At 33.2% G+C, this 230686-nt stretch carries 236 protein-coding genes, 1 tRNA gene, 79 pseudogenes, 1 CRISPR repeat array, 2 riboswitches and 3 other annotated features (1 of these 322 cut by a window edge); of the genes and pseudogenes, 245 read left to right on the forward strand and 71 right to left on the reverse strand.

Features of this window, described 5'->3' with window-relative positions; translation table 11 throughout:
• Nucleotides 1–623: 623 nt before the first annotated feature.
• From PWK10_RS00005 to PWK10_RS00035, 7 genes and pseudogenes are all read left to right on the forward strand, one after another.
• Nucleotides 624–1376, forward strand: coding sequence for a LuxE/PaaK family acyltransferase (locus PWK10_RS00005; RefSeq protein ID WP_342455584.1), 753 nt, complete (start codon nucleotides 624–626; stop codon nucleotides 1374–1376).
• Nucleotides 1377–1387: 11 nt separating this feature from the next.
• Nucleotides 1388–2795, forward strand: a pseudogene (locus PWK10_RS00010) (acyl-CoA reductase).
• A pseudogene (locus PWK10_RS00015) lies at nucleotides 2785–4183 on the forward strand (aspartate aminotransferase family protein). Before PWK10_RS00010 ends, PWK10_RS00015 begins: the two co-directional pseudogenes overlap by 11 nt.
• A gap of 11 nt (nucleotides 4184–4194) precedes the next feature.
• Nucleotides 4195–4419, forward strand: a complete 225-nt coding sequence (locus PWK10_RS00020; protein ID WP_274766981.1) for an NUDIX domain-containing protein — start codon at nucleotides 4195–4197, stop codon at nucleotides 4417–4419.
• Nucleotides 4420–4421: 2 nt separating this feature from the next.
• Nucleotides 4422–4649, forward strand: a complete 228-nt coding sequence (locus PWK10_RS00025) for a hypothetical protein (protein ID WP_274766982.1) — start codon at nucleotides 4422–4424, stop codon at nucleotides 4647–4649.
• Nucleotides 4650–4658: 9 nt separating this feature from the next.
• Complete coding sequence (locus PWK10_RS00030; protein ID WP_274766983.1) at nucleotides 4659–5927, forward strand: SLC13 family permease; 1269 nt, start codon at nucleotides 4659–4661, stop codon at nucleotides 5925–5927.
• An 82-nt stretch (nucleotides 5928–6009) separates the two neighbouring features.
• Nucleotides 6010–6772, forward strand: a pseudogene (locus tag PWK10_RS00035) (histidinol phosphate phosphatase).
• Between the two features lie 37 nt (nucleotides 6773–6809).
• Here PWK10_RS00035 and PWK10_RS00040 read toward each other — a convergent pair.
• Nucleotides 6810–7424, reverse strand: coding sequence for a DNA-3-methyladenine glycosylase (locus tag PWK10_RS00040; protein ID WP_274766984.1), 615 nt, complete (start codon nucleotides 7422–7424; stop codon nucleotides 6810–6812).
• Nucleotides 7425–7689: 265 nt separating this feature from the next.
• Between PWK10_RS00040 and PWK10_RS00045 the strand changes: the two are divergent.
• The 4 genes and pseudogenes from PWK10_RS00045 to PWK10_RS00060 form a co-directional block, all read left to right on the forward strand.
• Nucleotides 7690–9920 (forward strand): annotated as a pseudogene (locus PWK10_RS00045) (vitamin B12-dependent ribonucleotide reductase).
• A 73-nt stretch (nucleotides 9921–9993) separates the two neighbouring features.
• Nucleotides 9994–10815, forward strand: coding sequence for a hypothetical protein (locus PWK10_RS00050; protein ID WP_274766985.1), 822 nt, complete (start codon nucleotides 9994–9996; stop codon nucleotides 10813–10815).
• Nucleotides 10816–11007: 192 nt separating this feature from the next.
• A complete protein-coding gene (locus tag PWK10_RS00055; RefSeq protein ID WP_274766986.1) occupies nucleotides 11008–11532 on the forward strand; it encodes a hypothetical protein in 525 nt (174 codons plus the stop codon).
• Between the two features lie 29 nt (nucleotides 11533–11561).
• Nucleotides 11562–11828, forward strand: a pseudogene (locus PWK10_RS00060) (GNAT family N-acetyltransferase); the annotation flags it as partial.
• 50 nt (nucleotides 11829–11878) lie between these two features.
• On the opposite strand, the gene PWK10_RS00065 reads toward PWK10_RS00060, so the two are convergent.
• The 10 genes and pseudogenes from PWK10_RS00065 to PWK10_RS00100 all read right to left on the reverse strand — a co-directional run bounded on the left by PWK10_RS00065 (nucleotide 11879) and on the right by PWK10_RS00100 (nucleotide 16019).
• Nucleotides 11879–12061, reverse strand: coding sequence for a hypothetical protein (locus PWK10_RS00065; RefSeq protein ID WP_274766987.1), 183 nt, complete (start codon nucleotides 12059–12061; stop codon nucleotides 11879–11881).
• Nucleotides 12048–12263, reverse strand: a complete 216-nt coding sequence (locus PWK10_RS00070; protein ID WP_274766988.1) for an S-layer homology domain-containing protein — start codon at nucleotides 12261–12263, stop codon at nucleotides 12048–12050. The genes PWK10_RS00065 and PWK10_RS00070 overlap by 14 nt, the downstream gene beginning before the upstream one ends.
• 35 nt (nucleotides 12264–12298) lie before the next feature.
• Nucleotides 12299–12514, reverse strand: a complete 216-nt coding sequence (locus PWK10_RS00075) for a hypothetical protein (protein WP_274766989.1) — start codon at nucleotides 12512–12514, stop codon at nucleotides 12299–12301.
• Nucleotides 12515–12519: 5 nt separating this feature from the next.
• A complete protein-coding gene (locus PWK10_RS00080; protein WP_274766990.1) occupies nucleotides 12520–12708 on the reverse strand; it encodes a hypothetical protein in 189 nt (62 codons plus the stop codon).
• 156 nt (nucleotides 12709–12864) lie between these two features.
• Nucleotides 12865–13002: pseudogene (locus tag PWK10_RS19180) on the reverse strand (hypothetical protein); the annotation flags it as partial.
• Entirely contained in the window at nucleotides 12984–14120 is a 1137-nt protein-coding gene (locus PWK10_RS00085; RefSeq protein WP_274766991.1) for a YcdB/YcdC domain-containing protein, read from the reverse strand. The pseudogene PWK10_RS19180 and the gene PWK10_RS00085, both read right to left, overlap by 19 nt.
• Before the next feature lie 57 nt (nucleotides 14121–14177).
• Nucleotides 14178–14786: a methyl-accepting chemotaxis protein gene (locus tag PWK10_RS19185; protein WP_446715401.1), complete on the reverse strand. Its 609-nt coding sequence runs from the start codon at nucleotides 14784–14786 to the stop codon at nucleotides 14178–14180.
• Nucleotides 14783–14968, reverse strand: a complete 186-nt coding sequence (locus PWK10_RS00090) for a hypothetical protein (protein ID WP_274766992.1) — start codon at nucleotides 14966–14968, stop codon at nucleotides 14783–14785. Before PWK10_RS00090 ends, PWK10_RS19185 begins: the two co-directional genes overlap by 4 nt.
• Nucleotides 14950–15723 (reverse strand): methyl-accepting chemotaxis protein, encoded by a 774-nt coding sequence (locus tag PWK10_RS00095; protein WP_274766993.1) that lies wholly within the window; start codon nucleotides 15721–15723, stop codon nucleotides 14950–14952. Before PWK10_RS00095 ends, PWK10_RS00090 begins: the two co-directional genes overlap by 19 nt.
• Nucleotides 15648–16019: a hypothetical protein gene (locus PWK10_RS00100; RefSeq protein ID WP_274766994.1), complete on the reverse strand. Its 372-nt coding sequence runs from the start codon at nucleotides 16017–16019 to the stop codon at nucleotides 15648–15650. Before PWK10_RS00100 ends, PWK10_RS00095 begins: the two co-directional genes overlap by 76 nt.
• Before the next feature lie 407 nt (nucleotides 16020–16426).
• On the opposite strand from PWK10_RS00100, the gene PWK10_RS00105 reads away from it, so the two are divergent.
• The 7 genes and pseudogenes from PWK10_RS00105 (at nucleotide 16427) to PWK10_RS18200 (ending at nucleotide 22465) form a co-directional block, all read left to right on the forward strand.
• A complete protein-coding gene (locus tag PWK10_RS00105; RefSeq protein WP_274766995.1) occupies nucleotides 16427–18199 on the forward strand; it encodes a GGDEF domain-containing protein in 1773 nt (590 codons plus the stop codon).
• Nucleotides 18200–18315: 116 nt separating this feature from the next.
• The gene (locus PWK10_RS00110; protein WP_274766996.1) at nucleotides 18316–19209 is read left to right on the forward strand and encodes a PstS family phosphate ABC transporter substrate-binding protein; all 894 of its coding nucleotides are present in this window, start codon (nucleotides 18316–18318) and stop codon (nucleotides 19207–19209) included.
• Between the two features lie 235 nt (nucleotides 19210–19444).
• Entirely contained in the window at nucleotides 19445–20164 is a 720-nt protein-coding gene (gene pstC, locus PWK10_RS00115; protein WP_274766997.1) for a phosphate ABC transporter permease subunit PstC, read from the forward strand.
• Nucleotides 20164–21030 (forward strand): phosphate ABC transporter permease PstA, encoded by an 867-nt coding sequence (gene pstA, locus PWK10_RS00120; protein WP_274766998.1) that lies wholly within the window; start codon nucleotides 20164–20166, stop codon nucleotides 21028–21030. The genes pstC and pstA overlap by 1 nt, the downstream gene beginning before the upstream one ends.
• Before the next feature lie 11 nt (nucleotides 21031–21041).
• A pseudogene (gene pstB, locus PWK10_RS00125) lies at nucleotides 21042–21796 on the forward strand (phosphate ABC transporter ATP-binding protein PstB).
• A 16-nt stretch (nucleotides 21797–21812) separates the two neighbouring features.
• Entirely contained in the window at nucleotides 21813–22316 is a 504-nt protein-coding gene (phoU, locus tag PWK10_RS00130; RefSeq protein WP_342455585.1) for a phosphate signaling complex protein PhoU, read from the forward strand.
• On the forward strand, nucleotides 22265–22465 hold the full coding sequence (locus PWK10_RS18200; protein ID WP_342455586.1) for a phosphate signaling complex PhoU family protein: 201 nt from the start codon (nucleotides 22265–22267) through the stop codon (nucleotides 22463–22465). The genes phoU and PWK10_RS18200 overlap by 52 nt, the downstream gene beginning before the upstream one ends.
• Here the strand turns inward: PWK10_RS18200 and lepB are convergent.
• A complete protein-coding gene (lepB, locus tag PWK10_RS19190) occupies nucleotides 22425–22760 on the reverse strand; it encodes a signal peptidase I (protein WP_446715402.1) in 336 nt (111 codons plus the stop codon). The two genes, PWK10_RS18200 and lepB, sit on opposite strands and share 41 nt — an antisense overlap.
• A gap of 37 nt (nucleotides 22761–22797) precedes the next feature.
• Entirely contained in the window at nucleotides 22798–23001 is a 204-nt protein-coding gene (locus PWK10_RS00135; RefSeq protein WP_274766999.1) for a S26 family signal peptidase, read from the reverse strand.
• A 243-nt stretch (nucleotides 23002–23244) separates the two neighbouring features.
• Between PWK10_RS00135 and fusA (PWK10_RS00140) the strand changes: the two genes are divergently transcribed.
• The 12 genes and pseudogenes from fusA (PWK10_RS00140) (at nucleotide 23245) to disA (ending at nucleotide 34983) form a co-directional block, all read left to right on the forward strand.
• On the forward strand, nucleotides 23245–25335 hold the full coding sequence (gene fusA, locus PWK10_RS00140; protein ID WP_274767000.1) for an elongation factor G: 2091 nt from the start codon (nucleotides 23245–23247) through the stop codon (nucleotides 25333–25335).
• A gap of 109 nt (nucleotides 25336–25444) precedes the next feature.
• Complete coding sequence (locus PWK10_RS00145) at nucleotides 25445–25678, forward strand: hypothetical protein (protein ID WP_008907550.1); 234 nt, start codon at nucleotides 25445–25447, stop codon at nucleotides 25676–25678.
• A 4-nt stretch (nucleotides 25679–25682) separates the two neighbouring features.
• Entirely contained in the window at nucleotides 25683–25835 is a 153-nt protein-coding gene (locus PWK10_RS00150) for a hypothetical protein (RefSeq protein WP_274767001.1), read from the forward strand.
• Between the two features lie 115 nt (nucleotides 25836–25950).
• Nucleotides 25951–26258: pseudogene (locus tag PWK10_RS00155) on the forward strand (PadR family transcriptional regulator).
• Nucleotides 26259–26270: 12 nt separating this feature from the next.
• A pseudogene (locus PWK10_RS00160) lies at nucleotides 26271–26782 on the forward strand (ATP-binding cassette domain-containing protein).
• Nucleotides 26783–26891: 109 nt separating this feature from the next.
• Nucleotides 26892–27673: pseudogene (locus tag PWK10_RS19195) on the forward strand (ABC transporter permease).
• A 301-nt stretch (nucleotides 27674–27974) separates the two neighbouring features.
• The gene (locus tag PWK10_RS00170) at nucleotides 27975–28430 is read left to right on the forward strand and encodes a CtsR family transcriptional regulator (protein WP_274767002.1); all 456 of its coding nucleotides are present in this window, start codon (nucleotides 27975–27977) and stop codon (nucleotides 28428–28430) included.
• Between the two features lie 24 nt (nucleotides 28431–28454).
• Complete coding sequence (locus tag PWK10_RS00175; RefSeq protein WP_008907544.1) at nucleotides 28455–28976, forward strand: UvrB/UvrC motif-containing protein; 522 nt, start codon at nucleotides 28455–28457, stop codon at nucleotides 28974–28976.
• A gap of 11 nt (nucleotides 28977–28987) precedes the next feature.
• Nucleotides 28988–29998 (forward strand): annotated as a pseudogene (locus PWK10_RS00180) (protein arginine kinase).
• A 12-nt stretch (nucleotides 29999–30010) separates the two neighbouring features.
• A pseudogene (locus tag PWK10_RS00185) lies at nucleotides 30011–32466 on the forward strand (ATP-dependent Clp protease ATP-binding subunit).
• 87 nt (nucleotides 32467–32553) lie between these two features.
• Nucleotides 32554–33917 (forward strand): annotated as a pseudogene (gene radA / locus PWK10_RS00190) (DNA repair protein RadA).
• A 2-nt stretch (nucleotides 33918–33919) separates the two neighbouring features.
• Nucleotides 33920–34983: pseudogene (gene disA / locus PWK10_RS00195) on the forward strand (DNA integrity scanning diadenylate cyclase DisA).
• A 21-nt stretch (nucleotides 34984–35004) separates the two neighbouring features.
• On the opposite strand, the gene PWK10_RS00200 reads toward disA, so the two are convergent.
• Nucleotides 35005–35400: a DUF1573 domain-containing protein gene (locus PWK10_RS00200; RefSeq protein ID WP_274767004.1), complete on the reverse strand. Its 396-nt coding sequence runs from the start codon at nucleotides 35398–35400 to the stop codon at nucleotides 35005–35007.
• A gap of 208 nt (nucleotides 35401–35608) precedes the next feature.
• Between PWK10_RS00200 and PWK10_RS00205 the strand changes: the two genes are divergently transcribed.
• From PWK10_RS00205 to PWK10_RS00255, 12 genes and pseudogenes are all read left to right on the forward strand, one after another.
• Nucleotides 35609–36082 (forward strand): CarD family transcriptional regulator, encoded by a 474-nt coding sequence (locus PWK10_RS00205; protein WP_274767005.1) that lies wholly within the window; start codon nucleotides 35609–35611, stop codon nucleotides 36080–36082.
• A 103-nt stretch (nucleotides 36083–36185) separates the two neighbouring features.
• The gene (locus PWK10_RS19200; protein WP_446715272.1) at nucleotides 36186–36713 is read left to right on the forward strand and encodes a hypothetical protein; all 528 of its coding nucleotides are present in this window, start codon (nucleotides 36186–36188) and stop codon (nucleotides 36711–36713) included.
• 35 nt (nucleotides 36714–36748) lie between these two features.
• A pseudogene (locus PWK10_RS19205) lies at nucleotides 36749–36994 on the forward strand (PIN/TRAM domain-containing protein); the annotation flags it as partial.
• 111 nt (nucleotides 36995–37105) lie between these two features.
• On the forward strand, nucleotides 37106–37294 hold the full coding sequence (locus PWK10_RS19210) for a TRAM domain-containing protein (protein WP_446715273.1): 189 nt from the start codon (nucleotides 37106–37108) through the stop codon (nucleotides 37292–37294).
• Nucleotides 37295–37347: 53 nt separating this feature from the next.
• A pseudogene (gene ispD, locus PWK10_RS00215) lies at nucleotides 37348–37982 on the forward strand (2-C-methyl-D-erythritol 4-phosphate cytidylyltransferase).
• Between the two features lie 110 nt (nucleotides 37983–38092).
• A complete protein-coding gene (locus PWK10_RS00220) occupies nucleotides 38093–38350 on the forward strand; it encodes a hypothetical protein (protein WP_274767007.1) in 258 nt (85 codons plus the stop codon).
• Nucleotides 38351–38446: 96 nt separating this feature from the next.
• The gene (locus PWK10_RS00225) at nucleotides 38447–39319 is read left to right on the forward strand and encodes a glucoamylase family protein (RefSeq protein ID WP_274767008.1); all 873 of its coding nucleotides are present in this window, start codon (nucleotides 38447–38449) and stop codon (nucleotides 39317–39319) included.
• Between the two features lie 99 nt (nucleotides 39320–39418).
• Entirely contained in the window at nucleotides 39419–39973 is a 555-nt protein-coding gene (locus PWK10_RS00230; protein ID WP_274767009.1) for a Uma2 family endonuclease, read from the forward strand.
• A 434-nt stretch (nucleotides 39974–40407) separates the two neighbouring features.
• Nucleotides 40408–41281: pseudogene (locus PWK10_RS00235) on the forward strand (sugar ABC transporter substrate-binding protein); the annotation flags it as partial.
• 301 nt (nucleotides 41282–41582) lie between these two features.
• Complete coding sequence (locus PWK10_RS00245) at nucleotides 41583–42533, forward strand: carbohydrate ABC transporter permease (protein ID WP_274767012.1); 951 nt, start codon at nucleotides 41583–41585, stop codon at nucleotides 42531–42533.
• A 4-nt stretch (nucleotides 42534–42537) separates the two neighbouring features.
• A complete protein-coding gene (locus PWK10_RS00250) occupies nucleotides 42538–42882 on the forward strand; it encodes a hypothetical protein (protein WP_274767013.1) in 345 nt (114 codons plus the stop codon).
• Nucleotides 42879–43391, forward strand: coding sequence for a carbohydrate ABC transporter permease (locus PWK10_RS00255; protein WP_274767014.1), 513 nt, complete (start codon nucleotides 42879–42881; stop codon nucleotides 43389–43391). Before PWK10_RS00250 ends, PWK10_RS00255 begins: the two co-directional genes overlap by 4 nt.
• Nucleotides 43392–43410: 19 nt before the next feature.
• On the opposite strand, the gene PWK10_RS00260 is transcribed toward PWK10_RS00255, so the two are convergent.
• Nucleotides 43411–44469, reverse strand: a complete 1059-nt coding sequence (locus PWK10_RS00260; RefSeq protein ID WP_274767015.1) for a (Fe-S)-binding protein — start codon at nucleotides 44467–44469, stop codon at nucleotides 43411–43413.
• Between the two features lie 161 nt (nucleotides 44470–44630).
• Here PWK10_RS00260 and tnpA point away from each other — a divergent pair, with 161 nt between their 5' ends.
• The 16 genes and pseudogenes from tnpA to PWK10_RS00340 all read left to right on the forward strand — a co-directional run bounded on the left by tnpA (nucleotide 44631) and on the right by PWK10_RS00340 (nucleotide 57192).
• Nucleotides 44631–45032, forward strand: a complete 402-nt coding sequence (gene tnpA, locus PWK10_RS00265) for an IS200/IS605 family transposase (protein WP_274767016.1) — start codon at nucleotides 44631–44633, stop codon at nucleotides 45030–45032.
• A gap of 2 nt (nucleotides 45033–45034) precedes the next feature.
• Entirely contained in the window at nucleotides 45035–46105 is a 1071-nt protein-coding gene (tnpB, locus tag PWK10_RS00270) for an IS200/IS605 family element RNA-guided endonuclease TnpB (protein WP_274767017.1), read from the forward strand.
• A gap of 170 nt (nucleotides 46106–46275) precedes the next feature.
• Nucleotides 46276–46656 carry a DUF2975 domain-containing protein gene (locus PWK10_RS00275; RefSeq protein ID WP_274767018.1) on the forward strand — a complete coding sequence of 127 codons (381 nt, stop codon included), beginning with the start codon at nucleotides 46276–46278 and terminating at the stop codon, nucleotides 46654–46656.
• A gap of 11 nt (nucleotides 46657–46667) precedes the next feature.
• Nucleotides 46668–46898 (forward strand): helix-turn-helix domain-containing protein, encoded by a 231-nt coding sequence (locus PWK10_RS00280; RefSeq protein WP_274767019.1) that lies wholly within the window; start codon nucleotides 46668–46670, stop codon nucleotides 46896–46898.
• Nucleotides 46899–46993: 95 nt separating this feature from the next.
• Complete coding sequence (locus PWK10_RS00285; RefSeq protein ID WP_274767020.1) at nucleotides 46994–47341, forward strand: MarR family winged helix-turn-helix transcriptional regulator; 348 nt, start codon at nucleotides 46994–46996, stop codon at nucleotides 47339–47341.
• A 99-nt stretch (nucleotides 47342–47440) separates the two neighbouring features.
• The gene (locus PWK10_RS00290) at nucleotides 47441–47593 is read left to right on the forward strand and encodes a hypothetical protein (protein WP_274767021.1); all 153 of its coding nucleotides are present in this window, start codon (nucleotides 47441–47443) and stop codon (nucleotides 47591–47593) included.
• A gap of 102 nt (nucleotides 47594–47695) precedes the next feature.
• Nucleotides 47696–48526 (forward strand): annotated as a pseudogene (locus tag PWK10_RS00295) (efflux RND transporter periplasmic adaptor subunit); the annotation flags it as partial.
• A pseudogene (locus PWK10_RS00300) lies at nucleotides 48523–49212 on the forward strand (ABC transporter ATP-binding protein). The pseudogenes PWK10_RS00295 and PWK10_RS00300, both read left to right, overlap by 4 nt.
• A gap of 11 nt (nucleotides 49213–49223) precedes the next feature.
• A pseudogene (locus PWK10_RS00305) lies at nucleotides 49224–50431 on the forward strand (ABC transporter permease).
• A 249-nt stretch (nucleotides 50432–50680) separates the two neighbouring features.
• Nucleotides 50681–52905, forward strand: a pseudogene (gene pflB / locus PWK10_RS00310) (formate C-acetyltransferase).
• A gap of 3 nt (nucleotides 52906–52908) precedes the next feature.
• Nucleotides 52909–53654 (forward strand): annotated as a pseudogene (gene pflA / locus PWK10_RS00315) (pyruvate formate-lyase-activating protein).
• A gap of 157 nt (nucleotides 53655–53811) precedes the next feature.
• Nucleotides 53812–54000: a hypothetical protein gene (locus tag PWK10_RS00320; protein WP_274767022.1), complete on the forward strand. Its 189-nt coding sequence runs from the start codon at nucleotides 53812–53814 to the stop codon at nucleotides 53998–54000.
• A complete protein-coding gene (locus PWK10_RS00325; RefSeq protein WP_274767023.1) occupies nucleotides 53988–55484 on the forward strand; it encodes a S8 family serine peptidase in 1497 nt (498 codons plus the stop codon). Before PWK10_RS00320 ends, PWK10_RS00325 begins: the two co-directional genes overlap by 13 nt.
• 184 nt (nucleotides 55485–55668) lie before the next feature.
• Nucleotides 55669–56750, forward strand: a pseudogene (gene yedE, locus PWK10_RS00330) (YedE family putative selenium transporter); the annotation flags it as partial.
• Complete coding sequence (locus PWK10_RS00335) at nucleotides 56742–56954, forward strand: sulfurtransferase TusA family protein (protein WP_446715403.1); 213 nt, start codon at nucleotides 56742–56744, stop codon at nucleotides 56952–56954. The pseudogene yedE and the gene PWK10_RS00335, both read left to right, overlap by 9 nt.
• Nucleotides 56955–56958: 4 nt before the next feature.
• Complete coding sequence (locus PWK10_RS00340) at nucleotides 56959–57192, forward strand: DUF3343 domain-containing protein (protein WP_008907454.1); 234 nt, start codon at nucleotides 56959–56961, stop codon at nucleotides 57190–57192.
• A 170-nt stretch (nucleotides 57193–57362) separates the two neighbouring features.
• On the opposite strand, the gene PWK10_RS18215 is transcribed toward PWK10_RS00340, so the two are convergent.
• The 11 genes and pseudogenes from PWK10_RS18215 to PWK10_RS00390 form a co-directional block, all read right to left on the reverse strand.
• Nucleotides 57363–57803: a hypothetical protein gene (locus tag PWK10_RS18215; RefSeq protein WP_342455589.1), complete on the reverse strand. Its 441-nt coding sequence runs from the start codon at nucleotides 57801–57803 to the stop codon at nucleotides 57363–57365.
• A gap of 146 nt (nucleotides 57804–57949) precedes the next feature.
• Complete coding sequence (locus PWK10_RS18220; RefSeq protein ID WP_342455590.1) at nucleotides 57950–58543, reverse strand: SpoIIE family protein phosphatase; 594 nt, start codon at nucleotides 58541–58543, stop codon at nucleotides 57950–57952.
• Nucleotides 58530–58739, reverse strand: coding sequence for a hypothetical protein (locus PWK10_RS00350; RefSeq protein ID WP_274767024.1), 210 nt, complete (start codon nucleotides 58737–58739; stop codon nucleotides 58530–58532). The genes PWK10_RS18220 and PWK10_RS00350 overlap by 14 nt, the downstream gene beginning before the upstream one ends.
• Nucleotides 58740–58786: 47 nt before the next feature.
• Nucleotides 58787–59092 (reverse strand): annotated as a pseudogene (locus PWK10_RS00355) ([Fe-Fe] hydrogenase large subunit C-terminal domain-containing protein); the annotation flags it as partial.
• Nucleotides 59008–59301 carry a hypothetical protein gene (locus tag PWK10_RS00360; protein ID WP_274767025.1) on the reverse strand — a complete coding sequence of 98 codons (294 nt, stop codon included), beginning with the start codon at nucleotides 59299–59301 and terminating at the stop codon, nucleotides 59008–59010. The gene PWK10_RS00360 and the pseudogene PWK10_RS00355, both read right to left, overlap by 85 nt.
• Nucleotides 59298–59657 (reverse strand): [Fe-Fe] hydrogenase large subunit C-terminal domain-containing protein, encoded by a 360-nt coding sequence (locus tag PWK10_RS00365; protein WP_342455591.1) that lies wholly within the window; start codon nucleotides 59655–59657, stop codon nucleotides 59298–59300. The genes PWK10_RS00360 and PWK10_RS00365 overlap by 4 nt, the downstream gene beginning before the upstream one ends.
• Nucleotides 59633–59848: a [Fe-Fe] hydrogenase large subunit C-terminal domain-containing protein gene (locus PWK10_RS00370; protein WP_274767026.1), complete on the reverse strand. Its 216-nt coding sequence runs from the start codon at nucleotides 59846–59848 to the stop codon at nucleotides 59633–59635. The genes PWK10_RS00365 and PWK10_RS00370 overlap by 25 nt, the downstream gene beginning before the upstream one ends.
• Before the next feature lie 64 nt (nucleotides 59849–59912).
• Nucleotides 59913–60230 (reverse strand): 4Fe-4S dicluster domain-containing protein, encoded by a 318-nt coding sequence (locus PWK10_RS00375; RefSeq protein WP_274767027.1) that lies wholly within the window; start codon nucleotides 60228–60230, stop codon nucleotides 59913–59915.
• Nucleotides 60223–60480 (reverse strand): (2Fe-2S) ferredoxin domain-containing protein, encoded by a 258-nt coding sequence (locus tag PWK10_RS00380; RefSeq protein WP_274767028.1) that lies wholly within the window; start codon nucleotides 60478–60480, stop codon nucleotides 60223–60225. Before PWK10_RS00380 ends, PWK10_RS00375 begins: the two co-directional genes overlap by 8 nt.
• Before the next feature lie 302 nt (nucleotides 60481–60782).
• Nucleotides 60783–60971 (reverse strand): hypothetical protein, encoded by a 189-nt coding sequence (locus PWK10_RS00385; protein WP_274767029.1) that lies wholly within the window; start codon nucleotides 60969–60971, stop codon nucleotides 60783–60785.
• Between the two features lie 51 nt (nucleotides 60972–61022).
• Nucleotides 61023–62310, reverse strand: a pseudogene (locus PWK10_RS00390) (aminotransferase class V-fold PLP-dependent enzyme).
• A 273-nt stretch (nucleotides 62311–62583) separates the two neighbouring features.
• On the opposite strand from PWK10_RS00390, the gene PWK10_RS00395 reads away from it, so the two are divergent.
• From PWK10_RS00395 to PWK10_RS00405, 3 genes are all read left to right on the forward strand, one after another.
• Entirely contained in the window at nucleotides 62584–62781 is a 198-nt protein-coding gene (locus PWK10_RS00395) for a DUF2500 family protein (protein WP_274767030.1), read from the forward strand.
• Nucleotides 62782–63101: 320 nt separating this feature from the next.
• Nucleotides 63102–63719, forward strand: coding sequence for an MFS transporter (locus PWK10_RS00400; RefSeq protein WP_274768379.1), 618 nt, complete (start codon nucleotides 63102–63104; stop codon nucleotides 63717–63719).
• A 17-nt stretch (nucleotides 63720–63736) separates the two neighbouring features.
• On the forward strand, nucleotides 63737–64009 hold the full coding sequence (locus tag PWK10_RS00405) for an MFS transporter (RefSeq protein ID WP_274767031.1): 273 nt from the start codon (nucleotides 63737–63739) through the stop codon (nucleotides 64007–64009).
• On the opposite strand, the gene PWK10_RS00410 is transcribed toward PWK10_RS00405, so the two are convergent.
• Nucleotides 64006–64368 carry a thioredoxin family protein gene (locus PWK10_RS00410; RefSeq protein ID WP_274767032.1) on the reverse strand — a complete coding sequence of 121 codons (363 nt, stop codon included), beginning with the start codon at nucleotides 64366–64368 and terminating at the stop codon, nucleotides 64006–64008. The two genes, PWK10_RS00405 and PWK10_RS00410, sit on opposite strands and share 4 nt — an antisense overlap.
• Nucleotides 64369–64751: 383 nt before the next feature.
• Between PWK10_RS00410 and PWK10_RS00415 the strand changes: the two are divergent.
• From PWK10_RS00415 to PWK10_RS00425, 3 genes and pseudogenes are all read left to right on the forward strand, one after another.
• A pseudogene (locus tag PWK10_RS00415) lies at nucleotides 64752–66075 on the forward strand (FAD-dependent oxidoreductase).
• A gap of 133 nt (nucleotides 66076–66208) precedes the next feature.
• Nucleotides 66209–66565 (forward strand): YtxH domain-containing protein, encoded by a 357-nt coding sequence (locus tag PWK10_RS00420; protein ID WP_274767033.1) that lies wholly within the window; start codon nucleotides 66209–66211, stop codon nucleotides 66563–66565.
• A gap of 11 nt (nucleotides 66566–66576) precedes the next feature.
• Nucleotides 66577–67041 (forward strand): DUF948 domain-containing protein, encoded by a 465-nt coding sequence (locus tag PWK10_RS00425; protein WP_274767034.1) that lies wholly within the window; start codon nucleotides 66577–66579, stop codon nucleotides 67039–67041.
• Here PWK10_RS00425 and PWK10_RS00430 read toward each other — a convergent pair.
• On the reverse strand, nucleotides 66942–67664 hold the full coding sequence (locus tag PWK10_RS00430) for a GGDEF domain-containing protein (RefSeq protein WP_274767035.1): 723 nt from the start codon (nucleotides 67662–67664) through the stop codon (nucleotides 66942–66944). The genes PWK10_RS00425 and PWK10_RS00430 overlap by 100 nt on opposite strands.
• Before the next feature lie 148 nt (nucleotides 67665–67812).
• On the opposite strand from PWK10_RS00430, the pseudogene PWK10_RS00435 reads away from it, so the two are divergent.
• From PWK10_RS00435 to PWK10_RS00445, 3 genes and pseudogenes are all read left to right on the forward strand, one after another.
• Nucleotides 67813–68315: pseudogene (locus tag PWK10_RS00435) on the forward strand (gamma carbonic anhydrase family protein).
• Nucleotides 68316–68396: 81 nt separating this feature from the next.
• Nucleotides 68397–68759 (forward strand): (2Fe-2S)-binding protein, encoded by a 363-nt coding sequence (locus tag PWK10_RS00440; protein WP_274767036.1) that lies wholly within the window; start codon nucleotides 68397–68399, stop codon nucleotides 68757–68759.
• A gap of 81 nt (nucleotides 68760–68840) precedes the next feature.
• Nucleotides 68841–69664, forward strand: a pseudogene (locus PWK10_RS00445) (Mrp/NBP35 family ATP-binding protein).
• Nucleotides 69665–69672: 8 nt separating this feature from the next.
• Here PWK10_RS00445 and PWK10_RS00450 read toward each other — a convergent pair.
• Nucleotides 69673–70248 carry a hypothetical protein gene (locus PWK10_RS00450; protein ID WP_274767037.1) on the reverse strand — a complete coding sequence of 192 codons (576 nt, stop codon included), beginning with the start codon at nucleotides 70246–70248 and terminating at the stop codon, nucleotides 69673–69675.
• A gap of 141 nt (nucleotides 70249–70389) precedes the next feature.
• Between PWK10_RS00450 and PWK10_RS00455 the strand changes: the two are divergent.
• The 3 genes and pseudogenes from PWK10_RS00455 (at nucleotide 70390) to PWK10_RS00465 (ending at nucleotide 73379) form a co-directional block, all read left to right on the forward strand.
• Nucleotides 70390–71879 (forward strand): annotated as a pseudogene (locus tag PWK10_RS00455) (YjjI family glycine radical enzyme).
• Nucleotides 71876–72708, forward strand: a pseudogene (locus tag PWK10_RS00460) (YjjW family glycine radical enzyme activase). Before PWK10_RS00455 ends, PWK10_RS00460 begins: the two co-directional pseudogenes overlap by 4 nt.
• Nucleotides 72709–72722: 14 nt before the next feature.
• On the forward strand, nucleotides 72723–73379 hold the full coding sequence (locus PWK10_RS00465; protein ID WP_274767038.1) for a cysteine hydrolase family protein: 657 nt from the start codon (nucleotides 72723–72725) through the stop codon (nucleotides 73377–73379).
• Nucleotides 73380–73398: 19 nt separating this feature from the next.
• Here the strand turns inward: PWK10_RS00465 and PWK10_RS00470 are convergent, their stop codons facing one another.
• The 3 genes from PWK10_RS00470 to PWK10_RS00480 form a co-directional block, all read right to left on the reverse strand.
• The gene (locus PWK10_RS00470; RefSeq protein WP_274767039.1) at nucleotides 73399–73992 is read right to left on the reverse strand and encodes an L-serine ammonia-lyase, iron-sulfur-dependent, subunit alpha; all 594 of its coding nucleotides are present in this window, start codon (nucleotides 73990–73992) and stop codon (nucleotides 73399–73401) included.
• A gap of 364 nt (nucleotides 73993–74356) precedes the next feature.
• Nucleotides 74357–74665 (reverse strand): hypothetical protein, encoded by a 309-nt coding sequence (locus PWK10_RS00475; protein WP_274767040.1) that lies wholly within the window; start codon nucleotides 74663–74665, stop codon nucleotides 74357–74359.
• A 17-nt stretch (nucleotides 74666–74682) separates the two neighbouring features.
• Nucleotides 74683–75192 (reverse strand): hypothetical protein, encoded by a 510-nt coding sequence (locus PWK10_RS00480; protein WP_274767041.1) that lies wholly within the window; start codon nucleotides 75190–75192, stop codon nucleotides 74683–74685.
• A gap of 482 nt (nucleotides 75193–75674) precedes the next feature.
• Between PWK10_RS00480 and hcp the strand changes: the two are divergent.
• Nucleotides 75675–77313 (forward strand): annotated as a pseudogene (hcp, locus tag PWK10_RS00485) (hydroxylamine reductase).
• 56 nt (nucleotides 77314–77369) lie between these two features.
• Here the strand turns inward: hcp and PWK10_RS00490 are convergent.
• A pseudogene (locus tag PWK10_RS00490) lies at nucleotides 77370–78526 on the reverse strand (MFS transporter).
• A gap of 31 nt (nucleotides 78527–78557) precedes the next feature.
• Entirely contained in the window at nucleotides 78558–78725 is a 168-nt protein-coding gene (locus PWK10_RS00500) for a hypothetical protein (protein ID WP_274767042.1), read from the reverse strand.
• Nucleotides 78726–78881: 156 nt separating this feature from the next.
• Between PWK10_RS00500 and PWK10_RS00505 the strand changes: the two genes are divergently transcribed.
• From PWK10_RS00505 to PWK10_RS00525, 5 genes and pseudogenes are all read left to right on the forward strand, one after another.
• Nucleotides 78882–79430 carry an alpha/beta hydrolase gene (locus PWK10_RS00505; protein WP_274767043.1) on the forward strand — a complete coding sequence of 183 codons (549 nt, stop codon included), beginning with the start codon at nucleotides 78882–78884 and terminating at the stop codon, nucleotides 79428–79430.
• A gap of 49 nt (nucleotides 79431–79479) precedes the next feature.
• Complete coding sequence (locus tag PWK10_RS00510; protein ID WP_274767044.1) at nucleotides 79480–79629, forward strand: hypothetical protein; 150 nt, start codon at nucleotides 79480–79482, stop codon at nucleotides 79627–79629.
• Nucleotides 79630–79787: 158 nt separating this feature from the next.
• Nucleotides 79788–79961 (forward strand): hypothetical protein, encoded by a 174-nt coding sequence (locus PWK10_RS00515; protein WP_274767045.1) that lies wholly within the window; start codon nucleotides 79788–79790, stop codon nucleotides 79959–79961.
• A 515-nt stretch (nucleotides 79962–80476) separates the two neighbouring features.
• Nucleotides 80477–81021: pseudogene (locus PWK10_RS00520) on the forward strand (NADH peroxidase).
• Nucleotides 81022–81150: 129 nt separating this feature from the next.
• Nucleotides 81151–81729: a 5' nucleotidase, NT5C type gene (locus PWK10_RS00525; RefSeq protein ID WP_274767046.1), complete on the forward strand. Its 579-nt coding sequence runs from the start codon at nucleotides 81151–81153 to the stop codon at nucleotides 81727–81729.
• A gap of 32 nt (nucleotides 81730–81761) precedes the next feature.
• Here the strand turns inward: PWK10_RS00525 and PWK10_RS00530 are convergent.
• Nucleotides 81762–82874: pseudogene (locus tag PWK10_RS00530) on the reverse strand (NAD(P)-binding protein).
• A gap of 97 nt (nucleotides 82875–82971) precedes the next feature.
• Here PWK10_RS00530 and PWK10_RS00535 point away from each other — a divergent pair.
• The 5 genes from PWK10_RS00535 (at nucleotide 82972) to PWK10_RS00555 (ending at nucleotide 84438) form a co-directional block, all read left to right on the forward strand.
• Nucleotides 82972–83133 carry a hypothetical protein gene (locus PWK10_RS00535; protein WP_274767047.1) on the forward strand — a complete coding sequence of 54 codons (162 nt, stop codon included), beginning with the start codon at nucleotides 82972–82974 and terminating at the stop codon, nucleotides 83131–83133.
• An 8-nt stretch (nucleotides 83134–83141) separates the two neighbouring features.
• The gene (locus tag PWK10_RS00540; RefSeq protein ID WP_274767048.1) at nucleotides 83142–83324 is read left to right on the forward strand and encodes a hypothetical protein; all 183 of its coding nucleotides are present in this window, start codon (nucleotides 83142–83144) and stop codon (nucleotides 83322–83324) included.
• Between the two features lie 112 nt (nucleotides 83325–83436).
• Nucleotides 83437–83784, forward strand: coding sequence for a phosphotransferase (locus PWK10_RS00545; protein WP_446715274.1), 348 nt, complete (start codon nucleotides 83437–83439; stop codon nucleotides 83782–83784).
• 131 nt (nucleotides 83785–83915) lie between these two features.
• Nucleotides 83916–84146, forward strand: a complete 231-nt coding sequence (locus tag PWK10_RS00550; RefSeq protein WP_008907421.1) for a hypothetical protein — start codon at nucleotides 83916–83918, stop codon at nucleotides 84144–84146.
• On the forward strand, nucleotides 84127–84438 hold the full coding sequence (locus PWK10_RS00555) for a YbjQ family protein (RefSeq protein ID WP_008907420.1): 312 nt from the start codon (nucleotides 84127–84129) through the stop codon (nucleotides 84436–84438). Before PWK10_RS00550 ends, PWK10_RS00555 begins: the two co-directional genes overlap by 20 nt.
• Before the next feature lie 67 nt (nucleotides 84439–84505).
• Here the strand turns inward: PWK10_RS00555 and PWK10_RS00560 are convergent, their stop codons facing one another.
• Complete coding sequence (locus tag PWK10_RS00560; protein WP_274767049.1) at nucleotides 84506–85129, reverse strand: cupin domain-containing protein; 624 nt, start codon at nucleotides 85127–85129, stop codon at nucleotides 84506–84508.
• A 219-nt stretch (nucleotides 85130–85348) separates the two neighbouring features.
• Here PWK10_RS00560 and PWK10_RS00565 point away from each other — a divergent pair.
• The 4 genes and pseudogenes from PWK10_RS00565 to PWK10_RS00580 all read left to right on the forward strand — a co-directional run.
• Nucleotides 85349–85783: pseudogene (locus PWK10_RS00565) on the forward strand (thioredoxin domain-containing protein); the annotation flags it as partial.
• Nucleotides 85784–85881: 98 nt separating this feature from the next.
• Nucleotides 85882–86949 (forward strand): annotated as a pseudogene (tnpB, locus tag PWK10_RS00570) (IS200/IS605 family element RNA-guided endonuclease TnpB).
• Nucleotides 86950–87077: 128 nt separating this feature from the next.
• On the forward strand, nucleotides 87078–87656 hold the full coding sequence (locus PWK10_RS00575; RefSeq protein WP_274767050.1) for a hypothetical protein: 579 nt from the start codon (nucleotides 87078–87080) through the stop codon (nucleotides 87654–87656).
• On the forward strand, nucleotides 87602–87919 hold the full coding sequence (locus tag PWK10_RS00580; RefSeq protein ID WP_274767051.1) for a hypothetical protein: 318 nt from the start codon (nucleotides 87602–87604) through the stop codon (nucleotides 87917–87919). The genes PWK10_RS00575 and PWK10_RS00580 overlap by 55 nt, the downstream gene beginning before the upstream one ends.
• A gap of 473 nt (nucleotides 87920–88392) precedes the next feature.
• Here the strand turns inward: PWK10_RS00580 and PWK10_RS00585 are convergent, their stop codons facing one another.
• From PWK10_RS00585 to PWK10_RS00605, 7 genes are all read right to left on the reverse strand, one after another.
• The gene (locus tag PWK10_RS00585) at nucleotides 88393–89319 is read right to left on the reverse strand and encodes a 5-methylcytosine restriction system specificity protein McrC (protein WP_342455592.1); all 927 of its coding nucleotides are present in this window, start codon (nucleotides 89317–89319) and stop codon (nucleotides 88393–88395) included.
• Entirely contained in the window at nucleotides 89312–89575 is a 264-nt protein-coding gene (locus PWK10_RS18225) for a hypothetical protein (protein WP_342455593.1), read from the reverse strand. Before PWK10_RS18225 ends, PWK10_RS00585 begins: the two co-directional genes overlap by 8 nt.
• The gene (locus PWK10_RS18230) at nucleotides 89575–89781 is read right to left on the reverse strand and encodes a hypothetical protein (RefSeq protein WP_342455594.1); all 207 of its coding nucleotides are present in this window, start codon (nucleotides 89779–89781) and stop codon (nucleotides 89575–89577) included. The genes PWK10_RS18225 and PWK10_RS18230 overlap by 1 nt, the downstream gene beginning before the upstream one ends.
• Nucleotides 89782–89801: 20 nt before the next feature.
• A complete protein-coding gene (locus PWK10_RS18235) occupies nucleotides 89802–90407 on the reverse strand; it encodes an AAA family ATPase (protein ID WP_342455595.1) in 606 nt (201 codons plus the stop codon).
• Nucleotides 90329–90670, reverse strand: coding sequence for a hypothetical protein (locus tag PWK10_RS00595; RefSeq protein WP_274767052.1), 342 nt, complete (start codon nucleotides 90668–90670; stop codon nucleotides 90329–90331). Before PWK10_RS00595 ends, PWK10_RS18235 begins: the two co-directional genes overlap by 79 nt.
• 128 nt (nucleotides 90671–90798) lie before the next feature.
• Nucleotides 90799–90990 carry a hypothetical protein gene (locus PWK10_RS00600; RefSeq protein ID WP_274767053.1) on the reverse strand — a complete coding sequence of 64 codons (192 nt, stop codon included), beginning with the start codon at nucleotides 90988–90990 and terminating at the stop codon, nucleotides 90799–90801.
• Complete coding sequence (locus PWK10_RS00605) at nucleotides 90957–91811, reverse strand: hypothetical protein (RefSeq protein WP_274767054.1); 855 nt, start codon at nucleotides 91809–91811, stop codon at nucleotides 90957–90959. The genes PWK10_RS00600 and PWK10_RS00605 overlap by 34 nt, the downstream gene beginning before the upstream one ends.
• A gap of 493 nt (nucleotides 91812–92304) precedes the next feature.
• Here PWK10_RS00605 and PWK10_RS00610 point away from each other — a divergent pair, with 493 nt between their 5' ends.
• The 6 genes and pseudogenes from PWK10_RS00610 (at nucleotide 92305) to ptsP (ending at nucleotide 97767) form a co-directional block, all read left to right on the forward strand.
• Nucleotides 92305–93042, forward strand: a complete 738-nt coding sequence (locus PWK10_RS00610) for a DeoR/GlpR family DNA-binding transcription regulator (RefSeq protein WP_274767055.1) — start codon at nucleotides 92305–92307, stop codon at nucleotides 93040–93042.
• Nucleotides 93043–93280: 238 nt separating this feature from the next.
• Nucleotides 93281–94000 (forward strand): annotated as a pseudogene (locus tag PWK10_RS00615) (1-phosphofructokinase family hexose kinase); the annotation flags it as partial.
• Between the two features lie 16 nt (nucleotides 94001–94016).
• Nucleotides 94017–94444 (forward strand): annotated as a pseudogene (locus PWK10_RS00620) (PTS sugar transporter subunit IIA).
• Between the two features lie 29 nt (nucleotides 94445–94473).
• Nucleotides 94474–95832 carry a PTS fructose transporter subunit IIC gene (locus PWK10_RS00625; RefSeq protein ID WP_274767056.1) on the forward strand — a complete coding sequence of 453 codons (1359 nt, stop codon included), beginning with the start codon at nucleotides 94474–94476 and terminating at the stop codon, nucleotides 95830–95832.
• 59 nt (nucleotides 95833–95891) lie between these two features.
• Complete coding sequence (locus PWK10_RS00630) at nucleotides 95892–96152, forward strand: HPr family phosphocarrier protein (RefSeq protein ID WP_274767057.1); 261 nt, start codon at nucleotides 95892–95894, stop codon at nucleotides 96150–96152.
• Nucleotides 96153–96165: 13 nt separating this feature from the next.
• Nucleotides 96166–97767: pseudogene (gene ptsP, locus PWK10_RS00635) on the forward strand (phosphoenolpyruvate--protein phosphotransferase).
• A 598-nt stretch (nucleotides 97768–98365) separates the two neighbouring features.
• On the opposite strand, the gene PWK10_RS00640 reads toward ptsP, so the two are convergent.
• The 5 genes and pseudogenes from PWK10_RS00640 to rlmD all read right to left on the reverse strand — a co-directional run bounded on the left by PWK10_RS00640 (nucleotide 98366) and on the right by rlmD (nucleotide 102053).
• Nucleotides 98366–99115, reverse strand: coding sequence for a hypothetical protein (locus PWK10_RS00640; protein WP_274767058.1), 750 nt, complete (start codon nucleotides 99113–99115; stop codon nucleotides 98366–98368).
• A complete protein-coding gene (locus PWK10_RS00645) occupies nucleotides 99115–99330 on the reverse strand; it encodes a hypothetical protein (protein WP_274767059.1) in 216 nt (71 codons plus the stop codon). The genes PWK10_RS00640 and PWK10_RS00645 overlap by 1 nt, the downstream gene beginning before the upstream one ends.
• 26 nt (nucleotides 99331–99356) lie before the next feature.
• Nucleotides 99357–99566, reverse strand: coding sequence for a helix-turn-helix domain-containing protein (locus PWK10_RS00650; protein WP_274767060.1), 210 nt, complete (start codon nucleotides 99564–99566; stop codon nucleotides 99357–99359).
• 9 nt (nucleotides 99567–99575) lie between these two features.
• Nucleotides 99576–100048, reverse strand: a pseudogene (locus PWK10_RS00655) (DUF2975 domain-containing protein).
• A 665-nt stretch (nucleotides 100049–100713) separates the two neighbouring features.
• Nucleotides 100714–102053 (reverse strand): annotated as a pseudogene (gene rlmD, locus PWK10_RS00660) (23S rRNA (uracil(1939)-C(5))-methyltransferase RlmD).
• Nucleotides 102054–102282: 229 nt separating this feature from the next.
• On the opposite strand from rlmD, the gene PWK10_RS00665 reads away from it, so the two are divergent.
• The 7 genes and pseudogenes from PWK10_RS00665 (at nucleotide 102283) to asnA (ending at nucleotide 107100) form a co-directional block, all read left to right on the forward strand.
• The gene (locus tag PWK10_RS00665; protein ID WP_274767061.1) at nucleotides 102283–102603 is read left to right on the forward strand and encodes an NUDIX domain-containing protein; all 321 of its coding nucleotides are present in this window, start codon (nucleotides 102283–102285) and stop codon (nucleotides 102601–102603) included.
• 36 nt (nucleotides 102604–102639) lie between these two features.
• Nucleotides 102640–103080 (forward strand): cytochrome b5 domain-containing protein, encoded by a 441-nt coding sequence (locus tag PWK10_RS00670; RefSeq protein WP_274767062.1) that lies wholly within the window; start codon nucleotides 102640–102642, stop codon nucleotides 103078–103080.
• Between the two features lie 10 nt (nucleotides 103081–103090).
• Nucleotides 103091–103967: pseudogene (locus PWK10_RS00675) on the forward strand (hydrogenase small subunit).
• Nucleotides 103968–103976: 9 nt separating this feature from the next.
• On the forward strand, nucleotides 103977–105323 hold the full coding sequence (locus PWK10_RS00680) for a nickel-dependent hydrogenase large subunit (RefSeq protein ID WP_274767063.1): 1347 nt from the start codon (nucleotides 103977–103979) through the stop codon (nucleotides 105321–105323).
• Nucleotides 105324–105347: 24 nt separating this feature from the next.
• Nucleotides 105348–105542: a hydrogenase maturation protease gene (locus PWK10_RS00685; protein WP_274768383.1), complete on the forward strand. Its 195-nt coding sequence runs from the start codon at nucleotides 105348–105350 to the stop codon at nucleotides 105540–105542.
• 75 nt (nucleotides 105543–105617) lie between these two features.
• On the forward strand, nucleotides 105618–105773 hold the full coding sequence (locus PWK10_RS00690; protein ID WP_274767065.1) for a hypothetical protein: 156 nt from the start codon (nucleotides 105618–105620) through the stop codon (nucleotides 105771–105773).
• A 35-nt stretch (nucleotides 105774–105808) separates the two neighbouring features.
• Nucleotides 105809–106054, forward strand: a binding site (T-box leader).
• Nucleotides 106055–106091: 37 nt separating this feature from the next.
• Nucleotides 106092–107100: pseudogene (gene asnA, locus PWK10_RS00695) on the forward strand (aspartate--ammonia ligase).
• A gap of 11 nt (nucleotides 107101–107111) precedes the next feature.
• Here asnA and ppcA read toward each other — a convergent pair.
• Nucleotides 107112–108715 (reverse strand): annotated as a pseudogene (ppcA, locus tag PWK10_RS18240) (phosphoenolpyruvate carboxylase).
• A 307-nt stretch (nucleotides 108716–109022) separates the two neighbouring features.
• On the opposite strand from ppcA, the gene nrdD reads away from it, so the two are divergent.
• The 4 genes and pseudogenes from nrdD (at nucleotide 109023) to PWK10_RS00725 (ending at nucleotide 113642) form a co-directional block, all read left to right on the forward strand.
• The gene (gene nrdD / locus PWK10_RS00710) at nucleotides 109023–111056 is read left to right on the forward strand and encodes an anaerobic ribonucleoside-triphosphate reductase (RefSeq protein ID WP_446715275.1); all 2034 of its coding nucleotides are present in this window, start codon (nucleotides 109023–109025) and stop codon (nucleotides 111054–111056) included.
• 58 nt (nucleotides 111057–111114) lie between these two features.
• Nucleotides 111115–111604: pseudogene (gene nrdG, locus PWK10_RS19215) on the forward strand (anaerobic ribonucleoside-triphosphate reductase activating protein).
• Between the two features lie 87 nt (nucleotides 111605–111691).
• Nucleotides 111692–112575, forward strand: a pseudogene (locus tag PWK10_RS00720) (LysR family transcriptional regulator).
• 215 nt (nucleotides 112576–112790) lie between these two features.
• Entirely contained in the window at nucleotides 112791–113642 is an 852-nt protein-coding gene (locus tag PWK10_RS00725; RefSeq protein WP_274768051.1) for a YeiH family protein, read from the forward strand.
• On the opposite strand, the gene PWK10_RS00730 is transcribed toward PWK10_RS00725, so the two are convergent.
• From PWK10_RS00730 to PWK10_RS00755, 6 genes and pseudogenes are all read right to left on the reverse strand, one after another.
• Nucleotides 113602–114414 (reverse strand): sensor histidine kinase, encoded by an 813-nt coding sequence (locus tag PWK10_RS00730; RefSeq protein ID WP_274767068.1) that lies wholly within the window; start codon nucleotides 114412–114414, stop codon nucleotides 113602–113604. The genes PWK10_RS00725 and PWK10_RS00730 overlap by 41 nt on opposite strands.
• 5 nt (nucleotides 114415–114419) lie before the next feature.
• Nucleotides 114420–114608, reverse strand: a complete 189-nt coding sequence (locus tag PWK10_RS00735; RefSeq protein WP_274767069.1) for a HAMP domain-containing protein — start codon at nucleotides 114606–114608, stop codon at nucleotides 114420–114422.
• Nucleotides 114609–115201: 593 nt separating this feature from the next.
• Nucleotides 115202–115888, reverse strand: a complete 687-nt coding sequence (locus PWK10_RS00740; RefSeq protein ID WP_274767070.1) for a response regulator transcription factor — start codon at nucleotides 115886–115888, stop codon at nucleotides 115202–115204.
• 145 nt (nucleotides 115889–116033) lie between these two features.
• A pseudogene (locus PWK10_RS19220) lies at nucleotides 116034–116591 on the reverse strand (methyl-accepting chemotaxis protein); the annotation flags it as partial.
• A gap of 302 nt (nucleotides 116592–116893) precedes the next feature.
• Entirely contained in the window at nucleotides 116894–117349 is a 456-nt protein-coding gene (locus PWK10_RS00750) for a HAMP domain-containing protein (RefSeq protein ID WP_274767071.1), read from the reverse strand.
• Nucleotides 117316–118044, reverse strand: a complete 729-nt coding sequence (locus tag PWK10_RS00755; protein ID WP_274767072.1) for a PDC sensor domain-containing protein — start codon at nucleotides 118042–118044, stop codon at nucleotides 117316–117318. Before PWK10_RS00755 ends, PWK10_RS00750 begins: the two co-directional genes overlap by 34 nt.
• A 155-nt stretch (nucleotides 118045–118199) precedes the next feature.
• Here PWK10_RS00755 and ispF point away from each other — a divergent pair.
• Together ispF and PWK10_RS00765 are read left to right on the forward strand one after the other, a co-directional pair.
• A pseudogene (gene ispF / locus PWK10_RS00760) lies at nucleotides 118200–118678 on the forward strand (2-C-methyl-D-erythritol 2,4-cyclodiphosphate synthase).
• 299 nt (nucleotides 118679–118977) lie between these two features.
• Nucleotides 118978–120699, forward strand: coding sequence for a proline--tRNA ligase (locus tag PWK10_RS00765; protein ID WP_274767073.1), 1722 nt, complete (start codon nucleotides 118978–118980; stop codon nucleotides 120697–120699).
• A 76-nt stretch (nucleotides 120700–120775) separates the two neighbouring features.
• On the opposite strand, the gene PWK10_RS00770 is transcribed toward PWK10_RS00765, so the two are convergent.
• The gene (locus PWK10_RS00770) at nucleotides 120776–121192 is read right to left on the reverse strand and encodes a hypothetical protein (protein ID WP_274767074.1); all 417 of its coding nucleotides are present in this window, start codon (nucleotides 121190–121192) and stop codon (nucleotides 120776–120778) included.
• Between the two features lie 169 nt (nucleotides 121193–121361).
• Between PWK10_RS00770 and PWK10_RS00775 the strand changes: the two genes are divergently transcribed.
• The 8 genes and pseudogenes from PWK10_RS00775 to PWK10_RS00810 all read left to right on the forward strand — a co-directional run bounded on the left by PWK10_RS00775 (nucleotide 121362) and on the right by PWK10_RS00810 (nucleotide 128175).
• On the forward strand, nucleotides 121362–123542 hold the full coding sequence (locus tag PWK10_RS00775) for a hypothetical protein (RefSeq protein ID WP_274767075.1): 2181 nt from the start codon (nucleotides 121362–121364) through the stop codon (nucleotides 123540–123542).
• Entirely contained in the window at nucleotides 123515–124081 is a 567-nt protein-coding gene (locus PWK10_RS00780) for a hypothetical protein (protein WP_274767076.1), read from the forward strand. Before PWK10_RS00775 ends, PWK10_RS00780 begins: the two co-directional genes overlap by 28 nt.
• A 238-nt stretch (nucleotides 124082–124319) precedes the next feature.
• A riboswitch (SAM riboswitch) is annotated at nucleotides 124320–124423 on the forward strand.
• A gap of 95 nt (nucleotides 124424–124518) precedes the next feature.
• The gene (locus PWK10_RS00785) at nucleotides 124519–125295 is read left to right on the forward strand and encodes a methionine ABC transporter ATP-binding protein (protein ID WP_274767077.1); all 777 of its coding nucleotides are present in this window, start codon (nucleotides 124519–124521) and stop codon (nucleotides 125293–125295) included.
• A complete protein-coding gene (locus PWK10_RS00790; protein WP_008909605.1) occupies nucleotides 125285–125938 on the forward strand; it encodes a methionine ABC transporter permease in 654 nt (217 codons plus the stop codon). The genes PWK10_RS00785 and PWK10_RS00790 overlap by 11 nt, the downstream gene beginning before the upstream one ends.
• 30 nt (nucleotides 125939–125968) lie before the next feature.
• A pseudogene (locus PWK10_RS00795) lies at nucleotides 125969–126746 on the forward strand (MetQ/NlpA family ABC transporter substrate-binding protein).
• A 268-nt stretch (nucleotides 126747–127014) separates the two neighbouring features.
• Nucleotides 127015–127359: an SHOCT domain-containing protein gene (locus PWK10_RS00800; RefSeq protein ID WP_274767078.1), complete on the forward strand. Its 345-nt coding sequence runs from the start codon at nucleotides 127015–127017 to the stop codon at nucleotides 127357–127359.
• Nucleotides 127360–127363: 4 nt separating this feature from the next.
• Entirely contained in the window at nucleotides 127364–127651 is a 288-nt protein-coding gene (locus PWK10_RS00805; protein ID WP_274767079.1) for an EamA family transporter, read from the forward strand.
• 17 nt (nucleotides 127652–127668) lie between these two features.
• Nucleotides 127669–128175 carry a DMT family transporter gene (locus PWK10_RS00810; RefSeq protein ID WP_274768053.1) on the forward strand — a complete coding sequence of 169 codons (507 nt, stop codon included), beginning with the start codon at nucleotides 127669–127671 and terminating at the stop codon, nucleotides 128173–128175.
• Nucleotides 128176–128299: 124 nt separating this feature from the next.
• Here PWK10_RS00810 and PWK10_RS19225 read toward each other — a convergent pair.
• From PWK10_RS19225 to PWK10_RS00820, 4 genes and pseudogenes are all read right to left on the reverse strand, one after another.
• Nucleotides 128300–128383: pseudogene (locus PWK10_RS19225) on the reverse strand (L,D-transpeptidase family protein); the annotation flags it as partial.
• Entirely contained in the window at nucleotides 128371–128844 is a 474-nt protein-coding gene (locus tag PWK10_RS19230) for a L,D-transpeptidase (RefSeq protein ID WP_446715314.1), read from the reverse strand. The gene PWK10_RS19230 and the pseudogene PWK10_RS19225, both read right to left, overlap by 13 nt.
• A gap of 8 nt (nucleotides 128845–128852) precedes the next feature.
• A complete protein-coding gene (locus tag PWK10_RS00815) occupies nucleotides 128853–129014 on the reverse strand; it encodes a hypothetical protein (RefSeq protein ID WP_274767080.1) in 162 nt (53 codons plus the stop codon).
• Between the two features lie 167 nt (nucleotides 129015–129181).
• A complete protein-coding gene (locus PWK10_RS00820; protein ID WP_274767081.1) occupies nucleotides 129182–129961 on the reverse strand; it encodes a gamma-glutamyl-gamma-aminobutyrate hydrolase family protein in 780 nt (259 codons plus the stop codon).
• A 146-nt stretch (nucleotides 129962–130107) separates the two neighbouring features.
• Here PWK10_RS00820 and typA point away from each other — a divergent pair.
• From typA to PWK10_RS00870, 10 genes and pseudogenes are all read left to right on the forward strand, one after another.
• Nucleotides 130108–131933: pseudogene (gene typA / locus PWK10_RS00825) on the forward strand (translational GTPase TypA).
• A gap of 88 nt (nucleotides 131934–132021) precedes the next feature.
• Entirely contained in the window at nucleotides 132022–132912 is an 891-nt protein-coding gene (locus PWK10_RS00830; RefSeq protein ID WP_274767082.1) for an EamA family transporter, read from the forward strand.
• 1 nt (nucleotide 132913) lies between these two features.
• Nucleotides 132914–133321, forward strand: a complete 408-nt coding sequence (locus PWK10_RS00835) for an HAD family hydrolase (protein WP_274767083.1) — start codon at nucleotides 132914–132916, stop codon at nucleotides 133319–133321.
• Entirely contained in the window at nucleotides 133318–133548 is a 231-nt protein-coding gene (locus PWK10_RS00840) for an HAD family hydrolase (RefSeq protein WP_274767084.1), read from the forward strand. Before PWK10_RS00835 ends, PWK10_RS00840 begins: the two co-directional genes overlap by 4 nt.
• A gap of 94 nt (nucleotides 133549–133642) precedes the next feature.
• The gene (locus PWK10_RS00845; protein ID WP_274767085.1) at nucleotides 133643–133825 is read left to right on the forward strand and encodes a hypothetical protein; all 183 of its coding nucleotides are present in this window, start codon (nucleotides 133643–133645) and stop codon (nucleotides 133823–133825) included.
• Nucleotides 133826–133869: 44 nt separating this feature from the next.
• Nucleotides 133870–134451, forward strand: coding sequence for a prenyltransferase (locus PWK10_RS00850; protein WP_274767086.1), 582 nt, complete (start codon nucleotides 133870–133872; stop codon nucleotides 134449–134451).
• Nucleotides 134452–134519: 68 nt separating this feature from the next.
• Nucleotides 134520–134912, forward strand: coding sequence for a hemerythrin domain-containing protein (locus PWK10_RS00855; protein WP_274768054.1), 393 nt, complete (start codon nucleotides 134520–134522; stop codon nucleotides 134910–134912).
• A gap of 94 nt (nucleotides 134913–135006) precedes the next feature.
• Nucleotides 135007–135621, forward strand: a complete 615-nt coding sequence (locus PWK10_RS00860) for a threonine aldolase family protein (RefSeq protein WP_274767087.1) — start codon at nucleotides 135007–135009, stop codon at nucleotides 135619–135621.
• Entirely contained in the window at nucleotides 135621–136034 is a 414-nt protein-coding gene (locus tag PWK10_RS00865) for a threonine aldolase family protein (protein ID WP_274767088.1), read from the forward strand. The genes PWK10_RS00860 and PWK10_RS00865 overlap by 1 nt, the downstream gene beginning before the upstream one ends.
• A gap of 8 nt (nucleotides 136035–136042) precedes the next feature.
• Nucleotides 136043–136303, forward strand: coding sequence for a DUF1294 domain-containing protein (locus PWK10_RS00870; protein ID WP_274767089.1), 261 nt, complete (start codon nucleotides 136043–136045; stop codon nucleotides 136301–136303).
• A 25-nt stretch (nucleotides 136304–136328) separates the two neighbouring features.
• Here PWK10_RS00870 and PWK10_RS19235 read toward each other — a convergent pair whose 3' ends face one another.
• Together PWK10_RS19235 and PWK10_RS19240 are read right to left on the reverse strand one after the other, a co-directional pair.
• Nucleotides 136329–136490, reverse strand: coding sequence for a 4Fe-4S binding protein (locus PWK10_RS19235; RefSeq protein ID WP_446715276.1), 162 nt, complete (start codon nucleotides 136488–136490; stop codon nucleotides 136329–136331).
• On the reverse strand, nucleotides 136421–136702 hold the full coding sequence (locus PWK10_RS19240; protein ID WP_446715277.1) for a 4Fe-4S binding protein: 282 nt from the start codon (nucleotides 136700–136702) through the stop codon (nucleotides 136421–136423). Before PWK10_RS19240 ends, PWK10_RS19235 begins: the two co-directional genes overlap by 70 nt.
• Nucleotides 136703–136994: 292 nt before the next feature.
• Here PWK10_RS19240 and PWK10_RS00875 point away from each other — a divergent pair, with 292 nt between their 5' ends.
• The 113 genes and pseudogenes from PWK10_RS00875 to PWK10_RS01410 all read left to right on the forward strand — a co-directional run bounded on the left by PWK10_RS00875 (nucleotide 136995) and on the right by PWK10_RS01410 (nucleotide 216335).
• Nucleotides 136995–137669: an alpha/beta hydrolase gene (locus tag PWK10_RS00875; RefSeq protein WP_274767090.1), complete on the forward strand. Its 675-nt coding sequence runs from the start codon at nucleotides 136995–136997 to the stop codon at nucleotides 137667–137669.
• Nucleotides 137670–137743: 74 nt separating this feature from the next.
• Nucleotides 137744–139198: a glutamate--tRNA ligase gene (gene gltX, locus PWK10_RS00880; RefSeq protein ID WP_274767091.1), complete on the forward strand. Its 1455-nt coding sequence runs from the start codon at nucleotides 137744–137746 to the stop codon at nucleotides 139196–139198.
• 89 nt (nucleotides 139199–139287) lie between these two features.
• On the forward strand, nucleotides 139288–139413 hold the full coding sequence (locus PWK10_RS00885; protein ID WP_274767092.1) for a hypothetical protein: 126 nt from the start codon (nucleotides 139288–139290) through the stop codon (nucleotides 139411–139413).
• Nucleotides 139401–139607 (forward strand): hypothetical protein, encoded by a 207-nt coding sequence (locus tag PWK10_RS19245; RefSeq protein ID WP_446715315.1) that lies wholly within the window; start codon nucleotides 139401–139403, stop codon nucleotides 139605–139607. Before PWK10_RS00885 ends, PWK10_RS19245 begins: the two co-directional genes overlap by 13 nt.
• A gap of 21 nt (nucleotides 139608–139628) precedes the next feature.
• Nucleotides 139629–139835: a binding site (T-box leader), on the forward strand.
• 48 nt (nucleotides 139836–139883) lie between these two features.
• Nucleotides 139884–141083, forward strand: a complete 1200-nt coding sequence (gene cysS / locus PWK10_RS00890) for a cysteine--tRNA ligase (RefSeq protein WP_446715278.1) — start codon at nucleotides 139884–139886, stop codon at nucleotides 141081–141083.
• A 74-nt stretch (nucleotides 141084–141157) separates the two neighbouring features.
• Nucleotides 141158–141286 carry a CysS/YqeB C-terminal domain-containing protein gene (locus tag PWK10_RS19250; protein WP_446715316.1) on the forward strand — a complete coding sequence of 43 codons (129 nt, stop codon included), beginning with the start codon at nucleotides 141158–141160 and terminating at the stop codon, nucleotides 141284–141286.
• A 1108-nt stretch (nucleotides 141287–142394) separates the two neighbouring features.
• On the forward strand, nucleotides 142395–143384 hold the full coding sequence (locus PWK10_RS00895) for an RHS repeat-associated core domain-containing protein (RefSeq protein ID WP_274767093.1): 990 nt from the start codon (nucleotides 142395–142397) through the stop codon (nucleotides 143382–143384).
• A 154-nt stretch (nucleotides 143385–143538) separates the two neighbouring features.
• Nucleotides 143539–143903 (forward strand): annotated as a pseudogene (locus tag PWK10_RS19255) (DUF7878 domain-containing protein).
• The gene (locus PWK10_RS00905; protein WP_274767095.1) at nucleotides 143858–143992 is read left to right on the forward strand and encodes a hypothetical protein; all 135 of its coding nucleotides are present in this window, start codon (nucleotides 143858–143860) and stop codon (nucleotides 143990–143992) included. The pseudogene PWK10_RS19255 and the gene PWK10_RS00905 overlap by 46 nt, the downstream one beginning before the upstream one ends.
• Before the next feature lie 608 nt (nucleotides 143993–144600).
• Nucleotides 144601–145293 carry a PfkB family carbohydrate kinase gene (locus PWK10_RS00910; protein ID WP_274767096.1) on the forward strand — a complete coding sequence of 231 codons (693 nt, stop codon included), beginning with the start codon at nucleotides 144601–144603 and terminating at the stop codon, nucleotides 145291–145293.
• Entirely contained in the window at nucleotides 145245–145691 is a 447-nt protein-coding gene (locus PWK10_RS00915) for a PfkB family carbohydrate kinase (protein WP_274767097.1), read from the forward strand. Before PWK10_RS00910 ends, PWK10_RS00915 begins: the two co-directional genes overlap by 49 nt.
• Nucleotides 145685–146603: pseudogene (locus tag PWK10_RS00920) on the forward strand (pseudouridine-5'-phosphate glycosidase). The gene PWK10_RS00915 and the pseudogene PWK10_RS00920 overlap by 7 nt, the downstream one beginning before the upstream one ends.
• Before the next feature lie 28 nt (nucleotides 146604–146631).
• The gene (locus PWK10_RS00925) at nucleotides 146632–147012 is read left to right on the forward strand and encodes a YkvA family protein (protein WP_274767098.1); all 381 of its coding nucleotides are present in this window, start codon (nucleotides 146632–146634) and stop codon (nucleotides 147010–147012) included.
• Nucleotides 147013–147141: 129 nt separating this feature from the next.
• A riboswitch (molybdenum cofactor riboswitch) is annotated at nucleotides 147142–147258 on the forward strand.
• 34 nt (nucleotides 147259–147292) lie between these two features.
• A complete protein-coding gene (locus tag PWK10_RS00930; protein WP_274767099.1) occupies nucleotides 147293–148042 on the forward strand; it encodes a substrate-binding domain-containing protein in 750 nt (249 codons plus the stop codon).
• 62 nt (nucleotides 148043–148104) lie between these two features.
• On the forward strand, nucleotides 148105–148356 hold the full coding sequence (locus PWK10_RS00935; RefSeq protein ID WP_274767100.1) for a hypothetical protein: 252 nt from the start codon (nucleotides 148105–148107) through the stop codon (nucleotides 148354–148356).
• A 94-nt stretch (nucleotides 148357–148450) separates the two neighbouring features.
• Entirely contained in the window at nucleotides 148451–148753 is a 303-nt protein-coding gene (locus PWK10_RS00940) for a hypothetical protein (protein WP_274767101.1), read from the forward strand.
• Nucleotides 148737–149153 (forward strand): ATP-binding cassette domain-containing protein, encoded by a 417-nt coding sequence (locus PWK10_RS00945; RefSeq protein ID WP_274767103.1) that lies wholly within the window; start codon nucleotides 148737–148739, stop codon nucleotides 149151–149153. The genes PWK10_RS00940 and PWK10_RS00945 overlap by 17 nt, the downstream gene beginning before the upstream one ends.
• Before the next feature lie 74 nt (nucleotides 149154–149227).
• A complete protein-coding gene (locus PWK10_RS00950) occupies nucleotides 149228–149443 on the forward strand; it encodes a hypothetical protein (protein WP_274767104.1) in 216 nt (71 codons plus the stop codon).
• A pseudogene (locus tag PWK10_RS00955) lies at nucleotides 149436–149932 on the forward strand (MogA/MoaB family molybdenum cofactor biosynthesis protein). The gene PWK10_RS00950 and the pseudogene PWK10_RS00955 overlap by 8 nt, the downstream one beginning before the upstream one ends.
• A 1-nt stretch (nucleotide 149933) precedes the next feature.
• Nucleotides 149934–150215 (forward strand): hypothetical protein, encoded by a 282-nt coding sequence (locus PWK10_RS00960; protein ID WP_274767105.1) that lies wholly within the window; start codon nucleotides 149934–149936, stop codon nucleotides 150213–150215.
• Between the two features lie 14 nt (nucleotides 150216–150229).
• The gene (locus tag PWK10_RS00965) at nucleotides 150230–150397 is read left to right on the forward strand and encodes a hypothetical protein (protein ID WP_274767106.1); all 168 of its coding nucleotides are present in this window, start codon (nucleotides 150230–150232) and stop codon (nucleotides 150395–150397) included.
• Between the two features lie 219 nt (nucleotides 150398–150616).
• Nucleotides 150617–151153, forward strand: a complete 537-nt coding sequence (locus tag PWK10_RS00970) for a molybdopterin-binding protein (RefSeq protein WP_274768055.1) — start codon at nucleotides 150617–150619, stop codon at nucleotides 151151–151153.
• A gap of 9 nt (nucleotides 151154–151162) precedes the next feature.
• A pseudogene (locus PWK10_RS00975) lies at nucleotides 151163–153064 on the forward strand (molybdopterin biosynthesis protein).
• 10 nt (nucleotides 153065–153074) lie between these two features.
• Nucleotides 153075–154026: pseudogene (moaA, locus tag PWK10_RS00980) on the forward strand (GTP 3',8-cyclase MoaA).
• A gap of 3 nt (nucleotides 154027–154029) precedes the next feature.
• A pseudogene (gene moaC, locus PWK10_RS00985) lies at nucleotides 154030–154505 on the forward strand (cyclic pyranopterin monophosphate synthase MoaC).
• 2 nt (nucleotides 154506–154507) lie between these two features.
• Nucleotides 154508–154951 carry an MOSC domain-containing protein gene (locus tag PWK10_RS00990; protein ID WP_274767107.1) on the forward strand — a complete coding sequence of 148 codons (444 nt, stop codon included), beginning with the start codon at nucleotides 154508–154510 and terminating at the stop codon, nucleotides 154949–154951.
• A 195-nt stretch (nucleotides 154952–155146) separates the two neighbouring features.
• Nucleotides 155147–156946: pseudogene (locus PWK10_RS00995) on the forward strand (aldehyde ferredoxin oxidoreductase family protein).
• A 65-nt stretch (nucleotides 156947–157011) separates the two neighbouring features.
• Complete coding sequence (locus PWK10_RS01000; RefSeq protein ID WP_274767108.1) at nucleotides 157012–158049, forward strand: tungsten cofactor oxidoreductase radical SAM maturase; 1038 nt, start codon at nucleotides 157012–157014, stop codon at nucleotides 158047–158049.
• A gap of 12 nt (nucleotides 158050–158061) precedes the next feature.
• Nucleotides 158062–158283 carry a MoaD/ThiS family protein gene (locus tag PWK10_RS01005; RefSeq protein ID WP_274767109.1) on the forward strand — a complete coding sequence of 74 codons (222 nt, stop codon included), beginning with the start codon at nucleotides 158062–158064 and terminating at the stop codon, nucleotides 158281–158283.
• Nucleotides 158284–158297: 14 nt separating this feature from the next.
• Nucleotides 158298–158978 (forward strand): HesA/MoeB/ThiF family protein, encoded by a 681-nt coding sequence (locus tag PWK10_RS01010; RefSeq protein WP_274767110.1) that lies wholly within the window; start codon nucleotides 158298–158300, stop codon nucleotides 158976–158978.
• 42 nt (nucleotides 158979–159020) lie between these two features.
• On the forward strand, nucleotides 159021–159341 hold the full coding sequence (locus tag PWK10_RS01015) for a putative heavy metal-binding protein (RefSeq protein WP_008909787.1): 321 nt from the start codon (nucleotides 159021–159023) through the stop codon (nucleotides 159339–159341).
• A gap of 102 nt (nucleotides 159342–159443) precedes the next feature.
• Complete coding sequence (locus tag PWK10_RS01020; protein ID WP_274767111.1) at nucleotides 159444–160262, forward strand: HD domain-containing protein; 819 nt, start codon at nucleotides 159444–159446, stop codon at nucleotides 160260–160262.
• Nucleotides 160263–160297: 35 nt separating this feature from the next.
• Entirely contained in the window at nucleotides 160298–160417 is a 120-nt protein-coding gene (locus PWK10_RS19260) for a hypothetical protein (protein ID WP_446715317.1), read from the forward strand.
• Between the two features lie 169 nt (nucleotides 160418–160586).
• Nucleotides 160587–161474, forward strand: coding sequence for a Cas10/Cmr2 second palm domain-containing protein (locus PWK10_RS01025; protein ID WP_274767112.1), 888 nt, complete (start codon nucleotides 160587–160589; stop codon nucleotides 161472–161474).
• Between the two features lie 421 nt (nucleotides 161475–161895).
• A complete protein-coding gene (gene csm2, locus PWK10_RS01030; RefSeq protein ID WP_274768056.1) occupies nucleotides 161896–162294 on the forward strand; it encodes a type III-A CRISPR-associated protein Csm2 in 399 nt (132 codons plus the stop codon).
• Nucleotides 162295–162307: 13 nt separating this feature from the next.
• Complete coding sequence (gene csm3, locus PWK10_RS01035; RefSeq protein WP_274767113.1) at nucleotides 162308–162964, forward strand: type III-A CRISPR-associated RAMP protein Csm3; 657 nt, start codon at nucleotides 162308–162310, stop codon at nucleotides 162962–162964.
• A 10-nt stretch (nucleotides 162965–162974) separates the two neighbouring features.
• The gene (locus PWK10_RS01040; protein ID WP_274767114.1) at nucleotides 162975–163826 is read left to right on the forward strand and encodes a hypothetical protein; all 852 of its coding nucleotides are present in this window, start codon (nucleotides 162975–162977) and stop codon (nucleotides 163824–163826) included.
• Complete coding sequence (locus PWK10_RS01045) at nucleotides 163823–164095, forward strand: hypothetical protein (RefSeq protein WP_274767115.1); 273 nt, start codon at nucleotides 163823–163825, stop codon at nucleotides 164093–164095. Before PWK10_RS01040 ends, PWK10_RS01045 begins: the two co-directional genes overlap by 4 nt.
• A complete protein-coding gene (locus tag PWK10_RS01050; protein ID WP_274767116.1) occupies nucleotides 164092–164385 on the forward strand; it encodes a hypothetical protein in 294 nt (97 codons plus the stop codon). Before PWK10_RS01045 ends, PWK10_RS01050 begins: the two co-directional genes overlap by 4 nt.
• 86 nt (nucleotides 164386–164471) lie before the next feature.
• Nucleotides 164472–164978: a hypothetical protein gene (locus tag PWK10_RS01055; RefSeq protein WP_274767117.1), complete on the forward strand. Its 507-nt coding sequence runs from the start codon at nucleotides 164472–164474 to the stop codon at nucleotides 164976–164978.
• 1 nt (nucleotide 164979) lies between these two features.
• Nucleotides 164980–165192, forward strand: a complete 213-nt coding sequence (locus tag PWK10_RS01060; protein ID WP_274767118.1) for a hypothetical protein — start codon at nucleotides 164980–164982, stop codon at nucleotides 165190–165192.
• Nucleotides 165174–165359 carry a hypothetical protein gene (locus tag PWK10_RS19265; protein ID WP_446715318.1) on the forward strand — a complete coding sequence of 62 codons (186 nt, stop codon included), beginning with the start codon at nucleotides 165174–165176 and terminating at the stop codon, nucleotides 165357–165359. Before PWK10_RS01060 ends, PWK10_RS19265 begins: the two co-directional genes overlap by 19 nt.
• A 106-nt stretch (nucleotides 165360–165465) precedes the next feature.
• Nucleotides 165466–165735, forward strand: coding sequence for a CRISPR-associated endoribonuclease Cas6 (cas6, locus tag PWK10_RS18260; protein WP_342455673.1), 270 nt, complete (start codon nucleotides 165466–165468; stop codon nucleotides 165733–165735).
• Nucleotides 165736–165890: 155 nt separating this feature from the next.
• Nucleotides 165891–166781: direct repeats of the CRISPR family, unit length 30 nt; unit sequence GTTTATATGGTCCCTATAAGGGAGGAAAAC.
• 214 nt (nucleotides 166782–166995) lie between these two features.
• On the forward strand, nucleotides 166996–167784 hold the full coding sequence (locus PWK10_RS01070; protein WP_274767119.1) for a YhfC family intramembrane metalloprotease: 789 nt from the start codon (nucleotides 166996–166998) through the stop codon (nucleotides 167782–167784).
• A gap of 146 nt (nucleotides 167785–167930) precedes the next feature.
• On the forward strand, nucleotides 167931–168020 hold the full coding sequence (locus PWK10_RS01075) for a hypothetical protein (protein WP_274768057.1): 90 nt from the start codon (nucleotides 167931–167933) through the stop codon (nucleotides 168018–168020).
• Nucleotides 168021–168049: 29 nt separating this feature from the next.
• Entirely contained in the window at nucleotides 168050–168178 is a 129-nt protein-coding gene (locus PWK10_RS01080; RefSeq protein WP_274767120.1) for a hypothetical protein, read from the forward strand.
• Between the two features lie 443 nt (nucleotides 168179–168621).
• Nucleotides 168622–169011: a DUF1648 domain-containing protein gene (locus PWK10_RS01085; RefSeq protein WP_274767121.1), complete on the forward strand. Its 390-nt coding sequence runs from the start codon at nucleotides 168622–168624 to the stop codon at nucleotides 169009–169011.
• 163 nt (nucleotides 169012–169174) lie between these two features.
• The gene (locus tag PWK10_RS19270; RefSeq protein WP_446715319.1) at nucleotides 169175–169282 is read left to right on the forward strand and encodes a hypothetical protein; all 108 of its coding nucleotides are present in this window, start codon (nucleotides 169175–169177) and stop codon (nucleotides 169280–169282) included.
• Between the two features lie 174 nt (nucleotides 169283–169456).
• Complete coding sequence (locus tag PWK10_RS01090; protein WP_274767122.1) at nucleotides 169457–169777, forward strand: Mini-ribonuclease 3; 321 nt, start codon at nucleotides 169457–169459, stop codon at nucleotides 169775–169777.
• Between the two features lie 10 nt (nucleotides 169778–169787).
• A pseudogene (thyX, locus tag PWK10_RS01095) lies at nucleotides 169788–170557 on the forward strand (FAD-dependent thymidylate synthase).
• Nucleotides 170558–170567: 10 nt separating this feature from the next.
• Nucleotides 170568–171031 (forward strand): annotated as a pseudogene (locus PWK10_RS01100) (methylated-DNA--[protein]-cysteine S-methyltransferase).
• A 20-nt stretch (nucleotides 171032–171051) separates the two neighbouring features.
• Complete coding sequence (gene rlmB, locus PWK10_RS01105; protein ID WP_274767123.1) at nucleotides 171052–171855, forward strand: 23S rRNA (guanosine(2251)-2'-O)-methyltransferase RlmB; 804 nt, start codon at nucleotides 171052–171054, stop codon at nucleotides 171853–171855.
• 42 nt (nucleotides 171856–171897) lie between these two features.
• Nucleotides 171898–172365, forward strand: a complete 468-nt coding sequence (locus PWK10_RS01110; RefSeq protein ID WP_274767124.1) for an NYN domain-containing protein — start codon at nucleotides 171898–171900, stop codon at nucleotides 172363–172365.
• A 117-nt stretch (nucleotides 172366–172482) separates the two neighbouring features.
• Nucleotides 172483–173078, forward strand: a pseudogene (sigH, locus tag PWK10_RS01115) (RNA polymerase sporulation sigma factor SigH).
• 113 nt (nucleotides 173079–173191) lie between these two features.
• Nucleotides 173192–174578 (forward strand): annotated as a pseudogene (locus tag PWK10_RS01120) (ISLre2 family transposase).
• 160 nt (nucleotides 174579–174738) lie between these two features.
• Nucleotides 174739–174814 (forward strand) — tRNA-Thr (locus PWK10_RS01125).
• Between the two features lie 82 nt (nucleotides 174815–174896).
• Entirely contained in the window at nucleotides 174897–176099 is a 1203-nt protein-coding gene (gene tuf, locus PWK10_RS01130) for an elongation factor Tu (protein WP_274767125.1), read from the forward strand.
• Between the two features lie 155 nt (nucleotides 176100–176254).
• Nucleotides 176255–176403: pseudogene (gene rpmG, locus PWK10_RS01135) on the forward strand (50S ribosomal protein L33).
• 31 nt (nucleotides 176404–176434) lie between these two features.
• On the forward strand, nucleotides 176435–176659 hold the full coding sequence (gene secE, locus PWK10_RS01140; RefSeq protein ID WP_274767126.1) for a preprotein translocase subunit SecE: 225 nt from the start codon (nucleotides 176435–176437) through the stop codon (nucleotides 176657–176659).
• Nucleotides 176660–176690: 31 nt separating this feature from the next.
• Nucleotides 176691–177212: a transcription termination/antitermination protein NusG gene (nusG, locus tag PWK10_RS01145; RefSeq protein WP_008909459.1), complete on the forward strand. Its 522-nt coding sequence runs from the start codon at nucleotides 176691–176693 to the stop codon at nucleotides 177210–177212.
• 26 nt (nucleotides 177213–177238) lie between these two features.
• On the forward strand, nucleotides 177239–177664 hold the full coding sequence (gene rplK / locus PWK10_RS01150; RefSeq protein ID WP_008909458.1) for a 50S ribosomal protein L11: 426 nt from the start codon (nucleotides 177239–177241) through the stop codon (nucleotides 177662–177664).
• A gap of 54 nt (nucleotides 177665–177718) precedes the next feature.
• Nucleotides 177719–178414 (forward strand): 50S ribosomal protein L1, encoded by a 696-nt coding sequence (gene rplA / locus PWK10_RS01155; RefSeq protein ID WP_274767127.1) that lies wholly within the window; start codon nucleotides 177719–177721, stop codon nucleotides 178412–178414.
• A gap of 44 nt (nucleotides 178415–178458) precedes the next feature.
• Nucleotides 178459–178586: a sequence feature (ribosomal protein L10 leader region), on the forward strand.
• Between the two features lie 34 nt (nucleotides 178587–178620).
• Complete coding sequence (gene rplJ / locus PWK10_RS01160) at nucleotides 178621–179118, forward strand: 50S ribosomal protein L10 (protein WP_274767128.1); 498 nt, start codon at nucleotides 178621–178623, stop codon at nucleotides 179116–179118.
• A gap of 30 nt (nucleotides 179119–179148) precedes the next feature.
• The gene (gene rplL / locus PWK10_RS01165; RefSeq protein ID WP_274767129.1) at nucleotides 179149–179520 is read left to right on the forward strand and encodes a 50S ribosomal protein L7/L12; all 372 of its coding nucleotides are present in this window, start codon (nucleotides 179149–179151) and stop codon (nucleotides 179518–179520) included.
• 241 nt (nucleotides 179521–179761) lie between these two features.
• Nucleotides 179762–183493: a DNA-directed RNA polymerase subunit beta gene (gene rpoB, locus PWK10_RS01170; RefSeq protein WP_274767130.1), complete on the forward strand. Its 3732-nt coding sequence runs from the start codon at nucleotides 179762–179764 to the stop codon at nucleotides 183491–183493.
• 20 nt (nucleotides 183494–183513) lie between these two features.
• On the forward strand, nucleotides 183514–187020 hold the full coding sequence (gene rpoC, locus PWK10_RS01175; protein ID WP_274767131.1) for a DNA-directed RNA polymerase subunit beta': 3507 nt from the start codon (nucleotides 183514–183516) through the stop codon (nucleotides 187018–187020).
• A 131-nt stretch (nucleotides 187021–187151) separates the two neighbouring features.
• Nucleotides 187152–188539 (forward strand): annotated as a pseudogene (locus PWK10_RS01180) (ISLre2 family transposase).
• Nucleotides 188540–188814: 275 nt separating this feature from the next.
• Nucleotides 188815–188979 (forward strand): ribosomal L7Ae/L30e/S12e/Gadd45 family protein, encoded by a 165-nt coding sequence (locus tag PWK10_RS01185; protein ID WP_342455674.1) that lies wholly within the window; start codon nucleotides 188815–188817, stop codon nucleotides 188977–188979.
• Between the two features lie 55 nt (nucleotides 188980–189034).
• Nucleotides 189035–189408, forward strand: a pseudogene (rpsL, locus tag PWK10_RS01190) (30S ribosomal protein S12).
• 120 nt (nucleotides 189409–189528) lie between these two features.
• Nucleotides 189529–189998 (forward strand): annotated as a pseudogene (gene rpsG / locus PWK10_RS01195) (30S ribosomal protein S7).
• A 110-nt stretch (nucleotides 189999–190108) separates the two neighbouring features.
• Nucleotides 190109–192190 (forward strand): elongation factor G, encoded by a 2082-nt coding sequence (gene fusA, locus PWK10_RS01200; RefSeq protein WP_274767132.1) that lies wholly within the window; start codon nucleotides 190109–190111, stop codon nucleotides 192188–192190.
• 13 nt (nucleotides 192191–192203) lie between these two features.
• A complete protein-coding gene (tuf, locus tag PWK10_RS01205; protein ID WP_274767125.1) occupies nucleotides 192204–193406 on the forward strand; it encodes an elongation factor Tu in 1203 nt (400 codons plus the stop codon).
• A gap of 357 nt (nucleotides 193407–193763) precedes the next feature.
• Nucleotides 193764–194056, forward strand: a pseudogene (gene rpsJ, locus PWK10_RS01210) (30S ribosomal protein S10).
• Nucleotides 194057–194104: 48 nt separating this feature from the next.
• Nucleotides 194105–194745: pseudogene (gene rplC, locus PWK10_RS01215) on the forward strand (50S ribosomal protein L3).
• Nucleotides 194746–194768: 23 nt separating this feature from the next.
• Nucleotides 194769–195389 (forward strand): 50S ribosomal protein L4, encoded by a 621-nt coding sequence (gene rplD / locus PWK10_RS01220; RefSeq protein WP_008908580.1) that lies wholly within the window; start codon nucleotides 194769–194771, stop codon nucleotides 195387–195389.
• A complete protein-coding gene (gene rplW / locus PWK10_RS01225; protein ID WP_008908579.1) occupies nucleotides 195389–195688 on the forward strand; it encodes a 50S ribosomal protein L23 in 300 nt (99 codons plus the stop codon). The genes rplD and rplW overlap by 1 nt, the downstream gene beginning before the upstream one ends.
• A 63-nt stretch (nucleotides 195689–195751) precedes the next feature.
• Nucleotides 195752–196577 (forward strand): annotated as a pseudogene (gene rplB / locus PWK10_RS01230) (50S ribosomal protein L2).
• A gap of 74 nt (nucleotides 196578–196651) precedes the next feature.
• Nucleotides 196652–196936 (forward strand): 30S ribosomal protein S19, encoded by a 285-nt coding sequence (gene rpsS / locus PWK10_RS01235; protein ID WP_008908577.1) that lies wholly within the window; start codon nucleotides 196652–196654, stop codon nucleotides 196934–196936.
• A gap of 18 nt (nucleotides 196937–196954) precedes the next feature.
• A complete protein-coding gene (rplV, locus tag PWK10_RS01240) occupies nucleotides 196955–197299 on the forward strand; it encodes a 50S ribosomal protein L22 (RefSeq protein WP_008908576.1) in 345 nt (114 codons plus the stop codon).
• Between the two features lie 19 nt (nucleotides 197300–197318).
• Nucleotides 197319–197993, forward strand: a complete 675-nt coding sequence (gene rpsC / locus PWK10_RS01245; RefSeq protein ID WP_008908575.1) for a 30S ribosomal protein S3 — start codon at nucleotides 197319–197321, stop codon at nucleotides 197991–197993.
• Between the two features lie 25 nt (nucleotides 197994–198018).
• Nucleotides 198019–198459 (forward strand): 50S ribosomal protein L16, encoded by a 441-nt coding sequence (rplP, locus tag PWK10_RS01250; protein WP_008908574.1) that lies wholly within the window; start codon nucleotides 198019–198021, stop codon nucleotides 198457–198459.
• Nucleotides 198449–198661: a 50S ribosomal protein L29 gene (gene rpmC, locus PWK10_RS01255; RefSeq protein WP_008908573.1), complete on the forward strand. Its 213-nt coding sequence runs from the start codon at nucleotides 198449–198451 to the stop codon at nucleotides 198659–198661. The genes rplP and rpmC overlap by 11 nt, the downstream gene beginning before the upstream one ends.
• 18 nt (nucleotides 198662–198679) lie before the next feature.
• Nucleotides 198680–198934: a 30S ribosomal protein S17 gene (gene rpsQ / locus PWK10_RS01260; protein ID WP_008908572.1), complete on the forward strand. Its 255-nt coding sequence runs from the start codon at nucleotides 198680–198682 to the stop codon at nucleotides 198932–198934.
• Between the two features lie 24 nt (nucleotides 198935–198958).
• A pseudogene (rplN, locus tag PWK10_RS01265) lies at nucleotides 198959–199326 on the forward strand (50S ribosomal protein L14).
• Nucleotides 199327–199341: 15 nt separating this feature from the next.
• The gene (gene rplX, locus PWK10_RS01270) at nucleotides 199342–199659 is read left to right on the forward strand and encodes a 50S ribosomal protein L24 (RefSeq protein WP_008908570.1); all 318 of its coding nucleotides are present in this window, start codon (nucleotides 199342–199344) and stop codon (nucleotides 199657–199659) included.
• 22 nt (nucleotides 199660–199681) lie between these two features.
• Complete coding sequence (gene rplE, locus PWK10_RS01275) at nucleotides 199682–200224, forward strand: 50S ribosomal protein L5 (protein WP_008908569.1); 543 nt, start codon at nucleotides 199682–199684, stop codon at nucleotides 200222–200224.
• A 16-nt stretch (nucleotides 200225–200240) separates the two neighbouring features.
• Complete coding sequence (locus PWK10_RS01280) at nucleotides 200241–200426, forward strand: type Z 30S ribosomal protein S14 (protein ID WP_008908568.1); 186 nt, start codon at nucleotides 200241–200243, stop codon at nucleotides 200424–200426.
• A gap of 28 nt (nucleotides 200427–200454) precedes the next feature.
• A complete protein-coding gene (gene rpsH / locus PWK10_RS01285) occupies nucleotides 200455–200853 on the forward strand; it encodes a 30S ribosomal protein S8 (protein WP_008908567.1) in 399 nt (132 codons plus the stop codon).
• Between the two features lie 24 nt (nucleotides 200854–200877).
• Nucleotides 200878–201419, forward strand: a pseudogene (gene rplF, locus PWK10_RS01290) (50S ribosomal protein L6).
• Between the two features lie 19 nt (nucleotides 201420–201438).
• A complete protein-coding gene (gene rplR / locus PWK10_RS01295; RefSeq protein ID WP_274767134.1) occupies nucleotides 201439–201807 on the forward strand; it encodes a 50S ribosomal protein L18 in 369 nt (122 codons plus the stop codon).
• Between the two features lie 19 nt (nucleotides 201808–201826).
• Nucleotides 201827–202327 carry a 30S ribosomal protein S5 gene (rpsE, locus tag PWK10_RS01300; protein WP_008908564.1) on the forward strand — a complete coding sequence of 167 codons (501 nt, stop codon included), beginning with the start codon at nucleotides 201827–201829 and terminating at the stop codon, nucleotides 202325–202327.
• An 11-nt stretch (nucleotides 202328–202338) separates the two neighbouring features.
• Nucleotides 202339–202518, forward strand: a complete 180-nt coding sequence (gene rpmD, locus PWK10_RS01305; RefSeq protein ID WP_008908563.1) for a 50S ribosomal protein L30 — start codon at nucleotides 202339–202341, stop codon at nucleotides 202516–202518.
• A 19-nt stretch (nucleotides 202519–202537) separates the two neighbouring features.
• Nucleotides 202538–202978 carry a 50S ribosomal protein L15 gene (rplO, locus tag PWK10_RS01310; RefSeq protein WP_008908562.1) on the forward strand — a complete coding sequence of 147 codons (441 nt, stop codon included), beginning with the start codon at nucleotides 202538–202540 and terminating at the stop codon, nucleotides 202976–202978.
• A gap of 1 nt (nucleotide 202979) precedes the next feature.
• Nucleotides 202980–204254 carry a preprotein translocase subunit SecY gene (gene secY / locus PWK10_RS01315; protein ID WP_274767135.1) on the forward strand — a complete coding sequence of 425 codons (1275 nt, stop codon included), beginning with the start codon at nucleotides 202980–202982 and terminating at the stop codon, nucleotides 204252–204254.
• 24 nt (nucleotides 204255–204278) lie between these two features.
• Nucleotides 204279–204929 (forward strand): annotated as a pseudogene (locus PWK10_RS01320) (adenylate kinase).
• Nucleotides 204926–205671, forward strand: a pseudogene (gene map / locus PWK10_RS01325) (type I methionyl aminopeptidase). The pseudogenes PWK10_RS01320 and map overlap by 4 nt, the downstream one beginning before the upstream one ends.
• A 16-nt stretch (nucleotides 205672–205687) precedes the next feature.
• Nucleotides 205688–205957, forward strand: a complete 270-nt coding sequence (locus PWK10_RS01330) for a KOW domain-containing RNA-binding protein (RefSeq protein ID WP_008908558.1) — start codon at nucleotides 205688–205690, stop codon at nucleotides 205955–205957.
• 17 nt (nucleotides 205958–205974) lie between these two features.
• Nucleotides 205975–206193, forward strand: coding sequence for a translation initiation factor IF-1 (gene infA / locus PWK10_RS01335; protein WP_057977873.1), 219 nt, complete (start codon nucleotides 205975–205977; stop codon nucleotides 206191–206193).
• 12 nt (nucleotides 206194–206205) lie between these two features.
• Nucleotides 206206–206319: a 50S ribosomal protein L36 gene (rpmJ, locus tag PWK10_RS01340; RefSeq protein ID WP_008908556.1), complete on the forward strand. Its 114-nt coding sequence runs from the start codon at nucleotides 206206–206208 to the stop codon at nucleotides 206317–206319.
• Between the two features lie 81 nt (nucleotides 206320–206400).
• Nucleotides 206401–206778 (forward strand): 30S ribosomal protein S13, encoded by a 378-nt coding sequence (gene rpsM, locus PWK10_RS01345; RefSeq protein ID WP_008908555.1) that lies wholly within the window; start codon nucleotides 206401–206403, stop codon nucleotides 206776–206778.
• A 17-nt stretch (nucleotides 206779–206795) separates the two neighbouring features.
• Entirely contained in the window at nucleotides 206796–207194 is a 399-nt protein-coding gene (gene rpsK, locus PWK10_RS01350; RefSeq protein ID WP_008908554.1) for a 30S ribosomal protein S11, read from the forward strand.
• A gap of 18 nt (nucleotides 207195–207212) precedes the next feature.
• Entirely contained in the window at nucleotides 207213–207833 is a 621-nt protein-coding gene (rpsD, locus tag PWK10_RS01355; RefSeq protein WP_008908553.1) for a 30S ribosomal protein S4, read from the forward strand.
• A gap of 58 nt (nucleotides 207834–207891) precedes the next feature.
• On the forward strand, nucleotides 207892–208839 hold the full coding sequence (locus tag PWK10_RS01360) for a DNA-directed RNA polymerase subunit alpha (protein ID WP_008908552.1): 948 nt from the start codon (nucleotides 207892–207894) through the stop codon (nucleotides 208837–208839).
• A 24-nt stretch (nucleotides 208840–208863) separates the two neighbouring features.
• Nucleotides 208864–209208 carry a 50S ribosomal protein L17 gene (rplQ, locus tag PWK10_RS01365; RefSeq protein ID WP_040306110.1) on the forward strand — a complete coding sequence of 115 codons (345 nt, stop codon included), beginning with the start codon at nucleotides 208864–208866 and terminating at the stop codon, nucleotides 209206–209208.
• A 119-nt stretch (nucleotides 209209–209327) separates the two neighbouring features.
• A pseudogene (locus PWK10_RS01370) lies at nucleotides 209328–210121 on the forward strand (energy-coupling factor transporter ATPase).
• A pseudogene (locus PWK10_RS01375) lies at nucleotides 210106–210963 on the forward strand (energy-coupling factor transporter ATPase). The pseudogenes PWK10_RS01370 and PWK10_RS01375 overlap by 16 nt, the downstream one beginning before the upstream one ends.
• Nucleotides 210960–211759 (forward strand): annotated as a pseudogene (locus PWK10_RS01380) (energy-coupling factor transporter transmembrane component T family protein). Before PWK10_RS01375 ends, PWK10_RS01380 begins: the two co-directional pseudogenes overlap by 4 nt.
• Nucleotides 211756–212487, forward strand: a pseudogene (gene truA / locus PWK10_RS01385) (tRNA pseudouridine(38-40) synthase TruA). Before PWK10_RS01380 ends, truA begins: the two co-directional pseudogenes overlap by 4 nt.
• Before the next feature lie 110 nt (nucleotides 212488–212597).
• Complete coding sequence (gene rplM, locus PWK10_RS01390) at nucleotides 212598–213032, forward strand: 50S ribosomal protein L13 (RefSeq protein ID WP_274767136.1); 435 nt, start codon at nucleotides 212598–212600, stop codon at nucleotides 213030–213032.
• A 24-nt stretch (nucleotides 213033–213056) separates the two neighbouring features.
• A complete protein-coding gene (gene rpsI / locus PWK10_RS01395; protein WP_008908545.1) occupies nucleotides 213057–213449 on the forward strand; it encodes a 30S ribosomal protein S9 in 393 nt (130 codons plus the stop codon).
• A 114-nt stretch (nucleotides 213450–213563) separates the two neighbouring features.
• Entirely contained in the window at nucleotides 213564–215018 is a 1455-nt protein-coding gene (locus PWK10_RS01400; RefSeq protein WP_274767137.1) for a CHASE4 domain-containing protein, read from the forward strand.
• A gap of 73 nt (nucleotides 215019–215091) precedes the next feature.
• The gene (locus tag PWK10_RS01405) at nucleotides 215092–215922 is read left to right on the forward strand and encodes a diguanylate cyclase domain-containing protein (protein ID WP_274767138.1); all 831 of its coding nucleotides are present in this window, start codon (nucleotides 215092–215094) and stop codon (nucleotides 215920–215922) included.
• A gap of 17 nt (nucleotides 215923–215939) precedes the next feature.
• Nucleotides 215940–216335 (forward strand): EAL domain-containing protein, encoded by a 396-nt coding sequence (locus PWK10_RS01410; RefSeq protein ID WP_274768059.1) that lies wholly within the window; start codon nucleotides 215940–215942, stop codon nucleotides 216333–216335.
• Between the two features lie 15 nt (nucleotides 216336–216350).
• Here the strand turns inward: PWK10_RS01410 and PWK10_RS01415 are convergent, their stop codons facing one another.
• The 5 genes and pseudogenes from PWK10_RS01415 to PWK10_RS01430 all read right to left on the reverse strand — a co-directional run bounded on the left by PWK10_RS01415 (nucleotide 216351) and on the right by PWK10_RS01430 (nucleotide 219467).
• Entirely contained in the window at nucleotides 216351–217025 is a 675-nt protein-coding gene (locus PWK10_RS01415; RefSeq protein WP_342455675.1) for a radical SAM protein, read from the reverse strand.
• 315 nt (nucleotides 217026–217340) lie between these two features.
• Nucleotides 217341–218737: pseudogene (gene amrA, locus PWK10_RS01420) on the reverse strand (AmmeMemoRadiSam system protein A).
• Between the two features lie 39 nt (nucleotides 218738–218776).
• Complete coding sequence (locus PWK10_RS19275; RefSeq protein ID WP_446715320.1) at nucleotides 218777–218920, reverse strand: N-acetylmuramoyl-L-alanine amidase; 144 nt, start codon at nucleotides 218918–218920, stop codon at nucleotides 218777–218779.
• Complete coding sequence (locus PWK10_RS01425) at nucleotides 218908–219285, reverse strand: N-acetylmuramoyl-L-alanine amidase (RefSeq protein ID WP_342455676.1); 378 nt, start codon at nucleotides 219283–219285, stop codon at nucleotides 218908–218910. The genes PWK10_RS19275 and PWK10_RS01425 overlap by 13 nt, the downstream gene beginning before the upstream one ends.
• Nucleotides 219282–219467 carry an N-acetylmuramoyl-L-alanine amidase gene (locus tag PWK10_RS01430; RefSeq protein ID WP_274767139.1) on the reverse strand — a complete coding sequence of 62 codons (186 nt, stop codon included), beginning with the start codon at nucleotides 219465–219467 and terminating at the stop codon, nucleotides 219282–219284. Before PWK10_RS01430 ends, PWK10_RS01425 begins: the two co-directional genes overlap by 4 nt.
• A gap of 521 nt (nucleotides 219468–219988) precedes the next feature.
• Between PWK10_RS01430 and ltrA the strand changes: the two genes are divergently transcribed.
• Nucleotides 219989–221398, forward strand: coding sequence for a group II intron reverse transcriptase/maturase (ltrA, locus tag PWK10_RS01435; RefSeq protein ID WP_274767140.1), 1410 nt, complete (start codon nucleotides 219989–219991; stop codon nucleotides 221396–221398).
• A gap of 60 nt (nucleotides 221399–221458) precedes the next feature.
• On the opposite strand, the gene PWK10_RS01440 is transcribed toward ltrA, so the two are convergent.
• The 4 genes from PWK10_RS01440 to PWK10_RS01455 all read right to left on the reverse strand — a co-directional run bounded on the left by PWK10_RS01440 (nucleotide 221459) and on the right by PWK10_RS01455 (nucleotide 223264).
• Nucleotides 221459–222124, reverse strand: a complete 666-nt coding sequence (locus PWK10_RS01440) for a Na/Pi cotransporter family protein (protein ID WP_274767141.1) — start codon at nucleotides 222122–222124, stop codon at nucleotides 221459–221461.
• Between the two features lie 161 nt (nucleotides 222125–222285).
• On the reverse strand, nucleotides 222286–222549 hold the full coding sequence (locus tag PWK10_RS01445; RefSeq protein WP_274767142.1) for a hypothetical protein: 264 nt from the start codon (nucleotides 222547–222549) through the stop codon (nucleotides 222286–222288).
• Complete coding sequence (locus PWK10_RS01450) at nucleotides 222546–222899, reverse strand: hypothetical protein (protein ID WP_274767143.1); 354 nt, start codon at nucleotides 222897–222899, stop codon at nucleotides 222546–222548. Before PWK10_RS01450 ends, PWK10_RS01445 begins: the two co-directional genes overlap by 4 nt.
• A gap of 137 nt (nucleotides 222900–223036) precedes the next feature.
• Nucleotides 223037–223264 carry a hypothetical protein gene (locus PWK10_RS01455; RefSeq protein WP_008908539.1) on the reverse strand — a complete coding sequence of 76 codons (228 nt, stop codon included), beginning with the start codon at nucleotides 223262–223264 and terminating at the stop codon, nucleotides 223037–223039.
• A 199-nt stretch (nucleotides 223265–223463) separates the two neighbouring features.
• Between PWK10_RS01455 and PWK10_RS01460 the strand changes: the two genes are divergently transcribed.
• From PWK10_RS01460 to PWK10_RS01500, 9 genes and pseudogenes are all read left to right on the forward strand, one after another.
• Nucleotides 223464–224648, forward strand: coding sequence for a protein kinase domain-containing protein (locus PWK10_RS01460; RefSeq protein WP_274767144.1), 1185 nt, complete (start codon nucleotides 223464–223466; stop codon nucleotides 224646–224648).
• Nucleotides 224645–224986, forward strand: a complete 342-nt coding sequence (locus PWK10_RS01465) for a hypothetical protein (protein ID WP_274767145.1) — start codon at nucleotides 224645–224647, stop codon at nucleotides 224984–224986. Before PWK10_RS01460 ends, PWK10_RS01465 begins: the two co-directional genes overlap by 4 nt.
• Entirely contained in the window at nucleotides 224959–227037 is a 2079-nt protein-coding gene (locus tag PWK10_RS01470) for a tetratricopeptide repeat protein (RefSeq protein ID WP_274767146.1), read from the forward strand. Before PWK10_RS01465 ends, PWK10_RS01470 begins: the two co-directional genes overlap by 28 nt.
• Nucleotides 227034–227234 (forward strand): hypothetical protein, encoded by a 201-nt coding sequence (locus tag PWK10_RS01475; protein WP_274767147.1) that lies wholly within the window; start codon nucleotides 227034–227036, stop codon nucleotides 227232–227234. Before PWK10_RS01470 ends, PWK10_RS01475 begins: the two co-directional genes overlap by 4 nt.
• 492 nt (nucleotides 227235–227726) lie before the next feature.
• Entirely contained in the window at nucleotides 227727–227975 is a 249-nt protein-coding gene (locus PWK10_RS01480) for a GGDEF domain-containing protein (RefSeq protein ID WP_274768062.1), read from the forward strand.
• Between the two features lie 61 nt (nucleotides 227976–228036).
• Entirely contained in the window at nucleotides 228037–228729 is a 693-nt protein-coding gene (locus tag PWK10_RS01485; protein WP_274767148.1) for a diguanylate cyclase domain-containing protein, read from the forward strand.
• Between the two features lie 51 nt (nucleotides 228730–228780).
• A pseudogene (locus PWK10_RS01490) lies at nucleotides 228781–229505 on the forward strand (ABC transporter ATP-binding protein).
• Entirely contained in the window at nucleotides 229498–230421 is a 924-nt protein-coding gene (locus PWK10_RS01495) for a putative ABC transporter permease subunit (protein WP_274767149.1), read from the forward strand. The pseudogene PWK10_RS01490 and the gene PWK10_RS01495 overlap by 8 nt, the downstream one beginning before the upstream one ends.
• On the forward strand, nucleotides 230403–230686 hold the beginning of the coding sequence (locus PWK10_RS01500; protein ID WP_274767150.1) for an ABC transporter permease. 484 nt of this gene lie beyond the right edge of the window; only the first 284 of its 768 coding nucleotides appear in the window; it begins with the start codon at nucleotides 230403–230405; its stop codon lies off the right edge, out of view. The genes PWK10_RS01495 and PWK10_RS01500 overlap by 19 nt, the downstream gene beginning before the upstream one ends.

Consider the following 230686-nt stretch of genomic DNA (forward strand, 5'->3'; position numbering starts at 1 on the left):
CAAACATCATCTGGTCCATACAAAGATGTTAAAGTTATTATAAGAACCAAAATACGGTGATTATTACTTTATAAAAGAAATAATCGGGAATGAAACAATAATAACAGGAATATAGATCGTATTGCGCAAGGGTTTATACTTGCGCTTTTTTATGTGAAAAATTAACTTATGGACATAATGCTATTTTATTGCATAATATACTAAATATTGGTATAATAAATATGCACAAATTGTGCACAGAAGGGAGGATAATATGGGATTTTTGAGGATTTTAAAAATAATTTGATTGGGCAATATGAAGAATGTGAAGCATATAGATTAGTATGCCAGCAACAGGGCTTTAATCCATATACAGATTTAAAATATGAAGATGATATTGATTATGTTCCTTTTTAGTCACAACTGTTTTTAAAAGATCTAACGGGCTTTTTACAAAGCTTTTAAGAAAAAACTTAGATGGGATATTTAAATGGACAGTATCAAGCAGCACCAGCGGAGATCCAAGTATTGTAGGAAGAACTGAAAATGATATAAAGGTTTTAAGAAATTTTGTTGAAGAGGATGATAAAATATTTAGAAAAAGGCACGATTATGAATGCACCTTTTTTCCTTTAGCTGAGGATATGAAAGCTTTTGGTAGAGGAGAATTTTTAGGGAAAACTTTAGAGTCATATCTTGGAAATATTCTTGACATATTTACTTATAGAGATGATACTATATTTCTTTTAAAGCCATCACAAAACGGATTTTCTGTTGATGTTGACTCGTTTATAAGATATATTATGGAACATGACAAAAAGGATCATTATGCAGCCCTTGGTGGATCTACACCGCTTTTTTATAAAACAGTATTAAGCCTTAAAGAAAAAATTAAACCAGTAGAGCTTGGGGAAAAGGCAATTGTTCACACAGGTGGTGGTGGCTGGGATGGACGAAAGGGAAATATCAATATTGGAACTATGATTGAAAGATGGCGATTTGTTGAAGATGTTTCAAAATTTCTTGGAATACCTGAGGAAAACTTTACTGATACATATTCCTTTACCGAAAATAGTTTTACAATGACGGGACATTATTCAAAGGAATACAGGGATTATATTTTCCATGTTCCAAAATGGGCTAAGGTTATTATAAGGGATTTTAAAACACTAAAGCCACTTAAAAGGTCAGGGGATAGGGGTCTTATTCAGGTTCTTAATGCCTATGGAACTGAAGGCTTTGCAGGTGCTTCTATATTAGTGGATGATATAGGAGAGATAGTTGATTATAATAGATGTCCTATTTGTAATACTGAAGGGATGACTATAAAGATTATAGGAAGAGTAAAAGGAACCGAAGCTAAGGGATGTGGTGCCACTTTAGGGGGTGACAATTAATGAAAATACCTATGACAGTTTCAAAGGGCTATGTTAGAAGGAATATCAATGGCTTTGATTTAGAAATTGGATTCTCAGATGAAAATTTAATATTAAATGAAATAGAAAGATTGAAAAATAATAAAATAAAAGTCCATGATATCGAGACTGAAAAAACAATAGAGATATTGGATAAATGTGCTAGAAAATGGCTTGACAGAGAATATTCTAAGGAACATGTTAAGGTGCTTTCAAAAATAATTAATCAATCGGAGGAACTTATATATAAAGAAATAGAAATTACAATGCAAATGCTTTTAAAGGAAAATGTAAAGAGGCTTTTAAAGGAAGAATTAGAAGATGAAGAAGTGTTAGATAGGTGGATAGATACATACTATGGAAAAGTCCATAGACAACCAAGGGGAGTGGTTTTTCATAACGTATCAGGCAATGCCTTTGTTGTAATTCCAGTCAGCGTTTCTATGGGGCTTTTATCAAAACTGCAATATTGTAAAAGTTTCAGCTGATGAGCCTTATTTTGCTTATGCCTTTTACAATAGTTTAGTAGAAATAGACGAATCTATTAAAGATAGGTTATCTATAATTTATTTTGATAGTTCAAGATCAGATATTTATGAAGGTATAGTTAAAAATGTTAATGCGGTAATTCACTGGGGAGGAGAAAACTCAAGAAACTTTATGGCAAATCTTTGTGCTAAATATAATGTTCATTTTATAGAACACGGCCCGAAGGTTAGCTTTCAGGTTATCGATGAGATTGACGATTATGATGAGATTTCAGAATATGCGGCAAGGGACATTATACTTTGGGAACAAAGGGCATGCTTGTCCCCAAGAATTATATTTATAAGCAAGGATTTAGATGCACAAAAGTTTTGCAAGTATCTTGCTAATTCCCTTGAAAAGCTTTCTAAGGAATATCCAAAATCCTACTCAAATCCGTGGGATACCGTTAAAACAATTCAGGATAGGCAATATGTTCTTTTAAAGCATGGACTTTCTAAGACAGGAGAGATATATTCATCAAATAATGCCGACTATACTGTTGTTGAAAGCAAAGTTTTCCCAACAAAATATGATGTGGATAGATGCTTTTCAAGGTTTATATATGTATGCCCTTATTTTAGCAAAGATGAAATTATAAGCTATATAGATCAAAATCTTATTGGATATCTGCAGACTATGGGATATAATGGTAAGGATGAGGAGTTTATTGAAAAGGTCACACTTATGGGGGTAAGCATAATTACTCAAATCGGAGACATGTCTTTACATTATCCTGGAACAAGCCATGACGGACTTTTCAATTTACAGGAGCTTACCTTTGTAGTAAGTAGGCAGGATAGGGTAAACTACAAGTTTAACATTAGGGATTTACTTACAATATGGTTTAAGAGGAGGATAAAGGATGGAAATTAAAGAAAAATATAAAGAATTTTTGACGATAGACGATGCTTTAGCTTTAAAAAGAAGCGATGTTAGGGAAAATTACAGGGAATACATAAATTCAAGTGCGGTTCAGCTTTTATCGCTTTTGGATTTTGATAAGCATTTTGTTAAGGCTGAAGGGACAAAGGTCTATGATGAAGAGGGAAATGAGTATATAGATTTTTTAGGTGGTTATGGTGCTTTGAATGTTGGGCATAATAATTCTGAGATACTCAAAGAGATACAAAAGGTAATAGGACTTCCTAATATTTTACAAGCATCCATCTATAATCTTGCTGGGGTTTTGGCAAGGAACCTTGCTATAATAACTCCTGGGGATTTGAAAAGGACATTTTTGCAAACAGCGGTGCTGAGGCCGTTGAAGGGGCTCTAAAACTTGCCAAAATAGCAAGTGGAAAAAGTAAGATTGTTTACTGCTTAAATTCCTTTCATGGGAAAAGCTTTGGTGCCCTTTCGGTAACAGGAAGGGAAAAATATCAAAGGCCCTTTAAACCCCTTTTACCTGAAACATACCCAATTCCATTTGGTGATGATAAGGCCCTTGAGGATGCTCTAAAGATGGGAGATGTTGCAGCCTTTATACTAGAACCAATCCAAGGAGAAGGAGGAATAATAGTTCCACCTAAAGGATATCTTAAAAAAGTAAGGGAGCTATGTGATAAATATGGAGTATATTTAATAGTTGATGAAATACAAACCGGTTTTGGAAGAACAGGTTTTATGTTTGCCTGTGAAGAAGAAGGTGTAGTTCCCGATATAATGTGCTTTGCAAAATCCATAGGTGGAGGAATAATGCCAATCGGTGGGTATATTACAAAAGAAGAAATTTGGAAAAAGGCCTATGGAAGTATCGATAAGGCATTTTTACATACATCAACCTTTGGAGGAAATACAATAGCCTGTGCAGCTGGAGTTGCTACAATGAAATACATCATCGAGAATGACCTCCCAAAGAAAGCAGGGGAAAAGGGAGAATATTTATTAAAAGATTAAACGACCTAAAGGAAAAATATCCTGTAATAAAGGAAGTAAGAGGAAAAGGCCTTATGATAGGAATCGAATTTGAAGAGCCAAAGGGGATTTTAAATACTATAACGGCAGGTAAACTTTCAGAGGTTTCTAAAGAGTATTTTGCGTCTTTAGTTGCGGGTAAGTTAATGAATGAACATAGGATTATAACCGCTTATACTTTAAATAATCCAAATGTAATAAGGCTTGAGCCGCCACTTACGATATCTTATGAGGAACTTGACAGATTGGTTAATGCCCTTGAGGATATATTCAATAAAAATTCCAGTTTCTTAAGTCTTGGTTTTGAAAGCGGAAAGCAAGTATTAAAGTCCTTATTCAAGCGATAGGATGTGAATGTATGGAACTTCAAAGGCAAAAGTTGAGCTTAGGGAAATTTTTTCTAACAAAAGGGGATAAAATTATGAAGGTGGTTACAGCAGCTATTATAATTGATAATGATAGAGTATTTATTGCAAGAAGAAAGGATGGAAATATTAAAGGGAAGTGGGAGTTTCCAGGAGGAAAATTAGAAGAAAATGAAACCTATGAGGAATGCTTAAAAGGGAGATTTACGAGGAGCTAAAGATGAATATTGAAATTATAAAGCCCTTTGAGGAAGTTGTCCATGAATATGATAATGGTAAAATTAAATTGATATCCTTTTTAGTTAAACCTTTAAGCTATGATTATAAACTTTCTGTTCATGATGATGCACGATGGGTATCAATTGATGATTTATTAAACTATGATCTTGCGCCAGCTGATATTCCAATTGCAAAGAAGTTACAGGAAGAACTAAAGACTAAAGAATAGGAGGCAAAAATGAAATTAATCGCTTTAATAATCTTTATCACAACGTATGTTTTACTTTTATCCTTCCCAAAGTATAGAACATATATATCTTTGCTTTCAGCAGTTCTTTTTATGATAATAGGCATAGTGCCTTTTAATAAAGCACTAACCTATATAGACTGGAACATAATTTTAATGATAGGCGGAACTATGGGGATTGTTAATTTATTTATTGAGTCGAAGATGCCGGCCCTAATGGCTGATGTTATAATCGACAGGGTTCCTAACATAAAATGGGCTGTGGTATCCCTTGCAGCCTTTGCAGGGATTGTTTCTGCATTTATAGACAATGTTGCAACTGTCCTTATTATTGCACCGGTTGCGATGGGGGTTGCCAAAAAGCTAAATATATCGCCGGTTTATATGATAATTGCAATTGCAATTTCATCAAACCTTCAAGGTGCAGCAACTTTAGTTGGAGACACAACTTCTCTTTTATTAGGTGGATATGCCAAGATGGATTTTATAGACTTTTTCTTCTTTAAGGGAAGGCCGGGAATATTTTGGATAGTAGAATTAGGGGCAGCAGCGACACTGATTATTCTTCTGCTATTCTTTAGACAATACAATCAGCCAATCCATCTTGAAGAAAAACAGGAGGTTGAGGATTATTTTCCAACCTATCTTTTAGTTTCGATGGTGCTTTTACTTATAATTGCATCCTTTATACCAAACAAACCTAATATAACAAATGGATTGATTTGTATAACGCTTCTTGCTATAGGACTTTTTAAGGAACTTGTTATAAATAAAAATAACCATGCTCTTAATATAACATTGCTTCAGATTGATTATGAAACAATACTGCTGCTTATAGGTTTATTCGTTGTAATCGGCGGATTAAGCGAGGCAGGGGTTATAAATGATATAAGTAAGTTATTTTTGAAAATAGGAAAAGGTAATTTGTTTTTGATTTATACTATTTTGGTTTGGTTTTCAGTTATAGTTTCTGCCTTTATTGATAATATCCCTTATACGGCAACGATGCTTCCAGTTGTATCAAACATAGCAAAGGGAATGGGAGTTGAGCCGTATCTACTTTTCTTTGGTCTTTTGGTCGGTGCAACATTGGGAGGAAACATAACTCCTATAGGTGCCTCTGCCAACATAACAGGTCTTGGAATATTAAAAAGGGAAGGATATGAAGTTAAAGCATCGGACTTTATGAAATTGAGCGTGCCATTTACATTAACAGCTGTTATAACAGGTTATATATTAACGTGGATTATTTGGAGATAACTTTGAGCTGCCTCAAAAACTATTTTGAGGCAGCTTTAGTTTGTGATATAATTTTTTTAGGTCTAAAATTGGAGGTATTAGTATGTTTGACTGTCATGTTCATACGGAATTTTCAACGGATTCATCGATGAAACTTAAAGATGCAATAAAAAAGGCAAAGGATATCGGTATTGGCTTGATAATCACAGAACATATGGACCTTAAATACCCAGTTGAAGGGAATTTTCAGTTTGATGTTAAAACATATTTTAAAGAATATGGTTATTTAAGAAATGACAAAGTATTACTCGGTATAGAATTAGGTCTTAGAACCGATTGCACAGATGAAAACAAATTCATAGCCCTTGAAAATCCCTTTGATTATGTTATAGGGTCTATCCATGTTGTCAATGGAATCGATATATATCAGGATTATTTTTATGCAGAAAAGGATAAAAATCAAGCATATGAGGAATATTTTAAGTTTATGTATGAATGCGTTAAAGAAAGCGATTTTTTGACAGTTTAGGACATATCGACTATATTGCAAGATATGCACCCTTTGAGGATACGGAAATATACTATGATATATATTCAGATTATATAGATGAGGTTTTAAAAATTTTAAGCAATAGGGAAAAGGCTATAGAAGTAAACACAAGAAGAATTAATGATAAAAAGGCAGCTGAAAATATCCTTACAATCCTAAAAGATTTAATGAATTAGGTGGAAAATATGTTACAATAGGTTCGGATGCACATAATACATCGGACATTGGAAACAACTTTAATATAGCGTTAGATTTAGTAGAAAAGAGCAACTTAAAAGTAGTTTACTTTAAGGAAAGGCAGATGGAATACATCTAAAATTTTTTTAAGCCCCGAAATTTTTGGGGCTTTATAGTTATTTTGTCTTTCCCTTTGATACATATGGATTGCCCTTTATAAAAAATCTCCATTCATAATCCTTAGCCTCTTCTGCATAATCTATGCCTATTCTTTTATCTGCAACAATTTCAAAGTCTTCTGGGTTATCCAAAACATAAATTTCATCGCTAAGCAAGCTATGTCCGTTTAATGATTTATCTATATTAAAGGCTCTACATAGTTTCCCAGGCCCGTTTGTTAAATTCTTTCTTTGAGATTTTGTCAGCTCACTGTAAGTTTTACCGAATCTATTTAAAGCCATTGTATCAAGTCCTTCTATAGGTTCTAATGCTCTTATTAATACAGCACAGGGCATGCCTTCCCTTTCGGTAACAAAGTTAAGACAATAATACATTCCATAGATTAAATAAACATAGGCTATACCAGCAGGACCATACATCACTTCGTTTCTTTGTGTTCGTTTAAAATTATAAGAATGACATGCTTTGTCTATAGGACCAAGGTATGCCTCAACTTCAACGATTTTTCCAATTAATTTATTTCCATTAATGTTCCTTACAAGGAGCTTCCCTAAAAGATCATTTGCAACGGTTATTGTATCTCTACTATAAAATTCAACCGGTAGCTTCATCTTCTACGTCCTTTCTTGTGTTTTCTATCAGATATTTTAATTTGTTATATTTATTTTTTCAATATACTATCTGTGATTCTAATAAATAAATTACGAAAAAATATTTTCTTTAGAAATTCTTTATAAAAATTAAAATAATAAATTATTTGGGTAATTTTTAAGCTTAAAGGATGATTTTGAAATTTGCATTGGAAGAATAAAATGGTAAAATACAATATGTAGTATATTTTATGCAATAATACATACAATATATTGAGGTGATAATATGGAACTTACCCAGAATGCCATTAAGGTTTTAGAAAAAGGTATCTCGCAAAGGATGAAAATGGCAGTGTAATTGAAACGGTTGATGAAATGTTTAGAAGGGTTGCGAGAACTATAGCAAAAGCAGATAAGCTTTACGATGAAAATGCAAGTGTAGAAGAAACTGAGGAAAAGTTTTATAACCTCATGACAAGCTTAAGATTTATTCCTAACTCTCCTACATTAATGAATGCAGGTCGTCCTTTAGGACAGCTCTCGGCGTGTTTTGTTTTGCCTGTTGAGGATTCTATGGAGGGAATATTTGATTCAATAAAAAACGCAGCACTTATACATAAGTCAGGTGGAGGAACGGGCTTTAGTTTTTCAAGGCTAAGGCCTAAGGGCTCAACTGTAAAAACAACAGGTGGTGTAGCATCAGGACCCGTAAGCTTTATGAAGGTATTCAATGCAGCAACAGAGGCAGTAAAACAAGGGGGAACCCGCAGGGGAGCTAACATGGCTATATTAAGGGTTGACCATCCTGATATTATGGAGTTTATAAAATGCAAAGAGGATAATAAGGAAATAAACAATTTTAATATAAGCGTTGCCCTTACAGAAAAATTTATGGAGGCAGCAATTAAAGGAGAAGACTACGAGCTTATAGATCCTAATACTAAGACAGTAAAGGGAAAATTAAATGCAAAGGAAGTGTTTGACCTTATCGTCAAAATGGCCTGGACAAATGGAGAACCCGGAATAATATTTTTGGATAGGATGAATGAAAAGAACCCAACGCCCAACCTTGGTGAGATTGAAAGCACTAATCCATGTGGGGAGCAGCCTCTCCTTCCTTATGAGAGCTGCAATTTAGGCTCTATAAATCTTGCTAAAATGGTCAAAAAGGTAGGAGAAAAATATGAAATCGATTATGAGCTTTTAGAAAAGACCATTTTTGATGCAGTGCACTTTCTTGACAATGTGATAGATGTTAATGTTTATCCCCTTCCTGAAATTGAGAGAATGACTAAGAAAACAAGAAAAATAGGTCTTGGAGTTATGGGTTTTGCAGATATGTTAATCCTTCTTGGAATCCCCTATAATTCAGAGGAGGCAGTTAACCTTGCAGATAACCTTATGAAGTTTATTAATGAAAAGTCAAAGGAAGCGAGTGAGTATCTTGCAAGGAAAAGGGGTCCCTTCCCAGAGTTTTATAATAGTATATATAAAGAAGGACCGCCTTTAAGAAATGCAACTACAACAACAATTGCTCCAACAGGAACTATAAGCATAATCGCCGGAGTTTCGTCAGGAATAGAGCCGTTATTTGCTGTAGCCTTTTGGAGAAATGTTCTTGATAATGAAAAATTAGTTGAAGTTCATTATTTATTTGAAAAAGTGATGAGGGAAAGAGGCCTTTATTCAAAGGAGCTTATGGACAAAATCGCAGAACATGGAACCATTCAAGAGATTGAAGAGATTCCGCTAGATATTAAGAGAATTTTTGTAACAGCCCATGACATAAGCCCTGTTTATCATATTAGAATGCAGGCGGCCTTTCAAAAATGGACTGATAATGCAGTATCAAAGACGGTAAACTTTAAAAAGGATGCCACGATAGAGGATGTCAAAACTGTTTATCTTCTTGCATATAAATTAGGATGCAAGGGTGTTACAATATATAGGGATGGAAGCAGAGAAGGACAGGTTATTAATGTTGGTTTGAAGGAGAAAAGTGATGATAGCAGCACAAAACCGAGGGTAAGACCCGAGGTTACTATGGGCATAACAGAAAAGGTTAGAATTGGATGTGGAAATCTCTACATTACAGTAAATTACGATGAAAATGGAATATGCGAAGTGTTTACTAATCTTGGTAAAGCAGGGGGATGCCCTTCACAATCAGAAGCAACTGCAAGGCTTGTTTCCATTGCCCTAAGAGGTGGGATGGATGTTAAGGAAATAATAGAGCAGCTAAAGGGTATAAGATGTCATTCTACATTAAGGCAAATGGCGACGAATAAAGATATAAAGGTTTTATCTTGTCCAGATGCTATTGCAAAAACCATAGAAAAGCTAGTTAATTTAAAGGAATTAGAAAAGATCAAAGAAAGCATTAGTGCTGATATGGGAATAAAAAATTTAATCGAAACAAAAGAAAATAAAATACTTTGTCCAGAATGCGGCAACCCAATCACCCATGAAGGTGGATGCGTAATCTGTCCTAACTGTGGCTATTCAAAATGTGGTTAAAATTTAACTAAATATTTAACCAAATTAAAAACTGTGATATAATAAAAATAAAAATAAAAAGGGGAGATTGGCAGTGAAAAGATTAATTTCTCTTGCATTAGCTGCTGCTTTTGTGTTGACATCTTTTAGCACATCTTTTGCAAAGGAAAACAATGCTAAAAAGGTAGGTTTACAAAACTCAAAAATAGTTAAACAACTTGAACAAAAGCTCGATGTTTTGAATAAGCAATTACAAAAGGCACTCAAGGAAAAGGAAGATTTCATAGAAAAGTTAAAGAAGGAAGCAGCAAAGGTTGAAGAAAAGAAAAATAGTGAAGGTATTAGCATTGATGAAAAGATTAAAAAGGTAGAGGAAAACTATCAAAAGAAGGTAAAAGAAATAAACGATAAAATGACAAAGCTAAAGGAATTTATAACAAACAAGGATGTAAAATATGCTGAAATCGTAAAGGAAATTGAAACAAAATTAAATGCAAAACTTTCAGAAATAGATAAAAAGATTTCTGAAACAACTGATGATACTAAAAAGGCTATGTATGAAAAACAAAAGGAGCTTTTAGCAAAGATAGCTGAAAAGAAAAAAACAATGGAAAAGAATAGAATGGATAAACAAGCAGAGATTGCTGCTATGAGATTGGAAGTTTTAGAAAAAGAACTTAAGATAGCAGAAATGGAAAAGAATATGGAAATAGAATATCTAAATGGTATGAAGGAAGTTAACTCCCTTGAAAAGGAAATTAATTCTTTAAACCAAGAAGAAAAGGACCCTAAAACAGGTCTTAGCAAGAGCCTTATGGTAAGATATCAAGGGAAATTTAAAGAATTAGATAATAGAATTGCAAAACTTCAAAAGGAGATAGAAGATATTAAATCAAGATTATCATCATTAAATTAATCCCTGCCCTGCAGGGATTTTATTTTGTTGACATATTTGGCAATAGATGTATAATATAATATTAACAAGTGAGTGCGCATAAGGGCTATCCGAGCTGCGCAGGGAGAGTTTATCTCCTACACGTGGGATCCCCACGGAGTCACTTTAAGGTGGCTTCGTGGGGACTTTTATTAACTTTTTAGGAGGGGTGTTATGATTAGGAAGTTGTTTGAAATCGACAGAAAAATAGTGGAGGAATACTTAAAAAGAAATCACATTGAAACTACATTTTTGATTGGCAATATAAAATATTTTGGAATTGAGAATAACAAGGAATTAAGAAGATGTGGGGATTATTATGGATATTTTGAAAAGAGTGAATTAAAGGGCATATTACCCTTTTATAACTTAGGAAGTTGTATTCCACATTATGAGAGCGAAGGAGCTATTCCTTATTTTGTAGAGCTTATGAAGGATAGGGAATTTAAATATCTTCTTGGCATGAGAAGAGTTATTGAGCCTTTGTATAAAAACTTAAAGGATGTTAAATCGATTGGAAATATTAGTGATGATGCTTATTATATCAATAAAAATCTTATAGAATTTCAATGCAAGGATATAGAGATAAAGAATTATTATGAACTTGATTTGGATTTAGCTGCTGAATTCTTAGTGGAGGCAAGCCAAATAGGTTTTGGAAGGGATGATGCATCGGTAGAAGAAGCTAAAAAACTTTAGTCCAAAGGCCTGTTGAGGAGGATTATCTATTTGCTATTAAAGATGGTAAGATGGTTGCGACGGCATGTATTCAAGCTACAACTGATGAAATTTCACAAATTGGAGGGGTTTATACAACGCCTAAAGAAAGAGGAAAGGGATACTGCAAGGCAGTAGTTTCTGAGCTTTGCAGAATAATTATCGAAAGAGGAAAAATTCCAACGCTGATGGTAAGAAAGAATAATACTTCAGCAGTAAAAGCATATGAAGCCTTAGGATTTGAGTTTTACGATGATTACATGATAATTGAATTGTAGTTAATTCTTAAACAAAGGTGAGAGTATCCTCACCTTTTAATATAACATCATTAACCATTAAATTCACTTCCCTTAAATATATTATCTAGGACTATTTTTCTTTCTTCATTTAAAAGGGCGTATTCTTTAAGGGCACGTATCATGAAATTTGCCCTTCTGTATTCATCTGAAGAATAAATTATTCTTCCTGTTGATAAAACAACAATAGGGCATAAAGCCCTACTGTTTTTCAACCTTTAAATAATTTACAAGCATTTTTGCAGCTTCGCCGCGGGTTACAGATTGTCTTGGCATAAAGTATCCCTTGATTGGAGTAATTATTTTAAGTTCGTTTGCTATCGCTATATAACCCTTATAATTTTTAGGTATTAGTTTGCTATCTTTAAAATTTAAAGTATATAAATTTGAAAGCTCAGCAATAAATCCAACGCCCATTGCCCTTATTATCCACTTTGCAGCATCTTGCCTTGTTACATATGCATTTGGATTCTTTTCCTTTGATGAGATGATTCCTTTTTAATTGCTATTTCGTAATAATTTTCGTATTCTTCCTTTGTATCCTCCCTATAAATTATATAATTTGGTTCTAATGATTTTACAATATATTTGATGAAATCCTTTTGCCTTATCATTTGATTCGGATAGAAATTTTCTCCTTCATCATCAATAATGCCGATATCAATCAATATATTTATATCATTATAATATGGTGAATTTTTAATATCGCTGTAGGAAATCTTTTTACTTCTTTTAGAGGTTTCCCGCTGTAGTCAAGCAATATTCCTTCCTTTGCATCAATCATAAAATTATATGATGTAAAGCTATATACTAATTTAATGAAGTATTTGTTCATTTTAAAATCGTAATCAAAGTATTTCATATAGTTTAATTTGAAATTATTTTTGCTATAAAGTATATTGTGGGCTTTGTCGATTGAGATTATATTTTCAACCTTTGGGAAAACTATATCACTCCAAGTTTGATAATAATGTAAAACTTCGCCTGTATATGGGCTAATGCTTATTGTAAATCCTTCGTTTGCAACCGGAATAGAATTTTCAATTCTTCTATATTCAAAAGAATAAACGTATTTCTCATCAACATTTAAAACTTCCCTATATTGGCATTTTATAAATTTATCCTTCGAGAGGGAATTTATAAAATCCTCTGCAATTTTTTAGCATCTTGTTTTGTATATTTTGGTTCCTTGTAGTTTTCTATATTGGGAAAGTTTCTGTAAAAGGATAAAATCTCTCCAGTAAGAGCATCAATTGTTGCACCAAAATAGTAATAGTTTGATTTATCCTGTGATGTTTTAGAATAATAAACTGTCCAGATGTATCTATCAGAGTATAAATCATGTCCTAAATTAATGTATTCCATATTTAATTCCTTATTAAGGCCAAGCTTTTGAACTAGTATATTTTCTACTTCTTCCTTCGATATTAATTTTTTATTTTCTTCAATTGCCTTAATTTCTTCAGGTGTTAAGGTTGGTAAAGCACCTGCAGCATCCTTTTGGCTGTTTTCTGTAAAGATATAAATTGGATTTTTAAGTATTTCGCCTGTTACAGCATCTATAGGATACACGCTAGATTTTGGAGTGTAAATCAGTTTAACGTTTCTTTCATTTTTTTCATAATCATAAAAAACTTTATAGGATAGCTCAAGCCCCATTTTGCTTTCAAAGATTTCCTTTGCCTTTTCTAACGTTATTATATTTTGACTTGTAGGGACACCTTCATAATCGTATTCAAAATAGTAGCTCATAATCTTTAAATTGTTTTTATCAACAGATACACTGATAAAGTTATCTTTATAGTCTATTCCGTTAATCCTTCTTGTGTATCTAAAATCGTAATTAGGATTGTAATATAAGTAGTTAGAATTAGCTTCATCATAAACGAATTCTTTAAATTTCTCGCCAACGAGCTTCCTTATCAATCCTTCTGCAACTTCTTTTGCTTTTTCTTTTGAGTATTTTGGGATTTTATTTGCTATTGTTTGCTCTCCTTCATACCTATACATAGAAATAATATCCCCGTTTTGAGCATTAACTTGAATATTTATCTGTTTATTTTTCCCTGTCCAAGATAAATTCCAAAAGCTTTTGCTTTCATTACTGTTTAAGTTGTAAGTAAATTTAAGGTCTCTGTCATCAAACTCAAAGCTGGATTTTGCAATTAAAATAGCATTTTTTAAGTCTATTTTAGTTGTTGAAGCTGCTTTTGTATAGGAAAATAAACTGAAAATTAATGTAAAACAAAGCAAGCTTGATAAAAATTTTTTCATAAAAGATTCCCCTTTCATCTAATTATTAGACGAGGGGGATCTGGAAAATGTTGCATATTATAGAGTAAATTGCTCAATGATATTTGTTAAATGATTGGTTATTTCATTAAGGCTTGTTGTTTGCTTAGTTATATTAGATATTTCATTTAATTGCTGATTTAAAAGATTTTCTGTGTGTTCTGCAACTTCTTTAAACCCGTCTGAAACAATGGATATATTTTTAATACTTTCTTTTAAACCATCGGTTTTTATTGAAAGGGAATTTATTTTCTTTATTATTTCTTCAATAGTTACTGAAATATTGTTTATTGATTTTTGAAGTTTTGCAAAAGAATCTCCGGTTTTATCAAGTGCGTGATTTTGATTTTCGATGTTTTCTTTTACAGTATATATATCGTTTATGGTTAAATTGGAGATATCTTTAATTTGATTTATCGTTTGCCTTATATTTTCTGCAGATTTTGCCGTCTCATTAGATAAGCTTCTTATTTCATTTGCAACAACTGCAAAACCCCTGCCAAATTCTCCTGCCTTTGCAGCCTCAATTGAGGCATTAAGAGCAAGAAGATTAGTTTGTTTTGAAATGTTTGTTATTATGTTTAAGATTAAATTTATGTTTTCAATGCTGTTATTAAGAAGGTTAATTCTATTTTCTATGGTTTTTATTGATTCATTGGTAGATTTATTTTTTCATTTAATTCATTAAATGAAATTATTGCGGCTTTAGTGTTATCATTTATATCGATGTTTTCACCCTTTATTTCAGAGCTCAAAGAATTCAGAACAATTGCCACGTCTAAGAATTCTGAAGAGATTTTTTCGATATTATTTATCTCATTTTTTGACATTCAGTTCCATCAATTATATTATCCATTGAAAGTTTTATTTTATCCGAAAGTGATAATAGATTTTTACTATCTTCAGATAGAAGGTTTGATGAAGCTTGAGTTATCGATGATGCATCTTTAATAGAAGAAACAAGCTTCCTCATGGATTCAATCATATCGTTGAAATATTTTCCTAGCTGAGCAAATTCATCATTAGTTTTAATATCTGATAGAACAGTTAAATCCCCGGTTCCGCTTCTTTGCATGCAATTTGAAATATCTTTAATATGGCATGCTATTGTATGAGACATCTTTGAACCAATGATTAATGAAATTAATCCAAAGATTATTAAAACAAATATAACGATGGACGTTAGAGTTCTTGTATTTGAATTTATTTCGTAAACATCAATAAAAGCAATGATTTTCCAATTAAGTTTAAAATTATTTAAGAAATAAATTGATTTTTTACTTCCTAAAAAATTGTATTCTATGTGTCCGCTTTTATTATTAAGCATGTCTTTTATCCAGTTGATGCTAAGTAAATCCTTAGACTTTTTACCCAAAACATCAATTAATGATTTTCCCAAAAGATTTTTATATTTAGAAGATATTATAGTATTGTTTTTATCTAGGATAATTATATGTCCTGTTTTAGTTGGCAACAATGAATTGGCAATCCTTTGAATTTCCGAGATATCTACAGTAAAGCCGATAATTCCAATTTGATTATTATCTGCATCATAAAATGTTTTTGTAATAGTAACAAGAAGCATATTATTTTTGTTTCAATATTGCTCCATAGTGCATTGTTAAAATTATTTAAAGTATTGTGTAGTATTTGAGTATGATTAGGGATTTGCCATTTATCCTTAGGGAAAGAAAGAATCCTACCATTTTTATAAATTAAAAAAGTCTGTTTTATGTTTATGTTAGATTTTAAAAAATTTTTTAGTGCTTCTAAAACCAATTCATCATCTTTCCCAACGTTGTTTTTAATTATTTTATCATCTGAAAGGATAGTTATAAGGCTTTCATAGTATACATATTTTTCATCTATTGTTCTGCTCAAGTTAGAGGATGCACTTTTTAAACTATCGAGGTAATTTTGATTTACTGACTTTTTATCATTATTGATGAGACAAAGGTTGAAATTAGAAGGGGAAGATGGTAAGGAGTATCAGTGTTAATATTAGCTTTGATTTAATGGAGTTTATTTGTAGCTTGGGAATTGGTATTTTCTTAAACTTTTTAAGAAATGACTTCCATTCTAATTTAATGTTTAATTTTTCATTTTTTTATTGAAAAAAGCAATCTCATAGGACACCTCCAAGGAGATTTTTACATTTACATAATAACAAGGATTTTCGACTATTCTCAACAAAAATGAAGATAATTTTACTTTATTAACATACATTTAACAAAAATAAAAATTTTATTTTACGTTAAAGAGATACAATCGCCTTAGGTGGTGATTGTATGGAGGATAAAATTATTTTGGAAGAAATAATAAAGAATAAAAGCATAAGAACATTTTTTCAACCTATAATCGATGTTATGAATTCTAAAATAATAGGCTATGAAGCCCTTTCACGAGGGCCTAAAGGTTTACCCCTTGAAAGACCAGATTTACTATTTGATGCAGCTGAAAGGTATGGCAACTTATGGGATTTAGAATATCTTTGTCGAAGCCTTGCTATTGAAAGAGCATCTAAACTAAATATAGATAAATATTTATTTTTAAATGTAGATCCAAGAATAATTCGTGATAGAAATTTTAGAAATGGCTTTACCAGGGATTATCTAAAACAATTCAACATAGACTCTAACATGATTATTTTTGAAATAACTGAAAAAACGGCAATAGATGACTATAAAGCATTTAGGGAGGTTTTGGAACATTATATAAAACAGGGTTATAAAATTGCCATTGATGATACTGGAGCTGGATATTCTGGAATAAAGTTAATTACGGAAACTAAACCTCAATTTTTGAAACTTGATATGGGTATTATAAGAAATATAGATAAGGATAGCTTTAAACAGGCTGTATGCAGAAATTTTGCCCATTTGTGCAAGTTAACAAATATGAAACTTATAGCTGAGGGGGTTGAAACAAAGGATGAATTAGTAACCTTAATTAATTTAGGTATTGAGTATGTTCAAGGTTATTTAATATCAAGACCATCTGAAACAATTCAAGATATCCCATCAGATATAAAAGAATTTATAAAGGAACAGATTAATGAAAAGAATAAAAACATATTTTATACCTCAAAGACATTTCCAATTGGGAAAATTGCAAGGTTTGATGAGCCAATTACAAAGGATATGAAATGTGTAAAGGTTAAAGAAATGTTTAATAATTCACTATGCCACGGCCTTGTAGTGGTTCAAAATAAAATTCCTATAGGTCTTGTTATGAAAAACAGAATAAATATGTTGTTATCTTCAATCTATGGCAATGCTTTATATTTAAACAAAAGCGTTGAGCTTATTATGGATAGAAATCCATTGATTGTTGATTATAACGTTCCAATTGCAGAAGTAACACATCTTGCTATGTCGCGTCAAGAGGACAAGCTTTATGACTATGTGATAGTAAAAAGAAATGAAGAATACTACGGTGTTGTTAGTATAAGAAGACTATTAGAATGCACGATGGATCTGGAACTTACCTATGCAAGACATACAAATCCCCTCACTGGACTTCCGGGAAATATTTTAATAGAAAACACCCTTTCAGATGTAATAGCAAAAGGAAAGAAGGTATCAATATTGTATTTCGACATTAATAACTTTAAGGCATATAACGATACTTACGGTTTTGAAAATGGGGATAGAGTTATTAAATTAACATCCAACATAATAACGGATTGTCTTAAACTACATTTAAAGGATAATTACTTTTTAGGTCATATAGGCGGGGATGATTATATTGCAATTATTGAGGAGGATGATTTTGAGTTTATAAACAAAATTTGCACAGAAATAGCAGAAAAATTTGATACCCATATAAAGGGATTTTATACCCTTGAGGATATTGCTAAAGGCTATGTAATATCTCCAAATAGACAGGGTGAGCTTCAAAAATTTAATTTGATTTCACTATGCATTGCAGGATTGATATGCGATGCTAAAAAGTTAAAAACTCCCCATATGGCGGCAAATATTCTAAGCAAGATTAAGATAGAATGTAAGTCAAGCTGTAAATTAGTTAATAAAAGTGGTATTAAAATTGAAATTTCTTAGCAAAATAAAAATGTAAAATATTAATTAACATAGACTTAACATAATTTTGATGGTTCTTAACAATTGAAAGTTATAAAATTTAATTGTAAAAAGAAAACGGAAAGGAGATAACAAATATGAAGAAAATAATATCAGCTCTTTTAATAGCTGCGACAGCATTGTCATTTTCAGCTTGTGCAAGACAAGAAAAGTTAGCAGGAACTATTAAAATCGACGGTTCCAGCACAGTATATCCAATAACTCAGGCAGTTGCAGAGGAATTTAATAAGGAAAATCCTGATGTTAACATCACTGTTGGTATTTCAGGAACAGGTGGAGGTTTTAAAAAGTTTGTTGTTGGTGAAATTGATATTAACGATGCGTCAAGAAAGGTTAAGAGCGAAGAAGTAGAAAAGGCTAAGGCAAATGGAATAGATATGATGGAACTTGAAGTTGCTTATGATGGAATTGCAATAGTTGTAAATAAGGATAATAATTGGGTTGACGATATAACAACAGAAGAGCTAAAAAAGATTTGGGATAAGGACTCAAAGGTTGTTTACTGGAGCGATGTAAGACCAGATTGGCCAAAGGAAAAGATAAAGCTTTATGGTCCAGGAACAGACTCAGGAACATTTGATTACTTTACTGCAGAAATCAATGGAGAAGAAAAGAGAATAAGAACAGATTATACAGCAAGTGAGGATGACAACGTTCTAGTTCAAGGCGTTGCAGGAGATAAGTATGCTATGGGATTCTTTGGACATTCATACTATGAAGAAAATAAGGATAACCTAAAGGCTTTAAAGGTAAATGGTGTAGAGCCAACAACTGAAAATATTAGAAATGGAAGCTATAAGCCACTTTCAAGACCATTATTTATATACGTTAATACAAAGTCGCTGGAAAGACCTGAACTAAAGGCTTTTGTAAAGTTCTACCTTGAAAATGCTAAGGATTTAGTAGAGCAGGTAGGGTATGTTCCATTGGAGGATGCAAAATATCAAGAACAGTTAAACAAAATAAAGTAATCTAAGGCACCTTTAATGGGTGCCTATGCCCATTTAGAAGAAGGGGGAGCAGGATGAAGAGAATAGAATTTGAGAGCAAAGAAAGAATTAAAAAAATGAAGAAATAATAAAAAAGGTGTTAACAGTTTTAGGATTTATATCGATATTAACAACTTTAGGTATTATTTTTCTCTTTTGAGGAAACCTTTTTGTTTTTTAAAAGGGTGTCTATAATTGAGTTTTTAACAGGAAGGGAATGGACGCCCTTTTTGAGCCTCCTAAGTTTGGCGTTTTGCCTTTGGTTGTCGGAACATTACTAATTGTTGTTATATCAAGTATAATTTCTATTCCGATAGGACTTGGAAGTGCAGTTTACTTAAGTGAATATGCTCCTAAAAAAGTAAGAAAAGTTTTAAAACCAACTATTGAAATACTTGCTGGGATTCCTTCTATTGTATATGGATATTTTGCACTAACCGCTATAACTCCTTTAATAAGGGCCATCTTTCCTGAAACAAGCGTTTATAATGCCTTAAGTGCGGGAATTGCTGTAGGAATCATGACTGTTCCTTTGGTTTCCTCTTTAAGTGAAGATGCTATGATGGCTGTGCCTGATTCATTAAGACTTGGTGCCTATGCCCTTGGAGCGACAAAATACGAAGTATCAAAGGATATTGTAATTCCAACTGCATTGCCGACGATTATTGCATCGTTTATTTTAGCTATATCAAGGGCAGTTGGAGAAACTATGATTGTTGCCATGGCGGCGGGTTCAACACCTAAATTAACTTTAAATCCCCTTGAGAGCATACAAACTATGACAGGTTACATCGTTCAGATAAGTATGGGGGATGTTCCTTATGGATCAATTGGTTATAGGACTTTGTTTGCCGTAGGTAGTTTACTGTTTTTAATAACCTTTACATTGAACTTAATTTCTAGATATGTTATGAGGAAATATAGGAGGGTATATTGATGAAGGAACAGGATATTACAAAAAGGCGAAAAATAAAAAATAAAATATTTCATGCTTTGATATTTTTATGCACTTTGTTTGGAATATTTATTTTGAGCATTCTTCTATTTAGTATATTATCAAAGGGATTAAAGTGGTTATCTATGGACTTTATAACTAATTTCCCATCAAGATTCCCTAAAAAGGCTGGTATTTATCCTGCACTTTTGGGGAGTTTATGGCTCATTATCTTAACTGCCCTAATTTCATTCCCAGTTGGGATAGGGACGGCTTTATATTTAGAGGAATATGCAAAGGATAATAAATTTACTGAATTTATTAAACTAAATATAGCAAATCTTGCAGGTGTTCCAGCAATAATTTATGGAATGCTTGGACTTGCTGTTTTTGTCAGATTGCTTGGGTTTGGAAGAAGTATATTGTCAGGTGCTTTAACTATGTCATTATTGATACTTCCAACTATAATTATTTCTTCACAAGAGGCATTAAGGAGCGTTCCAGAATCCTTAAAACAGGCATCTTATGCCCTTGGCACAACAAAGTGGCAAACAATAACTGGAGTAATTTTGCCCTATGCTCTGCCAGGAATTTTGACAGGAACTATACTTGGGTTATCAAGGGCATTAGGAGAGGCTGCACCATTAATTGTAGTAGGTGCCCTTGCTTATGTTTCCTTTATTCCCAAAACACCCTTTGATCAGTTTACAGTTTTACCTATACAGATATTTAACTGGTCAAGTATGCCTAAAAAGGAATTTCAAAATGTTGCAGCTGCAGGAATTATAGTGCTTTTATTCATTCTTCTTGGGGTTAACTCGGTTGCAATACTATTAAGAAATAAATATCAAATTAGAATGAAGGACTAAAGGAGGATAACATGGAAAGCGTAATTAAAGTAGAAAACTTAAATTTTTACTATGGCAATTTTTTAGCATTAAAGGACATAAATATGGATATATATAAAAATAATATAACTGCCTTTATAGGACCATCAGGATGCGGAAAATCAACGTTTTTAAGAACTTTAAATAGAATGAACGATTTTATTGAAAATACAAGGGTTGAAGGAAAAATTTTATTCCAAGGTCAGGATATATATTCAGGCGATATAGATCCAGTTGAACTAAGAAGAAGGATAGGTATGGTCTTTCAAAAACCAAATCCATTTCCAAAGACCATATATGAAAATATAGTATATGGCCTTAGAAAAAATGGAGTTAACAAAAAGAAGTATTAGATGAGGTTGTTGAGAGCACATTAAAGGCTGTTGCCCTTTATGACGAAGTTAAGGATAAAATATATAAATCAGCTTTGGAACTTTCGGGAGGCCAGCAGCAAAGGCTTTGCATTGCAAGGGCAATTGCAATGCAGCCAGAAGTGGTTTTAATGGATGAGCCCACATCCGCCCTTGATCCAATTTCAACTTTAAAAATAGAGGAGCTTTTACTTGAGCTTAAAAAGAATTATACTATAATTATAGTAACCCACTCTATGCAGCAGGCAGCAAGAATTTCAGATTGGACGGCGTTTTTCTTAAACGGTGAGGTTATAGAATACGATACTACAGAAAAAATATTTGAAAACCCAAGGGATAAGAGAACGGAAGATTATATCACTGGAAGATTCGGTTAAAAAAGGAGAGATTTTTATGACAAGGTTGCATTTTCAACAAAACCTTGAAGAGGTTAAACACAAGGTATTAAGAATGGGTTCCCTTGTAGAAGTGATTGTTGATAAGGCGGTAACTTCTTTAAAGGAACAAAATTTAGAGCTTGCTAAAACGATCGTTGAAGAGGATGATAAAATAGACGCCATGGATCTTGAAATTGAAATGGACTGCATGAAGCTTTTAGCCCTTCAACAGCCTCTTGCAAAGGATTTAAGAACCATAGCAACAGCCCTTAAAATAATTACTGATCTTGAAAGAATGGGGGATCATGCGGTTAATATATCTAAAATAACTTTAGAGATAGGCAAAGAACCGTTGATTAAGCCTTTGATTGACATTCCAAGGATGGCAAAGATCGCACAAGAGATGATTAGATTAAGTCTTGATGCTTTTGTTAAAGAGGATATAGAACTTGCAAAAAAGTTGCCCAGATGGATCAAGAGGTTGATGATATTTATCAGGCGATCATTGATGAACTTTTAGAAATGATAGTTAAGGATCCTTCAATTACAAAGCAAGCAACAAAGCTAATGTTTGTTGGAAGATATCTAGAAAGAATAGCTGATCATACTACAAATGTTTGTGAAAGAATTATATATATGGTAACTGGAAAGCTTGAGGAGATAAATTAAGGGTGCCTTTGCACCCTATAATTTTTATATCTGAAAATGGGTAGATTTTAAAAATTGCATGTCCTTTTATGTGATCAATAGGAATTGGACCAATATATCTGCTATCTTCACTGACTTCTCTATTGTCTCCAAGAACAAAAACGTAGCCTTCAGGTATTATCATGTCGATATCAGTTTCAGCGTAGGTTTGGGTTCCAGGGGATAAATAATCCTCCTGAAGCTTTTTGCCGTTTATAAAAACTGATCCTTCTTTGATTTCAAGCCTTTCACCAGGAAGTGCAACAATTCTTTTTATATATAATCCCTCCCTGAATTACCAGGATCAAGGATTATTATTTCTCCTCAGGTAAATTTTTGGTATAAAGACTAATTTTTTCTATAGCAACCCTATCGTTATCATGAAGGGTTGGAATCATAGATGGACCTGAAACCTGCACGATGTCAAATATAAAGGCCTTTATAGTAAAGGCTATTACAGCAGCAACTACTATTGATACTATCCATTCCTTTATCTCATTGATAATTTTGTCCTTCATTTTATGACCTCCTTTTGAGCTACTAACAAAATTATATATCATATAATCTGTAGTGTAAAATGATAAATTTTTAAAATGTTGTTTAAAAAATTAAATTTTAGTTAATTATTAATAATAATGCCTATCTTTAATGCAAAAAATATTCTAAATTGTCGAAAATTTTTTACAATTTTAAAAGGATTTTTGGAAATAATGGAGAATATATAAAATAAGGACTTATATAGTCGTAAGGAGGAATTTATTATGAGGGAGTATAGGATTGAAAACATACGAAATGTAGGTATGATTGGACATGGTGGAACGGGAAAAACCACCTTAGTTGAGGCTATATTATATGACTGCAAAGCAACAGATAGAATGGGTAGAGTTGAAGATGGAACAACAGCTTGTGACTATGACCCAGAAGAAAAGAAAAGACAGATCTCAATTTCAACTGCTATTGCACCTTGTGACTGGAATGATTATAGAATTAATTTTGTTGATACTCCAGGATATTTTGATTTTGTTGGTGAAGTTTTAGAAGGTTTAAGGGCAGTTGACTCTGCTATAATAACAGCTTGTGCAGCATCGGGTCTTCAAGTTGGAACAGAAAAGGCATGGAAGTATGTAAATAAATATAAGATTCCAAGGGCATTTTTTATAAATAAAATGGATAGAGAAAATGCTGATTTTGATAAGACATTTAAGCAGATTAAGGATAAGTTTGGCCTTTCGGTTGCTGCCCTTGAAATTCCAATAGGGAAAGAAGCAGATTTTAAGGGTGTTGTTAAAATATTAGAAAGAAAAGCTCTTGTTTATGATCCAAAATCAAAAGCGATGGTTGAAGCGGAAATTCCAGCTGACCTTGAGTCAGTTGTTGAAGAATATAGAAATATATTAATGGAATCGGTAGCCGAGACTGATGAGGAGCTTCTTGACAAATACTTAAGCGAAGGCGAACTTTCTGACGAAGAAATTTTAAGAGGACTAAGAAAGGGTATTTTAAACTGCGATGTTGCACCGGTTTTCTGCGGTTCAGCGATTTCAAATGTAGCTTTAACTACATTGCTTGATTGTATTATAAATTATTTCCCTTCACCTGCTGATAGGGTTGAATTTAAGGGTAAGAATCCGAAGACTAATGAGGACGAAGTTAGAAAGTCCAGTCCGGATGAAAGATTCTCAGCCTTTGTGTTTAAGACGATTGCCGACCCATTTGTAGGTAAGCTTTCGATATTTAGAGTTTTATCCGGTTCAATTTCTTCTGATTCAAGCATATATAATGCTACTCAGGATAAGACAGAAAAGATAGGCACACTATACATATTAAAAGGTAAAAATCAAACTGCAGTAACAAAACTTTCTGCTGGAGATATAGGAGCTGTTGCAAAGCTTCAATACACTATGACTGGAGATACATTGTGCGACGCAGCAAAGCCGATAATTTACGAAAAAATAGATTTCCCAGAACCAGCAATATCAATGGCAATAAAACCAAAATCAAAGAATGATGAAGATAAGATTTCAACAGGACTCCATAAACTACTTGAAGAAGATCCAACATTTAAAATATCAAGGGATATTGAAAACTCAGAGCTTATAATATCTGGTCTTGGGGAATTACATATTGAAGTTATAGCAAGCAAGCTAAAGAATAAGTTCGGTGCAGAAGTAATGCTTGACATTCCAAAGGTTCCATATAGAGAAACAATAAGAAAGACCTCCGATGTTCAAGGAAAATATAAAAAGCAATCTGGTGGTCACGGACAATATGGTGATGTTGTTATCAAGTTTGAGCCACAACATGAAACTGAAGATCTTGTTTTTGTCGATCAAATAGTTGGTGGTGTTGTTCCAAGACAATATATTCCTGCAGTTGAAAAGGGACTTAGGGAAGCTATGAAAAAGGGAGTTTTAGCAGGTTATCCTGTTATAAACTTAAAGGCAACATTACACTATGGTTCCTACCACCCTGTTGACTCTTCTGAAATGGCCTTCAAAACAGCAGCATCCCTTGCCTTTAAGAAGGGAATGAAGGAGGCAGACCCAGTATTATTAGAACCTATAATGCATTTTGAAATTACAGTGCCGGATGAATACATGGGAGATATTATTGGTGATATAAACAAGCGCCGTGGAAGAGTTCTTGGGATGGAACAAAAGGATGGAATGCAGGTTATAATGGCTGAAATGCCGATGGCGGAAACCTTCAAATATGCAACAGATCTAAGATCCATGACTCAGGCAAGGGGAAGCTTTACAATGAAGTTTGAAAGATATGAAGAAGTTCCAGCTCACATCGCACAAAAGATTATCGAAAATGCACAAAAGGAAAAGGAAGAAGAGGAAGAATAAAATATTTTTGGGCAGGTATTTTAAAATACCTGCCCAATATAATTTTGAAAGCATTTAACAGCATTTAATTTTAAAAACTGTAAAAACTATATTTAAAGGAGGGATTTTAATGTCTGATTATAGGATTAACTTTGGGAAAATAATTGGACCATCTGATACAAATAAACTTTATGATATGCTTTCAATTTTAAATGACGATGATGAACTTGTAATAACAGTTGACGGTTCAGATGCTCATCAAACAGAGGAAATAAGAAGGATACTTGATATGAATGGATTTGACGTCACACAAAAGGGAGGACACGATGATAATAAATATCACTTAATTGCAAGAAGAAGGTGATCAAATGAAATTTAATAAGAAATTAAGGGGGAAAAGGTTTAAATTTAACTTCAATCTTGAAAGATTTGGAGAATTCATCCCAAGCTTTAATAGCTGGATGAGTCCAGATGAACAAAGAAAAAGAGTAGAAAAAATTAATGAAGAATTAGACAAATAGAACTTTGGGTTTGAAGGTTCAATAAATCCTCAAACCCTTTTTACATTGATTTTATATTAAGATTATGATAATATTATAATACGATATCGAAATACGATAATTAAGGGGTGATAAATTGAGCAATAAAATCCTTAGAAAATTATTTTTAGGATTTATACAGGTGCATATACTGTATCATGCCTATAAAGAACCTTTTTTGGTTCATGGATGATGGAGGAATTAAAAGAACATGGATATAATATAGGGCCAGGGACTTTGTATCCTATTTTGCACTCTATGGAAAAGGAGGGGCTTTTAGTTAGAGAGGATAAACTAATAAATGGTAAAATAAGAAAGTATTATTCAATAACTAAAGAAGGAATTGAGGCTCTTAAAGAGGCTAAAAAAAGAGCAAAGGAACTTTATGAAGAAATTTTTAAATAAGGTGGAGGGGCTATGTTTAAAATCGTTGAATTAAAATACAAGAATATATTAGATATTGATTATCTTGAGATTCAAGGGAATAAAATAACATGCATCGTTGGCGAAAGCGGAAGTGGAAAAACAACTTTACTAAAACTTTTAAACAAACTAATATCCCCAGATAAGGGTGAGATTTATTTTAAAGGAAGGCCATTAAAAGATTGGGACACAATTGAGATAAGAAGAAAGGTTACTATGCTACCTCAAAATCCCATTATTTTCAATGGTAATATAAGGGATAATATTTTGATAGGGTTGAAATTCTCTGAAAAACCTTTAGTAAAGGATGAAAAATTAAAGGAGATTTTAGAACTTGTAAGTTTAAAAAAGAGCTTGATGAGTCTGCCCAAAATCTTTCGGGAGGAGAAAAACAAAGGTTAGCCATTGGTAGAATACTTTTGCTAGATTCTGATGTTTACCTTTTAGACGAGCCAACCTCTGCTTTGGATGAAGGAACGGAAGAGAAAGTAATGAAGGGGTTATAGAATATATTAAAGGCAAAAATAAGATGTTGGTTGTAGTAACCCATTCTAAAAAGATAGCTTCTAACTTTGGTGAAAGAATTGTTGAGATATTTGATGGGAAGGTGAAGTTATGAAAAATATTATAGATATAAATGTTTATCAGCTATTAGCAGCCTATATATTTATTGTAATACTTTTGCTTATAGTAAGAAAAAGAGGAATAAAAAGGGAGAAGGAAATAGTGATATCATCTATCAGAATGACCCTTCAGCTTATAATTATGGGGTTTGTTCTTGTTTATATAATAAATAATCCAAATCCCTTATTTACTTTATTAATTTTAATTTTTATGGAGATCTTTAGCATATATAATATATACAAAAGATCAAAGGTTGAATTGAATTTCAAAATAAAAAAGTCGTTGCAATATCAATGGTTATAGGAAGCCTTCTTAGCCTTTTATATTTTTTATTTATAATTATAAGAATCAGTCCTTGGTATGATCCAAGATATTTTATCCCCATTGCAGGCATGCTAATTGGAAATTCAATGACAGGAGTTGCCCTTGGTGTAAATAGGCTTGTTGATGACATTAAAAAGAGAAAAGATGAAATAGAGATGGCTCTTATGCTTGGTGCAACCCCTAAAATGGCAGTTAAGGAAATAATAGATAATACCTTTGATTCTGCAATACTTCCCACAATAAACTCTATGGTAGGAATGGGTATAGTCTTTTTACCAGGAATGATGACGGGACAAATATTATCAGGGACATCTCCGTTGACTGCTATAAAATATCAAATAGCTATAATGCTTGGCATATTAGGCTGTGTTGCAATAACAGTTATAATGTTTCTACAGCTTGGGTATAAAACTTATTTTAACGAAGAGGCACAGCTTATAATAGATTGACATGATGTGCTTAATAATTGGCTATTATGTTTAAGCTGGTATTACATTGCCGGCTTAATTTTTTTAAAGGTTTTGTTTGTATTTTTTATTTTGGTTAACATTATTACAAATAAAAATAAAGAAATTTTGAGATTTTATTCAAAATAGCAAAATAATTTTAATATTTTATTGATAATCATAAAAATTGTCTATTTTATGAAAAAATTAATTATTGCAATATAATTTATATGGTATAAAATAGTAATTGAAAGGTCAAAGAAAGTCAAAGTCAAAGTAAAACAAAATAAGAAGAGGTGGTGCTATGGCAAGACTATCGGATATAATAGAAAACTTCATAAAGAACATGCTGGAAAAGAGCGAAAATGATTTTTTAGAAATACAAAGAAATGAACTTGCTAATCTTTTTAATTGTGCGCCATCTCAGATTAATTATGTCTTGGAAACGCGGTTTACTATAGATAAAGGATATTACATTGAAAGCAAAAGGGGTGGCGGAGGATTTATCAAAATCACAAAAATAAGAATTAACGATAACGATTATTTAAAGGACGCAATTTGGAATAATATAGGAGAGGAAATAACCCAGCAACAGGCGGAAGGATATATTGAGTTTTTTAAGGATAGAGGTTATTTAACTGAAAGGGAGGCAACAATTCTTAAAATTGCTCTAAACGATAAAGTTATAAATGCTCCGCCGGATTTGAAGGATAAAATAAGGGCGAATATTTTAAAAACAGTTCTAATATCAATAATCTAAAAAATTCCCAAAGGAGGGATTTGTATGCTCTGTCAAAATTGCAATCAAAGGGAAGCCAATGTTCATATTACAAAAATAATAAACGGAGTTAAACAGGAACTTCATCTTTGTGAGGAATGTGCAAGGGAAAACAACGAGTTTAATATCGATATAATGAACCCCTTTAACTTTGCATCACCTATGTCCTTCCAAAACATACTCGAAGGATTCTTTGAAATGATGGGTTCGCCATATCAGATTCCTGAGCCTGTAACCTGTCCTGTCTGCCATCAGAGCTTTGATGATTTTAAAAGGACCGGCAAGATGGGATGTGCAAATTGCTATAGAACCTTTAATGCAGAAATTACACCTATCATTAAAAGGGTTCATGGAAATATTCAGCATACAGGAAAGGTTCCAAAGAGGACGGGAGGAATTTTAAAGATAAAAAGGGATATAGAAAGGTTAAAGGAAGAACTAAGAGTTGCAGTTATGAACGAAGAATATGAAAAGGCTGCTAAATTAAGGGACCAAATCAAAGAGCTTGAGTCAAAGCTAGATAAATAGGGGGTGGTAAAATGCTATTCAAAAACCATGGTAGCGATATAGTTCTAACCAGCAGAATAAGACTTGCAAGGAATATTGATGGTGTTCCCTTCCCACAAAAGTTAAATCAAGATGAGGCAAATAAAGTAATAAAGGATGTAGCAGATTCTGTTTTAAACAGCAATTCTGCTATAGCCCATGAGTTTAGGCTAATAAAGTTAAGGGAATTAAAGCCCCTTGAAAGGCTTTCGATGGTGGAAAAGCATCTAATAAGCATGGATATTGTAAATGAATATCAAAGGGGAGCAGTCCTTTTAAATAGAGAAGAGAACGTTTCTATAATGATAAATGAGGAAGACCATATTAGGCTTCAGGTTATATATCCTGGATTTAAAGTAAAGGATGCCTATGATTATGCAAACAAATTAGATGACCTTATAGAAGAAAAGGTCCAATATGCCTATGATGCAAAGTTAGGATACCTAACAAGCTGCCCGACAAACGTAGGAACAGGAATTAGAGCGTCGGTAATGCTTCACCTTCCAGCTCTTACTTTAACTAAAAATATAAACAATGTATTTAACACAGTAGTTCAAGTTGGTATGACTATGCGTGGAATTTATGGTGAGGGCAGTAATGCTATGGGAAACATTTATCAAATTTCAAATCAAGTAACTCTTGGTCTTACTGAAGAGGAGATAATAAACAACTTAATTGCAGTAACTAAAAAATAATAGATCAAGAAATTAAAACAAGGGAAATGCTCTTTGAAAAGCAGGCGGCTGAAATCGAGGACGACATTTATAGATCCCTTGGTATTTTGAAATATTCAAGAATGCTATCAACACAAGAGTGTTTAAATCTAATGTCAAAGGTAAGATTAGGAATAGAAATGGGAATAATTAAGGATATAGATGTAAAAAATTAAACGACCTTTGATTAACGTTCAACCAGCAACGTTACAACTTATTGAAGGAAGAGACCTTGACACAAAGGAAAGGGATATTATAAGAGCTAAAATAGTTAGAGAAACACTAAGATAAGGAGGGATGTGTATGTTTAATGGATTTACAGAAAGAAGCCAAAGGGTTTTGCAGCTTGCAGCAGAGGAAGCTAAAAGATTAAACCATAACTATATAGGAACAGAACATCTTTTGCTTGGAATAATAAGAGAGGGTGGTCAGGCGTCAAAGGTTTTAAAGGATCTTGGAATAGATGATGAAAAGATTAGAAATTTGATAATTGAAATAGAAGGAAAAGGCGAAGAGTTCTTCAACTTTCACGAGATACCTTTAACTCCAAGAACAAAAAGAATAATTGAGCTTGCAAGGAATGAAGCAAGGAATTTAAACCATAACTTCGTTGCCCCTGAACATATGATGCTTGCTCTTTTAAGGGAGGGCGAAGGAGTTGCAATAGCAATTCTTGCAAAGCTCGGCATTGATATTGTAAAGGCGAGAAACGAGATATTAAATTCTTTAAACGTAGGTGAATTAGGACAGGGATTTAAAGGAAAACCAGGCCCGGGGACAAGGCATAGACAAACAAATACACCAACCCTTGACCAATACGGAAGGGACTTAACGGAGCTTGCAAGGGAAGGAAAGCTCGATCCTGTTATCGGCCGTGAAAATGAAACTGAAAGGGTAATTGAAATACTCTCAAGAAGAACAAAGAATAACCCTTGTCTTATAGGTGAACCTGGGGTTGGAAAAACTGCCATCGCTGAAGGTCTTGCCCAAAGGATTGTAGAGGGTAACGTTCCAGAGATACTCAAGAACAAAAGGGTTGTTACTTTAGATCTATCAGGAATGGTTGCAGGGTCAAAATATAGAGGCGAATTTGAAGAAAGAATAAAGAGGGTAATGGACGAGATTAGAAGGGCAGGAAATATAATTCTATTCATAGATGAAATCCATACATTAGTTGGTGCCGGCGCGGCAGAAGGTGCCATCGATGCATCTAACATATTAAAGCCAGCCCTTGCAAGGGTGAAATTCAAGTTATCGGTGCAACTACGATTGATGAATATAGAAAATACATTGAAAAGGATTCAGCCCTTGAAAGAAGATTCCAACCAGTTCAGGTTGGTGAACCATCAACTGAAGAGTCTATATTAATCCTTAAAGGATTGAGGGATAAATACGAAGCCCATCATAAGGTTAAAATAACTGATGAAGCACTAGAGGCTGCTGTAAACCTATCCCATAGATATATTACCGATAGATTCCTACCAGACAAAGCAATAGATCTTATGGATGAGGCGGCAGCTAAGGTAAGGCTAAAGAACTTAACTGCACCTCCTGATGTTAAAAGCCTTGAAGAAGAGCTTGAAAAGGTTAGAAAGGAAAAGGAGGAGGCAATAAATACACAAGAATTTGAAAAGGCTGCGAAATTAAGGGACAGAGAAAACGAGATTAAAAACGAACTCGAAAGGATTAAAAAGGATTGGCAAAATCAAAAGGATAGCGAAGTTCCTGTTGTTACTGTTGAGGATATAGCAAATGTTGTTTCAAGATGGACTGGAATTCCTGTAAACAAACTTACTGAAACAGAATCAGAAAAGCTTTTAAAACTTGAAGAAATACTTCATCAAAGGGTTGTAGGACAGGATGAAGCAGTTAAGGCTGTTGCAAGGGCTGTAAGGCGTGCAAGAGTTGGAATTAAGGATCCAAAGCGTCCAATAGGCTCCTTTATATTCCTTGGTCCTACTGGGGTAGGTAAAACAGAGCTATCAAAGGCACTTGCTGAGGCTATGTTTGGTGATGAAAACGCAATGATAAGAATAGATATGTCGGAATATATGGAAAAGCATACGGTATCAAGACTTATAGGTTCTCCTCCAGGATATGTTGGATATGAAGAAGGAGGTCAATTAACAGAGAAGGTTAGAAGAAAGCCATATTCAGTAGTTTTATTTGACGAGATTGAAAAGGCCCATCCGGATGTATTTAATATACTGCTTCAAATCCTTGAGGATGGAAGACTAACCGATGGAAAGGGAAAGACAGTGGACTTTAGAAACACGATAGTTATCATGACCTCCAACGTTGGTGCACAGACCATAAAAAAGCAGCAAACCCTTGGTTTTGCAGCAACTACAGAAAAGGAAAAGGAAGATTCCTACGAAAAGATGAAGCAAAACGTAATGGAGGACTTGAAAAAGACCTTTAGACCTGAGTTTTTAAATAGAATCGACGAGATTATAGTATTCCATCCATTAGAGGATAAGGATATTGAAAAAATTGCAGAGCTCATGTTAAAGAGTGTAATTAATAGGTTAAAGGACCTTGAAGTTGAAATAAGTTATGATGAAGATGTAATAAAGCACCTTTCAAAACAAGGCTTTGACCCAACCTATGGTGCAAGACCTCTGAGAAGAGCCATAACAAAGGCTGTTGAAGATAAACTTTCAGAGGAAATGCTAAAGGGAAATATAAAGCGTGGAGATAAAGTTGTAATGAAGGTTGTAGATAATGAAATAATTTTTGAAAAGGGAGAATCCTCATAATGGGGGTTCTCTTTTTGTATATATTTCTTTACATGAATAACAATATTAAATATAATGTAATTGCTAACTAAAATAGGAAGTGATAGAATGGGAAAGGTAAAAACTGTTTATATATGCCAAGAGTGCGGATATGAATCTCCTAAGTGGATGGGGAAGTGCCCTGGATGCGGAAGCTGGAATACATTTATAGAGGAAGTTAAGGCTGAAAAGTCTAGTAAAATTCAATCAGCCGCTTATAATAAGGTTCAGCCTTTGAAAATACAGGATATAGAGATAACAAAAGAGATAAGATATTCAACTTATCTTGAAGAGTTAGATAGAGTGCTTGGAGGAGGAATAGTTAAGGGGTCTTTAGTCCTTGTTGGAGGGGACCCTGGGATTGGGAAATCCACCCTTCTTCTTCAAATGGCAAACAATGTTGCAAAGAGTGGCAACATCGTTTTATATGTCTCTGGTGAAGAATCCTCAAAACAGATAAAACTAAGGGCAGAGAGGTTAAATGTCCTTTCGGAAAATCTTTTGGTTCTTCCAGAAACCAATTTAAGCTATATAGAAGAAACTATTACAAATCTAAAGCCCGATGTTGTTGTGATAGACTCAATTCAAACCCGTTTATAGACCAGAGCTACAGTCGGCTCCAGGAAGTGTAAGTCAGGTTAGAGAGGCCACTGCAGTTTTAATGAATATAGCAAAAATTTGAACATAGCTACCTTTATAGTTGGACACGTTACTAAAGAGGGGTCTATTGCCGGTCCTAGGGTTTTAGAACATATGGTAGATACAGTCCTTTACTTTGAAGGGGAAAGGCATAATACCTACAGAGTATTAAGGGCTGTTAAAAATAGATTTGGCTCAACTAATGAAATTGGCGTATTTGAAATGAAGCAGTTTGGTCTTGAGGAGGTTAAAAACCCTTCCGAAATACTTTTATCCGGAAGACCAAAAGACGTTCCCGGATCATGTGTTGTATGTTCCATGGAAGGAACAAGACCAATTCTAATTGAAGTTCAGGCACTAACCTCCCAAACAAACTTTGGTATGCCAAGAAGGATGACAACGGGGCTTGATTATAACAGGGTTATTCTTTTAATTGCCGTTCTTGAAAAAAGGGTTGGAATGCACATACAAACCTATGATGTTTATGTAAATGTCGCTGGGGGATAAAAATCGACGAACCTGCCATTGACCTTGGAGTTTTATGCTCTATTGCGTCCAGCTTTAAAAATGTTCCAATAGATAACGAAGTTGTGATAATTGGAGAGGTTGGATTGACGGGAGAAGTTAGAGGAGTTAATTTAATAGATAAAAGAATATTAGAAGCACAAAAATTGGGATTTAAAAAATGCATCATTCCTAAAGAAAATATGAAAGGACTCGATATTATAAAAGGAATCCAAATTGTTCCTGTTGAAAATATATACGAAGCATTAGAAGAAGTTCTAGGGGGATAGTTATGAGAGATGCTAAAGAAATTGAGCTAATGAATGTTTTAAAGCTTTTGGCGCCAGGGACACCTTTGAGGGAAGGACTTGAAAATATATTAAAGGCTAAAACTGGAGGACTTATAGTGATTGGGGATGAAGAAGAAATAAGCAAGCTCCTTGATGGTGGGTTTTATATAAATAGTGAATATTCTCCAGCATATTTATATGAACTTGCCAAGATGGATGGGGCTATCGTCATAAGTGGAGATCTTAAAAGGATACTCTACGCAAATACACAGATAATCCCAGATTCCAGCATTCCAACTGCTGAAACTGGCACAAGGCATAGAACCGCCGACAGATTTGCAAAACAAACAGGAAATATTGCAATTGCTATTTCCCAAAGAAGAAATTTAATTACCGTATTTAAAGGAAATATTAAATATGTATTAAAAGATACGAATATGATTCTTACGAAGGCAAATCAGGCTATTCAAACCCTTGAAAGGTATAAATCGGTGTTTGATGAGGCGGTTACGAACCTTTCTGCGTTAGAATTCGAAGATTTAGTAACTATATATGACGTAGTTCTTGCCATCCAAAGAAGCGAGATGGTTATGAGGATAGTAAATGAAATTGAAAGATACGTTGTGGAGCTTGGAAACGAAGGAAGGCTTATTTCCCTTCAGCTTAACGACCTTATAGATGAAGTTGAAGAGGATGAAATTAGAATACTAAGGGATTATGCTATAGATACAAAGGATTATAACGAGGTATTTAAGTCAATTAAGGCCTTATCTTCTGAGGAGATTTTGGAATTGTCTGTTATATGTAAACTTTTAGGTTATAATCCTGATTTAATGTTAGATACGATGGTTTCATCAAGGGGATATAGGATTTTGAATAAGATTCCAAAGCTGCCGCAGATAGTTGTTGAAAATATGGTTAAAAACTTTGGACAGTTTAAAAAGATTCTTCAGGCAAGCATAGAAGATTTAGACGCTGTTGAAGGAATAGGTGAGGCAAGAGCAAGATCCATAAAGGAATGGCTAAAAAACTTCAAGAACAGGTTATATTAAATAGAAAAATATAAAGGCTCGGAATATCCGGGCCTTTATAACATGCTAAACTTTCCTAATGTTTCTATCTTTTCCTTTTGTTCAAGTATAATATCAAACAGGTTAAGGTCAAGGGCATTGCATAAAGCAGCAAGGTAATATAGGTTATTTCCTATCTCTTCTTCAAGGACTTCTCTGCAGTTGTCGCAAAGTTTCCCTTCGATTTGATAGCTTAAAAATTCGGTTATATTGTCAAGGGATGCATCGTCGGGTATCTGTTGTTTTTGAGCATTTATTTTTATGCATCCGTGATTGGTAACTGCCTTTGCAACTGCTCTATTTATTCTAGAATTTGATTCAGAGAGTTTTGTTATTATATCTAAAATGCTTCTATGTCTAATTAGTGAATCTTGAACGGTGGCTTGAAATTCATCTACGATTATATCCTTCATCTGCTTCCACTCCTTGTTGAATATTGTTTAATAATATTATAAATATTCAGACAATATAATGTCAAATACATTATAATAAATTTCAGCTTAAAAGAGCCATTTTTAAGTTAACTAAATAAAATAATAATAGGTAGTTTATAAAAATCAAGATATTTTTTAGTTTGCCTTAATCCTGTAAGTTTGGTAATAATGTAAAAAAGGTGATAATATGTTTGAAATTGGTGATAAAGTTTTTGTTAAGAATTTTGGTGGGGGAGTAATAACAAATATACAAGAAAAAAATGTTAACGGAATTAGAAAGAGATACTATGAAATAAAACTTGTAATTGATAATATATGTATTTATCTTCCCGTTGATGAAAAAAATAAAATTAGAGGAGTAATTGAAAGGGTAAAATTAGAAGATTGTTTAAGAATATTAAAGGAGTTTAAAGGGGATCTACCTAACAAATGCATCGATAGATATAAGCTTTATAAATCTACTTTAGAAAAAGCAGATCCGATAGAGATGGCAAAACTTATAAAATGCATGGATATGAATTTTAAAAGAAAAAAACCTTCAAATTTTGATAAGAATAACTTTGAAAAAATATTAAATACCTTCTGCAGTGAAATTTGTCTTGTTCTTCAAAGGGACTTTAAAGAAACAAAAAAATTTATTCTTGAAAATTTAAAAGCTTGATTTTGCAAATTAAAAAATTGTCATATTTTTTGTGTTGAAAAACTTTGATTGATACGGTATATTAGTATATAATATACTGGGATATTTTGTAGGAGGTGAATTGATGTTAGAAAGGATTTTTAGGTGGTTCTTGACAGTAGTTGGGTTAGTTTTAGGATATGCTGCATCGGAAATACTTATTAAGGTTAATGCCGTAAATGCTCTCGTGTCAAGAAACAACATTTATTATTTTGGATTCATAGCAGTTTGTATTATTTTATTAGGTCTTATTTTTTATATTTTATCCCCTTATTTAATTCGACTTATTTTTAAGATTACAGAAATCCTGGAAAATGCAATACAAAAGATACCAACAAACGATATTATACTTGCCGTTTTAGGACTTATTATAGGACTTATAATTGCAAATCTATTAATTTCGCCTATTGCAAGATTTTTAACTGGCAATACCATTTTATCTGCTATAGGAAGTTCCTTAGCTTTTATTGTAAATATTGTATTTGCAACGTTAGGAATTGACATAACATTAAAGAAAAAGGAAGAACTTTATAATGTATTTACATTTTTAAAGAGGTTTGGGAAGGAAAAAGAAAGGGAGAAAAGGTTGGCATATCTCAGCCAAAGATACTAGATACTAGCGTTATAATCGACGGAAGAATACTGGATATTCTAAAAACAGGATTTTTAGAAGGTCCCATTTTAATACCTTCCTTTGTTCTTGAGGAGTTAAGGCATATCGCCGATTCCTCCGATAATTTAAAAAGGGCAAGGGGAAGAAGGGGGCTTGATATTCTAAATTTAATTCAAAAGGAGATACCTTTAACCGTTGAAATAGTTGAGAAAAACTTTGATAATATTCAAGAGGTTGACAGCAAACTTTTAAAGCTTTGCCAAATATACAATGGAAAGATAATAACCAACGATTTTAATTTAAACAAAGTTGCTGAAGTTCAAGGGGTTCCTGTCCTTAACATAAATGAGCTTGCAAATGCAGTAAAGCCTATTGTAATTCCAGGCGAGGAGATGAACATCCATATTATAAAGGATGGTAAAGAAGCAGGACAGGGTGTTGCTTACCTTGACGATGGAACAATGATCGTTGTTGAAGGCGGTAAAAAATACGTAGGTGAAGTTGTTGATGTTGTTGTAACGTCTGTTCTGCAGACTGCAGCAGGTAGGATGATATTTGCAAAACTTAAGAATGCATCATAAGAGGTGATATTTTGATATCGGCTATAGTAGTTGCAGCAGGAAAGGGTAAAAGGATGGGGCTTGGATTTAATAAGCTCTATGCAAAGGTAAATAACAAGGAAATCATAGCAATAACCCTTGAAAAATTTGAAAAATCAAATTATGTGGATGAGATAATTGCTGTTGTCGCAAAGGATGAGGTTGATTATTTTAAAATTAATATATTAGATAAATATTGCTTTAAAAAGGTTAAAATTACGGAGGGCGGCATTGAGAGGCAAAACTCAGTTTACAATGGACTTATAGCTTGTAATAATCCAGAAATTGTTTTAATCCATGATGGTGCAAGGCCAAATATAGATGATGACATAATAAAAAGATCCATAGAAGCTGCAAAATCCTTTGGGGCTACAACAGTTGCAGTTCCTGTTATTGATACTATAAAGATAGTTGAGGATGGATATTCTGTTGAAACCCTTGAAAGAAAAAATTATACGCCATTCAAACCCCTCAGAGCTTTAAATATGACTTAATATTAAAGGCCCACGAATATGCCATAGAAAATAACATAATTGCAACCGACGACACCCAGCTTGTTGAAAAAATAGGCTATAAGGTAAAGATAATTGAAGGGAGCTATGAAAACATTAAAGTTACAACTCCAAAGGATATAATACTACTAAACAGTTTAGCTGCTACAAACTTGTAGCAGCTTTTGGTAATTAAAAGCATCGTAGCCAAAAATATTTTATAGATTTATGTAAACTAAAGTTATATAATATAATGGTATATTTGCGGCTTTAGGATGGGGGATAGTCGATGAATATCAAGGAATTCATCTTAAATAAAGAGATGTTAGGATCCTTTAAATATTTTTGGAAGGAAGCAAATATAGATAAAAATTCAAAGGGATATGGACTTATTAGGGACAGAGCACCTTCAAATCCAAATGTTGCAAGCATCGCTGCAGTTGGCTTTGGACTTACTGCAATTCCTATAGGGATAAAAGAGGATGGATATCCTTTGAAGAAGGATATGAAAGGGTTAACGGCACCCTTGATACTCTATTTAATTTAGATAGAGTTAATGGATTTTTCTATCATTTTATGGATATATACACGGGGAAAGAATATGGAACTGTGAGGTTTCAATTATAGACACAGCGATTGCCATTTGCGGTGCTATTTTTGCTGGAGAGTTTTTGGTGGTGAAATAAAGAAAAAGGCAAATAAATTATATGAAGAAATCGATTGGAACTGGTATTTGGATAAGGATAAAAACTGGTTTTATATGGGTTATACCCCGGAAAAGGGCTTTGAAGGATATTGGGATTTCTATGCCGAACAGCTAATGTTATATTTTTTAGCAGTAGCATCTCCTACGCATCCTGTCGATAAGGAAGTTTATTACAGCTTTTTTAGAAATTATGCTGAATATAAAGGATATAGATTTATAAATTCATGGCTTGGGTCAATATTTACCTACCAATTTTCCCATGCCTGGTTTGATTTTAGGGGTAAAGTAGATAGAAAAGGTATTGACTGGTTTGAAAATTCTATATTGGCAACCCTTGCAAACAGACAATTTTGTATCGATAATAAGGACAAATTTAAGGGTTTTAATGAAAATTCATGGGGGCTTACTGCCTGTGATGGCCCAAAGGGGTATGAGGGGAGATATGGTGCCCTTCCTTCAGGACTTTTTAATAATGAGAATATAGTAGATGGGACGGTTCCACCATGTGGTGCTGCAGGTTCTATTGTTTTTACTCCAAAGGAATCTATGGATGCCCTTGAATATTACTATAAAAATATTAAGGGAATATTTGGGGAATACGGCTTTAAAGATGCCTTTAACTTAGAAAAGGGCTATTGGGTTTCTGAAGACTATGTTGGTATAGATAAAGGAATAACTCTAATTATGATAGAAAACTATATAACAGGGTTTGTGTGGAATACCTTTATGAAAAATGACCATGTTAAAAAAGCCTTTGAGCTTTTAGAGTTTAGGCCTGTTAAAGACGAAAACTTAGCTATGTGTTTATAAAGAGGTGCGTGTGCACCTCTTTTTGTGTTTGACTTGTAAAAATTAGTAATAATATAATTATAAAAAGAAGATTTTAATATCACCTTTGGAGGTGTTAGAATGCTGCCTCAATATAGAAAGATTACTTATGATGAATTTTTAAAGTTAGATAATGGAGATGATTTATTAGAATATATAGATGGAGAAGTCTATCTTTTATCTTCACCATCAGCTGAACATCAAAGGACTTTACTTAATTTAGCTACAGAGTTTAATTTGTTTTTTAAGGGTAAAGAATGTGAAGTTTTTATTGCTCCTTTTGATGTAGTATTGTCAAAGGAGGATGATAAAAACATCCATCAAGTCCAACCCGATTTGATGGTTATATGTAATAAAGATGGCATAAAGGAAAATAAATACGTTGGAGCTCCGGATTTAATAGTTGAAGTTATGTCTCCATCAAACACATCTCATGATAGGATTAGAAAATTTAATTTGTATATGAGATATGGAGTAAAAGAGTATTGGCTTATTAATCCAAAATTTAAAACTATTGAGATTAATATGTTAAATGAAGAAGGCTTTTATGAACAAGTTGGGGTATATAAAGGTGATGATATAGCAAAATCAATTTTATTTGAGGAGTTAGATATAAATCTTAAGGATATTTTTTAGTTCAATAAACGTGAATTAAAGCCCTGTTTAGAGCTTTCAGACTGTTGAAAAAGTTATTTTTGATAAGCCCCGTGAAGGATTTCCCTGGCATCCGCTCATTTCGCTAAGCAATTCTAATTGATAGAGCTTATGAGAGATGCCTTTTGAAATCCTATCACGGGGCTCTTGCAAAGTGCAAAGCTCATAGAAGGTTTGTCTACAATCTGAAAGCCATGTTTAGGGCTTTTTATTTTATAATAAAAAGTTGGTTTTTAAGCATAAAAAATTTATCTAAATAATATATACTTTATAGATACATAAAAAGGGGGATGGGGTTTATGAAAAAATTTTTAGCCTTCCTGTGTTCAGCATTAATGATTTTTAACCTTTTAGGCTGTGGAGGCCAAACTGCACAAAAGGAGATAAAGGAGGTTACACTTAATATTTGGGAACAGATGGAAGAAAATATCGATGCAACCTTTGATGAAGTTGTAAAACAATTTACAGAGCAAAATCCAAACATCAAAATTAATAGAGTTCACTATAAGACTGAAGATTTAAGAAGTCAATTCCAAACTGCTGTTCTTTCTGGACAGGGACCAGAACTTATATTTGGACCAAATGACAATATAGGTCCAATGTCCCTTGGAAATCTTATAATTCCTCTTGATGATTTCCTTGGAAGTGAATACTTTGATAGGTATGACCCTCAGGTTCTTGACACTGTTAAAATTGATGGTAAGATTTGGGCGGTTCCACTGGTAAACGGAAATAATATAAGTATGCTTTACAATAAAAAGCTTGTTGATAAGGCACCGGAGAAATTCTCTGAAATAATTGAACTTGCTAAAAAATACAACGATGGTAAAACGTTTGCACTTGCTTACTTCTTGAATGAACCCTATTGGTTAGTTCCATTCCTTGGTGGGTTTGGTGGAAGAGTATTTGATGACAAGTGGAAATATAACTTTAAATACGCCGGAGATGGTAAAAACTCTTCAATTTGTTCAGGATTTAAAATTTAAATATAAGGCTGTTCCAAAGGATGCAGATTACAATGTTGCAGATACATTATTTAAAGAGGGAAAAGCAGCTGTATTGTTAAATGGAGCATGGTCCTTTACATCCTATACTCAAGTTCAAGGTTTGGATTTTGATGTTGCATTATTCCCAAAGATAGATGAAACAGGAAATTACTGCTTACCATACTATGGTTCAAAGGGATTTTCAGTTTCAGCAAATGTTACTGATGAAGCTGTAAAGGATGCTATAAAGAAATTCTTTGATTTTATATCAAACAAGGATGTTCAAGTTAAACTTGCAAAATCATTTGCACAGATGCCTGCAACTAAAGAAGCCCTTGAAGATCCAGAAATTAAGAATGATAAATTTATTAATATGTCAATGGAACAGATGAGACATGGTGTTGCAATGCCTATTAGAGCAGAAATGAGGGCTGTATGGGATGCAATAAGACCTGAACTTGAAAATGTTATGGCAGGAAAGAAAGCACCAGAACAGGCAGCGAAGGATATGCAAACAAAGGCAGAAGAGCTTGCAAAGAGCTTAACTAAGAAGTAATAATTTAGGTCTGGATTTTATCCAGACCTAAATTTTAAGGGGGATAATAGTGGAACTTACTAAAAAATTTAAACAGACGAATAAAAACGTCCAGCAAAAGTGGTGGACACCCTATGCCTTTATATTACCTTCATTTTTAGTGATATTTTTTATAATATTCCTTCCATTAATATTTGAATTTATGATGGCTATGTTTGATATAAGATTGCAAAACATTAGGCTTTTAAAGAATGTAGGAATAAATATATTTAATTTTCCTAAAATCATGAAGGAATATTTTATTGCTTTAGGAAATTATGTTGAAATATTAAAGGATAGGCTTTTTTATAGAACTTTCGTAAGAACAGTCATATGGACTTTTACCAATGTATTCTTTCATGTAGTAATAGGCGTTTGGCTTGCAATACTTTTAAACAGAAAGCTTCCATTTAAATCGATATTTAGAGTTCTTCTTATCTTACCTTGGGCTATGCCTCAGTATATAGCAGCAATTACATGGAAAGGAATGTTTAACTATGAATTTGGTGCTATTAATTTAATTTTGCATTATTTAGGGATTGAGAAGATAAACTGGCTTGGTGACCCTACATATACATTGATAGCTGCTATAATTGCTAACATCTGGCTTGGAGTTCCCTTTATGATGATGGTTGCCCTTGGAGGGCTTCAGAGCATTCCACATGATTTATATGAATCTTCCGATATAGATGGTGCATCGGGATGGCAAAAATTTAAACATGTCACATTACCCCTTTTAAAACCAGTAATGGTTCCGGCAATTATATTAGGAACGGTTTGGACGTTTAACATGCTTAATATTATATATATAATGAAGGATGGACTTCCAGGTGATGATGTAAACATCCTCATAACAAAGATGTATAGGGATGGGTTTGACCTTTACAGATATGGCTATGCTGCGGCATTATCTGTGATAATTTTTGTAATTCTTACCCTCTTTAGTTTGGTATATCTTAAGGCAAATGAAAATAGGGAGTGATATAATGAGAAAAAGTGACTATTTTGAAAGAACGGACTCTAAATTTAAGATAGTTTTAATATATTTGGTTTTAATATTTATGTCTTTTATTGCAATATATCCTGTTTTGAATATTTTATCTTCATCCTTGAGGCCATCAAATCAACTTTTTTCAACTTCATTAAAAATAATCCCTGATAATGCAAATTTAATAAATTATAAAAAGGCAATGTTTGAAAGGCCTTTATCAAGATGGATTATAAATAGCTTGATTGTCTCTTTTATTTCGATGTTTATAAGCATCCTATTTTCCTCAACAGCTGGATATGCCTTTTCAAGGTATAGATTTTATGGTAAAAAAGCGGCATGATAGTTCTTTTGGCTACCCAAATGTTTCCGGCGGCTATGCTTCTTTTACCCCTTAATATTCTTCTTACAAATATGGGACTTACAGAAAAATTATGGGCATTGGTTGTTCCTTATATTTCAAGTTCTGTCCCCTTTAGCATTTGGCTTTTAAAGGGATATTTTGATACAGTGCCATCATCAATAGAGGAAAGTGCTTATGTTGACGGGGCGTCGATTTTAACGACATTTTACAAAATAGTTCTTCCCCTTTCAAAACCAGCCCTGGCTGTTGCTTCTATATTTTGTTTTATGAATTCCTGGTCCGAGTATATTGTTGCAAGGGTTTTAATTCATAATGAAAAAATATATACTCTTCCACTTGGTCTTGTAACGCTTCAGGGGCAATACAATACAGAATGGGGAGTTTATTCTGCTGCAGCAATTTTAACAGCTATTCCCGTTATGATAATTTTTGCTTATTTATCAAAGTATTTAATTGGTGGTTTAACAATAGGAAGTGTAAAGGAATAAAATGGAATTTTAAAAGCCCTTAACGGGCTTTTAATTTTAATCTATTTAACCAGGCCTTTGAGGTTTTAGTCGGTGCCTTAGGCTTTAGATTATCGCTATTAAAAATAAGTTCTAAGATATGAAATGCATCCTTCACATTTGATAGTGCATCCCTGCATCCAGCACAATATGTTAAAACCTTTTCTGATTTAATGTTTTCTTCTTGTTCCTTTAGATTAGATTTAAAAATGTCGCTGTTTATAGCATGAACGCATCCACCAAGCCCACAGCACTTTGAGCTTTTCACTACTTCATTGTTTTCAACTTTAATATTTAATTTTCTTGCAATTTCCCTTATACTTTTTCTTATATTCTCATCAGCGGTGCAGGAGTCGAATATAAAAAATTCATCCTTTATGTTAAGCTTTGGAAGGTTGAAGCTTTTTAATTCCTCCCAAAGAGAAGTTACCTTTAATTTTGGAGAGTTTTCTTTTATAGTTTTATAGCAGGATTGACAAGCAGTTATCACGTGTTCAATACCGTTTTCTTCTAATGAAGAATTTAATGAATTATACATCCTATTAAACCTTTCTATTTCACCAATTGAATAGGACGGATTTCCACAACATTTTAATATTAATGATGAATTATGATATTTACTTTTTAATAAATCATGTATTTTAGTAACAAGGTCCGGATCAAAGGAAGAAAGGCTACATCCAGGCATAAATCCAACTGCCGATTTTCCTTTTACTGTAGAAAAAATTTTAGAACTAGATAACCTTTGATGATTGCGAATTATAAAATGTTTTTGTGGGGGCTTTTTTACCTCTTGATATTTCTTTTTAGCCTCCATAAAAAGCTTATTAAAATCAACTTCACTTGGGCATAAATTTTTACAAACATTACAGGAGAAACAATAATAGGGAAGTTTATTATCTATGTTTTTTTCTTCGTATAAACTTTTTAAAAATTCTTTAGGATGTTTTACATAGTCCTTTAGTAATATGCAGCCCTTTGTGCATATATTACATCCTTTACATATCTCATGGTATTTTTCAGCTATTTGAATAATCTTAGTAGAAATATTAGTTTTCATAAAATCATCCTTTTCATTTATTTTACATGATAATTATAAACTGAAATTTAACTAAACAGCAACAGAAGTCGCCCACTTCTGTAAGTGGGTGATGAATGTTGATTGATAAATTCTTCCTTTATTGTATAATCAGTATTATAGGAAGGAGGTTATTTAATAGAATGGATTTAGACAATAATAATCATTCATTATTCTTATTGTATTATCATCTTATTTTGGTAACTAAATATAGAAGAAAAGTTATTGATGATAATATATCGAATAGACTAAAAGAAATATTTGAAAAGATACAGGATAATTATAATATCACATTACAAGAATGGAACCATGATAAAGACCATATCCATATATTATTCAAAGCACATCCTAATATTGAGTTGTCTAAGTTTATAAATGCCTATAAAAGTGCTTCATCAAGATTGATAAAGAAAGAGTATCCTAAATTAAAAGAGCAATTATGGAAAGAATATTTTTGGTCAAGAAGTTACTGTTTACTTACAACAGGTGGGGTTTCAATTGAAGTAATTAAAAAATATATAGAAAAGCAAGGGAAAGAGGTGTAACTTTGCTAAAGGCTTATAAATACAGGATATATCCAACAAAAGAACAAGAAGAATATTTTGCAAAAGTATTTGGTTGTGTAAGATTTATATACAACAAAATGCTACATGACAAAATAGAATACTATAAAAAAACAGGAGAAATGCTAAACAATACACCTGCACAATATAAAAAAGAATATTCTTTTCTAAAAGAAGTAGATAGTCTTGCACTTTCCAACGCACAACTTAATTTAGAAAAAGCATATAAAAATTTCTTTAGAGATAAAAAAACAGCCTTTCCAAAGTTCAAGAAAAAGAAAGGTTACCAGTCTTATACTACAAATAATCAAAATGGGACAGTAACACTTGAAGGTAGTTATCTAAAAGTTCCAAAGTTAAAGACAAAAATAAAAATAAAACAACACAGACAATTTGAAGGAAGAATTAAATCCGTAACTATATCAAAAACGCCAACAGGTAAATATTATGCTTCTATACTTGTAGAAGAAGAAATTAAAGAATTACCTAAAATAGATAGAAAAGTAGGTATAGATTTAGGAATTAAAGAATTTGCTATTTTATCTGATGGAACAAAGGTAGAAAATCCAAAATGGTTAAGAAAAACAGAAAAAAGAATTAAAATTATACAAAAATCATTATCAAGAAAGCAAAAGCAAAGTAAAAACTATGAAAGGACAAGACAAAAACTTGCAAAATTATACGAAAAAATATCAAATCAAAGAAAAGATTTTCTTCACAAATTATCTTCTAAAATTATACACGAAAACCAAGTGATAGTTTTAGAAGATTTACAGGTAAAAAATATGCAACAAAATCATAAATTAGCCAAAGCAATAACAGAAGTATCATGGGCAGAATTTAGAAGGATGTTAGAATATAAAGCAAGATGGTATGGCAGAGAAATAATAATAGCACCACAAAATTATGCATCAAGTCAAACATGTAGTGAATGTGGATATAAAAATCCTGATGTAAAGAATTTAGCATTGAGAGAATGGAAATGTCCAAAGTGTGGTGCAGTTCATGATAGAGATATAAATGCAAGCAAGAATTTGCTAAAATTAGCCATGTGATTGGTATATATGGGGAAGGAACAGCCCTTTGAGCGTGGGTAATCTGGTAACAGAAGTTACCTTGACCACGAAGCCACCACTTCCATAAGTGGGGGTAGTTCACTGTCCATCCATTTAGCTCATCTTCTGTTAAATTTTCAATAGATAATTTAACCTTTATAGCAAACTCAATGGCAAATGAAATAATAAATATAAAATTATTGTTAGGGCTTTTATTAATTTTAATTTTTGTAGTTGCGATTATTACGATTCTTGTAATTAGACAAATAATAAAAATTTTAAAAACAGTAGAAGAGGAAAATCTGTTTGATATTGAAAATTCTAAAAGACTTTCTTTTATTGGTAAAATACTTATAATTTCATCTTTTATAGTAAAACCTTTACAAAGCATATTAGCCACATATTTTATTGAAATTTTTAAAATAGAAAATATATCTGCTAGGATTAAAATCGATTTAACTCTATTGTTTATTGGACTTTTTATTATACTCCTTGCTAAAATATTTAGCTATGGTAATTATCTACAACAGGAATACGACTCTACCGTTTAGAGGTGAAGAATATGGCTATAATAGTAAGATTAGATAGAGTTCTTGCAGATAGAAAAATGCAGCTTGGCGAACTTGCTGAAAGGATTGGAATCTCTATTGTTAATTTATCTAACCTTAAAACCGGTAAGGTTAAAGCCATAAGATTTTCAACACTAAATGCTATTTGTAGGGAATTGAATTGTCAGCCAGGTGATATCTTGGAGTATGTTCCATCAATGGATAATGAAGAAGAAATAGATTAATAATTCGAAAACCCGAATAGTATCTTGTTGAAGAAGACTTGAAAAAGTTGTAAAATTAATTCGTAATCGAATTATTCGAAGGCGAAGGTGTTGTTATGGATAGCAGTAAGGTGTTGGAAATTCTTGAGGTATTAACATCAATAAATAAAAAGGTTAAGAGGGCTTCTAAATTTAGCCCTCCATTTAAATGCAAAAATAAAAGTCAGTCGGCTATGAAGGTAATGTTTCATATTATGAATGGGCCTCCGATGACATTAAAGGAATTAAGTTCACTGGTTGGTCTTGCCAACAGCACAGTTTGTGGTATTATAGATGAATTAGAAAAGGAAGGCTATGTAAAGAGAATTCAGGATAATGAGGACAGAAGACGGGTAATAATAATTCCAACGGAAAAGGCTGAACTGGAAAAAGAAATATTGAAAATAAATTTAAGGAATTTTTAGGGCATGTCTTAAAGGATATTTCTGATGAAGATTTTGAAATAATAATAAATGGGCTCAAAAACTCGATGAAATAATTAAAAAATGATCAGGGGTGATAAAATGAAAAAGGCAGTTAAAGTTATATCTATTTTACTAATTATTGTGGCAGCTTTTTCGCTAATATTGCTTGGTTTAAGTAGAAGAATCAAAAAGGGGCAGAGGTTACAACGGATACTGTCAAAAAGGGGAACTAATTTCGCTTTATTCCACTAATGGAATAGTTGAATCTAAGAATAAAAAGGAATACTATGGCTTTGGGAATAAAGTAGTTAAAGTTTATGTTAAAGAGGGAGAAAGGGTTAAAAGGGACAAAAACTTGTTGAATTTGAAGTTCAAGATCTTACAAATCAATTAAAGATAGCCCAAAATCAATATGAAATAGCTAAGCTTCAACTTGAAAGTTTAAAGGAACAAAAAGAAAAGCTAAATACATCGATTCAAGGACAAAATATACAAAATCAGCAAGGGCAAAATTTAGACAATCAAATTAAAATTCAAGAAAAACAGCTTGAAATAGCAAGGTTAAATGTTTTAAACATAAAAGAAAATATTAAAAAACAGCAAAAATTCATAGTAAGTGACATAGACGGAGTTATAACATTTTTAAATGCAAAGGAAGGTGCGATGGTTCAAGGACTTATTGTAACTGTTGAAGATATAAGCAGTTTAAACGTTGCTTTAAATGTAAATCAATATGATATTGTAAATCTTAAAAAGGGTCAGAAGGCTTTAATAAAATTTTATGATAGGGAGTATAATGGAACATTAGATTATATTAGCCCTGTTGCAACAAAGGTCCAATCGATGCAGGGAGTAGATACAGTAATTAAAGCCTATGTAAAGATATTAAACCTTGATGAAAATTTAAAGTCAGGATTTGATGTTGATGTTGATATAATTCTTGGAAGAAAGGATAATGCATTAAAGGTTCCTGCTGAAGCTGTAATTACAGATAAATATGGGAATGAATATGTATATGTTGTAGAAAACGGAATAGCAAATAAAGTAAAGATAAAAACTGGATTTACATCGGATGTTGAAGTAGAAATTGTAGAGGGACTTAAAGAAGGGGATAAAGTTATCTTAAATCCACCTTCAACCCTTACAAATGGCGCAAAGGTCTTTGAAAAGGAAGTGAAAGAATGATAAGGCTTGAAAACTTAGTTAAAGTGTATTCAACCGGTAAAATTGAGTTTGAAGCCCTGAAGGATGTTAATATTGAGGTAAAAAAGGTGAATACATGGCAATAGTTGGACCATCAGGTTCCGGTAAATCCACCCTTATGAATATTTTAGGATGCTTAGATAGACCAACAAAGGGAAGTATTTTTAAAGGATGTGGATGTATCCTCTTTAAATGACGATGAACTTGCAAGGATAAGAAATAGGGAAATAGGTTTTGTTTTTCAAGCCTTTAACCTTTTGCCTAGATTATCTGCTTTAGAAAACGTTGAGCTTCCTTTGATATATGCAGGAATTTCCTATTCCAAAAGGATAAAGATGGCAAAGGAGGCTCTTGATAAGGTAGGACTTTCCGATAGACTGCATCATAAACCGAATGAACTTTCAGGAGGACAAAAGCAAAGGGTTGCGATAGCAAGGGCAATTGTCCTAAATCCTTCTATAATAATGGCGGATGAGCCTACAGGGAATCTTGACACTCAATCAAGCATTGAGGTTATGAAGATATTTCAAAGCCTAAACGATGATGGGGCGACTATTATAATGGTTACCCACGAAAGGGATATTGCACAGCATACTAAGAGGGAAGTTAGAATAAGGGATGGAAGGATAGTTGAGGATAAATTAGTTCAAAATAGGGTTGTCTATTAGGTGGTGATATCATGAACATATATGAAAGCTTTAAGGTTGCAATAGGGTCAATTTTCGCCAATAAATTAAGATCTTTTCTTACAATGCTTGGAATAATAATCGGTATTTCCAGTGTAATAACAATTGTATCAATTGGTCAAGGGGGACAAAGCGCAATAACTGGTGAGTTTGAGAAAATAGGAGTAAATATAGTTGAAATAAAGGTAGATAATAATACATCCCTTACTAAAAAGGATTATTTTACCATAAAAGATGTTGAGCTTATTAAAACAAGAATTAAGGAAGTTAAAAATGCTGCTCCTTTTTTCAGCAGATTGGACTTATAAAAACGGAAAAGAGCCAAAAAAGGGCAGTGTTTATGGGAACTAATAGTGATTTTAATAAGATATATAAGCTTGATATTCTTCATGGAAGGTTCATTTCGGAAAAAGATGTTTTAGCAAAAAGACCTGTTGTGGTAATAGATAACATAAGTGCAAAGAAATTGTTTGGTTACGAGGATTGCGTTGGTAAGACGATTAAAATTGGTAACAACGAAAAGCTAATAAGGGCACTTATAGTAGGAGTTTACAAAAACGAAAATGGAGCCCTTGCAGCAAGTTTTGCAGAAAATATGCCTATATTCTCCTACATTCCAATAACTGTTTCAGAATCTATATTTGAAAAGACTTTTAATATAAATCAAATAGAGGTTTTGCTTGAAAACACAAAGGATAGCGATTTAGTTGCTAAAAATATTATAAGGCTTTTAGAATCGGTTCACCATAATAAGGACAAATATAAAGCAGAAAATTTAGTAAAACAGCTTGATCAGGTTAATAGAATACTTGGAATATTTACAGCGGTAATCGGAGCTATTGCTGGCATTTCCTTGTTGGTTGGTGGAATAGGAGTTATGAACATAATGCTGGTTTCTGTAACTGAAAGAACGAGGGAGATAGGAATAAGAAAGGCAATAGGAGCAAGAAGGAGGGATATACTTATTCAGTTTTTAATAGAGTCCCTTATAATATCCCTAATAGGGGGAATAATCGGTATGATGCTTGGAATACTCGCAGCCTTTGCCATTGGAAGCTTTTTAAACATTGCACCAAAAGTTAGCATAACAACAGTTCTTATTGCATTTTCCTTTTCAAGCGCTGTTGGAATATTCTTTGGAATATATCCAGCAAACAAGGCATCAAAACTTGATCCAATTGAGGCGTTAAGGTATGAATAAAATTTTCATATAAGAAGGCATCCACCTTAAATGTTAGGATTAAATTCTAACATTTAAGGTGTTTTTATTATTGAGCATAGTCGAATTATTTAGAATATTTTAACTTGTTAATAGTATAACAGATGATTAAAAATAATATAACAGCAATAAAAAATATTGAAAATAAAAGAAAAAAGTGTTGCAACAGATTAAAATATATAATATAATAAGAATACGGAAAAGAATTATTATTTAATAGGAGGTTTTATTATGAGGTTTGATGAATGGAATGGATTTGTTGCAGGCAAATGGACTGAAGATATAGATGTTAGGGATTTTATTCAAAAGAACTACACCCCCTACGAAGGAGATTCATCCTTCCTTGTAGGACCAACGGAAAGAACTAACAAAGTTTGGGACAAGGCAAAGGAGCTTCTTTTAGAGGAAATAAAAAAGGGAATAATCGATTTAGATACTGATACAGTTTCAGGTATTAACGTTTACAAACCTGGTTACTTAGACAAGGAAAATGAAGTTATAGTAGGCTTTCAAACTGATGCTCCCCTTAAAAGAATTGTAAATCCATGGGGCGGAATCAGAATGGCAGTTAACGCTGCAAGGGCCTATGGTTATGAAGTTAATCCCAATATGGTTGAAATATTTACTAAGTATAGAAAGACTCACAATCAAGGTGTTTTCGATGCATATACAGATGAGATGAAGCTTGCTAGAAAAACAGGAGTTATAACAGGGCTTCCAGATGCCTATGGAAGAGGAAGAATCATAGGGGATTACAGAAGACTACCCCTTTATGGTGCAGACTTTTTAATTGAAAAGAAAAAGGAAGATAAAAGGAAATTAAACGGAGCAATGACGGATGATGTTATAAGACTTAGGGAAGAATTGGCGGAACAAATTAAGGCTTTAGAAGAATTAAAAGAAATGGCTCAATCCTATGGATATGATGTATCAAGACCTGCAAAGAATGCTAAAGAGGCTGTTCAATGGCTATATTTTGCATATCTTGCAGCAATAAAGCAGCAAAATGGTGCTGCAATGTCCTTAGGAAGAGTTTCAACATTTCTTGATATATACATTGAAAGAGATTTGAGAAACGGGATAATAACAGAAGAAGAAGCTCAGGAGCTAATTGACCAATTTGTTATTAAGCTAAGACTTGCAAGACATTTAAGAACACCTGAATACAATGAACTATTTGCAGGGGATCCTACTTGGGTAACAGAAGCTATCGGAGGTATGGGACTTGATGGAAGAACATTAGTTACAAAAACAAGCTTTAGATTTCTTCATACATTGATAAATTTAGGACCTGCACCAGAACCAAATATGACAGTTTTATGGTCAATTGATCTTCCAGAAAACTTTAAAAAGTTCTGTGCTGAAATTTCTATAAAAACGGATTCTGTTCAATATGAAAACGATGATGTAATGAGACCAATATTTGGCGATGATTACGCTATAGCTTGTTGTGTGTCTGCAATGAAGGTAGGAAAGCAGATGCAGTTCTTTGGAGCAAGAGCAAACCTTGCAAAGGCATTATTATATGCAATTAACGGCGGTATAGACGAAGTTTTAAAGACACAAGTTGGTCCAAAGATAGAACTTCCTGAGGGTGAATACTTAAACTATGATGATGTTATGAAAAAATTTGAGAAAATGATGGCTTGGCTTGCGGAACTTTATGTAAATACAATGAATGTAATTCACTACATGCATGATAAATATGCCTATGAATCATTGCAACTTGCACTACACGATACAAATGTTGAAAGACTTATGGCCTTTGGAATTGCAGGGCTTTCAGTTGCAGTTGATTCATTAAGTGCAATAAAATATGCAAAAGTAAAACCAATAAGGGAAGATGGAATTGCTGTTGATTTTGAAATAGAAGGTGACTATCCAAAATTCGGCAATGACGATGACAGAGTTGATAAAATTGCAGTTGAAATTGTTGAAAAGTTTATAAATGAATTAAGAAAGCACAAGACATATAGGGATGCAATCCATACTTTATCTGTATTAACTATAACTTCAAATGTAGTTTATGGTAAAAAACTGGTTCAACTCCTGATGGAAGAAAGCAGGGCGAACCATTTGCACCAGGGGCAAACCCAATGCATGGAAGGGATATAAACGGTGCTTTGGCTTCACTAAACTCAGTCGCAAAGATACCATATTCATCATGCATGGATGGAGTTTCAAATACCTTCTCAATCCTTCCAGATGCCCTTGGAAAGAATATGGAGGATAGAATTAGCAATCTTGTTGCTATAATGGATGGATACTTTGGACAAGGTGCCCACCACTTAAATGTTAATGTGTTAAATAGAGAAATGCTTGAGGATGCTATGGAACATCCTGAAAAATATCCATCTCTTACAATTAGAGTTTCGGGATATGCTGTAAACTTTGCAAGATTAACAAGGGAGCAGCAGCTTGAAGTAATTAAGAGAACCTTCCATGAAAGGGTGTAACTTATGATAAAGGCAAGAGTTCATTCTATAGAGACAATGGGATTAGTCGATGGACCTGGTATTAGGGTTGTAGTGTTTATGCAAGGGTGTAAATTAAGATGTGCCTACTGCCATAACCCAGATACATGGGATATAAAGGGCGGACAAGAAATGACCGTTGATGAGCTTATAAATAAAGTAAAAAGGTATAAAATATATTTTCAAAGGTCAAAGGGAGGGGTTACCCTCTCTGGAGGAGATCCCTCCTGCAGCCGGAATTTGTAATAGATTTTTTTAAAAGATGTAAACAGGAGGGAATTCATACTGCCCTTGATACATCAGGTTATGGAATAGGAAAATATGATGAAATATTAAAATGGACAGACCTTGTGCTCCTTGATGTTAAGCACATAGACGATATAGAACACAAAAAGCTTACAGGAGCAGATAGGCACGGATTTTTGAATTTTTAAATGCTGTCAAAAGAGATGGAACAAAGCTTTGGATAAGACATGTAGTAGTTCCAGGAATAACGGATGGCGAGGAGCACATCAAAAACTTGCAAAATTCATAAATACAATCCCTAATGTAGAAAAGATTGAGCTTTTGCCTTATCATGTTCACGTGTTAACAAGTATAAGGAAATGAATATTAAATATAGATTAGAAAATGTTCCTCCCCTTGATAAAGATAGATTGGAAAGATTATATGAGATTCTAAATCAAAACTTGACCATACAGCATGCAATTGTTGATAAGATTGCTATGTGATTTGCTATGGCCTTTGCCATAGCTTTTTTTGTTTAAAAGAAAGTTGGTCTAAATGCATTTTGACTTACATATATTGTAAATTGGAATAAATTTTAATAAAGGAGTGTTTGGATGAAAAAAGAAGGATATCAGCATTATTGACGGTAATTTTTTGCTTATGTTATTTTTACCTAGTTTTGTAAAGGCAACTGAAGGTGAAGTAATTCAAAGCACACCCGTTGAGTTACAATCAGGAGAAATTGTAGATAAACAAATTGATAATACTAATTTAAACGAAAAAACTCCATTTTTGGAGACAAGGATGGAAACAAAATATCTGATGACCTTGATGATTTGGTTAAATTAAATGAAACAGATGAAGTTTCAGTAATTGTTAGATTAAAGGAGCATCCTTCAGATAAAGTTCTAAATGAAATTGCGAATAAAGTAGGTAAGTTTAAAGAGAAGGATAGATGGCAGCATGCTCTAAATGGATTTTCTGCTGTAATGACAAAGGCACAAGTTAAAGCGCTTTCAAAAATACCATTTGTTGAGAGGATAGAACTAGATAGAGAAGTAAAAGCATATCTTGATACTTCTTCCCAATGGACTGGAGTTAATAATGCACGAGTTGATTTTGGAGTTGATGGAGATAGAGATGGGAATAAAACATCTTATTCTAAAAACGATGTAGTTATAGCAATTATAGACTCTGGCATTTATGCAAATCATGTCGATTTAGATGGAGGAAAGGTTATAGGTTGGTATGATGTAATAAATGGGAGAACTACTCCTTATGATGATAATGGACATGGAACACATGTTGCAAGTATTGCAGCGGGAACAGGAGAGGGTAATGCAAATTATAAGGGAGTTGCACCAGGTGCAGCACTGGTAGGTATTAAAGTTTTAAATTCCTCTGGTTCAGGAACAACAAGTGGTATTATATCAGGAATAAATTGGATGATACAAAATAAAAACACCTATAATATAAGAATTGGGAACATGAGCCTTGGTGCAGCAGGCTCTTCTGATGGAACGGATAGCCTTTCTGTTGCAGTAAATAATGCAGTCAATAATGGAATCATAATGGTTGTTGCAGCTGGTAATGAAGGGCCTGGAACTTATACTATAGGTTCCCCTGCAGCTGCAGCAAATGCTATTACTGTAGGTTCAGTATATGATCCAGGAGAAAAGGGATGGGTATTATCCGAATTTTCAAATAGAGGACCGACAGCAGATGGACGAATAAAGCCTGATATAACTGCACCGGGAAGCAATATAACGGCTGCAAAGGCAGGAACAACAAGTAGTTATGTAACCTATAGTGGAACATCGATGGCAACGCCATTTATATCTGGGGTTATAGCATTAATGCTAGATGCTAATTATTCACTCACAGATTCGCAAGTTAAGAATATTCTTTATTCCAGTTCAAACTTAAAGGATTTTGGACCATCTGGGAAAGATATAGATTTTGGCTACGGTATTGCACTGCCTTATAATTGTATAAAGCAGGCGGGAGGCTTTAGTGGAAGTTTCTCAGATAACATTGGATTTACATTTGTTCAGGACAGCTTAACAGGAACTGGTAATACTGATTGGTGGCAATTTAATGTAACTGATACAACTAAGCCTGTTGGAATAACATTTATCATTTCAAATTATACCACAAGCATAGATTTTGATATTTATCTATATGATCCAAATGGAACTCTTGTAGCAAAATCAGAAGGAACAGCAAGACAAGAACAAATTAGATATTTACCCACTAAAACGGGAACCTACAAGATAAAAGTATACTCATATAAAGGTTCAGGTAATTATTGGTTTAATTTAAGTTGGAAATAAAACGTAAAATTATTGTCCCCTTAGAGGCACAAAACTCTAAGGGGACAAATTTTATTTTTACAAACAATTTGAGACTTTATCAATAAAATAAATAATTATCTTAATATTCATAAAAATTAACGATTTTTAATGTTTTATCTATTACCATATAATTAAATTGAAAATATAAAAAAGGGGGATGGTTATGCAGGATAAAAGGTTAATCATTATCAATGGTCTTATTGTGGGACTTTTAGCAGTATTACTTGTAAAGTTTGGCAATCCAGTAAATATGGGTATCTGTATTGCCTGCTTTATAAGGGATATCGTGGGAGGGCTTGGACTTCATAGGGCAGAACTTGTTCAGTATATAAGACCAGAAATTATAGGGATTGTTTTAGGAGCCTTCTTGATGTCCTATGGGAAAAAGGAATTTAATGCAAGGGGAGGCTCGTCACCACTTGTAAGATTTGTTCTTGGTTTTATAGTTATGATAGGTGCGTTAATGTTTTTAGGTTGCCCATTAAGGATGGTTTTAAGAATCGCAGGGGAGACTTAAATGCAGTTGTTGGTCTTATAGGCTTTGCAGCAGGCATATATATTGGAATAATATTCTTAAACAAAGGATTTACATTAAAAAGAACATATACTTTAAACAAAGCAGAAGGATTTTTATTACCAGCAATTAACATAGGTTTATTAATATTGCTTTTAGCAGCGCCAACCTTTATATTCTTTAGTCAAAAGGGACCAGGCTCTATGCATGCACCAATATTTTTAGCTTTGGTTGCTGGACTTATAGTTGGAGGGTTTGCCCAAAGAACAAGAATGTGTATGGTTGGAGGAATAAGGGACCTTATATTATTTAAAGACTGGTATTTAATTTCAGGATTTATTGCAATCTTTGTTGCTGCACTATTGGGCAATATTGCTATTGGAAAGTTTACATTAGGTTTTGTAAAGCAGCCTGTTGCCCATAATGATGCTTTATGGAACTTCCTTGGAATGGGACTTGCAGGTTTTGGATCAGTTTTACTTGGTGGATGCCCATTAAGACAACTTATATTAGCAGGAGAAGGCAATATAGATTCTGCTATTACAGTTCTTGGAATGCTTGTTGGAGCAGCCTTTGCCCATAACTTTAAGCTTGCTTCAACTCCAGATGGACCTACTCCAAACGGGAAAATTGCGGTTATTATAGGGTTTATAATAGTTGCACTTATAGGATACTTTAACATAGAAAGGGAAGTTAATGTTAAAGTTAAAGGGGAGTTAAAGTTGAAGGGTAATTTAGTTGATGCAAGGGGAAGATCCTGCCCAGAGCCTGTTCTTTTGACAAAGAAGGCCATTGAAGCTTCGCCTGATGGAGTTAAGGTTTTGGTTGACAATGCAACAGCAAAGGAAAATATAAAAAGATTTGCTAAAAATAGCGGATATAATGTTGAAGTTGTAGAAAATGATGAGGGAATACTTTTAACTTTAAGTAGGTGACAAGATGCAATATATAGTAACTTTCTACACACAAAACGGAGCATTTAAGTTTCAAAGGTTTCTAAGGGACAAAGGCATAGATGTAAAGCTTATGCCAACTCCAAGGGTTTTAAGTTCAAGTTGTGGCATCTCAGCAGCCTTTGAATATGAAGAAGATATAACAGGTTTTATAATAGAAGAAGTGGATGCAATTTATAAGAGGAATAATAATCAATATAATCTTGTTTACAGGGATTAGACATTTACCATAATTTAATTTATTTATACAAACTATGTTGTATGAATAAATTATAAACCTCTTTCTTGGTAGGAATTGAAATATAAACCAAGAAGGAGGTTTTTAAATGTCACTATTAATAAAAAGATGACTAGTATTAATAAATAAAACAATTTTGAATGTATAAATTTTTAAAAATATTCTACTGTAACTTCTTTTCCAAGAAACTTTAAATATTCAGCCATATTATCAACAAGCTTTAATTTTAATCCTAAATCGAGAGGAAATTCAGGATTTTGATGGGCAGGATTAATTGCTCTTCCAACGAAAAAATGTATATTAGTAGCCTCTTCTATCAACATCTTAGATAGTTTTGAAGCAGCGTCATTTTTATTAAGACAATACAAATTTGTTGAAGTATCTTTTGATGAAATATACATTTTTACAAGTTCAACTGCTTTACTCATAGTAAGAACACCTTCGCATGTTAAATCTATACCATCAATCTCTGCAGCTGGAGGAATCGAAGGATCAACGTAGTTAAAATTAACCTTAAGTTCTTTATTTAAAACCCTGCAGACTATTTGAGATGTAGTGCCTCCACATACAATCTTTTTACCTTTGCTATCCATAAACTGTTTAATAACATATTCATCCAGATTTTTATCAACAGGAGGACCTATTAATACATTAATGTTTTGAGGATTTCTAATTCTTACAACAACAACTGTAGTATCATCTCCGGGTTTTTGTCCATAAAGATTGTCACAGACGTTAACTAATAACCTTGCAAAGTTTTTAGCAGGTAGTTCCTTTTATATATTCTTTCTGTATATTCTTTAATATTTTCCCACTGCCATCCTAAGTTCAGCATCTGCCCTATTCCTGCATGAACTGCTCCATCGCTCATCATAATAAATGTATCATCTAGATCTATTTTAAATTTGGTTTCATATATTTTTTTATCATATATGTTTCTTTCATGTTTAATAAAAGGTGCATACTTCCCATTTTTAAGCCTTATAATTGAAGGATTGTCAAACTCTACAATATACCCGTCCCCATTGCTGAATATCTCAAGTATAGAAAAGGTAGAGTAGGCAATACCTCTTTCCTTGCATACAGGAAGAGTTTTTGCTATAGTTTCTACTGCTTCATCTATACTTGAGCCCATAGAGAGCATAGTTCCTATTATTTTGCTAGTCATAGTTGAAAGTATATTAGCCTTAACTCCACTTCCAAGCCCATCAGCAAGAACTACAATAACTGATTCTTTGCTTCTTATGATTTCAACCTTATCTCCGCAGAGCTCCTCATTATATTTGTTAAGACTCCCATAATCTGCATCTACAAAAAGTTCATTTGTCTTCACCCATCTTTGCTACCATTGTGTCCTTTAGTTTAGTTAATGCTACTTTTGTCTCTGCTGTAGTCTCTCCAAGAAGACTTGCAATTTCTTGTGCAACTCTCATTTGTTTTTCAATAACTCTTTGTGCAATTTCAATAGTTTCTTTTCTAACTTTATTCAATTGTTCTTGATTTTTTTCTTCTTTTGTTATATCCTTCATTATTACTATGATTACATCATGGTCCTTTGCATATATTACCGATTGTTCTACAGTAACATCATACTTATCATAATAAATTTTTGATTTAAAATGTCCTTTCCAGTATCCCTTACAATTGCAAAATCAGGGCAATCAAAGAATTGAAACACATTTTTTCCAACTAAATGTATATTTTCTAAATTAAAAATTCTATATACTGAATTATTAGCCTCCTGAATATAAAGCTCACTGTTTAAAGCAAGTATTGCATTAGGAGAAGAGTTAATAATTATGTTAGATATGGACTCAGCTTTTTGCCGCATATAAGGTAGACACATATTAAGGTCCGCCTTATTATTATAAACTGCAATTGCCTTTTCCCTGCAACTTGAATATCCGCAGGCACCGCAGTTAAGTTCATCTTCCTTTTAAACTTACCTATTTTTTTCAATATATTTCTGATGGTTTTATCATCAGGTATATTATTTTCTACTTCTTTATTATAAAAAACCTTTGATAAATCAACATTAACTTTAATATCTTTCAAATTGCTTATTGTATTTGTATTACCTACATAATTCAAAAATCATCATAGGCTTCAATAAAGCTGCTGTTATTATTGCATGGACCGTTAATGCATCCACCCTTACAGCTGTTCATCTCTATAAAATATCCATTAATATTTCCTTTAACTATTGCATCAAGAGTTTCTATGCAGCTTTCCAAACCATCTATGTTTAAAAATTTGTAACTGTTTTCTTTATGTATAGTTTTTAATATACCCCCAACTATTGGATAATATCTCTCAATAAGAGTTTCATCATTTTTAATATTTTCATCTTGAAACTCATTCAAATCGATACCTTCATCTTCAAACCATTTTTTTAGTTCATCGAAGGTAATTACAGCATCGATTAAATAGTCATTCTCTCCATCCATATATTCTTTTTCTTTGCAAGGCAGGGTCCAATAAATACAACCTTTATATTTTCTCCATAAGTATGCTTTAACATCTTTGCATGGGCAATCATAGGGGATACAACTGGGGCAAGATATTCTATAGCACTTGGATAATATTTTTCGACAAGGGACACAACAACCGGGCATGCTGTTGTTATAATATTTTTCATATTATTTTTTTAATAAGTTTTTCGTATTCTCTTGATACTGCAAAAGCTCCTATCGCTGTTTCTTCTATATGAAAAAACCAAGTTTTTCAAGGGCAAAACAGCGCTTGTGGATTATGGGATTTAAATGCAGAGGGGAAGGAAGGTGCAATGCTTGCATAAACACGATACTTTTTTCTATAAATTCTTTTACTTTTCCTATTTCATCTGCAACGTTTTTAGCATTCTGAGTGCATACTTTAAGACAGTTTCCGCAAAGTATGCAGTTATCCTCAATTACTTGAGCCTGATCATTATTAAAAGATATAGCTTTTACAGGACAGCTTCTTATACATTTGTAACAGTTTTTGCAGTTTGCTTTTTTAAATTTTATTATGTTAATCATTGCTATTAACCTTCTTTAATATATATTCATCAAATTTTTCTCTAGCATTTTCAGGCTTTAGATCTCCAAAAATCTCATCGTTAACCTTTATTGAAACACCATTTATACAATTACCAAGGCAAAAGGACGCTTTAAGTTCAACCTTTTCTTCTAAATTTTTTTCCTTTATTGTTTCTTGGAATATTTTCATAATTTGATAGGAACCTTTAAGGTGGCAGGAACTTCCTACACATATATACACACTAAGCACTTTAACCCCTCCAAAATTTAATGTTAATTTATTAACAATAATAATTGTAACAAAAATAAAATTTTGTTCAATAGAATTAATAGACTAGAACCCTTATGGAAATACAGATGTATAAAGCCAAAGTATGCAGAGGTTATTCCCACAGTTTTAAGGATATAAAGAGAAAAATTGTTTCTTTAACCTAATCAGCGATAGAAGTCTCCCACTTCTATAAATGTAGGTAGTTTACAGTGTATATTAGGAAACAATAAATAGCCCCTATGATAAACTAAATCATGGGGCTAGCTTAAATATTTAATATATTAAGATATGTCATTTGTGTTATTGACAGATTCGTTAACTTCATTTTTAAAGAAATTAGTATCCTTTAAAGTATCCCTTGCAGTCGATTGACCAAAATAAAAGGAAATTATCATAGTAAAAACTGTTAGAAATTCTGTGGAGCTGATAACACCCTTTATACTAAGAAAGCAAAATACGCCAGTGAGCATTATGGCGATTATCTTTTTGTGCTAACCCATGTGTTTTTCATATTATCACCCTCAATTCGACTGGAAATAGGATTTATTAGCAATAATGAATCTTATAGCCCTTGCAAGGATATCAATCTCATCGAAGGTGTTGTAAAGTCCAAAGCTTAATCTTACCATTCCTGGTCTTTTAGAGTCTGGATTTTTGGATATTTTTAGTATTTTTTCTTTATCTATCCTTAAAAGCCTTTGAATATATGGCTGAGCACAAAAGCATCCGCTTCTTACAGCAATTGCAAAATAGTCAGAAAGTATTTCTGCAACTTTGCCATGATATATACCCTTGATATTAAAGGGAATAATAGCTACTTTATTACTAATATCTGGACAGTAAAGTTCTACATCATTAAATTGGGATAAAATATGATTTGTATATTTTAAAAGGGTTCCTTCATATTCATCTATTTTATCCATTCCTATATTTTGAAGGGTTTCAATTGCAGCAATGAGTGCCACAACTCCCATAAGATTTGGCGTTCCTGCCTCTTCTTTAGAAGGTGGATCCTCCCATATTACAAAATCATGTGAAACAACCTTAACGGTTCCTCCGCCCTTTAAATCAGGTTCCCCTTTTCAAAAATCCTTTTAGGGCCGATTAGGGCACCGACACCAAAGGGAGCATACATTTTATGCCCAGAAAAGGCTATAAAGTCTATATGTTCATCATCTGAATGGGATTTCATATCAAATTTTCTGTGGGGAATAAGCTGAGCACCGTCCACTAAAATAAATGCCCCATATTTATGTGCTAATTTTGCAATTTCATAATAAGGATTAATATAACCCGTTACATTTGAAGCTCCAGTTACAGCTACAAGTTTAACTTTTCCATCGTATTTTTTAAGTTTACCTTCTAAATCATCCAGCAAAAGCCTTCCACAATCATCGGTTTCAATATAATCAACTTTAAACTTCCCCTCCAAGGGAGGTCATTTGAATGGTGTTCCATAAATGTAGAAAGCACTACGCATTTATCATCTTTACATAATCTGTTTGATAACTTATTTATCGCCTCAGTTGTATTTCTAACATAAATTACGGTATCAAGTTTTGAATCACCACCTATAAAGTTTAATACCTTTTCTCTTGATGATTCATAGATTTCTGTTGAAAATACTGATTTATACCCTGTTCCCCTGTGGATAGATGAATACCATGGGGCAAAACTGTTTATTGCATTCATGACGTTTATAAATGGAGGTGTGGTTGCAGCGTTATCGAAATTAATATATCTTGTTAATTTCCCATTTTTAAGAGGGACTAATGTATTAACTCCTACTACTAAATTTCTAAAATACATATTAATCAACCCCAAAGGCTTTCTTATATTAGTATATTAAGGTAAAAATTTTTTGACATCGATTTAAAGGAATTTATAAACTTATATAGAATAGTAATATTATGAAAAAATTAGCAGGTGATTTATATGGCAATATATTTTTTACAATAGTAATTCAATATATAATAACTATATTGATGGCAATCATTATTTTTTAATATTAATAAGATATTTAAAAAATTTATTATCACCAGTTAAGACGATACGAGCAAAAGTTATAGACAAAAGACGTTTATGATAAGAACGGTAAATATTCCTTATCATGTAAGTGGTAACCTAAATAGAACAAAATTTTCTATAACCTTTGAAACTGAAGGTGGAAAAACAATAGAACTTTTATGCAATAATATTCTTTACGATGGGATTTTTAAAGGAGAAGAAGGATATCTTACATACCAAGGGGAATGGTTAAAGGATTTTAGAAAAGAATGAGAGCTTTGAAGGGTGGGCTGAAAATGAATTTATTTAAAAAATTTTTTCACCATATATAGGACTTCCGAGGGATATATATTTTTTATTTTTGGCAAGGGTTATAAACAGCATGGGAAACTTTGTCTTCCCATTAATGACTATGCTCTTAACCGATAAGCTTAAAATGTCGCCGAAGGCTGCGGGGAATTTATAAGCCTTGCAGCGGCATCATATCTTCCAGGTTCAATCTTGGGAGGAAAACTTGCTGATAAATATGGAAGAAAAAGCATTTTCGTTTTTGCCAGACTATTGCAGGGCTTTTTATCCTAGCCTGTGCCTTTATTGATAAAACCATAATTCCATGGTTTGTTATTTTATTTGGAGTTTTGAATGGTGCTGCACAGCCTATAAACAGCGCTATGGTAACGGACCTTACAAACAAAGAAAACAGAAAACAAGCATTTTCGTTAATTTATCTTGGAATAAACGTTGGATTTGCAGTTGGTCCGTTGATAGCAGGATTTTTATATATAAATTACTTTAATCTAATTTTTATAGGGAACGCAGTAGCTATATTTTTATCAGTGTTCTTTATATGGTATTTTGTAAGGGAACCTGAAATTAAACATGACGAACTTGACGAGATGGAAAGACCAAAGGAAGGCAATACCTTTAAAGTATTATTTGAAAGAAAAGAATTATTATATTTTGCTCTTATTTCTTCAATTTTTGCCTTTTCTTATGCCCAGGTTAACTTTTCAACGACGATACAATTAAAGGACGTTTACGGCGAAAATGCTGCAAGGTTTATGAGCATAATAAATTCAATAAATGCAACTGTTGTAATAACGTTTACAACGATAATCATTCACATAACAAGAAAAAATAAAGCTATATTAAATATAACGATTGCAGGAATATTTTTGCAATCGGCTTTGGCATACAATATTTTTTCGTAAGTTTCTATCCTTATATTTTGTCGACATTTATTTGGACGCTTGGGGAAATACTGCATGCCACAAATTCGGGAGTTTATATTGCAGATCATACTCCAGCCTCCCATAGAGGAAGGTTTAATTCACTTATGTCTATAGTTCAAGGTTTAGGGCATGGGATTAGCCCATTGATAATGGGAAGATTCATACAAAAATATGGAGTAAGAAATGTTTGGCCACTTATATTTATTTTAAGTTCTGCTGCGAGCATTTTTATGTATCTTTTAAGTAAATACGATAAAAAGAAAATCTAGGTAAAAAGAAGGGGCTGCAATTTAGCAGCCTTTTTAACTAAAAAGCAGATTATAGTATTTTTTATAGTTTCCTCAAAACTTTCTATGCTAACATATCTTGATTCCCTTGCGTATTCTTTTCCTTCTATATATAAAAGTATAGTTGGATAAGCAAATACAGAATAAGCACCAGCGGCTTCAAGGGTTTTTGAAACATCTATTTTTGCAAGTTTTGCGTTTGGATATTTTTGAAGCATTTCTTCTATTTTAGGTAGTAAAACCTTACAAACATTGCATCCTTCCACTGTAAAATATAATATTGCCATTTGATTGGAGGATATGAAATCTTTTATTTCAGTGTTGGAGTTTAATATCAACATATAAATCCCTTTCTAAGATTAATTATACATTAATCAATTATATACCCTAAAAGGGTATATGTCAAAATTAATTTGTATTTTGTTTTTAATAAGTTAAGAATAACCTGTATAAAATAACAAAAATTAATTAATAAATATAAACAGACTGTTAAAAAGTTTTTATTATAAGCCCTGCAAAGGATTTCCCTGGCGTTTGCTCATTTTGCTAAGCATTTCTAATAGAGATTATGTAATATACTTTTTTAATCCTTAAGGAGCTCTAACAAAATCTAAAAGAGGATTGTCGAAAATTTGAATATCAATAAATATATAATTTGTTTATTGATAATTATTATTTATTAATTTATAATATTAATAGAAAAATATATGAAAGGAGAGTTTTTATGAAGGTAGTTGTTATAGGATGCACTCATGCAGGAACAGCTGCAATAGTAAATACTGCAAAACTATACAAAGATGCTAAAATTACTGTTTATGAAAGAAACGATAACATATCATTTTTATCCTGCGGCATAGCTTTATATGTTGGAGGAGTGGTTAAAGACCCATTAGGACTTTTTATAGTTCGCCGGAAAAACTAAAGGAGCTTGGTGCAGAAACCAAGATGAAACATGAAGTTTTAGATGTGGATTTGGATAAAAAACATTGAAAGTAAAGAATTTAGAAACAGGAGAAACTTTTGAAGATAACTATGATAAATTAATAATAACAACTGGCTCATGGCCTATTGTTCCTAAGATAGAGGGTATTGAGCTTGAAAATATACTTCTGTCAAAAACTTTTATCACTCAAATACAATAATAGAAAAATCAAGGGATGCAAAAACATAGTTGTAGTTGGTGCAGGATATATTGGGGTAGAACTTGCAGAAGCCTTCGAAACAAATGGAAAAAATGTCACACTAATTGACAGCCAAGACAGAATACTTAGCAAATATCTAGACAAAGAATTTACGGACTTAGCAGAAGAGGAATTAAAAAGCATGGAGTAAGGCTTGCATTATCTCAAAGTGTGATTAGATTTGAAGGAGAAAATGGAAGAGTAGAAAGGGTTGTTACAGATAAGGGAACATATGATGCTGATCTTGTTATCCTATGTATTGGGTTTAGGCCAAACACAGATTTGTTTAAAGGAAAATTAAACATGCTTCCTAATGGTGCTATTATAGTAGATGAATATATGAGAACAAGCAAAGAGGATGTATTTGCAGCAGGGGATAGCTGTGCTGTATTTTACAATCCGATTAAAAAGCATGAATATATTCCTCTTGCAACCAATGCTGTTAGAATGGGAACTCTTGTGGCAAGAAATTTGATTAAGCCAACAACAAGATATTTAGGAACACAAGGAACATCAGGAATCAAAATTTATGATTTAAATATAGCTGCAACAGGACTTACAGAAAACATGGCAAAATACTATGGACTTGAAACAGAAAGTGTTTTAATTGAGGATAGCTATAGGCCAGAATTTATGCCAACCCATGAAAAGGCAATTTTAAAGGTTGTTTATGAAAAAACAAGTAAAAGAATTCTTGGCAGCCAAATACTATCAAAGGTTGATTTAACTCAAATGATGAATACAGCATCGGTATGTATTCAAAATGATATGACGATTGATGAACTTGCATTTGTAGACTTTTTCTTCCAACCTCATTTTAACAAGCCGTGGAACCTATTAAATATAGCAGCGCTAAATGCAATATAGGCAAGCGATAGCTTGCCTTTTTGTAACACTTTTTATTATGATGAATATTATAATTGTATCAATAAATTAATTTTTGAATTATTGCTAATATCTACATAAAGTGCTATAATTAACTAAACAAGGAGGGATGGGTATGTCCAAAAAGGTTATAATCGACTTTGACTTTAAAGGAAAGAAAAAGGCAAAGGAAAATCTTAAGAAGGGGTTAGCTATAGGTGCAGCTATAGGAAGCGTCGTAGGATTAGTTTCAGGGATTTTAACAGCACCTAAGTCAGGAAAGGAAACAAGGGAAGAAATTAAAGAAGAAGTAAAGGAAGTATCAAAGAAGGCTGCTTTGAAGATAAAGGAAACAACTAAACTAGTTAAGGAAAGGGTTGAAGAGAAGTTTACCAAAAAGGAAGAACCTGTAAACGTAGAAGCTAATATAGAGGAAACGCCATATTCACAGGAAAATATGGAAGGCTTTACGGAAGAAAATCCAAATGAATAAGAGGTGAACTTATGACACTAACGATAACGCCTCAGGGGTTACTTTTAACTTTAATTGCTGTTTTGCTCATATTTATAACATTTTATCTTGTTAAAACTTTAAAAAAATTAAACGAGTTACTTGATAGTGCAAATTCCATATTAAAAGACAATAAAAAGAATATAGATGAATCACTGCAAAATGTTAGTCAAATAACAACTTCAGCAAAACAAAAGATAGACTATGTAGATAAACTATTTAATCCAAATGGAGAAGCTGCTGCTTCAAAGGAAGGAATTGACTTAGTTACAACAATAGAGGCAGTTTTAGCTTTAATAAACGAAATAAAAGAAATTTGGCCAAAGAAAAAAGGTTTAAAAAATAGCCGCTTTTGCGGCTATTTTTTATGCTGGTTGAAGATTGATTTCTTTATAGTTTTTTTATCCTTATACATCATCATATCTGCAAAGGCGATCATTTCATCGGTTGTTTTATAAAAATCCTCAAGGGATGCAACACCAAAGCTTACGCTATGATCAACTTTTTGATTTTTTAAATTGAGCTCTTTTAATGCTTCCTTTATCCTAATTATTATATTTTCTGCCTTTAGGCTGTTGCAGTTAGGCAGAATTATTAAAAATTCATCTCCACCTATTCTTACTACATAATCTGAACTTCTTATATTCTTTTTTAAAACATCTGCGACATTAATAATTAATCTATCACCCTCATGATGCCCCAATGTATCGTTTACTTGTTTAAGGTTATTGATGTCAGCATAGATGATAGAAAGATCTTTATTTTCCTTCTTATGTTTTTCGAATATTTTTTCTAGAATCTCAAGTCCGGCATTGCGATTATAGGCTCCCGTCATTATATCGTATGTTGCAAAATACTTCCATATTTTTATTCTTCTTTCGGTTTCTCGTTTTATTAATACATAAAGGAGAACAGCTGTTATAAATATGAAGAAGAAACCCTTGAAAATAGAAATTTTAACGAAAAATGCCCTTTGATTTGCGTATTTAACTATAAAAATATCCGAATAAAAAATCCAAGCGATGCTTAATATAACATAAACTAATACTATTTTAAGTGCACCTAAATTAATTTTTTTCAATCTTTATCTTCCTTTCAAAAGGAATTTCATGTTTATATTATACATATTAATTCGACAGTTTTCAACAAAATAAATATTCATATTGATTTTTTATTACAGTTATTTTATCGTAGAAATTAGAGAATACTTGATATATGGAGGGTTATTTATGGAGCATAAATATAAAAATCATTTGCCTAAAATCCATGAAGCTGCTTTTGTTGCAGAGGGTGTTCATATCATTGGAGATGTTGAAATTGGTGAGGATTCTAATGTATGGTTTAATGCTGTTTTAAGGGGAGATGTAAATAGTATAAAAATCGGTAGAGGAACCAATATTCAGGATAATACTACTGTTCATGCCTCAACCGGACAAAGTCCGACAATAATAGGTGACTATGTAACAGTTGGGCATAACTGCATTATTCATGGTTGTAAAATAGGGGACTATTCTCTTATAGGTATGGGTTCAATTATTTTAGATAATGCAGAAATTGGAGAATATACTATTATAGGTGCAGGTTCTTTGGTAACCCAAAACAAAAAATACCTCCAAGGGTTTTATGCATGGGTTCGCCTGCAAAGGTTATTAGGGAATTGACTGAAGAGGAAATAGAATATCTTAAAAATTCAGCAAAACACTACATAGAACTATCTAAAAATTATAGGTAGGTGATATTATGATTAACAATTCAAGATCCTGCTGAGGACCTAAGGAGGCTTCAGTTGAAGCATTGGTAAAAAATGTCCAAAATGCAATATGAAGGGGAGGGGGTAAGTTTAAAAGCCGTAAAACATCTTGTGAAGGAAGATAAATTGGTCAAGGATTTAAATTATTCAATTTGCCTTAATGAGGATTGTGATGTTGTGTATTATTCAGATGATATAATATTTAAAAAGGAAGATGTAAAGGTTCCGGTGTGGTTTAAAAGGGATGCTAATCCTAAATATATCTGCTATTGTAGCAGGGTAACAGAAGAAGATATAAAAAGGGCTATAGAAGATGGTGCCAATACTTTGAAGGATGTGATAATAAAAACCGGTGCAATGAAAAATTGTAATTGTGAAATAAACAATCCAAAGGGAAAATGCTGCAGCAATGATATAAAAAAGTAATGGAAAAGTATATGGGCATTTGACAAAAACAATATAAAGAGTTAATATATAAATGTCAAATGCTAAAAATGAGGTGATATTATGTCAAATTGCAATACATGTCCTTCAGCTGCAACCTGCAGCAGTAAAGATGCTGGAACATGCACAATTGAGTTTAACCCAAACAACAACATTAAAAAGGTTATTGCTGTAATGAGTGGTAAAGGTGGAGTTGGAAAATCTACTGTTTCAGTTCTTATTGCAAAAAAGTTAAGAGAAAAAGGTTACAAGGTTGGCATTTTAGATGCGGATATAACAGGCCCAAGCATTCCAAGACTTTTAGGCATTAAAGATAAAAGGGCAACAGGTAACGAAGAATTTATTTTTCCTGTTGAAACTGATGATGGAATAAAGGCAATGTCTCTAAACTTTTTAATGGAGGATGAAAATCAGCCTGTAATTTGGAGGGGCCCATAATAACAGGCGTAGTTCAGCAGTTTTGGAATGAGGTTTTATGGGGCGATTTAGATTATCTTATAATCGATATGCCACCAGGAACAGGGGATGTTGCCCTAACAATAATGCAATCTATTCCAATTACAGGAATCATAATGGTTTCAGTTCCACAGGATTTGGTTTCAATGATTGTTGCAAAGGCGATAAACATGGCAAGAAAGATGAATATAAATGTTTTAGGTGTAATTGAAAATATGAGCTATATTGTTTGCCCAGATTGTGGAAAGAAGATAAAACTATTTAAAGGAGATACTGAAAAGTTTATAAAGGATTTGGGTGTTGAACTTCTTGGAGAAATTCCGATGAATGAAGATATGAATAATTTAGAATTATATAACGAAAATAAAGATAATATCTCCAAAATATTTGAACCAATAATAAATAAAATATTAGAAAAAGTAAATGGATAGGTGGGGACCTATCCATTTAATATTATTAGGACTGCCAATGTTGATAAAATGCCAACTAATGTTCCAAGGGATAATTCTTTAGAAGTATGACGGTTCATCTTTAGCCTTGCCCACCATGTTAAGGGTAAGGCAATAGATAATATTATAGTTTTATATCCAATAAAGCTAAAGGTAAAGGTTAAGGGGCCAGCGATTCCGCAGGCATGGCCACTGGCCTTTATTTTTATTACTTTATTTATAAATGTTAAAACAATACTTGATAAAAGATAGGATAAGAAGATTATTTTTATTTTATAAGGGGCATTAAAATAAAAAACTAATATTGTTCCTAATATGTAAGAGAGTAATGCAAAAATAAAAGCTAACTTTCTTTCACCACTTCGTCCTTGTGATTTGATGGATGGGATGAAGTTTTGAACAAAGTATGAAGATATAGGAATTAAAGTTAAAAATAAAATACAAAAGTATAGCCATTTTATATCGTTAAAAATTGTTGTATTTTTATGGATAAACAAAATTACAAATAAAGCAAAACTCGGAACAGTAGTAATGATGCTTATTATTTTAGCCAATTTCAGCTGCATAAGACCACCTCAATTTAGGTTAATTATTTAACAGACCTTCTAATAAAATTATCTCAGATAAATTTTTCCAAGTCAATAAATTACTGCAAATCAAGAAATAGTTTGATATAATAAACTTAAGAACATGTCAGGGGTGATGTTATGGATAATGTTTTAAATATAATTAAAGATTTTACCCAAACCTATCATCAAAAGCTTATATCCCTTGCAAGGGCTGCAGAAAATTCATTAAATGTTCTTAATATAAGCGATGAAGCAAAGAAATTAAAGGAAGAAGGAATAATTTGCGATCTTAATGAAGGAAATGCTCCATATAGGCCAAGATATATAGTTGTTGACTTTGAAAAATTTTTTAAAAATGGAAGCGATTTTTTAAGACTTAATCCTCCAAATGATATATGGGAGGCTACTAATAATCTTTTAATATTATATAAGCATATTCCCTCAATAACAAGCTTCCCAGTTTATATAGGCAACATAGATTATTTGCTTGAACCCTTTATTGAAGATGAGAAGGAGGCATATAAAGCTATAAAATTATTTTTAGAGCATATTGATAGAACCATTACTGATTCATTTTGTCATGCTAATATAGGTCCTAAAAGAACAAAGGCAGGAGAAATAATTTTAAAAATAACGAGGGAACTTCAAAATTCAGTTCCCAATATAACTTTAAAGTATAGCGATGAGACCGATGATGATTTTGCAATTGAAGCAGTTTTAACATCCTTAGATACAGCAAAACCAAGTTTTGCAAATCATGATATGTTTATAAAGGATTTGGGTGAAAAATATGCTATAGCCAGCTGTTATAATGGGCTGCCAATAGGTGGAGGAAGTTATACTCTTGTTAGACTTAATCTTGCCTATCTTGCTAAAAAGGCAAAGGATGAATTTGATTTTTTAGATAATATCTTACCCTATGCAGTTGATGTGATGGCAAACTACATGGATGAAAGAATAAGATTCTTAGTTGAAGAGTCAAACTTTTTCCAAAGCAGCTTCCTTGTTAAGGAAGGGCTTATAGACAAGGATAGGTTTACAGCTATGTTCGGAATTTTTGGCCTTGCAGAGTGTGTTAATTATTTTATAAATTCAAACAATGCTTTTGAAAGGTTTGGTCATGGAAAATATGCTAATGAACTTGGTATAAAAATAATAGAAAAGTTAGACGAAGAAGTGAAAAAACATAAAAATAATTTCTGCAAGTTTTCTAACGGAAATTTCCTTCTTCATGCACAAGTTGGCATTGATACAGATAAAGGAATAAGCCCAGGGTGTAGAATTCCAATTGGTGAGGAGCCGGAGCTTCCACAGCATCTTTTACAGCCTGCACCTTTTCATAAATATTTCCCTTCTGGAATAGGGGATGTCTTTAGTTTTGATGTTACAGCAAAAATAACCCTGAGTTTATCTTAGATATTATAAAGGGTTCCTTTGCAAGCGGTTTAAGGTATATATCCTTTTATGGGAACGATAGTGATGTTATAAGGATTACAGGTTATCTTGTAAAAAAATCAGACATAGAAAAGCTAGAAAAGGGTGAACAAGTTTATAACGATACTGTTGTATTAGGACTTGGTTCAGTTAAAAATCAAAGGATTCTTGAAAGAAAGGTAAGGAAAATATGAAGGCACCTGTTAATAAAATAATTCCCTTTAGTAGTGTTGATGGGCCTGGGAACCGATTTTCTTTATTTTTTCAAGGATGTAATTTTAACTGTCTTTATTGCCACAACCCAGAAACGATAAACTTATGTAATAACTGTGGAATTTGCCTGGAAGTTTGTCCAAAGGGTGCTTTAAATATTATTGATGGGAAGGTTTTATGGAAGGAAGCTCTTTGTGTAAAGTGTGATTTGTGTATAAAAGAATGCCCCAATCTAAGCTCGCCTAAAGTTAAATATATGTCGGTTAAAGAAATTTTAAATGAGGTTTATAAATATAAACTTTTTTATCAGGGGTAACTGTATCCGGTGGGGAATGTATGCTTTATGCCGAATTTTTGAAGGAATTATTTAAAGAAATAAAGAATTTAAACTTAACTTGCTTTCTTGATTCTAACGGATATATTTTGTTTGAAGAATTTAATGATTTATTGAATTTAACTGATGCAGTCATGCTTGATGTAAAATCCTATGATGAAAAGGAACATATCATGCTCACAGGAAAAAGCAATAAAAATGTTTTGAGGAATTTAATCTATCTTGGAAGCATAGGAAAACTATATGAAGTGAGAACAGTTGTAGTTCCAGATGTTTTAGATAATGTTAACAATATTGATAGTATAAGCAAAATGATAGCAAATATTGATGACAAAATAAGATACAAGCTTATAAAGTTTAGACCTTTAGGCGTAAGGAAGGAATTTTCAAGAATAAAAAGTCCAACGGATGATTTTATGATAAAGTTAAAAGAAATAGCCGTAAATAATGGTTGTAAAAATGTTATAATAACGTGATAAGGAGGAATAGTATGGGTCTTGATGAAAAGAAAGCTTTAGATGCTTTAGAGGAAATGAAAAAATTTTTAGATGAAAGACCTCACTTAGATATTAAGGAATTAAATTCAAAAGAAACAGTTTTAGTTATAGTTGATATGATAAACGGATTTTGCAAGGAGGGAAACCTCTCAAGTCCAAGAATAAAGGCTTTGATTCCAGAAACAGAAAGAATACTAAGGCTTTGCAAAGAAAATGAAATAAAAGCCATTGCTTTTGTTGACAGCCATAGTGAGGATTCCCCTGAGTTTAGTTCATATCCAAGTCATTGTGTAAGGGGAACATGGGAAAGCGAGGTTGTGGATGAATTAAAAGAGGTAGCAGAACTAAAAATAATTAACAAAAATTCTACTAATGGTTTTTTAGAGGATGAGTTTCAAGATTGGCTAAAGAATAATCCTCAGATTAAAAATTTTATAATCGTAGGTGACTGCACAGATATATGTGTTGAACAATTTGCCAATACCTTAAAGGCATATTTTAACATGAAAAATATAAAAGCAAGGGTTATAGTGCCAATAAGTGCAGTAGAAACTTATGATTTAGGATATCATTATGCAGAACTTTTAAATATAGTTGCATTAATGATAATGGCAGGAAATGGAGTTGAAATAGTAAAGACCGTAAAATAAGAGGATGCTTTGCATCCTCTTAGCACTTATTTATCATTATGTTTAGTATTACATCATCTGTTACAGACATTCCTAATGTTCCAACCGTGGCAAGGTTAACTATCGTTTTTTCAACATCATCTTCAATTATTCCGTCATGTTTTGATACCTCAATTCCTGAAACAGCAAGAAGTGCTGACTGAACTGCAGCAGATGCTGATGTTGCAAGTTTTAGGGCACAGCTTGGCTTAGCACCATCGCATACAATTCCAGTAAGGTTAGCAACCATATTCTTTATTGCTTTGGTTATATTATCATATGCCCCACCTAAAAGATAAGTAATTGCACAGCTTGCACCAATACCTGCAGCGACACCGCATCCACAAACAGGTGAAAGTCTTCCTAAATGGGTTTTTATATGGTAGGTTATTAAATGGCTTATTGCAATAGCTCTAGCAAGCTTTTCACTGCTACAGTTTAATTTTTCAGAAACTGCAACCACCGGCAATATTGCAGTTAACCCCTGATTACCACTTCCTGCACTGCTCATAACAGGCAAGGTTGCTCCGGACATCCTGGCGTCTGCTCCGGCTGCTGTTAGGGCCATAGCAAAATTGTGAATGTCATCGGACAAAATTCCTTTTTGATATTTTGAATAATGTTTTTACCGACATTAAGGCCATAATTTTTGTCTAAACCCTCCTGTGCAATTTTTTTATTCATTTCAACGCCTTCTAGTAAGAATGCTATTTCTTCAAAATTTACTGATGTGGCAAATTCATATATTTCTTTTATTGATAGCCTGTGGCTTTTAGAGCATAAGGCGATTTCTTCTATTTCATCCTTTAAAATTACATTTCCATTTCTTTCAATATATATTATTTTGTCATGCTTATCCTTGATGATAACTTTAACATAGGAATCCCCTTTATAAAGAATAGATTCAATATATAGCTTGTCCTTAGTTTCCTTGAGAAAGATTTTTATCTTATCATTTTTTAAAAAATTTTTGCCTCTAAAAGCAATTTATCATCTACATCTTCAAGTATATTAAGCCCTTTGTGGGAGTTTCCTATTAAACTTCCTACAGCAGCTGCAATATCAAGACCTACCATATCAGTGTTTGGGACATAAACCCCCATTCCGTTTTTTAAAACATTTTTACTGACAAAAACTTCAACTTTTTCAGGGATATCATTAAGTTCATCCTTTGCCCTTCCACAACATAGGGCTACAGCTACGGGCTCAGTGCAGCCAAGGGCAGGTTTAACTTCACTTTTTAGTATTGTTAAACAGTGGGTATCCATTAATATTTCCTCCTCAATTATTCTTTCTTCTTTGGTTTAAATTCTATAATTTTTGATTTTAATTCCTCTTCTTCTGTAATGTGTTCGTGATTATAAAGGTGCTCTGAGCAATATGCATGTTTTCCGGCACATTTTGAACAATATCTAAATTCCATAGTAGGATCATCTATATCGGTTATACCGCAGACGGTGCATTTGTGATGATAATTTTTTGACTTTGGAAGTTTGCTTTTAAATTCTTTTCTTCTTAAGTATGAGTATCTTCTTGTCTTTGCCCTTGTAAATATTTCATCTCCAAAGAATATTAAAAAGTTAAGGACGGAGAAAAGAGCTGTAATTTTTGAAGGAAAAGGACTAAATAAAACAGCGTATCCGAGGGATATCCAATAAACATATCCAATATATTTTACCTTTATTGGAAGGATGAAAAATAAAAGTATTTCCATATTAGGGAAAAGATAAGCAAAGGCTAAAAATAACGATAGATTAAGATAAAAGGATGTTCCATATCCTCCGGTTATAAACATGGCTGCTATTGTTGCTAAAGTTCCGATAAGGTAATAAAGGTTAAACTTAAAGGAACCCCAATAATTTTCGAGGGACGTGCCTATCATGTAATAAAAATAGAGGGTTATTATAAGCCAAAGGGGCTAAAGGTTGGTGGAATAAAGAGGAAGGTTATAAGGCGCCAAATTTGTCCTTTTAAAACAAGATTTGGAATGAGCATAAAATTATCGATTATAGATGGATTAAAGGTAGATATTAAATAGGTTGCGAAGGTTAAAGTTACGATATACAACATTAAATTTTTTATTGAATATTTATGATATTTATTTTCCAGCTTATATAACCACTTCATGTCAATCATCCCTTCAATTGTATTTTAATTATATTATAACCTAAAACAAAATTTTTTTCATTAAATTTAACTATGTGATAAAAATCACTGATTGGGATGAGATAAAGTAGTATATTTAAATTGTAAAATTAATCAAAAGGAGGAATAAACATGAGTATGTTTTGTTTTCAATGCCAAGAGGCTGCAAAGGGTATAGGTTGCACGCTAAGGGGTGTTTGTGGAAAAACTGATGATGTTGCAAGAATGCAGGATCTTTTTATGTATACTTTAAAGGGCATTTCGTTATTTAACATTGTTGCAAAGGAAAACGGCATTCAATTTGATGATGTTGATAAATTTGTGATGGAGGGTTTGTTTGCTACAATCACAAATGTTAATTTTGATAAAGTTTACTTTGTTGAAAAGATTAAGGACGCACTTATCGTAAGAGATAATATTAAACATGCTCTTTCAATTAAAGGAATAAATATTAGCGATATTAATCATGATGCAGCTATTTGGACTGGAAGTGGAAATGACTTTGATTCCAAGGCATTAGAAATAGGAATTCTTTCTACAGAAAATGAAGATATAAGATCATTAAGAGAGCTTATAACTTACGTGTTAAGGGAATGGCTGCCTATGCTTATCACGCATATCAATTAGGCTTTAAGGATAACGAAATTTTCAAATTTATGCAAAGGGCACTTGCAGCAACTTTAAATGATAGTTTAACTGCGGATGAGCTTGTTGCTCTTGCAATGGAAACTGGGAAATATGCAGTAGACACAATGGCCCTTTTAGATAAGGCTAATACTTCAACATATGGAAATCCTGAAATAACAAAGGTTAATATTGGAGTTAGAAATAATCCAGCTATCTTGATAAGTGGCCATGATCTTAAGGATCTTGAAGAGCTTTTAAAGCAAACAGAGGGGACAGGAGTTGACGTTTATACTCACGGTGAAATGCTTCCAGCCCATTACTATCCAGCATTCAAGAAGTATCCTCACTTTGTAGGAAACTATGGAAATGCATGGTGGCAACAGGATAAAGAATTTGAAAGCTTTAATGGACCAATCCTTATGACAACTAACTGCTTAGTCCCACCAAAGGATTCATATAAGGATAGGGTATATACAACAGGGGTTGTAGGCTTCCCAGGAGTTAAACATATAAGTGAAGGTGCAGATGGAAGAAAGGACTTTAGTGAAATTATAGAACATGCAAAGAGATGTAAGCCGCCTGTTGAGATTGAAAAGGGCGAAATAGTTGGTGGATTTGCCCATAATCAGGTTCTTGCCCTTGCAGATAAAGTTGTTGAAGCTGTAAAAGCGGTGCAATAAAGAGATTCTTTGTAATGGCAGGCTGTGATGGTAGAATGAAGTCAAGGGAATATTATACAGAATTTGCAAAGGCCCTTCCAAAGGATACAGTTATATTAACAGCAGGATGTGCAAAGTATAGATATAACAAATTGGATCTTGGAGATATTGGAGGAATCCCAAGAGTTCTTGATGCAGGACAATGCAACGATTCATACTCTCTTGCAGTTATTGCACTAAAACTTAAGGAAGTATTTGGTCTTAATGACGTTAATGAGCTTCCAATCTCATACAATATTGCTTGGTATGAACAAAAGGCTGTAACTGTTCTTCTTGCATTGCTTTACCTTGGAGTTAAAAATATTCACCTTGGACCAACACTACCAGCCTTCCTTTCACCAAATGTTGCTAAAGTTTTAGTTGAAAAGTTTGGAATAGGTGGAATAACAAATGTTGAAGATGATTTAAAAATGTTTTTAGGCTAATATAAAAACTTAAACTTAAGTGCCTGGCACTTAAGTTTAAGTTTTTATTTATATACCTATATTTTTATCCTTTTTGAAATACCTATTAGGATATATTGTTCATTGTATTTTAAAAACAATATAAGCCCTAAAAAACAGAACAGTGCGGCTGATAAGGCAGTTAACCTTATACCGATTTCGTTGCTTCCGTTTCTTTTGTATAGTAAAAGTGAACTTAAAACCAGCATAGAAAGCATCTGACCAACCTTTGACATAAATGTCCTAGTGCCAAAGAATATTGCCTCTCTTTTAGAACCTGTATGAATAGCATCAAACTCTGCTATATCTGCAATAACTGCGTTAGGCAATATTCCAAAAACTGCCATAGGAATTGAGGCAAAAATAACTAAAAGATATGCTTGAATAGTATTGGATATCGGAAGCTTTCCTAAAAGAAACCCAATGAGTAGGTAACTATAAAAAGAACAAAGGCAAAGATAAGAAGTTTTTTCTTCCCATATTTTTGCAAGTAAATTAACCGGAACATAGAATATAAAGGATCCTACCCCTAGTAAAATCAATAGAATGCTTAACATAGCTTCAGGAAGGTCCAACAAAATAGTTATATAGTATAGGAGAGCATTTTGAAATGTGGTAATTGCTATCCAGTAAACTAAGTCGGAAAAAACAAATACTTTAAAATCCTTGTTTTTAAAAGTGGCTTTTATAGATTCTACCATTTTAATTTCTGAAGGAGTTGCTTCACAATATTTTTTTCTTCTATTGTAAATACGGGGATTAGCAAAAATATTAAAGCAATTAATGAAAGTATTGAAAAAGTGATTAATATAGCACTTCTTTTGCTATAGCCCATATTTAAAAATATATTCCATATAACAGGGGCCTGAGAGGCAACGGCAAAGCCTAAAAACCATGTAATGAAAATCGCTGTAGAAAGATTAAGTCTTTCTTCGGGTGTATGTCCAAGTTCTGAAAGCAGCGCAAAATAAGGTGTTACATACATCGTCATAAAAAGATAGAATAGAAGAAGTAGTATTGTTAAATATAAAGCGTTATAATAACTTTCACTATTAAAAGGAGTCCAAAATACAAGAACTGTTGTGAGCGTAAAGGGAATAGCAGAATACTTCATAAAAGGGATTCTCCTACCATCTTTAGATTTACACCTGTCACTTAAGGTTGCAATCCATGGGTCGGTTATTGCATCAAAAATCTTCCAAGCATCGTAATTAAACCAATGATAGTTAAAAAACCAAAAAAGTAACCTGAGGAATCAAAGTAGAAATTCCTGACTTTTCAGTAGGAATATAGTAGAAGATAAGGTATGTTCCTATTATTCCTGATAAAATTGACCAGCCAAATTGCCCTAATGAATATGCTACGAGTTTTGAAAAAGGTAGTTTTTCCTTCATGTTATCCCCCACATTTGAAAATTTTTAAGAAAAAGAGAATAGAAAAGGCTTTCTATTATATTTTAAGATATTTTGTTTAAATAGTAAATAAGTAAATTGGAAATTTTCAGAAAATTGCTCTATAATTGTAATTAAGATAGGCTGAGGGGGGATTGAATGAAAGATTTGCAGTTAAATCAAGAAGATCTGAGAAGAGAATATTTTTTAAAGGGCAGAGAAGAAGGGTGTCTTTTAATTCATGGATTTACTTCAACGCCTGCTGAACTTAGGGAATTAGGACACTTTTTAAATGAAAAGGGATATACTGTTTATGGTGTTAGATTGCATGGGCATGGGACTTCAATTGATGAAATGGAAAGATCTACATTTAAGGATTGGATAAAATCTGTTGAAGGGGGACTAAATTTTTTAAAGGAAAGCTGTTCTAAGATTTATGTTATAGGCCATTCTATGGGTTCACTATTAGCGTTATATATTGCTGAAAATTATGATATAGATAAGGTAGTAGCTCTATCACCTCCGTTAATCTTAAAAAACAAAACAGGGAACTTTGCCTTTATAATAAAGTATTTTATGAGATATGCAAAATGGCCACCAGAGGAAAGACCAGAAGAAGAAAAGAAATACCTTCTAGGGTATGATAAAATTCCAGTAAAGTCAATTCATGAATTTAATAAATTAAATCGCTTGGTAAAAAGAACTTAAAAAAGTAAAATCACCTTTATTTATTGTTCAGTCCGAAAAGGATAGCACTGTGGATATTGCAAGCGTTGATTATCTTTATAACGCAGCTACATCTTCTGTGAAACAAAAGTGTATCTTAAAAAAGTGCGGGCATAACATAACAATTGAATGTGAAAAGCATGATGTTTTTAATGCAGTATATAAATTTTTAAATTCATAAAAACTTCAAAATCTAAACACTAAAGGGAGTTTGTCTACAACCTAAAATCCGGATAAAAACCTAATCCGGATTTTTACTTTTGCAAATTTACAAGTTTACTTATGATAATTAGATGATAAAATTATTTATAAAGAACTTTAGAACATACGAGGTGAAGGATGGTTAAGGAAAAGCTTGTTAAAATAAACGAGGAATACATAGTTGTAACCTTTGATGAAATTTTCTCAAGATACAAGAACTTGATACATAATTTGTGTAAAAAGTGGCAAAGCAAGTTAGAGTATGCTGATCTTTTTCAGGTTGCAAGCATAGGACTTTATAAGGCTTTTTAGATTACGATATTTCAAAAGATATAGAGTTTTCTACTTTAGCCTATACCTACATAAAAAATGAAATAAGAAGTTTTTATAGACAAGCCCAGAAAAACTTTGGATACATTTCATTAAATCAAGAACTTTATTATGATTCCAATAGAAAAATAGAAGATATAATAAAGGATGAAGAGTTTGAACATAAGATTTTAGAGGAAATAACCAAAGAACAGGATATAAGAAGAATATATGAAGCATTTAGGCACCTTACATCAAGGCAGGAGGAGATAATAAAAAGTATTTTTTAGAAGGTAAAACAATGCAAGAAATAGCGGATGATTTAGGTTTTCATGTAAGTTATATAGGAAAGGTTATAAAAAACTCTGTTAAAAAGATAAAGGATAATTTAGACTTGTAATAATTTCCTAAAGGAAAATAATTTTCTACAAAAACTATTGTCATAAATAAAAAATTATGATAATATATAAAATGTAAAGAATAAATTTAAAATATTTTCTTATGGGGAGGATGGGAAGATGAAAAAGTTTGTTTGCACAATTTGTGGTTATGTTCATGAAGGAAGTGAAGCACCAGAAAAATGTCCACAATGTGGTGCGCCAAAGGAAAAATTCATAACAAAGGAAAACGGAGAGCTCGTTTGGGCTGATGAACATAGAATTGGAGTTGCAAAGGGAGTTGATCCAGAAATAATCGAAGGTTTAAAGGCAAACTTTATGGGAGAATGCACAGAAGTTGGTATGTATCTTGCAATGAGCCGTCAGGCAGATAGAGAAGGATATCCTGAAGTTGCAGAAGCATATAAAAGAATTGCCTTTGAAGAAGCAGAACATGCTGCAAAGTTTGCTGAGCTTTTAGGGAAGTTGTAACAGATAGCACAAAGAAGAACCTTCAAATGAGGGTTGAAGCTGAATACGGAGCATGTGAAGGCAAGCTAAAACTTGCAAAGAGGGCAAAGGAACTTGGCCTTGATGCTATCCATGATACTGTTCATGAAATGTGCAAGGACGAAGCAAGACACGGTGCAGCATTTAGAGGTCTTTTAAAAAGATATTTTGAATAATCTCCCCTCTTAATAAAGGGGTATCCCCTCAGGCCGCATTATGCGGCCTTTATAATTTAACAATTTTTTAACAAATTTATAATTCTTTGTTTATTAAAAGATTTTAAAATAAAATCAGGAGGTGAGAGGATGGTAAGATTAAATATATGTATAGATATCGATGGAACAATAACAGATCCTTTCTATTGGTTAGACTTAGCAAATTATTATTTTAATAAGAATCTAAAAGAAGACGATGTTAAAGAATATGAAATTTATAAAGTATTAGGGGTTTCTGAGGAAGAATATAATAAATTTTATGACATGTATTCAGAGCTAATACATTTTAGAGCAAAGCCAAGAGAATTTGCTTCTAAGGTTTTAAAGGACATCTCCCAAAAGCATAATATTTATTATGTTTCTGCCAGGGAACCCAAATTAATGAATATAACTGAAAAGTGGCTTAAAAGGTATAATTTCCCAAAGGGCGAAGTTTATTTACTAGGAACCCATAACAAAATTCAGAAAGCAAAAGAGTTAAGATGCGACATTTTCATTGAAGACAGGTATGAGAATGCAGTCCAACTTGCAAAGGAAGGCTTTAAGGTTTTACTTATCGATTGTCCATATAATAGAAAACTATTAAAAGAAGGTATTTATAGAGTGTTTAACTGGGAACAAATCCATGAGATTATTGAACTAATAGAAAAAGAAAAGGAGATTGCATAAAATCACCATTGGGTGGTTTTAAATTTGTTTTATCACTTTTTAGATTCTTTGATACGGTTTATCAGCTTCATGTAGGGGGTCGACAATTTTAGTATATCTATCCTCATGTTATTACTGCATATTTTACTAACGAATTTATTAATTAACTTATTATTTAGATTCCTTACTAACTTATCAATTTCATAATCATCTAAACCTTCTAAGAACCTTCTAAGAATTAGGGAATTGTAATAGTTTTTAAATAAAGGCTTTGTTAGAATTTCATATTTTGCCCTTCCTAAGATATCGTAGGCACAATACACGCCGGTTAAAACCGATGCAAACTGCCCAAAACCAAGACCGGGGCTTATTGTTCCAAAACAATTTCCTATAAAGTAAGTATTATCTATTTTAGGCCTTATGCATATCCCCATCATGTATCTTGTTATTTCAAACCTATCGGTTATTTTTAAGCTTTGTTTTAATTCGCTGCATGCCAAGTTATAGAAGGCTTCCCACATATCGTTTATATCTAATTTAATATTGTTAGGGTAATCAGGATAAGCTATAACTAAGTTTGCTTCTTTATCAGAAAAAGGTATTAGCCATGCATATCCTTTAGGGATTATCTCATAATTAAACCATACATGAGGGTTGTCAGTAATAAAATTTCCAACAACCGTAGCTCCCCTTATAGTGCATGTAAGGTCACATCTGTAATTACCTAAGTGTGTAGCATATTCTCCATCACCTGTCGCTATTACTATATAATCAAATTCCTTACAAAGTTCTTCATATTCATATTTAGAGTTAAAAATAATATTACTTTTAACTTGTTTTTTAGCTGATTTTCAAAGGAGTTTTCATGCCTACCCCTTATATTGGTATAGCCTATCTTACCAATTATATCGCTTTTTCATTTTTAGAATGGATAGTTAATTTATTTACTTCTTTTATAGGTTGTAAATCTATACTGAATTTTTCTTTTATATAGGGAATGCAATCCTTTATGGGCCTATTTAATATTTCAAACATAGCTTCTGCATTAATAAATCTATCCCCTACTCTATTTCTTTTTCGAAAATTGTTGGCATTATCCCATATCTTTCAAGTGTAATTGCACAAGATAGTCCAGAGATACCAGCCCCCATAATAGCTACCTTCATTTTTCCACCTCCTTAACTTTATATTGTGAAAAATAAAGCTGTTTATACCAATTATTTTTGTGTTAAAATATTTAAAAGTCCTTTTTGGGGAATCACTATGATCTATGATGAGAACTATATAAGAGGTATAATTAAAAAATTATTTTCAATGGATATTAAAGAGATAAGATCAATAGGACATTATGAATTAAATAGGCACTATGTTTTTATATTAGACTCAATAACGGTCAAAAGATTGTTTTTAAGATATTTGGTATAAAAAATAGAATGCCAAGAGAGATAGCCTCCCTTAGTCTATTAAAAAATTCTACTTTAAAATGCCCTAAATATTTTAAGCATGGGGTCTTAGATGATGGTAATGAATGGATGATATATGAATATATTGAAGGGGAAGCATTAGATAATTTACTTAATACTTTGCCTTTGGAACAATTAAAAAAATATTTTTGAAACAGGTCAGGAATTAGGCAAAATTCATTCCATTAAAACCTTTAATTTTTTTGGTGACTGGGATGATAAGGGAGAAAGTGTCCACAATATAAAGGATTATTATACATATTTTGTGAAAAGTTTCGAATTTCAATTATGTGAATTGATGCAACAAAATATAGATGATAAGGTAATTTTAATTGAAGCTGCAGAGAAAATAAAAAGGAATTTTAATTTAATAGAGAATATTAAAGAATCAAGGCTTTGTCACAATGACTTTGATGGGCGAAATATATTAATTATCTGTCAAAATGGTGAATACAAAGTAAATGGAATTGTCGATTTTGAACAAAGTTTCCCAGGAAATATAGAAATGGATATTGCCAGGTTGTATTTTAGGTATTTTTGGAGAACAAAGATATCGAAAAATCATTTTTTGAGGGGTATAAAAAATATATTAGTATTGATGATGGTTTTTTGAAAGGCTTGATTATTATCTTTTGAGATTAGGCTTTGGAATTTGTTGCTGGACGTATTATAAGGCACCGGAATATTACAAACAAGGGTTAGAATTAGTAAAAAAATATATTAATAAATTTTAGGTGGTGAACTATGAAAAAAGGTATTTTAACTGTCTTATTAATTGCATTTATTGGAACTATAATAATGGGCTCGTATTTTATAGGGATTATTTCAGCTATATTTTCAACTTCGGTCCCAAGATTTTTTGCCTATTTAATCGTTTTTATAGCTTTATTTATTATAGGCTCATTTGTCTATGTTGCCTTTGAAAGAATTAAGGAAATAAAGGAGGGGAAGGAAGATGATATTAGTAAATACTGATTTTATCACGGGTAAAGAGCTTGAGACTTTGTCTATTGTTAAGGGCTCAGTTGTCCATTCTAAGCATATAGGGAAGGATATTTTAAGCGCACTTAAAACTTTAGTTGGCGGTGAGATAGTATCCTATACTGAGATGATGAACGAAGCAAGGGCTATCGCGACCAAAAGAATGGTGGAGGAAGCTGAAAAGTTAGGAGCAGATGCTATAATTAATGTTAGATATGCCACCAGTAATATAATGCAAGGGGCTGCAGAAGTTATCGTTTATGGGACTGCTGTAAAGTTTAAGTAAAAATGCTAACCTCTCACTGGCAAACAACTTGCAAGTGAGAGGTTTAATTTTAATAATATTTGTAATCTTACTTGTATTCCTTTTCAGCAGCTTCTGCATCTTCTTTTGTTTTATGAATTGTGCCCTTTGGATGCTCAGGTGGAGCATAAATAGAATAAAGTTTAAGCGGTTTATTACCTGTGTTTATTAAATTATGCCACTTGCCTGCGGGTATCAAGATTGCATAGTTATCGTAAACATTTGCTTTAAAATCTAACCTGTCTTTTCTATCCCCCATCATGACAACTCCCTGCCCTTCTTCAATTCGCAAGAACTGATCAACATCAGGATGAATTTCTAAGCCTATTTCCTCGCCAGGCTTAATACTCATCAAAGTAAGCTGAAGATGATTTCCTGTCCATAGAGCTAAACGGAAATTATTATTTTGCTTAGTAGCCTTTTCAATATCAACTACAAAGGGTTTGGAGCCATAATCCTTAAGCTCAATTAAACCTTCATTTTGATAATGCCCTGAATAATCTGGTCTTGACTCAGAGCGCATATAGCATGAATCATCATAGGTAAAATCATCGCTATAAAAAGGCATATTAACAAAGTAAGGGCATGGATAAGAAATGAAGGGGGTAAACATAGTTTCCTTAGTGTTTCTTGTTTGATTCATTAAGTAAGGGCAAAAATAAGGATAATACATATTCTTTCCCTTTCAACATACTCACAATAATATTATATGAATGGTAGGATCAAAATGTTAAATTAGTCGACAAGAATCCTAACAGATTCTTTATGAGATACTTTGTATGTTCAGCTCTTATTGGATAAAAAATTATTGTGCAACAGAATTAAAAACTTTTGTCTTGACAAACTAAAATTGATAAGCTTAATAATATAAAAATTTCAAGAGGGTGAAAAAATGAAGGGTAAAATTGGTGTTCATAACAGGTTAATAAAGGAAAAATCTCCTTATCTCTTGCAACATGCCTACAATCCTGTTGATTGGTATCCTTGGGGAGAGGAGGCATTTAAAAAGGCTAAATCTGAAGATAAGCCTATATTTTTGAGTATTGGATATGCAACCTGCCATTGGTGCCATGTTATGGCCCATGAAAGTTTTGAAGACCAAGAAGTGGCAAAACTTATGAATGAAACATTTGTCAGTATAAAAGTTGATAGGGAAGAAAGACCTGATATTGATGCAATTTATATGACGGTATGCCAAATGATGACGGGAGGAGGAGGTTGGCCTCTAACTATAATAATGATATCGGATAAAAAACCATTTTACGCTGCGACATATATTCCAAAGGAAAGCAAGTTTGGTAGAATTGGAATGCTTGATTTAACTAAAGAGTAACAGAAGTCGCCCACTTCTATAAGTGGGTGATGAATGTTGATTGATAAATTCTTTTTATGATATAATCAGTATTACAGGAAGGAGGTGTAACTTTGCTAAAGGCTTATAAATACAGGATATATCCAACGAAAGAACAAGAAGAATATTTTGCAAAAGTATTTGGTTGTGTAAGATTTATATACAACAAAATGCTACATGACAAAATAGAATACTATAAAAAACAGGAGAAATGCTAAACAATACACCTGCACAATATAAAAAGAATATTCTTTTCTAAAAGAAGTAGATAGTCTTGCACTTTCCAACGCACAACTTAATTTAGAAAAAGCATATAAAAATTTCTTTAGAGATAAAAAACAGCCTTTCCAAAGTTCAAGAAAAAGAAAGGTTACCAGTCTTATACTACAAATAATCAAAATGGGACAGTAACACTTGAAGATAGTTATCTAAAAGTTCCAAAGTTAAAGACAAAAATAAAAATAAAACAACACAGACAATTTGAAGGAAGAATTAAATCCGTAACTATATCAAAAACGCCAACAGGTAAATATTATGCTTCTATACTTGTAGAAGAAGAAATTAAAGAATTACCTAAAATAGATAGAAAAGTAGGTATAGATTTAGGAATTAAAGAATTTGCTATTTTATCTGATGGAACAAAGGTAGAAAATCCAAAATGGTTAAGAAAAACAGAAAAAAGAATTAAAATTATACAAAAATCATTATCAAGAAAGCAAAAGCAAAGTAAAAACTATGAAAGGACAAGACAAAAACTTGCAAAATTATACGAAAAAATATCAAATCAAAGAAAAGATTTTCTTCACAAATTATCTTCTAAAATTATACACGAAAACCAAGTGATAGTTTTAGAAGATTTACAGGTAAAAAATATGCAACAAAATCATAAATTAGCCAAAGCAATAACAGAAGTATCATGGGCAGAATTTAGAAGGATGTTAGAATATAAAGCAAGATGGTATGGCAGAGAAATAATAATAGCACCACAAAATTATGCATCAAGTCAAACATGTAGTGAATGTGGATATAAAAATCCTGATGTAAAGAATTTAGCATTGAGAGAATGGAAATGTCCAAAGTGTGGTGCAGTTCATGATAGAGATATAAATGCAAGCAAGAATTTGCTAAAATTAGCCATGTGATTGGTATATATGGGGAAGGAACAGCCCTTTGAGCGTGGGTAATCTGGTAACAGAAGTTACCTTGACCACGAAGCCACCACTTCTATAAGTGGGGGTAGTTCACTATAAGAGAAAAGCGGGAAAAGCCTTTGCTTGATGATAAGATCCTTACTGATTGGAATGGTTTAATGATAGCAGCTCTATCTAAAGCATATATGGCAATTGAAGATAAAAAATATAAAGATGCAGCAAGGGATGCAGCTGATTTTATTTTAAATGCACTTGAGAAAAAGGGAAGACTTTATCATATGTATAGAGATGGTGAGTGGAAGGTATATGGCAATCTTGATGATTATGCATTTGTTATTTGGGGATTATTAGAATTATATGAGGCTTCCTTTGAAATAAAATATTTGGAGGCTGCATTAAAACTGAATGAAGATGTATTTAAGTATTTTATTGATGATAAGAGTGGGGGATTTTATTTTACACCTTATGATAACGAAGAGCTTCTAATTAGAAATAAAGAGATTTATGATGGCGCAATACCATTTGGAAATTCTGTTATGATGTTAAATCTATTAAGGCTTGCAAGGATTACAGGGAAAACCGAATATGAGGATAGTGCTCATAAACTTTATAGAGCCTTTTCAAAAATGTTAAAGATATGCCTATGGGTTATTCATTTTTACTTTGTGCAGTTGAATTTGCTATTGGGGATAGTTTAGAAATAGTAATAGTAGGAGATAAAACGTCAAGTGGAACTAAGAATATGGTTAAATTAATTAACGAAGAATTCTTGCCAAACAAAGTTATGATTTTAAAACCAACTGATAAAGATGAGGCTAAAAGATTACACAATATTGCAGAATATACAATAAATCAAACCTTGCTAAATGACAAGACAACAGCCTATGTTTGCAAAAATTTTGTATGTAATAATCCTACCAATGATCCCATTGAAGTAAAAAGATTGATCGATGATAATTAAAACCATTATTAAATGCTGATTGTAAACAAACCTTCTTTGGTGTTCAGATTTTGCAAGAGCTACGTGAATGGATTTCAAAAAGGCTTCTCTCATAAGCTTTAGCAATTCTTGCTTTTCGACTTTTGAAAACAAAGAAAAGCTTAGAATTGCTTAGCGAAATGAGCGAATGCCGGGGAAATCCTTCACGGGGCTTATCAAAAACAACTTTTTCAACAGCCTGTATTAAATGGAGATTAAAATATTAAAGGAATTAATTTTTATCTATGATAAAGAGCCTCTTACGGTTTAATAGATCAATAAAATTAAACGAAAGAGGCTCTGATAATTTAAAATCCATTACTAAATAACGTTTGATAAACAACTATTAATTTATAAAACTTTCTGCAATGGTGTTTAATTGCCTGGTTATATTTGAAAAATCAGTATTCAAATCCAACGTTTTAATACTTATATAGCTTCCACATATTATGAAATCACTTGTCTGGAACTATTTCTTCATCAGTCTTTGCATATAGTATAAGACCACTTACTTTGCCTGCAAAGAATGATTCCATATTTTTTACATACGTAAAAATTTGATACAAGTTATTGGAATGAAATGTCTTGTTTTCAAAAAGGCTATTTGTTTGCATTGTTTTCGAGTAGTATTTAGTGTCTATGATTAGGATTTTGTTTTTGTATCGTAAAGTGATGTCTGATTTCATAACAGGTAAATATTCTATGTGCCTACCATTAACATCCCAGTCAATATGTGCAGCCGATGCATTGAGTTCTGGGTAATGCCTGCGGTAATATTCAAGAACGAATTTTTCAAATAGTCTATGCATATGTTGATTATCTATAAAACGTGATATTTTTAAAGTGCCGTTCTGCTCAGTCATAAGCATACCTTCAATTATTAGATAACATATATTTAAAAGCATCTTATATGTAGAATTATTTCGGTGGTATTTTATACTTGACCACTGAATCATCTCAGGTTTTATCTCATCAACCTCATTGAAATATAACATTACTTTTTTCAAAGCATTTTTATTTTTTATTGATACTTCTTGACAGCGCAGTAAAAGCATAGCAGTAGTTTTAAGAATTTTATTCATATATGAATTTTCTAAGAGTTCATCATAGTCGCAAACAAATTGTTTTTTAGTAATAAAATTTTGCTTAATTGAGGCTGAGATATTTATTTTCCCAATAGGCCTGTTTATAGCCTCAGTTCTTTCAAGATATTCTTTGTTAAGACCTCTTTTTATTTGATTAGTAATTCCTTTAGATAGAATTGCAGCAAATAAATCCGAAGCATAGTCAAAATCTTCTGCAGTTATGTTATTATATCCTTCTTCATTTAAAATTTGATATGCATAAGCGAGCATGTAATAAATATTTTTAATTCTAACCATTTAAGACACCACACAGACTTTTTGACCATTGCTCAACTTTAGCTGGTTCATCGAACCAATATTCATTTAATAGAGGTAAAATTTCATACTTTATAACAGCCTCCAACCATTCATCTGTTACTTCATCATTAGTGCAAAGATAACTATGACCAATACGGAAACCACTTCCAAGTGTTTCATCCTTACAGATGAAGTCATTCAAAGCTTTAATTTTATCAACAAGGGCATTAAATTTTGGGTTATTAGCTTTGAGCATTACCGCTCTAAAACCATCAGAATCAAAAGCGGGTTCGAGTTCAAAAAAGCAAATCTTCTTCGAAGGGCATAGTCGATTATAGCAAGGCTTCGATCTGCTGTATTCATCATTCCAATAATATAAACGTTTGATGGAACAGAAAATAATTCATTGGAATAAAGCAGACGTATCTTTTCGCCACGCTTTTCTCTTTCAATAAGCATCATCAACTCACCAAAGATTTTACTTACATTTCCACGTTAATTTCATCAATAATAAAGAAATAATCCCTCTCATCATCATCTTGGGCTGCTTTACAAAATTGGTAAAAAGGCCCATATGCGAGTTCAAATCCGTTTTTAGAGGGACGGAAGCCCATAATAAAATCTTCATAGCTGTAGCTTTGGTGAAATTGAACCATCATAACTCGGCTTGTGTCTTTTTGACCCATTATTGAAAATGCTAGCCTTTTAGCTGCAAAGGTTTTGCCCACTCCAGGTGCACCTTGTAAAATTATGTTTTTCTTCGTTTTTAGTAGATTGACTAAAGTATCATAACGCTCAGCAGTCATAAATACTTCACTTAGGAAGTCATTTTTAGTATAAGATTCATATTTTATCTCTGGTTCTTCGATAATGACGGAATTGTTATCTTCAATGAATATAGCTTCTAATTTTTGAACATAATCGGTATAAGGAGTAATATCAGTAAGTGTTTTCATTACTGCTTGTCCAGGATGTTCCCATTCGCCTTTATGAGTCCATTTAATTTTTCTTATATGTTTATAACTTTTACGACTGGGATCATATATATAGTCTGTTTCAACAATACCTCGCCCGATAACTTTATACATACCTTTTTAGCAAAAACAATATCGCCAATTTGTATTTCATTTGCAAACTGCCAAGTTGCAAGAGCAGAATTTTTATATGACAATTCAGGGCCATATAGTTCTTTCATCTTTGCTTTCATATCTTCTTTGCTTTTATACTGTTTAAGGTCGCCCATTTCGTCCCATTCTATTCCCATAATACCTTGATAATAAAACTCATCCCACTTGGAAGAATTTTCACCTGGTGCATAAATCCAATATCGCTTTTTAGGTGAACCTAACATAAATTTTTCTTTATACTGAATTTTATTAGTGATAATGGCATCAATTATATTTGCTTGTTCATTAGTTAATTTAAAATTTGTTTGATTTGGGAATTTTAAAAAGCTTATATTTTTTAAACGTTCATCTGCTAATAAATCCTCTTTTTTAAAATATTATCAACTAATTTATGTGTAAGTTTAATATCTACAACAGGATATTCCCCTGAATTAATATTATCTGAAATTATATAAGGATCTGAATCTTCATCTTGTCTAATTTCTGGTTCACATAGAATAATACCTGAAGCTATAATTCCACCATTTTGACCTGAAACCCACATATATGCACGATCACCTTTTTTATTTGATTTTGATATTGCTTAATGCTCCATGTTATAATTTCAAGATCCTTAACAGCACCTATAACGTCATAATAATTAGGATTAACTTGAAAAATCCAACCATCATTTTGACTTTCTATAATTGTGCTTTCCCATGCTGCATATGACAATTCTGGAAAACTTTTATGAGGGCAGTTAATATCTTCAAATATTGTTCTACAAGTTGAAATGAGTTCCAAATAAGTTTTTGCATCAGGAAATTGTTTTAAATCAGAAATACTGGTTATTTTTGAATAATATGGAGTATTGATTTGAGTTAAGTATTTTCTATTACGTTCATCAAGATTTAGATAAAATAGTGGACGTATCCAGTAAAGTCCCACAGTTATATTCCATTTTACCCCTTGCTGCTTCCTTACTTTGTCAAAATAAGTTATAAATAATAACTCGTTGTCATTAGATGGATTATCTGCATATTTTATTGCTGCTTCAAAAAGATTCCAAAGATTATCAATATCATCTTCGCTACGGTCTGCTTTAAAGCCGAAAAACCAAGCCTTCAAATTGTTCAATATTGGAATACCATTAAATTCAGTTGGTGTTTTGGCTTTAACACCAAGTTTATCACCTAATTTTTTCATAATGGCTATTCGATTTTCAATGGTTATTCCTTTGTTGAAACATCCAAATACTGTAAATGGACAAATGTCATCAATTGGTTTTCCATCCTTTTCTAAAAAAGGGTAGCGTAATCCTACATCATCATAGGTATCTTTGATTATTGTAAGAAGTTGCGGCCGGTTGTTTTTATAAGCAAGCAACCTATTGGCAAATTCAACGTAAAAATCTTTCCAAGTAAAGGTATTTTTGTTTGAATATTTTGATTCACTTTATAACACCTCGTTTATAGGGGATTATTATTGACTAAAATTTTTGTATTAACAATTATTACCATAAATTTATTTTATCTTATAAGAAGTTATGTGTCTATAGTGTAATTTTTACAATTAGTGCATTTTTTAATAGATCAATGGAGTGGCTTAAGTCCTTCGATATTATAAAAGATATATTTATATTTGTATCCAACGGAAACGATAAGGCATTGAATTTTTACTTGAAAAAGGGTTTTAAAATAAGCCACCAAATTTTAGATGGATTTATCACAGTTTTAAGAAATTTTTAAAGCATCCAAATTTACGGATGCTTTTTTCTTGACATTAATTTTCTGACGATTTATAATTAAAATAGTCATAAATGAGCAAAAGTGAGCATAAATTATAATATAAATAATCAAAAATGAGATTAGGTGATTATATGTTTGCAGAAGAGAGGAAAAATAAGATAATCGAGCTGATTAAAGGTGGACAAAGTGTAAAGGTTTCTGAACTTGCTAAAATGTTCAATGTATCTGAATCTACCATAAGAAGGGACTTAAATGAACTTGAAACTATGGGGGCAATAGTAAGAACCCATGGTGGTGCTGTAAACAGTTTTCATACTAATTTTGAACCTTCCTTTATTGAAAAACAGGACAAGTATCTTTGTGAAAAGGACTATATAGGAAAGATTGCAGCAAGGCTTATTAACGACGGCGATACAATTATCCTTGACGCCGGAACTACAACCCAATATATTGCAAGATATATTACCGCTAAAAATGTAACTATAATTACAAACTCAGTAAATCTTGCCAATGACCTTTCAAGCAGGGAAGACATTGAGGTTATTATAACAGGTGGGATTATAAGACCAAAAACAAAGGCTATGGTAGGATTTATTGCTGAAGACACGTTAAGGCAATTTAGAGTTGATAAGGCCTTTATTGGAGCAAATGGAGTCTCAATAAAATTTGGAGTTACAACACCAAATTCGATGGAGGCAAATGTAAAAAGAGCCATGATGGAAAACGCAAAGGAAGTTTACCTTTGTGTAGATAGTTCAAAATTTAATGAAGTAACATTCTCATTGATATGCCCGGTATCGAGGGTAAATTATATCATTACAAATAATATGGAGGATGAAGAAAAGGTAAAATACAAAAACTTGGTGTAGAAGTTATAACAGAATAAAGGTGGTAGATAAATTGATTTACACAGTTACTTTAAATCCTGCCTTTGATATGGCTGTATATTTGGATGAACTTGTAAAGGGGATGTTAATAGGAGCATTAAAAGCTTAATCGATATAGGGGAAAGGGTATTAATGTTTCTAAAGTTATTAAATCCATTGGTGGAGAAAGTATTGCCCTTGGATTTTTAGGACAAGAAAATAGGGGAATTTTACTAAACAGCTTGATAGGCTTGGAATTAAACATGATTTTATTTATGTAGAAGGTGAAACGAGGACAAATATAAAATTAGTAGAGAATAAATTCGACATTTTTACTGATATAAATCAAAAAGGGTTTGGGATTACTATAGAGGATATTAATAAATTATTTGAAAAAATAAAGTATTATGCACGGCAAGGAGATATATTTGTATTATCAGGAAGCCTTCCTGAGGGAGCTGATAACAATATCTATTTTGAGTTGATTAAACTTTTAAAGAATATAGGTGCTATAACGATATTAGATGCAGATGGAGAGGCTCTAAAAAATGGACTTTTAGCAAAGCCAGACATAGTTAAACCTAATATTAATGAACTTAGGATGATAATGGATTTTAAAGATGATCTAAATTCCATAGCTTCAGTAGGAAAGGAATTGATAAGCCAAGGGACAGAAAAGGCGGTTATCTCGATGGGAGGTAATGGGGCATTTTATGTAACAAGGGATAAGATATTTTATGCTTATCCTGAAAGGGTGGAGGTTAAAAGCACTGTAGGAGCAGGGGATGCAATGGTGGCAGCTATTGCCTTTGGTGAATCTAAAAATATGGAGGATGAGGAAGTTTTTAGATTAGCCGTATCTTCTGCTACAGCTGCAATTATTGAGGAAGGAACAAAATCGCCGAAGTTAGAAAACATTAATAAGCTAATGAAAAAAATTAAAATTGAAAGGTGGATGTAAATTGGACATAAAGATGATGTTTTCAAAGGAAAGGGTGTCCTTTGATTTAAAAGCAAGGACAAAGGAAGAAGCAATCGATGAGTTAATTGAGATGCTCTACAAGGATGGTAAATTGAAGGACAAAGAATCCTTTAAAAGGGCCGTTCTAAAAAGAGAAGAGGAATTTTCAACAGGAATAGGAATGGGAATTGCAATACCACATGGTAAGGATTCTTCGGTTGTAGAGCCATGCATAACCTTTGGAGTATCAAAAATGGAATTGATTTTGATTCCATGGATGGAAAGCCTGCACATATATTCTTTTTAATCTCTGTTCCAGAAGATGCAGCTGATACCCATCTCCATATACTTAGCTTTATATCAAGGAAACTAATGCATGAGGATGTTAGACAGAAGCTTTTTAATGCAAAGGATTTTGAGGATGTTATTAATGCCTTCAATTAAATTTAAATATGTTAAAGGGGGATTTTTCTATGAAAATTTTAGCAGTTACGTCCTGCCCTACAGGTATAGCTCATACCTACATGGCGGCGGAGGCATTGCAAATTGCAGCAAAGGAGCTTGGAGTGGACATTAAGGTTGAAACAAGGGGTTCTGTTGGTGCAGAAAACGAAATAACAAATGAGGATATTAAAGGAGCCCATGCAGTTATTTTGGCAGTTGACACAAAAGTTGACGAGGAAAGGTTCAGGGGACTACCTATTGTAAAAGCTAGTGTAAAAGACGCAATAAAGGATGCAAAGGGATTAATTCAAAAGGCTATGGCTATGGAAAAGAAGGAATATGTAGACAAGGTTTTTGAGGCAAAAAAGGAATCTAAGGAAAAGATAACTGGAGCCTATAAGCACCTAATGACTGGTGTTTCTTACATGATTCCATTTGTTGTTGCAGGTGGTATACTTATCGCTTTATCCTTTATGTTTGGTATTAAGGCTTTTGAACAAAAGGGAACTTTAGCTGCAGCCCTCATGGATATCGGTGGTGGCGGTGCCTTCTCATTGATGGTTCCAATCCTTGCAGGTTTTATAGCCTTTTCAATAGCTGATAGACCAGGTCTTGTTCCAGGTATGGTTGGCGGTGTTCTTGCTGGAAAACTTGGAGCAGGTTTCTTAGGTGGTATTATAGCAGGTTTTGCTGCAGGATATGTTGTAGCATGGCTAAAGAAGGTTATTAAACTTCCAAAGACTATGGAAGGGCTTATGCCGGTTTTAATATTACCTCTTCTTTCTACACTTATTGTTGGCCTTGGTATGATTTATATAATAGGTGGGCCGGTAGCTGCGATTAATAATGCTATGGCAAATTGGCTTAAGAATATGAGTGGAGGCAGTGCTATAACTTTAGGTATAATTTTAGGACTTATGATGGCCTTTGACATGGGAGGTCCAGTAAACAAAGCAGCATACACCTTTGCGGTTTCAACCCTTGCAGCAGGTCAACCATCTATGATAATGGCTGCAGTTATGGCGGCTGGTATGACTCCACCTCTTGGAGTTGCCCTTGCAACCCTTATTGCAAAGGATAAATTTACTGAAGAAGAAAGGGAAGCTGGAAAAGCAGCATTTTTCCTTGGAATATCCTTTATAACAGAAGGTGCTATACCATTTGCAGCGGCAGATCCATTTAGAATAATACCATCCATAATGGTCGGTTCTGCAGTTACTGCAGCCCTTTCAATGGCATTTAAGTGCACTCTTGCAGTTCCGCATGGTGGAATATTCGTATTGCCAATTCCAAATGCTGTAGGAGGATTATTCCTCTATACGATAGCAATAATTATAGGAACCTTAGTTACTGGATTTATGATTTCTGCACTTAAACCAAAAAGATAAATTTAATAAAAGGCAGGGCCTCCTGCCTTTTATAATGTAGTAGAATTGGAGGGAATACTATGATAGAAAGAAAAGTAATAATAAAAAATCCTACAGGGCTTCATGCAAGACCAGCAAGCCTTCTTGTGAAGGAGGCCAATAAGTTTAAAAGTGAAATTATGATTAATAAAAACGGAAAAGATGTAAATGCAAAAAGTATATTGAGCGTATTATCATTAGGGGTATCAAATGGAGATGAAATAATAATAAAAGCAAATGGAGAAGATGAAAAGGAAGCAATGGATGCTATAATAAACTTAATAGAAACATTTGTTGAATGAAGGAGATGTTTTTATGCTAAAGGGCATTGCAGCATCATCAGGAATAGCAATAGGAAAAGCGTATGTAATAAGGGAAGAAGAAAATGCAATTAATAGATATGAAGTCAAGGATACTGAAAAGGAAATAAAAAGATTTCTAGAGGCAATTTTAAAAGCAAAGGAAGAAATAGAAGTAATTAAAGAAAATGCAGTTAAAAACTTTGGAGAAGAAAAGGCTTTAATATTTGAGGCTCATCTTATGATTTTAGAGGATGAAGAGTTTAGGGCTTCTGTCATAGAAAAAATAAAACAAAATATTAATGCTGAATATGCAGTTAAGGAAACGGTTGAAATGTTTGAAGGTATTTTTGAGCATGGAAGACGAATATATGAGGGAGAGGGCAGCGGATATAAGGGATATTGGAGGCAGAATAATAAGAGCTCTTAAAGGAGAAGAAAAAACTTCAATTGGCGATATAAAGGATAAATGTATTATAGTTGCAAAGGATTTAACGCCTTCAGATACAGCTCAGCTCAATAGAGAATATGTCCTTGGATTTATAACTGAACTTGGGGAAAAACATCCCATTCAGCAATTATTGCAAGGGCCCTTGAAATTCCTGCAGTATCAGGGATAAAGGATGCAACGGAAATATTAAAAACTGGGGATTTAATCATTTTAGATGGGGTAAAGGGAATTATATATATAAATCCTGATGAAAGTCTAATTGATGAATACCAAAATAAAATCCAAAGGGAAATGGAAGAGAAAAGGGAACTATTAATATATAAAGATAGAAAGGTATTAACAAAGGACGGCAAAAGAATTGAAGTTGCAGCAAATATTTCTTCTAAAGAGGAAGTTGATGTTGCTTTAAAATATGGTGCTGATGGGATTGGACTATTTAGGACGGAATTTTTATTCATGAATAGGGAAACAGCACCAACAGAGGAAGAACAGCTTGAGGTTTACAAATACGTTTTAGAAAAGATGGAGGGTAGACCTGTAATCATAAGAACTTTAGACGTTGGTGGAGATAAAAAGATACCTTATATAGATGTTGGGACGGAGATGAATCCATTTTTAGGTTTAAGGGCAATTAGGCTTTGTTTTGAGAGATTGGATTTATTTAAAACGCAGCTTAAAGCACTTTTAAGGGCTTCAATCTATGGAAATTTAAAAATAATGTTCCCTATGATTTCTAAGGTGGATGAAATAAAAAGGGCGAAGGAGATTTTAGAGGATGTTAAAGCTGAATTGAAAAAGGCAGGACAAAAGTTTTCTGATAAAATTGAGATAGGTATTATGATAGAAGTTCCTTCAGCTGCTATTATATCGGATTTGCTTGCTAAAGAAGTTGATTTTTTCTCTATTGGCACAAATGATTTGATTCAATACACTTTAGCTGTTGATAGGATGAATGAGAAAGTTTCTAATATTTATGAACCGTCCCACCCTGCAATTCTAAGATTGATTAAAATGGTTATAGATAATGCCCATAAAGAAGGTAAATGGGTTGGAATGTGTGGAGAAATGGCCTCTGACATTAGTATGATCCCCCTTTTAATAGATTATGGAATAGACGAGCTTAGCATGAGTGCACCATCGGTTCTTAAAGTAAAAAGGAAATATTAAAATCCATAGACTAAGCATTAGTCTATGGATTTATTTTTGTTCTCTTATGTAATCAGCTATGTCAACAAAGGATTTGTCGATTAAAAGATTAATTTCTTTTTGCAAATTTAATGTATTTATTATCCCCTTTGATTTAACTTCTGAAGTTAAATTAATTATCTTTTCATTGTTTTCATATACTTCTATTATTATATTTTTATTTGATGTGTTTAGTTCTATAATATCCTTGTCTTTGTTATATTTTTTAGGTATTCACGAACTGTTTCTATTGCCATATTGCAACCCACCTTACTAATATATATATAATCATATATACATTATTTAAAGATAATAGGGAAAGAAAATGTTACAAATGCTGCCCATAAACCATATATTGGAAGATAATTAGTTATAACCTTTTGGATTGATGAAGAATCTGTCTTGTTTTTAAGGAAACGCAAATAGGCATGCATAATCCATATTAGATTTATATAAATAAGCAAATTTGCACCCAATACTGCAATTCTATTTGGAGTAATACCATAGGAAGAAAGCCTAAATACTATTGCTGATAAAGCAACGCTGTCGATTAAAAGCGCAAGGATTATAAGGGCAAAATTTATATAATCAGTAATATTCTTTTTTCTTCATTTCTGCCTTCTGTAATGGAATATATTATTACAGCCAATACAACAATTAGAACACCATTAAAAGTCAATAAAAAGTTGCGATCTACGAATGGGTTTTTACCAATTAAAAGTGCTGTAATTAAATAAACAAATAATGTGGCTAATACAAGCGGACTAAATATTTTTGCTAAATATGGTGCAATATTTTTAGTCAGTTTAAGGTTATTAATTATTAAATATGATGCAACAACAGAAAGGGTAGAAGCACCGAATAAAACCACATTTTCAAAATAGATTTCAGAAATATCCATTCCGAGAATGCTAAATAGTTGTATAGTTAAAGCTGCTAGTATCATCCCGCTAATTGCCATACTGGCATAGAGTATACAAAATTCACCATTGAATTTTAGATACGCTAATCTTTTCAAAGTATTTTTATAATCATTTCCAACGAATGAAAGACCTAATAATACCCATAAAAATATCGGAAGATGTATTTGAGCAAGAATAATGCTATCTTTATTTTCTAAAGGAAGAGTATTGATATAAAGAATTGAAACTAAAAACAAGGATGTTATTGTGTAAACTATACTTTTTCTTGGATTGCTTTTGTAAATAAAATAAGCGGCAATAAAGGGAATTACACTAAATACAAGATTAGCAGGAGCAATTATTTCTCCTTCAACAAAATGCATCAATATTCTTGTGCTTATTCCAGCTAATATTGCTAAAATACCCATTAACAAAAAATCATTTTGCATATTGAATTTATTTTTGAACCAGCGTTATCATTAAAATATAACCTTTCATACCAAACTGAAAGAACCTGAGAATCAGGTTTTTGCTTCCAGGCGATTTCAAATTCCTTTTTAAATTCTTCAGGATCTTTTCTAAACATTTTTTCAAGCTCGTGGGGATTATCGATGTTTTTTAAAATAAAATTACTAACATCCATATTTTAACCTCCCATAAATCAATAGATTATTCATCTTTTCTATATTCTAAAATATCGCCAGGTTGGCAATCTAAAGCTCTGCATATTGCATCTAATGTTGATAGCCTTATAGCTTTGGCCTTTCCGTTTTTTAATATCGAAAGATTAGCCATAGTAATTCCAACCTTTTCTGCAAGTTCAGTGACACTCATTTTCCTTTTAGCAAGCATCACGTCAATGTTTATAATAATTGCCATATTTTCACCTCATATCGTTAAATCATTTTCTAATTTTATCTCAATTGCCTTTTCAAGAAGCTTTTGGAGAACTGCAGCAAATACTGCAACTACAAAGGAAGCAAATATAATTATAAGTGCAATTAGAATAATACCTGGAGCGTCGTCTTTTTCTCCAATGATATACAAAAATGGCATCATAGAAATATAAATAATGCTAATTATAACCGCACATTGTTTTATATATTTTAGAGCCTTTACCGATAAATCTGAGAAGGCTTTGTTTTTATCAATGTAGTTTAATATATTTATTGCTTGAAATAGAGCAAATAAAAGGGAACAACAGATATATATAATCCAGCAAAGATTGGCATGTAAACAAATTTAGGATAAATCTTTGCAGCATCAATTGCTACCATCGGTAGCCCAAATACACATAGTCCAAAAACAAAAATTCCGATAAACAAAATGGCTGTTTTTAAAAATAGGGTTTCTCGTTTCATAAAATGCACCTCACTTTATAATGTTAATTATATTTTAATACATTATTTATTGAAATACAATAAAATATTATTGAAAAATAATAAATTTTTATCGACAAAATATTTGATAATTAATATAACTTATAATTAATGAAAATAGCATGAATTAGAAGGAATATTTTGATATAATAATTGCTAAAGACTGAAAAAGGGGATATACATGGGAAGGGCATTAAAGGCAGCCTGTATTTCCCTTTGGACTACCAGAATTAGTAGGTATAATTAAATAGTATTGCAGCATTTTTAAAGCAAAACAACATAATAGGTGGAACAGTAATTTATATGTTATAAGTATAAAAAGGGGTTAGATTGATCTAACCCCGCAGATTGTAGACAAACCCTCTTTGGTGTTCATACTTTACAAGAGCCCCGTGAATGGATTTCAAAAAGGCATCTCTCATGAGCTTTAGCAATTCTTGCTTATCGACTTTTCAAAAGTCCGTAATTCTGCACATGGACGTGCAGAGCCGAGTGGCCGACACGGATGTCGGCTCACGAGGGTAGGACTTTGATAACAAAGAAAAGCTTAGAATTGCTTAGCGAAATGAGCGAATGCCAAGAAATCCTTCACGGGGCTTATCAAAATATAACTTTTTCAACAGCCTTCTACCCCTAAATTTTAGTTATTATCTGTCTATTAACGCAACAGTCTCAACGTGTGGTGTATGTGGGAACATGTCAACGCATTTTACTTTTTTACCTTATATCCGTTTTCTACGAATACCTTTAAATCCCTTGCAAGGGATGTGGGTTTGCAAGATACATAAACGAGTTTTGGTGCTTTAAAATTGATTATTTTATTTATAGCCTTAGGATGAATTCCGTCCCTTGGTGGGTCAAGAATTATGATATCCGGCTTTATGTTTAATTCATCCACCTTTGTAAGGACATCCCCGGCGATAAATTCACAGTTTTCTAAGTTGTTTAACTTTGCATTTTCCTTTGCTGCTTCAACAGCTTCTTTAACTATTTCTATTCCAATAACCTTTTTAGCAACAGGTGCCATAATTTGAGCTATCGTTCCTGTTCCTGAATAAAGGTCGAAAATAATTTTATCCTTTGTATCACCTGCGAAATCCCTTACAACCGAATATAATCTTTCTGCGCCTTTAGAGTTAGTTTGAAAGAAGGAAAAGGCTGTTATTTTAAACTTGAGCCCTAATATTTCTTCGACTATAAAATCAACTCCGTATAGTATTTCTGTTTTGTCGCTTTGAACCACATCTGAAATGGAATCATTTATCGTATGAAGTATTCCCATTATTTTTCCTTCTAAGTTTAATGAAAGAATCATATTAACATATTCTTTAAAATCAAAAATTAACTGTGAGGTAGTAACGATGTTTATAAGCAGTTGGTTAGTATTAAAGGCCCTTCTTAAAACAAGATGCCTTAAATATCCCTCATGAGTTTTTTGCTGTAGTATGGGATATTAAGTTTAGAAAAATAGGAAAGGGTAGCATCTAATACTTTATTAAAATCATCGTGGACGATTTTGCAATCATCTGTTGTAATAACTTCATAGAACTTTCCTTTTTTATGCAACCCTAAAGCTAGTTTTCCCTCATCATCTCCAAACGTAAACTCCATTTTGTTTCTATATCCAAACTCTAATGGACTTTTTCAATTCCTAGAAATTCGTATTTAATTCCTGCTTCATCAAGTAATTTTTTACTTGTTCTGACTTTAAAGCAATTTGATCTTCATAGGGTAGGGATTGATAGGAGCACCCGCCACATAAACCAAAAACGCTGCAGGGAGGGTTTATTTCATTATTTGCCCTTTCTATAGTTTCTATGATTATTCCTTCAGCGTAATCTTTTTTGTTTTTTACTATTTTTATTTTGACTTTTTGACCTAATATAGCATTTTTGATATATACGGTTTTACCATCTATAACTGTTATTCCCTTATTAGGAAAGTTAACATCCTTTATTTCAACTTCGTAAATTTCTCCCTTTTTCAACTTGCATCCTCCTAACATTATGTTATAACTATTAAGTTATTATATAATTAATTATAGTATTTCTCAAGAATAATATGGTTTTGGAGGTGGACTATGTCTATTAGAAATTCTGCTAAGGCAATAATAATTAAAGATGGCAAGCTTTTATGCACAAAAATAAGGATCAGTTTGGGATATTTTATCTTCTTCCTGGTGGTGGGCAAAATAAAGGGAAAATATAATAGAGGCATTGAAAAGGGAATGCAAAGAGGAAATAGGTGCTGAAGTTGAGGTTGGAGATTTAAAATTTGTAAGGGATTACATTGGGAAAAATCATGAATTTAAAGAGTGGGATAGCGATGTCCACCAAATAGAATATATGTTTATATGCTTTTTAAAGGGTGAAATAAACTATGAAAAGGCAAATGAAAAGGATGCATATCAAATAGGGATAGAATGGATAGATCTAAAGAATTTAAAGGATGTTAGAATATATCCTAAAAAATTGTCTGAAGTGATTAAAGAAGATGGAAGTTTTGAGGATATCGTATATTTAGGGGACGTAAATTAATATAATTTTACTAAAGAAATTATGTGGAGTGGTCTTGTGGAGGATATTTGTAAATTAAAGGAGGATCTAGAAAGAATTTTAGAAAGAATAAAAGAACTTTATTCGATGGAGTTTTTGACCTTATGCCCCCTTGGGAAGGAACATTACAAAAATATGATAATAGACAGCATAGACGAAGCCTATTTAAAATTAGAGGAGGCATTAAATATTTTAAGACAAAATGAAGGTAAGAGGGAATTAAAAGAATTTACTTTGGAGGAACTTGCAAATTTTGATGGAAGGAATGGAAAACCAGCCTATGTTGCTGTAAATGGAATTGTTTATGATGTAACTTTAATTGCTTCGTGGGGCGGAGGAAGCCATTTTGGAGTTTTGGCTGGTAAAGATGTTACTGAGGAATATAATAAATGTCATGAAAGTGAAGATAAACTTTCAAAACTTGAAGTAGTAGGAAAGATAAAAGGAAGCAATCTTTAGGGGATATCGGTTGAAGATTAGCGGTTGCGTAGAAGAAATTATAAAAAACAAAAACTCATTATCAAACATTTTAGCAGAAGAAGCTATTACGCTAATTAAAAATGGAAGGGTTAATAAGCCAAATGTAGTATGGATTGAAGGGACTGGGTGTTCTGGGAACACCATTTCCCTTTAAATGCCAATTACCCTGATGTAATATATCTTCTTAACAATATGATCAACTTAAAATTTAGCAACAGCCTTATGACCTGCGATGGTGAGAAAGCCTTTGAAATCTTTTTAGAAACAATTAAAGAAGAATTTATTCTTGTTATTGAAGGGGCTATTTCTACAAGGGAAAATGGGCTTTTTAATGTAATAGCAAGTTATAAGGGTAAAAAATTACTGTTCTTGAAGCTGTAGAAATCTCAGGTAATAAGGCAAAGCATGTTATTGCCGTTGGAACATGTGCCTCCTTTGGCGGGGTATCAAAGGCAAATCCTAACCCTTCCGAATCAAAAAGCGCAAAGGAGATTTTAGGAAGAGACGTAATTAATCTTCCAGGGTGCCCTTGCCATCCGGATTGGATTATAGGCACTTTGGCATATCTTATAACAAACGATGGCATAGAACTTGATGATGAGGGAAGACCTTTATTATTTTACGGATTTACCATCCATGATTTTTGCCCAAGGAGGACCTATTTTAACAATAGAATATTTGCACAAAATGTAGGGGAGCCCTATTGTATGTTTAGATTAGGCTGTAGAGGCCCTGTGACAAGAACAGATTGCCCAACTAGAAGATGGAATAGCGGTATTAACTGGCCGATAGGTGATAATACTCCCTGTATTGGATGTGCTAATGCTTATTTTCCAGACGGCATGGAGCCTTTTATCAGGTTTTAGGGGGATAATATGGGAAAGACAGTTGTTATAGATCCTATAACAAGGATGAGTGGATTTTTGGGGATAGAGGTTGAAATTGAGGGTGACAAGATAGTTGATGCAAAGGCGGTTGGGAATCTGTTTAGGGGCTTTGAGAAAATTTTAAAGGGAAGGCATGCTTTAGATGCTGTTTATTTAACCGAAAGGATATGTGGCATTTGTTCATCAGCTCATTCTGTCGCATCAACATTGGCTCTTGAGGATGCACTAGAAATAACGCCTTCGTTAAATGTAAGATATATCCGCGACTTAATACACGCCTTTGATATAATTCAAAACCACATAAGACATTTTTACCTATTTACAGTTCCGGATTATGTCAAATTTGATTCTATTAATCCTGTATCAGAAACATGTCATAAGGATTATAGACTTCCAGATAATTTAAACAAGAAGATTCAAGAGGATTATATAAAGAGCATAGAGTATAGTAAACTAGCCCATGTTGGAGTTGCCCTTTTAGGGGGTAAATCGCCCCACAATCACGGTATTTTACCGGGAGTTGTAACTGGCTCTTTGGATAGATTTAAAATAGAAGAGTTAAAATCTATGATAAATAAAATAAAGGATTTTGTAGATAATTACATGCTTGAGGATGTAGATATTATTTCTAATTATTACAGCGATTACTTTGAAAAGGGAGACACATATAACAATTTTTTAAGCTTTGGACTATTTGACTATGAAGACTTTTTCTATGTAAAGCCTTCGGTTATTATAAATGGGATAAGGCAAGACTTTGATAAAGACAAAATTAGAGAAAATATAGTTTACTCATGGTATAAGATAGAAGGTGGGCAAGTAGTAGAAGATATAAACAAAGAAGGAGCCTATTCCTTTGTTAAGTCCCCAAGATATGATAAATGGGCTATGGAGGTGGGCCCTTTAGCAAGGATGATCCTAAGCGGAAGATATAAATTTCAAAACTCAACCATGGATAGGATAACAGCAAGGTGTCTTGAGGCATCAGTTATATTAAAAATAATGCAAGTTTTGATAGAAAGGATAGAGCCTGTTGAAGAAAGGATAAAATATCAATTTAAAGATAAAGCTGAAGGGATAGGACTTACAGATACAACAAGGGGTGCATTACTTCACTTTGTAAGTTTAGAAGGGGATATTATAAATGGTTATGACATAATAACCCCATCTGCATGGAACTTTTCACCAAGGGATGAAAATTCTTTTGGGACAACAGAAAAGGCCTTGATGGGGACTAAAATTAATGATGTAAATGATATAGTTGAGGTTGGTAGAATCGTAAGAAGCTTTGATCCTTGCATATCCTGTGCAACTCATGTAACCGTAAGGAGATGAAGGAATGGGGTAAAGGTAATTGGAATAGGTAATATTTTAATGGGGGATGATGGGGTTTCGGTTGAGGTATTGAAAATAATTAAAAAAGAGCTTGAAGAGAATAATATTGAGGTTTTTATATTAGAAACGGATATAAATTTTTTATTTAGCATAATAGAAGAAGATGATGTAGTAATCTTTGTAGATGCCATGATATCTTCAGAAAATGTAGGGAAGTAAAAATATTTAAGCCCGAACTCCCAGAGCAAAATGAATTTTTTGCCATGTTTTTTTCCATGGAATATTATATCTAAAATGGCTAAAGAAATTTATATAATCGGCATAGAAGTAGAAGATATAGATTTTAAAATTGGACTTAGCAAGAAATTGCAGGATGAAATTTATTTTATTGCAAATAAAACGTTGTTTTTAATTACTAATATATTGACAAATTTGAATTATAAAGTATAATTATTTTTAAAAAGAAAAAATAAAAATAAAATATTGCAAAGGCGATGATAAGAAGAGTAGGAACAAGTTGATGCTTCAGCGAGCTAACGATGGTGGGAGGTTAGCGCTAGACTTATTCCGAAGAACATCTTGGAGCCTCTAACCGAAATTGCGAATTGCAAAAGTAGGCTTAGACGGGGCTACGCTGTTAAAAGGTAGGCGATATCGAGTTTATCTCCGTATCGTTAAAGAGGGCTTTGCTAATTTGGGTGGCACCGCGGAAGTAACCTTTCGTCCCATTAGGGATGAAAGGTTTTTTATTACAAAGGAGGGGATAAAATGAAAAGGTTAATATTTCCAAAGGATTATGTTCCTTTATTAGGTTTAAAGGAAACAGAAATAGCCATAAAAAATATTAAAGATTACTTTGAAAGGGAACTTGCACGAAAGCTAAATCTTACAAGGGTTTCGGCACCATTGTTTGTAAAAAGGAAAAGTGGTTTAAACGATTACCTTAATGGAACAGAAAGACCGGTTGGATTTGATGCCTATGACATTGAAGATGATACTCTAGAAGTTGTTCAATCCCTAGCTAAATGGAAAAGGCTTGCCTTAAAAAGATATGGTTTTTCTGTAGGTGAAGGTTTATACACCGATATGAATGCAATAAGACGAGATGAAACTTTAGATAACCTTCATTCAATATACGTTGATCAATGGGATTGGGAACTTGTAATAGATAAAAAGGATAGAAACGTCGAAACATTAAAGAGGATTGTAAGGGATATTTATGATGTGTTTAAGAGGACGGAAGATTATATTTGTAAAAAATATAAAACAATAACGCCTATATTGTCTGATGACATTTTTTTGTTACAAGTCAAGAACTTGAGGACTTATATCCTAATTTAACACCAAAGGAGAGGGAAAGGGAAATTGCAAAGAAAGAAGGGGCAGTTTTTATTATGCAAATAGGAGATACACTAAAATCAGGAATAAAACATGACGGTAGATCGCCAGACTATGATGATTGGAAGTTAAATGGAGATATAATATTTTGGTATCCGGTTTTAAACTGTGCCTTTGAGGTTTCATCTATGGGGATTAGGGTTGATGAAAGATCATTGATATATCAACTTAAAAAGGCAGGGTGCATGGAAAGGACTAATCTTTCCTTCCATAGGATGCTCCTTAGGGGAGAATTACCCTATACTGTTGGTGGAGGCATAGGACAATCTAGGATATGCATGTTCTTTTAAGAAAGGCCCATATAGGAGAAGTTCAAGTTTCCGTATGGGATGAGGAGCTATATACGAAATGTTTGGAAAACAATATAATGCTTTTATAGATAGAGGTGGATTAACCTAATCCACCTCTAATACTTCCTAATTTTATAATTAATTCTTTTAAAATATTGTATTCTTGACAATTATTATCAAGTATTTGAGACTCCTTGCCTAAAAGATGTAAAAGTATTGGCCTTGCGGTTTTTAAAAGGGTATGGTAAAAGCTGTTTTCTATATTTGCTTCCACGTCAAAATCAAGATTTAGTATTTCTCTTGTAAGGGCTATATCTATTTCGTATTCCTTCCTTACTTCTTCTGCAATAAAACGCTTTGTAATGTTTGGATTCGCATATTTTAAAGCAAATTCCATATCGTTTTTTATCTGTGGATAAATTTCAATGAGCTTTTCTATTCCAAAATCACCATATTTATTTTTAATTTCTCTAAGGGCACGGCCTGTTCCTAAGAATTCGGGTGGCATCCCTATGGTATACATTGCAGCGGTAAAGGAAATTGCCCTTGGGATGTTTACATTTAAGGTGGTATCGATTTCTAAAATTTCTTCTTTTGTTTTTTCGTTTTCGATTATTGTTGCAAATTTATTAAGGTCAACAAATTCCCTATGATAGGATAATCCCTTCTTAGAAGCTGCCAATCTGTCGCGATTTTTGGGAATAAAGATGGATATATTTGCTGCTGTTTCTGCGATTTTTAAAAGGATTTAAGATAATATTTTGTAAAAATGGAGATAAAATCTTTTATTATAGAAATTTCTTCATTTGAAAATTCCTTTGCTTTATATTTGTCTATGTTTTGTTCTATATATTTTACAAGGCTTCTTGTTTTTTCAAATCCATGATCATATCTTAATGCCGATTGAATTGTTACGGTTTTTATTCCTGAGTATGTCTTAAGAAAGTTTTCTATATTTTCAAAGGTAAGTTGCCCTCTAAAAGGTAGACTACCACAACCCATTATAGGGTAAATTTTAGTGGGGTTTATTTTTTCTAATTTCTTTGCTTTAGAAATAGATAAAATGACTGCCAAGACGCTTGATACCATTCCATAGGATAAGGCGGAATCAGCTCTTCCGATCATGAACCTTATATACTTTGGTTTATTTTTTAAACCATCTATAAATTCTTCTAATAAATTGTCGATATTTACAAGGGAGACCACATCTTCGAATAGAGGAATAATATTTATTGAGTCTTCATCAAATTTGATACTAAAGTTTTTGTTTCCAAGTTCAATTACTGATTGAATTCGAGAAAGGGTATCAATAAGATCCTTAGAAGATTCGCACATGGGGACGATTACTTCCTTTATTGCTTGATATTGTGTTTTTTCAAACATAGAAAAATTTGTTTCAACTGCAGCCATTATGCACATGATTTGTCTAAATACTGTTTCTTTATCTGCACTTGATAGTCTTGGAGTTATAAAGACATCTTTGCCAGGGATTAGACCATTATGAAAAAGCTCGTTTGCCACTTGAAGGGGTTGATGATAAGGTGTTAATTTTCCTTCAAAATCTATCATAACCTCATCAATGCCAAGTCCCCCTAAATCTTGAGGGAGAAGAGAAAACAAGGCTTCTTCTGGTTCTTGTTGAATAGAAATATACTCTGCTGCGTTATCAGGATGCTGAGTCATCATGGTTTTTGGGATTTTCATAAAATCACTCCTAAGCATATATATTATATTCTATTCTTTTATGCAAGATAATGATACAAAAATTTCATAACATACTTATATAATAATAAATTTAGGGCAAAATTTCAATGAATTTGCAATAATAATTTTAGTAAATTTCATTACGATTTTCATGATGTCAAATGACGATTATTTTAAATAAGAAAAGATATTTTTAGAAAAAGTGAATTTAATATGTTTTTAGATTAAAAAATAAAATAAACTTAATTTGACAAAACTATATATAGTGGGTAAAATTTTTAAAGTGCACAAAATATTGTGGTAATTTTTGAAAAGGGGAGATTTTGATGCTTACTCAAGTAAAAAGAGGGATGGGAGAGTAGTAAACTTCACAAAGGAAAAAATTACAAGAGCTATTTATTTGGCAGCTCAAAACGTAGGGGGAACGGATTATTCAAAGGCCGAAGAATTAACTGAGAAGGTAATATCCTACATTATGAACAACCTTCCAAATGAGGAAATTCCAACAGTGGAATTTATTCAGGATTGTGTTGAAAAGGTTTTGATAGAAAACGGTCATGCAAAAACTGCAAAGGCGTATATTTTATATAGGGCCAAAAGAACAAGATATAGAGAAGCAAAAAGTGAGCTTATGGATGTTGTAAAGGAAATATTAAAGGAAACAAGCAGAGAAAACGCAAACATAGGGAACTCTCCTTCAGCTAAGATGCTGCAAATTGCATCAGCTGCAAGTAAACAGTATTATTTACATAATGTGATTCCGGAAGAAATGGCAAAGGCGCATATTAATGCCGATATTCATATCCATGATTTGGACTTTTACGGCAAAACTTTAAATTGTCTTCAAATAGATCTTACAAAGCTTTTATTAAATGGCTTTAATACAGGATATGGATATATTCGTCCGCCAAAGAGGATATCCTCTGCAACAGCACAAGCAGCAATAATTCTTCAAAGCAATCAAAACGATATGTATGGCGGTCAAAGTTTCCCCCATTTCGATAAAGCTATGGCTGCGGTTATAAGAACCTTTAAAGAAAAGCCATCCTATGAAGAAATATTCCAGGCTATGGAGGCCCTTGTTTATAATTTAAACAGCATGCATTCAAGGGCAGGAGCACAAGTCCCCTTTAGCAGCATAAACCTTGGAACAGATACTTCAGAAGAAGGAAGAATGGTAATAAGAGCAATGCTTGAAGCCTTTGATAAGGGGCTTGGAAGGGGAGAAAGTCCGATATTCCCTAACCTTGTGTTTAGAATTAAAAAAGGAATAAACTTTGAAGAAGGCGATCCAAATTACGATTTATTTAAACTTGCAATGAAGGTTGCAGCCCATAGAATGAATCCAACCTTTAGCTTTATGGATTCAAGCTTCAATGCAAAATACGGCGATGAGATTTCATATATGGGATGTAGAACAAGAACAATTCAAAACAGAAACGGCCTTGAAATATCAGCAGGGAGAGGGAATATAGCACCGGTTACAATAAACCTTCCAAGGCTTGCTCTTAAGGCTGGATTTGGAAATATCGATGGTTTCTTTAAGAACTTAGATGAAATTTTAGATCTATGTAAAAGGCAGCTTCTTCATAGATTTGAAGTGCTTGCAAATCTTAGGGTAAAGGACCTTCCTTTCCTTATGGGACAAAAGCTTTATATGGGTTCAGAAAATTTAAAGGAAGAAGATACTATAAGGGAAGCTATAAAAAATGGAACTTTAGGAATAGGATTTATAGGACTTGCAGAAACTTTAAAGGCACTTATTGGAAAGCATCATGGCGAGGATAAGGAAGCATTAGAATTAGGTTATAGGATAATTGAATATATAAGAAAGTATACAGATAAAACATCAGAAGAAACAGGGCTAAATTTTGTTTGCTATGCAACGCCGGCAGAAGGAACAGCAGGAAGATTTGTTCCATACGATAGAAAAATGTTTGGTTTAATTGAAGGTGTTACTGATAAGGATTATTATACTAATTCATACCATGTTCCAGTAACACAAGAAATTAGCATTTTTGACAAAATTGAAATAGAGGGAAGATTCCATAAACTTTGCAATGGTGGACATATAAGCTATGTTGAACTCCCATCTACAGTCGAAAACAATATTGAGGCCTTTGAAAAGATACTAAAATGGATGGCAAAATGCGATGTTGGATATGCAGGAATAAACTTCCCGATAGATGAGTGCAGAGTATGCGGACATAGGGGAATTATCCATAACGAATGTCCAGAATGTGGTAGTGAAGATATAAGAAGGATAAGGAGAATAACAGGATATTTATCTACTATTGACAGATTTAATGATGCAAAGAAAAAGAACTTTATGATAGAGTAAAGCATGGGTGGAATTAAGCGGCAAAACGCCGCTTAATTTTATAAAATGAGGTGATAAGATGAAAATAAGAATAGCGGGAATAGAAAGGGAAAGTTTTGTTGATGGTCCTGGAATAAGATATGCAATTTTTGCTCAAGGATGTAGCCACAACTGCAAAGGATGTCATAATCCATCAACCCATGATTTTAATAAAGGTGTTTTAATGGATGCTGAAGATATTTATAATGATATTTTAAAAGAAGATTTATAGGCGGTGTAACCTTTACTGGAGGAGATCCTTTTTTCAGGCGGAAGCATTTTCTTATCTTGCAAATATGTTAAAAAAGCATAACTATCATATTATTGCTTATACAGGATTTTATTTTGATGATCTTATAAAAGAATATAAATATTTAAACTTACTGAAAAATATAGATATATTAATAGATGGACCTTTTATATTAAAGGAGAAGGATTTAAAATTAAAATTTAGGGGTTCAAGAAATCAAAGGATTATTGATGTTAAAAGGAGTTTAGAATTAAATAAAGTAATAACCGTAGATTTTTAGGGCTGCAGCTGCAGCCCTAAGTTTTTATAATAGATTTTTGCTATAATGAACTTAAGCTTGGCTTAGAAATGGAAGGGAGGCACAAGGATGAATGAGAGAAAACTAAAAATATTTTTGAAGTAGCTAAATCTCTTAATATGACAGAAGTAGCTAGAAATTTATATATAAGTCAGCCGGCAGTTAGTATGGCTATTTCTGAATTAGAGGAGGAGCTTGGGGTTAAGCTTTTTGAGAGAATTGGTAAAAACTTTATTTAACTTATGAAGGAAAAATTTTTTAGGGTATGTTAGGCGAATATTAAATATTTATGATGAATGTAGAACAAAAATAGAGCATATTGCTAACTTAAAATATGGAAAATTGAAGATAGGTGCAAGCACGACTATAGGGATTTATCTTCTTCCTGAAATAATTGGAAGTTTTAGTGATGTATTCAAAGATATTGAAATTTCAATTGCAATTGAAAATACCAAGATTATCGAGAGTATGTTGTTGGAAAACAAAATTGATATTGCTTTTGTTGAAGGACCTATCTATTCAGAAGAAATAGTAGTTAAGGATTTTTGCGATGATGAGCTTGTGGTTATAGTATCTTCAAATCATAGGTTAGCTAAATTTAATGAAATTGACAAAAAGGAGTTAGAGGATGAAAAGTTTATATTAAGAGAAGTTGGAAGTGGAACGAGGGAGGTTTTTGAAAAGGCATTTTATAAAAGCAGTATAGAATACAAAGTTGCCTTTGAGCTTGGAAATACAGAAGCTATAAAAAAGCAGTGATGGCTAATTTAGGTATTTCTTGTGTGTCTAAAAGGTGTGTTAAGGATGAAGTAAACTTAGGGCGTATTTCTATGCTAAAGGTAAAAGATGTTGATTTAAGTAGAAAATTTTATTTTATATATCATAAGGACAAATATTTTTCAAATCTACTAAATGTGTTTATTGATTATGCATACAACTTTGTTAGTATATAACTATTATGTTATGGATGATATAAAATAATATTATTTTACTTATTATTTGTTTGAGTTTAAAATTTAAAAAGGAGGTGTTAAAATTATGGATACAAAGATCATCCCAGGTGTTGTAGCAGGTATAATTATTACTGTTCTAACATATTTACTTCAAAACATATGGGTAATAAAAAACTTAATTTAAGCACATTGATAATAGCAATTATACTTGGAGGATTAATAAAAATACAGTAGGCGTATCCCAAAACTTTGAAGATGGAATTAAATTTTGTTCTAAAAAGGTACTTAGAGTTGCAATAGTGCTTCTTGGATTTAAACTTAGCTTTTCACAGATTTTAAAAATTGGACCTAAAGCTGTTATTATAATTTTAATTTCAAGCACATCTGCTATTTTGCTTACAAATTACCTCGGTAAGAAATTTAATTTAAAACAAAAATTAACCATATTATTAGCAACAGGTATTTCTATATGTGGAGCTGCAGCTATTGCGGCTGCAGATGCTATTATAAAGTCAGATGAAGAAGATGTTGCTTATTCTATAGGAGTTATAACTGTTTTAGGAACTATCTTTATGTTTATTTATCCGGTTATATTTAACATTTTTAAAATGAATTCACAACTATACAGCATTTGGACAGGAGCGTCAATACATGAAGTTGCTCAGGTAGTTGCAGCAGGATTTGCTGTTTCAAATGATGTGGGAATACAGGCAACTATCGTTAAGTTAACGAGGGTTTTATATATTATACCTGTTACGTTAATATTGAGTTTAGCTTCATCAAAACGAGAAAACAGCAAGTTTAGTTTAAAAAATGTTTCTGTTCCGCATTTTGTGTTGTTTTTTCTTGGGGTAGTTATAATAAATTCTATTGTTCAAATTCCTAAGAATATATTGGACTTGTTAGTTAAGATAGATGGGTATTTGATGACATTAGCTATGGCTGGACTTGGTTTAGATTTGAATATAGCATCAATGAAAAAGGTAGGACTTAAGCCATTATATTTAGGCATTATATCAAGTTTATTTATTTCGTTAATAAGTTTATTAATGTCGTATATAGTTTAAAAAATAACATAATTAAAAGAAGATGTATGAAGATGCTTTTTAGTAGTGGTAAAATAAGTAATTTACAGTTAAAAAATAGATGAATTTTAAAGGGCTGCTTAGCAGCCCTTTTTGGTAGCGTTATATAAAATTTTACTCCTTTGTCGGTGTTTTCAACTCCATAACTCCCGCCATGAAGCTGCATGATGTTTTTTACAATAGAAAGCCCGATTCCTGTTCCGCCAAGTGTTCTATTTCTTGACTTGTCGAGTTTATAGAATATATCCCATATTCTTTCCTTTTCCTCATCAGGAATGTGGGAGCCTGTATTTTCGACCTCTACTTTAATTTGACCATCTTCATTTATCATATTAATATAAATAGTGCCGTTTTCGGGAGTATGTTTTATTGCATTTGTAATATAATTAGTTAATACTTGATTCATCCTATCAAAGTCAGCAAAAACTTCCATATCGTCTATCAGATTTAATTTTAAAGTGATATTTTTTTCTTCAATAGGTCCTTTAAATTTATTAACGATACTTTTAATCAATTTATCCAATTTAAAGTTTTCTTTTGAAAGTTCAAATTTTCCTGATTCAAGTTTTGACAGTTCTAACATATCCTCAACAAGGTTTGTCATACTTTTTGTTTCATCAAGTATTATTTTAAGATAATAATCTTTATCTTTATCATCAAATATACCATCCTTTAATGCTTCTGCATAGCCTTCAATGAGGGCAATAGGTGTTTTAAGATCATGGGAAACTGCTGCAATAAAATCTCTTCTCATTTTGTCTAGCTTTTTTCCTTTTCAATGTCCTCTTCAAGTTTTGCATTAGCTTCCTTTAAAGAAGTTAAAGCATTGTTTAGATTTTCAGAGAGGACATTTAAGCTGTTAGCAAGGCTTCCTATTTCATCTTCAGATTTTATGTTGCATTTTTGGCTAAAATCTAGATTTGCCATCTTTACTGCGACTTTATTCATTTCAATTAGAGGCTTCGATATAATTTTGGAATATAAATATGATAATATAAGGATTATGCCAATGGCTAACAGAATGAAATATATATATATTTTATTGATTACAAATACAGCCTCATTTATAGGCTGTAACGATGTTGCGCAAATAATAAGCTCTTTATTGTCTAAATTATATATGCTGACAATGCCTATTATAGGCTCACTTTTATCAGTTAAAAAAAGGTAGTTATATTATTGCCTTTCCTTATAAATCTCATTTGTGACCGGTTAATCCCTTTTATTACATCTAAAAGCAATCTATTTTTTAATACCTTGTCCCTACCATCTAATCTAAAAATTTTAGGCATTAGATTTTCGCTCAAAACCATTATTTTGGAATTTGACTTTTCTTCCACTTCAAAAAGGACGCCTTCTACCTCTGAAATAGTATTGGCTTCTTTGTATTTATTTACAAATTCGATTAATGTTTTTTCAGTTTCGTTTATTTTTTGTGAGATATAAAATTTTTCAAAAAAAGAGATAGAAATAACATAGTTAGAAGAAGGAAGGATATAAAAATTACTGCGTTTATTAAAAACAATTTTGTCGTTAAACTTTTAATTCTTATCATGTTTCACCTCAAACCTGTATCCATAGCCTCTAACTGTTGATATAAGGTATCCCTTTGATCCTAATTTTTCCCTTAACCTTTTTACATGAGTATCTACTGCTCTTAAGTCACCATCATAATCAAATCCCCAAATTGCGTCAAGTATTTTTTCTCGTGTTAGGGTTATACCTTTATTTTTAAAAAGATAAAGAAGTATTTCAAATTCTTTAGGCGAAAGGAAAACCTCCTCACCGTCAATTAAGACTCTATGGGCATCTTCATCAATATATATGCCATTATATGATGTATGATTTGAATTTACTTCTGTATAATATGTTCTTTTTAAAAGGGCCTTTACATTTGCAACTACAACCTTGGGACTTACAGGCTTTGTAAGATAAATATCAGTTCCAAGTTCAAATCCTAATAATTTATCATCATCATCGGATTTTGCAGTAAGCATTATGACAGGTAGGGAAGAGGTTTTTCTTATTTCATTTAATAGTGCCCAACCATCCATAACAGGCATCATGACATCAATTACAGCAAGGTGAATCTTATGGGACTTTAATATTTTTAATGCTTCATAGCCGTTTTCAGCTGTAAGAACATTATAATTTTCCTTTATAAGATAAGCCTTTAAAAGATCCCTTAATCTTTCTTCGTCATCTACTATTAGGATAGTTTCCATCATAATAACACCTCGTCGTTTCATTTAATTATAATATACTTATAAAGTTTATAGATAAATATTTACAATAAATTTGCATAAATGTTAATAAATTATTAACAAAACGGGTTATTCTATTAATTTAGAACAACCCGTTGCCTATGCAAATCTATGCTTTAAACTTGTTGATTTTGTTATTGAGATCTTCGGAAATTGATTTAAGCTTTCTTGAGAGTTCTGTTACTTCATTTATAATAGAACTCATTTCCTGCGTCGATGATGAAATTTGTTCTGTTGATGCTGAAATTTCCTGTGCAACAGATGATACTGATTCAACTTTAGAAAGAATTGTATCCTTAGCTTTTATAGTTTTATTCACAGATTCAAAGGTTTTGGCAATATATGGAGGCATGTTTTCAATTGAATTTAGTATATTATTAAATGAATTTATTGCATCTTCTGCAAGAGTTATTTGATTTTTAATTTGTGCATCAACATTATTGGAGGTTGAAATAACGTCTTGGGTTTCTAAGATGATAGATTCTATCAATTTTTTAATTTCATTTGAAGATTCTTGCGATTTTTCAGCGAGTTTTCTAACTTCATCAGCAACTACAGCAAAGCCTTTTCCAACTTCACCTGCTCTTGCAGCTTCTATAGCTGCATTTAATGCTAAGAGATTTGTCTGCTCAGCAATGCCGTTTATGGTATCAGTTATTTTAGAAATGCTTTGTATTTGTTCTGATAATTCATTAAGCTTTTCTATAACTTGTTTGTATCCTGAGAGGATGTCTTCAAAGTAATTAATTATTTTATTTATTTTTTCTTTACCTGTGTTAGCTAAATTTTCAGTTTCGTAGGTTTTAGTATTTACATTTAAAAGATTAGAGTTTATATCATCAAGCTGTTTAGAAAAATCATGAATTTGAGATACTATATCATTTAAATCAGTTGCTTGCTGCCCTATTCCCTTTGTTACTTCTTCTATTGAACATGCAACTTCGTTTGCAGCTGTTGATATTTTATCAGTTATAGCATTAAGTTCAGTCGAAGCATGGTGAACATTTTTGAAGTATTTTTGATATTGAAAATAGATTTTCCTATCGTTTCTAAAACATTGTTTAAGTCTTTTGAAATTTGCCCTATTTCATCATTATAATGAACAGGAATTCTTACGGTAAAATCACCATTAGAAACATTAGTCATTAGGTTTGATATATTATTTATAGGTTTAGATAATAATCTTGAAATAATTAATATTAGGAGAGGTATTGCCAACAATGATATAGATATTAATAGTAATATAGTTTTCATTATGGATTTACTAACTGCCATTATATCCTCATAGGGAGTTGCTGAAACAAATTTCCATTTAAGATAATCGTTGGTGCTAAATATTGCGATGTATTTTTTTCCTTTATAATCAAAATTGACTTTTCCATTTTTATTGTTTAAAATTTTATTTCCATACTCAGTTGAGGCCATATCTTTTTCATTAATTTCTGTGAATCAGGATGGGCTATTATTGTTCCATCGCTTTGCATTATGAATATAAATCCCTGGTTCCCCAGTTTAATGCCTTCTACGTATTTGCTTGCAAGCCTTTCTAAGTCGATTGACGCTCCTAATATTCCTATAAATTCTCCATTTTCACCTTTAATCGGGTTGCTTATGACCACTGAAGGGGTCTTGAAATTATCGTCTAATAATGTTTCTGAAATATATGGTCTTGGCTGATAACGGCACATTTTAAAAAAATTATAGTTTGAAAAATTTTTACCCTTCATATCCTTGTGCTTATATGGAGTCGAAATAATCGTTCCGTTTTTATCTGTTATAAATATAAAATTAATTAAATCTAAATTTGCCAAATAGTTATCTAATGTATTATTTAAAATATTTTGTGCTTCATCGTTAGGGTTTGTCTGCAATATGTAGGTATTTCTTTTTAAATCTTCATTAACGGAATATATGAAAATAAAATTAGAATATTGGTTCATGGCTTTAGAAATATTACTTGAAACATAGTTTTGAAGGTTTTCAAGATTTTTATAAGCTGTGCTAAGGTTAATATTGTAAGTTTTACGATAAAGGATATCTCCAAATATGAGTAGCGGAATTATGTAGATTAAAGAAAATATTATTGAGATTTTTGTTTTTAATTTTAAAGACCTTTTCAAGATACTTCCCCCATTTTTACAAATCCTTTTAAAAACATTATAAAATTTTTTAAAAATAAATTCAATCGTTTGCATACCTTAAAAATATCATATTTGAACATTTTTGCTATAATAGTAAATAATAACTTAAAAAATTACAAAATGGGGTGAATTAGATGAGAATAGGTCACGGATATGATGTTCATAGATTAGTAGAGGGAAGAAAACTTATATTAGGCGGCGTGGAAATACCTTATGAAAAGGGACTTTTAGGCCACTCAGATGCGGATGTTTTAGTTCATGCTATTATGGATGCCATATTAGGAGCTGCTGCTCTTGGGGATATAGGAAGGCATTTTCCGGATACCGATGAAAAATTTAAAGGTGTAGATAGTTTAAAATTATTGGAGGAAGTAAAAAACTTATTGAATTAAAGGGATATTCCTTATCGAATATTGACGCTACAATAATTGCTCAAAAACCAAAGCTTATGCCTTATATAGAAAAAATGAGGGAAAATATTTCGAAAACATTAAATATAAGTATAGATGATATTAATATTAAAGCAACTACTGAAGAAGGTCTAGGCTTTACAGGTAGTGGGGATGGTATATCAGCTCATGCTGTAGCTTTACTAGTAAAAACTTTGTGTTAAATAAAATTTAAAAATATTGTAGAATATTGACAGCAAATTAAATGAAAAATATAATTATAAAAAGAACTAAATATAAAAATGCTGTGAAAAAGAATAGTAGGCTAAAATTCCAGAGAGAAAACCCATAGGCTGAAAGGTTTTCACTTAGCCGAACCCGCTTTGGAGCAGCTAGCGATGAGCTATGCCGGCACTTGCCGTTATCCAAAATGAGTTAAAATTTAGGTGGTACCGCGGAGTAAGCCTTCGCCCTATAGGGGTGAAGGCTTTTTGTATAGAAACTTACACAAGGAGGGAGAAAAATGAGACTTAGCAACTTATTTATGCCAACATTAAGGGAAGTTCCAGCAGAAGCTGAAATACCAAGCCATCAACTAATGCTAAGGGCGGCATTGATGAGAAAACTTGCATCGGGAATTTATAACTATTTACCTCTTGGGCTTAGAGTTCTTAGAAAAATAGAAGAGATAGTTAGAGAGGAAATGAATAGAGAAGGTGCACAGGAGATACTTTGTTCAGCCCTCTTACCATCGGAGCTATGGAAGGAATCGGGAAGATGGGAAGTGTTTGGCCCAGAAATGTTTAAACTTCTCGATAGAAACGGAAGAGAATTCTGCCTTGGACCAACTCACGAGGAAATTTTTACAGACATTATAAGAAACGAAGTAAAATCCTATAAGGATATGCCACTTAACCTTTACCAAATTCAAACAAAATACAGAGATGAAAGAAGACCAAGATTTGGAGTAATGAGATGTAGAGAATTTACAATGAAGGATGCCTATAGTTTCGATACATCTTGGGAGGGACTTGATGAATCCTTTAACAAGATGTATAGGGCATATTGCAGAATATTCGACAGATGCGGGCTTGATTATAAGGCTGTAGAAGCAGATACAGGTGCGATGGGCGGAACTGGATCAATGGAGTTTATGGTAAAGTCAGATATCGGAGAAGCTGAAGTTGTATATTGCACAAGTTGTGATTATGCTGCAAATATTGAAAAGGCACCAACATTTGAAGTTAAGGTGGAAGCAAAAGAAGGACTTAAAGAGCTTCAAAAAGTAGAAACACCAAATGTAAGAACAATTGAGGAGCTCGTTTCCTTCTTTAACACTACACCGCAAAAATTTGCAAAAACATTGATCTATAAAGCAGATGATAAAGTAGTTGCCGTAATGGTTAGAGGAGATAGGGACGTTAACGAAACTAAAGTTATAAACCACTTAAAATGTATAAACCTTGAACTTGCAGATGCTGAAACAGCCAGAAAGGCTACAGGGGCTGATATTGGGTTTGCAGGACCTATAGGAATTAAAGTGGATGAGCTTTTAATTGACTATGAAGTAAAGTATATAGAAAACATGATTATAGGTGCAAATGAAACAGGATATCACATGATAAATGCAAATTATGGAAGGGACTTTGAAGGAACAGTTGGAGACTTTAGAAATATTGCAATTGGTGACAAGTGTCCAAAGTGTGGAGCAGAAATTACAATAAACAGAGGTATTGAAGTTGGACATATATTTAAGCTTGGAACAAAGTATTCACAAGCTATGGGAGCAACCTTTGTGGATGATAAAGGTGAAGAAAAGCCAATTATAATGGGCTGCTATGGAATAGGAATAAATAGAACTATGGCTGCAGTTATTGAACAAAACCATGATGAAAAGGGAATAATATGGCCTTTATCAATTGCTCCCTTCCACGTTATAGTAGTTCCAGTTGTTATGAAGGATGAACTTCAGGTTAAAGTTGCAGAAGAGATTTACAATAAGCTCAATGAGATGGGAGTAGAAACACTAATCGACGATAGAGACGAAAGGGCAGGAGTTAAATTCAACGATGCAGACCTTATTGGAATTCCAATTAGAATAACTGTAGGCAAGAAGATTAAAGATGGAATAGTTGAATTTAAACTTAGAAATTCAAGTGAAGTAAAAGAAATAAAAGTAGAAGAAGTTTATGATGAGGTTTTAAAGGTTTTCAAAGAAAGAAATGTAAAGATTAAAAGCTGCTAAGGAGAACCCTTAGCAGCTTTTTTAGTGCCTGCCACTTGACATTTTGACTTTTTGACATTTCTATAATTTACCATATCTAATTAAATGAATTTATATCTGATAATAATTCAGACAACGTATTATTTATGAATTCTATTTTGTTCTTTAAAAGAATGAGGCTTTCTTGATAGATATCATCTACTTGTATTAAATTTAAGCTGTTTTGTAATGATTGGAAATACTTAAAGGAAGGAAGGAAGAGTTTGTTTAAAAAGAAATTTTTGCTTGTATATGAAAGGCATCCATCTATATACTGGGATTTTAAAAATCCAGTTGCTTGGAAAAAATAAAAGGAAGCTTCCTGAAGTGTATTAAAGCAGCTATTATAGTTTTCCATAGATTCTTTTTGCGGCTTTATTCCTTTAAGATGTTTTATTGAATTTAATATTGCCTTTTGTAGATTTTGCATTTTAAAAAGCACAGAAACTATTTCAGAATTTCTTCTTTGCTCCAAAAAATCCCCCAGTTTTTTCTTAATATATAAATATGTTATGGCAAGTGAATAAATGAAAGGCAAAAATTGCAAGGGAAATTAAAGAATAATTACCAATTAATTTTGATGGAAACTTTTGTTGAATCAATGTATAATTTAAGGAAGTTACATAAACTAAGGAGGTTTTACATTGAAGCGTATTTTATATTTGATTTCTCTTTTTATTGTTCTTTTACTTTTATCTACCAATTCTGCATCTGCTGCAGTAACATCTAAGTATCCTATCGTAAAGTTCAGTTCGAATGTCAAAGATGTATATTATATAGGTGACAAGATTATTTTTACGGTTAACTCATCTAACTTCCCAGGAAAAGTTGAATACAGGGTGCAGATCAAAAATTTAAGCACGGGAAAAATTACAGAACTTTGGAATTCTAAAAACGGATATCCAACAAAATATAATACAAAAGGGCAAGTTCTTGGAAGAAATAATTTTAAAGTGTCAACGGCGGTTAGTGAAGCTGGGATCTATAATATAACAGTTTATGCAAAAAGGGCAGGACTTGCGTTAAACAAAGCAAAGAACTCAAAGCTTGGCTATGATTCCATAGTCGTATCTAAAACATTTGAAGTAAAAAATCCAATAAAAATATTGGATAAAGAGGGAGCTGTAATAGGATCAGAAATAGTTGGACAAAACGAGATGATTAACAATATTTTAAAAATAACAGCTAAAGATGTTACTATAAAAAATGCATTTATTTATGGGGATGTATATGTTCTTGCAGATAATGTAACATTGAATAATGTTCATATTTCAGGAAACCTTATTTTAAACCCATCAAGTGAAGGAGGTTTCAATTTAGATAATGTATTTGCAGAAAATGTTAACATAGTATCGAATAAATCTAATGAAATTTCCTTAAAGCATTTAATAACGAGAGCATTAAAAGTTGACTCAGGTAATGTAAACAAATTAGTTGTTACTGATGAAAGTCAAATAAGCAGCACAAAAATAAACAGGAATATGACTTTAGATGTTCAATCGGGTTCCTTTGGAGCTATTTTTGTTGAAGGAAAGGCCAATGCAACAATTGAATTGAATTTGGTAGGAGTTTTTGATAAACCTATAATTCCAAAAGGCAATGTGGTTATTAATAATTTAAATACAGAAATTAACAAGCTTGTTGATGTCCATGTGTATGAGAGTGCTAGCCTAATTTTAAATGGAAACTTTAGAGAAGTTTATATTAAAAAACCAACTTATTTAAACTTAGCTGAAAATTCTAAAGTAAATTTGATAAAGACCTATGATGATGCAGAAATCTATCAAAATGATAATACAAGGATTGATTTTTTAACAAATGCAGATAATTCAAAATATGTTTTAGTAGATGGAAAACAAAATGTAGGAAATTATAGTGGATTTGTAAGGTTTACAGTTGGGAAAGAACTATTACCAAGCAATGAAATAATTAAAAAGTCTGCAAAGGTTGATGTTTATTACTATGATATAATTGCTAGAACAAATTCAAATAATTATACAATAAAACCGGTTTTAGTGTTTAGACTTTTAAGGGAAGATGGATCATATATTCCTATTAAATTTGGTGGATATATTTACTTTTACAACGATGGAGTTGTAGAAAAAATACAGCGCTATGTAACCAATAGTGTATTTACAATAGGAGTTAATAAAGACGATGGAACTATAGCATTAAGGGGAGGAAAATACAGAATAATTATTCCTTCAGAGGATGGAAATTGGTATGAAGTTTCCTTTGAAACTAAAAAAGTGGAAGGATATAATCAAGCAAAAAGTGAAATTGTTTCAGTCGACGAAAAGCCCTTTAAACTTGAAAGATGGAAAAGAAAAATTTCTTCAAGCACAAGTTATTTTACATTAGGGACTACATTGAAGGACCTTATAAAGATACAAGGACAGCCAAAGTCAGGAAGCTATCAAGATACCAATAACCGTTTCTATATATACAAATACTCGTCATCAATTAAAACGAAAAATGGTAATAATTATGTTGAAAGCACGGTTTATCTTGATAACATCGACGGACAATTTGTTGTAACCGGATGGCAAAATTGGGGTAATTTAAAGGTTAGCCTAGGGAATAAAGATCCTAAAGCAAAACCTGTTACATTTGGTTCTACACTACAGGAATACGTTAAAGCAAATGGAACTCCCTTTGAGGTTTATCTTGATTCTGACACCATTTATGTAAATGGTGATGAGACGGCATTTTATTTTGGGAAATTAACAACCTTTAAGACCTATCCAAATTTAAAACTGGAAATAGGTAAAAAGATCCTAACGCAGCTCCAATTAATTTGGATTCTAAAAGACAGGATGTTATAAAGGCTATGGGGACGCCCAATAAAGTATCCTTTGGAGATGATTCATATACCTTAGAACATTGGGAGTATGGTGATTCTTATATTACATTTGATAGAATAACAGGAAAAGTAAAAGAGTGGAAAAATTATGGTAATTTGAAGGTTAGCCTTGGGGAAAAACTAGACGATGCACCAGCCATTATGCTTGGATCAAGCTACATTGATGTTGTAAAGGCTGAAGGAACGCCATATTATATGAGTAAACACGACGATGGAAGGATGTATTGGGCATATAAAATTACACAATATACTTCTGATTCCTTCACATTTGACAAAAACGGAAATTTAATAGAGTTTACAACTAGCGGAACAATTAAAGTTTTTATTAAAATTGGCGAAACTATTTATGACAATATTAAAGTTGGAATGACTAGGGATGAGATTATAAACATACTTGGACAGCCAAGTTATCAAACGGATAGAAATATTAGTTATGGTGATTTATCATTTACCTTAGATTCAAATGGAAAGGTTACTTTTATAAGACAAGGAAGCCGTTAAAAATAAATATTAAATAAACCCTATAAAGTTATTGCTCTGCTTTATAGGGTTTTATTTTTATATAAAAATCATATAATTCACTTTTAAATTATAGAAATTTTAAATTAGAGTTACAGAATAAACATAATAACGATATACCTTAGATTAGAAAAAAAAGAGATTTTAAAAATATTTAACAATTATTGACAAATGAAATTTAGATGATATAATCTTGCATAAAGACAAATGAATATCAAAAATCTCATCAAGAGTGGTGGAGGGACTGGCCCTATGAAGCCCGGCAACCAGTGGTTTATCCACAATGGTGCCAAATCCTGCGGCGATATTGCCGAGAGATGAGAGAGAATTAGCCTCTTTCATCTCGAAGGAGGTTTTTTATTTTAATTTTCTTATGACAAAATATATTAAATAATATTAATTATGAGAGGAGAGTTATTATGATAATGATAAAGGGTTTATATAAATCCTTTGAGAATGAAGGTCAAGAGGTGGAAGTTTTAAAAAATGTTAATTTAACTATTGAGGATGGGGATATATTTGGCATTATAGGTCCAAGTGGTGCAGGTAAATCAACGTTAATAAGATGTTTTAATTTATTAGAAAAACCTAACAAAGGTGAAATAATCGTTGATGGTGTTAACATTACAAAATTAAATGGTAAAAAACTAAGGGACTTTAGAAAAAATATGGGGATGATTTTTCAACATTTTAATCTTTTACAAAATTCAACAGTATATAAAAACATAGCTTTTCCACTTGAAATATCAGGATATAGTAAAGATTTTATAGAACAAAGAGTGTTAGAGCTTTTAGACATGGTGAATTTGAAGGATAAAAAGGATGCATATCCTTCTATGCTATCTGGAGGACAAAAACAAAGGGTTGCAATTGCAAGAGCATTAGCCCTTAACCCTAAATACATATTATCGGATGAAGCGACATCAGCATTAGATCCATTAACTACGAGGTCAATTTTAGATCTTTTAAAATTTTTGAATAAAAAATATGGAATAACAATCATCTTAATAACCCATGAAATGGATGTCGTAAAAGAAATTTGTAATAAGGTTGCATTTATAAATAACGGCAGAATAATAGAATGGGGAAACACTTATGATTTATTAAACTTTCCGAAATCGATAGAAATTAAACAGTTTGTTAATGAAAACAACTTTAAAATAGATAAGGAGGAGTTATTTAAAAATGTTAGCTGAAACAATAATCCTTATATTCCGTGCATTATTTGAAACATTATACATGGTCATTTTTTCAACTTTATTTGCAATAATTTTTGGATTTCCAATAGGATTGGTGCTTGTTTTAACACAAAAAGGAGGGCTTTTGGAAAATTTAAATTTGAACAATGCTCTTAATTCAATAATAAATACAGCAAGATCTATTCCTTTTATAATAATGATAATCATTTTATTTCCATTATCTAGGATAATTGTAGGAACGAGCATAGGTTCAACTGCGGCGATAGTTCCTCTATCTATAGCAGCATCTCCATTTGTAGCAAGAATTATTGAAACATCGTTAAATGAGGTTGACAAAAAAGTGATTGAGGCTGCTGTTTCTTTAGGTGCAAATATTCCACAAATTGTATTTAAAGTTATGGTTAAGGAATCCCTTCCATCTTTAATATCTGGTATTACTTTGACAATAATAAATATTTTAGGATATTCAGCTATGGCTGGAGCTATTGGAGGAGGTGGTTTAGGAGATTTAGCGATAAGATATGGATACCAAAGATTTAGAACGGATATTTTAATTGCAACAGTTATTATTCTAATCTTATTCGTCGAAACAATCCAAAGAATGGGAAGTAAATTGAGCAGAAAATTTGACAAAAGATAGAGGAGGTATTAGAATGAAAAAACTTTTTCAATTATTTTAAGTATTTTTATTGTTGTCTCCTTTACAGGTTGCAGTAAATTTGCAAATTCAGGTAATAAAATAGTAGTTGGTGCAACACCTGTTCCCCATGCTGAAATATTAGATTTTATTAAGCCTAAATTAAAAGAAAAAGGGATAAATCTTGAAATTAAGGAGTTTACAGATTACATAACCCCTAATATAGCATTAAATGATAAGCAACTGGATGCGAATTTTTTCAGCATGTTCCTTATTTAGAAACGTTTAATAAAGAAAGAGGGATGAACCTTATAGCAATAGCAAAGGTTCATGTTGAGCCGATGGGTGCATATTCAATAAAGTATAAAAGCAAAGATGAAATACCAAATAGAGCAATTGTTGCTATTCCAAATGATGCGACAAATGAAGGAAGAGCGCTGCTCCTTTTAGAAAAACAAGGACTTATTAAACTAAAGGATTCAACCAATTTAACATCTACACCAAAGGATATTATAGAAAACCCTAAAAGTTTAATATTTAAAGAGCTAGAAGCAGCGCAGCTTCCGAGGGTGTTAAAAGATATTGATATAGCGATTATAAATACAAATTATGCATTAGAAGCAAAATTAAATCCTGTTAAAGATAGTCTTTTCATTGAAGATAAAGACTCCCCTATGCAAATATATTAGCAGTGAGGCCTGAGGATAAAGACAATCCATTAATTCAAGAACTAATAAAGGCCTTACAAAGCGAAGATGTAAAAAAATTTATAGAAGAAAAATATAATGGAGCTGTTGTTCCTGCATTTTAATCTTTTTGTCCCAATCTTTGGGACAATTTTTTTATTTATAGCTAAATATATTATAACATTTAACACTATTTTTGTAGGTGGTAGAAACTGATGTTGAAGCGGAAAACTTAAGAAAATTTGCAAACTTTTATAGATATAAGTTTGAAAAGAAGATAAAGGATGATTTAATATTTATTAAGTTGTTAAAATGAGGGACAGAAGCAATTAATAGATTTGACAAAAAATGTATATCGGGTAAAATAGAATTAAAAAAGATTGGGGTGGTGTTATGGGTAAAAAAATAATAGTAAAACAAAGTAAAGAACAAGCGATATTTTCAATGATAGTGGGCTTAATATTTGTTATTATTGGGATTACGATAGCTATTCCCAACTTTGGACTATTTGGGATATTTTGGACATTAATTGCATTTTTAATTTTTGGCTCTTCAGTATACAATGTTATTAACAAAAGAGGGCTTCCTTCCTGGAGCGCAGAAATTGAAGATAATATTGAGTTAAATGAGGATTTTGAAACTAAGCTTAGAAAATTAAATAGATTAAAAGAAGATGGGCTTATTACAGAAGAGGAATTTCAAATAAAAAGGGAAGAAATAATGAAGGCAAAGTGGTAATCTTTTGGAGGATAAAATGAGGGTAAAGGGATTTTTATATGGAATACTATCTGCAATATTCTTTGGAAGTTCTGGAATATTTATTAAACATGGTTATGATAAAAATTTTTCTCCTGTAGATCTTTTGATGCTGCAATATATAATAGCAGGAATAATACTTTTTATATATTCTCTAATTAAATACAAAAATAATATAAAACTTTCAAAGGAACTTTATAGGAAGCTTTTTATCCAAGGAGCTATTTTTAACACCCTGATGACGGTATTTTTTATTCCTCTTTTAAATACCTAGACGTTGCAGTTGCAACAATACTTTTATATACTTATCCAACGATGGTGGCCCTTTTTAGTTTTATGTTTTTAGGGGAGAAGCTTTCTAAAATCAAAGTTTTTGCTATTGTAGGAACTTTAATAGGATGCTATCTTGTTTTAAACATTCACAATATAAATTTGAATAAAGCAATTATTATTGGCATAATTTTTGGTCTTTTATCAGCAGTTTTTTATGCAGGAGTAAATATATATGCTAAATACATCGTTGAGGATGTTCCTGAAGTATTAGTCACGTTTTATTCAACTACCTTTTCCTTACTAGTTTTACTTATATTTAACTTTCCGTTTATTTTTAAATTATCCTCGATAAGTTTTGCATCGGTAAAAAACGCTGCGTTACTTGCTGTATTTTGTGAGATAATACCATTAACTTTGCTTTATGCAGCAATTAAATATGTAGGGCCAGTTACAACTTCAATAATAAGCACAATCGAAATACCTTCTGCAGCAATTCTTTCTTTTATATTTATGGGGAAAGACTAAATATTATACAAGTTATAGGAATTATTTTAGTAATATTTTGTGTAATACTTTTGAAAAGAGATGAATAGTGCGTAAAAATAGCCCCGTAAGGATTGCAAAAATCCTTAACGGGGCTTCAAAATTATCAGTTTATATAAACTATCGTTCCATTTGGCATGTTTTTATATATCCAGTAGGAATCACTAATACTAAGCCTTACACACCCATGACTTGCTTTTTGCCTAGAGTTTTATCTACAACCCTACCTTGCTTGTCCATGGGAACAGAGTGAAAAAGATATGGCCCATTAAATCTCACCCAATTCTTTGCACCTTGTCTATAAAAGCTTGAGTAAAACCATTTCCCTCTTGCAGATATTCTAAAAGTCCCTTTAGGAGTTGGAGCTGTATTTAATCCTGTTGAGCAAGGCATAGTTTTAATTAATTTATATCTTCCATTATTTTTTACAAAAACATGGGCATTTTGTCTTAAAAGGTCAACCCAAATAAGATATTTTGAAGGAGTTCTAAAATTTTTAGTGTTTATATAATTTTCTAAAATTTCCTTACTAAGTTCCTCAATTTCAATATTTTGCTGAGAGGCTATTGCTATTTCGCTACTTTTTACCCAAGCTAATTTATTAGTTGATAAACTTCTAACATAATAAAATTTTTGCTTTTCTCCTTTTATTACTTCAACTAACTCCCCATTTGAAAATTTGCAGTATCCTTTGCTATAATTCCGGTAACAACATCTGAACCTACTATATCATCATAACTTAATGTTGCTTTAGCATTTGCTTTAAATGTTATTATATTAAGTAGAAGGACTAATAATACTAGTTTTATGATAAATTTCAATGTGATTCTCCTTTCTCTTTTGTGATAGACAGCTGGCTTTTATATTTTATCATAATAAATCAAACTTATAAATACTTTAAAAGATGCGGCTTAACTTGTCCATCGAATAAAGATTCACTTATTTAAATCTATTTTCTATTTCAAGGAATATTTCATACGTTAATTTGTCATGATTGCAAAATATAATTTCTTATCTTTATCATAAGGTTACCTCCCTGATTTTGTTTTTTACATTCTTCAATGAAATCTAAAAAAATTTTTCTCATATTTTCATGGGAATTAAACATCATTTCAGGATGCCACTGAACAGCAAGGACATATCCACCATTTACTTTTTCTATAGATTCTATGATTCCATCCATTGAAAAGGAGCTTGCTATAAATCCTTCAGCTAAATCCTTAATAGCTTGATGGTGATAGCTGTTTACTACGGCATTATTGCCCAAAAGGTTAAACATTCTTGTTCCAGGTTTTATTTCAATTGAATGGGTTGGGGTATCTTTTTTGGCTTTTTGCCAATGGTTGAATTTAGAGCCGCTCTTTAAACTTAAATCCTGAAACAAACTGCCTCCAAAGGCGACATTTATTACTTGTAGTCCTCTGCAAATGCCTAATATAGGCTTTTTCAATTCATTTGCCCACCTTATTGCTTTAATATCAAACTCATCTATATCATCTGAAACAGACCCTATTTTTTCAAGAGGCTCTTCATTATAACGTAAAGGATTAACATCAATCCCTCCAGGAACTAAAAGGCCATCTATGCCTTCAATAAACTTTCTTAAATTTTCTTCGCCCTTTACCAAAGGAAGGATGATAGGAGTTCCGCCACTGCTTTCAATGGCATTAATATAGTCCATACTTACAAAACATCTTTCTATATAGTTTATATCCTTATCATATTCTCCTAATACTCTGCTAAGTATACCGATTATAGGTTTAGACATTATATCCCCTCCAAATAAATGTTTATATATATTTATTTGACATTTAAAAGGAATTTCCTTCAAATTTGAAGGGCGTTATTGACAATAATAATTAAATTAAAGTAAAATAAAACGTTGCACAATTTAGTTTAAGTTTGGAGGTTATTATGGATAGATTTGTAAGGAACGATGTAAGAAACATAGCAATTATTGCCCATGTTGACCATGGAAAAACAACACTCGTTGATGGGATGTTAAAACAAAGCGGTGTATTTAGAGTAAATGAAAGGGTAGAAGAAAGGGTTATGGACTCTAACGATATAGAAAGGGAAAGGGGAATTACAATCCTTTCTAAAAATACCGCTATATTTTATGGTGATACTAAAATAAATATAGTTGACACCCCTGGCCATGCCGACTTTGGAGGAGAAGTAGAAAGAGTTTTAAAGATGGTGGATGGAGTATTGCTTCTTGTAGATGCCTTTGAAGGCCCAATGCCACAGACGAGATTTGTCCTTAAAAAGGCTCTTGAGCTTAAGCTAAAGCCTATTGTAGTTATAAATAAAATAGATAGACAAGATGCAAGGCCTAATGAAGTTATAGATGAGATTTTCGAACTATTTTTAGAACTTGGTGCCGATGATGAACAGCTTGATTTTCCAATAGTTTACTGCTCTGCAAGGGATGGTATTGCAAAATACGAACTTGAGGATGAGGCAAAAGACTTAAAGCCGTTATTTGACACAATAATTAATCACGTTCCTGCACCACAAGGGTATAAAGATGAGCCCCTTCAAATGCTTGTAACAACTATAGACTCAAATGATTATGTAGGGAGAATTGCCATAGGGAAAATAGAAAGGGGAAGGATTAAAAGAAACCAACAGGTTGCAATATGCGGTAAGGATGGAAGCGTTAGAAATGGGAAAATTGTTACTCTTTATACCTTTAATGGTTTAAAAAGAGAAGAAGTTGAAGAGGCCTTCCTTGGGGATATAGTAGCAGTTGCAGGGCTTTCTGACATTAATATAGGAGAGACTATAGCTGATTCTCAAAACCCCGAGCCCCTTCCTTTTGTTGAAATCGATGAGCCAACGATATCAATGACCTTTAGTGTCAACGACAGCCCCTTTGCAGGAAGGGAAGGGGAATACGTTACAACAAGGCATTTAAGGGACAGGCTATTTAAGGAACTTGAAACGAACGTAAGTTTAAGAGTAAGCGAAACAGATTCACCAGACGCCTTTGAGGTTGCAGGAAGAGGAGAACTTCATCTTTCTATTCTTATTGAAACGATGAGAAGGGAAGGATATGAATTTCAAGTATCCAGACCAAGGGTTATTTATAAAGAAATAGGCGGTGTATTATGTGAACCTATTGAGCTTTTAACGATAGATGTTCCAGAGGAATATGTAGGAGTTGTAATTGAAAAGCTTGGCTCGAGAAAAGCTGAAATGATAAATATGACTTCTGCTATAAATGGATATGTAAGGCTTGAATTTAAAATCCCAGCAAGGGGGCTTATAGGATATAGAAGCGAATTTTTAACAGATACTAAGGGTAATGGAATAATGAATCATATATTTTACGGCTACGAACCTGCAAAAGGAGATATACCAGAAAGAAATAGGGGAGTTTTAGTAGCCTTTGAAACAGGGGAAGCAGTAACCTATGGACTATATAATGCACAGGAAAGGGGAAGCCTTATAATTGGCCCAGGAACGCCTGTTTATCAAGGAATGATTGTTGGAATATGTTCAAGGTCGGAGGATATAGATGTTAACGTATGTAAGAAAAACATGTAACAAACATGAGGGCAGCAGGTTCAGACGAGGCTCTAAGGCTTACTCCACCTCTTGAAATGTCCCTTGAGCAGTGCTTAGAATTTATAGCGGGGGATGAGCTTGTTGAGGTAACGCCAAAGAGTATAAGGATGAGAAAAAGAATTTTAAATCCTGAAATGAGGAAAAAAGAGGCGAAAAAGAATAAGTGATAAAGGCACATTCATGTGCCTTTATTTTTATGGAAATTTTTATTAACTAATGTTAAAATTGTTTAATAACGGCTTTGGGGGAATTGTAATGAAGGATGATACTAAGGCTATATTAGCCTTTATTGCTGTTTGTATTGTGTGGGGTTCAACATACCTTGCAATAAGAATTGGAGTTTCAGAGGTTCAGCCTTTTATTTTTGCAGGGATAAGGTTTACTTTAGCTGGCAGTTTAATGCTTTTGTATGCTAAAATTAAGACTTTAGAATTTCCTAAAAGCAAAAGGGATGTTTTAAATATAACAATAGTTGGATTATTCCTACTTCTTGGAGGACATGGTTTAGTTGTTTGGACGGAGCAATGGGTGGCATCAAGTATAGCATCGATTTTAGTTGCAACTGTCCCGCTATTTATTGCAATTATTGAACTATTTGTTCCTAATGGAAGTAGATTAACACTAAAGGGATGGATTGGACTTATTTTAGGGTTTATCGGGGTTGTTTTTCTAACCTTTACCGATTCAAGTTCGGCAATAGATGTGAAGGGAGCCATTCTTTTACTTTTAGCATCGCTTCTTTGGGCAGTAGGTTCAGTTTACCAAAACACATTTAAAGCGACGGGATCAACAGTTTCGCATATAGGGATAGAAATGGTCGCAGGAGGAATTTCGTTATTGATTGTAGGACTTTTATATGGCAATATAAATTTAGATATTACATTAAAAGGAATTAGTGCTCTTTTATATTTAATCGTTTTTGGATCATTAATTGGTTACAGCAGTTACATCTACATTCTTCAAAAATGGCCTCCATCCAAGGCAGGAACCTATGCGTATATTAATCCAATAGTTGCAGTTATATTAGGGGCTTTTATTTTGAATGAAGCCATAAATTTAAGAATAATAATTTCAACTTTTATAATTTTAATAGGAGTAGTTTTAGTTCAGACATCTAAGAATAAAACAGAAAGAAAGGAGACTTGAAATGATTAAAGCGGCTATATTTGACATGGACGGAGTTTTGATTGATAACTATGAATACCACTGCATTGCTTGGAAGGAGTTTGCAAGAAGATACGATGTGGATTTTAAAGATGAGGATATTATTAAAAACTTTGGAAGAACCAACAAAGAGATTTTTGCAGAAATTTTTAAAAGGGAACTTAAGGATGATGAAGTATTGACACTTGGTGAAGAAAAGGAAAGGGTTTACAGGGAGGTTTATAAGGATTATATAAAGGAGGTTGATGGTCTTACAGAATATCTAAAGTTTTTAAAGAATAAGGGGATAAAGGTTGCGGTTGCATCTTCAGCTCCAATTCAAAATATAGATTTTATTTTGGACGGGTTAGATATAAGAAAATATATAGATGCAATAGCCCATGCGGGATGATCAAAAGGGGTAAACCAGACCCGGAAATATTTTTAAAGGCAGCTGAACTTTTAAGGGTAGAACCTAAAGATTGCATTGTTTTTGAAGATTCCCTTGCAGGCATTGAAGCAGGAGTTAGAGCTGGAATGAAGGTTTTTGGAGTTGCAACAACTTATCCAAAGGAAAAACTAACGATGGCCCACGATGTAATCGAAAACTTTAAAGAAGGAAACCATTGGAATATATGATGGGATGGATAAATATGAAACTAATTAAGGATATTTATAGGGCACTAAGACTTTTTCTCTTAGTATTGCATTTGTTTCAACTGCCTGCGGGATAGTGATTGCATATAAGTTTGGGCATTTGTTTAAGGATGGAGTAATTGATTTAATTAGCAGTATAGCTGTAATTTTTACATTAAAGGCAGGGCTATTAATACAAGCTGGGGTTAATCTTGTTAATGATTACTTTGAAGGGAAAACAGACAAACTAATTGATGATGACAAAAATACCCCTTCTTAGGGGTAGAAAGGACTAAAACGGAGATAATAATATTTTTAGTTGGAATGGCCTGTTTTGGAGTTGCAGCCCTTATTGGCCTTTTGCTTGTAGTTTATTTTAAAAACATTACTTTGCTTATCATAGGGACAATTGGTCTTATAGGAGGATATGCTTATACTGGTTATCCCTTTAACTATAAAAATAAGGGCCTTGGTGCTTTGTTTTCATTTATATTAATGGGGCCATTAATGGTTGTTGGAAGCTACTGCGTTTTTGGAAATACAAGATTAATGGATGTCGTCTTAATTTCCTTACCCTTTAGCTTTCTAATACCAGCCCTACTTCTTAGCAATGAAATAAGGGACTATGAAAAGGATGTAGAAAATGGAATAAAAACCTTTAGTGTAAGATTTGGCTTAAAAAATGGAAAAAGGGCTTATTTGATTTTAGTTATTTTATCATATGCATCGATAATAATACTTACTTTATTTAAAAGCTTACCATCATCTTCACTATTAACGTTTTTGACGGTGTTTAAGGCATATAAGACTTATAAGCTTCAATATACAAATAAAAGGGCCTTTGTTCCTAATACAGCATATTTGCACCTTATGTTTGGAACAATATATTTAATAAGTTTATTATGAGGTGATAGTATGGATGCTGTGGATATTTTAATTAATGAGCATGTTTATATAAAAAAGTATTAGCTGCTATAAAAAGGGATTGCGAACAGCTTGTTGAAGGTAAAAATGTTGATATTAACTTTTATAGACAGATTATCGACTTTGTAAGAAATTTTGCAGACAAATACCATCACCAAAAGGAAGAAAATATGCTGTTTAATATAATGTCAGAGAAAAATGAGGCACTAAAGACTGGTGCAATTCAAGGGATGCTTCTTGAACATGACCTAGGAAGGATGTATATAAGAAATCTTGAAGATGCACTAAATAAATATGAAAATGGAGATAAGAGACAAAAGGCGTATATAGTTGCCAATGCAATTTGCTATGCGATGTTACTTGAAGGGCATATAGAGAAGGAAGATAATGCAGTATATATGACGGCAAGAAGAGTTTTAGATAAAAAACCCAAGAAAAATTAACGGAAGAATACGAAAAAATCGAAATGGAGGAAGAAAACATAAAGTTTAGAAATAAATACATAGAATTTGCAAACAGTCTATAATGGGGGATTTTATGAGAAGTTTTGCAAGCGACAATAATGCTAGGGTTCATCCTGAAATTTTAGAGGCAATAATAAGGGCAAATGATGGGGATGTCATATCCTACGGAGATGACGTTTATACTCAAAGGGCAATAGAAAAGTTTAAAGAAATATTTGGGAAGGATATTGATGTATATTTTGTCTACAACGGAACTGGGGCTAATGTTTTAGCTTTAACGGCAATAACAAAGCCCTTTAATGCAATAATAGCATCACCGATGTCTCACATAAATGTTGATGAATGTGGTGCGGTAGAAAAAAGTTCCGGTTGTAAGATAATTACGGTTCCAAGTTCTGATGGGAAAATAAGAATCGATGATATCAAAAAACTTTTACATGCAAAAGGAGTAGAACATCATTCACAACCCAAGGTTATTTCTATAACTCAATCTACTGAAGTTGGAACAGTTTATACTGTTGAAGAGATTAAAGAAATTACAAAATTTGCTCATGAAAACGATATGTATGTCCACATGGATGGGGCAAGAATAGCAAATGCTGCGGCATCGTTAAACAAAAGCCTTAGGGAAATAACAAAGGATGCGGGAGTTGATGTTTTATCCTTTGGCGGGACAAAAACGGAATGATGTTTGGAGAGGCAGTGGTGTTTTTTAATAGAGAGCTTTCAAAGGATTTTAAATTCGTAAGAAAACAAGGAACGCAACTACATTCTAAAATGAGATATATTTCAGCACAGTTTGAAGCTCTTTTATCTAATGATTTATGGCTAAAAAACGCAAAGCATGCAAATGAAATGGCACAATATCTTGAGGAAAAGGTTAAAGAGATAGATGAAATAAAATTAACTCAAAGAGTGGAGGCAAATGCTGTCTTTGCAATTATGCCAAGGAAGGCTATAGAAAAACTGCAAGAAAAATATTTCTTCTATGTATGGGATGAAGAAAAAGATGAAGTTAGATGGATGACATCCTTTGATACAAAAAAGGAAGATATAGATCTGTTTGTAGAGGAAATAAAAAGGGCTATGAGAGATTTTTAGGAGGTTGTATGGATTTAATAAAATCTTATTTATTGTTAAGTAATATCATATCCCTATTAGTAATGTATATGGACAAGCAAAGGGCTAAAAGGCGCAAATTTAGAATTTCTGAAAAGAGCTTATTTTTACTTGCTTTATTAGGCGGAAGCGTTGGGATATTTTTAGGGATGCATTTGTTTCACCACAAGACAAAGCATATTAAATTTACTGTTGGCATACCCATGATAATTATTCTTCAAATGTATTTTATCATTAGGTATTTTCATTAAATAAAAAAGATATAGTCTTTTCAGGCTATATCTTATGCTTTATTATACCTTTGTATATTTTTCCCATAGGACATAAAGTTGTGCACCAGGTCCTGTTTTTATAAAATACCTGTAAAGTCAATGCGATAAATACGATAAAAAGGATAAACTTAAATAACTCTGCCCAAAGCAAAAAGTATTTCCCCAATTATAGTATATGATAAAAAAGATATATAGGAAAAAGACGATAAAAGTTAAATATTGAATGGATTTTGGAAGCTTAAGAAATTTTTTATTTTCCTTAGAAGAAAATGCATCCGAAAGGGTGCCTAGTGGACAAAAATTTGCACAGTATGTTCTTTTTTTGTTATTATAGTTAATGTTATACCGAAGATGAAATATAAAAATATTGCAAACCACATTCTAAGGCCGCACATTAAGAAAAATATTAATCCTAGGGATATATATTGTGAGTTTCTTAATTTTCCCTTTGACATTTTAATCACCTCATATATACCATATATGGGTATTTTAACATCTGGATGTATTGAAGTCAATAAAAGAAGGAAGGTGTTAGCATGGAAAGAAAAATTATTAGGGAAATTTTTATACCTCAACTAAACAGGAAAAGAACTATAAGAATTTTTCTACCTTTAGATTACTTCGAATCAAAAAAAGATATCCTGTAATTTATATGCATGATGGACAAAATTTGTTTGATATAAGTGAGCATTCAGGGTATTCTTGGGATGTAGACATCACCCTTGATAGACTTCAAAGGGAAGGATACACGGATGGAATGATTGTTGTTGGAATTGATTGCAACAAAGAGGGACACAAGAGATTAGATGAATATTCTCCTTGGGTAAATTATGATGTTCCAAAACTTTTATCGAGGGTAGATATTCCTTGTGTTGGTGGAGAAGGAGACCAATATGTAGATTTTATAGTTCATACTTTAAAACCTATAATAGATAGCGAGTTTAGAACTTTAAGGGGAAGGGAAAATACTATAATTGCAGGAAGCTCTATGGGAGGATTTATATCCCTTTATGCAGGGTTAAAATATCAGGATGTTTTTTCAAAGGTTGGTGCATTTTCAACGGCAGTTTGGTTTTCTGAAAGTGATTTATTAAATTTTATAAGGGAAAATAAAATAAGAAATGATATGAAGTTCTACTTAGATATTGGGACAAAGGAAACCAGCGATGAAAAGGTCAAGGAATTCCCTGATATATATGTTAAGGGAACATTGAGTGTTTATAATGAGCTTCTTAAAAAACTTCCAAAGGAAAATTTAAAACTTGTTGTCGACGAAGGTGCAACCCATAGTGAAAAATATTGGGCAAAAAGGTTTCCGGAATTTATTAAATGGATTATAAAATAGCTCCTTTTATGTTGAAAAATATCGGAAATATAAGTAAAATTAATAGGGAATGCTATATTTTTGGAGGTGTTTTGATGGAAAGAGTAAGATTTGCCCCAAGTCCAACAGGGCATTTGCATATTGGCGGTGCAAGAACAGCACTTTTTAATTATCTTTATGCAAGACATACGGGCGGAAAATTCATAGTTAGAATAGAGGACACAGACCTTAATCGTTCAACAGTAGAGTCAGAAAGGGTAATTATCGAAGGCTTAAGATGGCTCGGAATAAACTGGGATGAGGGAATTGAAGTAGGCGGAGAACATGGGCCATATCGTTCTACTGAAAGGGTAGGAATATACAATCCATATGTTCAAAAATTATTAGACGAAGGAAAGGCATACCTTTGCTACTGCAGCGAAGAGGAACTTGAAAGGGAAAGGGAAGAGGCTCTAAAAAGAGGTGAAATGCCAAGATATTCAGGAAAGTGCAGGCATTTAACACCTGAGCAAAAAGAGGCCTATGAAAAAGAGGGAAGGAAACCAGTTGTAAGATTTAAAGTTCCTGATGATGAGCTTATAGTTGTTGATGATATCGTAAGGGGAAGAGTAGAATTCCATTCAAAGGATATAGGGGATTTTATTATTGTAAAGTCAGATGGAATTCCTGTATATAATTTTGCTGTAACTATAGACGACCACCTTATGGAAATTACTACAGTTATAAGAGGAGAGGAACACCTTTCAAATACTCCAAGACAAATTTTAATATACAAGGCCCTAGGCTTTGATGTTCCAAGGTTTGCCCATGTTTCATTAATTCTTGGGAAAGACAGAACAAAGATGAGCAAACGCCACGGCTCAACATGGGTTGAACAATATAGGGATGCAGGATATCTGCCTGAAGCTATAGTAAACTATCTTGCCCTTCTTGGATGGTCTCCAGAAGGAGAAGAGGAAATATTCTCTCTCGAAGAGCTTATAGAAAAGTTCGATCTTAATAGAGTGGTTAAAAATCCTGCTGTATTTGACCTTGATAAGCTCAACCACATAAATGGAATATACATTAGAAAAAGCCCAATTGAAAGGATAGTTGACCTTGCCATTCCTCATCTTGTAAATTCAGGATATATAACAGAGGAATTTGCAAAGGAAAACAGAGAATGGATAACAAAAGTTGTTGAAACTGTAAGGGATGGACTCCCATTTGTTGGAGATATAGTAAACCATGTTCACATATTCTTTGGCGACGAAGTTAAAATAGAAAACTATGAAACCCATGAGGTTTTAAAGCAAGAGCATGTTCTAAATCTTTTAGAGGAATTTGAAAATATGGTAAAGGAAGCTGAAAGTATTGATCTAAACTTTGCTCAAAATGTATTTAAGGAGTTAAAAAATAGAACAGGTGCAAAGGGTAAGGCGTTATTTATGCCAATCAGAGTTGCCCTTACAGGCCAAATGCACGGCCCAGAACTTGTAAATATAATTGACATCCTAGGAAAGGATAAAATATTAAAAAGATTAGAATATGTAAAAAATAACTTGCTGTAAAACTGAATCCCCTTAAAATAAGGGGATTTATGTTTCATATTTGAAATTTTATAGTATAATATATATAAAAGGGTTTATGGGGTGAATTTATGGATAATGATATAATTAATCTTATTAAAGAAAAATTAATAACTAACATAAATCCTAAAGCAATAATTCTTTTGGATCTGTTGCTAGGAATGAAGAAAAAGAAAATTCGGATATTGATTTACTAGTTGTTTGGGATGATATTGAAACTAATGCTGCTAAGAGGAGAATAAAGCTAAGGAAAATAATAGGCTTTATAGACAAACCTTTAGATATTCTAACGTGTTCTTCAAAAGAACTCGAAGAAGCTTTAAGAGAAAATAATTCCTTTACTTCTCGCATAATTAAAGAAGGGAAAATCATATATGGTGGATTCAATTGATACATAGTAAAAAATAATATACAAATTGCTATGATGGGAAGGAGTAGGAAGGCTTACCTTAAAGAGAGCTGCTGCCTTAGGCTGAAAGCAGTAGCAGGGAATCTTCTGAAGGGTGCGTCCCGGAGCTTTTCTGTCGAAAATAGTAGGCAGAAACAGTAATACCGTTATATTTCTAAGTGAGGCTTTGCCTAAATAGAGTGGAACCGCGGAGTCCCCTTCGTCTCTATGATGAAGGGGGTTTTTATATATTAAATTATTTGAAGGGAGATGAAGTATATGGCAATAAAGATTTACAACACAATGACAAGACAAAAGGAAGTTTTTAATCCAATTACACCTGGCGAGGTTAAAATGTATGCCTGCGGACCAACCGTATATAATTATTTTCATATAGGTAACGCAAGAACATTTATTGTATTTGATACAATAAGAAGGTATCTTGAATACAGGGGTTATAAGGTAAAATTTATTCAAAACTTTACCGATATCGATGATAAACTTATAAGAAGAGCTAATGAAGAAGGAACGGCTGTTAAAGAAGTTGCTGAAAAATATATAAAGGAATACTATAAAGATGCCGATGGATTAAAGATTAAAAGGGCAACAGTAAACCCAAGGGCGACAGAGTTTATTGGCGAAATAATCGCCTTTGTTAAGGACCTTGTAGATAAGGGATATGCCTATGTAGTCGATGGTGATGTTTACTTTGATACTACAAAATTTAAAGAATACGGGAAACTATCTCACCAAAGCATTGAAGATTTAGAGGCTGGTGCAAGGATCGAGATAGATGAAAGAAAAAGAAATCCAATGGATTTTGCACTTTGGAAGGCCAAAAAGGAAGGAGAACCAGCATGGGAGAGCCCATGGGGAGAAGGAAGACCAGGCTGGCATATTAAATGCTCTACTATGGCCTGCAGCCTACTTGGAGAAACTATCGATATCCATGGAGGCGGTGCAGATCTTATATTCCCACACCATGAGAACGAAATAGCCCAAAGTGAAGCGAGAAATGGAAAACCCTTTGCAAACTACTGGATGCACGTTGCTTACTTAAATGTTAACAACCAAAAGATGTCAAAATCCCTTAACAACTTCTTTACAGCAAGGGAAATGCTTGAAAAGTATGATGCAGAAGTTGTAAGATTATTTATGCTTTCAGGTCACTACAGAAATCCAATTAACTTTAGCATAGAGCTTTTAGATCAGGCAAAGGCAGCCCTTGAGAGATTATATAATGCAATTGCAAACCTTGAACACGTTATTGAAACCTCAGAGGATAGGGAACTTACTGCTGAAGAATTAGAATTTTTCAATAGGCTTGATAGCTTTAGGGAAAGATATATCGAAGTCATGGACGATGATTTTAATACTGCTGATGGAATTTCAGTTATATTTGACCTTGTAAGGGAAGTTAACACAAACATTAAAGAGGGTTCACCAAAGAAGCTTGCACAAAAGCCCTCGACCTTATAAGGGAGCTTGGTTCACCACTTGGAATACTTGAAAAATCAACAAAGGGAAGCCTTGATGAGGAAATTGAAAGGCTTATAGAAGAAAGACAAAAGGCAAGAAAGGAAAAGAACTACGCCCTTGCAGACAAAATAAGGGATCAGCTAAAGGAAATGGGAATAATACTTGAAGATACTCCACAGGGAGTAAGATGGAAGAGAATATAGACAATATATTTCCGTTTAATTATGGGTGGGCAAATTTTTCAATGCCCGCCTTTGTTTATTTTTTATGGATTTTAAACCATTAAAGAAAGCAGATCAAAACTTTGTAAAGCTATTATAAAATTAAAAAGCTGATTTAAAGAGTTATATAAAACTAAAAATTTATCTTATAAGATACTTTTACTATGGTAAAAATTCTTAATTTTACAAAAATAAATTCTTGAAATCCCTTTATATTATTATTATTATTATTATCCTTGTAATTCTATCATGAAAGGGGTTTTATGATGCACACACTTAAACGTTGCATTTCTTTCATTCTAATCTTCATGCTAATTTTTTCTTTTATCAACATCAAAGTATTCGCAGACATTTTTAACAGCTCATCCTCAGCAGAAGATGCACCAAATATCATAGAAACTCCTAAAAAGAAGCAAAAATAATCAATTTTGATTCCAATATCTTGACAGAATTACTACAAAAAATACAACGGAGCAGAAAGGTTTATATACGAATATGATGCAAGCGGAAATTTAGGCTATTTAGATGACCTTGTAAATGGGGTAAAATATAGATATGTATATAATATTTCAGACAGATTAATAAAGATAGAGGATTCAAATGGAAACAGAATAAATTATACTTATGATTCAAACAGCAACAAAAGCGGTGTAGTTGAAAGGATAAACAACTTTAGCTTTACCACAAGCTATTCCTACGATAAGGACAATAGAGAAAAGGAAATAACCCTTCCAAACGGAGCAAAGGCTATAAATAATTATGACATTTTAGGAAGATTAAATAATAAAGTTATTTCAACAGGCTCAGCATCCTTCACAACAAACTATAGCTATGAAGCTGGAGCATACCAAAACTCAACAACAAACAGGTTAAGCGAGATTGACAATAACGGTAAAAAATAAACTACACCTACGATGCAAATGGAAATATTGAAACAATAACCCAAGATGGGAAAAGAATAAAATATCAATACAACGAGCTTAATGAACTTATACAAGAAGACAACCAAATATTAAACAAAACTATAGTATATACTTATGACTTAGGTGGAAACATTTTAAGCAAGGTAGAGTATCCGTATACAGAAGGAGTGCCTGAAAATCCTACAAAAACAATAACCTACACTTATGATGATTCTAACTGGAAGGATAAACTTACATCATATGACGGGAAAGCAATAACCTATGATGAAATAGGAAATCCTTTAACTTATAATGGCTATACCTTTACATGGGAAGAAGGAAGACAGCTAAAGTCAATATCAAAGGAAGGTCTTAATATTTCCTACAAATACAACGACCAGGGCATAAGAACAGAAAAAACTGTAAATGGTGTTACAACAAAATATTACCTATTAGGCGATAAGGTTATACTTGAAACAAACGGGTTAGATACAATCCACTATTCCTACGATACCCAAGACAACCTTGTTTCAATGAACCTAAACGGTGTAGAATATTACTATGTAAGGAACGGCCAAGGGGATATTATCGGGCTCATTGATTCAAACGGAAACGAAGTTGTGGCCTACACTTATGATAGCTGGGGTAATATTGTTTCAATAGATGGAAGCCTTGCAACAACTGTAGGGTTTAAAAATCCATATAGATATAGAGGATACAGATACGATGAGGAGACGAAGCTGTATTATCTACAGAGCAGGTTCTATAATCCTGAGTGGGGTAGATTTGTTAATGCGGATGCGATTGTTGGTATTACGGGAGAATTACTGTCCTATAATATGTTTGCATATTGTAGCAACGACCCGGTAAACATGGAAGATCCAAATGGTTATTTTGGTATAAAAAGTTCAATAAATAAACTTAACCATGCTGCTCTTTATGTATATACATTTGTTATTTCAAGATTATATGTAATTCAACAAAGATTTAGCAGTGTTAAAGAAAGTATTGGATTAACATTTAATAAAATAACGAATAAGAACAAGTATACTCAAAAAGCTTCTGAAGCAGCTTTTAAAGCCGCAAAGAAAGTTGATGATTTTACAGTATCAAATAAGCATTTAATGGATGCAGGAGGAGATGGCAAAAATTTGCAACTAATAATAAAATTCAAGTAAATGTATGGATTAAAGAAGCTTTATACTCTGAAAATGCAAAGTTTATACCCAACAATCAAAATGGTTCGTATAAAGTAATTACAGATTTAGGTAAAACTATAGGAACAAAAGGAGAAACAAAGATTCAAATAATTATAGGAGGTGACGGTAAGATATGGACAGCATATCCAATAAAATAGAAATAATTTTTGCTTTTGATAAAAATAAAGTAGTAGATAAAGAATTAATAAAATCTCGAAATTTAAAAGTTATTGCAGACATAGAGGGAGAATTGATAATCTGGGTTAATAATAAACTTTTTTTCAAGAACAATATATCCTATTGCTTGAATTAGGGATACAACTTACTAAATGGATGAAAAACAATAAGAATGGCAAAGTACAAGACTTTAAATATGAAACAATGGATTATAGTTATGGTCCAATTTTAGAGTTCATTAAACAAAAGAATAATTACTGGAAGATTTATTCAGTATGGCAAAAACTGAGATTAATGAAATTATTCAATTTAATGAATTAGCTTTAACTATAGAAAATTTTCTCAATAAACTAAAACAACAATTGTATGCTGAATATAAAATTAATATGATGGATTTTATAGCATATTAATAATTAGCTTATGTTATTTAAGGTTTTTAAGATTTAAAAATGGATCTAAACTAATGAGACACTTTTTTTATAGAAAATTAAACCATTTTCTGTTTATTAAATTTGTATCGACATCAGCGGCATATAAAAAAACAATACTAATAATTTGTTAAAAATAATATAAGCTTTGAATTTCGCAGTGTAGTTGAATATATAAACAACTTAAGCTTTACCACAAGCTATTCCTACGATAAGGACAATAGAGAAAAGGAAATAACCCTTCCAAACGGAGCAAAGGCTATAAATAATTATGACATTTTAGGAAGACTAAACAATAAAGTTATTTCAACAGGCTCAGCATCCTTTACAACAAACTACAGCTATGAAGCTGGAGCATACAAAAACTCAACAACAAACAGGTTAAGGGAGATTGAAAACAACCGTAAAAAAGTTTTTAGGGACGGTTCATCAAAATTATCAACTCCCAACTAAAAAACCAACTAGTAAAAGATAAAAAACTTAAACTTAGGTGCCTGGCACCTAAGTTTAAGTTTTTGTTTTAAATTTTAAAATTTTGATGTATAATATAAGCAAATGATTATGAAATAAGCATAAGTTAAGGTGATGTTATGACGAACAGGGAAAGGGAGATATTAAATATTGTAAGGGAAAACCCACTTATATCCCAGGATGAAATTGCAAAAAGATTAGGGATAACAAGGTCGTCGGTGGCAGTCCATATTACTAATCTTATGAAAAAGGGATTAATTTTAGGTAAAGGTTATGTCCTTCCCCAAAACGAAGATTATGTTTATGTGATAGGTGCTGCAAATGTTGATATGTTAGGTTATCCAAAATCAAAATTAAAACTTAAGGACTCCAATCCTGGAAATTTAAAAATTTCCTTTGGAGGGGTTGGAAGAAATATAGCAGAAAACTTAGCAAGGATGGGTGTAAAGACAAAGCTTTTAACCCTTTTGGGTGAGGACATATATGGCAGAAAAATATATGACCACGCAAAAAAGATTGGGATAGACGTAAGCTCCGTTTACTTTTTAGAAGATAAGCAAACCTCAACCTATATATCGATTCAAGATGAAGAAGGGGATATGGCACTGGCCTTATCCTGCATGGATATATATGATGAATTTAAGGTTGACTATATTAAAGAAAACAAAGGTTTAATTAAAAATTCAAAATGCATAGTTGTAGATACAAATCTTCCTGAGGATGTATTAAAATATATTTCTGAGGAATTTGAAGTTCCAATTTTTTGGATACAGTATCAACTACAAAAGCCCTTAAGGTTAAGGACTTTATAGGCAATTTTTATTGCATAAAACCAAATAAATACGAAGCGGAGGCATTAACTGGGATAAAAATAAACGATGAAAAGGATTTAAAAATATGCAGCGATTATTTTTTACAAAGGGGTGTTAAAAGGATATTTATATCATTAGGAGAAGATGGAGTATTTTATAGCGATGGAAGAATATATAATTTATTAAAGGCACCAAAGATTGAAGCAGTAAATTCAAACGGAGCTGGGGATGCCTTTGTTGCAGGCCTTGTTTTTGGCTTTATTAATGGGTATGATATAGACCTTTCAGCAAAACTTGCAATGGCTGCATCAATTATTGCACTAAAATCAGAGGATACAATAAATCCAAATATAAATATAGATTCTATTCAATCTACTATAAAGGAGATGGGATTATGATAAATTACTTAGAACTTAGCAAAGAAGTAGAAAAGGCACTAAAACTTGGGAAGCCTGTTGTTGCCCTTGAATCGACTATAATTTCCCACGGTATGCCATATCCAGAAAACGTAGAAACAGCTTTGAATGTAGAAAGGATTGTCAGGGAAAACGGAGCAACTCCGGCAACTATTGCTATAATAAACGGTAAGCTAAAGGCTGGATTAACTCCTGATGAGATAGAATATCTTGGAAAAAGGGAAGGGAAATAGTAAAGGTTTCAAGACGCGATATCCCCTTTATAGTTGCAAAAAGATGGACGGTGCAACAACCGTTGCTTCAACTATGATTATTGCTGCCCTTGCAGGTATTAGAGTTTTTGCTACAGGAGGAATTGGAGGAGTTCATAGGGAAGCTCAGGAGACCTTTGATATTTCAGCGGATCTGCAGGAGCTTGCAAACACAAATGTTGCGGTTGTTTGCGCAGGAGCAAAGTCAATATTAGATTTAGGTCTTACATTGGAATACCTTGAAACTTTTGGAGTTCCTGTAGTAGGTTATAAAACCGATGAGCTTCCTGCCTTTTATACAAGAAGGAGCGGATTTAAACTAGACTATAGATTAGACACTCCAGAGGAAATAGCAAGGGCAATATTTGTAAAGTGGCAACTTGGATTAAAGGGTGGAGTTGTTGTGGCAAACCCAATTCCAGAGGAATACGAAATGGACTATGATGTTATAAATAAAGCAATCGAGGATGCCCTTTTAGAGGCAAAGGAAAAGGGAATAAAAGGGAAGGAAACCACTCCGTTTTTACTTGCAAAGGTTAAGGAAATAACAGGAGGAAAAAGCCTTGACTCCAATATTCAATTGGTTTATAATAACGCAAAGCTTGCTTCTGAAATTGCAGTTGAGCTAAGCAGGATGGGCTAATTTATCTAAAATTTAAGGCGGTGGACGTATGAGTCTAGAGGAGCTAAAAAGAAAGGCGGAGGATTTAAGTAAAAACTTATATATCCTTTACCTTGCATATAAGCATCCTAAAACACCAATTATTGCAAAGCTCTGGGCAGGCATTGTTATTGCCTATGCCTTGAGCCCTGTTGACCTGATACCTGACTTTATTCCTGTCATTGGCTATTTAGATGATTTAGTATTAATTCCATCAGGGATTGCCCTTGCTATAAAACTTATTCCAAAGGAAGTTTGGGAGGAGTGCAAGGAAAAAGAAGCCGATATGAAGGATGCAAAGGAAAAGGGCATCATAGCAGGAATTATAATTGCACTTCTTTGGGTTTATATTGTTTATTTGATATTTAAATTTATGAATATCATTAGATAAAAGCTCTTGTTTATTAAGAACTTTTCTAGATAGAACAAATGATAGCAGCAAATATTGGGTAAAGGAATAAAAAGAAGGATTTTTTGTTATTTGTAGAATATATTATAATTAAGTTTAAGAATTTAGTTTATAAAAAGAATTCTCCGAGTCTTAAGGCCTAAGGCAAAGCTATGGCCTTAAGACCGATAGGGTAGAGTTGGAAACGGCTCTGCCTCCCCTTTGGAAAGGAGAATATTAGAATAGTATTCTCCTTTCGGACAAAAACGAAAGGAGTTTTTGTATGAGAAGATGGATTGTCCTTTTATTATCTATTTTTCTAATGTCTTGTTCATCAGCTCAAAAGAAGGAAATAACTTTAGCAACTACCACAAGCCTTCAGGATTCAGGTCTTTTAGAATATTTAATCCCAGAATTTGAAAAGGATACTGGCATTAAAGTAAAGGTGATTGCAAGAGGCACAGGAGAGGCCCTTGAGATTGCAAAACGTGGAGATGCTGACATATTATTTGTCCATTCAAAGGAAAAGGAAGAGGAATTCATAAAAGAAGGATATGGACTTAAAAGGGATGAAATCATGTATAACGACTTTGTAATAGTAGGACCTAAAGGCGACCCTGCAAAGGTAAAAGAAAACGCATCAAATAATCCCCTAAAAGCCTTTGAGCTTATATATAAGTCTAATTCAGTTTTTGTATCAAGAGGGGACGAATCCGGAACCCATCAAAGGGAGAAAAAGCTTTGGAGGGAAATAAATATAAATCCTAAATGGAAAAGCTACATAGTTTCAGGACTAGGTATGGGACAAGTTTTAAATATAGCAGATGAAAAGGGAGGGTATACCCTTTCTGATAGGGCTACATATATAACAATGAAGAAGAATTTAAGCCTTCAAATAGTTTGCGAAGGGCATCCCCTGTTAAAAAATCAATACAGCATAGTGCTTTTAAACCCTAATAAAATAAGTCACAAAAAGAGCTTGCAGAGGAATTTGAAGTATGGATTTTATCAGATAAGGCTAAAGAGCTTATAAATAACTATGGCATTGAAAAATACGGGGGCCTTTATTCAAATTCAACGGGAAAAGGTGATTAGATGGAAATATTAGAGATTATTTTAACTTCCCTTTATGTATCCTTAACATCTACAGCAATAGCTTCGATTATAGCAATTTTATTAGCTGTTCCCTTTTCGATTAAGGATTTTAAGCTAAAAAGGGCAATATATAGAATAGCCGATAGCCTTATGGCAATGCCACCGGTTGTTATGGGGCTTATAGTTTTCATAATATTATCCAAAAGGGGACCGTTAGGAGAACTAAATCTTCTTTTACACCAACTGCCATGATAATTGCTCAGACGCTGCTTATATTGCCCATTATATTTGTTTTAACTGTAAGGCAGATTGAAAAAATAGCTCCGACAATTCAAAAAACTGTTATATGTTAGGGGGAGATTACGGGGATTTTCTATTCCTCATAATTAATGAATGCAAAGGAGAAATATTTACATCAGTAACATCAGGATTTTCAAGGGCGATATCGGAAGTTGGCACTGTTATGATGGTGGGCGGAAACATAAAAGGATATACAAGGGTTATGACAACCTTTATAGCTCTTGAAACAAGCAAAGGCAATTTTAAGGACGCACTAATTATAGGTTTTATTCTTTTAGCTATTTCATTTTTAATAAATATAATACTCCATTCATTGAAGGGAAGAGAATCAAATGAATATATTAATTAAAGGCCTTGTAAAGGAATACGAAAAGGTGGCATTAAGTATTGATGAACTTTTTATAGAGGGAGGGAAAATAGTTGCCCTTCTTGGACTTAATGGAAGTGGGAAAACTACCCTTTTGGAGTGCATAGCCAATTTTAAAGGATATGATAAAGGGACTATTTATTACGATGGCGAAGAGGATTTTGAAAAGGTTAGAAACAAAATTTCCATAATGCAGCAAAGGCCTTATATATTCGATATGTCAGTAAAGGAAAACATAATATTAGGTCTTAGATATCAAAGATTAGATACAAAAATTATAGAGGAAAGGTTAAAAAAATATAATTCATATTACAATCTAAACTTCCTAGATAGAAATGCCAAAAACTTTCTGGGGGAGAGGCTGCAAAGGTTGCATTATTAAGGGCTGTAATATTAGAAAGGCCACTTTTATTGCTCGATGAACCGACTGCCAATATGGACATTGAAGGCACCCTTATGACGGAAAAGCTTTTAAAAGACATAAATAAAGAATTTGGGACAACTATATTAATTGTAACCCATGACATTTTTCAAGCCGAAAGAATAGCAGACATAGTAATTTTTATGGATAAGGGAAAAATAATTGAAATGAATACAAATGAGGAGTTTTTTAATAATCCTAAAAATCCACTGGTTAAAAAGATTTTAAAAAGGGGTGAATTAAATGATTAAAGTTGCAATTTTAACCGTAAGCGACAAAGGTTCAAGGGGGAGAGGGTGGACACTACATCGGTTGCAATTAAAGAAGTATTAGATCAAAATTTATATGAAGTTGTTGAGACAAAAATAGTTCCAGATGAAATTGAGGATATAAAATGTGAGCTTATAAGATTTTGCGATGATTTAAAGGTGGATCTTGTATTAACAAACGGAGGGACAGGATTTTCAAGAAGGGATGTAACACCTGAGGCAACATTGGCGGTGATTGAAAAGATGGTTCCAGGTATTCCTGAAGCCATGAGGGCAAAATCTTTGGAGATAACTCCAAAGGCAATGCTTTCACGTGCAGTTGCAGGTATAAGAAAAGGAACATTGATAATAAACCTTCCAGGAAGTCCAAAGGGTGCGGTAGAAAACTTAAATGTAGTTTTGCCTGCCCTAAAGCATGGCATTGAGATACTCAAGGGAGAGGCATCAGAATGTGCAAGAAAGGATGATTAACATGGAACTTTTAAAGCTTGTTTCAATAAAGGAAGCAAAGGAAATAATAGGGAAAAATTTAACATATAAAATCGAAACGGAAAAAATAAATATTCTTGACTCCCTTGGAAGAATTTTGGCTATGGATATATATTCAAATGAAAATGTTCCTGACTTTGTAAGGTCAACCGTTGATGGATATGCGGCTCAATCGGAGGATGTCTTTGGTGCAAGTGAGAGCCTCCCTGCTATATTAAAGCTTGTTGGGGAGGTTAAAATTGGACAAACTCCCCATGTGAAATAAATGCAGGAGAGTGTATGTATGTCCCAACCGGTGGAATGCTACCTAAGGGTGCCGATACTGTTGTTATGATAGAATACACTGAAAAATTAGACCATGAAACAATACTTGTAAATAAACCTACAGCACCATTACAGAACATAGTTGAAATAGGAGAGGATGTAAAAAGGGAGAGCTTATATTAAAAAGGGGACAAAGATAAGGCCCTATGAGATTGGCGTTTTATCAAGCCTTGGCATACTTGAAATAGAAGTATATAAAAAGATTAAAGTTGGTATAATATCAACCGGCGATGAGGTGGTTGATCCAAAAGAAAAAATAAACTTGGGACAGGTTAGGGACATAAATAGTTATCTATTATATTCCCTTTGTGAGGAGGAGGGGTAGAACCTACCCTTTATGGAATAGTTAAGGATGATTATGAAAAACTCAGGGAAACCTTAGATAGGGCAATAAAGGAGTGCGACGTTGTTATAATGTCCGGCGGAAGCTCCGTAGGGAATAAGGATGAAACCGTAAAGGTTATTAAATCCTTTGAAAACTCTAATATTTTCATCCATGGTATTGCTATAAAGCCAGGTAAACCAACCATTATAGGTAAAATAGGGGAAAAGTTTGTCTATGGGTTACCAGGGCATCCTTTAGCCTGTGCTGTGATATTTAAAAACTTCGTTGCCCATTATTTTGATAAACTTAGAGGATTCGAAAGGGAGGACTTTTGGATAGAATGCAAAATGGCAGTTAACTATCATAAAGCCCAGGGAAGGGCGGAGTTTTTGCCTGTTAGAGTAAAGGAGGAAAATGGAGAGCTTATAGCATATCCTACATATTATAAATCCGGGCTAATATCCTGTTTTTCAAAATCCTTTGGATATATCTATATAGAAAAGGAATTAGAAGGAGTTTACCAAGGGCAAAGGGTTAAAGTATTTAAGTTTTAGGAGGTTGCCATGGAAAGGAATATTTATCTTTCTAATATAAGCCTTGAAAAGGCAATTGATATGTATTTTGAAAGGATAAAGGATTTTAGATTAGGAACAGAGGTTGTAAAAACACATGAAGCAAAGGGAAGAATAACTGCAAAACCTGTCTTTGCAAAAATTTCATCTCCCTTTTATAACAGCTCTGCAGTAGATGGAATAGCTGTCGTTGCTAAAAATACATTTACAGCAACAGACAGAAACCCATTAAGATTAAAACAAGGTAAAGATTACATCGTAGTTGATACTGGCGATCCAATCCCGGATGAATACGATGCAGTTATAATGGTTGAAGATACTATTAAGGTTTCAGAAGATGAAGTTGAGATAATTAAACCAGCTATCCCTTGGCAAAATATAAGGCAGATGGGGGAGGATATAGTAGAGGGTCAATTAATTCTTCCCCAAAGCCATAGGATAAGACCTGTTGATATTGGTGCTTTAATTGCAGGAGGGGTGTTTGATGTTGAAGTATATAAAAGGCCAAGGGTTGCTATAATTCCAACTGGAACTGAAATTGTAGAGCCTGGGACCCATCTTAAGATTGGCGATATAATCGAGTTTAATTCAAGGGTTTTTGCTGCTTTAGTTGAAGAATACGGAGGAATTCCTACAAGGTTTAACATAGTTAAAGATGATTTTGAAAAGCTTTTGGAAACTGTTAAAAAGGCAGCTGAGGAGCATGATGTTGTCCTTTTAAATGCAGGTTCTTCAGCTGGAAGAGAGGACTATTCTAAAAAGGTTATCGAAACATTAGGTGAAGTATATATTCATGGAGTTGCAATAAAGCCGGGTAAACCTGTTATATTGGGAAGAGTATTAAATAAGCCAATCGTTGGAATACCTGGTTTTCCAGTCTCAGCATTTTTTATAATGGAAAACATAGTTAAAAAGCTTGTTAATTTTGTTCAAGGATATGATATTAAGGATAAAAAATATATAGAGGCACAACTATCAAAAAGGGTTATGTCTTCATCTAAATATCTTGAATTTGTAAGGGTTAAATTAGGCTATATAGAAGGAAAATATATAGCAACCCCAATAGAAAGGGGAGCTGGGGCTACCATGAGCCTTGTTAGGGCTGATGGAGTTTTGGAGGTTCCGGAGGAGCTTGAAGGATATGAAAAGGGAAGCGTTGTTAATATAAATCTTTTAAAGGCAGAGGATGAGATTAAAAATACTATCCTTTGCATAGGAAGCCATGATATCATACTCGATATTGCTGCAGACCTTTAGCAAAGAAGGGACGATATAACTTAGCGTCTGCCCATGTAGGAAGTATGGGGGGATTTTGGCTCTTAAGGACAAGGAAACACATTTTGCAACAGCTCATCTCCTTGATATGGAAACAGGTGAATACAATAGGACGTATATAAGAAAATATATCCCAAACAGAAAAATTGCAATAATTAAATTTGTTAAGAGAATTCAAGGCCTTATGGTTAAAAGAGGTAACCCCTTAAATATTCACTCAATAGAAGATATTGCTAAAAAGGGTGCAAGGTTTGTAAACAGGCAAAAAGGCTCTGGGACAAGGATTTTATTTGATTTTGAACTTAAAAAATTGGGAATAAGCCCAAGGGATATAAAGGGCTATGAAAGGGAGGATTATACCCATATTTCTGTTGCTGCACAGGTAGCCAAAAACAATGCCGACTGCGGCCTTGGAGTTTTTTCAGCAGCACAGATTATGGACCTTGATTTTATTCCAGTTGCAAACGAGGAATATGATATTGCAATTCCTATTGAATATCTTGAGCTTGATGGTGTGAAAAAATTTATAGAGGTTATTAGTTCGGAGGAATTCAAAAAGAACTTGATAGACTTGGAGGTTACGACTATAGCGATTTAGGTAAGATCATTATTGAATAGGGGAATTTATATGAAGGATAAATTTGGGAGAACAATCAATTATTTGAGGATATCGGTTACAGATAGGTGCAATCTAAGATGCATTTACTGTATGCCTGAGGAAGGAATAATAAAAAAGACCATGATGAAGTTTTGCGAAACGAGGATTATATTAAAATTATAAAAATTGCGGCAGAGCTTGGAATTAAAAAGATAAGATTCACTGGTGGAGAACCTCTTGTAAGAAAGGGAATAGAAAGCTTAATTTATGAAACCTCTAAAATTCAAGGGATTGACGATATTGCCTTAACTACAAATGGGACAAGGCTCTACGAAATGGCAGATACCTTAAAAAAGTAGGACTTAAAAGGGTAAATATAAGCCTTGATACCTTAAAAAAGGATAAATTTAAAATGATAACCCGACTTGGAAATATAGATGATGTGTTTAGGGCAATTGAAAAGAGCATAGAAGTTGGGTTTAGCCCCATAAAGATAAATACTGTAGTTATAAAAGGAATAAACGATGATGAAATAATGGATTTTGTAAAATTGTCAGATGAATACCCACTGCATATTAGGTTTATTGAAATTATGCCAATCGGAGAGGGAGCAAAGTTTAAGGATGGATATATATCTTCACAGGAGATTATAGATAGAATTGAAAATCTTACTCCTGTTGAAACAGGACCTAATAGCACGGCAATGGTATTTAAAAGAAAGGGTGCAAAGGGTAGCTTAGGATTTATAGCGCCTATGACCTGCAAATTTTGCTCAAGCTGCAATAGAATACGTTTAACAGCAACAGGAACCATAAAACCATGCCTTCATTCCAAAGAGGAGATGGATTTAAAGGCATTTTTAGAGGATGAATATAAATTAAAATTAATTCTTGAACATGCTATTTTAAATAAACCTTTAGAGCATAACCTTGAAAAGGAATTAAGCAAAAGTCAAAAGATGATGTTTCAGATAGGGGGATAATTTATGGATCTTACTCATATAAATGAAGAAGGAAGGGCAAGGATGGTGGATGTCAGTGAAAAGGAGGCTACTAAAAGGGAGGCCGTTGCAATAGGAAGCATTTATATGAAGGAGGAGACTTTAAAAAGGGTCCATGAGGGAACCATTAAAAGGGTGATGTTTTAGCCGTTGCGCAGGTTGCAGGCATAATGGCGGCTAAAAATACTTCACATTTGATTCCAATGTGCCATCCTATAATGACAACAGGTTGTGATATTAGTTTTAAACTTGACTTTGACAACTCCAAGATCGACATAAAAGCTACCGTTAAGACAATTGGACAAACAGGAGTTGAAATGGAGGCTCTGACGGCTGTATCGGTTGCTGCATTGACTATATACGATATGTGTAAGGCAATAGATAGGGATATGGTTATAAGCGATGTTATGCTTGTTAGAAAAAGCGGAGGAAAATCAGGAATTTATGAAAGGGAGGTTTAATGATGGCAAAGGTTGTTTCTGTCAATATAAGTGAGAGAAAGGGGACCATAAAAAAGCCCATTGAGGTTGGATATTTTAGAGAAAACCATGGCCTTGAAGGGGATGCCCATGCAGGGAATTGGCATAGACAAGTTAGCCTTTTAGCACAGGAGAGCATAGATAAAATGAAAAGAATGGGAATTTGGGATTTGGTTGCAGGAAAATTTGCCGAAAATATTACAACGGAAGGAATAGAGCTATATACCCTTCCTGTTGGGACAAGGCTTAAGGTTGGTGAGGAAGTTATCCTCGAAATATCCCAGATAGGGAAAAAATGCCATGAAGCCTGTGAAATAAGAAAAATTACAGGTGATTGCATAATGCCAAGGGAAGGTATATTTGCAAAGGTTATAAAGGGAGGATTCGTAAGACCTGGTGACGAAATAGAAATAGTGCCTGGCACTTAAGATTTAAGTTTTTAAAGGATGCTATTTGGCATCCTTTAAATGTTAAAAAATTATTTTTAAGAATTTTCAGAAAAAATCTGTTATAATAAAGTTTTTGTATTATAATAAAGTTAAATGCAATATATTACCAAAAGTTATAATAATTTTTATTCAATGGTAATATATTGTATTGAAAACAAACAAGGGGGTATTTTGGTGTTTGGTTATGCTGGAAAAATATTAAGAGTTGACCTTACGAGTGGGACTTACAAGGTGGAAGATTTAAATCTAGACCTTGCTAAAAAATACATAGGAGGAAGAGGGCTAGGAAGCAAAATTTTCTTTGACGAAGTTGATCCTAATGTTGAGCCCTTTAGCCCAGAAAACAAGTTAATTGTTGCTACAGGACCTCTTTCAGGAACCCCAGTTCCAACCGGCGGAAGATATATGGTAATTACTAAATCGCCATTGACAGGTGCAATTGCCTGCTCAAATTCAGGGGGATATTTTGGTGCAGAATTAAAGGCAGCAGGATATGATATGATAATACTTGAAGGAAAGGCAGAAAAGCCTGTCTATATTGCTATAGAGGACGACAAGATAGAAATTAAAGAAGCAGGACACCTTTGGGGAAAACTTGTTTCCGAAACTACCGACGAACTTAAAAAGAACATGGCGAAAAGGTTAGAGTTTTATGCATAGGACCTGCTGGTGAAAAGCTCTCAAGAATAGCAGCGGTTATAAACGATTATGACAGAGCCGCAGGACGTTCAGGCGTTGGTGCAGTAATGGGATCCAAGAATCTTAAGGCTATAGTTGTAAGGGGAACAAAGGCAGTTAAGCTTTATGATGAAGAAAAGGTTAAGGATGTTGTTGCATCAAAGATAAAGATGCTAAGAGAAAATGGAGTTACAGGTCAGGGACTTCCAACCTATGGAACAGCAGTTCTTGTTAATATCATAAACGAGCATGGTATATTCCCAGTTGCTAATTTCCAAAGGGCATATACTGAAAAGGCAGATGATATAAGTGGCGAGACAATGACAAGGGACATACTTGTTAAAAAGAATCCATGCTATAGATGTCCAATTGCCTGCGGTAGATGGGTAAGGTTAAAGGACGGAAAAGAAGTTGGAGGACCAGAATACGAAACTTTATGGGCATTTGGTGCTGGCTGTGATGTTTATGATATAAATGCTGTTGCAGAAGCAAACTTCTGGTGTAACGAATATGGGCTTGACACTATTTCAACAGGAACAACGATTGCTGCCGCTATGGAACTTTATGAAAAGGGATATGTAAAGGATGAAGAAATTAAGGATGATGGTTATTCGTTAAAATTTGGCGATGCGGATGCAATAGTTGGCTGGACTAAGAAGATTGGTGCAAGGGAAGGCTTTGGGGATAAGATGGCTGAAGGTTCATATAGATTATGTGAAGCTTATGGAGTGCCTGAACTTTCAATGACGGTTAAAAGCAGGAACTTCCAGCATACGACCCAAGAGGAGTTCAAGGCCATGGTCTTGAATATGCAACTTCAAATAGAGGTGGCTGCCACGTTAGAGGATATATGATTTCACCAGAAATCCTTGGTGCACCACAAAGATAGATAGATTCTCCCTTGAAGGAAAGGCAGAATGGGTTAAGGTATTCCAAGACCTTACAGCAGTTATTGACTCATTAGGACTTTGCCTATTTACATCCTTTGCCCTTGGGGCACCTGATTATGCAGAGCTTATGAATGTTGTAGCTGGAACTGATTTTACTGCAGAAACAATACTTGAGGCAGGTTCAAGAATTTGGACGCTAGAAAGAGTATTCAACCTAAAAGCTGGAATCGATCCAAGTGAAGACAAACTTCCAAAGAGATTATTAGAAGACCCAATTCCAGAAGGACCATCAAAAGGCCATGTTCATAGATTATCAGAGCTTTTACCAAAATACTATGAAGTTCGAGGATGGGACGAAAAGGGATATCCAAAGGAAGAAACTTTGAAAAATCTTGGAATTGAATAATAAATAAATCACCCTAAAAGGTAAATCCTTTTAGGGTGATTAAGTATTTGCTTTGGGGTGATTTTGTGGGATTTGAAAAGCTTTATATAGAACTTACCGATAAATGTAATCTAAACTGTAAAATGTGCTATAGGCGCTCCTGGAGTGAAATTCCTCGTGATATGGATATTGAAATATTAAGAAGGATTTATGATGAGGTTAGGGATAAAAACTTAAAGGAAGTTATCCTTGGAGGAATTGGCGAGCCTACCTTTTCCCATCTTATATATGACGCTATTAATTTATTTTCAAATTTTAATTTAACTATAACGACGAATGGGACAATATTAAATGAAAAGCTAAAGGAACTTATTGTGGACTATGTTGATAAATTAGTGGTTTCAATAGACGGTTTTGAGGACAAATATGAGGATATTAGGGGATTTAATTTAAATAGCGTTGTTAACAATATTAAAGATATTAATAATTTGAAAACGAAAAGAAAGAAAGAAAAACCTTATATTGTAATTCAGTTTGTTGCTACTAAAGACAATATAGATGATATATTTAAGGTTCTTGATTTGGCAAATGAATTGAATGCCTTTCAAATAATTATTTCAAATGTTATCCCTCAAACTGATGATTATAAGGATAAGATATTATACACAAAGTATGAAAACAACGAAATGAAAACATTATTTGAAAGACTTAGAATTTATTCCTTTAGAAGGGGATTAAATTTAATGCTTCCTAATGTGGAACTTAAAACCGAAAGATACTGCCCCTTCATTGAAGAAAATGCTATTGTTATTGGAGCAGATGGTGGAGTATATCCTTGTTATAGGTTTTCACATTCAATAAACGAATACATTTTTGAAAAAGAAAAGAAGGTTTCAAAATACTCATTTGGTAGTATTTATGAAAGAAGAATTGAAGATATATATGAAAGCTCAGATTATCAAAATTTTAAAATGAGGGTATTTAACAATAGATACCCATCTTGTTTAGGCTGTGATCTTGTAGATGGTTGTGATATAGTTAAAACGAGCGATTATGACTGCTATACCAATAAGCCCTCCTGTGCAGATTGCCTTTGGAGTAGAAAAATTGCTATATGTCCATAAGGAGGTGATAGTTTGATAAAAGTAAAATTGTTTGCTACCTTTAGAGAAGGAAGACAAAAGGAAGTTATCTTTAACTATTTTGAAGGAATAAACGGAAGATATATATTGGATAAACTTGACATTAAGGAGGAAGATGTAGCAATATATTTAGTAAATGGATTGGATGGCAAAATTGATAATCCATTAAACGATGGTGATACAATTTCTCTTTTTCCTCCTGTAGGTGGAGGTTGATGGAGGGATAAAATATGGGAAGATATGAAAGAAACATGAATATGCTATCAAAAGAGGAAAACAAAAGGCTAAGGAGTTTTAAAGTTTGTGTTGTGGGATGCGGCGGATTAGGCGGATATGTTATTGAAATGCTTGGAAGATTAGGGATAGGACATATTACAGCTGTAGACAAGGATGCTTTTGAAGAATCCAATCTAAACAGGCAAATCCTTTCAAATGTAAATAATTTAGGTCAATATAAGGCCCTTGAGGCAAAAAGAAGAATGGAAACAGTAAATCCAGATGTGGTTGTAGATTCAATAATCGCCGAATTTAATGATAAAAATGCGGAGGAAATTCTTAAAGGACATAATTTAGTTATCGATGCCCTTGATAATATACAATCAAGACTCATGCTACAGGATATATGTGAAAAGCTAAATATTCCTCTTATTCATGGAGCAATAGCCGGTTGGTATGGCCAAGTTACTACTATATTGCCAGGTGATAGAACCTTGAATTATATATACAAAAATAAAGTCCAAAGGGGTATCGAAAAGGACTTGGGGAATCCTTCCTTTACACCAGCTTTAGTTGCCTCCATTCAAGTTAGCGAAGCCCTAAAGGTTCTTTTGGGAAGGGGAGATTTATTAAGAAAAGAAGTTTTGTATATAGATACTTATACCCAAGAGTATCATAAAGTAAGATTTGATTAAAAATATATTTTAAATAAATTTTAAATGAAAGGCGGGACTAATATGATTTTAACTACAACTCCAACAGTTGAAGGAAGAAGGATAATTGAATACAAGGGGATTGTATTTGGTGAAGTTATTAGCGGTGTTAATTTTGTTAAAGACTTTATGGCAGGGCTTACTGATTTTCTTGGCGGAAGATCAAGGACCTATGAAGAAGAGCTGATGTATGCAAGGCAAAGAGCCCTTGATGAGCTAAAGGAAAGGGCTGCAGCAATGGGAGCAAATGCTGTTGTTGGAATAGACATCGATTATGAGGTTTTAGGTCAGGCAGGAAGCATGCTTATGGTAACTGCATCTGGAACTGCAGTTGTTGTTGAATAGGCCTAAGGTTTATCCTTAGGCTTTTTAGTTGAATATGAAAGGATTTAATAGTAAAATTAAATTGTAAAAATTGGATATTTAACATATAAAAGGGGAGTTTATTTGAACATTGATTATAAATCCTGTTTAGTTGTTGCAGCCCTTTTACATGATATAGGAAAATTAATAAGAAGAAGTGGAGAGACTTATGCAACCCATCATTATGCCTCTTACCTATTTGTAACTGAAAATCTTAAAGATAAAGGGATCTTCAATAACGAAGAAGTTGAATTTATTGCAAATCTCGTAAGGTATCATCATGATGAAAAGGATAAAGAAATAACAGAGCTGGAAGGTGGAAAAAACAATATTTATCTTAAAATTTTAAAGGAGTCAGATAGTGATTCAGCCTCTGAAAGAAAGGAATATAAAGGCGAAATGGAAGGAAGTATAGAGGATGAACCGCTAACAAATATATTGTCGGCGGTTAATGGGGCTTTTTATGATGATTATAACTTGAAGGATATCAAAGTAAACTATCCAAAATCCTATTATCCCTTTGCCTTTACGGATAAATACGAAGGTAGGGATAAAACCAAGGATGAGGCTAAAAATCAATATTTGCTATTTAAAAGGGATTTTATAGAACTTGTTAATTTAAAACCATCAAAGGATGAATTTATAATATCACTAAATTATCTGCTTAAAAAATATACCTCATACATAACATCTTCTGGAAAGGAGCTTATAAGGGATATATCCCTTTATCACCATACCTTTACAACGGCAGCTTTTGCCTTATGTAGATTTATGGATTATGAAAAATATGGACATAGCAAGGTTCAAGAATACAAAATAGTTTATGGAAGGATATTTAACATTCAAAACTATATTTTTAACAATCTAAACAAAAACTTAGAAAAGCCCCTAAAAGGATATTAACAAGAAGCAATTTAATAACTCTTATAAATACTATAATTCCATATCAAATAGTAAAAAGATTGGAACTTTATCCATTTAACATAATATTTAGTGGAGGAGGAAGCTTCTTAATAGTTATCCCTAAAACACAGGAAGAAAGTGCAAAAAAGTTCTAGATGAAATTCAGGAGGATATATCAACGCTATTTGAAAATAAAATATATTTTGAATATGAAATAGAAGACTTAATCGTTAGAGAGGATGCTAAGGAATATTCCTTTGAAAAATATTTTAAACAAGCTGCCTATAAGGTAAATTTAAAAAATATAATCGAGGCCTTTACACCTTGAAAATAGACATCAGTAAAAAATATTTTGTATGTCCAAATTGCGATATAAATGCTGATAAGGAAGGTTTGTGTAGTGCATGTGATTTAGAAAATAAGTGGATTGATATTGATATTTTAAATTTAAAATTTCCTTATGATAGTTTGGAAATTAGAAATATAAAAATGCCTGAGAGATTTAATTCGGAAAATAGACTTTCCTTATTTTTTAACTATGATCTAGCAAGGGATGAAAGATTAATTGTTGATGTTAAAGAAATAGGAATGTTAAGGATTAAGAGGACAGAGGAATTTTGTAAAAATTGCAAAGAGAAATGTGATATAGCTTTAAATTCGGATATAAGTTTAAATTGTTTTGCAAATGTAAGCAACAACGATACTATAATTGCAACGGCTAAAATAGACGTTGATGATTTATACTTCCTGCTTTATGAGATTTATCCCTTTGAATTTAAGAATAACGCTAAGACTGAAAAATACCCATTCTCTATATCAAGATTGTCATTTTTATCAAGCACTATAGACAGCCTTTTTACAAGCTATACAAGGCGATTTATCGAAAAATATGCAAAGGATAAAATACTGCTTTTATACAGCGGAGGGGATGATCTTTTAATAACAGGAGGATATGAAGACGTTATAAACTTTGTCATAGCTTTTGAGAAGGAATTTGGAAGATATATAAGTGAAGGGAAAAATAGAGAGATTACATTGACCTCAGCAATTGTTTTTCATAAATCCAACAAACCCTTTAACAGGGTTGTGGAAAAATTAAATGACATGATGGAAAAGGCTAAAAGATATAAGAATTGCGTAATAGTAAATGATATTGTATTTAGATACGATGCATTGGAATATGTAAATAAAAAAGCGATGATTTGCGCTTAATTGTTTTAAGAAAATACATCTCAAGAAAGTTAATTTATGATATGTTAAGAATAATGCAAATGAACAAAAAGGGGCAATTTTTCAAGCCAAGAGGGCAGCACTTTATAATTACTACATAAACAGAAATGTTTTCCAGAAAGAAATACTTAAGGATAAAGAAAAGGATAGAGAAATAAAAGAAAAAATTGAAAAATTGTTTTATTCAATTGTAAACGTTGAAGAAAAGTTTACTAAGCATTCGATTTTTACTTTAGAATTGGCATTAAGAAAAACAAAAACAAGGGGTGAAGAGGATGAATAAAGAAAAATATCCACCAAGGACAAATAATATAATAAATTCGAATGTGGATAACGTTTTAAATCATTTAGAAGAAAAGGTTAGAGGGGTTTTTTAAAGGATCAAACTTTAGATATAGATGTTATAAAGCTTTGTGAGGACTTTGCTAAAGAACTTAGGAATCTACAAGTATCTCAAAGTTCGATAAGAAATATTTATGATTCCTTTAAAACAATTCAGCTTGGGCTTCAACAGGAATTTATCAAATTTTTTTCAGATAATATTGATAACATCAATAAGACAGAGGCAGAAAATAAAGCCTTTAACAGAGTTTATGCAAAAATTAGACTCATGAAGAGCAAAGCAAATTATGTTCTTGAAAGGAAGATAGAAGACAAAAATGATCCAAAGGTGCAGCAACAAAATAAAGGATATTCATCTTTAAAACGATTTATATTTGTTTTTGTTGATAATATAAAAACCAAAAAGGAATTTGATGGATTTATGGATTTATTTGAATGCGTATTAGGTAATTTGAAATAGGAGGGGCAAGGCTATGGCAAAGCTTGTTAAGATAATTGATATGAAAAGAATTATGAAATTAAAAACCGGGCTTAGAATTGTAGGTGGTGATGATGAGATTAGGATTGGTGGAGTTGACAATTCCATAATAAAGGATCCCTTTACTGGACTCCCATATATTCCGGGTTCATCATTAAAGGGAGTTTTAAGATCTTCTTTGGAAATTGCAAAGGGGAAAACAAAGGTTTGCGACTGTGGAGAATGTATTATCTGCAAAATATTCGGAAAGGCAAACAATAAGGAAACGGAGAAGTTAAGAAGTTTTACAAGGATAATAGTTAGGGATGCCTTTTTAACCGAAAGAAGCAAAGAAATTTTAAAGGAAGTATTACCCTTTGGAGTTGAGATAAAGAAGGAAAACTCAATAGATAGAGTAAAGGGAGTTGCATCAAGTCCAAGAACATTTGATAGAGTTCCTGCAGGAGCAGAATTTGAAATAAATATAGTTTTAAAAATATTTGAAGGCGATGACGAAAAGGAGATATTAGAGGCTTTAGAATTAGCATTTAAGCTGATTGAACACAACTACATAGGAAGTTCAGGAAGTAGGGGTTATGGTCAGGTGGAGTTTAAGGAGGCAGAATTTGAGTATTTTGATGTTCAAGGCGAGGTAAAAAGGATATTAGGATAGGGTGAAGTATATGATATACAGAGCGGATTTTAAGCTTAAAAGTTCTAATATAAATTTAATTTCTTCAACCATTTTTGGAAATATATCAAGGGTTCTATTTGAAATCTTTGATGAAGATAAGGCTTTAAGTTTTATTGATTTGATAATAAAAAGCAATACATTAATCAGTGACATGCTCTTAAAAGGGAATTTTCCAAATATTAAATGCAGTGACGTGGCATTTAAGGGTAAAAGCAACAACTTAAAGGATAAAAGGAAAGAGTTTAGGGCTTGGAAGGAAGGGCAAAATAACAGGTATGATTTAAAATTTGAAAAAAGCACAAGGCTAAGAATAAGGGTAGATAGACAAATAGGAGTAGCAGAGGATGGATATTTGTTTTATGAGGATGAAAAATGGTTTAATGGAGAATATTCTGTTTATGTCTATACGGAGAATGAAAAGGTTTTGGATATCTTTGAAATAATTTTTAAAATATTTGAAAAGATAGGTTTGGGAAATGATTTGAGCATCGGTTTAGGACAAGTTAAGTTTAATAAATTTAATGAAAAAATTTTTACAAGGGACATAGAAATGGAGAAAAAATTTTTTGCCAAGAGCAAATTAAAATATAGCATATCTTCGGTTATTGTTTCGAATGATGTCTTAAGGGATTATAAGTTTTTAAGATATGAAATTTCAAGATATGATGGTAGAAGTTTAAATTTAGTAAAGCCACCTTATCATCTGTTTGAAAAGGGGGCAATGCTTGAGGTTTTAAAATTTAATGGCCCTTATTTGTATAATTACAAAGATGGAGACAGAAACATATTTATATACAACTGTGTTTTCCCAATTACAATTGAAACGGAGGAAGGACGATGAAAATAACTCCTTCAGTTGACGTGTATAAAATGGAAGTTGAGATACTATCTCCTACCTGCACAGGAGGGGCTGACAATCTAGGCGGTAGCGACGATATAAAATATCATAGTTATGAATATTTTATTGCAGATGACAGGGTATACTTTGTTACTGAAAACGATATAATGAACCTTTTAAGGCTTGGAATGCTTAAATACGAGGATTTGGATGAGGAATATGAAGCTTTGATGAAAAATATAATCGAAAAAGAAGAAGCAAAAAATTTTTGAAGTCAGCAAAACTTTCTAAAAGTCTTGACAATAAGATAGATCTTTATAGATTTTCTAAGTCGGTTATATTAGAAGAAAATGGAATAAGAGAGATTCCAACTATTTTTGGCTCGACGATAAAGGGAATTTTAAGAACGGGCTTTATAACCTTTAGAGATGCAGATATTAGATACACCTTTGAAAGAAACAAGATGAAAAAACTGATTTTAAGAAAACTTAATATAAATAATATAGAGCATTCGTCTAAAAGTGTTTTATTAGCTACCTTCAAAAAGAAGAATACGACATAAACATAGGCAATTTTAAGGATGATGTTATAGTAAATTTAATATTTAAAAACATAGTTTGCTCTGATTTAAAACTTTATGAAGGAGATATGATAATCGAAAAGATAAGCAGGGTAAACAGGAAAAGAAAAAGCAGCAAAAAAGAAAAAAATAGCGGTATTCCTCAATATTTTGAAACTCCTCAAATTGGGGCGAAGTTTATGGGTGAAATAAAATACAAGTATAATGATAATAAAAACACCTTACTCACTGCTTTTTCATGTTTGAGCAGATCAAAGGAAGCTATAAATCCTGTGGAGGAATGTTTTATTGGCCTTAAGAAGTTAAGTGACAGCATAATTGAAGCAGAAAAAAGGATAATGAGACAAATAGTAGGGGATAAATTAGATAGTTTCTACAACACACTAAGTCAGGAAAATAATAAGGAAAATCAATTTGTATTTAAGCTGGGTTATTCTGGAATATTATCAAAGAGTTTGATGGCTTTAGATAAGATTAATTTAAACAACGACGAATTTTTACCTTATACTATTAATGTTGTAGAAGATACTAAAATTCCTACAGGATGGGTTAAAATTAGATGGGAGTTAGAATAGGATGAGGTTAAGGATAATTTTTTATGCCAATAAAGATTTGGTTTTACCGCTACATTATAATCATATGATTCAAAAGAATATTTATGATCTCTTAGATTTTGATTATAGCAGTTTTTACATGATAAAGGTTTTGAATATGATAACAGGCGTTTTAAACTATTTACCTTTTCAAAACTTGTTGTTGAAAATAAGGATATTAAAAAGGATAAAATAATTATTAAAAAGGGACAAGTAAACCTTACAATTGCAACGATAGATGAAAGGTTTATATTTTCCATTATAAGGGGACTTTTAAAGAGAAAAAATTTGCCTTTCATGAGGGAGAACTTAATGTTGAGGAGGTTTATGCAAGAAAGGATACAAAATTTAATAAACTTGTAGCTTTAACGATATCCCCTGTAGTTGTTAAAAAATATTCTGAGGATAAAATGGATGATTTTTATAAAATCCATGATGAGATTTTTATCGAAAAAATAAAGGAAAATTTATTAAAAAATATTTTGCTTATTACAATAGGAAATATGATAATGAGCTTTCAATAGAGATATTGGATAAAAATAGGACAAAAAAAGTGGTGGATTTTTATAAGAAATTTCCTATAGAAGGCTATTTAGCTGGATTCGTTTTAAAAGGGGAAAAGGATATATTAGATATTGCCTATAGTTGTGGAATAGGGAATAAAAACTCCCAGGGATTTGGTTGTATCGAAAAAATCGACGAAATAAACAAATTTGATAATTACATCAAGGTTCTATAGCAATTTTGAATTTTGTCGTCGACCTCCAATCCTGCAAAAATGCCGGGGATCGACGACAAAACAAATCTAGTAAATTCAAAGGTTTGTGAATTTTGTTAACAAATTTTTTACAATTACATAAATTCACAAACCTAGATTTTTCAAAACTCGAACGGGTTTATATGGTCCCTATAAGGGAGGAAAACTAAATACAATATACAAATCATCTCCAACTATAGTTCGTTTATATGGTCCCTATAAGGGAGGAAAACAAGTATGAATTCCATTCACATCACATACAAATATAGAGTTTATATGGTCCCTATAAGGGAGGAAAACAAACTAAAAGCTAAAATTGAAACTCCAGAAGTTACGTTTATATGGTCCCTATAAGGGAGGAAAACATTAAACTTGAATATAAACCCATATCAACTGATTGAGTTTATATGGTCCCTATAAGGGAGGAAAACTATGAGTTTTCCGTTTTTTCTGAAACACCTATATTTGTTTATATGGTCCCTATAAGGGAGGAAAACAGTCTTCTCTTCCAAATTCTCTTAAAGCATTATCAATTAGTTTATATGGTCCCTATAAGGGAGGAAAACTCTTTTACGTAAGCCTTTAAAAAGTCTAAATCCATGTTTATATGGTCCCTATAAGGGAGGAAAACTGTGTCATTATTTACCAAGAGTCTGTTATCGTCTGTGTTTATATGGTCCCTATAAGGGAGGAAAAGCAGTAGCAGCCTCAACTGGTGAGGTAAGGAGGCAAACCCGTTTATATGGTCCCTATAAGGGAGGAAAACCGAGGACTTGACTTTCGTGTCCAAATTAACCAATCAGTTTATATGGTCCCTATAAGGGAGGAAAACTAACTTGCACCACTTGGTCGAATAGCACCATTGCGTTAATATGGTCCCTATAAGGGAGGAAAACTTGCCAACATGTTTGGAATTGAGTTATAATAATACAGGTTTATATGGTCCCTATAAGGGAGGAAAATTTTATATGTTGGTAATTTTACTCAATCTTCAACTCGTTTATATGGTCCCTATAAGGGAGAGGATTTAAAGTATAATAAAAATATGTTATAATCCTTAGTGTTTATATATCCCCTTTGAGGGAGGAATTTATTTTTCCCCAATTTAAAAATAATACATCTTCCTAAGTTTATATTGCCCCTATAAGGGAGAAGAGCCTAAGGCTTATCCTTAGGTTTTTTATTGCATAATGTTTATATTTGTTATATAATATATATAACAAATATAATAGGAGGGTTTTTATGGTGTCGATGACAAAAATTATTTTTATGGTTATAACGGCTTTAATTGCATTTGGACTGCCTATTGTTCTTGGAATTGTTTTTGTAAAAAGTTTGGGGAACAGTAAAGGCTATATTAGTGGGTGGCCTTGTGTTTTTCATTTTTCAAATGGTTTTAAGGATTCCTCTGCTACAGGCCTTTTCAAAGCAGGATTGGTATATTGCAATGGCAAAAATCACCTTCTGCTTGCTATATTTTTAGGCCTTACAGCAGGGATATTTGAAGAGGTTGGAAGGTTCTTAGGTTTTAGGTTTTTATTAAAAGACAGGCTAAATTACGGAAACGGTCTTGCCTTTGGAGTTGGACATGGTGGTATTGAGGCTGTTCTATTAGTTGGGCTTAATTATATAAATTATATCATCTTTGCCCTTTTGTTAAATAAGGGATTAATAAACCAAGTTTTTGCCGGGAAGATTTCAAATGATATGATAAGTGAAATTGTTAGGATGCTTGTTTCAACTCCAGCCTATAATTTTCTTCTTGCAGGACTTGAAAGGGCTTTTGCCATAACCATTCAAATAGCACTATCCCTCATAGTCCTCCTTGCTGTTAGGAATAAAAATTTACTTTATCTGTTAATTGCCATACTGCTTCATATGCTAATAGATACTCCTATTGCCTATATGGCAATGCAGGGTGTTAATGTGTTTATTTTAGAGGGAGTAACATTTTTAATTGCACTTGCTTCACTGTATTTTATAATAAGGATGAAGGATATGGATAAAGGAACTAATGAAGTTGAATTATAAGGAAGTGGGAGGATGTTTGTTAAAATAGATTTGACATCGGATGTTCCTATATATCTTCAAATTAAAAATGCAATAATAGAAGGAATAGCACGGGGGAGCTGAAGGAAGGTGATAGCTTACCCCCGATAAGGCAGCTTGCTGAGGATATTGGTGTAAACATGCATACCATAAATAAAGCCTATAACCTTTTAAAGGACTTGGGGTTTATAACTATAAACAAAAATACGGTGCAGTAATATCTGTAGAGGGTTTTAATGAGATTTTTATGGAAAATTTAAAGGAGGAGCTAAGACCGATTATTGCAGAGGCATTTGTTAAGGGGATTGACAAGGAAACGTTTTTAAAACTGGTTGAGGGTATTTTAGATGAATTTGGGGGAAGTAAAAATGAGTAAGACATTATTTTTGCTTATAATGATTCCAGATATTCTTCTCTTAAATTTCTTTGCATTATATTTTTCTAAATTTACACGGGAAGGAATATTTTTGGCGTTAGAATTCCCTATGGGTTTAAGGAACTTAAGGAATTTAAGGAATTGGAAAGGGAGTATAAAAGAAATTATGCAATATCAATGCTAATCCCAAGCATCGCATTAATCTTGATATTTTTCTTTGCCGGCATGAATGCTATAATAAAATCTGTTTTACTATATACCTACTTGATACCTGCTGCTATGTTTTTGAATTATTATAAAATTTATAAGAAGGTTTTATCAATAAAAAGAAAAGCAATTGGTTTGAGGGTAAAACACAGGTTGTAACTGTAAGTTTAAAAAGAAGAGAGGATATTAAAAATTATCCATCTAAGCTTTGGTTTGTTATTCCTGCAATTTTGATTGTGTTTAATATAGTTATTACGATTTTAAGGTTTCCTTATCTTCCGGATAAGCTTCCCTTGCATTATGACATAAACGGTCAAGTTAATAGATGGGGAGATAAGTCTTTTTCACATTTTATCCCCATATTCTTAGTTCAAGTAGGATTATTTGCCCTTTTATATTTAATTTATAGATTAATTCTAAAGGGAAAGCTTTCCATAAGCCCGATAAATCCCGAAAAGTCACAGGAAACCAATGAGCTAATAAAGATTATATCAGCAAAGCTTATAATAATTTTAGCTATTGTCCAGCAGTTTATATTTGTTTTGACAAACCTTAATATGCTCCTTATTTTAAATCTTAATTTAATGACTAGCCTTATAGTAGCCTTAACACTATTAACTTTTTAGTTATAGTCCTTTTTGCTATAAAAATTTATAACCTCATAAAACACCCACTAAAAAATAATCTTGATGGTGAAATAATTGAAAGGGATGATGATGAGTTTTGGAAGATGGGGCTGTTTTACTATAACCCCGATGATCCATCCCTCTTTGTTGAAAAAGAATTGGAATAGGTTGGGATTTCAATTATGCTCATCCGGTAGGTAAGATAATCGCAATATTAATTCTTGTAACCTTATTTTCTTCTGCAATCTTTATTCTTTGGCTTCCTTTATAGAGGAAGCATTTTTATTTGCCTTAATTTTTTGTGAATGATATAATAAGGGTAAAATTTATTTAGGAAGGTTGAGAGAATGGATTTTTCCTTATTATCGGAGCTTATAGATAAAGAAAAAATGTTAATCTTTTAAATCCTTTGATATGGGCTTATGTTGGGGATGCAGTTTATGAGATGTATGTCAGAACATATTTGATTTCCCAAGGGGTTAAAAAGCCCCATGATATCCATGTTGAATCTGTTAAATTTGTAAAGGCAGCAAACCAATCAAAGTTTTTAGAAATACTCCTTAATTATCTTACTGAGGAGGAAATAGAAATAGTTCGAAGGGGAAGAAATGCAAAGAGCTATCATGTTCCTAAAAATGCCAATGTGATGGATTATAGAAGGGCAACTGCCCTTGAAGCTTTGTTTGGGTATTTGTATCTTAACAAAAGAAGTGAACGCATAGATGAGCTTTTTAAAATAATTTTCGAAAATATCAATTTAATATGAGGTGATTAAGATGGGGGCAAATTTAAAGGTTGAACTTATTGCATATACTCTAGAGGCTGAAAAGATAGTGGCATCTGCTGCAAAGCTTTGCTATAGCAGGGTTGGAATAAGTGAAATAGGAGAAAATTTAGATAAGGAAAACATTGAAAAGTTTTTAAATATGCTTTTAGATTTAGGGCATGAATCACCTGTTGAGCATGTTAGCTTTACCTTTGCAATAGAGGGGTATCCCGCTCCCTTACCCATCAGCTTGTAAGGCACAGAATAGCAAGCTATTCGCAGCAAAGCCAAAGGTATGTTAAGCTTGATCAGTTTGAATACATAGTTCCTCCATCGATTGAAGAGGATGAAAGGGCAAAAGAGCTTTTTATAAAGGCGATGGAGGAGGATCAAAGGGTATATAATGAGCTTGTCGATATCCTTTCAAAGAAGCATTATGAAAAGCTAATATCAGAAGGTAAAAATGAGAAGGAGGCTAAAAGGCTTTCTGAAAAAATGGCGATTGAGGATGCAAGATATGTCTTCCCTAATGCCTGTGAAACTAAGATAGTGGTTACAATGAATGCGAGAAGCCTTTTAAACTTTTTCAGACATAGATGCTGCAACAGGGCCCAATGGGAAATACATAATCTTGCTGATGAGATGTTGAAAAAGGTTAGGGAGGTTGCACCGACAATCTTTAAATTTGCAGGGCCAAGCTGCGTTTACGATAAATGCCATGAGGGAAGCATGAGCTGCGGTAAGATGATGGAAGTTAGGGAAAGATATTTAAACCTTTAGGGGTGGGATGATGATTTACAAAGCTTATTATAAATCTCCAATTGGAATTATAGAGATAAAGTCAAGGGATGATTATATAATTTCCCTTGACTTTGTTGAAAAGGAAGAAGAAGTTGAACATATTCCAGAGATTTTAACGCAGTGCATTAAAGAACTCCATGAATATTTCAATGGAAAGAGAAGAGAATTTTCAGTAAAGGTTCATCTTGAGGGGACGGAGTTTCAAAGAAAAGCTTGGGAAGAGCTAAGGAAAATACCCTATGGTGAAACTATTTCCTATAAGGAGCAGGCACTAAGAGTTGGAAGCCCTAAGGCCTTTAGAGCTGTAGGCCTTGCCAACAGCAAAAATCCCGTCGGAATAATAGTTCCCTGTCACAGGGTAATCGGATCAGACGGGAAACTTACGGGATATGCAGGTGGACTTTGGAGAAAAAATGGCTAATAGAACATGAAAAAAGTTCCTTTAGGGTATAATAAATTAGAGGTGAGTTTATATGAAAAAGTTTGATAAGAAAAATAAAGGAAAAGAAATAAAAAGCGAAAGGGAGACAGTAGAAAGAGAAAATATTATTGAAGGCAGAAATCCTGTAATTGAAGCCATAAGATCAGGAAGAACTATAGAAAAGCTTTATGTATCTAAGGGAGACCTTGAAGGATCTATAAAGATGATAATCTCCCTTGCAAGGGAAAGGGGCATTGTTGTTAATGAGGTTGAAAGGAAAAGGCTTGATGACATGTCAACCACAAAGGCCCATCAAGGTGTCATAGCAGTAGTTGGCGAGTATAAATATTATGACTTAGAAGATATTCTAAATCTTGCAAGGGAAAAGGGAGAAGATCCTTTTATTATAATCCTTGATGAAATTGAGGATCCACACAATCTAGGATCAATCATAAGATCAGCAAACATATTTGGGGCTCATGGCGTTATAATCCCCAAAAGAAGAAGCGCTCTTGTTACTGCAACGGTTGCAAAGGCTTCAGCCGGAGCTATCGAATATACTAAAATAGCAAAGGTTACAAACTTAAATCAGGTTATAAAGGAACTTAAGGAAAGTGGGATTTGGGTTGCAGCGCTGGATATGGATGGGGAGATTTGCTATAATAAAGATTTAAGGGGACCACTTGCTGTTGTAATTGGAAGCGAAGGAAGGGGAGTTTCAAGGCTTGTAAAGGAAAACTGTGATTTTGTTGTTAAAATACCGATGTTTGGTGAAATAAGCTCCTTAAATGCTTCGGTGGCAGCAGGGGTTATAATGTATGAAGTTAGGAAACAAAGGGGCATAAAAGGTGAGTAGGATAAGGCATATTTTAATAGACGGGTATAATGTTATAAATCAGTGGGATTTTTTAAAAAACTTAAGGATGAAAACCTTGAAGATGCAAGGGATAAACTTGTTGAAATGTTACAGGAGTATGCTGCATTTAAAGGATGCAGCATTTATGTTGTTTTTGATGCCCATCTTGTTCCAGGAAGTGTTGAAAAGCATGAAAGGGTTGGGAAAATAAATGTTGTTTATACTAAAGAAGGAGAAACTGCCGATTGTTTTATAGAAAGAACTGTCCCACAGCTTGTAAAGATGGGAGCGGTTGCTGTTGTAACATCCGATTATCTAGAACAACGAATAACGCTGCAGATGGGTGGAATAAGAATAACCCCAAAGGAGTTTTTGCTTGAAATTCAAAATATAAAGACCACTATAAAAGAAAGGGCAAAACTTCCGTTTAAAGAACAAAAATCGACATTAGAGGATTTTATAGATAAAGATATTTTAGAGAAACTTGAAAAAATGCGTCGAAACCTTTGATTTTTCTTGACTTTCCTTGTTTTGTGGCATATAATTTACTTAACGCAAAAGAAAGGTCTGGGGGATACAATTGCAAACGTCAAGGGGGCAACAGTAAGAGCTTTTGATTTTGAGAACATGCTGGATGAAGAAATAGTTGCTATGGCTCAGGAAGGCAATAAAAGTGCCGAAGAATATTTAATAAACAAATACATAAATTACGTAAAGGCTAAAACAAAGTCCTATTTTTTAATTGGAGCAGATAAAGAGGATATATTTCAAGAAGGTATGATAGGCCTATTTAAGGCCATTAGGGATTATAAAAACGACAAGTTATCCTCCTTTAGAGCTTTTGCAGAGCTTTGTGTTACAAGGCAAATCATTACAGCAATTAAAGCTGCTACAAGGCAAAAGCATGTTCCCTTAAACTGCTATTTGTCTCTAAATAAGCCGGTTTTTGATGAAGAATCTGAAAGGACTTTAATAGATGTTTTATCGAGTTTACATATATCAGACCCTGAAGAAGTTATAATAAGCAAGGAAGAAAGAAAAAGATTGAGAAGAAGATGAGGGAATCCTTAAGTGATCTTGAAATAGAAGTATTAAAATGCTATTTAAAGGGAAAATCATATCAAGAAATAGCATGTGACTTAGATAGACATGCAAAATCCATCGATAATGCACTGCAAAGGGTAAAAAGAAAACTTGAAAAATTATTAACAGAAAAGGAATGAAATTAAGATAAATCATAGTGTAAAATTATTGTAGGACGAAAAAAGACAAAAAATTTAAAAGAGACAACCCCTGTGATAAAATAAAAGTGAAAAAACACACAAACCAATAAGGGGTGTCTCTTTTGAATAATATTATACAACAACATTTAATAAATTTCACTACTAAATTAATAAAAAATGTTGAAGAAACTATATCAAAAGAATGGGATCTAACAAAACTTGTTGATGTAGTTAAAAAAATGACTGATGAATTAGGAGCAAACATAATAAAGGACTTTTTAGAAGAATTAGATAAAACGATTAAAGAAGATGAAAAAAGGAAAAAGGGATGGGTAGTAGAAAGGAAAGACAAGAAAAAGATTGTAACAATGCTAGGCGAAATAGAATATGCAAGAACGTATTACAAATCTAAGAAGAATGGGGAATATAGATATTTACTTGATGAAATTATAGGGATAAGCAAACATGAGAAGGTAGATAAAGAAGTAAAGATAAAGCTGGTGGAGAACGCAATTAATATGTCCTATGAGGAGAGTAGTAAAATAACATGTCCGGAGAAACTAAGTAGACAGACAGTATTTAATGCAATAAGACAGGTAGGAGAAGTAGAAGTAAAAGGGAAGTAAAAGAAAAGAGGAAAGTAAGGGTGCTATACATAGAAGCAGATGAGGATCATGTGGCATTGCAGGATGGGAAGAAGGAGATGCCAAGGCTTGTATATATACATGAAGGAAGGCAAAGCAAAAATGGGAGAAACGAATTAAAGAATGTATATTACAAAGCATACGTTGGTGTAGAAGCTGAAGAAATATGGATAGATGTAGCGAATTATGTGTATGACAATTATGAAATAGAGAGCATAGAAAAGATATACATAGCAGGAGATGGAGCAAGATGGATAAAGGAAGGAATGGAATGGATTCCGAAAGCGAAATTTGTATTAGATAGATATCATTTGAACAAATACATAATAAGAGGGACAGCAAAGCGAGAAGAATATAGGCAAAAGATATGGGGAGCGATAAATGAAGGGGATAAGAAGGTTTTAAGGGAGATATTTAAGGAGTTAATAAATATAGCAGAAACTAAGACAGAAAAGGAGAGAGCAAAAGAAGCAAGGAGATATATATTAAATAACTGGGAAGGGATAGTAATATATAAAGAGGACGAGGATGTAATAGGATGCAGTGCAGAAGGGCATATAAGCCATGTATTATCAGCGAGATTAAGCAGTAGGCCATTAGGATGGAGTAAAGAGGGATTAAAGATAATGGCAAAGCTAAGGGTATTTAGCAGGAATGGAGGTAATTTAAGGGAAATAAGTATATACAAGGAAGATGTTGAAACATTTAGATTAAATAAAAGAAGATAAAAGAAACAATTAAAAGAATAAATAATTCTTCACGAGAAGGAATAAATAATATAACAATATTAAACATTGGAAAAGTAACACCGATGTATAAGATATTAAAATCAATTAAATATGAAAATATAATTTAAAGTTTAAAAGTTTACGAAAGTCTTGATTTTAAACATTTTAGGGGTTGTCTATAAAAAATTAACCTACAATATCTTGACACTATCAAGATAAATTAATATATTGACATCTTTTTTCTTCGGTGTAAAATAAATAATCGGTAGTATTTTAATTACCCTTTTTGCCCATGTAGCTCAGTAGGCAGAGCGTCACCTTGGTAAGGTGGAGGTCGTCGGTTCAATCCCGATCATGGGCTCCAGGGTATTATGATACACCAGGATAAGTTTTCAACGGTTAATAGCCGTTAAAAAGTTACAACATAGGAAAAGGAGGATTGAAAAATGGCAAAGGCGCATTTTGAGAGAACCAAGCCACACGTAAACATAGGGACAATAGGACACGTTGACCATGGTAAGACAACATTAACAGCAGCGATAACATTTGTATTATCAAAGTATGGAAGAGCACAAGCAACAAGATACGACGAAATAGATAAGGCACCAGAAGAAAAGGAAAGAGGAATAACAATCAACACAGCACACGTTGAATACGAAACAGAAACAAGACACTATGCACACGTTGACTGTCCAGGTCACGCTGACTACGTAAAGAACATGATTACAGGTGCAGCGCAAATGGACGGAGCGATCTTAGTTGTAAGTGCAGCAGACGGTCCAATGCCACAGACAAGAGAACACATACTACTTGCGAGACAGGTAGGCGTTCCATACATTGTAGTATTCCTAAACAAGGCAGACATGGTAGACGACCCAGAACTTATCGACCTTGTTGAAATGGAAATTAGAGACCTATTAAATCAATACGAATTCCCAGGAGACGACACACCAATCGTAGTAGGATCAGCATTAAAGGCACTTGAATGCGGATGCGGAAGCAGAGACTGCGAATGGTGCGGAAAGATACTTAAGCTAATGGATACAGTAGACAGCTACATTCCAACACCACAAAGAGATAAGGATAAGCCATTCTTAATGCCAGTAGAAGACGTATTTACAATCACAGGAAGAGGAACAGTTGCGACAGGAAGAGTAGAAAGAGGAGTATTGAAGGTAGGAGACGAAGTAGAAATCGTAGGATTAACAGATGAAAAGAAGAAGACAGTAGTAACAGGGGTAGAAATGTTCAGAAAGGTTCTTGACATGGCAGAAGCAGGAGACAACATAGGAGCGCTATTAAGAGGAGTAAACAGAGACGAAATAGAAAGAGGTCAAGTTCTTGCGAAGCCAGGTTCAGTAAACCCACACAAGAAGTTTGAAGGTCAAGTATACGTATTAAAGAAGGAAGAAGGAGGAAGACATACTCCATTCTTCAACGGATACAGACCACAATTCTACTTCAGAACAACAGACGTAACAGGAACAATCAAGTTACCAGAAGGAGTAGAAATGTGCATGCCAGGCGACCACATCAACATGGAAGTTGAACTTATAACACCAATCGCGATGGAAGAAGGATTAAGATTTGCCATCAGAGAAGGTGGAAGAACAGTAGGCGCTGGCGTTGTTGCTAAGATTTTTGAATAATAATTAGTCGGAGGTCGAAGGTCGGAAGTCACCCTTTCGATGGCGACTTCCGCTTTTATTTGTAATGATATTGACAGGGAATTGCATTTATGATAATGTAAAAAGAAGTGTGCAATTTAGTTGCAGCATTCCGTCGAAATTAGGAGGTGTAAGCAGTGAGGGTAAAAGTTACACTTGCATGCCAAGAATGCAAACAAAGAAATTACCATACAACAAAAAATAAAAGAACGACCCAGACAGATTAGAGTTCAGAAAGTATTGCAGATTCTGCAGAAAGCATACAGTTCATAAAGAAACAAAATAATAAAGTAAATTTAAACAAGGGTGTGAAATTTATGTCTGCAGAGGTTAAAGTTAATAAAGTTGGGGAAAATAAAGTAATGAAGTATTTTAGAGAGTTAAGGGCTGAGTTTAAGAAGATTACTTGGCCAGAAAGAAAAGAAGTTGTAAATACGACAGGAATAGTATTAGGCACCCTAGCAATATTTACACTTATGATTTGGATAATGGATTCAGTATTCGGGACTTTGCTTAGAAAGATATTAGAATATATTAGATAAAGGAGGGAGGGACCCTCTGGTCCCTTAGAGTATGGCGGACAAAGCAAAGTGGTATGTAGTTCACACATATTCTGGATATGAAAACAAAGTAAAGGCTAACCTTGAGAAAACCATAGATAATAGGAATCTTCATCATCTTATACTTGATGTTCAGATTCCTATGGAGGAAGTTATAGAAGAAAAAAATGGCAAAACCAAGGTTGTTCAAAGAAAAAAATATCCAGGATATGTCTTAGTTAAAATGATTATGACTGACGACTCTTGGTATGTAGTAAGAAACACAAGAGGTGTTACAGGTTTTGTCGGACCAGGCTCTAAACCAGTTCCTTTGACCGATGAAGAGGTTGAAGCAATGGGTATAGTTGAGCCAATTGTTGATATCGATATTGAAGTTGGAGAAAATGTAAAGATAGTTAAAGGTCCGCTAGTAAACTTTATTGCTCAGGTTCAAGAAATTAACATGGAAAAGAAAAAGATTAAAGCTCTGGTTAACATGTTCGGAAGGGAAACTCCTGTCGAACTTGATTTCAACCAGGTTGAAAAAATACTATAATGTTCATTCTAAGGAGGTGCTAGAACATGGCAAAGAAAGTAGTAGGTATTGTTAAACTTCAATTGCCAGCAGGAAAAGCTACGCCAGCTCCACCAGTTGGTCCAGCTTTCGGTCCATATGGTATAAATATCATGCAATTCTGTAAAGAATTCAATGCAAAGACAGAAAAGCAAGCAGGTCTTATTATACCTGTTGTGTGCACAATCTATGCTGATAGATCATTTAGCTTCGTATTAAAGACACCACCAGCATCAGTATTGTTAAAGAAGGCTGCTGGAATTGAAAGCGGTTCACCTGTTCCAAACAAGCAAAAGGTTGGAAAGGTAACTATGGCTAAGGTTAGAGAAATAGCTGAACTTAAGATGCCTGACTTAAATGCAGCATCATTAGAAGCAGCTATTAGCATGATTAAAGGAACAGCAAGAAGTATGGGTATTGAAATCGTAGAATAATTCACGCTAAGGCGTGGGAGGTAAAAACCGTTAAAACCACGAGGAGGGATAGAAATGAAAAGAGGTAAGAACTATTTAGAAGCTGCAAAGCTTGTAGATAGAAATACGCTTTACTCACCAAAAGAAGCTTTAGATCTTGCTATTAAGACTGCAAGAGCGAAATTCGATGAAACAATAGAAGTTCACGTAAGACTTGGTGTTGACCCAAGACACGCTGATCAACAAGTTAGAGGAGCAGTTGTTTTACCACACGGAACTGGTAAGGCTGTTAGAGTGCTTGTATTTGCTAAGGGAGAAAAGGCAAAGGAAGCAGAAGCTGCAGGCGCAGATTATGTAGGTGCAGAAGAACTTGTTGATAAGATTCAAAAGGAAAATTGGTTTGACTATGATGTAGTTGTTGCTACTCCAGATATGATGGGTGTAGTAGGTAGACTTGGTAAGATCCTTGGACCAAAGGGATTAATGCCAAACCCAAAATCAGGAACAGTTACATTTGATGTTGCAAAGGCAATTGCTGAAATAAAGGCTGGTAAGGTTGAATATAGAGTTGATAAAACAGCAATTATCCACGTTCCAATCGGAAAGAAGTCCTTTGGTGTAGAAAAGCTTGCTGACAACTTCCATACTTTAATGGAAGCAATAATAAAGGCAAAACCAGCTGCAGCAAAGGGACAATATATAAAGAGCGTTGTTGTTTCAAGCACGATGGGACCTGGAATTAAGATAAATCCTGTAAAAGTTTTAGAATAATATTGACATCATCGATAAATGATGTTAAACTATAAATGTTGTGTTCTGAATAAGGAAACAAACCGTAGACAGTAGGTGCCTTTGGCGTAACGGGGCTTCCCAACCTACCGAGGTTTTAGATAGGATATTTAGGCCTCTCTATGTCTACGGAGAGGCCTTTTGTATTTCAAAAGGCCTCACAAATAAAGGGCAAGGAGGTGCACAAAGTGGGCAACAGAGAAATCAAAGAAGCAAAAGTAAAAGAGCTAGTTGAAAAGTTTCAAAGAGCTCAAGCTATTATTTTGACATCATATAAGGGAATTACAGTTGCAGAGGATACTGAGCTTCGTAGAAAGATGAGGGAAGCTGGCGTTGAATACAAGGTAGTTAAGAACACATTAACTTTAAGAGCAGCAAAGGAAGTTGGTTTTGAAGGTTTAGACAGCTACCTTGAAGGACCAGTTGCTCTTGCAATCAGCTATGATGATCCAACAGCACCAGCAAGATTGCTTGCGGAATTTGCAGAAAACCACAAGGCAATCGAACTTAAGGCAGGTATCGTTCAAGGACAACTATTCGATACTGCTAAGGTTAAGGAACTTTCAAAGATACCACCAAGAGAAGTTCTACTTGCAAAATTCCTTGGAAGTATCAAATCACCAGTTGCGAAGTTTGTTTATGTGCTTGATGCTATTAGAAAGCAAAAAGAAGAAGCTAATGCATAATTAATAAAATTCTATGGAGGTGTATGTAAAATGACAATACAAGAAATTATTCAAGCTATAAAAAATATGGCTGTTCTTGAATTAAATGAATTAGTAAAGGCATGCGAAGAAGAATTTGGTGTTAGTGCTGCAGCTCCAGTTGCAGTAGCAGGTGCAGTAGCAGGTGCAGCAGCTCCAGCAGCTGAAGAAAAGACTGAATTCGATGTAATCCTTGCAAATGCAGGTGCTGAAAAGGTTAAGGTTATCAAAGTTGTAAGAGAAATCACAGGACTTGGATTAAAGGAAGCAAAGGACCTTGTAGATGGTGCACCAAAGACATTAAAGGAAGGCGTAAGCAAGGAAGAAGCAGAACAAATCAAGGCAAAGCTTGCTGAAGTTGGAGCAACAGTTGAAATTAAGTAATTGAGCTAAAATGATAAGCGCTGGATCAATCCAGCGCTTTATATTTTTGTATAAATTTATTACTATTTCCTTGACAGCCTAATGATGTTATGATAATATATTAAAATGCATGAATAATGGGATATTATTGTTTTTTGGGCAACATCTAATTTGACTTGTATAATTTGTATACATTGTGTAAAAAATATTAAAATAGAGTCTTATCGTCGTTGGATTTATTTTAAGTAAGGGGTGAGATTTAATGGTACATCCTGTTAAAGTGGGCAGAAGAACCCGAATGAGCTTTTCAAAGATCAAAGAAGTAATCGACATGCCACTTCTCATCGAGGTGCAACTCAATTCCTACAAATGGTTTTTAGAGGAAGGACTAAAAGAAGTTTTCGAAGATGTCAACCCGATTACTGACTATACGGGGAACCTAGTCCTTGAGTTTATTGACTATAGATTGGATTATGACAATATTAAGTATTCCGTTGAAGAATGCAAAGAAAGGGATGCTACATACGCAGCACCATTAAAAGTAAAGGTAAGATTAGTTAATAAGGAAACAGGGGAAGTTAAGGACCAGGAAGTATATATGGGAGATTTCCCATTAATGACTGAACAAGGGACATTTGTAATAAATGGAGCAGAAAGGGTTATTGTAAGTCAGCTCGTAAGGTCACCTGGGGTATATTATGCTGAAGCTATTGACAGATCTGGTAAAAAACTTTACTCATCTACGGTAATTCCCAATAGAGGTGCTTGGATAGAATACGAAACAGATTCTAACGATATACTATACGTTAGATTGGATAGAACAAGAAAGCTACCTCTTACAGTGTTTATAAGGTCATTAATGGAAAGTGGTTCAGACCATGAAATAATAAATTACTTTGGCGAAGAAGAACATCTAAGGGCAACAATAGAAAAGGATAGCACAAAGACAAAGGAAGAAGCTCTATTAGAAATTTATAAGAGATTAAGACCAGGCGAACCACCGGCTGTTGAGAGTGCGAAGGCTCTTTTGGATTCTCTTTTCTTTGATCCAAAGAGATATGATTTATCAAAGGTTGGTAGATATAAATTTAATAAAAAACTTTCTCTTGCAAATAGAATCGTAAATCAAGTAGCTGCACATACCATTGCTCACCCTCTTACTGGTGAAATATTAATCGAGGAAGGAAAAAGAATAGACAGGGAGACAGCCCAAAAGATTCAACACAGCGGTGTAAATGTTGTTGAAGTATTAATTGAAGGCAAACCAGTAAGAGTTATAGGAAACAACTTCGTTGATATTACAAAGCTTGGATTACCATATGATTTTAGTGACCTTAACATTAAGGAATTAGTTCATTTCCCAACTCTTAAGGAAATTATCGATGAATTTGATAATGAAGATGACATAAAGGATGCAATAAGACAAAGAATAAATCAGCTTATTCCAAAGCATATTATTAAAGACGACATATTTGCATCAATTAATTATTGCTTAAATCTATCCTATGGAATAGGATATGTTGATGATATAGATCACCTTGGAAATAGAAGATTAAGATCCGTTGGAGAGCTTTTACAAAATCAATTCAGAATAGGGCTTTCCAGAATGGAAAGGGTAATAAAAGAAAGGATGACAATACAGGATCTTGATGCTGTTACACCACAGCAGCTTATCAATACAAGACCTGTAGTTGCTGCGATTAAGGAATTCTTTGGTTCGTCACAGCTCTCACAATTTATGGATCAGACAAACCCACTTTCAGAATTAACTCACAAGAGACGTCTTTCCGCATTAGGTCCTGGTGGTCTTTCAAGGGAAAGAGCAGGCTTTGAAGTAAGAGACGTTCACCACTCCCATTATGGTAGAATGTGCCCTATAGAAACACCAGAAGGACCAAACATAGGTCTTATAAACTCACTTGCAACATACGCAAGGGTTAATGAATATGGCTTTATAGAAGCTCCATATAGAATTGTTGATAAGGAAGCAGGAAGAGTTACAGATAAAGTTGTATATTTAACTGCTGATGAGGAAGACCAATACATTATCGCTCAGGCTAATGAGCCTCTTGATGAAGAAGGAAGATTTATAGATAAGAGGGTTACAGCAAGAGCAAAGAAGGAAATAGTAGTAGTTTCACCGCATGATGTTGACCTTATGGACGTTTCACCAAAGCAGGTTGTATCAGTTGCTACTGCTATGATCCCATTCCTTGAAAACGATGACGCAAACAGAGCGTTGATGGGGTCTAACATGCAGCGTCAGGCAGTTCCACTAATTAGAACTGAGGCACCAATAGTTGGAACAGGAATAGAATATAAAGCTGCAAAGGATTCAGGGATAATTCCTCTTGCAAAATCTGATGGAACAGTTGTGAAAGTTACTGCTGATATGATTCAAATTAAAAGGGACGAAGATGGTAAAATAGAAACATATAAGCTATTGAAATTTAAAAGATCCAACCAAGGAACTTGCATAAATCAAAGGCCGATAGTAAGCGAAGGCGATAGAGTAAAGGCAGGCGACATTATAGCAGACGGCCCATCTATTGATCAAGGTGAGATAGCTCTTGGAAAGAATATACTAATAGGGTTTATGACTTGGGAAGGATATAACTATGAGGACGCGATACTTATTTCAGAAGAGCTTGTAATGAACGATGTATTTACATCAATACACATAGAAGAATACGAGTGCGAAGCAAGGGATACTAAGCTTGGACCTGAAGAAATTACAAGGGATATACCAAATGTTGGTGAAGATGCATTAAGGGATCTTGATGAAAGAGGAATAATAAGAATAGGTGCTGAAGTAAGATCCGGCGATATATTAGTAGGTAAGGTAACTCCAAAGGGAGAAACAGAACTTACAGCAGAAGAAAGGCTCTTAAGGGCAATATTTGGTGAAAAGGCAAGGGAAGTTAGAGATACATCCCTTAGAGTTCCTCATGGTGAAGCAGGTATTATAGTTGACGTTAAGATATTTACAAGGGAAAATGGAGATGAGCTTCCACCAGGGGTAAATGAGCTTGTTAGAGTATATATCGCTCAAAAGAGAAAGATTTCTGTTGGTGACAAGATGGCGGGACGTCACGGTAACAAGGGTGTTATTTCAAGAGTTCTTCCTGTTGAAGATATGCCATACCTACCAGATGGAACACCGCTTCAAATAGTTCTTAATCCTCTTGGCGTTCCATCACGTATGAACATCGGTCAGGTTCTTGAGGTTCACCTTGGAAGAGCAGCGAAAAAATTAGGATGGCATGTTGCCACACCGGTATTCGATGGTGCAACCGAAGAGGATATTCAAGAGTGCTTAATTAAAGCAGGGTATGATCCAGATGGAAAGGCAGTTCTTTATGATGGAAGAACTGGAGAGCCTTTTGATAATAGAGTAACAGTTGGTTATATGTATATGCTAAAGCTTGCTCACCTTGTTGACGATAAGATACACGCGCGTTCAACAGGTCCATACTCATTAGTTACCCAACAGCCACTTGGTGGTAAGGCACAATTTGGTGGTCAAAGATTTGGTGAGATGGAAGTTTGGGCAATAGAAGCATATGGTGCAGCTCATACTCTACAAGAAATATTGACAGTTAAGTCTGACGACGTTGTAGGACGTGTTAAGACTTATGAAGCAATAGTTAAGGGAGAAAACATACCAGAACCGGGAGTTCCAGAATCATTTAAGGTTCTTATTAAAGAACTTCAATCCCTATGTCTTGATGTTAAGGTTCTTGGTGAAGATAAACAAGAAGTTGCTATTAAAGAGGATATAGACTACGATGAAGAATATGATGAATTACAAAATACAATGGAAATTAGAGACGATGTAGCACTAACGCCTATGACCACAACAGAGGATGTAGATGATTACAGCGAAGAAGGATATAATGAAGATGATGATATAGGATTTGATGAATTCATTGATGAAAATATAGTAGATTTTGAATCAATAGATGACGATTTAAATTTTGACGACGAAGAATAAAATGAAGGGAGGCTGTCCCCTTGTTCGAGTTAAACAATTTTGACTCAATTCAAATTGGTCTTGCTTCTCCAGAAAAGATTAGGGAATGGTCAAAGGGAGAGGTAAAAAAGCCTGAAACTATTAACTACAGAACATTAAAACCTGAAAAGGATGGTCTTTTCTGTGAAAGGATTTTCGGACCTGTTAAGGACTGGGAATGCCATTGTGGAAAGTATAAAAGGGTAAGATACAAAGGAATTGTTTGCGACAGATGTGGAGTTGAAGTTACTAAATCAAAGGTTAGACGTGAGAGAATGGGGCACATAGAGCTTGCTGCCCCAGTATCCCACATCTGGTATTTTAAAGGGATACCATCAAGAATGGGACTTATACTTGATATGTCCCCAAGATCTTTAGAAAAGGTTCTTTACTTTGCTTCATATATAGTTATCGATCCAGGTGATACTGGTCTTGTAAAAAAGCAACTTCTAACAGAAAAGGAATACAGAGAAGCAATAGAAAAGTATGGTGAAGGTTCCTTTAGAGCTGGAATGGGTGCTGAAGCCATTAAGGAACTTCTCCAGGAGATCGATCTTGATGCTCTTTCAAAGGAACTTAAGGCGGAACTTGAAAATAGCACAGGACAAAAGAAGGTTAGAATAATAAGAAGACTTGAAGTTGTTGAAGCCTTTAGAAAATCAGGTAATAGACCAGAATGGATGATATTAGAAGTTTTACCTGTTATACCACCGGATTTAAGACCTATGGTTCAGCTTGATGGTGGCAGATTTGCAACTTCAGACCTTAACGACCTTTATAGAAGGGTTATAAATAGAAACAATAGATTAAAAAGGCTTTTAGATCTTGGAGCACCAGACATAATAGTTAGAAACGAAAAGAGAATGCTTCAAGAGGCTGTTGATGCACTAATTGACAATGGAAGAAGAGGTAGACCAGTAACAGGTCCTGGAAATAGACCATTAAAATCCCTTTCAGATATGCTAAAGGGTAAACAGGGAAGATTCCGTCAAAACCTTCTTGGAAAGCGTGTTGACTATTCTGGACGTTCTGTTATAGTAGTTGGTCCTGAGCTTAAAATGTTCCAATGTGGTCTTCCAAAGGAAATGGCTCTTGAACTATTCAAGCCATTTGTAATGAAAAGACTCGTAGAAAAAGGAATAGCACATAATATAAAGAATGCTAAAAAAATGGTAGAAAGAGTTAATAACCAGGTTTGGGATATACTTGAGGAAGTTATATTAGACCATCCGGTATTACTAAACCGTGCTCCAACCCTTCACAGACTAGGTATTCAAGCCTTCCAGCCTGTTCTTGTTGAAGGTAGAGCTATAAAGCTTCACCCACTTGTATGTACAGCATACAACGCAGACTTCGACGGTGACCAGATGGCGGTTCACGTTCCACTTTCTGTTGAGGCACAGGCAGAAGCAAGGTTCTTAATGCTTGCAGCCCATAATATATTAAAGCCATCTGATGGAAAGCCTGTTACAGTGCCAACCCAGGACATGGTTTTAGGTTCCTACTATTTAACAATAGAAAAGGAAGGAGAACTTGGAGAAGGAAAATACTTCTCATCACCAGAGGAAGCATTGCTTGCTTACCAGCTAAAGGAAGTTGGATTACATGCAAGGATAAATGTAAGAGTTACTAAGGAAATTAATGGACAAAGAGTTTCAAAGATAGTTCAAACTACACCTGGTAAGATTATATTCAACGAAGCAGTTCCACAGGATCTAGGATTTGTTGACAGAAATGATCCAGATAAGGTATGCGATTATGAAATAGATTTTCTTGTTGATAAGAAGGCGTTAAGTAAGATTGTTGAGAGGGTATATAAAAAGCACGGACCAACAAAGACTGCTATAACTCTTGATAAGATAAAGGCATTAGGATTCCACTTCTCAACAATAGGTGCCATTACGATATCAGTATCAGACATGATTATTCCAGAAGCTAAGGCAAAACTACTTGCTGAAGCTGATGCTGAAGTTGACAACATTCAAAGACTATTCAGAAGAGGATTTATATCAGAAGAGGAAAGATATCAAAAGGTTATCGATACTTGGACAAAGACAACAGAAAATGTAACAAATGCCCTCATGAATAATCTTGATAAATTCAATCCAATATTCATGATGGCAAACTCAGGAGCGAGAGGTCCAAAGAACCAGATAAGACAGCTTTGTGGTATGAGAGGTCTTATGGCTAATCCATCAGGTAAGATTATAGAATTGCCAATTAGATCCTCCTTCCGCGAAGGCCTTAACGTTCTTGAATTCTTCATATCAACCCACGGTGCAAGAAAAGGTCTTGCAGATACAGCGCTAAGAACAGCTGACTCAGGATATTTAACAAGAAGACTTGTTGATGTATCACAGGATACAGTAGTAAGAGAAGAAGATTGTGGAACAACAGAAGGCTTTTATGTAGAAGAAGTAAGGGATGGGAACGAGGTAATCGAAGCTCTTAAGGATAGACTAATAGGTAGATATACAGCAGAAGATATAATTCATCCAGAAACAGGAGAAGTTATCGTAAAGAGGAACGAATATATTACTGATGATATATATTCAAAGATTGAAAAGGCTGGTATAACAAGAGTTAAGATAAGAAGCGTGTTTACATGTAAGACTAGATATGGAGTTTGTGCAAAGTGCTATGGTATGAATATGGCAACTGGTGAAAGAGTAAACATAGGTGAAGCTGTAGGTATTATTGCAGCACAATCCATCGGTGAACCAGGAACTCAGCTTACAATGAGAACCTTCCATACAGGTGGTGTTGCCGGTGCCGACATCACACAAGGTCTTCCAAGAGTTGAAGAGCTCTTTGAAGCAAGAAAACCAAAGGGACTTGCAATTATTAGCGAAAAAGGTGGAGTTGTTAAAGTTACAGAAGATAGAAAGAGAAAGATTGTAACTATAATATCTGATGACGGAGAGGAAAAGGTTTATCCAATTCCTTATGGATCAAGGCTTAAAGTTTATGATGGCCAAAGAATTGAAGCAGGTGAAGTGTTAACAGAAGGTTCTGTAAATCCACATGATCTTCTAAGAATAAAGGGAGAAGATGCTGTAAGATCTTACCTTCTTGCTGAGGTTCAAAAGGTTTACAGATTGCAGGGTGTTGATATAAACGACAAACATCTTGAAATTATAATAAGACAGATGCTAAGAAAGGTTAAGATAGAAGATTCTGGAGATACAGATATGCTTCCAGGAAGCCTTATAGATAAGTTTGAATTTGATGAAGAAAATGAAAAGGCAATCAAGATGGGCTTAAGACCTGCAGTTGGAAGAACAACGCTGCTTGGTATAACAAAGGCAGCCCTTGCAACAGATTCCTTCCTTTCAGCAGCATCCTTCCAAGAAACTACACGAGTTCTTACAGATGCGGCAATCAAGGGTAAGATTGACCCACTTGTTGGATTGAAGGAAAATGTTATAATAGGTAAGTTAATACCTGCAGGAACAGGTATGGTAAGATACAGAAGCATAGAAATTACACCTGAGGAAGATGCTGAATAATTTAAGGGGGCCTACCCCTTAAATAAAATTTCATAGTGTAAAATTATTGTAGGACGAAAAAAGACAAAAATTTAAAAGAGACAACCCCTGTGATAAAATAAAAGTGAAAAAACACACAAACCAATAAGGGGGTGTCTCTTTTGAATAATATTATACAACAACATTTAATAAATTTCACTACTAAATTAATAAAAAATGTTGAAGAAACTATATCAAAAGAATGGGATCTAACAAAACTTGTTGATGTAGTTAAAAAAATGACTGATGAATTAGGAGCAAACATAATAAAGGACTTTTTAGAAGAATTAGATAAAACGATTAAAGAAGATGAAAAAAGGAAAAAGGGATGGGTAGTAGAAAGGAAAGACAAGAAAAAGATTGTAACAATGCTAGGCGAAATAGAATATGCAAGAACGTATTACAAATCTAAGAAGAATGGGGAATATAGATATTTACTTGATGAAATTATAGGGATAAGCAAACATGAGAAGGTAGATAAAGAAGTAAAGATAAAGCTGGTGGAGAACGCAATTAATATGTCCTATGAGGAGAGTAGTAAAATAACATGTCCGGAGAAACTAAGTAGACAGACAGTATTTAATGCAATAAGACAGGTAGGAGAAGTAGAAGTAAAAGGGAAGTAAAAGAAAAGAGGAAAGTAAGGGTGCTATACATAGAAGCAGATGAGGATCATGTGGCATTGCAGGATGGGAAGAAGGAGATGCCAAGGCTTGTATATATACATGAAGGAAGGCAAAGCAAAAATGGGAGAAACGAATTAAAGAATGTATATTACAAAGCATACGTTGGTGTAGAAGCTGAAGAAATATGGATAGATGTAGCGAATTATGTGTATGACAATTATGAAATAGAGAGCATAGAAAAGATATACATAGCAGGAGATGGAGCAAGATGGATAAAGGAAGGAATGGAATGGATTCCGAAAGCGAAATTTGTATTAGATAGATATCATTTGAACAAATACATAATAAGAGGGACAGCAAAGCGAGAAGAATATAGGCAAAAGATATGGGGAGCGATAAATGAAGGGGATAAGAAGGTTTTAAGGGAGATATTTAAGGAGTTAATAAATATAGCAGAAACTAAGACAGAAAAGGAGAGAGCAAAAGAAGCAAGGAGATATATATTAAATAACTGGGAAGGGATAGTAATATATAAAGAGGACGAGGATGTAATAGGATGCAGTGCAGAAGGGCATATAAGCCATGTATTATCAGCGAGATTAAGCAGTAGGCCATTAGGATGGAGTAAAGAGGGATTAAAGATAATGGCAAAGCTAAGGGTATTTAGCAGGAATGGAGGTAATTTAAGGGAAATAAGTATATACAAGGAAGATGTTGAAACATTTAGATTAAATAAAAAGAAGATAAAAGAAACAATTAAAAGAATAAATAATTCTTCACGAGAAGGAATAAATAATATAACAATATTAAACATTGGAAAAGTAACACCGATGTATAAGATATTAAAATCAATTAAATATGAAAATATAATTTAAAGTTTAAAAGTTTACGAAAGTCTTGATTTTAAACATTTTAGGGGGTTGTCTATAAAAAATTAACCTACAATATCTTGACACTATCTAAAATTTTACTGGTATTGACAATGATATATTAAAATGTTAAAATTGATTTTGTGTGTTTTATGATTTCCTCAATGAAGGTGAAAGTAGAACTTTCACAAGGAGGGGATTAGCATGATTGCAAAACTTACAGGCAAAAAGTTGTTGGCGCAAAGCAAACTGAAAAGGCAATAAAAAGCGGCCAAGCAAAGATTGTTTACATCGCTGAGGATGCAGAAGCAAAGGTCACAGCACCTATATTAGAGCTTTGTAAACAAAACAACGTTGAGGTCGTTTTTGTTGAGACGATGAAAAAATTGGGAATGCTTTGCGGCATTGATGTAGGAGCAGCTACAGCATGTATTTTAAGTGAGTAATAAAGCATTATTTGCTTTATTATAGATGTGTCATTTTGGAAGGAGGTGCGCACAAATGCCAACAATGAACCAGCTTGTTAGAAAGGGTAGAGAAAAGGTTCAATACAAGTCAAAGTCACCAGCATTAAAGGGATGTCCACAAAAAGAGGAGTTTGCACAGTTGTTAAGACTATGACTCCTAAGAAGCCAAACTCAGCGTTAAGAAAGATCGCAAGAGTAAGGCTAACAAATGGAATTGAAGTAACAGCTTACATCCCAGGTGAAGGCCACAACCTACAAGAACACAGTGTTGTTCTTATAAGAGGTGGAAGAGTTAAGGACCTCCCAGGTGTTAGATATCACATCATAAGAGGTGCCCTTGACGCTGCTGGTGTTGCTAACAGAAAGCAACAAAGATCAAAATACGGTACTAAGAGACCAAAGAAGTAATGTTTTAATGGTGCTGTGTGCAATATAAACTCCTTCGGGTTTAAATAGATTGCATGGAGCACTTTACGGCAAATGCCGAGTACCGATGAACTTAAATTTAATGTTAAGGAGGGAAGGAAAGTGCCAAGAAAGGGTTATGTTCCAAAGAGAGATGTTCTTCCTGATCCAATATACAATAGCAAGGTTGTAACAAAGCTTATAAACAAAGTAATGTGGGACGGGAAGAAAGGTGTTGCACAAAAGGTTGTTTATGGTGCATTCGATATAATTAGAGAAAAACTGGAAAGGACCCACTTGAAGTTTTTGAAGCTGCAATGAACAATGTAATGCCAGTTCTTGAAGTTAAGGCGAGAAGAATTGGTGGGGCAACATACCAAGTTCCAGTTGAAGTTAGACCAGACAGAAGACAAACTCTCGGTATCAGATGGATCGTTGAAGCAGCAAGAAATAGAGGAGACAGATACATGAGAGTTAAGCTTGCAAACGAAATATTAGATGCAGCTAACAATACAGGTGCAGCAGTTAAGAAGAAAGAAGATACTCATAAGATGGCTGAAGCTAACAGAGCATTCGCTCATTATAGATGGTAATTTATACTCCCTAAATGTGCATAACATTTAGGGGTATAGTATTAATTAACATTTAAGTAAAATTTATGTTAAATTAGAGAAATGTTTGCAGAAAGAAAGGAGGAATATTTGTGCCAAGAACGTTCCCTTTAGAGAAGGTAAGAAACATAGGTATAATGGCACATATCGACGCCGGTAAAACAACTACAACAGAGCGTATTTTGTTCTACACTGGTAGAACACATAAACTTGGCGAAGTTCATGAAGGCGCTGCTACTATGGACTGGATGGTTCAAGAGCAAGAAAGAGGTATCACAATAACGTCAGCAGCGACAACATGCCAATGGAAGGGCCACGTAATAAACATAATTGACACACCAGGTCACGTAGACTTTACAGTAGAAGTTGAAAGATCATTAAGAGTTCTTGACGGTGCTGTTGCGGTATTCTGTGCAAAGGGTGGTGTTGAACCACAGTCTGAAACTGTTTGGAGACAGGCAGATAAATACGGAGTGCCAAGAATAGCATATGTTAACAAGATGGATATAATGGGAGCTGACTTTTTCAATGTTATTCAAATGATGAAGGACAGATTAGGAACAAAGCCAGTTGCCATTCAGCTTCCAATAGGAAAAGAGGATACATTCAAGGGTGTTATTGACCTTATAAAGAATGAAGCAATAATCTATGTAGATGACCTTGGAACACAAGCTGAAGAAACTGAAGTTCCAGAAGATATGAAGGATATCGTTGAAGAATACAGAACACATCTTATTGAAGCAGTTGCTGAAACTGATGAAGAACTAATGATGAAGTATCTTGAAGGAGAAGAGTTCACTGAAGAAGAAATAAAAGCTGCTTTAAGAAAGGCAACAATAAGTGGAGAACTTGTTCCTGTAGTTTGCGGTTCTTCATACAAGAACAAAGGTGTTCAGTTACTTCTTGATGCGGTTGTTGAATATCTTCCATCACCTGTTGACATTCCATCAGTTAAGGGTATAAATCCAGATTCAGGTGAAGAAGATGAAAGACATGCAAGCGATGATGAGCCACTTTCAGCTCTTGCATTCAAGATAATGGCTGACCCATTTGTTGGAAAGCTTGCCTTCGTTAGAGTATACTCAGGTGTTCTTACAGCAGGAACATATGTATTAAATTCAACAAAGGGTAAGAAGGAAAGAATAGGAAGACTTGTTAAGATGCATGCTAACCACAGAGAAGATGTTGAAGAAATCAGAGCAGGAGACATTGGGGCATGCGTTGGTCTTAAGGAAGTAATAACTGGGGATACACTCTGCGATCCAGATAAGCCAATTATCCTTGAAAAGATGGAATTCCCAGAACCAGTTATCCATGTTGCCATAGAACCAAAGACAAAGGCTGGCCAAGAAAAGATGGCACTTGCATTACAAAAACTTTCAGAAGAAGACCCATCCTTCAAAACATATACTGATCAAGAAACAGGGCAGACAATCATTGCAGGTATGGGTGAATTGCACCTTGAAATTATCGTAGACAGACTCCAAAGAGAATTCAAGGTAGAATGCAACGTTGGTAAGCCACAAGTTGCTTACAAAGAAACTGTTAGAAAAGCTGTTAAGGCTGAAGGTAAGTTCGTAAGACAATCAGGTGGTAGAGGACAATACGGCCACTGCTGGATTGAACTTATTCCACAAGAAAGAGGAAAGGGATACGAATTTGTTAACAACATTGTTGGTGGTGTAATACCAAAAGAATATATACCAGCAATCGACAATGGTATCCAAGAAGCTATGCTATCAGGTGTAGTTGCAGGATATCCAGTAATGGATGTTAAGGTAATCCTATTTGACGGTTCATACCACGAAGTTGACTCCTCAGAAATGGCCTTCAAGATTGCAGGTTCTATGGCCTTCAAGAATGCAATGCAAAAGGCGGACCCAGTTCTTCTTGAACCAATAATGAAGGTTGAAGTTGTTGTTCCAGAAGAATACATGGGAGACGTTATAGGGGACATCAACTCAAGAAGAGGAAGAATCGAAGGTATGGAACCAAGAGGTGGAGCTCAAGTTATAAGAGCATACGTTCCACTTGCTGAAATGTTCGGTTATGCAACTACATTAAGATCAAGAACACAAGGTAGAGGAACTTACGTAATGCAATTTGACCATTATGAAGAAGTTCCAGCAAGCATCCAAGCTCAAATTGTTGGGGCTAAAGCAAAGAATGAATAAGGAGGTAATCTAAATGGCAAAGGCGCATTTTGAGAGAACCAAGCCACACGTAAACATAGGGACAATAGGACACGTTGACCATGGTAAGACAACATTAACAGCAGCGATAACATTTGTATTATCAAAGTATGGAAGAGCACAAGCAACAAGATACGACGAAATAGATAAGGCACCAGAAGAAAAGGAAAGAGGAATAACAATCAACACAGCACACGTTGAATACGAAACAGAAACAAGACACTATGCACACGTTGACTGTCCAGGTCACGCTGACTACGTAAAGAACATGATTACAGGTGCAGCGCAAATGGACGGAGCGATCTTAGTTGTAAGTGCAGCAGACGGTCCAATGCCACAGACAAGAGAACACATACTACTTGCGAGACAGGTAGGCGTTCCATACATTGTAGTATTCCTAAACAAGGCAGACATGGTAGACGACCCAGAACTTATCGACCTTGTTGAAATGGAAATTAGAGACCTATTAAATCAATACGAATTCCCAGGAGACGACACACCAATCGTAGTAGGATCAGCATTAAAGGCACTTGAATGCGGATGCGGAAGCAGAGACTGCGAATGGTGCGGAAAGATACTTAAGCTAATGGATACAGTAGACAGCTACATTCCAACACCACAAAGAGATAAGGATAAGCCATTCTTAATGCCAGTAGAAGACGTATTTACAATCACAGGAAGAGGAACAGTTGCGACAGGAAGAGTAGAAAGAGGAGTATTGAAGGTAGGAGACGAAGTAGAAATCGTAGGATTAACAGATGAAAAGAAGAAGACAGTAGTAACAGGGGTAGAAATGTTCAGAAAGGTTCTTGACATGGCAGAAGCAGGAGACAACATAGGAGCGCTATTAAGAGGAGTAAACAGAGACGAAATAGAAAGAGGTCAAGTTCTTGCGAAGCCAGGTTCAGTAAACCCACACAAGAAGTTTGAAGGTCAAGTATACGTATTAAAGAAGGAAGAAGGAGGAAGACATACTCCATTCTTCAACGGATACAGACCACAATTCTACTTCAGAACAACAGACGTAACAGGAACAATCAAGTTACCAGAAGGAGTAGAAATGTGCATGCCAGGCGACCACATCAACATGGAAGTTGAACTTATAACACCAATCGCGATGGAAGAAGGATTAAGATTCGCCATCAGAGAAGGTGGAAGAACAGTAGGCGCTGGCGTTGTTGCTAAGATTTTTGAATAATTTATATGAGGTTATCCGCTTGGATAACCTCATAATATATCTTTATAAAAATTTTTAGGGGCTACCCCTAATTTTTATGGATTTTTTAAATAAAAAATATCTATAAAGGTCTTGTCAATTTTAAAATAATATTGTAAAATATAAGAGTTGTAATACGAAAATATGCGATGAAGCAAGAGGTTGCCGGACTTCGGGGAATTCTTGCTGAGTATGTCTGATCAAAGAATCGGGCGACAAAGGTAGTTAAGTGTGGACAAAACAATGATACACCCGGATGTGTGTGTTAAGCTACCGTTGTCGTGCGTGAAAAAACAAAGCGTGCGATGAAAAGGAGGGTAAGAAAATGGCAAAACAAAAATCAGAATTAAGCTTAAGGCTTTCGATCATAATCTACTAGATTCATCAGCTCAAAAGATAGTAGAAACAGCAAAGAAAACTGGAGCTTCAGTATCAGGACCAGTTCCACTTCCAACTGAAAAGGATGTTATCACAATATTAAGAGCGGTTCATAAGTATAAGGACTCAAGAGAACAGTTCGAAATAAGAACTCACAAGAGACTTATCGACATATTGAACCCAACTCAAAAACTGTTGATGCTCTTATGAGATTGGATTTACCAGCTGGTGTTGATATTGAAATTAAGCTCTAATATTATGAATGCTTTAAGCATTCCGCTAATATTTAAGGAGGTGCCAAGATGAAAAAAGCAATATTAGGAAGAAAATTAGGAATGACACAAATATTCACAGAAGATGGTAAGGTCGTTCCAGTAACAGTAATTCAGGCAGGTCCATGTGTTGTAGTTCAAAAGAAGACAGTTGAAACAGATGGATACAATGCTATTCAAGTTGGTTTTGAAGATATAAGAGAAAAGCTTGTAAATAAGCCAGAAAAGGACACTTTGCTAAGGCAAATATAGCTCCAAAGAGATTCTTAAAAGAATTAAGACTTGAAGATGTTAGTGCTTATGAAGTAGGAAGCGAAATCAAGGTTGATATATTTGATGAGGGAGAAAAGGTTGACGTAACTGGAACTTCAAAGGGAAAAGGATTCCAAGGCGTTATAAAGAGATGGAATGCAAACAGAGGACCAATGTCCCACGGTTCAAAGTATCATAGAAGGGTTGGTTCAATGGGTGCTTCATCATTCCCATCAAGAACCTTCAAGGGTAAGAAGATGCCAGGACATATGGGAGCAGAAAAGTCAACAATATTAAATCTTGAAGTTGTAAAGGTTGACCCAGAAAAGAATGTAATCCTTGTAAAGGGTGCTGTTCCAGGTCCAAAGAAGGGTCTTGTAATAATTAGAGATTCTGTTAAGGCAGTTAAGAAGGCATAACACAGAGGAAAGGAGGATGTAGGATGCCTAAGGTAGATTTATTTAATATGAATGCTGAAAAAGTTGGTGAAATTGAGCTTTCTGATGCAGTTTTTGGCGCTCCAATAAACAAAGAGGCAATGCATCAGGTAGTTGTAAATATCCTTGCAAATAGAAGACAAGGAACTCAATCAGCATTAACAAGAGCAGAAGTTTCTGGTGGTGGAAAGAAGCCATGGAGACAAAAGGGAACAGGTAGAGCAAGACATGGTTCTATCAGATCACCACAATGGAGACACGGTGGTATTGTATTTGCACCAAAGCCAAGAGATTACAGCTATACATTACCAAAGAAGCTTAAGAGGGTTGCATTAAAGTCAGCGCTTTCTTCAAAGGTTGCTGAAAATCAAATTATTGTTCTTGATAAATTAACATTAGATGCTCCAAAAACTAAGACAATAGCTGAAATGTTAAAGAAGTTTAATGCCAACAAGACATTAATAGTTGTTAAGGAATCAGATGAAGTTATCTACAAGTCAGTTAGAAACATTGAAAATGCACATGTTATTCCTGTTAACAACTTAAACGTTTATGATATATTAAAGTATGACAAGTTTATAGTTACTCAGGATGCTGCAAGATTGATTGAGGAGGTGTATGCATAATGAAGCTTACAAATTATGATATTATCATAAGACCAATAATAACTGAAAAATCAATGAATCAAATGGCTTTAAGACAATACACTTTCCTCGTGCATCCTGATGCAAATAAGTCAATGATAAAGGATGCTATTGAACAAATTTTTGGTGTTAAGGTTGAATCAGTTAAGACAATTAACTACCAAGGAAAGAAAAAGAGAGTAGGATTTAATTTTGGAAAGAGACCAGATTACAAGAAGGCAATTGTTAAGCTTACAGCAGACAGCAAAGGAATTGAATTCTTTGAAGGATTTGGTGCCTAATAAGATATAAAATAAAGCGTTATTGGCTATGGGCCAGATAAGCGAGACGAAGGAGGGAAAGAAATGGGAATCAAAGTATATAAACCAACTTCTCCAGGTAGAAGAAATATGTCAGTTCTTGACTATTCAGAGATAACTAAAAAGGAACCTGAGAAGTCATTGGTTATAACTTTAAAGAAGAATTCAGGAAGAAATAACCAAGGTAGAATTACTGTTCGTCATAGAGGTGGCGGATATAAGATAAAATACAGAATCATCGACTTTAAGAGAAATAAGGACAATATCCCAGCTAAAGTTACTGCAATAGAATACGATCCAAACAGATCAGCATTCATCGCACTTTTAGCTTATGCAGATGGAGAAAAGAGATACATCATCGCTCCAAACGAATTAAAGGTTGGAGACATTGTAATGTCTGGTGAAAATGTTGATATTAAAGTAGGTAATGCACTACCATTAAGAAATATACCAGTTGGTATTTCATTCATAATATTGAATTATATCCTGGAAAAGGTGGTCAGCTTGTTAGAGCAGCTGGTGGAACAGCACAGCTTCTTGCAAAAGAAGGAGATTACGCTCATGTAAGACTACCATCCGGAGAAATAAGACTTATAAGACTTGATTGTAGGGCTACAGTTGGTATCGTTGGTAACTTAAGTCATGAACTTGTTAGAATTGGTAAAGCAGGAAGAAAGAGACATATGGGTATAAGACCAACTGTAAGAGGTTCTGCAATGAACCCAGTTGACCATCCACACGTGGTGGTGAAGGTAAGGCTCCAATCGGTCATCCAGGACCACTTACACCATGGGGTAAACCAACTCTTGGATACAAGACAAGAAAGAATAAGAAATACTCAGATAAATTCATCGTTAAGAAAAGAAAGTAATTTAAGGGAGCAGAAATATAAGGCGTGCCTTATATGCTCTGCTTCCTAAATAACCTAGAAGGGAGGAAACAAAGTTGGGTAGATCATTAAAAAAGGGACCTTTCTGTGATGATCATTTGTTAAAGAAAATTGTTGAAATGAATAAAGCAGGTGAAAAGAAGGTTATAAAGACTTGGTCAAGAAGATCAACTATACTTCCACAAATGATAGGACATACAATTGCAGTTTATGACGGAAGAAAGCATGTTCCTGTTTATATAACAGAAGATATGATTGGACATAAGTTAGGTGAATTTGCACCAACAAGAACATTTAAAGGACATGACGATACAGAAAAGTCATCAAAGGTTAAGAAGTAATGAAGGGAGGGTGCTTCGATGGAGGCAAAAGTAGCTAAAGCCCATGCAAGATATGTTAGAATATCACCAAGAAAAGTTCAAGTTGTTATAGATCTTATAAGAGGTAAGAACGTTGGTGAAGCTTTATCAATCTTAAAGCTTACTCCAAGAGCAGCAGCTCCAATAGTTGAGAAGGTTTTAAAATCAGCTATTGCAAATGCTGAAAACAATCACAACATGGATGTATCAAAGCTTTATATCGCAGAAATTTATGCAAATCAAGGACCAACACTAAAGAGATATCAACCACATGCACAAGGTAGAGCATTTGAAATAAAGAAAAGAACAAGCCACATAACAGTGGTATTAAAGGAAAGAGCATAACCGGAAGGAGGGTCATCGCGTGGGTCAAAAAGTAAATCCACATGGATTAAGAGTAGGTATAATTAAGGATTGGGATGCTAAATGGTATGCCGATGATAAGCATTTTGCTGATCTTCTAATTGAAGACAACAAAATAAGAAAGTTTATAAAGAATAAATACTATCAAGCAGGCATTTCAAGAGTAGTGATTGAAAGAACTGCTAATAAAGTAAGAATCAACATTCACACTGCAAAGCCAGGTATAGTTATTGGTAAAGGTGGCCAAGGTGTTGAAGAATTAAAGGCACAAATCGAAAAGATGACAGGAAAGAACATCCTTATAAACATAGTTGAAATTAAGAATCCAGAAATAGATGCACAGCTTGTTGCTGAAAACATAGCAGCACAAATCGAAAAGAGAGTTTCCTTTAGAAAGGCAATGAAGCAAGCTATATCAAGAGCTATGAGATTTGGAATAAAGGGTATCAAGACTGCAGTTTCAGGAAGACTTGGCGGTGCTGAAATGGCAAGAACAGAAGGATACCATGAAGGAACTATTCCACTTCAAACATTAAGAGCTGATATAGATTACGGATTTGCTGAAGCTCATACAACTTATGGCAAGATAGGTGTTAAAGTTTGGATATATAAGGGAGAAGTTCTTGGAAAGAGAAGACCACAGGTAACTGAGACAACAGAGGCTGCTAACGAATAATGGAATTGGGAAGGAGGAATTGGACATGTTAATGCCAAAAAGAGTTAAGCATCGTAAGGTTCAACGTGGAAGAATGAAGGGTAAGGCAACAAGAGGTAACACTCTTGCTTACGGCGATTACGGTTTGGTTGCAACTGAACCAGGCTGGGTAACAAGCAACCAAATAGAAGCAGCAAGAATTGCAATCAATAGATATATAAAAAGAGGCGGAAAGCTCTGGATAAAGATATTCCCAGATAAGCCAGTTACAAAGAAACCTGCTGAAACACGTATGGGTTCAGGTAAAGGTTCACCAGAATACTGGGTAGCAGTTGTTAAGCCAGGAAGAATCATGTTTGAGTTAAGCGGAGTTAATGAAGAAGTAGCAAGAGAAGCGATGAGACTTGCATCACATAAACTTCCTGTTAAATCAAAGTTTGTAACAAAAAGTGACTTTGAGATGGGTGGTGAAGTAAATGAAGGCTAATGAATTAAAGGCAATGAGAGAAGCAACAGCTGAAGAAATTCAAAAGAGAATAATAGAGCTAAAGGCAGAACTTTTTAATTTGAGATTTCAACATGCTACTGGTCAACTTGAAAACCCAATGAGAATTAGGGAAGTTAAGAAATCAATTGCACAACTTAAGACAATAATGAGAGAGAAAGAACTTAAGGCTATGGGCAGATAATGAAGGGAGGTATAGCCTGTGGAAAGAGGACTTAGAAAGGTTAGAATAGGAAAAGTAGTTTCAGATAAAATGGATAAGACAATAGTTGTTGCTGTAGAAAAGCTTGTTCGTCACCCACTCTACGGCAAAACAGTAAAGAGAACTACTAAGTTTAAGGCTCATGATGAAAACAATGAAGCTAAGATCGGTGATATCGTAAAGATCATGGAAACAAGACCTCTTAGCAAGGAAAAGAGATGGAGACTTGTTGAAATAATCGAGAGAGCAAAATAATTTCTCTGAAAGGAGGTTTAATTTATGATACAACCACAAACAAGATTAAAGGTTGCTGACAACACTGGTGCTAAAGAACTTATGTGTATCAGAGTTCTTGGCGGTTCAAATAGAAGATATGCAAATATAGGAGACATAATAGTAGCTAGCGTTAAGAGTGCAACACCCGGAGGTGTTGTTAAAAAGGAGACGTAGTTAAGGCAGTTATAGTAAGATCAGTTAAAGGTGTAAGAAGACCAGATGGAACTTATATAAGATTCGATGAAAACGCTGCAGTTATCATCAAGGAAGATAAGACTCCAAGAGGAACAAGAATTTTCGGACCTGTAGCAAGAGAATTAAGAGAAAAAGAATTTACAAAGATTCTTTCACTTGCACCAGAGGTATTATAAAGGGAGGTGGCCTAAATGCCTAAGGTTCATGTTAAAAGAGGAGATACAGTTCTAGTAATCTCTGGTAAGGATAAAGGAAAAAAAGGTGAAGTTTTAAAGGTATTCCCAGAAAAGAATAGAGTAATCGTTAAGGGAGTTAATATAGTTTCAAAGCATGTAAGACCAAACATGGCAAATAGACAAGGTGGAATAATAAAGCAAGAAGCACCAATACATGCGTCAAATGTTATGCTTTACTGCACAAAGTGCAATAAGCCAACAAGAATTGCACATAAATTCTTAGAAGATGGATCAAAGGTTAGAGTTTGCAAACACTGCAACGAGACATTCTAAACCTTGAAAGGAGGTTAACTAAATGGTTCCAAGACTAAAGGAAAAGTATGAAAAGGAAGTTGTTCCAGCTTTACGTGAAAAGTTTGGATACAAAAGCATAATGGAAGTTCCAAGACTTGAAAAAGTCGTTATAAATATGGGAGTTGGCGATGCAAAGGATAATCCAAAGCTTTTAGAAGCAGCTGTAAATGATTTAACAACAATTGCAGGACAAAAGGCAGTTGTTACAAGAGCTAAAAAGTCAGTATCAAACTTCAAGATCAGAGAAGGAATGCCAATTGGATGTAAAGTTACATTAAGAGGAACAAGAATGTATGAGTTTGTTGATAAGTTAATTAACGTTGCACTTCCAAGAGTTAGAGACTTCAAGGGAGTTTCAAATAAGGCATTCGATGGAAGAGGAAATTATGCACTTGGTATAAAGGAACAATTAATATTCCCAGAAATTGAATATGATAAGGTAGAAAAGGTAAGAGGAATGGACATAATCTTTGTAACTACAGCAAAGACAGATGAAGAAGCTAGAGAGTTATTAAGATTATTAGGAATGCCATTCGCTCAATAAAAAAGGAGGGAGTTCCGTGGCACGTAAGGCAATGATTGCAAAGTGGCAAAGAAAACCAAAGTTCTCAACAAGAGCATATACAAGATGTAGAATATGTGGAAGACCACACGCAGTTCTTAGAAAGTTCGGCGTTTGCAGAATATGCTTTAGAGAACTAGCTTATAAAGGTGAAATTCCAGGTTGCAAGAAGGCAAGTTGGTAATATATAAGTTGAAAGGAGGCCAGAAATTATGGTTATGACTGACCCAATTGCTGATATGCTAACTCGTATCAGAAATGCAAATATAGTAAGACACGAATATGTTGAAGTTCCTGCCTCAAAGATAAAGAAGAGGATTGCAGAGATAATGGTTGAAGAAGGATATCTAGCGGCAATGGAAGAGTATCAAGACGGTTCTGTTCCAATGCTTAAGCTTACAATGAAATATGGTCCAAATAAGGAAAGAGTAATTTCAGGTATAAGAAGAATTTCAAAGCCAGGATTAAGAGTTTACGCTCAAAAGGATAATGTTCCAAAGGTTCTTGGAGGACTCGGAATAGCAATTCTTTCAACATCAAAAGGAATTATGACAGACAAACAAGCAAGAAAAGAAGGAATAGGTGGAGAAGTTATCTGCTACATTTGGTAATTTTGAAGAATAGGAGGTGCAGTCATGTCAAGAGTAGGTAGACTTCCTGTAGTTATACCTCAAGGCGTTACTATTACAGTTAGCGACGACAATTTAGTAACAGTTAAAGGGCCAAAGGGCACACTTACAAAGCAAATGAGCAAAAAATAAATATCGCTGTTGAAGATGGTAAGATTGTAGTAACAAGACCAAACGATGAAAAGGAAATAAGAGCACTTCACGGTTTAACAAGAGCTCTTATAAAGAATATGGTTGTTGGTGTTACAGAAGGATATCAAAAGACACTTGAACTTGTTGGTGTTGGTTACAGAGCAGCAAAGCAAGGAAAGAAACTTGTTTTAACAGTTGGATATTCACATCCTGTTGAAATAGATGCTGTTGAAGGAATAGAATTTGATGTTCCTGCTGCAAACCAAATAGTTGTAAAGGGAATCGACAAGGAACTTGTTGGTCAGGTTGCAGCAAGAATCAGAAGCGTTAGAGAACCAGAACCATACAAAGGAAAGGGAATTAAGTATATCGACGAAGTAATCAGACGTAAGGAAGGAAAGACTGGTAAGAAGTAATAGAAAGGAGTGAGCTTTGATGTTTAGTAAGCCATCCAGAAACGAACAAAGAATGAGAAGACATTTAAGAGTTCGTAAAAAGGTTTTTGGAACAGCTGAACGCCCAAGATTAAATGTATATAGAAGCGAAAAGCATATGTATGCACAAATTATAAACGATGAGCTTGGAGTAACTTTGGTTGCAGCTTCAACTTTGGATAAGGAATTAAGAGATAAGATTGCAGCAGGTAGCAACAAAGAAGCTGCAAGGGAAGTTGGAAAGCTTATAGCAAAGAGAGCATTAGAAAAGGGTATTACAAAGGTTGTTTTCGATAGAGGCGGATATATTTATCATGGAAGAGTAAAAGAACTTGCTGAAGGCGCTAGAGAAGCAGGCCTTGACTTCTAATGGAGAAGGAGGGAAATAGATGAGAATAGATCCAAGCAAGATTAAAGGGCTTAAGGAAAAAGTTGTTTATATAAATAGAGTTGCTAAAGTTGTTAAGGGTGGTAGAAACTTCAGATTTAGCGCTCTTGTAGTTGTTGGAAACGAAGATGGATATGTAGGAGTCGGAACAGGTAAAGCTGCTGAAGTTCCAGATGCAATAAGAAAGGCAATAGAAGATGCAAAGAAGCATCTTATAAAGGTTGCAAGATATGAAACTACTATTCCACATGAAATGATTGGTGAGTTTGGAGCAGGAAAAGTATTATTAATGCCAGCTCCAGAAGGAACAGGTATCATAGCTGGTGGTCCTGTTCGTGCGGTTCTTGAACTTGCAGGTATAAAGGACGTTAGAGCAAAGTCACTTGGTTCAAATAATGCAAGAAATATGGTTAATGCAACTATGGATGCTTTAATGAAACTTAAGACTCCAGAAGAAATAGCAAGGCTCAGAGGCAAGACAGTAGAAGAGATTTTAGGTTAGGAGGGAAGACCGTGGGTAAGCTAAGAATTACACTTGTAAGAAGCACAATCGGCAAAAAGCCCGATCACAGAGCTACAGTAAGAGCCCTCGGCTTAACAAAGATAGGTAGAACTGTTGAGCATGAAGATACTCCTCAAATAAGAGGTATGGTAAATAAGGTTAAATACATGCTAAAGGTAGAAGAAGTATAATACGAGGGAGGTGCTTTAAATGAAGCTACATGAGTTAAGACCAGCTCCCGGAACAAGAAAGGAGCCAAAAAGAAAGGGTAGAGGAACTGCAACTGGTCAAGGCAAGACTGCAGGTAGAGGCCAAAAGGGCCAAACTTCTAGATCAGGTGGCGGAGTAAGACCAGGATTTGAAGGCGGTCAAATGCCACTTCAAAGAAGACTTCCAAAGAGAGGCTTTACAAATATATTTGCAAAGGAATATGCAGAAGTTAATGTTGAAGATTTAAATAAATTCGAAGCAGGAACAGTTGTTACTCCAGAACTTCTATTAGAAAAGAAAATAATAAGAAAGCTTATGGACGGAGTTAAAGTTCTTGGCAATGGTAATTTAGAGAAGGCTTTAACAGTAAAGGCTCATAAGTTCAGCGAATCAGCTGTTAAAAAGATAGAAGCTGCCGGAGGCAAGATAGAGGTGATTTAATATGTTAAAAACCTTACGTAATGCGTTCAGTATTCCGGATTTAAGGAGAAGAATTCTCTTTACTATATTTGTCCTCATGGTATACAGGGCGGGAGTTTTTATTCCCGTGCCTGGAATTAACCTTGATCAATTAAAGCAACTTGTAGACCAAGGGTTACTCTTTGGATTCTTAGATATAATTTCAGGCGGTGCTTTTAAGGAATTTAGTATATTTGCAATGGGTATTGTTCCATATATTAACTCTTCAATTATCTTCAGCCTTCTTGTAATAGCTATTCCAAGGCTTGAAGAACTTTCAAAGCAAGGTGAAGAGGGAAGAAAGAAGATTGCAGAATATACAAGATACGGAACTGTTGTTTTCGCTCTAATTCAATCCTTTAGTATTGCACTATATTTAAGAAACAATGGAGCTTTATTAGATAATTCATGGGGACAGATATTGTTAATAATGATAACTTTAACCGCAGGAACCACATTTGTTATGTGGCTTGGAGAAAAGATTACTGAATACGGTATAGGAAACGGCTCATCCATGATAATCTTTGCGGGAATTCTTGCTAGAATACCAACTATGGGTTATTCTATAGGAGTTGCTATAAAGGGAGGAACTGCAAATTATATCGAAGTAATATTATTCTTAGCCTTTGCAGTTCTTGTTATAGCTGGAGTCGTTGCAATGGACCTTGGAGAAAGAAGAATTCCTGTGCAGTATGCTCAAAGAAAAGTTGGAATGAGGACATACGGAGGACAGAGCACACATATTCCAATCAACTTAAATTCAGCTGGAGTAATAGCGATAATTTTTGCAATATCAGTATTGCAATTTCCACAAATAATTACTCAATTGACTTTAGAGCCAACTCATCCGGTTTATACTCTATTTAATTCAGGCTTTTTAAGTCCAAAGGGATGGGTTTATCCAATTGTATATATATTCTTAATTATATTCTTTACTTGGTTCTATACATCGGTTACATTTAAGCCAGATGAAGTTGCACAAAACCTACAAAAGAGTGGTGGTTTTATCCCAGGATTAAGACCTGGAAAGCCAACTGAAGAGTATTTAACAAGAATTATAAATAGAATGACTGTAATTGGTGGTTTCTTTGCGTCATTAGTTGCAGTTTTACCAATTGTATTACAACATGTAACACATCTTGGTAATATTCAGTTTGGTGGAACAGCTTTATTGATAGTTGTAGGTGTTGCGCTTGAATTAAATAAGCAACTAACAGCTCAACTATCAATGAGACATTATGAAGGATTCCTTAAATAATTTGGTTTGGAGGTATGTATATAAATGAGATTGATTTTGCTTGGCCCTCCTGGTGCTGGTAAGGGGACTCAAGCAAAAACATAGTCAAGGCCTTAAATATACCTCATATATCAACGGGGGATATCTTTAGAAAGAATATTGCAGAGAAAACCCATATAGGTTTAAAGGCGAAGGAATATATCGATAATGGGCAATTGGTTCCAGACGATATAACTATAGAGATATGCTTAGAAAGATTAAATCAGCAAGATTGTATGAATGGTTTTGCTTGATGGTTTTCCAAGAACTGTAAGACAGGCAGATGCCTTAGAAGAATTTCTAAAGAGTCGAGGTTTAAAACTTGACGCTGCAATAAACATAATTGTTCCAACAGATGTTTTAAAAAGAAGACTTTCAGGTAGAAGAGTTTGCCTAAACTGTGGTGCAAGTTTCAATGTTGAGACTAATCCACCAAAGGTGGAAGGCATCTGCGACTATTGTTCTTCAAAGCTTATTCAAAGGGATGACGATTCAATTGAAACGGTTAATGAGAGATTAGAAGTATATCGAAGACAAACTGAACCTATAGTGGAATATTATGGTAAGAAAGGTTTGCTTCGAAATATTGATGGATATCAGGACATAGCAAAGGTTTTTGAAGATATATGCATAGCATTAGGGAGAGAACCTAAATGATTTATTTAAAATCAAAAAGTGAAGTTGATAAAATAAGAAGGTCTGGTAGAATTGTTGCTGAACTATTAAACTTATTAGAAAAGCAAATTAGACCAGGCATAACGACAAAGGAACTTGATAAATTCGCAGAAGAATTTATTATTAGTCATGGTGCAAAACCTTCTTTTAAAGGATATTACGGGTATCCCGGAAGCCTTTGCACTTCAATAAATGAAGAAGTAGTTCACGGGATACCCAGTGATAGAATTTTAAAAGAGGGCGACATTATAAGCATTGACTGCGGAGTTTTTATGAGGGTTTCCACAGTGATGCAGCAAGGACCTTTGCCGTTGGTCATATCTCAGAGGAAGCTAAAAGGCTAATTGATATAACAGAGAAGAGTTTTTATGAAGGCATTAAATATGCCAGGGCTGGAAATAGAATTGGAGATATATCCAATGCTATTCAGACATTTGTTGAATCAAATGGCTATTCTGTTGTTAGAGATTATGTTGGCCACGGCATTGGAAAAGAACTGCATGAGGAACCACCAGTACCCAATTATGGCAAAGCTGGAAGAGGACCAAAATTGGCAGTAGGTATGGTTTTAGCTATAGAGCCTATGGTGAATATGGGAACTTTTGCAGTAATTGAATTAGATGATGGGTGGACAGTGGTAACTGCAGATAAAAAATTATCGGCACATTATGAAAATACAATTGCAATACTTGAAAATGGACCTGAAATATTGACAATAATATAAAATAGAGGTGGATTTTATGGAAGGTATTGCCCTTGGACAAATAGTTCACTCCAGGGCAGGTAGGGATAAGGGACGATATTTCATCGTGGTAGGAATTGTGGATGAAAATTATGTCCTTATTGCAGATGGAGACTTAAGAAAAATTGAAAGGCCTAAGAAGAAAAAAATTAAGCATTTAGTTTTTCACGACTGGATTGCTAAGGATATTCAGGAGGCCTTTCAATTAAATAAGAAAATAAAGGATTCAGATTTAAGAAAAGCGCTGCAGTCAATGGGGTTATTATAAGGAGGTGTGTCCACCTTATGTCGAAGGACGATGTTATCGAATTACAGGGGACTGTAATTGAAGCTTTACCAAATGCGATGTTTAAGGTAGAATTAGAAAATGGGCATGTTATTTTAGCTCATATATCTGGAAAGCTTAGGATGAATTTTATTAAAATTCTTCCTGGAGACAAAGTTACAGTTGAAGTATCACCATACGATTTAAATCGTGGTAGAATAATTTGGAGAGGAAAGTAAGGAGGGATAGCCATGAAGGTTAGACCATCAGTAAAACCAATTTGCGAAAAATGCAAAGTAATTAAAAGACATGGAAGAATAATGGTTATATGTGAAAATCCAAAGCATAAGCAAAAACAAGGTTAATGACTTTGAACGCGGCTGCACCGAAGGCTCGGTGATATATATATAAAGTTTTAATCAGTTTACAGGAGGTGTAAAAATACAATGGCTAGAATTGCAGGTGTTGACTTGCCAAGAGAAAAACGTATTGAGATAGCCCTAACTTACATTTATGGTATTGGAAGACCAAGTGCAAACAAGATATTGCAAGAAACTGGTATCAATCCAGATACAAGAGTTAAGGACCTTACAGAAGAAGAAGTAGCAAAGCTCAGAGAATACATCGATAAGAACTTCACTGTCGAAGGTGATTTAAGAAGAGAAATAGCTTTAAATATCAAGAGATTAATGGAAATTGGTTGCTATAGAGGATTAAGACATAGAAGAGGATTACCAGTTAGAGGTCAAAGAACAAGAACAAATGCTAGAACAAGAAAGGGACCAAGAAGAACAATTGGTGGAAAGAAAAAGGCAGGAAAATAATAAAGGAGGGACGATGAATGGCAGCACAGGCTAAAGGTAAGAAAGTTAGAAAGAGAAGAGAACGTAAGCATGTTGATCGTGGCGCAGCTCACATCAAATCAACTTTCAATAATACAATAGTTACAATAACAGATGTTAATGGTAATGCAATTGCGTGGTCAAGTGCTGGTGCACTTGGATTCAGAGGCTCAAGAAAGAGCACTCCATTTGCAGCACAAATGGCAGCTGAAACAGCTGCAAAAACTGCTATTGAACATGGCATGAAGACTGTTGAAGTATATGTTAAAGGACCTGGTGCAGGTAGAGAAGCTGCTATAAGAGCACTTCAAGCTGCAGGTTTAGAAGTTAGCCTTATAAAGGACGTAACTCCAATTCCACATAACGGATGTAGACCACCAAAGAGAAGAAGAGTCTGATTATAGGAGGTGTAATAAATGGCTAGATATACAGGACCATCCTGCAAACTATGCAGAAGAGAAGGAGTTAAGCTATATCTTAAAGGAGATAGATGCTATTCAGATAAATGTGCTATAGTTAGAAGACCATATGCTCCTGGTCAGCATGGTCATAATAAGAAAAAGCTAACTAACTATGGTTTACAATTAAGAGAAAAGCAAAAGGCAAAGAGAATTTATGGAGTTTTAGAGTCACAATTTAGAAAATACTATGAAGAAGCTGAAAGACAAAAGGGTATTGCCGGTGAAAACCTTTTAAGACTTCTTGAAATGAGACTTGACAATGTTGTGTTTAGACTTGGTTTTGCTGGTTCAAGAGCAGAAGCAAGACAGCTTGTAAGACATGGCCATTTTACAGTAAATGGCAAGAAGGTAACAATTCCTTCATATCAAGTTAGAGTAAATGACGTAATAGCAGTAAAAGAAGGTAGCAAGAATTTAGAAAAGTTCAAGTCTTTACAGGAAGTTGCAACAACAACACCAAAATGGCTAACTGTTGACAAAGAAAAAATGGAAGGCCAAGTAACAGCATTACCACAAAGAGAAGATATCGATATTCCTGTAAATGAAACATTAATAGTTGAGCTTTACAGCAAGTAATGATTAATTAGAATCAGTTGCCCTCGGTGTTTAAAGTTATCAAAAGGAGGGTTCGTTAATGTTTGATATTGAAAAACCAAAAGTTGAGTGCATTGAGCGTGACGATGTCAATAATTACGCTAAGTATGTTATAGAACCACTTGAAAGAGGTTATGGAACTACGCTTGGCAATGCAATGAGAAGAGTTCTTCTTTCTTCATTGCCAGGCGCAGCAGTAACTTCAATTAAGATAGATGGAGTATTACATGAATTTTCAACTGTTCCAAATGTTAAGGAAGATGTAGTTGAAATCATTTTAAATGTTAAAGGACTAGCTATTAAGGCAGAAGGAGAATTTCCTAAAACGGCTGTTATAGATGTAATTGGCCCATGTGTTGTTACAGGGAAAGATATAAAATGTGATGGTTCAGTTGAAATTATAAACAAGGATCATCACATTGCTACAGTTAGTGAAGGCGGAAGGCTTTATATAGAGATGACAATAAATCAAGGAAGAGGATATGTTCCAGCTGAAAGAAATAAAGAACAAGCCCATACTATTGGAGTTATACCAGTAGACTCAATTTATACGCCAATTAAGAGGGTTAACTATGTAGTAGAAAATACACGTGTTGGGCAAAGAACAGATTATGATAAACTAACATTAGAGCTTTGGACAAATGGAACATTGACTCCAGATGATGCAATAAGCCTTTCAGCAAAGCTTTTAATAGAGCATTTTAGAATATTACTTTCACTTACAGATCAAGTTGATAAGGTTGAAGTCCTTATAGATAAAGAGGACGAAAAGAAGGATAAAGTATTGGAAATGACAATTGAAGAACTTGATCTTTCCCAAAGGGCATTTAACTGCTTAAAGAGGGCAGGAATAAATACAGTAGGAGATCTTGTTCAGAAGACAGAAGAAGATCTAATGAGAGTAAGAAATTTAGGAAAGAAATCTTTAGAAGAAGTTCAACAAAAATTAGAATCTCTTGGTTTCAGCTTAAAGAAGTCAGAGGAGTAGGAGGGATAGAAAGTGGCAAAGTATATGGGGCACCGTAAATTAGGTCGTCCTACTGATCAAAGAGTAGCTATGCTAAGAAACTTAGTTACAAGCTTCTTTAAGTCAGAGGACGGCAAAATAATCACAACAGAAGCTAAAGCTAAGGAAATAAGAAGCATTGCTGAAAAGATGATTACTCTTGCAAAAAGAGGAGATTTACATTCAAGAAGACAAGTTCTTGCATATATAAGAGAAGAAGAAGTTGTTAAAAAGCTTTTTGATGAAATAGCAAAGAAATATGAAGGAAGAAATGGTGGATACACTAGAATTTTAAAACTTGGACCAAGAAGAGGCGACTCTGCACCAATGGTTATAATAGAACTCGTGTAATATTAAGGGGATTAAGTTAAGTATTTTAATACTTAATCCCTTTTTCTTAATTTTTAAAAGAAGGTGCATTTTATGGAAATGATAAAGGTTGAAAATGTGCACTATTTTTATAAAAAGATATTAATGACGAAGTTAAAACTGTTGCATTAGAGGGTATAAATTTAGAGATAAAAAAGGAGAATTTGTAGCAATTATAGGACACAACGGTTCTGGGAAATCAACCCTTGCTAAGCATTTTAATGCAATTTTACTTCCTGATAACGGAAGGGTAATTGTGGAAGGAATAGATACTAGGGATAACGAACATTTATGGGCTATAAGAAGTAAAGTTGGGATGGTATTTCAAAACCCTGATAATCAAATCGTAGCAACAATAGTAGAAGAAGATGTTGCATTTGGCCCTGAAAACCTTGGGGTTCCGTCGGAAGAAATTAGAAAAAGAGTTGATGATGCACTAAAGGCTGTTGAAATGATTGATTATGCAAAACATGGACCTCACCTACTTTCTGGAGGACAAAAGCAAAGGGTTGCTATAGCAGGAGTCCTTGCAATGAAGCCATCCTGTATAGTTTTAGATGAACCTACTGCAATGCTTGACCCTTCAGGAAGAAAGGAAGTCCTTCAAACGATAAAAAGATTAAATAAGGAAGAAGGAATTACGATTGTATTAATAACTCATTTCATGGAGGAAGCAGTTGAGGCTGATCGAGTTGTAGTAATATCGGATGGCAAGGTTGTTCTTGAAGGGATACCCCGGGAGGTCTTTAAGAAGGTAACATTGTTAAAAAAGCTTGGGCTTGATGTGCCTCAGATGATGCAACTAGCACATGATTTAAGAAAAGAAGGGTTAGACATTAATGAAGATATTTTAACTATTGAAGAGATGGTGGATGCCTTATGCCAGTTAAAGTAGAAAATTTAACATATGTCTATATGCCTAATACTCCCTTTGAAAAAAGGCATTAGACAATATAAATTTAGAGATTAAGGATGGGGAATTTGTTGGTTTAATAGGACATACAGGTTCAGGTAAATCAACATTAATACAGCAATTAAATGGACTTTTAAAGCCTACCTTTGGCAAGGTTTATATAGATGATATTTCTATAACTGATAAGGGGATAAGCTTAAAAAGCATAAGACAAAAGGTTGGAATAGTATTTCAGTATCCTGAACATCAGCTGTTTGAGGAGACTGTTTACAAAGACATTGCCTTTGGACCGACTAATTTGGGTTTAGCCAATGAGGAAATAGAAAAAAGGGTAAAAAGGGCAATGGATTTTGTCGGACTTGACTATGAAACTTATAAAGACAGATCCCCTTTGAATTAAGCGGGGGTCAGAAAAGGCGTGTTGCAATAGCAGGTGTTTTGGCGATGGAGCCTAAGGTCCTAATCCTTGATGAGCCTACGGCAGGATTGGATCCAAAGGGTAGGGACGAGGTCCTAAAACAAATAAAAAGAATGCACAAAGAATATAAAATGACTATTATTATGGTCACCCATAGTATGGATGAGGTGGCTCAGCTTGCGGATAGATTAATAGTTCTTGACAAAGGTAAAATAGTAATAGAGGGTTCCCTAGGGAAGTTTTTAATCAAATTGATATGTTAGAAAGAATAGGTTTATCTGTTCCTCAAGTTAAATATCTTGCAAAGAAACTTAAAGAGAAGGGCTTTAACATAAATGAAGATATTATAACTTTAGAGGAAGCAAAAAGGGAGATATTAAGACTTTTTAAGGAGAGAAAAATATGATTAAGGATATTACTATCGGACAATATCTTCCTGGGGATTCTTTCATTCATAAGCTTGATCCAAGGGTGAAAATACTATTAGCCTTTCTATATATCATTTTAATTTTTTTAATAAACAATTTTTATGGATATTTAGTGGTTATAGCTTTTACTTTACTAGTAGTAATGCTAGCTAAAATACCAATCAAATATTTATTCAATGGTATAAAAGGTGTTATTTGGCTTATAATATTTACTGCGGTTCTAAACGCGACATTAACTCCGGAAAGGTCATATTTAAGCTATTTAATTTAATACCCTTTACAGACAAGGGGATAGATCTTGCACTATTTATGTCCATGAGATTGATTTTGTTAATCATAGGAACATCTGTTTTAACACTTACAACATCACCTATTTCATTGACGGATGGGATAGAAAGACTTCTTAATCCATTTAAAAAATAGGAGTTCCAGCCCATGAACTTGCAATGATGATGACGATAGCCTTAAGGTTTATTCCAACCCTTCTTGACGAAACAGACAAAATTATGAAGGCTCAAATGGCAAGAGGGGCGGATTTTGATTCCGGCGGTATAATTAAAAGGCAAAAACTTAATTCCAGTTTTAGTGCCTTTATTTATAAGTGCCTTTAGAAGGGCTGATGAACTTGCTCTTGCAATGGAGGCAAGGTGTTATAGAGGCGGAGAAAATAGAACAAGAATGAAACAATTAAAGACTAATAAAAGGGATTATATTGCAATTGCAGCTTTTATAGCTTTTTCTATAATTTGTATAATAAGTAGGCGATGGAGATGAAAAATATAAAGATAGTTATAGAGTATGATGGAACGAGATATTGTGGTTGGCAAAGGCAGAAAAATGGAGTATCAATTCAGGAGACCATTGAAAAGGCAATAGAAAAAGTAACAGGAGAAAAAATAGAAATAATTGGTTCAAGCAGAACTGATGCAGGAGTTCATGCAAAAGGACAAGTTGCTAACTTTTTGACAAGTTCCACAGTCCCTCCTGAAAAATCTGTTATGCCATAAATAGTTTTCTTCCTGATGATATCGTTATTTTATCTTCACAGGAAGTTCCATTAGATTTTCATTCAAGATATAATAGTAAAGGTAAAAAATATAGCTATACAATATTAAATAGAAAAATACCATCGGCCTTACTTAAGAACTATTCAGCCCATATCCCTTATGAACTTAATATTGAAGACATGATTAGGGCATCTAAATATTTTTAGGCGAACATGATTTTAGCGCCTTCAAAAGCACAGGTAGTTCAGTTAAGGGAAATGTAAGGACTATTAAAAGGCTTGAATTGATTAAAGATGAAGATATTATAAAAATGTTTATAGAAGCCAACGGATTTTTATATAATATGGTAAGGATTATTGCTGGAACTTTAATAGAAGTTGGGAAAGGTAGAATTAAGCCTGACGATATTCCTTTTATACTTGATAGCAGAGATAGAAAAAGGCTGGCCCTACAGCACCGGCACAAGGTTTATGTTTAGAAAAAGTATACTATTGACACGCCAGGATAGTTGTATTAAAATAAAATAGTGTGATTATGCGCAAAAAAGGACCACTAGCCCCGGATCCTTTTAGATAAATTAGGATTAAAGTTAGGGAGGGAAAACGATGAAAACTTACATGGCAAAGAAGGAAGAAGTTCAAAGAAAATGGTATGTAGTTGATGCTACAGATAAGACTCTTGGAAGACTTGCAAGCCAAATTGCTACAATTTTAAGAGGAAAGCATAAGCCAATTTATACTCCAAACGTTGATTGCGGTGACTATGTTATAGTTATAAACGCTGAAAAGGTTGCTTTAACAGGAAAGAAACTTGATCAAAAGTTCTACAGACATCACTCATTATATCCAGGTGGACTAAAGGAAATATCCTACAGAAAGCTTCTTGAAACAAAACCAGAGCTTGCTATAGAAGAAGCGGTTAGAAGAATGCTTCCAAAGGGAAGATTAGGAAGACAAATGTTCAAGAAGTTAAAGGTTTATAGAGGCGCAGCTCACAACCACGAAGCACAAAAGCCAGAAGTTCTTGAACTTAAGTATTAATGAGCCTGAAGGGAGGATACGCTGATGGAAAGAGTTCAATACTATGGAACAGGTAGAAGAAAGACATCTGTTGCAAGGGTTAGATTAGTTCCTGGTGAAGGAAATATAATCATAAATAAAAGATCATTAGATGATTATTTTGGATTAGAAACTTTAAAGGTTATCGTTAAGCAACCACTCGTTTTAACAGGAACATTAAATAAATACGATGTTCTTGTTAACGTTCATGGCGGTGGATTTACAGGCCAAGCAGGTGCTATAAGACATGGTATTGCAAGAGCGTTAGTTCAAGCTGACGCAGATTTAAAGCCTGTATTAAAGAAGGCTGGTTTCTTAACAAGAGACCCAAGAATGGTAGAAAGAAAGAAATACGGCTTAAAGAAGGCAAGAAGAGCACCACAATTCTCAAAGAGATAATACAAACCCTCCATTTGGAGGGTTTTATTTTTATCATTTTCAACTGAATGTGTCGAAAATCGACATTTAATCATAATATATAGTAACCTAAACTATCCAGTTGGAAGTGATATTGTGAGATTAAAATATAAAATATTGAAAACAATAGTATTAAATATTTTGGCATATTTTTTATTAATAATATTCTTTCAGAGTTTTTATATAAGACCAAAATTTAAAATGTTTATGGAAAGCATAATTAGTAATGAAATTCAAAGGGAAATAGCCCTTTTAGAAAAAGAACTGGAGTCATTGCATGTAACTACAAGGGATTATGCTATTTGGGACGAGTCTTATGATTTTGTTATTTATAAGCATAAGGATTATATAGAGGAAAATTTAAATTATCTTTCTCTAAAAAATATTGGTGTGTCGTTAGCTGCGATACTCGATAATAATGGGAATTTGATTTATGGAATTACAAGAAAAAATGAAGAAATAAAGGATTATTTTGATGAAAGATTATTAGATAAATTTATTTCAACAGGTTTACACAAAAGTAATTTTGTAGGTTTTTTAGAATTTGATAAAGATATTTATTGTTTTGCAGGAGAAGGAATCCATAAAAGTGATGGAACAGGAGTTAGGAAAGGGATTATAATTTTTGGTAAAAGGTTGGATGAAATAAAATTAAACACACAATGTAAGTATGAGTTTATAAATTTATTGGATTTAAATAAAAACGAGCTAGACAAAATAGAGAGGCAAATAAAGTCAAAAAATAAGGTGAAAATAAACCAAAAAGAAGTTATTTTAACAATAGAAAATAAGGATACCTATGTAGCCTACTATCCGATAAAAGATCTAACTGGAAATTTATTATTCTTATTTAAAATTTATGTTCCAAAAGATATGGAAAACAAAATAGAATATATGGGAATTGTTATTGCACTTACTATTTTACTTTTTGGTATATTGATAGTTTTTATATTGGATTTTAAATTTAGCAAATTAATAAATAATCCATTAGAACAGATAATGAACAACATTAAAGACTTTACCTACAAAATGGAAAATAAACTTAATATTGATCTTTATGGACGAAAGGATGAAATATCAGATTTAGCTAAAAGCATTGATATATTAAAATCTGAAATCATATCAAAACAGAATAATTTAGAAGATATAAATAGAAGGCTTGAAATAAGGGTAAAGGAAAGAACAAAAGAATTGGAAATTAAAAATAAAGAAATATTATTATCTGACAAAATATTATCTGAAACTTTAGAGGGGGTTATTATTTTAGACTTTGATAAAAGAATTTTAAAAGTAAATAAAGCTATTAAAAATATGTTTGGGTTTAAGGAAGAAGATCTAATTCAAAACAAAATAGATATTTTAAATTTTAAATTTGATAATATAAATTTTCATAATATATTTGATATTGTTCAACAAAAGGGATATTGGAGGGGAGAAGCAAGGATCTATAATAAAAATGATGTTAGCCTTCCTGTCTGGTTATCAGCTACTTTTTACAATTTAATGGAGATAAAGTTTATATACTTATACTATCTGATATTTCACAGTTAAAAGAAAAAGAAGAAGAGCTTGAAAAACTTGCTTATTATGATCTATTAACTAACCTACCTAATAGGAACTTTTTATGAAAAAATTAAAAGAAATAATTGATGAAACGATTTGTAAATCATTTGCACTTTTATTTATTGATCTTGATGGGTTTAAAGTTATAAATGATACATTGGGACATGATATTGGAGATAAAGTATTGATAAACGTAGCAGATAGAATAAACTCTTGTATTGATAAAGGCGATATTGTTTTTAGATTGGGAGAGGATGAATTTATTGTTTTAACTTTTAATATAGATAATGAATATAAAGTTAGGGATTATGCAAACAAAATTATAAATGAAATTTCTAAACCTTTATTCATAAATAATTTTGATATAAAAACTAGTGCAAGCATAGGAATAGTAATGTATCCTAAGGATGACATAACGTTTGAAGGGCTTCTTAGAAAGGCAGATGCTACTTTATATGAAGTAAAAGAAAAAGAAAAGGGAGGATTTTTGTTTTTCTCACAAGAGATTGAGGAAAAAAATATAAAATTTAGAGAAATAGAAACTGGATTAAGAAGAGCATTGGTAAACAATGAGCTTTGTTTATATATTCAGCCTATATTTAGGGAAAGTAATAATGGGGAATTTGTTATAAATAAAGGTGAATTGTTATTAAGATGGATTAGAAATAATAGAATTGTATATCCACCAGATGAATTTATTAAAGTAGCAGAGAAAAATGGAATGATAGTTGATGTAGGTAACTGGATTATGAAGGAGGCCTACAGAATTAGACAAAAGCTTATAGAAAAAGATATATATATAGATTTATGCATTAATATTTCTGCAAAGCAATTGGAGAATAAGGATTTCTTAAATAATATAAAATATTTACTTGATGAAAAAATATTTTAGAAAATTGGATATTTGAAATTACAGAAAACGTATTGATCAAGGACTTTAACATTTCAACACATATATTTAAAGAATTAAAAAAGCTAGGGATAAAGATTGCTTTAGATGACTTTGGCACGGGATATTCTTCCATCAATTATTTAAGTCAACTTCCAATTGACTATATAAAGATTGATAGGTCATTTATTTCCAAAGCTGGCCAAGATGGTTTTAATGGTGTTATATTAGCTATAACTTCTATGGCAAAGTCTTTAGGGGTTAAAACTGTTGCAGAAGGAGTTGAAAATAAGGAACAGCTTAAATTATTAAGAAATTTAGGATGTAATGAATTCCAAGGCTATTTCTTTAGCAAACCAATTGATCTAGAGGAGTTTAGAAGAAATTTTAATAGTTTAAATAAAATAAAAATATAACCTGCATTTTGCAGGTTATATTTTTATGTATTCAATTTCAAAGGAGCAAAAAGGACATTGGTTTGACGTCATAAAGGATTGAACTTCAAAGCCATTCCTTTTAATTAGAATTTTATTGCAATTAGGACATACAGTATTAGAAGGTAATAATACGTTTCCTAGATAAACAAAATTTAGATGTTTTTTAGCAATTCTTTGAAGCCTTACAAGTGTTTCAATTGGAGTAGCTTCAATTTGGAATTTATAATTAGGAAAGTATCGAGTTAAGTGAAGGGGAATATTAGGGCTAAGCTTTGAAATCCATAGGGAGAGCTTATCGATTTCTTCTTCTGAATCATTAAACCCAGGAATTATTAGGGTTGTTATTTCAACATGAGTATAATTGTAGGCAATTTTTATTGAATTTAAAACAGGTTCTAAGCTCCCGTGACATATTCTTTTATAGAAATCTTCATTGTAGGCTTTTAAGTCAAAGTTTATAGCTTTAACATGTTTAATAATATCCTTTAATGGAGCTTCATTAACATATCCATTTGAAACTAAAATTATGTCCAATTCATCTTTAAGTAATGTAATTGTATCGTATATATATTCATAAAAAATTAAAGGTTCATTGTATGTGAAGGCTATACCGATGTTTCCTTTTTCTTTATATTTTAAAGCAATACTAATTAATTCCTCAGGCGATATAAAAGTTGTAAAAAAGTTTCAGCAGTTTGGGATATTGTATAGTTTTGACAGAATCCACAGGAAAAATTACATCCAACAGAACCTACGGATAAAATTAAACTTCCGGGTTTATAGTGATAAAGGGGTTTTTTTCGATAGGATCAAGGTTTATGGCAGAAATTTTCCCATAATTTAAGGAGTAAAGCTTCCCGTCTATTACCTTTCGCACTCTACAAAGTCCGGTTTGACCTTCGCTGAGTTTACAACCATGGGGACATAGATTGCAATAAACTAGATCTTCTATTTTATTATAAAATTGAGCTTCCTTCATTTACATCACCTGTATCTTTTAACTTCAAAGCGTTCTATGGAATAATTTTCATCTGGTGATATCCCTGCTTTTTTAAAGCTATTTGCAACTGCTTTTCAACTGTATCTACTCCTTCTAAATTAGGAAGCAAAAGTCCAGCCCTTGTGCCCCTTCTTACGATAACGCCATAGCATTTAGGATCAAGATCATCTTTTGTAGCAGGCTCGGGCGGCATTAACACATCAACCGAATATTCAAGTTCGTCAAGTTCATCCTCTTCAACTGGATAAAATCTTGGATCATTAGTTCCTGATTCGAGGGAATTTCTTATGATTTCCTCTGCAATGGAGTTTGTTAATGGATATATTGTCCCTATGCAACCTCTAAGTTCTCCGTTTTTATATATAGAAACAAATACACCTCTCTTTTCATTTAACATCTCATCTGTAACGTAATTTGGAATTTTAAGATATTTTTTATTTTTTATATAATATTCTAAGCTTTCCCTTGCTAGTTTTACATATGGGTTTTCATTTGCTCTTTTTTCTTTTAAACTATTCTTTACCGCAAGATTTATAGTTTCCAATTTACTTTCTACTTTTTTATCTATTATAAATTTTACATTTGCATAGCCTATTCCGAAAGGAGCTTCATATGATAATATTTCAGATGTAAAATTATATTCATCTAAAGTTCCAAGAAGGATGTAAAGGGATCTTAACCCACATTCTGCAGCCCGTTTGATTAAGGATTTATCCATTTTAAATATTTCAACAGCTTTGCCTTCCTTTAGATAATCTAATAATTGTCTATCAAATTTTGGACCATATTCATCAAATCCATAGGGGCTTTTACTGCTTGCCTTATGGGAAAGGTCTCCACTGGCAATTACAACAGCTCTTTCCTTTGAATTTTTGAAAGCATCGGCTATTTTAATCCCCAATTCATATAACTTCATTGGATTTATCATGCCATAGGTTATGTGAATAATGGAAAAATCTTTATATTCTTTTGTTATAAAATAAAGAGGAACGATGGCACCATGATCTAAGCTTAATCTAATATTATATTCAACATGAGAATTTTCACCTAATGGCGCAATTGGAATTTCAGCTTCATCCGCCAATTCAATGATTTTATTTGCTAATTCTTTATTTATTTTAAATTTAAAAGATAAAGATGGTGCATTAAAATTTTTTAAACTACCATCAATAAATGAGGAATTACAAATAGCAACAGCATCACTAAAAACAGGTCCATGGGGAGTTATGATAATAATTGTATCAGGCTTAATACTTGCAATTTCCTTTGCAATTTTTGTGCAGGCATCGATTGTTTTCTTTGCAATTTTTTCTTCTCCCCTACCAACTTCAGGGATTATTATGGGAGGGTGAGGCATAAGAAATTGTCCTACTATAGGCATAACAAACACCTCTTTAGTAAAATAAGTTTTAATAATATTTTACCATAAGCTACCTTTTTCAAAATAATCTAAAACGCCGCAATAGATAGCCCAGGCAATTTTATTTTGATATTCATCCTGATTTAATAGATATTCTTCCTCAGGATTTGATAAAAAGCCGCATTCAACTATTACAGATGGGATACGTTATCCTTTAAAATATAATAGGTATCGCTGGGTTTAGCGACACGATTATTATTTCTATCTAACACTTTTATTAACTGCGCTTGGATAGACTTTGCTAATTTTTCGCTTTCAAAATCATTAGATGGGTAAAAGGTTTGTGCACCATAATATCTTGAATCAGGGAAGTAGTTTAAATGGATGCTTATAAATATGTCGGCTTTGTTTTCCTTAATTATCTGTTTCCTATTCTTAAGATCTTCGGCTTTTCTGCCTTTTCTTGTTTCGTAGGAATATAACCCCTCATCAACTTCCCTTATCATAATGCATGTATCACCATGACTTTCAATATAGCCCTTTAATTTTTTAGCAATTTCAAGATTTATGTTTTTTCAATCGTTCCATTCTTACCAATAGCACCACCGTCTATACCTCCATGTCCGGCATCTACAACAATTACTATATCCTTTGCCATATTTAATACTTCTTTATTAAGTTTTACTTGAACATAAACTATCGAAGTAAAACACAGAGTTAATATAATAATTGAAGCGATTGCTTTTTTCATGCTTTCACCTGCCTAAATTCAAATCAATAATATATTATGTAGATATCATATTTAATATTCTTCTATATAAAATAAGGCTGTCCAAATTAGACAGCCTTACTGATGTGCGCCCGGCATGGGCGATAGCTTGGCGGTGAAAGTCCGCTGTGGGCTTGGTAGTGAGAACCACTAGCCAAAGGCAAGGGTGTCCATCGTGAGGTGGAATCTGAAGGAAGCCGGAGGCAAAGTCCTGGCTCGATGAATAAGAACCACATATGAGGCTGACTTGAGGCGGACGAGTTTGCATCACAAAACGAAGTCCAACACTACCCGAACCTCATGCAGTAAATGTGGCGAGTATATGGGATGAAGGCGGTCGCTCTTACCCGGGAGGTCTAACAGATACACCACAACAGGAATGAACTTTCCAAGTGGTAACCTATCCAGTGATGGATAGCTGAACTGTTAGAAGTCAGCTTTTGTCTAGTAGCATGAGATACGCGTTATCATGTGAAGGACCGAACGTTAGGAGGTTTTGAATCTTGAAGACTTCGAGAGATATTCAAAGACTGCAGAAAACTGAATATACAGGCTACCTTGATGAAGATAGTGTGGAACACGAAAATAAACAAGGAGTGCATAGAGTATCTCCGGCAGTCCCAGAAGGAGAAACCAGTGCAGAGGAATACGGGACCTTGGAAAGAATGCTCTCAAGGGAAAATATGCAAAAGGCATATAAGAGAGTAGTTGCTAATAAAGGGAGCCATGGAGTAGATGGAATGGAGACCGATGAACTTCGGGACTTTCTAATACAAAATTGGCCAGAAATAAAATTAGCAATACTACAAGGTAAATACAAACCACAACCAGTTAGAAGAGTTGAAATTCCAAAGCCCAATGGTGGAATTCGACTACTAGGGATACCGACTGTGCTTGACAGATTAATACAGCAGGCGATAGCACAAGAATTGACATTAGTATTCGACAAAGACTTTTCTGAAAGTAGTTATGGATTTAGGCCAAACAGGAGTGCAAAGGATGCGGTAAAGAAAGCGAATGAATATATAAACGCAGGATATACATGGGTAGTGGATTTAGACCTTGAGAAATTCTTTGGTAGAGTCAACCATGATATCCTGATGAGCCGAGTAGCAAGGAAAATAAAAGATAAAAGGGTGCTAAAGCTAATAAGAGCATACCTAAAATCTGGAGTAATGCTAAACGGAATAAAGGTTAAAACCGAAGAAGGCACTCCACAGGGAGGCCCATTGAGCCCACTATTAGCGAATATAATACTTGACGATTTAGACAAAGAACTAGAAAGAAGAGGACATAAATTTTGCAGATACGCAGACGATTGCGATATATTTGTTAAGAGTGAGAGGGCAGCAAAGAGAGTAAAGGAGAGTATAACGGAATACATTGAAAAGGTTCTAAAACTAAAAGTGAATAAGGAAAAGAGTGCAGTTGATAGACCATGGAAGAGGAAATTTCTTGGATTTTCGTTCTATATGATTAAAGGGGAAAGTAAGATAAGAATAGCTGAAGAGAGTATAAGGAAATTCAAGAAAAAGATAAAAGAAATAACGAGTCGAAGGAAACCAATAAGCACAGAAGAAAGGATAAAAAGACTTAATCAAATAACCATTGGATGGGTAAACTACTTTTCATTAGCGAAAGCAAGAAGTCATATGCAAAGGTTAGACCAATGGATAAGAAGAAGACTAAGGATGTGCGAATGGAAGTTATGGAAGAAGGTAAGAACGAGGGTAAGGAATTTAATTAAGTTAGGAATGAACCCATACTTTGCAAGAATATATGCCAATACCCGAAAAGGATATTGGCATATAGCAAATAGTCATATCCTGGCGACAACTCTAACTAACGAGTATTTGGAAAAGTTAGGATACATAAGCCTAACATCGCAGTATTCCAAAATGCATGTAAACTAACGAACCGCCGTATACCAGACCGGTATGTGCGGTGGTGTGAGAGGACGCTGAATAAAATAATTATTCAGCTCCTACTCGATTAATTTCAATGACTAACTGAGCGATATTGTTTGCATGATCACCGATTCTTTCAAGATTAGAAATGATATCTAAAAATATTGCGCCGCTTTCAGGATAACATATACCAGTATTTAATCTATCTATGTGACCATTTCTTAGCTGCTTGTCTAGTTTATCTATTTTACTTTCAAGCTCAATTGTTTTCATAGCCTTTTGAAGGTCACCATCTTTAAGGGAAGATAAAGCTAAGTCAACAGCCTCTATTACATATTGATACATAAATTTTATTTCAACGATGGCCTCATCTGAAAAAATTAGGGAATTTTTATACTTATGCTCAGCAAGTTCGTATAGGTTTTCGGCATGGTCGCCGATTCTTTCTATATCATTTATAATGTGATAAAGGGCAGCAATAATTTTAGACTGATGTTCGTTTATTTCTGTATTAGATAGCTTTACAAGGGATTCTGTAATTTCCTTTTCATAATGATTTATGTCATTTTCTATTATAAGTAGATTTTGGGAAATCATTGGATCGTAATTTAATATTAAATCTAAACTTCTCCTTACGTTATTTAATGCATCGTAACCCATATTTATTATTTCTTTTATTATCTGTATAACTGCAATTGAAGGATTATGAAGGTTAATTTCATGTAGGAGCAAAAACTTTTTTGCTTATATAATTATTCTTAATCAAATCAAATTTTTGTAAGGATTAATTATTAAAACCATTAAAAGAGTTAAAGTCACAATTATTCCTACATACAACGCATATATTTGATAAAAATTTAAATTTAGTTGTTTATGTATTAATTTCTGTAAAATTAAAAAATTATAAATATAAGTCCATTATATATTAGTAATATTGACAAGGACTTTTTAGCTATTGAATTTTTCCTGTAATTATTAATTATTGCTTTTAATATCAATGCTATGTTGGAAAGAAGCAATAGGTCTACTATATAATATTTGCTTAAATTGTTAGATGATAAAATTGCAAAAATCATTGGGAATATAAAAATATTGTTTTGAAAAATTATAGTTAAAATAAAAACTACTAAAGATAAAATAATAATATTTTTACTCAAAAAAACATTGCTTCGCTCTTAATTAAAGTAGAATAAATAAAATGGGAGGAAAGAAAAACAAATCCATAGGATACTATTGTTCTTCCGATGTCCTTGAATTTTTTCGTTTTAGTAAGGAAGAAAATACCTGTTCCTAAGACTATCAAGTAAGCCCATAAATGAAACATCAATCTAAAGCTAAATACATAAACTATTATAATTGTTCCTAAAAGGGAACCTAAAAAGATTATAAAGCTATTTAATACTGATAATGCTTCTACGTTTAAAAGGCTAGAAGTTATGTTAATAGAGTAATTTAATCCTAGAGTAAGGAAGGTATAAAATGTCCCAAATAAAATATCAGTATACACCCTTTTTTAAATCCTTTTTAGAATTTTCCAGATAATTTTCAATTATTTTTTCAAAGACCGAATTAATCCAATAAATTGAATATGATAACAATGATAGCGCAGCAAAAAAGCAATTATTCCAAATCCATCTTCCATAATTATCCCTCTTTGCTTTCAGCCTTTTTCATGCAGAAAGGGCACTCATAATAAAAAGGATGATCCATAAGTAATGCAGCTTCATTTAATGAACTATACATGTCAATATCATCTTCATGTATTAAATCGATATGACATTCTTCCTTTTCATTTAAAAGGTCATGAAGAGTTTTATTTTTTATATCATATAAGTATCTTTTGCCGAAATAAGGATATCCAAATCTACGCATACTCCACCTCGTCATGTTATTTTGTTTAATATTATATCATAAATTATCCTGTAGAAAAATATTATAATTTAAATAAGATAAATTTCATTATAAATAAAGGTAAATTTTGTGATTTACATCACAAAAACTATTGTTTTAATTTTTTGTTAAATTATAATATTACTTACTTATCAATGGAAAAAAGGGTTGGGATGAGGCGATGAGAATAATAAATAACAGATATAGACTTATAAAGAAGATTTATCAAAATGATGGACTAGCTTCCTATCAAGCTATTGATATCAAAAGATCTCAAGGAGTTTTAGACTTAAATATTATTAATTTTGATTATGTTGATTGGGAATTTTATGATTTCTTAGCAAATAATTTTATTATGTTAACTTCAATTGTTCACAGTAACTTAAAAAGATTATATAGTTTTGATATTATAGAAAATAAAAACGGTAGATTGGATAAAAATTATCAATATTTCTATACTACTGAGTTTGTTGAAGATGTCCAGCCTTTAAATGTATTAGAAGGATTAGACATTGATGAAAAATTGAATCTTTTTATAGAAATTGCAAAAACAATAAACTTTCTGCATCTTAAGGGGTGTCTCTATAATTCCATTAATTTATCTAATATTAATTTTGTTAAGGTAGAAAATAAGCTTACTGTTAAATTGAATGACATAGTAACAGCAAGAATAGGTGAATTTGTAAAAACTAATAGAAGTCAAATAATTTTCAAGGCACCTGAAGTTATAGAGGGTGAAGAACATACAGTAAAGTCTGATATATATTCATTAGGGGTATTATTTTTGGTAATTTTACTGGGAGGTATAAAATTTGTTAAGATAGATGATGGATTTTCTAAGTTAAAGGATGTTTTGCCAAAAGAATATTTAGGAATTAATGATATTATTAAAAAGATGATAAAAGAAGATCCTGCAGAAAGATATGACAGTATAACAAAGGTTATAAATGATTTAAATAGTCTCTTGAATAAGAATTATATTCCATTTGAAGTGGAAGATTTGGAGAAAATTAATTTTAATATAAAGCTTTCAGGAAGAGATAAAGAAATCAAAAAGATATTCGATTCTTTTAGAAAAAATAAAGGATGTGTTTTAATATCTGGTGAAACAGGAATTGGAAAAACAAGATTATTAAAGGAATTAGAGTTTTTATTTAGATTAAAAAATATCAACTGTTTTAGCTATTATAATGAAGCTGAATCTAACAGCAGAAAAGTTTTCCTGGAAATTGCAAGAAAAATATTTTCAGAGGGTAGTGAAAATTTACAGGATGAATATAGGGAGGAATTGTTAAATACCTTTGAAGAGTTTAAAAATAGTATAATAAGTGAAGAGTTATATAATGAAAAAATAGAATTAGAATGATAAACACGATATATAGATACATAAAAAACAAATATAAAGATGAAAGAATTGTTATTATAATCGATGATTTTAATTCCCTTGATAAATTTTCATATTTAATGGCAAAGGATATTTTAACCTCTAAAATTGCAGAACAAGCAATGTTTATAATTTCTTTTAAAAGCGATGGATTAATTAGTAATGATATAAGGGCATTAATAAACGACATAAGAAAAGAACAAAATACCATAGAAATAAAATTAAAGGGATTGTCGAAAGAGTATGCTTCGGAGATGATAAAAAATCTTTTATCTATGGGGTATACTCAAGATTGTTTTCAAACAAAATATTTGAAATAACTTATGGTAATCCACTATTTATTGTTGAAATAATTAAGGATCTTTATCTAAGGGGAGATTTATTTATTAATAGTTCAACAGGAATTTGGAGCAGTAAATTTGATGATGATTATGACAGGATGATACTACCTAATTCAGTAGAACAAGCTATTTTTAATCAAATTAATGAACTAGATGAAGAAGATATAATCGTCCTTGAGGTTCTTTCGATATTTCAAAATGGAGTTACTACAGATGTTCTCGGTGAATTTTTAAATAAAGATAAAAATAAATTGGGTAATATTCTAAGGAGTTTAGAGAATAAAGGAATTATTATAAGCAAAATAAGCGATGAAGGAATTCTTTACGATTTACAAAATCAAATGCTTAAACGTTTAATTTACAATAGAATTGATGAGAAGGTAAAGGTAGATTTGCATCTTAAGGCAGGAAAATTTTTAGAAAAGAGCATTAGAATTTATTTGAATCCATATAGTCTCAAAGAAGAAATATTATATCACTATGAAAGGGCAAATGAAGTAGAAAAAATAATTGAATATTGTATCTATAATGCTATATTGATGAAAAGGCTAAATAATAAAATTGATGCTATTTCATATTATGAAAGGGCATTAAAATATTTTAAGGAAAGGGAAGCAGATTATAGAAAAGTAGATATATTAATGAGTCTCGGATATATTTATTTAGAAGTTGGAAATGTAAAGAAGGCAATTGAACTTTTCAAACAAGCAAAGCTTTGGGCCTTAAATTTAAAGGACTATAATAGTGCAATAGATTCAATGAATAAGTTGGTGGAAATATATATAAATAAAAATGATAAAAACAAAATCTTAAAATCTTTAGAAGAAATAAAAGATTTATTACAAATTCATGATTATAAAAGAGGCTATCTTGAATATCAATTTAACACGGCAGTTTATTATAGAAATAATGATAAGTTAGAGGATGTTAGAAACATATGTAAGCAAGCTCTTGAAATGTGTGATGATAATTGCCCTGAAATAAAGGGAAAATTTATTAAACTTTTAGGGGATTGTTGCTATTTATCATCTGAGCCGGAAATGGCCATTGATTATTATAAAAAGGCTCTATATTATTTCGAGTTAAATGAAAGCAAACAAGAAATGATACGGGTATTAAACAATTTAAGTATTATATATTCAGATTTTTATCAGGATTATGACAATGCCTTGAATTATCTTGAAGAAATGAAAAACTTAGCAGAGAAAGAGGGGGTTGCCTTTCTAAAAGCCCTTTCACTTATTAATATTGGAGAGATAAATTATATAAAATTTAATACAACAGAAGCCTTGGAATGCTTCAGCACTGCCTTGGATATTATTGATGAATTGGGATATAAAGCATATACTTTTTATATTTATTGCTTTTTAATAGGTATTTATTTAAGACTGGGAAATTATTCTAAGGCTTATTTCTATCATTTAAAGGCTATGGATGAGCTTAAAAATAATACTAATCAGAATATTTATGATGGCTTATATTATTATTTTAGTGCACAACTATTTTATAAATTTGGGGACATTGATAAAGCACATGAATATTTAAAGGAAGTATTAAGGATACATCAAAACAATGATATAAAGATTAAATGGGATGCAGAGGCTTTTCTATTAATTTTAAATATTTCAAAAGACTTAGAAAGACTAGAAGATGTTATGGATTCGTTATCAAATATAATAAAAAAATATAAAAACAGCGTCGAAAAAATATATATCTATTATCATTTAGCTTTTAAATTTGTCAAGCTAAATAAAATTAACTTTGCGAAAAAAATATTTGATTTGATTAACGATTTTGAACTTAATGAGTTACCAGTTGGTTTGAAACTTAGAATAGAGTTTCTAGATATTTTACTAAATAAAAATAAAATTCTTGCATTAGAAGAAATACTACCAAAATTAAAAGAAAATAAATTGATAGAATTAAGCATGATGGCAAACAGAATTTTAGGAGATTATTACTATAATAATAATGTTTACAAGGCAGTTAATTTCTATGCAGCTTCACTTACCTTAATGCTAAGTTTTTGAAGGATTTGCCAGAGGAATATAAAATTAAATTTATATCGATTTCAAATTTCCATAATACATTAACTAAAGTGAGCAAAATTTTAGAAATCGATATAAATGAAGAGGAGAGTTTAGAACTTAACAAATTAACTGAATATGCAGACCATTTAATTAGTTCCCAAATTAATAATTTAAAAGGAAATACAATACAAAAATAAAATCTAGTTTTAAAGAGGAATTAAACTTAAATATTAGCAATATTAATGATTTATTAAATAAAATTACACTAGATTCAAACAGTGATATTTTATTAATAATGAAATATATGTCATATATTACCCTAGCAACAAATTATCTATTAATTACTGATTCTAAAAATCCGGAAATACTTGTAAGCAAAGAAAAGTTGACATCAATAATTATAGTTTAATTATCGATAAAGCTAAAAGATTAGAAAAATCCATTATTGTAAAAAATCAGATGAATACGGCAATGTTGTTAACTGGATTTGTATCCCTTTAATAAAAAATAAAAGAAAAGATAAGTTTAGAATTTCTACATATGACATAAAAAGAAACTATGGATATGTAATTTTAGAAACTGATAAGATTATTAATAATTTTTCGGAGGAGGCTATAGAAGAATGTAAGCCTTTAGTAAACTTACTAATAGGGTATATTGAAAATATTAATATTATTAATACGGCTATAATAGACAAGTTAACATCTGCCTATACAAGAAAGATGTTAGATGACCTATTAGATGAAAATATAGAAAATGCAGAATTGAATAGTGGATTTTTTTCAGTTGTAATGATAGATATAGATAACTTTAAAAAGATAAATGATAAATACGGACATTTACTTGGAGATAAAATATTAAAAAAACTAGGTGAAGTTGTAAAATCCAATATAAGAAAAAACGATTTGTTTTTAGATATGGCGGTGAAGAGTTTTTGATACTATTGCCTGATACCAATAAACATGATGCCCTGAATTTAGCGGAGAGGATTAGAAAAAGATGGAAACAAGTTTATTTGTAGATGGAAGGGCAGTAACTGCAAGTTTTGGTATAGCATCCTTTCCGGATGATGCTGAGTGGAAGGAGGAACTTTTAGAAAAGGCTGATAAGGCATTATATGTAGCAAAAGAAAGAGGGAAGAATAGATGTGAACTATGGGATGAAACCTTTGAGCAGAAGGGAAGAGTTACTGATAAATTAAGCGGGTTTTTAACAGGAAACGACCTTAGGGATACCACTAAAATATTGACTATGATTGAACTAACGGAACTAATAAAAGAAAATTTAAGCAAAGAGGAGATTGTTTTTAAGTTTTTAGGAAGACTTTTAGACTCTTCTGAGGGTAGATATGCAGGTATACTTTTTATTGAGGGTGGAAAGATATATAATCAACTTTGGAGGAAGGCTAATGACGATAACTGGATTAAATTTAACAACATTAATAATAGATTGTTGAATAAAGTTTTAAAGGAACAAAAAGGTTTATATGGTATTGACTGGGATGAAGTATTCGAGTATGATGTTGTTAAGAATGTTCCTTTGTTTTATTCAGTAATGTTAGTTCCGATTGTGAAGGATAAGGTTTTAAGGGGGATCATATACATTTTGGCACCATCAAATGACAAGGAATATAAATTTGAAGATTACAATTATGTAAGTGTTTTAGCTAATATATTAGCTATGTTATTATAAAATCAGAAGGAGATTTTCCTTCTGATTCATATTATAAAGGAAGGTGTATTTATGATTATAATTAACAATGTTTCAAAGACCTATGCGAGGGGAAGGGTAAAGGCTGTTAACAGCATTAATCTTGAGGTAAAAAGGGAGAAATATTTGGATTTTTAGGACCTAACGGTGCTGGTAAAACAACGACAATAAAAATGATAACAGGAATCCTAAAACCTGATGAAGGGCAAATATTAGTAAATGGGATTAATGTAGTAAGTGAGCCAATTAAGGCAAAAAGCAGATAGGATTTGTTCCTGATAATCCTGAAATTTTTAATAGACTAACAGGTATTGAGTATTTAAATTTTATTGCAGATATTTATGAGGTAGACGGTAAGCAAAGATATGAAAAAATAAATGAACTTGCGGAGATTTTTGAAATAAAAGATGCTTTAAACTCAAGTATTGGTAGTTACTCCCATGGTATGAAGCAAAAATTAATAATCATAGGTGCTTTAGTCCATAATCCACCTGTATGGATTTTAGATGAACCTCTAGTAGGACTAGATCCCAAGGCTGCTTTTTGTTAAAGGAAATGATGAGAAAACATGCAGATAATGGTAATACCGTATTCTTTTCAACTCATATTATGGAAGTTGCAGAAAGGCTTTGTGATAGGATAGGTATAATAAAAAGGGTGAGATAATATTTACTGGAACGATTGATGAGTTAAGACAAATAAGAGAAGAAAATGATAGTCTTGAAAATTTATTCTTGGAGTTGGTAGATAATGAATAAAGCAATTTCAACAGTAAAATTTTATATTAATTCGGTTTTTGGATTTAGTGGGTTAGTTAGGGATTTAAAATATAATAAGAAGAAAGCGGTTAAGACTTTAGGATTGTTGGGACTAATATTGTTTTCTTTTTCAGGATTGATAACCATGTTTACAGCCTTCAATTTAAAAATGTATGATCTTCTTAAACCTATTAACCAACAGGGGCTTGTGGTATTAAATACCATTATTATTTCAACTGCCTTTACATTTTTTATAGGGATATTAACTGTAATTGCAACTTATTTTCTCAATCAAGAGGGTGACATAATACTATCCTTGCCATTAAAACCTTGGAATTTATTTCTTGCTAAATTTACAATTAGCTTTCTTTCAGAAGCTTTATTTGCGTTTGTTATAATGGCAACGGGAATAATAGTCTATGGCATTAAAAATGGTGAAGGGGTTTTATATTATATAAATTCTTTATTAATAACTTTAACTATCCCAATGATTCCTGTTGTAATAGGATATTTTATAATAACTCCTATTATGAAGTTTGGTAAACTTTTAAAAAAGAAGGATTTTATAATGTATATATCTGGATTTTTGGCATTAGGTCTTGGAGTTCTTTTTCAGTATTTAACTAATCAAATGACTAATTTTGATAAAAATCCAGAGCTTATTATGCAAAAATTAACTGCACCAAATGGTTTGATCGATTTAACAAGCAAGTTATATTATCCAGCTGCAATAGCAGCAAAGGCTATCATAAATAATGGAACATTAGAAAGTTTTGTTTATTTATTGATTTTTATTGCAATTGCTGTTGGTGCTTTATTTTTATTGTTAACTACTATGTCTAATATTTATTATGATACTTTAATTGGAAGCACAGAAGTCCAAAAAATATTAAAAGAATGGACGAAAAGGAACTAAAGAAAACGACAATAAAGAGAAATTTACTTATAACATTAATTGACAGAGAATTGAAACTGATGAATAGAGAGCCAGTGTATTTTATAAATGGGCCGATGGTAATATTTCTATTGCCGATAATTATGGGTGCATCCCTGTTCTTTCAAAATAATTCTATTTTATTCGATATTAAAAAGTTGATGAATCATCCTGATTTTTCATACTATTTGAATTTAATCTCGATAGGAATTATAGTTTTTCTAGGGGCTTCAACAAGTATAGCTGC

Source organism: Caloramator sp. Dgby_cultured_2, assembly GCF_028872215.1.
Lineage (GTDB): Bacteria > Bacillota > Clostridia > Clostridiales > Caloramatoraceae > Caloramator > Caloramator australicus.

Excerpts from the sequence above, each read along its gene's own strand:
- PWK10_RS00005 (WP_342455584.1), top strand. The coding sequence starts at position 624 with ATGAAAGCTTTTGGTAGAGGAGAATTTTTAGGGAAAACTTTAGAGTCA.
- PWK10_RS00020 (WP_274766981.1), top strand. The coding sequence starts at position 4,195 with ATGGAACTTCAAAGGCAAAAGTTGAGCTTAGGGAAATTTTTTCTAACA.
- PWK10_RS00025 (WP_274766982.1), top strand. The coding sequence starts at position 4,422 with ATGAATATTGAAATTATAAAGCCCTTTGAGGAAGTTGTCCATGAATAT.
- PWK10_RS00030 (WP_274766983.1), top strand. The coding sequence starts at position 4,659 with ATGAAATTAATCGCTTTAATAATCTTTATCACAACGTATGTTTTACTT.
- PWK10_RS00040 (WP_274766984.1), bottom strand. The coding sequence starts at position 7,424 with ATGAAGCTACCGGTTGAATTTTATAGTAGAGATACAATAACCGTTGCA.
- PWK10_RS00055 (WP_274766986.1), top strand. The coding sequence starts at position 11,008 with ATGATTAGGAAGTTGTTTGAAATCGACAGAAAAATAGTGGAGGAATAC.
- PWK10_RS00070 (WP_274766988.1), bottom strand. The coding sequence starts at position 12,263 with ATGGGCGTTGGATTTATTGCTGAGCTTTCAAATTTATATACTTTAAAT.
- PWK10_RS00080 (WP_274766990.1), bottom strand. The coding sequence starts at position 12,708 with ATGAAATACTTTGATTACGATTTTAAAATGAACAAATACTTCATTAAA.
- PWK10_RS00085 (WP_274766991.1), bottom strand. The coding sequence starts at position 14,120 with ATGAAAAAATTTTTATCAAGCTTGCTTTGTTTTACATTAATTTTCAGT.
- PWK10_RS00090 (WP_274766992.1), bottom strand. The coding sequence starts at position 14,968 with ATGTCAAAAAATGAGATAAATAATATCGAAAAAATCTCTTCAGAATTC.
- PWK10_RS00095 (WP_274766993.1), bottom strand. The coding sequence starts at position 15,723 with ATGCTTCTTGTTACTATTACAAAAACATTTTATGATGCAGATAATAAT.
- PWK10_RS00105 (WP_274766995.1), top strand. The coding sequence starts at position 16,427 with ATGGAGGATAAAATTATTTTGGAAGAAATAATAAAGAATAAAAGCATA.
- PWK10_RS00110 (WP_274766996.1), top strand. The coding sequence starts at position 18,316 with ATGAAGAAAATAATATCAGCTCTTTTAATAGCTGCGACAGCATTGTCA.
- pstC (WP_274766997.1), top strand. The coding sequence starts at position 19,445 with ATGGACGCCCTTTTTGAGCCTCCTAAGTTTGGCGTTTTGCCTTTGGTT.
- pstA (WP_274766998.1), top strand. The coding sequence starts at position 20,164 with ATGAAGGAACAGGATATTACAAAAAGGCGAAAAATAAAAAATAAAATA.
- phoU (WP_342455585.1), top strand. The coding sequence starts at position 21,813 with ATGACAAGGTTGCATTTTCAACAAAACCTTGAAGAGGTTAAACACAAG.
- PWK10_RS18200 (WP_342455586.1), top strand. The coding sequence starts at position 22,265 with ATGGATCAAGAGGTTGATGATATTTATCAGGCGATCATTGATGAACTT.
- PWK10_RS00135 (WP_274766999.1), bottom strand. The coding sequence starts at position 23,001 with ATGAAGGACAAAATTATCAATGAGATAAAGGAATGGATAGTATCAATA.
- fusA (WP_274767000.1), top strand. The coding sequence starts at position 23,245 with ATGAGGGAGTATAGGATTGAAAACATACGAAATGTAGGTATGATTGGA.
- PWK10_RS00145 (WP_008907550.1), top strand. The coding sequence starts at position 25,445 with ATGTCTGATTATAGGATTAACTTTGGGAAAATAATTGGACCATCTGAT.
- PWK10_RS00150 (WP_274767001.1), top strand. The coding sequence starts at position 25,683 with ATGAAATTTAATAAGAAATTAAGGGGGAAAAGGTTTAAATTTAACTTC.
- PWK10_RS00170 (WP_274767002.1), top strand. The coding sequence starts at position 27,975 with ATGGCAAGACTATCGGATATAATAGAAAACTTCATAAAGAACATGCTG.
- PWK10_RS00175 (WP_008907544.1), top strand. The coding sequence starts at position 28,455 with ATGCTCTGTCAAAATTGCAATCAAAGGGAAGCCAATGTTCATATTACA.
- PWK10_RS00200 (WP_274767004.1), bottom strand. The coding sequence starts at position 35,400 with ATGAAGGATATAATCGTAGATGAATTTCAAGCCACCGTTCAAGATTCA.
- PWK10_RS00205 (WP_274767005.1), top strand. The coding sequence starts at position 35,609 with ATGTTTGAAATTGGTGATAAAGTTTTTGTTAAGAATTTTGGTGGGGGA.
- PWK10_RS19200 (WP_446715272.1), top strand. The coding sequence starts at position 36,186 with ATGTTAGAAAGGATTTTTAGGTGGTTCTTGACAGTAGTTGGGTTAGTT.
- PWK10_RS19210 (WP_446715273.1), top strand. The coding sequence starts at position 37,106 with ATGAACATCCATATTATAAAGGATGGTAAAGAAGCAGGACAGGGTGTT.
- PWK10_RS00220 (WP_274767007.1), top strand. The coding sequence starts at position 38,093 with ATGAATATCAAGGAATTCATCTTAAATAAAGAGATGTTAGGATCCTTT.
- PWK10_RS00230 (WP_274767009.1), top strand. The coding sequence starts at position 39,419 with ATGCTGCCTCAATATAGAAAGATTACTTATGATGAATTTTTAAAGTTA.
- PWK10_RS00250 (WP_274767013.1), top strand. The coding sequence starts at position 42,538 with ATGAGAAAAAGTGACTATTTTGAAAGAACGGACTCTAAATTTAAGATA.
- PWK10_RS00255 (WP_274767014.1), top strand. The coding sequence starts at position 42,879 with ATGATAGTTCTTTTGGCTACCCAAATGTTTCCGGCGGCTATGCTTCTT.
- PWK10_RS00260 (WP_274767015.1), bottom strand. The coding sequence starts at position 44,469 with ATGAAAACTAATATTTCTACTAAGATTATTCAAATAGCTGAAAAATAC.
- tnpA (WP_274767016.1), top strand. The coding sequence starts at position 44,631 with ATGGATTTAGACAATAATAATCATTCATTATTCTTATTGTATTATCAT.
- PWK10_RS00275 (WP_274767018.1), top strand. The coding sequence starts at position 46,276 with ATGGCAAATGAAATAATAAATATAAAATTATTGTTAGGGCTTTTATTA.
- PWK10_RS00280 (WP_274767019.1), top strand. The coding sequence starts at position 46,668 with ATGGCTATAATAGTAAGATTAGATAGAGTTCTTGCAGATAGAAAAATG.
- PWK10_RS00285 (WP_274767020.1), top strand. The coding sequence starts at position 46,994 with ATGGATAGCAGTAAGGTGTTGGAAATTCTTGAGGTATTAACATCAATA.
- PWK10_RS00290 (WP_274767021.1), top strand. The coding sequence starts at position 47,441 with ATGAAAAAGGCAGTTAAAGTTATATCTATTTTACTAATTATTGTGGCA.
- PWK10_RS00320 (WP_274767022.1), top strand. The coding sequence starts at position 53,812 with ATGTTATTTTTACCTAGTTTTGTAAAGGCAACTGAAGGTGAAGTAATT.
- PWK10_RS00340 (WP_008907454.1), top strand. The coding sequence starts at position 56,959 with ATGCAATATATAGTAACTTTCTACACACAAAACGGAGCATTTAAGTTT.
- PWK10_RS18215 (WP_342455589.1), bottom strand. The coding sequence starts at position 57,803 with ATGGATAGCAAAGGTAAAAAGATTGTATGTGGAGGCACTACATCTCAA.
- PWK10_RS00350 (WP_274767024.1), bottom strand. The coding sequence starts at position 58,739 with ATGAAGGATATAACAAAAGAAGAAAAAAATCAAGAACAATTGAATAAA.
- PWK10_RS00365 (WP_342455591.1), bottom strand. The coding sequence starts at position 59,657 with ATGGATGGAGAGAATGACTATTTAATCGATGCTGTAATTACCTTCGAT.
- PWK10_RS00370 (WP_274767026.1), bottom strand. The coding sequence starts at position 59,848 with ATGAAAAATATTATAACAACAGCATGCCCGGTTGTTGTGTCCCTTGTC.
- PWK10_RS00375 (WP_274767027.1), bottom strand. The coding sequence starts at position 60,230 with ATGATTAACATAATAAAATTTAAAAAAGCAAACTGCAAAAACTGTTAC.
- PWK10_RS00385 (WP_274767029.1), bottom strand. The coding sequence starts at position 60,971 with ATGCTCACTGGCGTATTTTGCTTTCTTAGTATAAAGGGTGTTATCAGC.
- PWK10_RS00395 (WP_274767030.1), top strand. The coding sequence starts at position 62,584 with ATGATAAGAACGGTAAATATTCCTTATCATGTAAGTGGTAACCTAAAT.
- PWK10_RS00410 (WP_274767032.1), bottom strand. The coding sequence starts at position 64,368 with ATGTTGATATTAAACTCCAACACTGAAATAAAAGATTTCATATCCTCC.
- PWK10_RS00420 (WP_274767033.1), top strand. The coding sequence starts at position 66,209 with ATGTCCAAAAAGGTTATAATCGACTTTGACTTTAAAGGAAAGAAAAAG.
- PWK10_RS00425 (WP_274767034.1), top strand. The coding sequence starts at position 66,577 with ATGACACTAACGATAACGCCTCAGGGGTTACTTTTAACTTTAATTGCT.
- PWK10_RS00440 (WP_274767036.1), top strand. The coding sequence starts at position 68,397 with ATGCAATATGAAGGGGAGGGGGTAAGTTTAAAAGCCGTAAAACATCTT.
- PWK10_RS00450 (WP_274767037.1), bottom strand. The coding sequence starts at position 70,248 with ATGCAGCTGAAATTGGCTAAAATAATAAGCATCATTACTACTGTTCCG.
- PWK10_RS00465 (WP_274767038.1), top strand. The coding sequence starts at position 72,723 with ATGGGTCTTGATGAAAAGAAAGCTTTAGATGCTTTAGAGGAAATGAAA.
- PWK10_RS00475 (WP_274767040.1), bottom strand. The coding sequence starts at position 74,665 with ATGGATACCCACTGTTTAACAATACTAAAAAGTGAAGTTAAACCTGCC.
- PWK10_RS00480 (WP_274767041.1), bottom strand. The coding sequence starts at position 75,192 with ATGTTTATAACCGGAGGATATGGAACATCCTTTTATCTTAATCTATCG.
- PWK10_RS00500 (WP_274767042.1), bottom strand. The coding sequence starts at position 78,725 with ATGAAGGAAAAACTACCTTTTTCAAAACTCGTAGCATATTCATTAGGG.
- PWK10_RS00505 (WP_274767043.1), top strand. The coding sequence starts at position 78,882 with ATGAAAGATTTGCAGTTAAATCAAGAAGATCTGAGAAGAGAATATTTT.
- PWK10_RS00515 (WP_274767045.1), top strand. The coding sequence starts at position 79,788 with ATGGTTAAGGAAAAGCTTGTTAAAATAAACGAGGAATACATAGTTGTA.
- PWK10_RS00525 (WP_274767046.1), top strand. The coding sequence starts at position 81,151 with ATGGTAAGATTAAATATATGTATAGATATCGATGGAACAATAACAGAT.
- PWK10_RS00535 (WP_274767047.1), top strand. The coding sequence starts at position 82,972 with ATGATCTATGATGAGAACTATATAAGAGGTATAATTAAAAAATTATTT.
- PWK10_RS00540 (WP_274767048.1), top strand. The coding sequence starts at position 83,142 with ATGCCAAGAGAGATAGCCTCCCTTAGTCTATTAAAAAATTCTACTTTA.
- PWK10_RS00550 (WP_008907421.1), top strand. The coding sequence starts at position 83,916 with ATGAAAAAAGGTATTTTAACTGTCTTATTAATTGCATTTATTGGAACT.
- PWK10_RS00555 (WP_008907420.1), top strand. The coding sequence starts at position 84,127 with ATGATATTAGTAAATACTGATTTTATCACGGGTAAAGAGCTTGAGACT.
- PWK10_RS00560 (WP_274767049.1), bottom strand. The coding sequence starts at position 85,129 with ATGTATTATCCTTATTTTTGCCCTTACTTAATGAATCAAACAAGAAAC.
- PWK10_RS00580 (WP_274767051.1), top strand. The coding sequence starts at position 87,602 with ATGGGTTATTCATTTTTACTTTGTGCAGTTGAATTTGCTATTGGGGAT.
- PWK10_RS00585 (WP_342455592.1), bottom strand. The coding sequence starts at position 89,319 with ATGGTTAGAATTAAAAATATTTATTACATGCTCGCTTATGCATATCAA.
- PWK10_RS18225 (WP_342455593.1), bottom strand. The coding sequence starts at position 89,575 with ATGCTCAAAGCTAATAACCCAAAATTTAATGCCCTTGTTGATAAAATT.
- PWK10_RS18230 (WP_342455594.1), bottom strand. The coding sequence starts at position 89,781 with ATGATGCTTATTGAAAGAGAAAAGCGTGGCGAAAAGATACGTCTGCTT.
- PWK10_RS18235 (WP_342455595.1), bottom strand. The coding sequence starts at position 90,407 with ATGTATAAAGTTATCGGGCGAGGTATTGTTGAAACAGACTATATATAT.
- PWK10_RS00595 (WP_274767052.1), bottom strand. The coding sequence starts at position 90,670 with ATGTTAGGTTCACCTAAAAAGCGATATTGGATTTATGCACCAGGTGAA.
- PWK10_RS00600 (WP_274767053.1), bottom strand. The coding sequence starts at position 90,990 with ATGTGGGTTTCAGGTCAAAATGGTGGAATTATAGCTTCAGGTATTATT.
- PWK10_RS00610 (WP_274767055.1), top strand. The coding sequence starts at position 92,305 with ATGTTTGCAGAAGAGAGGAAAAATAAGATAATCGAGCTGATTAAAGGT.
- PWK10_RS00625 (WP_274767056.1), top strand. The coding sequence starts at position 94,474 with ATGAAAATTTTAGCAGTTACGTCCTGCCCTACAGGTATAGCTCATACC.
- PWK10_RS00630 (WP_274767057.1), top strand. The coding sequence starts at position 95,892 with ATGATAGAAAGAAAAGTAATAATAAAAAATCCTACAGGGCTTCATGCA.
- PWK10_RS00640 (WP_274767058.1), bottom strand. The coding sequence starts at position 99,115 with ATGGGTATTTTAGCAATATTAGCTGGAATAAGCACAAGAATATTGATG.
- PWK10_RS00645 (WP_274767059.1), bottom strand. The coding sequence starts at position 99,330 with ATGGATGTTAGTAATTTTATTTTAAAAAACATCGATAATCCCCACGAG.
- PWK10_RS00650 (WP_274767060.1), bottom strand. The coding sequence starts at position 99,566 with ATGGCAATTATTATAAACATTGACGTGATGCTTGCTAAAAGGAAAATG.
- PWK10_RS00680 (WP_274767063.1), top strand. The coding sequence starts at position 103,977 with ATGGGAAAGACAGTTGTTATAGATCCTATAACAAGGATGAGTGGATTT.
- PWK10_RS00690 (WP_274767065.1), top strand. The coding sequence starts at position 105,618 with ATGGCTAAAGAAATTTATATAATCGGCATAGAAGTAGAAGATATAGAT.
- PWK10_RS00730 (WP_274767068.1), bottom strand. The coding sequence starts at position 114,414 with ATGAGAAGAGATTTTATTGCAGCAGTTTCCCATGATCTTAAAACACCT.
- PWK10_RS00735 (WP_274767069.1), bottom strand. The coding sequence starts at position 114,608 with ATGAATAAAGTCGCAGTAAAGATGGCAAATCTAGATTTTAGCCAAAAA.
- PWK10_RS00740 (WP_274767070.1), bottom strand. The coding sequence starts at position 115,888 with ATGATGGAAACTATCCTAATAGTAGATGACGAAGAAAGATTAAGGGAT.
- PWK10_RS00750 (WP_274767071.1), bottom strand. The coding sequence starts at position 117,349 with ATGGCCTCAACTGAGTATGGAAATAAAATTTTAAACAATAAAAATGGA.
- PWK10_RS00765 (WP_274767073.1), top strand. The coding sequence starts at position 118,978 with ATGAGACTTAGCAACTTATTTATGCCAACATTAAGGGAAGTTCCAGCA.
- PWK10_RS00785 (WP_274767077.1), top strand. The coding sequence starts at position 124,519 with ATGATAATGATAAAGGGTTTATATAAATCCTTTGAGAATGAAGGTCAA.
- PWK10_RS00790 (WP_008909605.1), top strand. The coding sequence starts at position 125,285 with ATGTTAGCTGAAACAATAATCCTTATATTCCGTGCATTATTTGAAACA.
- PWK10_RS00800 (WP_274767078.1), top strand. The coding sequence starts at position 127,015 with ATGGGTAAAAAAATAATAGTAAAACAAAGTAAAGAACAAGCGATATTT.
- PWK10_RS00820 (WP_274767081.1), bottom strand. The coding sequence starts at position 129,961 with ATGTCTAAACCTATAATCGGTATACTTAGCAGAGTATTAGGAGAATAT.
- PWK10_RS00830 (WP_274767082.1), top strand. The coding sequence starts at position 132,022 with ATGAAGGATGATACTAAGGCTATATTAGCCTTTATTGCTGTTTGTATT.
- PWK10_RS00835 (WP_274767083.1), top strand. The coding sequence starts at position 132,914 with ATGATTAAAGCGGCTATATTTGACATGGACGGAGTTTTGATTGATAAC.
- PWK10_RS00840 (WP_274767084.1), top strand. The coding sequence starts at position 133,318 with ATGATCAAAAGGGGTAAACCAGACCCGGAAATATTTTTAAAGGCAGCT.
- PWK10_RS00850 (WP_274767086.1), top strand. The coding sequence starts at position 133,870 with ATGGCCTGTTTTGGAGTTGCAGCCCTTATTGGCCTTTTGCTTGTAGTT.
- PWK10_RS00860 (WP_274767087.1), top strand. The coding sequence starts at position 135,007 with ATGAGAAGTTTTGCAAGCGACAATAATGCTAGGGTTCATCCTGAAATT.
- PWK10_RS00865 (WP_274767088.1), top strand. The coding sequence starts at position 135,621 with ATGTTTGGAGAGGCAGTGGTGTTTTTTAATAGAGAGCTTTCAAAGGAT.
- PWK10_RS00870 (WP_274767089.1), top strand. The coding sequence starts at position 136,043 with ATGGATTTAATAAAATCTTATTTATTGTTAAGTAATATCATATCCCTA.
- gltX (WP_274767091.1), top strand. The coding sequence starts at position 137,744 with ATGGAAAGAGTAAGATTTGCCCCAAGTCCAACAGGGCATTTGCATATT.
- PWK10_RS00885 (WP_274767092.1), top strand. The coding sequence starts at position 139,288 with ATGGATAATGATATAATTAATCTTATTAAAGAAAAATTAATAACTAAC.
- cysS (WP_446715278.1), top strand. The coding sequence starts at position 139,884 with ATGGCAATAAAGATTTACAACACAATGACAAGACAAAAGGAAGTTTTT.
- PWK10_RS00905 (WP_274767095.1), top strand. The coding sequence starts at position 143,858 with ATGGCAAAAACTGAGATTAATGAAATTATTCAATTTAATGAATTAGCT.
- PWK10_RS00910 (WP_274767096.1), top strand. The coding sequence starts at position 144,601 with ATGACGAACAGGGAAAGGGAGATATTAAATATTGTAAGGGAAAACCCA.
- PWK10_RS00925 (WP_274767098.1), top strand. The coding sequence starts at position 146,632 with ATGAGTCTAGAGGAGCTAAAAAGAAAGGCGGAGGATTTAAGTAAAAAC.
- PWK10_RS00930 (WP_274767099.1), top strand. The coding sequence starts at position 147,293 with ATGAGAAGATGGATTGTCCTTTTATTATCTATTTTTCTAATGTCTTGT.
- PWK10_RS00935 (WP_274767100.1), top strand. The coding sequence starts at position 148,105 with ATGGAAATATTAGAGATTATTTTAACTTCCCTTTATGTATCCTTAACA.
- PWK10_RS00940 (WP_274767101.1), top strand. The coding sequence starts at position 148,451 with ATGTTAGGGGGAGATTACGGGGATTTTCTATTCCTCATAATTAATGAA.
- PWK10_RS00945 (WP_274767103.1), top strand. The coding sequence starts at position 148,737 with ATGAATATATTAATTAAAGGCCTTGTAAAGGAATACGAAAAGGTGGCA.
- PWK10_RS00950 (WP_274767104.1), top strand. The coding sequence starts at position 149,228 with ATGACGGAAAAGCTTTTAAAAGACATAAATAAAGAATTTGGGACAACT.
- PWK10_RS00960 (WP_274767105.1), top strand. The coding sequence starts at position 149,934 with ATGGAACTTTTAAAGCTTGTTTCAATAAAGGAAGCAAAGGAAATAATA.
- PWK10_RS00965 (WP_274767106.1), top strand. The coding sequence starts at position 150,230 with ATGTATGTCCCAACCGGTGGAATGCTACCTAAGGGTGCCGATACTGTT.
- PWK10_RS00990 (WP_274767107.1), top strand. The coding sequence starts at position 154,508 with ATGGCAAAGGTTGTTTCTGTCAATATAAGTGAGAGAAAGGGGACCATA.
- PWK10_RS01010 (WP_274767110.1), top strand. The coding sequence starts at position 158,298 with ATGGGAAGATATGAAAGAAACATGAATATGCTATCAAAAGAGGAAAAC.
- PWK10_RS01015 (WP_008909787.1), top strand. The coding sequence starts at position 159,021 with ATGATTTTAACTACAACTCCAACAGTTGAAGGAAGAAGGATAATTGAA.
- csm3 (WP_274767113.1), top strand. The coding sequence starts at position 162,308 with ATGGCAAAGCTTGTTAAGATAATTGATATGAAAAGAATTATGAAATTA.
- PWK10_RS01040 (WP_274767114.1), top strand. The coding sequence starts at position 162,975 with ATGATATACAGAGCGGATTTTAAGCTTAAAAGTTCTAATATAAATTTA.
- PWK10_RS01045 (WP_274767115.1), top strand. The coding sequence starts at position 163,823 with ATGAAAATAACTCCTTCAGTTGACGTGTATAAAATGGAAGTTGAGATA.
- PWK10_RS01055 (WP_274767117.1), top strand. The coding sequence starts at position 164,472 with ATGATAATCGAAAAGATAAGCAGGGTAAACAGGAAAAGAAAAAGCAGC.
- PWK10_RS01060 (WP_274767118.1), top strand. The coding sequence starts at position 164,980 with ATGAGGTTAAGGATAATTTTTTATGCCAATAAAGATTTGGTTTTACCG.
- PWK10_RS01070 (WP_274767119.1), top strand. The coding sequence starts at position 166,996 with ATGGTGTCGATGACAAAAATTATTTTTATGGTTATAACGGCTTTAATT.
- PWK10_RS01080 (WP_274767120.1), top strand. The coding sequence starts at position 168,050 with ATGGAAAATTTAAAGGAGGAGCTAAGACCGATTATTGCAGAGGCATTT.
- PWK10_RS01090 (WP_274767122.1), top strand. The coding sequence starts at position 169,457 with ATGTATGTCAGAACATATTTGATTTCCCAAGGGGTTAAAAAGCCCCAT.
- rlmB (WP_274767123.1), top strand. The coding sequence starts at position 171,052 with ATGAAAAAGTTTGATAAGAAAAATAAAGGAAAAGAAATAAAAAGCGAA.
- tuf (WP_274767125.1), top strand. The coding sequence starts at position 174,897 with ATGGCAAAGGCGCATTTTGAGAGAACCAAGCCACACGTAAACATAGGG.
- secE (WP_274767126.1), top strand. The coding sequence starts at position 176,435 with ATGTCTGCAGAGGTTAAAGTTAATAAAGTTGGGGAAAATAAAGTAATG.
- nusG (WP_008909459.1), top strand. The coding sequence starts at position 176,691 with ATGGCGGACAAAGCAAAGTGGTATGTAGTTCACACATATTCTGGATAT.
- rplK (WP_008909458.1), top strand. The coding sequence starts at position 177,239 with ATGGCAAAGAAAGTAGTAGGTATTGTTAAACTTCAATTGCCAGCAGGA.
- rplA (WP_274767127.1), top strand. The coding sequence starts at position 177,719 with ATGAAAAGAGGTAAGAACTATTTAGAAGCTGCAAAGCTTGTAGATAGA.
- rplL (WP_274767129.1), top strand. The coding sequence starts at position 179,149 with ATGACAATACAAGAAATTATTCAAGCTATAAAAAATATGGCTGTTCTT.
- rpoB (WP_274767130.1), top strand. The coding sequence starts at position 179,762 with ATGGTACATCCTGTTAAAGTGGGCAGAAGAACCCGAATGAGCTTTTCA.
- tuf (WP_274767125.1), top strand. The coding sequence starts at position 192,204 with ATGGCAAAGGCGCATTTTGAGAGAACCAAGCCACACGTAAACATAGGG.
- rplD (WP_008908580.1), top strand. The coding sequence starts at position 194,769 with ATGCCTAAGGTAGATTTATTTAATATGAATGCTGAAAAAGTTGGTGAA.
- rplW (WP_008908579.1), top strand. The coding sequence starts at position 195,389 with ATGAAGCTTACAAATTATGATATTATCATAAGACCAATAATAACTGAA.
- rplV (WP_008908576.1), top strand. The coding sequence starts at position 196,955 with ATGGAGGCAAAAGTAGCTAAAGCCCATGCAAGATATGTTAGAATATCA.
- rplP (WP_008908574.1), top strand. The coding sequence starts at position 198,019 with ATGTTAATGCCAAAAAGAGTTAAGCATCGTAAGGTTCAACGTGGAAGA.
- rpmC (WP_008908573.1), top strand. The coding sequence starts at position 198,449 with ATGAAGGCTAATGAATTAAAGGCAATGAGAGAAGCAACAGCTGAAGAA.
- rplX (WP_008908570.1), top strand. The coding sequence starts at position 199,342 with ATGCCTAAGGTTCATGTTAAAAGAGGAGATACAGTTCTAGTAATCTCT.
- rplE (WP_008908569.1), top strand. The coding sequence starts at position 199,682 with ATGGTTCCAAGACTAAAGGAAAAGTATGAAAAGGAAGTTGTTCCAGCT.
- rpsH (WP_008908567.1), top strand. The coding sequence starts at position 200,455 with ATGGTTATGACTGACCCAATTGCTGATATGCTAACTCGTATCAGAAAT.
- rplR (WP_274767134.1), top strand. The coding sequence starts at position 201,439 with ATGTTTAGTAAGCCATCCAGAAACGAACAAAGAATGAGAAGACATTTA.
- rpsE (WP_008908564.1), top strand. The coding sequence starts at position 201,827 with ATGAGAATAGATCCAAGCAAGATTAAAGGGCTTAAGGAAAAAGTTGTT.
- rplO (WP_008908562.1), top strand. The coding sequence starts at position 202,538 with ATGAAGCTACATGAGTTAAGACCAGCTCCCGGAACAAGAAAGGAGCCA.
- secY (WP_274767135.1), top strand. The coding sequence starts at position 202,980 with ATGTTAAAAACCTTACGTAATGCGTTCAGTATTCCGGATTTAAGGAGA.
- PWK10_RS01330 (WP_008908558.1), top strand. The coding sequence starts at position 205,688 with ATGGAAGGTATTGCCCTTGGACAAATAGTTCACTCCAGGGCAGGTAGG.
- infA (WP_057977873.1), top strand. The coding sequence starts at position 205,975 with ATGTCGAAGGACGATGTTATCGAATTACAGGGGACTGTAATTGAAGCT.
- rpmJ (WP_008908556.1), top strand. The coding sequence starts at position 206,206 with ATGAAGGTTAGACCATCAGTAAAACCAATTTGCGAAAAATGCAAAGTA.
- rpsM (WP_008908555.1), top strand. The coding sequence starts at position 206,401 with ATGGCTAGAATTGCAGGTGTTGACTTGCCAAGAGAAAAACGTATTGAG.
- rpsK (WP_008908554.1), top strand. The coding sequence starts at position 206,796 with ATGGCAGCACAGGCTAAAGGTAAGAAAGTTAGAAAGAGAAGAGAACGT.
- rpsD (WP_008908553.1), top strand. The coding sequence starts at position 207,213 with ATGGCTAGATATACAGGACCATCCTGCAAACTATGCAGAAGAGAAGGA.
- PWK10_RS01360 (WP_008908552.1), top strand. The coding sequence starts at position 207,892 with ATGTTTGATATTGAAAAACCAAAAGTTGAGTGCATTGAGCGTGACGAT.
- rplQ (WP_040306110.1), top strand. The coding sequence starts at position 208,864 with ATGGGGCACCGTAAATTAGGTCGTCCTACTGATCAAAGAGTAGCTATG.
- rplM (WP_274767136.1), top strand. The coding sequence starts at position 212,598 with ATGAAAACTTACATGGCAAAGAAGGAAGAAGTTCAAAGAAAATGGTAT.
- rpsI (WP_008908545.1), top strand. The coding sequence starts at position 213,057 with ATGGAAAGAGTTCAATACTATGGAACAGGTAGAAGAAAGACATCTGTT.
- PWK10_RS01405 (WP_274767138.1), top strand. The coding sequence starts at position 215,092 with ATGAAAAAATTAAAAGAAATAATTGATGAAACGATTTGTAAATCATTT.
- PWK10_RS01430 (WP_274767139.1), bottom strand. The coding sequence starts at position 219,467 with ATGAAAAAAGCAATCGCTTCAATTATTATATTAACTCTGTGTTTTACT.
- PWK10_RS01455 (WP_008908539.1), bottom strand. The coding sequence starts at position 223,264 with ATGCGTAGATTTGGATATCCTTATTTCGGCAAAAGATACTTATATGAT.
- PWK10_RS01460 (WP_274767144.1), top strand. The coding sequence starts at position 223,464 with ATGAGAATAATAAATAACAGATATAGACTTATAAAGAAGATTTATCAA.
- PWK10_RS01465 (WP_274767145.1), top strand. The coding sequence starts at position 224,645 with ATGATAAACACGATATATAGATACATAAAAAACAAATATAAAGATGAA.
- PWK10_RS01485 (WP_274767148.1), top strand. The coding sequence starts at position 228,037 with ATGGAAACAAGTTTATTTGTAGATGGAAGGGCAGTAACTGCAAGTTTT.
- PWK10_RS01495 (WP_274767149.1), top strand. The coding sequence starts at position 229,498 with ATGAATAAAGCAATTTCAACAGTAAAATTTTATATTAATTCGGTTTTT.